General features: G+C 52.3%; 175 protein-coding genes, 1 tRNA gene and 1 other RNA gene (1 of these 177 running past the window's edge). 94 read left to right on the top strand and 83 right to left on the bottom strand.

The window, feature by feature from the left end:
- Positions 1-86 precede the first annotated feature (86 nt).
- The 5 genes from R3I13_RS25315 to R3I13_RS25295 all read right to left on the bottom strand — a co-directional run bounded on the left by R3I13_RS25315 (position 87) and on the right by R3I13_RS25295 (position 2,483).
- Complete coding sequence (locus R3I13_RS25315; RefSeq protein ID WP_346320787.1) at positions 87-401, bottom strand: hypothetical protein; 315 nt, start codon at positions 399-401, stop codon at positions 87-89.
- A gap of 426 nt (positions 402-827) precedes the next feature.
- A tRNA-OTHER gene (locus R3I13_RS25310) sits at positions 828-930 on the bottom strand.
- A 745-nt stretch (positions 931-1,675) separates the two neighbouring features.
- Positions 1,676-1,957 carry a hypothetical protein gene (locus tag R3I13_RS25305; protein ID WP_346320786.1) on the bottom strand — a complete coding sequence of 94 codons (282 nt, stop codon included), beginning with the start codon at positions 1,955-1,957 and terminating at the stop codon, positions 1,676-1,678.
- Between the two features lie 9 nt (positions 1,958-1,966).
- Positions 1,967-2,248 carry a hypothetical protein gene (locus tag R3I13_RS25300; RefSeq protein WP_346320785.1) on the bottom strand — a complete coding sequence of 94 codons (282 nt, stop codon included), beginning with the start codon at positions 2,246-2,248 and terminating at the stop codon, positions 1,967-1,969.
- A 10-nt stretch (positions 2,249-2,258) separates the two neighbouring features.
- Positions 2,259-2,483: a hypothetical protein gene (locus tag R3I13_RS25295; RefSeq protein WP_346320784.1), complete on the bottom strand. Its 225-nt coding sequence runs from the start codon at positions 2,481-2,483 to the stop codon at positions 2,259-2,261.
- A 174-nt stretch (positions 2,484-2,657) separates the two neighbouring features.
- Between R3I13_RS25295 and R3I13_RS25290 the strand changes: the two genes are divergently transcribed.
- The 28 genes from R3I13_RS25290 to R3I13_RS25155 all read left to right on the top strand — a co-directional run bounded on the left by R3I13_RS25290 (position 2,658) and on the right by R3I13_RS25155 (position 29,638).
- A complete protein-coding gene (locus R3I13_RS25290; RefSeq protein ID WP_346320783.1) occupies positions 2,658-3,029 on the top strand; it encodes a hypothetical protein in 372 nt (123 codons plus the stop codon).
- A gap of 263 nt (positions 3,030-3,292) precedes the next feature.
- The gene (locus tag R3I13_RS25285) at positions 3,293-3,820 is read left to right on the top strand and encodes an SHOCT domain-containing protein (protein WP_346320782.1); all 528 of its coding nucleotides are present in this window, start codon (positions 3,293-3,295) and stop codon (positions 3,818-3,820) included.
- A 394-nt stretch (positions 3,821-4,214) separates the two neighbouring features.
- Positions 4,215-4,796, top strand: a complete 582-nt coding sequence (locus R3I13_RS25280; RefSeq protein ID WP_346320781.1) for a DUF4468 domain-containing protein — start codon at positions 4,215-4,217, stop codon at positions 4,794-4,796.
- Positions 4,797-5,089: 293 nt separating this feature from the next.
- Positions 5,090-6,127, top strand: a complete 1,038-nt coding sequence (locus tag R3I13_RS25275; protein WP_346320780.1) for a hypothetical protein — start codon at positions 5,090-5,092, stop codon at positions 6,125-6,127.
- Between the two features lie 286 nt (positions 6,128-6,413).
- Positions 6,414-7,019: a terminase small subunit gene (locus R3I13_RS25270; RefSeq protein WP_346320779.1), complete on the top strand. Its 606-nt coding sequence runs from the start codon at positions 6,414-6,416 to the stop codon at positions 7,017-7,019.
- Positions 7,003-8,391, top strand: a complete 1,389-nt coding sequence (gene terL, locus R3I13_RS25265; RefSeq protein ID WP_346320778.1) for a phage terminase large subunit — start codon at positions 7,003-7,005, stop codon at positions 8,389-8,391. Before R3I13_RS25270 ends, terL begins: the two co-directional genes overlap by 17 nt.
- Positions 8,388-9,992 carry a hypothetical protein gene (locus tag R3I13_RS25260; protein ID WP_346320777.1) on the top strand — a complete coding sequence of 535 codons (1,605 nt, stop codon included), beginning with the start codon at positions 8,388-8,390 and terminating at the stop codon, positions 9,990-9,992. Before terL ends, R3I13_RS25260 begins: the two co-directional genes overlap by 4 nt.
- Positions 9,993-10,002: 10 nt before the next feature.
- Positions 10,003-10,362, top strand: coding sequence for a hypothetical protein (locus R3I13_RS25255; protein ID WP_346320776.1), 360 nt, complete (start codon positions 10,003-10,005; stop codon positions 10,360-10,362).
- A complete protein-coding gene (locus R3I13_RS25250; RefSeq protein WP_346320775.1) occupies positions 10,355-11,188 on the top strand; it encodes a hypothetical protein in 834 nt (277 codons plus the stop codon). Before R3I13_RS25255 ends, R3I13_RS25250 begins: the two co-directional genes overlap by 8 nt.
- A gap of 281 nt (positions 11,189-11,469) precedes the next feature.
- Entirely contained in the window at positions 11,470-12,492 is a 1,023-nt protein-coding gene (locus R3I13_RS25245; RefSeq protein ID WP_346320774.1) for a hypothetical protein, read from the top strand.
- On the top strand, positions 12,492-13,574 hold the full coding sequence (locus R3I13_RS25240; RefSeq protein ID WP_346320773.1) for a hypothetical protein: 1,083 nt from the start codon (positions 12,492-12,494) through the stop codon (positions 13,572-13,574). The genes R3I13_RS25245 and R3I13_RS25240 overlap by 1 nt, the downstream gene beginning before the upstream one ends.
- Complete coding sequence (locus R3I13_RS25235; RefSeq protein ID WP_346320772.1) at positions 13,547-14,089, top strand: hypothetical protein; 543 nt, start codon at positions 13,547-13,549, stop codon at positions 14,087-14,089. The genes R3I13_RS25240 and R3I13_RS25235 overlap by 28 nt, the downstream gene beginning before the upstream one ends.
- Positions 14,090-14,100: 11 nt before the next feature.
- Positions 14,101-15,054, top strand: a complete 954-nt coding sequence (locus tag R3I13_RS25230) for a hypothetical protein (RefSeq protein ID WP_346320771.1) — start codon at positions 14,101-14,103, stop codon at positions 15,052-15,054.
- Positions 15,054-15,269: a hypothetical protein gene (locus R3I13_RS25225; protein ID WP_346320770.1), complete on the top strand. Its 216-nt coding sequence runs from the start codon at positions 15,054-15,056 to the stop codon at positions 15,267-15,269. Before R3I13_RS25230 ends, R3I13_RS25225 begins: the two co-directional genes overlap by 1 nt.
- Positions 15,270-15,293: 24 nt before the next feature.
- Positions 15,294-15,782, top strand: a complete 489-nt coding sequence (locus R3I13_RS25220; protein ID WP_346320769.1) for a hypothetical protein — start codon at positions 15,294-15,296, stop codon at positions 15,780-15,782.
- A 149-nt stretch (positions 15,783-15,931) separates the two neighbouring features.
- Complete coding sequence (locus tag R3I13_RS25215; RefSeq protein WP_346320768.1) at positions 15,932-16,405, top strand: hypothetical protein; 474 nt, start codon at positions 15,932-15,934, stop codon at positions 16,403-16,405.
- On the top strand, positions 16,371-19,424 hold the full coding sequence (locus R3I13_RS25210) for a hypothetical protein (RefSeq protein ID WP_346320767.1): 3,054 nt from the start codon (positions 16,371-16,373) through the stop codon (positions 19,422-19,424). Before R3I13_RS25215 ends, R3I13_RS25210 begins: the two co-directional genes overlap by 35 nt.
- Positions 19,421-21,598, top strand: a complete 2,178-nt coding sequence (locus tag R3I13_RS25205; RefSeq protein ID WP_346320766.1) for a hypothetical protein — start codon at positions 19,421-19,423, stop codon at positions 21,596-21,598. The genes R3I13_RS25210 and R3I13_RS25205 overlap by 4 nt, the downstream gene beginning before the upstream one ends.
- Complete coding sequence (locus R3I13_RS25200; protein ID WP_346320765.1) at positions 21,598-22,524, top strand: hypothetical protein; 927 nt, start codon at positions 21,598-21,600, stop codon at positions 22,522-22,524. Before R3I13_RS25205 ends, R3I13_RS25200 begins: the two co-directional genes overlap by 1 nt.
- Positions 22,525-22,526: 2 nt before the next feature.
- Positions 22,527-24,032, top strand: coding sequence for a hypothetical protein (locus tag R3I13_RS25195; protein WP_346320764.1), 1,506 nt, complete (start codon positions 22,527-22,529; stop codon positions 24,030-24,032).
- A gap of 13 nt (positions 24,033-24,045) precedes the next feature.
- Positions 24,046-25,620, top strand: coding sequence for a hypothetical protein (locus R3I13_RS25190; protein WP_346320763.1), 1,575 nt, complete (start codon positions 24,046-24,048; stop codon positions 25,618-25,620).
- A complete protein-coding gene (locus R3I13_RS25185; RefSeq protein ID WP_346320762.1) occupies positions 25,617-26,822 on the top strand; it encodes a sialate O-acetylesterase in 1,206 nt (401 codons plus the stop codon). Before R3I13_RS25190 ends, R3I13_RS25185 begins: the two co-directional genes overlap by 4 nt.
- A gap of 1 nt (position 26,823) precedes the next feature.
- The gene (locus R3I13_RS25180) at positions 26,824-27,090 is read left to right on the top strand and encodes a hypothetical protein (protein WP_346320761.1); all 267 of its coding nucleotides are present in this window, start codon (positions 26,824-26,826) and stop codon (positions 27,088-27,090) included.
- A complete protein-coding gene (locus R3I13_RS25175; protein ID WP_346320760.1) occupies positions 27,090-27,362 on the top strand; it encodes a hypothetical protein in 273 nt (90 codons plus the stop codon). Before R3I13_RS25180 ends, R3I13_RS25175 begins: the two co-directional genes overlap by 1 nt.
- Positions 27,359-28,033, top strand: coding sequence for a DUF6549 family protein (locus R3I13_RS25170; protein WP_346320759.1), 675 nt, complete (start codon positions 27,359-27,361; stop codon positions 28,031-28,033). Before R3I13_RS25175 ends, R3I13_RS25170 begins: the two co-directional genes overlap by 4 nt.
- Before the next feature lie 20 nt (positions 28,034-28,053).
- Positions 28,054-28,614, top strand: coding sequence for a hypothetical protein (locus R3I13_RS25165; protein WP_346320758.1), 561 nt, complete (start codon positions 28,054-28,056; stop codon positions 28,612-28,614).
- Between the two features lie 126 nt (positions 28,615-28,740).
- Positions 28,741-29,283: a hypothetical protein gene (locus R3I13_RS25160; RefSeq protein WP_346320757.1), complete on the top strand. Its 543-nt coding sequence runs from the start codon at positions 28,741-28,743 to the stop codon at positions 29,281-29,283.
- A gap of 1 nt (position 29,284) precedes the next feature.
- Positions 29,285-29,638, top strand: coding sequence for a hypothetical protein (locus R3I13_RS25155; RefSeq protein WP_346320756.1), 354 nt, complete (start codon positions 29,285-29,287; stop codon positions 29,636-29,638).
- A 21-nt stretch (positions 29,639-29,659) separates the two neighbouring features.
- On the opposite strand, the gene R3I13_RS25150 is transcribed toward R3I13_RS25155, so the two are convergent.
- Positions 29,660-29,902, bottom strand: a complete 243-nt coding sequence (locus R3I13_RS25150; protein WP_346320755.1) for a hypothetical protein — start codon at positions 29,900-29,902, stop codon at positions 29,660-29,662.
- Positions 29,903-30,194: 292 nt separating this feature from the next.
- Here R3I13_RS25150 and R3I13_RS25145 point away from each other — a divergent pair, with 292 nt between their 5' ends.
- Both R3I13_RS25145 and R3I13_RS25140 read left to right on the top strand, forming a co-directional pair.
- Entirely contained in the window at positions 30,195-30,422 is a 228-nt protein-coding gene (locus R3I13_RS25145; protein WP_346320754.1) for a helix-turn-helix transcriptional regulator, read from the top strand.
- Between the two features lie 190 nt (positions 30,423-30,612).
- On the top strand, positions 30,613-31,137 hold the full coding sequence (locus tag R3I13_RS25140) for a hypothetical protein (RefSeq protein WP_346320753.1): 525 nt from the start codon (positions 30,613-30,615) through the stop codon (positions 31,135-31,137).
- A 74-nt stretch (positions 31,138-31,211) separates the two neighbouring features.
- Here the strand turns inward: R3I13_RS25140 and R3I13_RS25135 are convergent, their stop codons facing one another.
- The 6 genes from R3I13_RS25135 to R3I13_RS25110 form a co-directional block, all read right to left on the bottom strand.
- The gene (locus tag R3I13_RS25135) at positions 31,212-31,934 is read right to left on the bottom strand and encodes a DUF4197 domain-containing protein (protein ID WP_346320752.1); all 723 of its coding nucleotides are present in this window, start codon (positions 31,932-31,934) and stop codon (positions 31,212-31,214) included.
- 100 nt (positions 31,935-32,034) lie between these two features.
- Entirely contained in the window at positions 32,035-32,814 is a 780-nt protein-coding gene (locus R3I13_RS25130) for a LytTR family DNA-binding domain-containing protein (protein ID WP_346320751.1), read from the bottom strand.
- A complete protein-coding gene (locus tag R3I13_RS25125) occupies positions 32,804-35,842 on the bottom strand; it encodes a histidine kinase (RefSeq protein ID WP_346320750.1) in 3,039 nt (1,012 codons plus the stop codon). The genes R3I13_RS25130 and R3I13_RS25125 overlap by 11 nt, the downstream gene beginning before the upstream one ends.
- A 59-nt stretch (positions 35,843-35,901) precedes the next feature.
- Complete coding sequence (locus R3I13_RS25120) at positions 35,902-37,128, bottom strand: serine hydrolase domain-containing protein (protein WP_346320749.1); 1,227 nt, start codon at positions 37,126-37,128, stop codon at positions 35,902-35,904.
- 12 nt (positions 37,129-37,140) lie between these two features.
- Positions 37,141-38,124, bottom strand: a complete 984-nt coding sequence (locus tag R3I13_RS25115) for a hypothetical protein (RefSeq protein ID WP_346320748.1) — start codon at positions 38,122-38,124, stop codon at positions 37,141-37,143.
- 11 nt (positions 38,125-38,135) lie between these two features.
- A complete protein-coding gene (locus R3I13_RS25110; RefSeq protein WP_346320747.1) occupies positions 38,136-38,819 on the bottom strand; it encodes a hypothetical protein in 684 nt (227 codons plus the stop codon).
- 192 nt (positions 38,820-39,011) lie between these two features.
- On the opposite strand from R3I13_RS25110, the gene R3I13_RS25105 reads away from it, so the two are divergent.
- Together R3I13_RS25105 and R3I13_RS25100 are read left to right on the top strand one after the other, a co-directional pair.
- The gene (locus tag R3I13_RS25105) at positions 39,012-40,133 is read left to right on the top strand and encodes a serine hydrolase domain-containing protein (protein ID WP_346320746.1); all 1,122 of its coding nucleotides are present in this window, start codon (positions 39,012-39,014) and stop codon (positions 40,131-40,133) included.
- On the top strand, positions 40,108-40,797 hold the full coding sequence (locus R3I13_RS25100) for a hypothetical protein (protein WP_346320745.1): 690 nt from the start codon (positions 40,108-40,110) through the stop codon (positions 40,795-40,797). Before R3I13_RS25105 ends, R3I13_RS25100 begins: the two co-directional genes overlap by 26 nt.
- 43 nt (positions 40,798-40,840) lie before the next feature.
- Here R3I13_RS25100 and R3I13_RS25095 read toward each other — a convergent pair whose 3' ends face one another.
- Entirely contained in the window at positions 40,841-41,746 is a 906-nt protein-coding gene (locus R3I13_RS25095; RefSeq protein ID WP_346320744.1) for an arginase family protein, read from the bottom strand.
- A 155-nt stretch (positions 41,747-41,901) separates the two neighbouring features.
- Here R3I13_RS25095 and R3I13_RS25090 point away from each other — a divergent pair, with 155 nt between their 5' ends.
- The 4 genes from R3I13_RS25090 (at position 41,902) to R3I13_RS25075 (ending at position 53,282) form a co-directional block, all read left to right on the top strand.
- Positions 41,902-45,468 (top strand): TraB/GumN family protein, encoded by a 3,567-nt coding sequence (locus R3I13_RS25090; protein WP_346320743.1) that lies wholly within the window; start codon positions 41,902-41,904, stop codon positions 45,466-45,468.
- 171 nt (positions 45,469-45,639) lie between these two features.
- The gene (locus R3I13_RS25085) at positions 45,640-45,957 is read left to right on the top strand and encodes a hypothetical protein (RefSeq protein WP_346320742.1); all 318 of its coding nucleotides are present in this window, start codon (positions 45,640-45,642) and stop codon (positions 45,955-45,957) included.
- A gap of 200 nt (positions 45,958-46,157) precedes the next feature.
- Positions 46,158-52,358, top strand: coding sequence for an Ig-like domain-containing protein (locus R3I13_RS25080; protein ID WP_346320741.1), 6,201 nt, complete (start codon positions 46,158-46,160; stop codon positions 52,356-52,358).
- 9 nt (positions 52,359-52,367) lie between these two features.
- A complete protein-coding gene (locus R3I13_RS25075) occupies positions 52,368-53,282 on the top strand; it encodes a PorP/SprF family type IX secretion system membrane protein (RefSeq protein ID WP_346320740.1) in 915 nt (304 codons plus the stop codon).
- 84 nt (positions 53,283-53,366) lie between these two features.
- On the opposite strand, the gene R3I13_RS25070 is transcribed toward R3I13_RS25075, so the two are convergent.
- The 5 genes from R3I13_RS25070 to R3I13_RS25050 all read right to left on the bottom strand — a co-directional run bounded on the left by R3I13_RS25070 (position 53,367) and on the right by R3I13_RS25050 (position 57,790).
- Positions 53,367-53,783, bottom strand: coding sequence for a RidA family protein (locus tag R3I13_RS25070; RefSeq protein ID WP_346320739.1), 417 nt, complete (start codon positions 53,781-53,783; stop codon positions 53,367-53,369).
- A 59-nt stretch (positions 53,784-53,842) separates the two neighbouring features.
- Positions 53,843-54,742 carry an arginase family protein gene (locus R3I13_RS25065; RefSeq protein ID WP_346320738.1) on the bottom strand — a complete coding sequence of 300 codons (900 nt, stop codon included), beginning with the start codon at positions 54,740-54,742 and terminating at the stop codon, positions 53,843-53,845.
- Between the two features lie 66 nt (positions 54,743-54,808).
- Complete coding sequence (locus tag R3I13_RS25060; RefSeq protein ID WP_346320737.1) at positions 54,809-55,165, bottom strand: DoxX family protein; 357 nt, start codon at positions 55,163-55,165, stop codon at positions 54,809-54,811.
- Between the two features lie 24 nt (positions 55,166-55,189).
- Positions 55,190-55,363: a hypothetical protein gene (locus tag R3I13_RS25055; protein WP_346320736.1), complete on the bottom strand. Its 174-nt coding sequence runs from the start codon at positions 55,361-55,363 to the stop codon at positions 55,190-55,192.
- An 81-nt stretch (positions 55,364-55,444) separates the two neighbouring features.
- Positions 55,445-57,790: a GAF domain-containing protein gene (locus tag R3I13_RS25050; RefSeq protein WP_346320735.1), complete on the bottom strand. Its 2,346-nt coding sequence runs from the start codon at positions 57,788-57,790 to the stop codon at positions 55,445-55,447.
- Positions 57,791-58,129: 339 nt separating this feature from the next.
- Here R3I13_RS25050 and R3I13_RS25045 point away from each other — a divergent pair, with 339 nt between their 5' ends.
- Positions 58,130-59,227, top strand: a complete 1,098-nt coding sequence (locus tag R3I13_RS25045) for a prolyl oligopeptidase family serine peptidase (RefSeq protein ID WP_346320734.1) — start codon at positions 58,130-58,132, stop codon at positions 59,225-59,227.
- A 4-nt stretch (positions 59,228-59,231) separates the two neighbouring features.
- The gene (locus tag R3I13_RS25040) at positions 59,232-60,515 is read left to right on the top strand and encodes an acetylxylan esterase (protein ID WP_346320733.1); all 1,284 of its coding nucleotides are present in this window, start codon (positions 59,232-59,234) and stop codon (positions 60,513-60,515) included.
- 79 nt (positions 60,516-60,594) lie between these two features.
- On the opposite strand, the gene R3I13_RS25035 is transcribed toward R3I13_RS25040, so the two are convergent.
- From R3I13_RS25035 to R3I13_RS25020, 4 genes are read right to left on the bottom strand one after another with little or no spacing between them, the layout of a single operon-like run.
- Positions 60,595-61,776 carry a M20 family metallopeptidase gene (locus R3I13_RS25035; protein WP_346320732.1) on the bottom strand — a complete coding sequence of 394 codons (1,182 nt, stop codon included), beginning with the start codon at positions 61,774-61,776 and terminating at the stop codon, positions 60,595-60,597.
- A gap of 7 nt (positions 61,777-61,783) precedes the next feature.
- Positions 61,784-62,818 (bottom strand): dihydrodipicolinate synthase family protein, encoded by a 1,035-nt coding sequence (locus R3I13_RS25030; protein ID WP_346320731.1) that lies wholly within the window; start codon positions 62,816-62,818, stop codon positions 61,784-61,786.
- Between the two features lie 31 nt (positions 62,819-62,849).
- Positions 62,850-63,866, bottom strand: a complete 1,017-nt coding sequence (locus R3I13_RS25025) for an NAD(P)-dependent oxidoreductase (RefSeq protein ID WP_346320730.1) — start codon at positions 63,864-63,866, stop codon at positions 62,850-62,852.
- 13 nt (positions 63,867-63,879) lie between these two features.
- Positions 63,880-65,130 (bottom strand): Nramp family divalent metal transporter, encoded by a 1,251-nt coding sequence (locus tag R3I13_RS25020; RefSeq protein ID WP_346320729.1) that lies wholly within the window; start codon positions 65,128-65,130, stop codon positions 63,880-63,882.
- A 487-nt stretch (positions 65,131-65,617) separates the two neighbouring features.
- On the opposite strand from R3I13_RS25020, the gene R3I13_RS25015 reads away from it, so the two are divergent.
- From R3I13_RS25015 to R3I13_RS24975, 9 genes are all read left to right on the top strand, one after another.
- Positions 65,618-66,646 (top strand): Gfo/Idh/MocA family oxidoreductase, encoded by a 1,029-nt coding sequence (locus R3I13_RS25015; protein ID WP_346320728.1) that lies wholly within the window; start codon positions 65,618-65,620, stop codon positions 66,644-66,646.
- Positions 66,647-66,689: 43 nt separating this feature from the next.
- A complete protein-coding gene (locus R3I13_RS25010; protein ID WP_346320727.1) occupies positions 66,690-69,842 on the top strand; it encodes a TonB-dependent receptor in 3,153 nt (1,050 codons plus the stop codon).
- 18 nt (positions 69,843-69,860) lie between these two features.
- A complete protein-coding gene (locus R3I13_RS25005) occupies positions 69,861-71,390 on the top strand; it encodes a RagB/SusD family nutrient uptake outer membrane protein (protein ID WP_346320726.1) in 1,530 nt (509 codons plus the stop codon).
- A 24-nt stretch (positions 71,391-71,414) separates the two neighbouring features.
- The gene (locus tag R3I13_RS25000) at positions 71,415-72,332 is read left to right on the top strand and encodes a DUF5017 domain-containing protein (protein WP_346320725.1); all 918 of its coding nucleotides are present in this window, start codon (positions 71,415-71,417) and stop codon (positions 72,330-72,332) included.
- A 57-nt stretch (positions 72,333-72,389) separates the two neighbouring features.
- A complete protein-coding gene (locus tag R3I13_RS24995) occupies positions 72,390-74,633 on the top strand; it encodes a hypothetical protein (RefSeq protein WP_346320724.1) in 2,244 nt (747 codons plus the stop codon).
- Between the two features lie 177 nt (positions 74,634-74,810).
- A complete protein-coding gene (locus R3I13_RS24990) occupies positions 74,811-76,127 on the top strand; it encodes a Gfo/Idh/MocA family oxidoreductase (RefSeq protein WP_346320723.1) in 1,317 nt (438 codons plus the stop codon).
- An 18-nt stretch (positions 76,128-76,145) separates the two neighbouring features.
- The gene (locus tag R3I13_RS24985) at positions 76,146-77,543 is read left to right on the top strand and encodes a sugar MFS transporter (protein WP_346320722.1); all 1,398 of its coding nucleotides are present in this window, start codon (positions 76,146-76,148) and stop codon (positions 77,541-77,543) included.
- Positions 77,515-78,735, top strand: coding sequence for an N-acetylglucosamine-6-phosphate deacetylase (gene nagA / locus R3I13_RS24980; protein WP_346320721.1), 1,221 nt, complete (start codon positions 77,515-77,517; stop codon positions 78,733-78,735). Before R3I13_RS24985 ends, nagA begins: the two co-directional genes overlap by 29 nt.
- Before the next feature lie 90 nt (positions 78,736-78,825).
- The gene (locus tag R3I13_RS24975; protein ID WP_346320720.1) at positions 78,826-79,593 is read left to right on the top strand and encodes a glucosamine-6-phosphate deaminase; all 768 of its coding nucleotides are present in this window, start codon (positions 78,826-78,828) and stop codon (positions 79,591-79,593) included.
- A gap of 107 nt (positions 79,594-79,700) precedes the next feature.
- Here the strand turns inward: R3I13_RS24975 and R3I13_RS24970 are convergent, their stop codons facing one another.
- The gene (locus R3I13_RS24970; protein ID WP_346320719.1) at positions 79,701-80,762 is read right to left on the bottom strand and encodes a substrate-binding domain-containing protein; all 1,062 of its coding nucleotides are present in this window, start codon (positions 80,760-80,762) and stop codon (positions 79,701-79,703) included.
- Between the two features lie 71 nt (positions 80,763-80,833).
- On the opposite strand from R3I13_RS24970, the gene R3I13_RS24965 reads away from it, so the two are divergent.
- Positions 80,834-81,850: a glycoside hydrolase family 43 protein gene (locus R3I13_RS24965; protein ID WP_346320718.1), complete on the top strand. Its 1,017-nt coding sequence runs from the start codon at positions 80,834-80,836 to the stop codon at positions 81,848-81,850.
- A 67-nt stretch (positions 81,851-81,917) separates the two neighbouring features.
- On the opposite strand, the gene R3I13_RS24960 is transcribed toward R3I13_RS24965, so the two are convergent.
- The 5 genes from R3I13_RS24960 to R3I13_RS24940 all read right to left on the bottom strand — a co-directional run bounded on the left by R3I13_RS24960 (position 81,918) and on the right by R3I13_RS24940 (position 86,614).
- On the bottom strand, positions 81,918-82,589 hold the full coding sequence (locus R3I13_RS24960; protein WP_346320717.1) for an SGNH/GDSL hydrolase family protein: 672 nt from the start codon (positions 82,587-82,589) through the stop codon (positions 81,918-81,920).
- A gap of 209 nt (positions 82,590-82,798) precedes the next feature.
- Positions 82,799-83,593, bottom strand: a complete 795-nt coding sequence (locus tag R3I13_RS24955) for an SDR family NAD(P)-dependent oxidoreductase (RefSeq protein ID WP_346320716.1) — start codon at positions 83,591-83,593, stop codon at positions 82,799-82,801.
- Positions 83,594-83,617: 24 nt separating this feature from the next.
- Positions 83,618-84,781, bottom strand: a complete 1,164-nt coding sequence (locus R3I13_RS24950) for a hypothetical protein (RefSeq protein WP_346320715.1) — start codon at positions 84,779-84,781, stop codon at positions 83,618-83,620.
- The gene (locus tag R3I13_RS24945; RefSeq protein WP_346320714.1) at positions 84,768-85,745 is read right to left on the bottom strand and encodes a DUF2157 domain-containing protein; all 978 of its coding nucleotides are present in this window, start codon (positions 85,743-85,745) and stop codon (positions 84,768-84,770) included. Before R3I13_RS24945 ends, R3I13_RS24950 begins: the two co-directional genes overlap by 14 nt.
- 14 nt (positions 85,746-85,759) lie before the next feature.
- Complete coding sequence (locus R3I13_RS24940; RefSeq protein WP_346320713.1) at positions 85,760-86,614, bottom strand: pirin-like C-terminal cupin domain-containing protein; 855 nt, start codon at positions 86,612-86,614, stop codon at positions 85,760-85,762.
- 91 nt (positions 86,615-86,705) lie between these two features.
- On the opposite strand from R3I13_RS24940, the gene R3I13_RS24935 reads away from it, so the two are divergent.
- From R3I13_RS24935 to R3I13_RS24925, 3 genes are all read left to right on the top strand, one after another.
- Positions 86,706-87,827 (top strand): helix-turn-helix domain-containing protein, encoded by a 1,122-nt coding sequence (locus R3I13_RS24935; protein ID WP_346320712.1) that lies wholly within the window; start codon positions 86,706-86,708, stop codon positions 87,825-87,827.
- Positions 87,828-87,903: 76 nt separating this feature from the next.
- Positions 87,904-89,817 carry a M1 family metallopeptidase gene (locus tag R3I13_RS24930; protein ID WP_346320711.1) on the top strand — a complete coding sequence of 638 codons (1,914 nt, stop codon included), beginning with the start codon at positions 87,904-87,906 and terminating at the stop codon, positions 89,815-89,817.
- 425 nt (positions 89,818-90,242) lie between these two features.
- Positions 90,243-91,211 (top strand): helix-turn-helix domain-containing GNAT family N-acetyltransferase, encoded by a 969-nt coding sequence (locus R3I13_RS24925; RefSeq protein WP_346320710.1) that lies wholly within the window; start codon positions 90,243-90,245, stop codon positions 91,209-91,211.
- Positions 91,212-91,218: 7 nt separating this feature from the next.
- Here the strand turns inward: R3I13_RS24925 and R3I13_RS24920 are convergent, their stop codons facing one another.
- Both R3I13_RS24920 and R3I13_RS24915 read right to left on the bottom strand, forming a co-directional pair.
- Positions 91,219-92,409: a heparan-alpha-glucosaminide N-acetyltransferase domain-containing protein gene (locus R3I13_RS24920; RefSeq protein WP_346320709.1), complete on the bottom strand. Its 1,191-nt coding sequence runs from the start codon at positions 92,407-92,409 to the stop codon at positions 91,219-91,221.
- A gap of 75 nt (positions 92,410-92,484) precedes the next feature.
- The gene (locus R3I13_RS24915; protein ID WP_346320708.1) at positions 92,485-92,952 is read right to left on the bottom strand and encodes a DinB family protein; all 468 of its coding nucleotides are present in this window, start codon (positions 92,950-92,952) and stop codon (positions 92,485-92,487) included.
- A gap of 83 nt (positions 92,953-93,035) precedes the next feature.
- Between R3I13_RS24915 and R3I13_RS24910 the strand changes: the two genes are divergently transcribed.
- Together R3I13_RS24910 and rnhA are read left to right on the top strand one after the other, a co-directional pair.
- Positions 93,036-94,673 carry a carboxyl transferase domain-containing protein gene (locus tag R3I13_RS24910; RefSeq protein WP_346320707.1) on the top strand — a complete coding sequence of 546 codons (1,638 nt, stop codon included), beginning with the start codon at positions 93,036-93,038 and terminating at the stop codon, positions 94,671-94,673.
- Between the two features lie 34 nt (positions 94,674-94,707).
- On the top strand, positions 94,708-95,175 hold the full coding sequence (gene rnhA / locus R3I13_RS24905; RefSeq protein ID WP_346320788.1) for a ribonuclease HI: 468 nt from the start codon (positions 94,708-94,710) through the stop codon (positions 95,173-95,175).
- 80 nt (positions 95,176-95,255) lie between these two features.
- Here the strand turns inward: rnhA and R3I13_RS24900 are convergent, their stop codons facing one another.
- Genes R3I13_RS24900 through R3I13_RS24890 form a run of 3 tightly spaced genes read right to left on the bottom strand, consistent with a single transcriptional unit; the run spans position 95,256 to position 102,422 of the window.
- Entirely contained in the window at positions 95,256-97,124 is a 1,869-nt protein-coding gene (locus tag R3I13_RS24900; RefSeq protein ID WP_346320706.1) for a WG repeat-containing protein, read from the bottom strand.
- A 34-nt stretch (positions 97,125-97,158) separates the two neighbouring features.
- Positions 97,159-97,854 (bottom strand): hypothetical protein, encoded by a 696-nt coding sequence (locus R3I13_RS24895; RefSeq protein ID WP_346320705.1) that lies wholly within the window; start codon positions 97,852-97,854, stop codon positions 97,159-97,161.
- Entirely contained in the window at positions 97,851-102,422 is a 4,572-nt protein-coding gene (locus R3I13_RS24890; RefSeq protein ID WP_346320704.1) for a T9SS type A sorting domain-containing protein, read from the bottom strand. The genes R3I13_RS24895 and R3I13_RS24890 overlap by 4 nt, the downstream gene beginning before the upstream one ends.
- A 250-nt stretch (positions 102,423-102,672) precedes the next feature.
- Here R3I13_RS24890 and R3I13_RS24885 point away from each other — a divergent pair, with 250 nt between their 5' ends.
- The 4 genes from R3I13_RS24885 to R3I13_RS24870 all read left to right on the top strand — a co-directional run bounded on the left by R3I13_RS24885 (position 102,673) and on the right by R3I13_RS24870 (position 107,314).
- A complete protein-coding gene (locus R3I13_RS24885) occupies positions 102,673-103,821 on the top strand; it encodes an HlyD family efflux transporter periplasmic adaptor subunit (protein ID WP_346320703.1) in 1,149 nt (382 codons plus the stop codon).
- 3 nt (positions 103,822-103,824) lie between these two features.
- Positions 103,825-106,002 (top strand): peptidase domain-containing ABC transporter, encoded by a 2,178-nt coding sequence (locus R3I13_RS24880; protein ID WP_346320702.1) that lies wholly within the window; start codon positions 103,825-103,827, stop codon positions 106,000-106,002.
- 63 nt (positions 106,003-106,065) lie between these two features.
- Positions 106,066-106,566, top strand: coding sequence for a hypothetical protein (locus tag R3I13_RS24875; RefSeq protein ID WP_346320701.1), 501 nt, complete (start codon positions 106,066-106,068; stop codon positions 106,564-106,566).
- A complete protein-coding gene (locus R3I13_RS24870; RefSeq protein WP_346320700.1) occupies positions 106,553-107,314 on the top strand; it encodes a DUF1828 domain-containing protein in 762 nt (253 codons plus the stop codon). Before R3I13_RS24875 ends, R3I13_RS24870 begins: the two co-directional genes overlap by 14 nt.
- A gap of 76 nt (positions 107,315-107,390) precedes the next feature.
- Here the strand turns inward: R3I13_RS24870 and R3I13_RS24865 are convergent, their stop codons facing one another.
- From R3I13_RS24865 to R3I13_RS24825, 9 genes are all read right to left on the bottom strand, one after another.
- Complete coding sequence (locus R3I13_RS24865; protein WP_346320699.1) at positions 107,391-107,822, bottom strand: META domain-containing protein; 432 nt, start codon at positions 107,820-107,822, stop codon at positions 107,391-107,393.
- 63 nt (positions 107,823-107,885) lie between these two features.
- On the bottom strand, positions 107,886-109,031 hold the full coding sequence (locus tag R3I13_RS24860; protein WP_346320698.1) for a hypothetical protein: 1,146 nt from the start codon (positions 109,029-109,031) through the stop codon (positions 107,886-107,888).
- 106 nt (positions 109,032-109,137) lie between these two features.
- A complete protein-coding gene (smpB, locus tag R3I13_RS24855) occupies positions 109,138-109,578 on the bottom strand; it encodes an SsrA-binding protein SmpB (RefSeq protein WP_346320697.1) in 441 nt (146 codons plus the stop codon).
- 50 nt (positions 109,579-109,628) lie between these two features.
- Positions 109,629-110,474, bottom strand: a complete 846-nt coding sequence (accD, locus tag R3I13_RS24850) for an acetyl-CoA carboxylase, carboxyltransferase subunit beta (RefSeq protein ID WP_346320696.1) — start codon at positions 110,472-110,474, stop codon at positions 109,629-109,631.
- 147 nt (positions 110,475-110,621) lie between these two features.
- The gene (locus R3I13_RS24845) at positions 110,622-112,292 is read right to left on the bottom strand and encodes a glycoside hydrolase family 32 protein (protein WP_346320695.1); all 1,671 of its coding nucleotides are present in this window, start codon (positions 112,290-112,292) and stop codon (positions 110,622-110,624) included.
- A gap of 31 nt (positions 112,293-112,323) precedes the next feature.
- On the bottom strand, positions 112,324-114,033 hold the full coding sequence (locus tag R3I13_RS24840; protein ID WP_346320694.1) for a RagB/SusD family nutrient uptake outer membrane protein: 1,710 nt from the start codon (positions 114,031-114,033) through the stop codon (positions 112,324-112,326).
- A 13-nt stretch (positions 114,034-114,046) separates the two neighbouring features.
- On the bottom strand, positions 114,047-117,124 hold the full coding sequence (locus R3I13_RS24835; RefSeq protein WP_346320693.1) for a TonB-dependent receptor: 3,078 nt from the start codon (positions 117,122-117,124) through the stop codon (positions 114,047-114,049).
- 12 nt (positions 117,125-117,136) lie between these two features.
- Positions 117,137-118,048, bottom strand: coding sequence for a carbohydrate kinase (locus tag R3I13_RS24830; RefSeq protein WP_346320692.1), 912 nt, complete (start codon positions 118,046-118,048; stop codon positions 117,137-117,139).
- A 13-nt stretch (positions 118,049-118,061) separates the two neighbouring features.
- A complete protein-coding gene (locus tag R3I13_RS24825; RefSeq protein WP_346320691.1) occupies positions 118,062-119,390 on the bottom strand; it encodes a sugar porter family MFS transporter in 1,329 nt (442 codons plus the stop codon).
- 255 nt (positions 119,391-119,645) lie between these two features.
- Between R3I13_RS24825 and R3I13_RS24820 the strand changes: the two genes are divergently transcribed.
- Positions 119,646-122,363, top strand: coding sequence for a substrate-binding domain-containing protein (locus R3I13_RS24820; RefSeq protein ID WP_346320690.1), 2,718 nt, complete (start codon positions 119,646-119,648; stop codon positions 122,361-122,363).
- Positions 122,364-122,404: 41 nt separating this feature from the next.
- Here the strand turns inward: R3I13_RS24820 and fbaA are convergent, their stop codons facing one another.
- From fbaA to R3I13_RS24800, 4 genes are all read right to left on the bottom strand, one after another.
- The gene (gene fbaA / locus R3I13_RS24815) at positions 122,405-123,472 is read right to left on the bottom strand and encodes a class II fructose-bisphosphate aldolase (RefSeq protein WP_346320689.1); all 1,068 of its coding nucleotides are present in this window, start codon (positions 123,470-123,472) and stop codon (positions 122,405-122,407) included.
- A 153-nt stretch (positions 123,473-123,625) separates the two neighbouring features.
- Positions 123,626-124,072, bottom strand: a complete 447-nt coding sequence (locus tag R3I13_RS24810) for a Rieske 2Fe-2S domain-containing protein (RefSeq protein ID WP_346320688.1) — start codon at positions 124,070-124,072, stop codon at positions 123,626-123,628.
- Between the two features lie 283 nt (positions 124,073-124,355).
- Complete coding sequence (locus R3I13_RS24805; protein WP_346320687.1) at positions 124,356-125,132, bottom strand: helical backbone metal receptor; 777 nt, start codon at positions 125,130-125,132, stop codon at positions 124,356-124,358.
- 9 nt (positions 125,133-125,141) lie between these two features.
- On the bottom strand, positions 125,142-126,500 hold the full coding sequence (locus R3I13_RS24800) for a pyridoxal-phosphate dependent enzyme (protein ID WP_346320686.1): 1,359 nt from the start codon (positions 126,498-126,500) through the stop codon (positions 125,142-125,144).
- Between the two features lie 64 nt (positions 126,501-126,564).
- Here R3I13_RS24800 and bioD point away from each other — a divergent pair, with 64 nt between their 5' ends.
- The 11 genes from bioD (at position 126,565) to R3I13_RS24745 (ending at position 136,828) form a co-directional block, all read left to right on the top strand.
- Positions 126,565-127,209, top strand: coding sequence for a dethiobiotin synthase (gene bioD, locus R3I13_RS24795; RefSeq protein WP_346320685.1), 645 nt, complete (start codon positions 126,565-126,567; stop codon positions 127,207-127,209).
- A gap of 31 nt (positions 127,210-127,240) precedes the next feature.
- On the top strand, positions 127,241-127,825 hold the full coding sequence (locus R3I13_RS24790; protein WP_346320684.1) for a 5-formyltetrahydrofolate cyclo-ligase: 585 nt from the start codon (positions 127,241-127,243) through the stop codon (positions 127,823-127,825).
- Positions 127,826-127,837: 12 nt separating this feature from the next.
- Positions 127,838-128,917 carry a tetraacyldisaccharide 4'-kinase gene (gene lpxK / locus R3I13_RS24785; RefSeq protein WP_346320683.1) on the top strand — a complete coding sequence of 360 codons (1,080 nt, stop codon included), beginning with the start codon at positions 127,838-127,840 and terminating at the stop codon, positions 128,915-128,917.
- Between the two features lie 27 nt (positions 128,918-128,944).
- A complete protein-coding gene (gene rnr / locus R3I13_RS24780) occupies positions 128,945-131,071 on the top strand; it encodes a ribonuclease R (RefSeq protein ID WP_346320682.1) in 2,127 nt (708 codons plus the stop codon).
- A gap of 32 nt (positions 131,072-131,103) precedes the next feature.
- Positions 131,104-132,075, top strand: a complete 972-nt coding sequence (locus tag R3I13_RS24775; protein ID WP_346320681.1) for a polyprenyl synthetase family protein — start codon at positions 131,104-131,106, stop codon at positions 132,073-132,075.
- Between the two features lie 104 nt (positions 132,076-132,179).
- On the top strand, positions 132,180-133,832 hold the full coding sequence (locus R3I13_RS24770; protein WP_346320680.1) for an amino acid permease: 1,653 nt from the start codon (positions 132,180-132,182) through the stop codon (positions 133,830-133,832).
- Positions 133,833-133,949: 117 nt separating this feature from the next.
- The gene (locus tag R3I13_RS24765) at positions 133,950-134,414 is read left to right on the top strand and encodes a DoxX family protein (RefSeq protein ID WP_346320679.1); all 465 of its coding nucleotides are present in this window, start codon (positions 133,950-133,952) and stop codon (positions 134,412-134,414) included.
- Positions 134,415-134,445: 31 nt separating this feature from the next.
- The gene (locus tag R3I13_RS24760; RefSeq protein ID WP_346320678.1) at positions 134,446-135,468 is read left to right on the top strand and encodes a Smr/MutS family protein; all 1,023 of its coding nucleotides are present in this window, start codon (positions 134,446-134,448) and stop codon (positions 135,466-135,468) included.
- 26 nt (positions 135,469-135,494) lie between these two features.
- Positions 135,495-135,867: RNase P RNA component class A (gene rnpB / locus R3I13_RS24755), an RNA gene on the top strand.
- A 36-nt stretch (positions 135,868-135,903) separates the two neighbouring features.
- Positions 135,904-136,350, top strand: coding sequence for a DUF4870 domain-containing protein (locus tag R3I13_RS24750; RefSeq protein WP_346320677.1), 447 nt, complete (start codon positions 135,904-135,906; stop codon positions 136,348-136,350).
- Between the two features lie 88 nt (positions 136,351-136,438).
- Positions 136,439-136,828: a DUF1801 domain-containing protein gene (locus tag R3I13_RS24745; protein WP_346320676.1), complete on the top strand. Its 390-nt coding sequence runs from the start codon at positions 136,439-136,441 to the stop codon at positions 136,826-136,828.
- A gap of 225 nt (positions 136,829-137,053) precedes the next feature.
- Here R3I13_RS24745 and R3I13_RS24740 read toward each other — a convergent pair whose 3' ends face one another.
- The 6 genes from R3I13_RS24740 to R3I13_RS24715 form a co-directional block, all read right to left on the bottom strand.
- Positions 137,054-137,746 (bottom strand): DUF4998 domain-containing protein, encoded by a 693-nt coding sequence (locus R3I13_RS24740; RefSeq protein ID WP_346320675.1) that lies wholly within the window; start codon positions 137,744-137,746, stop codon positions 137,054-137,056.
- Between the two features lie 23 nt (positions 137,747-137,769).
- The gene (locus R3I13_RS24735; RefSeq protein WP_346320674.1) at positions 137,770-138,999 is read right to left on the bottom strand and encodes a DUF5000 domain-containing lipoprotein; all 1,230 of its coding nucleotides are present in this window, start codon (positions 138,997-138,999) and stop codon (positions 137,770-137,772) included.
- 28 nt (positions 139,000-139,027) lie between these two features.
- Entirely contained in the window at positions 139,028-140,965 is a 1,938-nt protein-coding gene (locus R3I13_RS24730; protein WP_346320673.1) for a RagB/SusD family nutrient uptake outer membrane protein, read from the bottom strand.
- A gap of 11 nt (positions 140,966-140,976) precedes the next feature.
- Complete coding sequence (locus R3I13_RS24725) at positions 140,977-144,180, bottom strand: TonB-dependent receptor (protein ID WP_346320672.1); 3,204 nt, start codon at positions 144,178-144,180, stop codon at positions 140,977-140,979.
- 729 nt (positions 144,181-144,909) lie between these two features.
- Positions 144,910-146,580: a S8 family serine peptidase gene (locus R3I13_RS24720; protein ID WP_346320671.1), complete on the bottom strand. Its 1,671-nt coding sequence runs from the start codon at positions 146,578-146,580 to the stop codon at positions 144,910-144,912.
- Between the two features lie 140 nt (positions 146,581-146,720).
- Positions 146,721-146,900, bottom strand: coding sequence for a hypothetical protein (locus tag R3I13_RS24715; RefSeq protein WP_346320670.1), 180 nt, complete (start codon positions 146,898-146,900; stop codon positions 146,721-146,723).
- A gap of 50 nt (positions 146,901-146,950) precedes the next feature.
- Here R3I13_RS24715 and R3I13_RS24710 point away from each other — a divergent pair, with 50 nt between their 5' ends.
- A complete protein-coding gene (locus R3I13_RS24710) occupies positions 146,951-147,544 on the top strand; it encodes a hypothetical protein (RefSeq protein WP_346320669.1) in 594 nt (197 codons plus the stop codon).
- 141 nt (positions 147,545-147,685) lie between these two features.
- Here R3I13_RS24710 and R3I13_RS24705 read toward each other — a convergent pair whose 3' ends face one another.
- Positions 147,686-149,215 carry an aldehyde dehydrogenase family protein gene (locus tag R3I13_RS24705; RefSeq protein WP_346320668.1) on the bottom strand — a complete coding sequence of 510 codons (1,530 nt, stop codon included), beginning with the start codon at positions 149,213-149,215 and terminating at the stop codon, positions 147,686-147,688.
- Positions 149,216-149,258: 43 nt separating this feature from the next.
- On the opposite strand from R3I13_RS24705, the gene R3I13_RS24700 reads away from it, so the two are divergent.
- Positions 149,259-149,828, top strand: coding sequence for a YeeE/YedE thiosulfate transporter family protein (locus R3I13_RS24700; RefSeq protein ID WP_346320667.1), 570 nt, complete (start codon positions 149,259-149,261; stop codon positions 149,826-149,828).
- The gene (locus R3I13_RS24695) at positions 149,825-150,235 is read left to right on the top strand and encodes a DUF6691 family protein (RefSeq protein ID WP_346320666.1); all 411 of its coding nucleotides are present in this window, start codon (positions 149,825-149,827) and stop codon (positions 150,233-150,235) included. The genes R3I13_RS24700 and R3I13_RS24695 overlap by 4 nt, the downstream gene beginning before the upstream one ends.
- 10 nt (positions 150,236-150,245) lie before the next feature.
- Here R3I13_RS24695 and R3I13_RS24690 read toward each other — a convergent pair whose 3' ends face one another.
- From R3I13_RS24690 to panC, 7 genes are all read right to left on the bottom strand, one after another.
- Positions 150,246-151,139, bottom strand: a complete 894-nt coding sequence (locus R3I13_RS24690) for a DUF1338 domain-containing protein (RefSeq protein WP_346320665.1) — start codon at positions 151,137-151,139, stop codon at positions 150,246-150,248.
- A 403-nt stretch (positions 151,140-151,542) separates the two neighbouring features.
- Positions 151,543-152,361 (bottom strand): 3-methyl-2-oxobutanoate hydroxymethyltransferase, encoded by an 819-nt coding sequence (panB, locus tag R3I13_RS24685; RefSeq protein WP_346320664.1) that lies wholly within the window; start codon positions 152,359-152,361, stop codon positions 151,543-151,545.
- An 81-nt stretch (positions 152,362-152,442) separates the two neighbouring features.
- Entirely contained in the window at positions 152,443-153,336 is an 894-nt protein-coding gene (locus R3I13_RS24680; RefSeq protein ID WP_346320663.1) for an exopolyphosphatase, read from the bottom strand.
- 83 nt (positions 153,337-153,419) lie between these two features.
- On the bottom strand, positions 153,420-155,573 hold the full coding sequence (gene ppk1 / locus R3I13_RS24675; protein WP_346320662.1) for a polyphosphate kinase 1: 2,154 nt from the start codon (positions 155,571-155,573) through the stop codon (positions 153,420-153,422).
- Positions 155,574-155,765: 192 nt separating this feature from the next.
- Positions 155,766-156,788: a lysylphosphatidylglycerol synthase transmembrane domain-containing protein gene (locus R3I13_RS24670; protein WP_346320661.1), complete on the bottom strand. Its 1,023-nt coding sequence runs from the start codon at positions 156,786-156,788 to the stop codon at positions 155,766-155,768.
- A 27-nt stretch (positions 156,789-156,815) separates the two neighbouring features.
- The gene (panD, locus tag R3I13_RS24665) at positions 156,816-157,160 is read right to left on the bottom strand and encodes an aspartate 1-decarboxylase (protein ID WP_346320660.1); all 345 of its coding nucleotides are present in this window, start codon (positions 157,158-157,160) and stop codon (positions 156,816-156,818) included.
- A gap of 96 nt (positions 157,161-157,256) precedes the next feature.
- Positions 157,257-158,105, bottom strand: a complete 849-nt coding sequence (gene panC / locus R3I13_RS24660; RefSeq protein ID WP_346320659.1) for a pantoate--beta-alanine ligase — start codon at positions 158,103-158,105, stop codon at positions 157,257-157,259.
- Positions 158,106-158,215: 110 nt separating this feature from the next.
- Between panC and R3I13_RS24655 the strand changes: the two genes are divergently transcribed.
- From R3I13_RS24655 to R3I13_RS24635, 5 genes are all read left to right on the top strand, one after another.
- Positions 158,216-159,037 (top strand): glycogen/starch synthase, encoded by an 822-nt coding sequence (locus R3I13_RS24655; RefSeq protein WP_346320658.1) that lies wholly within the window; start codon positions 158,216-158,218, stop codon positions 159,035-159,037.
- A gap of 111 nt (positions 159,038-159,148) precedes the next feature.
- Entirely contained in the window at positions 159,149-160,525 is a 1,377-nt protein-coding gene (locus R3I13_RS24650) for a DUF4270 domain-containing protein (RefSeq protein WP_346320657.1), read from the top strand.
- 18 nt (positions 160,526-160,543) lie between these two features.
- Positions 160,544-161,797 (top strand): methionine adenosyltransferase, encoded by a 1,254-nt coding sequence (gene metK / locus R3I13_RS24645; RefSeq protein WP_346320656.1) that lies wholly within the window; start codon positions 160,544-160,546, stop codon positions 161,795-161,797.
- Positions 161,798-161,931: 134 nt separating this feature from the next.
- The gene (locus R3I13_RS24640) at positions 161,932-162,921 is read left to right on the top strand and encodes a polysaccharide deacetylase family protein (protein WP_346320655.1); all 990 of its coding nucleotides are present in this window, start codon (positions 161,932-161,934) and stop codon (positions 162,919-162,921) included.
- 275 nt (positions 162,922-163,196) lie between these two features.
- A complete protein-coding gene (locus R3I13_RS24635) occupies positions 163,197-168,758 on the top strand; it encodes a PKD domain-containing protein (RefSeq protein WP_346320654.1) in 5,562 nt (1,853 codons plus the stop codon).
- 89 nt (positions 168,759-168,847) lie between these two features.
- Here the strand turns inward: R3I13_RS24635 and R3I13_RS24630 are convergent, their stop codons facing one another.
- From R3I13_RS24630 to R3I13_RS24580, 11 genes are all read right to left on the bottom strand, one after another.
- Positions 168,848-170,008 carry an acyltransferase gene (locus tag R3I13_RS24630; protein ID WP_346320653.1) on the bottom strand — a complete coding sequence of 387 codons (1,161 nt, stop codon included), beginning with the start codon at positions 170,006-170,008 and terminating at the stop codon, positions 168,848-168,850.
- Positions 170,009-170,032: 24 nt separating this feature from the next.
- Positions 170,033-170,827 (bottom strand): hypothetical protein, encoded by a 795-nt coding sequence (locus tag R3I13_RS24625; RefSeq protein WP_346320652.1) that lies wholly within the window; start codon positions 170,825-170,827, stop codon positions 170,033-170,035.
- A gap of 10 nt (positions 170,828-170,837) precedes the next feature.
- Positions 170,838-171,530, bottom strand: a complete 693-nt coding sequence (locus R3I13_RS24620; protein WP_346320651.1) for a TolC family protein — start codon at positions 171,528-171,530, stop codon at positions 170,838-170,840.
- Positions 171,520-173,013 carry an O-antigen ligase family protein gene (locus tag R3I13_RS24615; RefSeq protein WP_346320650.1) on the bottom strand — a complete coding sequence of 498 codons (1,494 nt, stop codon included), beginning with the start codon at positions 173,011-173,013 and terminating at the stop codon, positions 171,520-171,522. The genes R3I13_RS24620 and R3I13_RS24615 overlap by 11 nt, the downstream gene beginning before the upstream one ends.
- Positions 173,014-173,137: 124 nt before the next feature.
- Positions 173,138-174,343, bottom strand: a complete 1,206-nt coding sequence (locus tag R3I13_RS24610) for a glycosyltransferase (protein WP_346320649.1) — start codon at positions 174,341-174,343, stop codon at positions 173,138-173,140.
- Positions 174,340-175,689 (bottom strand): flippase, encoded by a 1,350-nt coding sequence (locus R3I13_RS24605; protein WP_346320648.1) that lies wholly within the window; start codon positions 175,687-175,689, stop codon positions 174,340-174,342. The genes R3I13_RS24610 and R3I13_RS24605 overlap by 4 nt, the downstream gene beginning before the upstream one ends.
- Positions 175,690-175,713: 24 nt before the next feature.
- Positions 175,714-176,805 (bottom strand): acyltransferase, encoded by a 1,092-nt coding sequence (locus tag R3I13_RS24600; protein WP_346320647.1) that lies wholly within the window; start codon positions 176,803-176,805, stop codon positions 175,714-175,716.
- Positions 176,805-178,988, bottom strand: a complete 2,184-nt coding sequence (locus tag R3I13_RS24595; protein WP_346320646.1) for a Wzz/FepE/Etk N-terminal domain-containing protein — start codon at positions 178,986-178,988, stop codon at positions 176,805-176,807. Before R3I13_RS24595 ends, R3I13_RS24600 begins: the two co-directional genes overlap by 1 nt.
- Positions 178,989-179,096: 108 nt before the next feature.
- Positions 179,097-185,840: a fibronectin type III domain-containing protein gene (locus R3I13_RS24590; RefSeq protein WP_346320645.1), complete on the bottom strand. Its 6,744-nt coding sequence runs from the start codon at positions 185,838-185,840 to the stop codon at positions 179,097-179,099.
- Between the two features lie 236 nt (positions 185,841-186,076).
- On the bottom strand, positions 186,077-187,264 hold the full coding sequence (locus R3I13_RS24585; protein ID WP_346320644.1) for an acyltransferase family protein: 1,188 nt from the start codon (positions 187,262-187,264) through the stop codon (positions 186,077-186,079).
- Positions 187,261-188,442: a glycosyltransferase family 2 protein gene (locus R3I13_RS24580; protein WP_346320643.1), complete on the bottom strand. Its 1,182-nt coding sequence runs from the start codon at positions 188,440-188,442 to the stop codon at positions 187,261-187,263. Before R3I13_RS24580 ends, R3I13_RS24585 begins: the two co-directional genes overlap by 4 nt.
- Before the next feature lie 537 nt (positions 188,443-188,979).
- On the opposite strand from R3I13_RS24580, the gene R3I13_RS24575 reads away from it, so the two are divergent.
- Genes R3I13_RS24575 through R3I13_RS24535 form a run of 9 tightly spaced genes read left to right on the top strand, consistent with a single transcriptional unit; the run spans position 188,980 to position 197,572 of the window.
- The gene (locus R3I13_RS24575; RefSeq protein ID WP_346320642.1) at positions 188,980-189,363 is read left to right on the top strand and encodes a response regulator; all 384 of its coding nucleotides are present in this window, start codon (positions 188,980-188,982) and stop codon (positions 189,361-189,363) included.
- A 45-nt stretch (positions 189,364-189,408) separates the two neighbouring features.
- On the top strand, positions 189,409-190,536 hold the full coding sequence (locus R3I13_RS24570; RefSeq protein ID WP_346320641.1) for a sugar transferase: 1,128 nt from the start codon (positions 189,409-189,411) through the stop codon (positions 190,534-190,536).
- Positions 190,537-190,590: 54 nt separating this feature from the next.
- Complete coding sequence (locus R3I13_RS24565) at positions 190,591-191,511, top strand: glycosyltransferase family 2 protein (protein WP_346320640.1); 921 nt, start codon at positions 190,591-190,593, stop codon at positions 191,509-191,511.
- 18 nt (positions 191,512-191,529) lie between these two features.
- The gene (locus R3I13_RS24560) at positions 191,530-192,561 is read left to right on the top strand and encodes an NAD-dependent epimerase/dehydratase family protein (protein ID WP_346320639.1); all 1,032 of its coding nucleotides are present in this window, start codon (positions 191,530-191,532) and stop codon (positions 192,559-192,561) included.
- Positions 192,561-193,724: a glycosyltransferase family 4 protein gene (locus R3I13_RS24555; protein WP_346320638.1), complete on the top strand. Its 1,164-nt coding sequence runs from the start codon at positions 192,561-192,563 to the stop codon at positions 193,722-193,724. The genes R3I13_RS24560 and R3I13_RS24555 overlap by 1 nt, the downstream gene beginning before the upstream one ends.
- Positions 193,705-194,469, top strand: coding sequence for a methyltransferase domain-containing protein (locus tag R3I13_RS24550; protein WP_346320637.1), 765 nt, complete (start codon positions 193,705-193,707; stop codon positions 194,467-194,469). The genes R3I13_RS24555 and R3I13_RS24550 overlap by 20 nt, the downstream gene beginning before the upstream one ends.
- Positions 194,469-195,692, top strand: coding sequence for a glycosyltransferase (locus R3I13_RS24545; RefSeq protein ID WP_346320636.1), 1,224 nt, complete (start codon positions 194,469-194,471; stop codon positions 195,690-195,692). The genes R3I13_RS24550 and R3I13_RS24545 overlap by 1 nt, the downstream gene beginning before the upstream one ends.
- A gap of 53 nt (positions 195,693-195,745) precedes the next feature.
- The gene (locus R3I13_RS24540; protein ID WP_346320635.1) at positions 195,746-197,269 is read left to right on the top strand and encodes a bifunctional GNAT family N-acetyltransferase/carbon-nitrogen hydrolase family protein; all 1,524 of its coding nucleotides are present in this window, start codon (positions 195,746-195,748) and stop codon (positions 197,267-197,269) included.
- 3 nt (positions 197,270-197,272) lie between these two features.
- Complete coding sequence (locus R3I13_RS24535; protein ID WP_346320634.1) at positions 197,273-197,572, top strand: thiamine-binding protein; 300 nt, start codon at positions 197,273-197,275, stop codon at positions 197,570-197,572.
- 132 nt (positions 197,573-197,704) lie between these two features.
- On the opposite strand, the gene R3I13_RS24530 is transcribed toward R3I13_RS24535, so the two are convergent.
- The gene (locus R3I13_RS24530) at positions 197,705-198,970 is read right to left on the bottom strand and encodes a putative sulfate exporter family transporter (protein WP_346320633.1); all 1,266 of its coding nucleotides are present in this window, start codon (positions 198,968-198,970) and stop codon (positions 197,705-197,707) included.
- Between the two features lie 13 nt (positions 198,971-198,983).
- Positions 198,984-200,222 (bottom strand): nucleoside recognition domain-containing protein, encoded by a 1,239-nt coding sequence (locus tag R3I13_RS24525; RefSeq protein WP_346320632.1) that lies wholly within the window; start codon positions 200,220-200,222, stop codon positions 198,984-198,986.
- 151 nt (positions 200,223-200,373) lie between these two features.
- On the opposite strand from R3I13_RS24525, the gene ychF reads away from it, so the two are divergent.
- On the top strand, positions 200,374-201,477 hold the full coding sequence (gene ychF, locus R3I13_RS24520) for a redox-regulated ATPase YchF (RefSeq protein ID WP_346320631.1): 1,104 nt from the start codon (positions 200,374-200,376) through the stop codon (positions 201,475-201,477).
- Positions 201,478-201,578: 101 nt separating this feature from the next.
- Here the strand turns inward: ychF and R3I13_RS24515 are convergent, their stop codons facing one another.
- Both R3I13_RS24515 and R3I13_RS24510 read right to left on the bottom strand, forming a co-directional pair.
- A complete protein-coding gene (locus tag R3I13_RS24515; RefSeq protein ID WP_346320630.1) occupies positions 201,579-204,419 on the bottom strand; it encodes a TonB-dependent receptor in 2,841 nt (946 codons plus the stop codon).
- A gap of 252 nt (positions 204,420-204,671) precedes the next feature.
- Complete coding sequence (locus R3I13_RS24510; RefSeq protein ID WP_346320629.1) at positions 204,672-205,781, bottom strand: alpha/beta fold hydrolase; 1,110 nt, start codon at positions 205,779-205,781, stop codon at positions 204,672-204,674.
- A 162-nt stretch (positions 205,782-205,943) separates the two neighbouring features.
- Here R3I13_RS24510 and R3I13_RS24505 point away from each other — a divergent pair, with 162 nt between their 5' ends.
- From R3I13_RS24505 to R3I13_RS24490, 4 genes are all read left to right on the top strand, one after another.
- Positions 205,944-206,363, top strand: coding sequence for an OsmC family protein (locus R3I13_RS24505; RefSeq protein WP_346320628.1), 420 nt, complete (start codon positions 205,944-205,946; stop codon positions 206,361-206,363).
- A 37-nt stretch (positions 206,364-206,400) separates the two neighbouring features.
- Entirely contained in the window at positions 206,401-207,591 is a 1,191-nt protein-coding gene (locus R3I13_RS24500; protein WP_346320627.1) for an O-succinylhomoserine sulfhydrylase, read from the top strand.
- Between the two features lie 113 nt (positions 207,592-207,704).
- Positions 207,705-208,058: a hypothetical protein gene (locus tag R3I13_RS24495; RefSeq protein WP_346320626.1), complete on the top strand. Its 354-nt coding sequence runs from the start codon at positions 207,705-207,707 to the stop codon at positions 208,056-208,058.
- A 74-nt stretch (positions 208,059-208,132) separates the two neighbouring features.
- On the top strand, positions 208,133-210,628 hold the full coding sequence (locus R3I13_RS24490; protein ID WP_346320625.1) for a DUF5686 and carboxypeptidase regulatory-like domain-containing protein: 2,496 nt from the start codon (positions 208,133-208,135) through the stop codon (positions 210,626-210,628).
- A 71-nt stretch (positions 210,629-210,699) separates the two neighbouring features.
- On the opposite strand, the gene R3I13_RS24485 is transcribed toward R3I13_RS24490, so the two are convergent.
- Positions 210,700-211,734 carry a rhodanese-related sulfurtransferase gene (locus R3I13_RS24485; RefSeq protein WP_346320624.1) on the bottom strand — a complete coding sequence of 345 codons (1,035 nt, stop codon included), beginning with the start codon at positions 211,732-211,734 and terminating at the stop codon, positions 210,700-210,702.
- 275 nt (positions 211,735-212,009) lie between these two features.
- Between R3I13_RS24485 and R3I13_RS24480 the strand changes: the two genes are divergently transcribed.
- A complete protein-coding gene (locus R3I13_RS24480; protein ID WP_346320623.1) occupies positions 212,010-212,159 on the top strand; it encodes a hypothetical protein in 150 nt (49 codons plus the stop codon).
- 60 nt (positions 212,160-212,219) lie between these two features.
- Here the strand turns inward: R3I13_RS24480 and R3I13_RS24475 are convergent, their stop codons facing one another.
- The 6 genes from R3I13_RS24475 to R3I13_RS24450 all read right to left on the bottom strand — a co-directional run bounded on the left by R3I13_RS24475 (position 212,220) and on the right by R3I13_RS24450 (position 219,339).
- Entirely contained in the window at positions 212,220-212,912 is a 693-nt protein-coding gene (locus tag R3I13_RS24475; RefSeq protein WP_346320622.1) for a LytTR family DNA-binding domain-containing protein, read from the bottom strand.
- 17 nt (positions 212,913-212,929) lie between these two features.
- Positions 212,930-213,955: a histidine kinase gene (locus R3I13_RS24470; protein ID WP_346320621.1), complete on the bottom strand. Its 1,026-nt coding sequence runs from the start codon at positions 213,953-213,955 to the stop codon at positions 212,930-212,932.
- A gap of 176 nt (positions 213,956-214,131) precedes the next feature.
- The gene (locus tag R3I13_RS24465; protein ID WP_346320620.1) at positions 214,132-214,554 is read right to left on the bottom strand and encodes a hypothetical protein; all 423 of its coding nucleotides are present in this window, start codon (positions 214,552-214,554) and stop codon (positions 214,132-214,134) included.
- 111 nt (positions 214,555-214,665) lie between these two features.
- A complete protein-coding gene (locus R3I13_RS24460) occupies positions 214,666-215,307 on the bottom strand; it encodes a response regulator transcription factor (RefSeq protein ID WP_346320619.1) in 642 nt (213 codons plus the stop codon).
- Entirely contained in the window at positions 215,267-217,282 is a 2,016-nt protein-coding gene (locus R3I13_RS24455; RefSeq protein WP_346320618.1) for an ATP-binding protein, read from the bottom strand. Before R3I13_RS24455 ends, R3I13_RS24460 begins: the two co-directional genes overlap by 41 nt.
- Positions 217,283-217,389: 107 nt before the next feature.
- Positions 217,390-219,339 (bottom strand): ABC-F family ATP-binding cassette domain-containing protein, encoded by a 1,950-nt coding sequence (locus R3I13_RS24450; RefSeq protein ID WP_346320617.1) that lies wholly within the window; start codon positions 219,337-219,339, stop codon positions 217,390-217,392.
- Between the two features lie 69 nt (positions 219,340-219,408).
- Between R3I13_RS24450 and R3I13_RS24445 the strand changes: the two genes are divergently transcribed.
- Both R3I13_RS24445 and R3I13_RS24440 read left to right on the top strand, forming a co-directional pair.
- Positions 219,409-219,999, top strand: a complete 591-nt coding sequence (locus R3I13_RS24445) for a DUF3347 domain-containing protein (RefSeq protein ID WP_346320616.1) — start codon at positions 219,409-219,411, stop codon at positions 219,997-219,999.
- Positions 220,000-220,107: 108 nt separating this feature from the next.
- Positions 220,108-222,477, top strand: a complete 2,370-nt coding sequence (locus R3I13_RS24440; protein ID WP_346320615.1) for a TonB-dependent receptor — start codon at positions 220,108-220,110, stop codon at positions 222,475-222,477.
- Here the strand turns inward: R3I13_RS24440 and R3I13_RS24435 are convergent.
- Positions 222,467-222,769 carry the end of a uracil-DNA glycosylase family protein gene (locus tag R3I13_RS24435; RefSeq protein ID WP_346320614.1) on the bottom strand. 387 nt of this gene lie beyond the right edge of the window, so 303 of the gene's 690 nt are visible here — the last part of the coding sequence; its start codon lies off the right edge, out of view; its stop codon occupies positions 222,467-222,469. The genes R3I13_RS24440 and R3I13_RS24435 overlap by 11 nt on opposite strands.

Here is a 222,769-nt window from a genome sequence, read left to right as displayed (position 1 = left end):
GCCGGAGCCGTCGCCGTAGCCGTCGCCGTCGCCGTCGCCGGAGCCGTCGCCGTAGCCGTCGCCGTCGCCGGAAAGAAAAAGTTTAATTATTGCTTCCATACTGGCACGCTGTTTATAGAGTTAATGGCCTCGTCTGTCATTGGATGGAATTCTATCAGGTTTGTAATGATGCTCAGATCTGTGTCAGATAATTGCTCAGAAAACTTACAAGACTGAGGTCTGGAGACACCACATTTTGCGATCTGTGTTGCATCCAGCGCACCTTTCCAATAGTAAAGGCGCCTGATGGCATTAACGCCAATGGTTGTGCCTTCTATGAAGGCAATCTTGCCCATGAACACACCAGCTTTATCAGCGCGGATGATGTAGAATTTGTCTTTGTTAAAAAGTTTTGTTGCCATTTTGTACTTTTGATATTGTGAAATAATGATTAAAGATTTTTAAAGTAGGGGCGGGCAAACACCGCCCCCGTTTACACCAAAATTTACCTTACCGAGATTTCATCCATAGCCGTAGGCATTCCGGGTGTGATGTTAATCTCTACGTTTTCATGGTGACTCCCCTTTTGAATTGGGGTCCTCCGTGGAGGCTGGGGATTCGAACCCGCAAGGCCCTGGCCGGAAGGGATTACTTTAGGCCGGTTGCCGCCCCCATGTTAGCCGGTGGATCAATCCGGCGTTAAAAACACATCTCATCTTTCCGTTTTGGATTTGCTTTTTCTATCCTGTGATCCTGGTTGCGCTACTTCATAGTTAATATTTTTAGTGAGCCCCAGTGTTCCCGCCCGAAGCGGCCGCCAGGGGAATTGCGGATTTCAAAGATCTCTGTGAACAGGGCAGGAATCGAACCTGCATGCACGTCTGCTTTTGTACCCTTCAGCTTACATATCGGCCTACATGGCGTAGCGTCTACCAATTTCGCCACCTGTTCATCTGCCGGTCTTTCCCGGCTGTCATCCGGCTTTGCTATGTCCGGCACCACGGATCGTCTTATCCCAATCATGCCAACTGTACAGATTACACCCCGATTTACCTCAACAGGCTTTCAAGGTCGTTGAGCCTATTCCCCATCGAAGGGACACCTGAAGCGATAGGCTGATTGAAATTCCAGGAGCGAGAGCACTCCCGGCGGAAATCTAATTATCCCTATACCTATGAAAATGTCGTTGGTTGGATTTGGCCCAGCGCCCGCTAGAACGCCGAGCCTATAATCCAACCCCAATATTTAAAGAACTTTTTTTTCGATTTACCCGGAGTGAGATCACCCCCGGCTATTCTGATACTGACTCTTAAAAAGAGATCATGGCTTTTGAAGAATGTGATCAAGGATCAACCAGAACACCACGGCAAGCAAGGAAAAGCTTATCAACCCCATTATTCTATCCCACATCCTCAGCCTGCGCAACCGCTTTGACACCTTCCCCATCAGTCGAAGTATTTTCGATCATCGTAATCGTCCATTTCTCCCGTTGACCCTGGCGCCTTCATGTAGATCCATATCAGGCCTGCGGTGGACAGCACCAGTAGGGCAACCACGTAACCGATCATTGCCTTGCGTCTTTACGGAGTTTGTAAGACAGCACCACGCCAGCAAAGGCGAATACCACATAAAGCACGACCTGGATGTTTGCATATAAAGTAGAAATCTGTTCCATGATTGAAATTTTTAAGAGTTATCATTTATTTTGAATAAGAATACCGCAGGAGTTTGTGATCAGCTGGCCGATGTAAGGCCCTGCAGCAACCTGGAGCTTTTCGTAGTATTGGGCCAAGTGATCCGCTGCCATCATCCTGAATGCGTTTGCTGTACCGCGGGCAGACATCCGAACTACCCAGCTTTGGCTTTCTTTTGCCCGGCTTTCAGCTTCCTCTGCCTTAACCAGGTATTGGTCATGCCATTTTTTATGGTGCTCAGCCCAGGAGGCTGCCATTTCACGAGCGATAGTGTTTAAGGTCATTATCATAGATTATAGGTGTTTATGAATCAGTTCCCCGCCGGCGGATACCACTAAGCCTCCCTTGATATTGCTCCCTTCCAACAGCGCGCATTTCTGGTTGTACAGTTCCAGCTGCTCCTGGGCCTCACGTTCGAAGATTGCAGCCAGGGAATTCATTACCCCCTTTGTGTAGTGGTTGTCGGACAGATCAGCCCGTAACCGCGCTTTCCTTGCGTCCTCGACCCGAGAATTATAGGAGGTCATGTGGTAGGCCACTTCCGCTGATAGAACTTCTTTTTCGTACTGGGTCATGGTGGAGGGGTTAAAGATTAGAGGAGTTCTGCCGTTCTTCTATAAGCGTCATTGCGGATGCCAATACCTGGTCGTTCCAATATTTATCCTCAGGGTCCAGGGCTTTACTCACTGTATTACGATGAAAGCCGGAAGCCGCTGCGATATCCTTCAACTCAATACCCCATTCACGCACCTGGCGCTTTACTTTTGCCTTTTCTTTTCTCTTCTGGCTTTTTGATATTGCTACTGTCATATTGAGACCCGTATTTTCACGTATTCTGAAAAACCCTTATTTTTACGCTTATTTCACTGTGCGATGCACTGTATTTTTGCATTGACAATACAATGTTACGTTGCGAAACGCAATTAAACAATACCTAACGCAAAGTTTCGACAAATTTAAATTGCGAAACGCAATCTTTAGAAAATGTCTAAAAAAGAATTCGAGGAATTAGTGAAACTGATTCTTTATAAAACCGGGATGACGCGAGAGCAACTCTCAGAGGATAGCGGAAGGAATAAGGGTTACATAAGTCAAATACTTAGCCGTGGTGAAATTCCGGCTAAGTATGTTGAACTTTTGAAATTGAAATACCTGGTTGGAGGTTTAGAAGGTGAGAAAAAAGTTGAAATGGATTTAGGCGCTACAATTAGCAGAATCCAAGCAGTTTCAGATGTTACTTTGCTTGCTGTTGCAGAGCTTTTGGCAAAGGCGAATGGTCAATCTGCAGCTGTTGTTGCCGGGCAATTAGAAGATCTTGTAAAGAAAAGGTTAGATCAGCGGGAATCAAACAAATAATAGAGATTGCCGATTTTTTGTTTTTCCCTCTCTTTTTCTTTTTGGCCATGGCTGTAGGTTTTGGTGATTAACAAAATGGTATAGATGTATGCTCAACAAACCTATAACCACAGTACGCAGTGTATATGTTGTTCACAGTTAATAAATTTAAAGTTTAGCGCAGATACTCTGCGTAACAATCCCAGGAAAATTTCGTAGGTGTGAGAAGTTCTCTGAATAACAAATATTAGATACCAAATAATGAACATAAACTCCAACCAACTATGAAAAAGTCAATTCTTATTTTTTTTCTATTCGTAGCCTACGGTTCTAATTTAAAAGCACAAGACAATAAGAACGAATACCCAAGGGTGAATCAATACTCTGGAACTTTATACATGAATCAATTCGATTCATATAGGAAAGGCGATACTATATTATTAGGGATAGGGACATTACCGAGCGGAGATTTCAAATTTGCGACCAAATCACTTGCAAAAATACCACTTGCAAAAGAGTACCAAAAAAAGGAAGGAAGGATATCGACAGTTCGTTACCAAGGGAATAACAGAATTGGAAAGAAGTACAATGTATTTATCATCGTTGATGGGGTTGAGGTAGAAATTGATATTGCAAATGCATTGGCCTCAGGGGAAGTTGTTTCAAAGAATCAGGATTTAAATCTGCCGGAAAACATTAAATCAAGTTATTCCGTAGCAGACGAAATCCGAAAGTTAAAAGCACTTCTGGACGAGGGAGTATTAACTAAGGAGGAGTTCGAGGCGCAAAAGAAAAAGCTGTTAGAGAAGTAGTGCAGCCTCAAGATATCATAGTGGTTGCCAGGTCCATAAGGAAATGAATATCCTCTTTGGTTTTCATTTTGCAAAGGAGCAGATCAATTTTCAGCTTTTGGTTACGGAATTAGCCGACAGTAGGCAGGATTTTTGAGCGTTTCTTATATGGCCCTGCAGCACCGGAACATAAAATTGAACGGCAAAGTGGTTAGGGTGGGATTCCGGCTAGTTCATACCCCGCACCGGGGGTTTATAGTCGAATATCTGGGGTCAACCGCATTAATGGAGATACGACATGCTGCGGTAGTACTTCGGACAGCTTATGGGGCCTGGGACATTGATTTACTAAAAGTTATCAAAGATCATATTAAACTAAAATAATAATTTCCAGAAAGAAGCTTAACTAACCACTATGAAATACTATTCAATTCCATTTGCAATAATTGCGTTATTTTTCAATGCAATTTCGAGCAATGCCCAAGTAGTTATTTTGCCTGATACCCTTCCTGCAAATAACGGTATCGTTACATACAGTGATGTAATCAAGATCGATAGCGCAAAATTGGAAGAACTATACCGGCGAGCGCGTAGATGGTTTGTCGAACATTATAAATCAGCCAACAATGTTATTCAGTTGGACGATAAGCAAAATGGTGAAATAATTGGGAAAGGCATCATTAAATCTCATTGGGATCCGACGGCATTATCGGTTGTGCCAGTTGATATCAATCATACGGTAAAGGTTCAATTTAAGGATGGTAGATACCGGTACGAGGTCACAAATATCAACCTATCAATTTACAACAAAGGATATTATTCAAGTACAATAAATGTAAGCCCAAGCACTACTCACATGGTTGTTGAAGATTTTGTTAAAAGTAAGAAGAAGAGAGATAAAAGAATGCTTTACTATGTTGATAGGGATATCAACCGCCTCATAGTTTCTCTGAAGACAGCGATGCTTGTGCCTTCGCCACAAACTGAAGAGTGGTAGGTAAGCCGTGAGCCTTAAATGCTGGCTGAACCAATATCTGGATGGTTATGCCCTGAAAAGGTGCGAGCTTTGGCTGCGGTCGTACGAATATGGCAGGATCGCAAATCTTCACTTTCACGTTTACGAGCAATAGGCATTAGCCACCAAACAAGGGCGCAAGAAAACCATTCCCCATCAGGGCAGTTATCTAATTTTGGCTAATTAATTAATAAATAAATTTAGTATTTTATAAACTTATCCCATGATTTTAACCCCTTTAGTGAAAAAAAACATCTTATACCTAAACAGACGTTATGATACAGATTACAAAGCTGGTAAGAGAGCTTTCAAAAATTAGAAATGGTATTCCCCAATTGATATTTCACTCCGCAATTCATCCGGGGAGTTTCCTCTCAGTTAGGCAGCAGGTAATGAAATTAAAAACTGAACATGCGGATGTTGAGGAAATTGATGTTGTTGTTCATTCACCAGGTGGACTCCCAGACGACGCTTATAGAATAATCAGAACATTGAGATCCAATTTCAAAACTGTAAATATAGTTGTCCCTTTTTGGGCAAAAAGCGCTGCAACATTGATGGCCCTGGGAGGATCAACAATTATTCTTGACGAAGCCGGGGAATTGGGGCCACTCGATGTGCAATTAGGAAAAGCAAGGGAAGATGGTCCAGAATTTGACAGGGAGAGCGCGTTAAATGATGAATATTCATTAAAACGAATCGAACAGCGTTACAGAGAAGTATATGAGGCAATGTATATAAGGCTTTATGAGCACAAGAAAATTAATCTTTCCAAAACGGAAATGTCCCGTCAGTTGTTGGATAACTTGACAAAGTTCTATGAACCATTAATGAAGCAAATCGACCCGTACAAACTTGGGGATAAGAGAAGAAAGTTAGACATCGGGCACCAATATGGTACTAGGATTTTATCACAATATCATCCAAGAATTGATCAATCTACTATCAGGACAGTGGTGGATTATCTCGTTCATGGGTGCCCTGACCATGGATATATCATTGATTATGAACTGATATCGTCAAAACTTAATATAGTGAAACTTTCAAAAACATGGGGTGATGAATATCAGGCAGTTTTAACAGAATTATCCTTATATTTGGTTTCAAGTGACGCAGAAGATGAAGTCTTATTTGTTCAAGAACGAGATTCAAAAAAATCCACCGCTGAAAGTAATAAAAAGCCGCCCAAAAAGAATACCGGTACAAAACTTGCAAAATTACCTCAAAGCCCTAAATTTGCACAAAATGGAAAAGAAATTGAAAAAAACTCCAACTCAGGAGACCACCGCCAAGCAGAAGCTGGGGTTGTTTGATATTGTTTCCAGCAACTCCGAATCTGAAATTAGGATTGGAATTGCTCTTGCAGACGAAGAGGTAAGTAATGAATCCAGGAAGAGACGCCTTGAGGCCCCTCCTACGTTTGAAGAGAAGATTTTCCTATGTAATAGTAATCGTTAAGATATAAAATAAAGGAGCCAGTTCGGCTCCTTTATAGTTTAGGAGATTCATATAATTCTGATAATCAATTAAATATAATGATAGTCGATTTCTACCTACATTTGTAATGTAACTCCCTGATAACTACAGGGCTTACACAATATGAAGGGGAAGTCTGAAAAGAAAAAGCCACTCAATCCGCGCCAGAAAAAGCTTGCGGACACTTATTTGCAGACGGGGAGCGTAAAGTATTCCGCTGAAGCAGCTGGGTATTCGAAAAAGAATTCGGAATCACTCGGCTCTCGCACCCTAAAGAAACCCCATGTCCAGGCCTACGTCCAATCCCAGGCCGAGAAACTCGCAGAAAAAGTCGGTATTACCCAGGAACGTGTACTCAAAGAGTACGTTAAGCTCGCATTTTTCGACCCCCGTAAACTTTATGACGAATCCGGCGCCCTTTTAAAGGCCCATGATCTCGACGACGACACCGCCGCCGCTATTACCGGCATGGAGAAAGAAGAGCTTCACGAAGGGTACGGGGAGGAGCGCCGGCAGATCGGGTATACCACGAAAGTGAAGTTTTCAGATAAGCGTCAGGCGCTTGACAGCATAGCCAAAATGATGGGCTGGAACGCACCGGAGAAGAAGGAGGTTACCGGAAAGGATGGCGCGCCGCTTTATCCAGAGCTCGACCTTTCCGACTTAACGGACGAGGAATTGCGCGTCATGGCCAAACTGAAACGCAAGCTCAATGCTGAACATCTATGAAGTTGAGCTTGCGCGGCGGAATTTTCTGGATTACGGATCCTTGATGACTCCCAAATGGGAGGATACCTGGTTTCACGAATCATATTATAAAGTTCTTTCATTATTCGCAGAAGGGAAGATCAAGAAGCTGATGGTCTTTGTGCCACCTCAGCACGGCAAAAGCCAGGGGTCTACACGTCTTTTACCAGGCTATGTACTTGGTAAAGACCCGAACAGGAGGATCGCGGTAGTAAGCTACAGCGCACCCAAGGCGAGAAAGTTCAACCGGGAGATTCAGCGTCTCATCGATTCTCCAGAATACCGGCAAATATTCCCAGAGACCACCCTTGCCGGTAAAATGTCGGTAGAAGCAGAGGGCACCTGGATTAGGACGCTGGATGAATTCGAGGTTGTAGGAAAAGAAGGAGGTGTAAAAACGGTAGGTGTTGGAGGTCCGCTCACCGGAGACCCGGTGGACATGCTCATCCTGGATGACATCTACAAGGATCAAAAGTTAGCATGGTCGCCAACGATCAGAGAAAACATTGCGGATTGGTACGATACTGTGGGGGACTCCCGGTTACACAACGACAGCCAGGTTCTGATAGTATTCACCCGCTGGCATGAACAGGACCTTGCAGGGCGCCTTTTAAGCCTGGAGAATGATTGGCACGTCGTAAAGTACCCAGCTTTAAAGGTTGGGCCCCCTACGAAAGAGGATCCCCGAAAAGAAGGGGAGCCGTTGTGGCCATCGAGGCATTCAAAGGAAAAACTTGAAAAGAGCCGGCGCCGCAACGCCCATGTTTTCGACAGCCTCTACCAGCAGGACCCGAAACCGAGGGAGGGACTACTATACAAAGACCTGAAACAATACAGGGAACTGCCGCCGGAGGCAAGGGAAATAAAGATGGTGATCGACACCGCAGACACTGGCAGTGATTATCTCTGTGGTATAGTATACAGTCCAACGCCTTCAGGTTATTACGTCCGGGATGTGATATACACCACCGAAGGAATGGAAGTAACAGAGGGACAAACGGCCACGATTGTAACGAAGCACCAGGTGGCGAAGACCAAGATCGAATCCAACAACGGCGGCCGGGGATTCGCAAGGAACGTCGAGAGGATCTGTAGGGCGATGGGCAACCGCCGCAGTGCGTTCGAGTGGTACCACCAGACGAACAACAAGGAAGTGAGGATATTCACCGCAGCGGCAGAGGTACAGAACATGATCTACTTCCCTGCAGGCTGGGATTTAATGTGGCCGGAGTTTTACTCGGCTGTCACCGGTTACCTCGCCAAAGGAAAGAACGCCAACGACGACGCGCCCGACACGCTCACCATGATAATAGAAGAAGAAGGCAATTCAGAATATTTAATTCATTCAGGATGAATCTCAAGACGGCAGATATCAAACGCATTATCAAGGAAAGGCCCAACCGGGCCCTTGTGGACGCCGCACAGGCCCAGGCAAAGAAGCTGGCGGTACATATCGCGGGTATCGGCATGGACGATTATCTGGAGAAGATCAACTCCTTTGAGAATGACGACCAGAAGCGAAACCGGCAGAAATACGCCAAATCGAACGTAGATCTGTTCGACCGCGTTACACGCCCCATCGATGAAGTGTTCACTGCCCGCGGGGGATCGGTTCACTATAACCTACCTCAAACCCAGGAGCGGCAGTTCAGGGAGGCGCTTTCTTCAGTGGAATGGGGATATTCCCTGCGTAGATGGATGGACCGCGTTGCCCGCATTTACTACTTAATGGACCCCATGGGGATGGTCTACATGGAAGTCAGCCCGGATGGTTCCGCGTATCCTACGTATAAATCCGTAATGAACGTATACGACTACCAGCCCAACGGCAGGGACCTCGAATATATCATTTTCAAAACAAACAAGAAGGATGAATTCCGCGTAGTCGATGATACCTTCGACCGCATCGTTCGTTTCGACGGCGAAAGCATCCGTACAGTTTCAGACCAGACATTCCCCAACTACTTCGGTTATGTCCCTGGCAGGATACTGTCCGACATCATTAAGCCGGGCACCATGATGTTCACCTCGATACTTTGGACTGTGGTAGAGCTGGCAGATCAATATCTCAGAGACGGATCGGTGAAATCAATCTTTAAGCTCCTGCATGGATTCCCGAAATACTGGCAGTACGGCGCCGCATGCCCAACCTGCAACGGTACGAAATACGTAGGCGCTGATCTCTGTAAGACCTGTAACGGTACAGGAAAGAAGCTGAAATACGATCCTGCTGACAGTATTACCCTCCCGATCCCAAGAGAGAAAGATCCTGTTCTCGCGCCAGACGTTGCAGGCTATGTCACCCCGGATATTGACGGATGGAAAACCATGACCGACGAACTCACCTTACTGGAAGCACTTATCGAGCGAACCGTTTGGGGAACTCACAGACGGGAAGACGCCTCCAACGACACCGCGACAGGCCGGTTTATCGACGTTCAACCGGTCAACCGCAGACTCAACGAAATAAGCGATTGGGCGGAAGACATGGAAAAATTCGTGACTGATGCCATGGGGGAATTCATGTACCCCCAAACCTACAAGCCCAGTTCCGTGAGTTACGGCCGGCGCTACCTTATTGAGTCGCCAGATACCTTGTGGGAAAAGTACGAGAAAGCCCGCGGAGCTGGCTCACCGCAATGTACACTGGACGAGCTGCTCAAAGACTACTTCCATGCGAAGTATAGCCATGACCACGGCGCCTTACACAGAGCGCTTCGTCTAATGAAGCTGGAGCCGTTCGTTCACCAATCCATCGCAGAGGCAAAAATAGCCATAGGCGAAACAGAAGACTACATAGCCAAGGTTTACTTCTCGGAATGGCTCGGTACGTTGCAGGAACCTGAAATTCTCGTTTCCCCGCTGGAAACGCTCAGGGCAAATCTCAAAGCATATGCTGCAGCAAAGGAGAAAGCGCCTCAGGCTCAACCCCAGCCTATAGGATTCAATAATTAAAAATCATCATATGAACCACAACAAAAAGAAAAAGTATATCAACCTCAAGGAAGAGGGTAAAACAGCCGAAGAGCTGCTGGCTTTGATGCTGGAAGAGGGAGTGGCGGAAGCAGAGGCCAAGGAGGTGATCGAGGAAATTTTCAAAGCTCCCTCAGCTCCCGAGAAAAAGCCAAAAGCGCCGGAAGAAGAGGCGGTCCAGCACAACCAGGTCTACGAGGAATGGAAACTCGAATCCAACGGCCGTGGCGGCTTTGAGCGGTCAAGGAAGATCAAGGAGACGAAGATTTCTCCTGATCGTGCTGAGCGCCTGAACGAACAAAAGGAGAACCGAAAGATAGAGTACGTAAAAAAAGGAGGTGCCAATGCTTAACGAAGCAACTCAGAAAGCTATTGCCAAACTGCTGCGCATGGATGAGGCGGCTTTCACTACGGCTTTGAAAGATGAAAAGGAAGTAGAAGTGAAGCTCCCAGAACTCACTGCATTCTCAGCCGATGAACTGAGGGCCCGCGATGAGAACACCAAGCGGACCGGCTACAACGAGGGGAAGACCGCCGGCGAGGAACTACTCATCAAAGGCCAGCGCGAAAAGCTGGGGCTCACGTTCGAAGGCAAGGACCCGGACGCTTTTATCACAGCATTGAAGGAGAAAATCCTTTCAGACGCTAAGGTGGAGCCGAACAAACAGCTCCAGGAAAAGGAAGTCATGATCACCAACCTGCAAAAGAACATTCAAACCTTGCAGGGGCAGGTGTCAACCCTGGAAGGAGAGAAAACCGCCATATCAAACCGTTCTAAGCTGTTGGCCTACTTCCCTGAGAACACAAAGACGAGCATTTCGCCCTCAGACATTCTTACACTTGCAGAGGCCAACGGCTTCAGCTTTAAGGAAGAAAACGGCATACTGGTTCCATCCCTCAACGGCCAAGTGGTCCGCGATGCTACTACCCAAAACCCAATCCCAGCACAACAATGGCTGCCGAATTTCCTCAAGGAAAAGAACTACATCGTCGCAGAAGAACCGAACCGCGGCGGCCGTGGCGCCGGCAGCGATAAGATGACGACCGGCACGGCAACGAAGATGAGCGAGGCAACCAAAGCATGGGAAGCCGAAGGAAAGAGTGCGAACAGTGCCGAATTCCAGGCACATGTATTGAAGCTGGCGAAAGACAATCCGAACTTCGACATGGATAATTAATTCCCACTTCCATATCCTGAAGGGCCCCGAGAAATTGGGGCCTTTTTTAATATGTGCAAAAAATTAATAAATGATGAATTGGCCATGGTATTGAGTTTACTCGGGTTGCTCAGAAATTATCATACTGTTACCTTTGTTATGGAGGCAAGAAGATCAGCCCAAGATGCGCGGCCCTTCTTGCGCCGGTAACCGCCGGGGATATTCGGCAAAGTGATTTCGCCCAAGATGCTGGGCAAAGTATCGCCCCAAGATGCTGGGGACAATTTCTTCACACATGAAAAATGCCTAATTTTTCACCGTCGAACCTTGTGAAGGCACAGGCTCGACTCATTGATCGCTTCACTGAAGCAGAACTCCGTTCAAAGCAATCTCCCGCTCTCGCACTGGCACTGAAGAACAGGTCAATTCTGATCCCGACACATGAGCAGCTTCGCACCCGCGAAGACCGCCCTGTAGAGGCTTATGTGCTTGCCCGTACAAAAAGAGCAACCACAGCTGCACGCACACACAACCACGCCGGTAACCGCGGGGGTTCATTCGCAATGCCCTTGTCCTGGACCTCATTCGTAGACAAGTTTTCGATCTCTCTTAAGCAGCTCGACAATAACGTCTTCGCATTTGAGGAAGCATTGGGCCAGCAGCTGCTGAACTCCGCCATCAACATTCACGAATCGTTGGAAACATTCCTGATTGACTACCTGATTGCTCAGCGTTCACAGATCAATGCTGCAACTTCAGGGGGTACCTGGAACGCGACAAACGATGCATTCGAAATTGCACTGGCCAACAAGAGCCGGTTCTACCAGCTGGCAAAGTCCATGATGCGGCAGAACAACTACCGCGGCACCTTCGATGTGCTGGCATCGTCTCTCACGTACGTGGATGGTGAGTTCTACGCAAACCAGGGCGGCGGCAATCAGACCAATACCAACTTCCAGTTCACGGGCCTGAACATTCAGGAATCCGTTGAGTTGGAGGACGCAAACTACGCAGGTGGTATCTCGCTGATCATGCCGGCCGGCCAGTTCGCCGGGCTCCCCTGGATTCCCAAGCAGAACCGTGAAGGTCACGGAGACTACAACTCCTACCTGGGTGGTTACGGCTCTATCCTCGACCCGACTGGCTCAGGCCTGACGCTCGCCGTACACGGCTACACCCAGCGCGCTGACACTTCCGGTTCAAATGGCAACACCCAGGACGACGTGATGGAATTCGAGATTTCCCTCGACCTCGCACCGGCCCTGGCGCCGCTGTCAGTAGCAACTGAATCCGTAGTGTTCGAAGTCGCACAACTGGCCGCATAATGTACAGGCGGGAAGTCATACAAGCCCTTTTCGGCCGTGTCGGATTCCGGCAGCCCACACAGTCGGGTAGCCCTGTAATTACACCTGAGAACAAAAAATGCGACTCAGGACGGTTCTTCCAGGACTACCACGCTATCGTATCTCCGGAAAACATTAAAGCAACCGCAGAAGATCCCGCTCTCGATGATGCGAAGTTAAACACGTATCTGAAGGACCTGCAGGAATCTGCCATCGCCGCGGTGTTGGATGGGATATTCAGCGTGCCGGAGATCATCGAGCAACGCCTGGAGCTTATCAGGGGGACAGAAGAAGTGGTTCCTGTGGCCAACCAAGGGCTGTTCGTCGGTCGCCAAATCCGGGTCGTTCCCGATCCTACTATCCTGGTCCGCGTCACCCAGGCTGCGCTGTTCTTCAACGGGGTAGCAACGTTCAATCTGTACCTGTTCCATAACCTGAAGAAAACATCTCTATACTCCAAGGAAGTGACCACCGAAGCAAACAGCCAGGTGGTCACCAAACTGGGTTGGGACCTCAGCTATATGGCAGCAGCGTATAAGACGGGCGTGTTCTTCCTGGGTTACTTCCAGGATGATCTGGGCGGAGTCCAGGCGGTAGACGAGCGCGCATGCTGGTACGCCGGCAACTGCTACGACTCAACTGGCATGGCCGCGGTGCGTAATCCTGCGCCGGAGGTGGACTTCGTTCGTACTACGCCGCAGTTGTCTTCCGTGGCGTACGGGTTAAATCTGGAATTCACCAGCGGGAAGGACTACACGGAGATCATTCTAAACAATGTAGCAGCTTTCGACAAGGCGATCGGCCTTCAAATGGCAGCTATGGTTGTAGAGAAGATCATCAACTCTGTGCGGTCCAACAAAACCGAAAGAATTACCAGGGAAATCGCGGACCGGCTCTACATTGACCTGAACCAGGCAATGCCGACGGTTGAAATGCCGTACTCATATGGCCTCAAAAAGCAACTCGACCGCGAACTGATGCGCCTGCATAACAACTTCTTCCCGAAGGATACGATCACCGCTAAGACCGTCCCGGCATGCTCTACACAAAGAATGATCCCGTAGGGCTGGACAAGCCTATACAACGGTTGCAGGAGTACCTGCATGGGAAGCTGCTGGCACTTTGGGGGATAGATACCTCCCAGTACCAGGCTTACGGCAGATGTTATAGGAATCAAACCGAAGACGGGTACATCCCGGAGGTGTATATCGGAGGGAACGAGTACAAAGAGGTGTATGTTGATGACACGGTGACCGCCCTGTCCTTTTTCGGGCTTTCCGGTCATACGAAGGTTGACGGCGCCGGGTATGCAGACGTACACTTGATCTTCTTCGTAAACGTCCAGGCGTTGAAAAACGTGCCGCACCGGGGTGATGAAGAGGTCCGCAGGGATGTACAGCGACTTATTGCACCAGGCAAGTTCGGCTTCTCGCTTAACGGGGTGGAGTTGTGGATTGATAACGTATTCCGGGAGTACTCTGGTGCCAGAAGGAGCCAGGGTATCAAGTTCCGGGACATGCACCCGTTCCATTGCTTCCGCCTCAATATGAAACTATCGTACAACATTTTCAACTGCTAAAAAAAACTGAAATGGCAGAACTGAATAGACTCAATTGCATCGGAGACCTCAAAAATGTCGGGTTCAGCGAATGCTTCCTCGACTTTTTAGACATCCGAGGCGCCATAGGGGTGCCCCCTAAAAAGGTTTTCACGAAGGCCGAGCTTGCTGACCTGCAGAATACCTTAAAAACGGCGACGACTGCTGCAAAGTCCGCAAGAATCTACCCGATTCACAAGTTCGCGGGTATTACTGACAACAGCGAAGACCCTGTATTCTTCACAGCAGGATACGGCAAACGTCGTTTCGTTAGGAAAGGGAACTACATCTGGCTCTTCCAGTATTTTGAAGGGGGCATTTGCCTGAGCAATGCGCTTCAGTCCATCTCCACTTCCACACTGCGTTGGCTGTTCTATGATGCTAACGGCATCATCATCGGAACTAAAAAAGACGATGGAACAGGGCAATACGGGCTCGGCGGCATACCGCTGGACAACTTTGTCCCCTACGATTGGAAAGCAGGTGATGGGTCGAACCCGACACAGTACCGTGTACTTTTCGAGTTCGAGGGTAAATACGTAAACCAGCAACTCGGTTGGACCAAGGCTGAAGGGTTTGACCTGGAAGATATCAAGGGCCTTCAAAACATCAACCTGGAACAGGTAGGAGCTTCTGCGGCAGGCGTAATCAAACTTCAGGCGAAAGCAGGTTGTGAAGGAGTAAACCTCTACGACACGTACGACACAGAACTGGCCGCGGCCGCCATGTGGGTCGCAACGAACGCTGCCGGATTGCCAATCACAATTACCAGTGTTGTCGCTGATGCAGTAAACAAAGCCTTTACGATCACCCTCGACTCTGCCAGCCCGAACTATCCGGCTAATGCTGCGGATAAGGTTATCATCAACACGGCTGCCGCGTCTGTGCTCGCCGCTGCTGATGTGGTAGGGTATGAAGGCCTTCCGATCACCGTAAACCGTGGATAATGAAGCAGGTAATTCCGGCCAAGTCCTTCCACGAATCGGTAAAGGGATGGAGTTATGACGAGTTCATTGCCACATTCTCGCCGATTTACCCGGAATACGACCTCGCGGCGACAGCAAAGGGCCTGGGGATCAAGCCACAGGCACCATCGACAGCCGAAGAGTCCAGGAAGGGCAGAAAGGCCAAACCTATTGAAGAATCAGAGCACGGGGAGTGATCCCCGTGCTTTAACTCCCGAGAAATGAGCACAGTAGCAGCAATGGCGAGAAGAGTCCGTGATCTGCAATCCAGACTTTCAGAAGTAGTTGAGGACAGTGTTTCTCAGACATCCGATGAGTATCTGAAATTGAATAAGGAGCAATTGATGGAGGGTTACGGAAGCGATGGTGCGTCCCTTAGACCTGGCTACTCAGAAGATCCTTATTTCAAGTCATTGGAGTCCGCAGCAAAGTACGCGAAATGGAAAATGGAGATTACCCCTAACCCAAGGAGGTCGCCGGATGCGCCCAACCTATACATTACTGGTAAGTACCACGCTTCTTTGGGGATAACAGTAGGTGTAGAGAAGATTACCCTGACTACAAATTTCGATGGGGCGGACGATATCAATAAAAAATATCAAGGGAAGCATTTGGGGCTCGGCGGCTTTAAAAAGCTGGAGTATCTCGGCGTCTTGGCGCCAGTATTTCGGGCGAAAATCACAGATGTTACAGGACTCAAATTTTCATGAAGGTACATTATTTCACATCCTGCACTGATTTAACCATGGACCGGTTCATTTCCTGTTCATGTACAGGTGAACTGTCGTCCCTGGTAATATCGGGCAGACCGTCCCAAGCTGACCTTCTCCACTCATGGATCAATATTCAATATGAGTACATGGATCTCCTCAAAGATGTGATACCACAGTATACACTGTCATTGGAAAAGGATGTTCACTTACTGAACCTAAAACTGCAGTTGGTACCAGCTGCAATTGATGTTCTCAGGATAAAGCGACATGATGGGCTGATAAAAATGTTAAAATCGTCCGGGTTCAATTTCCCTTTCAACCCCAACGACTACACTGAATATGAGAAAGACCTTCAGAGGGTTTTAAGGCAATCAAAAACATTTGCCGTGGAACTGGAAACAAAAAAACTTCAACTGGAACGGCTTCAAAAAGCTGGAACGGCACCGACCAGGGCATACTATGATGATCTATTGACCATCGTTTCGAAGTTTATGGGGCACCAGGTGCGTGAAGCTGAAACAACAGTGTCTCGGTTCGCGGCTATGTACCGGCGCTTGGTAGAACAAAGCCAAAAAGAACATGAAAATGAGCAACGAAGAAACTATAAACAGCGTCATTGACATTCCCGAGGTCCGGGCGCAGTTTGATGTGTTGCTTGGACTTCTGGATAAAACAGCTGAAAAAATCATTCAGCTGAACGGGAAGGGTGTGGAATTAAAGGCCGCGAAGGGCTTCCGGGATACAGCTGAGGCGGCAAATAAACTGACTAAAGAACAACAGGAGTTAGAAAGGGTTCAAAAGCAACTATCAGCCGCAACAGGTAAATATGCTGCACAGATTGCACAGGCAAAAGTACTATTGGAGGCTCAGCGGAAGGAGAACAAACAGACCGCACGAGAAACAACGGGCCTAGCTGGCGAATATGAGAAGTTGTCTAAACGGTTGATTGAACTTCGCAAAGAATACAAGGACCTTGCAGCGGCCGGGAAAGAAAATACAGCCGCGGCGCAGGCATTGAAGAAAGAAACCATCGACCTCGACACGAGGCTCAAAGCCATAGACGCCAGTGTTGGCCAGTTCGGCCGTAATGTGGGTAACTACACCGGTGCGTTTGGTCAGGCCTTCGATGTATTGAAGAGCGAGCTGAACAGCACTCGCAATCAAATGAAGGCACTGGAGGATCAGGGAAAGAAAACTGATGTTGCATACCAGTCCCTAGCCAAGCAAGAAAAATTACTTGCTGAGCTGACAACTGGACTAAACGCAAACTTTACAAGCACAAAACAAGAACTTAAGGCCCTCCAGGAAGCTGCAGCAAAGCTCGGCATTGAACTGGGGCAGAATAACCAAGTATTTCAGGCGTTTAAAGACCAGGTAGGCGAAGCAAAGGATTCAATCGATGATATCAGGGATTCTGTAAAACTGGCAGCATCGGATACAAGAAACCTCGATCAGCTCATCGAAACAGCCCAGGCCCTGGCCGGTGGGTTCGCAATCGCCCAAGGTACCGCCGCTTTGTTTGGAAGCGAAAATGAGGAACTCCAGAAAACTTTCGTGAAACTTCAGGCTGTCATGACTATTTTGAACGGGCTGCAGGCTATACAGACAGCACTCCGCAATAAAGACAGTATTTTCACGAAGGTGCAGATTGTGCTCGAAAATGCCCTCACCCGGGCCAAGATTGCCGGCGCCGCGGCCACACGTTTGCTGAGTTCTGCCCTCATTGCCACGGGATTAGGCGCAATATTGCTGCTTTTACCACTCGTTGTTACCGCCTTTGAGAAATTCACTGGGGCAGTAAAAGATGCCAATAAGGAGGCAAGAGATTACGGGAAGACAATCGAAGTATTGAACGAAACCTTTGACGCATTTATAGCTGATGACGAAAGGAGGGCCAAAAAAGCTATCGCATCAGCAAAAGCAAGAGGCGCATCTGAGCAAGAGGTGAATAAAATTGAACAGGACGGCCTTAAGGCGCGCCGAGAGAATCTGGTTCTGAAAAAGAAGTTGCTGGACGCTGAACTGTCCGACCAAAACCTTGGCCTTGAGGATTACCAAAAACTGGCAGCCGAACAAAGAAAGGTTAACTCTCAGATCGCTGACGTAGATACTGAGCTTTTTGTAAAGCGTCAGGAGTTATCAGAAAAAGGCCGGGAGCAGGCGGAAAAGGACCGGAAAGCATATTTTGAAATCAACAAAGCTCGGTACGAAAACATCATCGATACCAACAATCGTATACTGGAAAGCGAATCCAGCACAGTCGAGCAGCGAATTGATGCGCTGAATAAAATGTTCTCGGCTCAAAGGTCAATCATAGAGGCTGAGCGCGATTTGGAATTAAAAACGTCGGGACTTACCGCGGCCCAGCGGAAAGCGATATTTGAGAAAGCCAATAGCCAAATTCTAATACTGGGGCGTGGATTCCAGGCCCAGATGGCCGCATTATTCAGAGAAACCGCTGATAAGGATCAGCAGGCGCGAATGGATGCTTATGAAAAGAGGCTTGCCCAGCTTGAATATTTCCAGGCCGACGAGGAGGCGCTTCTATCACAGGCATACCGGCGCGGTGAGATATCGAAAGAGAAATATGAAGCCGCCAAGTATCAAATCGCACAGAAGTACCAACTGTTGGCCTTACAGGCTCAGATGGCTTTTGTTGAGCGAGAATTGGCGTCTGCTAATCTGTCACCTGAAAGAAAGGCGGAGCTAGAGCGCCAGTTACTCGCTATTAAAAAGCAGTTGCTCAATCAAGAAGTTGCTGCTAACGAGGATGCGGTAAATAAGATAGAGGAAAGAAGAAAAGAGTTAAATGATAGGCTAAAAGAACTCGAAGCTGAGCTTACTAACGTTTTCCTTTCGATTGGTCAAGCATCATTTGATAGACAGAAGAATCAAGTTCAAGAAGAGATCGATGATATAGAGAAGAAGAAGGCCGCAGATATTGAGCGTATCAATGCTTCCCAGGAATCTGAAGAGAAGAAGGCGGCTCAAATAGCTATCATAAATGCTAGAGCCCAGTCCCAAAAAGAAGAACTCGAAAGGCGGCAACGTCAAATTGATCTTGAGCGGGCAAGATTTGAAAGAGCCAGAGACATTGCCGCGATCACTGCCAACACTGCCCGAGGGGTAACGGCTGCTCTTACTTCTACACCTCCGAATGTCCCTTTATCAATAGTTATAGGCGCCATCGGCCTCGCCCAACTGGCTAACGTCGTTGCCCGTCCAATACCTAAATACGCTGAGGGTGTTGACGATCACCCGGGAGGTCTTGCGTGGGTTGGTGACGGCTTCCGGCATGAAGTGTTTATGACACCTGGCGGCGGTGTTGGCCTTACGCCTGACGTGCCCACGCTGGTTGATCTCCCTAAACACTCGAAGGTGATCCCTTCTGTTTCGGACTACATGGCCCTTACCGCTGCAGCCGGCATGCCATTTATGCCCATCAGTGACAGCGCTCCGGCATTAACGGCCGAAGCTTTCCTGGAAGGCCTGGGCCGGCATGCGAATGAATTGAAAGAGGCCATGGCCAGAAACAGGCCCATTATTACCAACAACTATACTTGGCGCGGAGTGCAACAGTCTTTCAGAACTGCAGCCGGTGAGGTTGAATTCATTAACCGATATGTGAACTGGTCATGAAGAAATTCCTCACATATCTGATTGATTCCGATAAACGGTCCTACGAGGTGAATGAAAATAACCTCCAGGTGGTCGTAAGAGGTATTCCAACTCCGCTGAAATGGACCTTCGATGGTTGGGAAGATACCGTATTCAACTGGACCAGGCATTCTACCTACTGGGGCATGACTCGTAGCTGGAGCATCCCCATCCGGTTTGTAAAGGATGGCGCCCAGATACTATGGAGCCTTGCAGCGTCAAAAGGGGTGGAAAGTCAAATTACTTTCGTTATGCAGCGCCGGGACTCCAACGATGGGGTCTTCAAAACGATATATACCGGTGAAGTGAACCTGCCAGATATCGTAAAGGAGGATCATTTCGTGGAGGTGCGTTTGCTGGAGGGTGGTTTGACAAAGGATATCAAGGCAAACGAGGGAACAACATATGAATTCCCAGTATCCGCCGGTGTTGATCTGACGATTGATGGAATCCTGCTGCGCAATGCTTCCAATTCTCTTCTAGTCGGAGGAAACATCCCCTTCACCTATGGCAACCACCTTCCGCAGATCGATTTTATCGGTTCGGAAGGCAATGTGGAGGATAATACAAGAAGTACCAGCCTCCATACATTCGGAAATGTGACCGATGGAGATATCGCCGGAACTAATGATCCATATTACGAGGCTGATGCTACAGGTCCTGTCAGTCTTAAATGGAATTGGTCTTTCCGTTCTGCCTATTACTTTCAAGAGCTTTCTTTCCCTTTTCCTCATCTGCATGGTCCTGATCCGAACCTGAGAATCAAAGTTGACATCAGGATATACAACGGAGGAACTTTAAAGAGCGCAACAACGGTTTATTCTACCTCCAATGCGAGCGAGGCCGGGCAGGTGATTGATTACAACCCGCCTACACCTCCAGTTTTCGCGCCAGTAACGCATAAAATACAAGGCGAGCAGGAATTTAATCTCGACGCGGGGGATCAGGTTTATTTCCTCGTCTGGGGCTCCCCCTGGAAGCAAGACGCCGGCGCATTGACCGGCGGCATTGAATGGGTGCGCTTCTACTATGACGTGTTGGACAGTGAGATGTCAATATCCGCCGGATATTCAACCATCGCGCCGCCGACAACCATAAAGGCTTTGCCCGCCCTTACGCTATACAAACAGCTGGTTTCACAGATGACCGGCGGAAGCTTCGAAGCAGTAAGCGATTACCTGTCAAACGAGCTGAAAGGTCTGCTGATAACAAGCGGTGATGCCATCCGGGGTATTGGAGGGGCAGTAGTGAAAACGAATTTCAAAGACTTTTTCGCCGCTATCAATGCTACACGGAACATTGGCTTCGGCGTTGAAGTGCGCAGCCAAAAGGAAGTGGCTGTGCTTGAACGAAAATCGTACTTCTTCCAAAACGAGCCTATCGTTACGCTGGGAGAGGTATCCGGCCATAAGGTTTCCTTTGCTCAGGACCTGGTGTACAATACGATATCTGTTGGATATGAGAATCAGACTTATGATGACTTGAACGGTCGGGACGAGTTCAATGTCACTCAGCAATACGAAACTGCGCTCAAAAAAGTGGTGAAACGCTTTGAATTGCTCAGTCCTTATCGCGCAGATATGTACGGCATCGAATTTACGCGTAGAAATTTGGAAGGGAAATCGACCACTGATAATACCGCAGATTCTGACGTATTCATAATAGATGCTGAAGAAACAGAGCCAGGTAAATACATCATTCATCGCATCGCGTATGATACGATTACGGGACTAATTGCAGGTAACACGGCTTTCAATGTTGAGCTATCACCGAAACGCATGCTGCTTCAACATGGAAATTTCATTCGGTCCTTTATCGATAAGGGTGATACAACATATATCAGGTATAGGACCGGCAATAAAAACAGCAAGCTGTCTACTACGCTCAACGGGGTTACTATTTCGGAGAGTGGTGATGTACAAGTCGGCGCACTCGATGACCCGTTGTTTATACCATGGTACGCTGAATTTGAAGCTCCGGTCCCATCTGATCTTCCCGATAAAATAGACGTGAATTCTTACGGCGTGATTCCTTACCTGAAAAATGGACGGGTAGTAGAAGGGTTAGTGATGGATGTAGGAATGAAGCCTGTTACAAATGACGCTATGGTGTACAAAGTTTTATTGACAGCAAATACAGATTTAACACAGCTATAATGGCCAACATTGTTGAAATACCGTTTTTAAATCCAGTTCGCTTTGTGCCTGTGAGCCCTAATGTCATGTCAATCGATTCATACTTGTTTTTCGAGCAGATCAAAAGTTACGAGCAGGAGGTGGACTATGCACAAAAGTGGGAAAAGTCTGACACGATCTTCTTGCAAATCAGCTCGAATTTCGGTCCTATTCAAATGGACATGGTAAAGTGTACTGGCGAGGTGGTTACGACTTTCCCAGCGGTTGCAAAACCAACTGGAATTGTAAACCCTCAGCTCACTACCTACGAAATTTCTGCGGCCCTTAGTACGCACGACGAGGGAAGGTATTACTTCATCCTTAAAGTAGGTAGTGGAGTTACCCTTGAGCAGTTTATAAGTGAGCCTCAAGAGATCGCGGAAGAGCTTGAAAATAGCATTTTGTTCCAATACAAACATGATGTTAACGACTATGACGTGATTTTCAAAACCGGCATTCAATTCGGGTTCCGCTGTGAGGCTGTTATTGAGCGATTTCAGCCTGGATTCAAGAGCGTAGCCTACATTGATCAGATACAAAACCTGACGCAACTTTCCGCAGATACCTTCAGGCAGTATAAGCTTGTGGTCGGCGATGGCGCCGGTGTGCCCGACTGGGTGGCCGACAAGTTAAACGAGATCATGCGCTGTTCGGACGTTCTTCTCGATGGCTACCAATACGTGCGACTTGAAAACTCCGCGCTGGAGGCAAACAGACAGGATTTGTACCCCATGGCGGGCTGGACAATGGACATACGAGAGGCGAAGAAACGCAATAGTTTGAGATCAGAAAACAATAATAGCCCGGCAACTAGTTTCACAGTGGTTTACGATATCGAGACAGACGTGTTTGGAACATTCAATGGTGATCCGGCCGGCAACAACATGCAAATAGTTTCAACAGAGTAACAATGGATATAAATTTCACCATATTCGCTACAGGAGAGGAGATAGAAGACAATTACCTGATCTATCAGGCTGCTGAAACAACCGCGCTTGGAACAGTAGTTGCGCAGCGTGTAGATCCTCCTACCCAGACATTCCCAAAACCGGTGTTTATTGCGGGCCTAAATCCAGTAGTACATCAAGTATCAATATTCTCTTCTACCGACGGGGTAACCCTTGGCGCCCTGCTTACAAGGTTTAACTATAATCCGGCGTGGAAAGTGGTACATGTGCGGCCCCGCCTGCAGCTCACAGTTGGAGGCCCCGGTCCTCATGATCCTGCTGCAGGGCAGAAGACTTTTGCGCCTATTGATGGAAGTTCATCGGTTGAAGAAATCGGCTCTTGGTCCTGGAGGCCGCATCTCCGCAGTAGGTATGGTTACCTGGCGGATAGCGAGTTTACCATTAACTCAGCAAACACCGCTTTCACGCTTACTACTTTCAACTTCAACTCGCCGGATTATGTGTTCATTGAGTTCCTCCCAAAGGTAATTGAAGCGAACCCAGTTTTCAATATCCCGGACAGGTTTACCGGGTATAAAAAAGTGACTGGAACAGCTGGTGTTGCAACCGCTGATGCTACCTGGTTTCATAAATATGTGGACTTGGTATTCCCAACAACACATGGCCTCGTTAATCTTCAGGCCTCAGCGGCCGTTCCCGATAATAAGTCCTTGACCATGTTTACAATGAATGGGAATCAGGTTAATACAACAGTTAGACTTACTGGTGGGGAATGGGTGAATTGGCAAGGACTTCAATTAACTGAGATTTACCTCGGACGAGGACAATATCTGGAACTGATAAAGGTAACTGACGAAGATACAGAGGAAGCTATCTATCATGTTGTGAGCCCGCTGATCACAATGCAGAGAGTGGGCACTTTTGTAGACGCCGAAACCGGGATCCTCGAAACCTCCATCATTCAAAACCTGATGCCCTGTGATGGGGGTCCAATGCTAAAAACGGACTACCCAGCATTGCTGTGGTATCTCAACAGGTTGCCGGCTGGGCAGGTGAAGACGAAAGACCAACGGGACGCAGCCGCGGGAGTATTGGATGCATATTGGGCGATGGACGACAACAATATCTACAGGCCTGACTATAAAGGCTTGCATGATCGTGTAATCCCGGGGAGTAAGGGGAACGATTCACAACGAAATGGAACTTCCCAGGCCGGTAGCCTTGGCGTGGATGTCGTGAAGGATCACCGGCACAACATCTTTTCTGTGAACATCATAGAAGATTCGAATTTCCCCCAACAACCTTCGCTGCTTGATAAAATTGTCCGCTATTGGCGAAAACTCATCGGGGGCGGAGAAGGATATTTTATGGGGAAAGACCAAGCAGGAGCGGAGCCAACAGTGGGAGTTACCTCCAAGCGACTCCTAAGCGACGACGCGCAACTCCCTGAAGCAATTGAAAACACTGTAAAAACCTATGGCAAGGTTCGCCTTGTCTGGGTCGGATAAAATAAACAATGAAATGAAAAGACTACTAATTTTACTTTTTTTATTAAGCTCCTTGCATGCTTTCTCGCAGGATGAAATGACCCCTGGATTCGGTTACGGGGCTCGATTCCAAAGACTGGCAGCCGATTCTTTTTTTCGACCGCCGGTGTTGCCTGATACATCATGTGCCCTCCTGGAAAGCGAGGCGAACGGCACTTGCTTCGGAGCGATTGTATTTCTGCAAGCTGACAGCACGCTTTACCAGAATGTTGGGTATTGGCGTCCGCTGGGTAAACTCCCGGATGGTATTCTCGACTCCGCCCGGCGCTCCAACGACACCCTTTATTTCCGGACAAGTTCAGGCTCGGAGATTGCCATCAAGCTGGAGGGGATAAAAATTACCGGAGTGGTTGGGCTTCAGGACAGCCTGGACGACAAGTTGAATGTCCCGATATCAACCCACAACAACCTTAACGCCCTGATTGTGGTGGACGGGCAGAATAAAACCTACATCCGAAGTACGGACAGTTTACCTTACATCAAGAACCAGTTCGCCGGAGAGCAGCCAGGGGCAGAATTGTGGGTAGAGGGTAGGATACGAGCCAAAGGGCCCTTCCAACGGATTGACAACGGAACAAACCAGGCGAGCTTGATAGAGTGGCTTAAATCGGATGCCTCTACCATGCGGGCAAGGTTAGGCTACTTTAATTCAGGCGTGTTCGGCACAACGGATACATGGGGCGCCCTTAACTTCCTTGGCCCTGCATTTCTTGCGGGGAAAAAAGATAGTACGGTTGCATTAGGGACAATTGACGGAGGCACAATTTCTGCAAAGCTGGCCATCAGGGGGCAGAGTATGTTCCTGCGACGAAGCGGTATGATTGTAGATTTAAATGGTACCCTGCTTGATTCTCTCACTGGGGTGGCGGTTACCTCACCTTATTTTTTCAATGTTTCAGCCGGCGCCGATAATACTTCAGCTTCCTTTACTGCTGGTGTGCGAATGCGTCGGCTAAATGCCGATACGCTGGCGGCGTTAAGCGGCGCCCCCATTGTTGTTAATCAAAAGTTACGACATATCGGAGCAACGGGATCGTATTGGTTTGATCTAAGGCGCGATTTTAACGCTACGGGGCTACTATTCGACGCTGGCGGCGGGGTGGCTCGATACAACTCTTACGATTCCACCAATACAGCTTATGGTCGTCACTACTTCGAAAGTACCAAAGGTAGCACGACGAAGGTAGTGGCTGTAATAGACGCGAATACAGATCGGACCGGAATCGGTCCCGCTACCTCTCTGCATACTTTCTTCCAGGTACAAGGCTCGATGTCGCTTCCTGTGACGACCGTTACCGGAAATACCACTCTAAACGAAACGCATTTTACTCTCCGGGTCAACAACACAGGATCCGCTACAATTACACTTCCCACAGCCTCCGGGGTAACCGGCAGGATCTATTGTATAAAAAAGATATCCGCCGCCGCAAACGATGTGGTAATAACAGGAGTGAAGACACTCACCTTACAGGGTTCTTCCATTTTGGTACAAAGCAACGGCAGCGGCTGGGATATTATAGGTAGTCACGCAGAATCGACAGTTTTATGAGGTTATTTTTCTTTTTTCTTTTTTTCGCCTTCTCGGCCCAAGCGCAATACACATCCAACGACATCGTGCTGATCATCGGTTACGGGCAGAGCAATGCAGTGGGGGTGGCCCCGCAAACTTACGGTGGTATTGATCTGGCGCCTTCGCCGTACAATGTGACCAAGATTGAGCGGGATAACCGTACAGGGGTGCTGTCATTCTACCGGTCGCAGCAGTATCAAACCTCTGTCAATGAACCCACTTACGAAATCAACAGGGTGTCCATTATGCCAATGCTTGGGGAACTGATGGCGCAGTATCTCATTTCGGAAGGGGTGAATGCTGAGGTGCTCACTATCTCTGCAGCAGTGAACGGCGCCGGGATAACAGCAATATACAAGAATACGACCTACTACAATTTCATGCTCAGGGCCATCGACAGCGCGAAAGCCTATGCTGACCGCAAGGGCAAGAACCTGCGCTGCGCATATGTCGCTTTCCTACATGGTGAAAGTGATGCCACCGCAAACTTTGGTTCGTACACCGCGTACTTGTCCGGCCTGGCGGACTACCTCAACACAGACATAAAGGCCCGAACCGGCCAAACGGAAGACGTGCGGCTGATCCTGTCTCAGCTCGGGTTTAGCTACTGGTCTGACCTGTCCGGTACTTACCCGGCGCGCACGATGAACATATGTAACGCAATGATTGCCGGGCTCAGCAACTCAAAGATACGCATTGCCACCCCAGGCTATATTGCGCCACTGGAAGGCCAGGAGTTTTACAGCAAAAACTTCCAGGCCTCACACTATAGTGGGCCCGGGCTTCGTCAGATGGCGCCATACTTCCAGGCATGCTGGGAGGCAACTACATGGTCATCATTCACCTGCACAGGCGCAGTGCTGGCCGGGAATGAAATAACTGTAACCGTTACTCCACTGAGCGGAGCTGTGTCATTGGATGCCACCCGCATCTGCAAGGATGGGCATTACGGATTCGAGTTCACATCCAGCGGAACACCTGGTGTTACGATCACAGGCGTTACCGTGCTTAACAGCGCTCAGGTTAAGGTAACTCTTTCCGGCACCCCGACAGGAACAAACACTTTGTATTACGCCTACAGCATGAACTTTCAGTCCGGTGGTCTGCAATACTACAGGCAGAACGGGGCGGTAAAGGATGCCGGAGGGAATTTTTTAAATGCATTTTCAAAAGTACTTTGACATGAAAGAATGGCTTAAAACTGTTAAAGTTGAGCATGCAATTGCATTCTATGCTCTTTCTTTTTGCTTTGGCTATCTGATATTCATATCGACGAGCCATGTATCCGTTGAACGCGCTCAGCTTATTTCCGATATTAAAATAGGCGTTATTGGCTGGGGTGGCCTGCTACTCGGGTATTTTTTCGGTGCCTCCAAGAGTGGCGATAAGAAAGATGAAGTAATACACCGGGCCGCAGAAAAAGGCATTGATCAGAAAAATGTAGAATAATGGTAGATATCAACAGGCTCAAATTCTCCCTGGCTGACGTGATTAAGATCGTTGTGAATGTCGTCTTTCTTTGTGGCATGTGGTTTACGCTGTCGAACAAAGTCGATACCCTGGTGCGGGTGGTGGAGGGGAAGCAGATGAAGGACGACCAGCTTCATAAGGACCAGGCGGAAGAGAGCAAGGCCACCGCGGCGCAGTTTGCAAGCCTGACGACCAGGGTTACAATATTGGAGCAAATTATTCAATCATCCCAGCAAAAAGTCACTCAATGAAGTGGGATAATATAATCATAGCCGGCCTCCTGGCGCTAGTCGCTTTCTTGGCTATCCGTTCGTGCCGTGGGAAGGAGGATATAATTGGTAGCCTCCGCGATCTTCAAGCCATCAAAGAGGACAGCATTCGCTACTGGAAGGATGCTGCGGGTACCGAGCACGCTGAGCGGCAAGTAGCTGAGGCCACCCTGGAAGCAGCGGAAATCGTATGGCGCCATGAGCTTGACAGCCAGGCGGCGCTGCTAAAAGTCAAAAAGCGGCATATCCAAGCTTTGGCCACGATAGGAACTACGGCTTCAGGGACGGTTGCGCCAGTAGTGGTCACTATTTCCCAACCAGGCCAGCCCTGTACGCATCAGTTGCAGTACGATGACCGATGGCTCACTCTCCGCGGGACCGTGGCGGATACATCCACAATTACTTACCAGGTGCGGGATTCACTTACGCTCACCACCTACCGGAAGAAAGTGGGCCTCTTTAGATATAAAACCGTGGTAGACGCCTATTCCCACAATCCGAGCGTTCGCATTACCGGCCTTTCGTCATTGCAGATCAAAACAGCAGAACTAGGACGGCTGGGAATCGGGCCGTATGTCGGCTACGGGTTCGACGGTAGGCGCTGGACACCTTCCGTGGGGATATCGGTTCACTTTTCTCTAATACGGCTCTAATAAGCCTCTAATTATCTCTAATGACGAACGCAGAATTATTCAAGATTTGCCGTATAACAAACCCTGACCGGGTGGACAAAACCGTAGAAAGGATACTGGCCAGAAAGGAGAAATACCTGCCGGTTGTCCAGGCCACGGGCGTGCCGTGGTATTTTATCGGTATAATTCACGAAATGGAAAACGGCGGCAAATTCACCGGGCACCTGCACAACGGCGATCCGCTTACCGCCCGGACGAAGCAAGTTCCGGCCGGCCGGCCGCTGAAAGGAGAGCCGCCATTCACCTGGCAGGAAAGCGCTATCGACGCGCTGCAGTATGTCGGCTTTGCCTCATCGCCGGGGAAGGAAGGCGCTCGGTTGTCGTGGGGGCTTGGCGCCACACTGGATCGGCTGGAGCGGTATAATGGTCCCGGATATCGCAAGGTGGGAATTAATTCCCCCTACCTCTGGTCGGGCTGTCAGCATTACACCAAAGGGAAGTTCATAAAGGACGGTGTGTTCGATCCGAATGCAGTGAGTAAACAAATCGGCGCTGGTGTGATCCTCGTCAAGATGTTTGCCCGGGATATCATTCAACTTTAAGTAAAACAGCCGGGCACGACTACCCGGCTTTCATTTCCTAAGCTAAAAAAATCACTCGCAAATTAGTTTGTTTTCCTAATAAATTTAGTACGTTTGCTAAAAATATTGGCAACTAAACTGCGCGTTATGGAACTCAAGTTTTCAAGCGAAATCCCGTCCGTTCTTGATTTCACGGGCCGGGTTGTGAATATTACCGGGAAATATAACCCCCTCGCTCTGCTTTCCTTACCGCTGTTGGAAAGCATCATCTCAAAAGGGCACTCCTTTTTCGTTTTCCAAACCTTCCCCCGCGGCTTTTCCGGGGGCTCCGAAGCTTATCTCCTAACCATGTACAAGCTCCGAAAGGATGCGGACCAGCACTATAACGTGTTGGACGCGGATCCGGGCCGATTACTTTTTTCCATACCAGAGGACACGGAGCGCCTGCGGGAAATCGCGGCTCAGGGCGATACGGGCCGGATTTTCGTGCCATTGCTGAAGGAGAAAGGCTGGCGGCCGCCGTTTGGCCTTCTAGAGCGAGTGAACCGCTTTTTGCGTGGCAAGGGCAAGAGGGGCGTGGCCGGGGATGACCTGGTTAACCTCGATGTTGAGTTTGGCCGTCTGATGGTGAGAATATATACCGGAAAGGACGAGGTAAGTGTCCCGCTGGAGGAACTGGAACGTCTGTGATATGTGGATCAGAATTGAAATGGAGGTGGAGGTGTGGGGAGGTAAAGTGCAGGTAGAGATAAGCCAGATACCAGGCGGCGCAGGCTATTGGCGTCTATCGGTAGATCGCAGGTATTGGGGCTGCTTTGTAGACTATAACGGAAGGTGGGAAATGCGGCTTCATATCGTAAGGGCAGAGAGAGTAAAACGGGGCGGAAAATACAAGGATATACCTTCTTCGCCGCCCTGGTGGTTCACCTGGGCGGACATGCGGATTCTGGAGGACATGATTCAGGAAAAACTGCCGGCGGAGAGCCGGCCATTAACAGGCGCCTTCGGATTGAAAAAGAATAACCAGGCAGGAATACCCGGTTAACTTGGTTTACTATTTTAGTATTCACCGTGGTGAAGATCCTTTTGCAATCAAAATAATGATGGCAGTTATATCCTCCAGCTCAGGCATATATGACTGGAATTCCATTTCATGGGTTCCGGACTGAATGGCCCGTTTCGGTGAAAAGAGGCGCTGGTCAACATGTAAATCAAGATGCACCAGGTTTACACCGAGGGGCTTGATGTCCTGAATGAAGGCCAGGAGCTTTTGTTCGAGCAGTTCAGAGGGATGAATATCGCTGTTCATATGCCGGGTTTTAAAGGTTAGAGCCCGGCAAAAAAAAGGCGCGGTACTCAACTCTGTCGGCCAGGGCCTCTTGGAAGGCATGGAGCACGAGCAAAGAAGAGCCCGCACCGTAAGGTACGAGCTGCATCCTTCGTTCAGCACTCCATGTGAATTTTCCAAGATCCCTGGTACTGGTCTGAAGTAGCAACCTTCAATATTTTTGAGGTCGCAAAGATAGCCGAATATAGGACTTTTTTCAATTGACTTAATATACTGAGTCAATATTTTTGGGCGCTTTCTTCAACTTGAAGGCATGATCGGTGTAAAGGATGAAGAATTATCGAAGGCTTTTGGGCGGCGTTTCCGAGAACTCCGGCTACAAACTGGCATGAGTACCCGGGAGTTCGCCGATACCGCCGGCATTTCGCATGCGCAGATTTACAACATAGATAACGGAAAAGGTAACCCCACCCTGGGAACAATAAAGGCGGTTGCCAGAACCTTGAATATATCAGTTTCCGAACTGCTGCACGGGCTATAGGTGGAAATTTGCTGACTTGCTATTGACTTACAGAATCTATAAAATCCTGATATTCAATATATTTCGATTCCTGTTCTGGGCACCAAAGAAAACAGTTGCAAGTATTCTTGCAACTGTTTTTGTATAAAGCAGAATCCCATCGGCCCTTATCTTTATCCTTAGCCAGGTTTCACTCCAGAAAATCAAATTTATGCGAAAATATCTCATTATCAGAGGCGTCATGAATAGCGGTAAGACAACGACTGCTGGTTTAGTATTTGAAAAACTTGCGGAAGAAGCAAGTTTTAAAAAGTTGTTCACACTCGGATTTGAAGAATTAAATGCTCTTGCTTATAATGACGATGGCAGCCTGAGGGATTTTATTGCTATTCTCCTTTTGGACGAAATCTTGGTAATTATAATTAGCGCAGGAGATATTGCTGAAGATCTAGCCCGGATTTTGGATAAGCTTGATGATCCCTTATTCCTGAAACATCTGATCGGTGAAATACAATATACTTCCATTGTTCTTGTTTGCTGCGCAAGAAAGTATGACAGGGAAGGTTCAGCTTATAGAATGCTTTCTGAAAGGATAGAATCCTCAAACAGAAAAGAATTTCCGATAACAAAAAATGATAGCGTAGATAAATGGACAAATAAGGGGGCGGTGGTCGAGGCAATCATCAATGCAATAAAAACACCTCATCCTGCTGATGAGGTGTTTGAACAGTCATGAGTGAGGTTTGAGCTTGTCAGTCTCTGTGAAATAAACAAAAAAATCCGGCAGCAAACCGCCGGATTTTTTGTTTGCTACCTATTCTGCGCAAGCGGACTCCCAAACACCGTTTTCAGCAACTCTGTAACACGCGCGGCAGGGTCTCTCCGTATCTTTTGCTCTTCCAGCCCCACTTCATGGAATATGCCGCTGATGGCGCGTTCGGTCACGTAGGCCGTGAGGTCGGTGTTGACAGGTGTTTTGGAAAACCTGTTGTATACTGTAAATACGTCCGCCCAATATTTGGTGGCGTCCACTTTTTTCAGCGCACTGCTGATCACAGGGCTGAATGCGGTGGTAAGCGCCGTTGTGGTTTTCTGTTTGAAATAGTTGGTAGCCGCAAAGTCGCCGCCCCGCAGAATGCCGATGGCATCGGTGATGCTCATCTGGCGGATAGCGTTGACGAAAATGGGAGCTGCCGACTTGGCCGCTTCTTCGGCTCCCCGGTTCATAGCCAGGATAGCCTTGTCTACCACGCCTCCCAGTCCTACGTTGCGCAGCGTCGACTCTACTTTCTGCGCTTCCGGGGGCATCAGTATCTTAAGCATGGCATTGGCGAAAAAGCCATTGGGCGCGGAAAGCCGGTTGGCGGTATTTTGTGTGCCGATGGTGAGCGCCTCCCTTAACCCCGAGGCGATCTGGAAGCTGTTTGGCTGGCCTGTGGTAGTGTTCGGCAGGTTATTAATGATCTGCTGCGTGGTTTCGCAGCCCGGGAAAAGCAGTACGGAAAGAGCGCAGGCAAGGTAGATGAGTTTCATTACAGGTGTATTTGGATGCAAATATATCAACTGAAAGCAATTGCTGTGCCATTCCAGCCCGTTTTACGCTTCAGGCCGAAGTAAAGCGCTTACCAGGGGCTCAAATTCCCTGACCGGGATCCTGGGATTCACTTTTCCGCAGCGCCCTGATAACGTCCGCATGCCTCCGGCGCGCAATGCTCAGCCTGCTGCCATCTGTCATGATGAGGGAATCGTTGCTGTCAATTCCTGCAACGCAGCTGAGATTTACAAGAAATGATTTGTGGATGCGCATAAAACCATGTTCCCTGAGCAATACCTCAAACTCCTTGAGTGTTTTGGAAACTGTGATGGCCGATCCATCGCGCAGATAAAACCTGGTATAGTTGTTTACGCCTGTGCAGTAGATGATGTCCCCGGGCTTTACCAGCCTGATGCCTTCCGGCGTGAGCAGCGTTAGTTTCGGCTGTTTTTCGGTATGCTGCAGCTGCTGCACGGCGTTTTGATATAGTTCGCTGATCCGGCTTTCTTTCTGCCTGTTTTTAAGGAACCGCTCCACTGCCTGCTTCATCTCGTCCACATCCACGGGCTTCAGCAGGTAATCCAGCGCGCTATGGCGGATCGCCCTGATAGCGTACTGGTTGTAAGCGGTGGTGAAAATAACGCTGAAAGAATGCTGGTCAACAACGTTCAGCAGATCGAATCCATCCATAAAAGGCATCTGCACATCCAGGAAAAGCAGGTCGGGCTGCCAGGAGGCAATGAGCTGTATACCTTCTTTTGCACCGGTGCATTTTTTAACCTCGGTGATAGCGGGCACATGGCGCCGGATCTGGTAAGCCAGCATATCGCAGGCCATCGCCTCGTCGTCTATGATCAATGCTTTTATTTCAGGTTTCATAAATGATAGGCAATTCAATGGTGACTTTTGTACCCCGTACTTCCTGGTCTTCTCCTTTCAGTTCTTCTATATGTACCGTGGCCTGCAGCATGGTTTTTTCCTGTAAGGCCAGCAGCCGCTCCCTGATCAGCTGAAGCCCTTTTTCTTTCCGCCCGGCCCCGTTCAACCGTTCCGCTTTTATTTTTCCGGCAGCTGTAATACCAATGCCGTTATCCTGCACAATGCAAAGCAATTGCCTTGGAGTATCCCGTCTGAACGTTATGAACAGCTTCCTTTCGCCTTCTTTATGCAGCAAGCCATGCCATACGGCATTTTCAACCAGCGGGTGTACCAGGAAAGAAGGCAGCATTACCTGGTCTGTATTCAGCATGCTGTCTACATGGATATCGTAAGAAAAAGAATCCACGAAACGCAGGGCTTCCAGCTGAAGATATAAACGAAGCAATTCCAGCTCATCCTTCAGGCTGATAAAGCTGGTCTCGTTCTCATCTACCACCATTCTCAGCAATTTCGAGAACCTGGACAGGTACTGCAGCCCTTTCTCGTTCTGCCGGCTTGCAATCAACGAGCTGATAGCGTTAAGACTGTTGAAGATAAAATGCGGGTTCATCTGCGCCCGTTGTGCTTTGATCTCCAGCTCTATCAGCTGCTGCTGGACGAGCGCTTTTTCCGCTGCCTTTTTCCGGATGGCGGCTTCTCTTTTCCTGATCCAGAAAATAAGCAGCAGCGTTACTGCGGCCAGGCAATACAGGATGAACCACCATGTCTGCCAGAAAGGAGGTTTTATCCTGAAGGAATATACCAGCGCTTCGCTTACCGCATGGCTTCCGAGATACGACCTTATCTCCAGCTGATACGTCCCCGGCGAAAGATTCTGGAAGCTCACGCTGCGTTTGTTTCCGATGTCTGTCCACCCGCTTTCCGTTCCCGAGAGGCGGTAGGCGTATTTCAGCGCTTGCGGATGGGAAAAGTAAATGCCTGAAAATTCAAAGGCAATGGATCGCCGGTCGTAAGGCAATACCAGCGGGCCGTTACCTGGCGGCTTGTTTGCAGACCCGGATAGTTTCACGTCCCGCAGTATAATGCCCGGGGTTGCATATGCATGGGGGAAATCCTCCGGGTTAAAGCACAGCAGGCCGGTGGAAGTGGCAGCCCATATGGTGTCATGGGTTGCCTGCAGCAGTTTTATGGCCTGGTATCCGCTGCTGAAATACCCTTCAGGGTGGCTGTAATTCATAATGTATGGCTCATTCTCCCTGATGTATTTGATCCGTGTGATACCTGAGTAACTTGCAGCCCAGATGTCTTTGTTATGACCGGCAGCGAGGTTGAGGTAGATATTGCTATGCAGGCCGTCCTTTTCAGTGAATATCTTTTTGAGCCGCAATGTTCCGTCTGCATGCAGGCCGAACTGCCAGATGCCATCGCCCTGTGTGGTAACCCACATATCATTTCCCTCGCCCTTCCTGAGGTCTGAAATATTCAGCGAATGTGGTGTATGAGGGGAAAGATCATATTCCTGCAGGCTGCCGTTCCGTATCACGAACAGTCCTTTTTCACCACCGAGCCATATGGCGCCGTCCGGCCCTTCCACGGCATTCAGGAAGGTGTTGTAATTGTCGCCCGGGTACAATTTGCTGAATGCGGTGAAAGACAGTCTTTCGTTCACGGCGATCTTCGTAACAGATCCGTCCCCGCCGGTCCAGATGTTGCCATGACTGTCTTCCAGCAAAAAAGAATTGGAGTTGGTGCTGAGGCCTTCTTTTTCTGTAATGTTTTCCATGCGCCCGTTTCCACGTACCAGCTTTACGCCTTCAAACCCGGTGGCATACCACATCCATCCCCGGCTGTCTTCCAGGATAGCTCTTACTTCGGCGCGTTCCGCCAGCGACTTTTGCGGCAGGGCATTTACCAGGTCGTTGTTCCTTTTTTCGAAGATCCTTCCCCTGTTGGCGCCCATCAGCAAACGTCCGTCTTTTCGCCGGAACAGGCTGAACAGCTCGATGCCGGTTGTTGGGTCTGCATTACTGAATTCATAGAACTTCCGTTCTTTCTGGAAGATCAGGCAATCATGCATGCCGATCCATAAATTACGTTCCCGGTCTACCAGCAGGCACGACAGCCAGATATTCAATTCCTCCGGGATGGCGCTGATAAAACGCAGTTGATGGTTAGACGCCGTGAGGCCGTAAACCCCGTGCATGGTAAGGTAATAGAGGCTGTCTCCCAGCTGCTGCAGGTTCGCGGATATAGTGCTTCTGAAAGGTATTTTTTTAAGATGGCCGCTTTCATGCGCAAACAGCCCGCTTCGTACGGCGGTAAAGAATACAGTATCTCTTTTATGGCATACAATGGATGTGATGTCGTCACTTTCCAGCCCCGTTTCCCATATTTTAACCAGGTCTTTTTGATCGTAGCGGTATAAGGTGTGACGGGTGCTGAACCAGATGGAACCATCCGCATCCAGCGCGATCTTCCTTACCATTTTTGTGGATGCCAGCCTGCGCCACGCCGGTAGTATCTTTGAGGCCAGCGTAATTTTTTTCTGCCGGAGCAGGTCTTCCAGTGCAGACTTGTCAAGATGGACCGGCCCTATACCGGTAGCGAGCCATGCGCCGCCATTTCCGTCGAAGCAGATATCGTTGGCGGAGAAATCTTCTTCCAGCAGCGCAGGGAACAATTGCCCTTCTTTGTAGAAACAAAGCCCTGATTCGCTCATCACCCATATCACCCCGGTCTGCGTATCTTCTTTAACCGCGTTTACCTTACCCAGTTGCCTGTTGCCGGTGGCGAGGAAGTTCCCGAAATCAAAACCATCGTACCGGCTTACACCGATGGATGTGCCGATCCAGACGGGGCCTGCCTGCTGCTGGTACAGGCAAAGGACCTGGGAGGACGGCAAACCGTTCTTCGTGCCGATAACGGTGCTGATATAGCGGCTGCTGTCGTAATGCAGCTGGTTGGTATCTTTTCTCCAGAATACATGTATTCCCTGTGCCTTTGCTTGTGCACAACAGGCCGTCAGCAATATTGCCCGGATGATATTTTTACCAGGTAACAGGTGGATGCATTATGTCGCTGTAAAAGTTAAGGAGAATATCTCAGATCGTCCCAGTCCCTGTGAATATTATGCAGCTCCTGCATCATTTCTCCCAAAGCTGCCCTGTAAGGGGCGTCAGCGGGGCCTCCGCCGCAGTTCATCATGGCGCTGAAACCCCGGCCGCTGTGATGATATATTTGAAGGCTGGCCAGGCTGCCGCCGGTAGCGCCGTTGTGATTGAGCGGTTCACTTTTGAGCCCTCCCCCGAGGAACAGCCCGCCTCTTGCCGCTGCCGTCACCGGTTTTTGATATTGTTCTATATCAAAGATGGAGGCAGAGTTTACCGCTCTCAGGTTATACCGGATAAACTGCGCCATTCCACCCACTGTGCAATGGATGCCTCCCACCACGAACTTGCTGTTGTAAGGCGTCAGATCGTTGTTGTACACCGGAAGCGGGATAAACAATCCGCTCGCAGGATCAAAGCCGTGAAACTGCATGCCGTTTGGCAGGTTCCCGTAGATCATATGAAGAGCGCCGTTGAAGGGTGAGGCCATCAGCTCTTTCATGATCTCTTCCCAGGATTTGCCTGTTCTTCTTTCGGCCATGGCCGCGCAAATGGTGGCTGTGGCGCCGTAGCCGTAATTTGCTTTGTTCTGGTAGTCCAGGTTGGTGGAGCTGTTGAACTGGAACTTTTTCTTTTTCAGGCTCAGTACGGTGAACAGGTAGCGGAGATATTTCATAGCTGCGGGGCTTTTCCATTCCTCGTCCCGGCTATTCCCGCCGTTTTGTATGCCCTGGTCCTGGATGAAGCGGAAAGGGTCTGTATCCCCGTCTGCCATCTCGTCGTTGTTCGCTACGTGGTAGTAATACCCGTTCATGGCGGAAGTATGCCCCAGCAGTTCGTAAACCTTTGTGTTGAGGAAAGTATCATTCATGCCGCAGCGGTCGCGGAAAGGTTTTGAGGCGAACTCGGGGAAAACTTCCCGGATAGTGGTTTCCCAGGTCAACACCCCTTTTTTGATGAGGCATGCGATCAGGAAACCCGTGATGGGTTTTGAGATGGAGCCCACGTTGAAATAGTCGCCTTTGGTTGCCTGGTTGCTTGCGGCGGTGGCGCTCTTGCTGGTATCTCTTATTCCCTGCACGGTGTGCATCACGGTGTTGCCATTATCCCGCACGATAACGCCGGCGATATTCGGGAGGCCGTATTTGGCGCGTATACTTTTCGCTTTGTTGTCCAGCGCAAGCTGGATCAATGGTATGTTTGCCATATGGATGAATGGTTATGGATGGATGTCGAGGAATTTTTTTGAATGCACTTTGGCCCAGGCAATGTCCCAGTGGGCGCCGAAGTCGTGCGATCTTGCCTGCCAGATCCGGTTGTCCTGCCCTTTGCCGAATACATGAATGATCCGGCCATCCCAGGAGCAATTGGCGGAAGGCATGGATGTAAATACGCCTTCCCCGATAGGCGCCCAGGCCATGTCCCAGCCCCGGATGCCGTTGGTGGCATATGCCCACCATATTTTGTTATCCTGCCCTCTTCCGAATACATAGATCCGTTTCCCGTCGGCGGAACAGGCGGCTGCTGGAGCGGAGGTAAATACGCCTTCCCCGATGGGCGACCATGCCATGTCCCAGGCCGCGCCGCCGCTGGTGGAATAGGCCCACCATATTTTGTTGTCCTGCCCCTGCCCGAATACAGTCACCAGCCTGCCGTCTGCGGAACAGGCGGCGGCGGGGGAGGAGACGAATGTTCCCGCACCGATGGCGTCCCATGCCATATCCCAGGTGGTACCGCCATTGGTGGAATATGCCCACCATATCCTGTTATCATTGCCTTTGCCGAATACCATTACGCCTACACCGGCATAACTGGTGTCTCTCGTATGGAGGCTTCCCTGCCGCCAGCCTGAAACGGAATTGCCGAAGGAACAGATCGCGGGTTTGCCGCTGAATACACCCTGGCCTATAGGCGCAAACCCGGTATTCCGGAATTCATAATATTCCTGCAGGCGGGTGAACCAGAACTTGTTGTCGAGCCCTCTGCCTACAAGGAATGTGTCAAGGCTATCCCCGGTGCTGCAGGCCGCAGGCGATGAAAGAAAAACGCCGATGTCATTGGGGATCCAGTTGCCTGCCCAGGAATTCCCGTTGTCGTAGGATACCAGCCTTTCGAACTTGTACCTGCCGGCGGACGCTGGGTCTTTGTCGGCCGCCGTAAACAGGTCCAGGCGCGTTTCCAGCGCAAAAGTAGATGCAGTCATAATAAAGGATTTTATTTCCGAAAGCTTACGCCTTCAACAAAACAGTAACGGATGGAGTCGACGTCGGGCCGCAGTTTCCACATGCAGCTGGGCTGGGTATCGTCCAGGTACATGCCGTAATGCTCGTAGTATGCGACGGCCCCTTTTTTCATCAGGGTTGCATGCATGTATATGGGAGGCTTGCCATCACCGGTAGTGAGCCTGAGCTGGCCCGTACCGTCTTTGACGATCTTGAATTGCTGGTTGGGACCGGGTTTCCGGTCCGGCATGTCTTCCTGGTAGATCAGGTCGAGCTGGATAGCGGTGGGCAGTATGAGGTTGTTCCGTTCACCCTGCGTCCAGTAAACGCGGGATTTCGAATCTACGTTGTGGCCGATCTTGTGGATGGCATACATCCCGTTGCTGAGTTTCTCCACTGTCCAGATGTACACGGTGTCCGTTGCGTCTGCCAGGCTTGAATGGTAAGACATGGCCAGTTCAGGACTGTCTGCGGTACTGAGGGTCCTTTCAACCAACAGGTAGCGCCTGTCCCTGTCTGATGGTATAGTGGAGGTGGCAATGTAGTAGCGGCCGGACAGGTCTTCGGTATTGCCGTTGCCATCGTCCGGCCCGTTGCCGTCCTTTTTGCAGGATGTGAATAGGAATATGCTGCTGAATGCAAACATGAAAAAACAGCAGGAAGCATGTTTTCGCATAACTGATTTTTGAAGTTAATAAACAATCATTTGTTTGTCCTGGGGTGTCGGTCGACGATGTATAATTATGAATATTTTGAACGAAGGGCGCGGGATTTTAGAGAACGGTACAAATTGTCGAGGGAACGTAATGGTCCGGGCCCGGAATGTCCGCCCAAATTCGTATATTTACTTACCCCCATCTATACCAACATGATAACATCATCGCTCCCTTGCCGCTTTTGCTTTCCATTCCTGTTCGCCGTTTTTTTCATAACGCTGCCCGGTACATGCCTGTATGCACAGAAGGGGCTCAGCGAAAAGGTGGATAAGATCGTCGCCAAAGCCATGACCAAAGAGAAGTTCCCGGGAATGGCGGTGGCCATTGTCCAGGACAACAAGGTTATATTCCAGAAAGTATACGGTGTTAAATCACTCAAAACGAAGGAACCGGTGAATGATAATACCATCTTCAGCATCGGTTCCGTTTCCAAGGCATTTACCGGTGTTGCCGTCATGCAGCTGGTACAAAAAGGTAAAATTGACCTGGACAGTCCCATCAAAAAATACATGAAAAATATACCGCCGGCCTGGGGGAATATCACCGTCCGGCAATATATGACGCATACCAGCGGCATACCCGATGTGAAAGGGGAGAAGGACAAAGCGTCGTTTGAAGGAACATTGAAACAGGCTGGCAAACAGCCGATGTCTTTTACGCCGCCCGGTAAAAAGCAGCAATACAATAATTTCAATTTCGCCATTTTGGGCAAACTCATAGAAACCGTTTCAGGCATGACTTACCTGGATTACATGACTGCTCATATTTTTAAGCCGCTTCAAATGAACAGGACAGGTGTAATGCCCGGTGCAAAGAATGTGGCTTTGGGGCATCTAAATAAGAACGGGGAATGGAAGGAAATGGAAACACACTTCGCACCCGGCGATTACGGCATTCCGTCCGGCGGCCTGCAAACGACGCTGGCAGATTTTACCAGGTTCTCCCGGGCATTAGGCAGCTATTCTATATTGAACAGTAAAACAACCCAATCAATGTGGACGCCCTATTCAAAAAAACTATCCAATACGCCCGGCTGGCATTCCCGCATGGCCGGCAATGAACTGGTGATACACAAAGGCGGCGGGGGAACCGGCATAGGCAGCGTTTGTGATTTTGCAGTGGTTCCTTCAACGAAACTGTTTGTGATCGTGATGGCCAATAAATCCAACAATGATATTTCCCCCGCCGATATTGTTGATGATATATTGTCCGAAGGATTTAAGATCCCTGCAGACAGTAATGGCGCCAATGAAGGCGAAGGAAACGAACGTTGAAATGATTATTAAAACCTGTTTAATGAAAAAAGCTTTGAGATCCATTTTGCTGTTCCTGCTTTTGGCTGGCAGTATTATTCACCCTTCATCTGCACAAACCGCCAAAAACATTTTTGATGCGGCAACACCGGTTACTTACCTGGGTGTAGACTTCACCCTGGCAAAAGTAATAGGAGAGTCCGGCAGCGCAACGGATATCCGCGACCGGCAGTTCCCTGCAATCAATAATGTTGTTGTTGCAGAGCCTGCAAAATATGATATCGCTGAAGCACTCCGGCGGTCCGCCATTACCAGTGACCTGGACCAGGTAAATGCCCGTAACCGGACCATTTCCGTTCAACAGATCAAGTCAGAGATCCCCGGCGATTTTATGCACCTTACGGCAAGCGAAATAGACAAGCTGGTGGGTACATACGACTTCTCGGGAAAGACCGGTATCGGTGTGCTGTTTGTAGTAGAAGGAATGAGTAAATCAGAGAAGGCCGCGAATATATTTGTCACCTTTATAAATATGTCCAATAAGCGGGTATTGCTGACCGAGCGTGTGACCGGTAAAGCAGGCGGTTTTGGATTTCGCAACTATTGGGCTAAGCCGGTAGAGGAGGTGTTGAAGAAAATTAAAAATTCGAAGTACAACGAATGGAAGAAAAAGTATGCGGCTTAGAATTAAAGTGAATTCTGCGCCTCAAAAATTTTGTTTCCGGCGGCTAAAAAGCGTCACCCAATACCGCTGCAAGCCTTTCTGAAAACACCCGGAGCGTAGAGGCGTCGCTCTCGCCATGATCGGGATTGATCTCTGTTACCGTAAGCGTACGCCAGTTGGGCGCTTTAAGAAATTCTCCCAGCGCCAGCATCAGTTGGTCAAATTTAAGGCCCTGTTGCCGCCGGTAATTTTCAGCAAGCGGCATGTCTACATAATCCAGCACGTCCACATCGAGGTGGATCAGCAGGTGATCGAAGTTTCGGGCCCAGCCGGCGCATATCTTCCCCGCGGCGCCCGCCGGATCGGCGGCTGCTTCCTGTACCGGGGTTTGCGCCATGTTATATTGATGAATGACCGTTCTTTCAAAACCGGTCATGTTGCCATTGGCGAAGAAATGTACCTGCGAAGGATGCAGCATCGGCACTCTTTTACCCAGGCCCGCCAGCTTTTCCTCCGTTCCCTCGAGATGCAGCAGGTGCGCAACGCCCATCCAGTCGAAAGCCCCGTCTTCCACGCTGTGCGGCGTATTCAGGTCGGTATCAAGATCGATGTACACCAGGCCGATGTTTTCCGACCGGTGCAGGCAGCCCGCTACAACGCCCAGCTCAATGGTACAGTCGCCGCCAATAATGAGCAGCTTTTCATCTTCATGGAATGCGGCCTGCACTTCCCGGGCAACCGCACCGGCAACGCTGGCCACCATGCCGGCATTCATGCTCCTGGGATGCTCCCTGTCCACGCGCCACCTGAAGCCCGGCACATCGCCCTGGTCGCTGACGCGTATTCCACGATCTTCAAGGAACTTTACGAGCCCGGCATCACGCAGGGCCTGCGGCGCTTTTTCCTGTCCCGGCCCGTAGGCGCCGGCGCTGCTGGGCGCACCGATGAGGGTGATATGCTTGTTTTTCATGACGGCAGGTTGTTATTAAAGTTAGGCATTCTTCCCTTTCCCGCTTTCTTCGTGCCAAATACAACTTTTATCCCATTCTTAACCTCCTGCCGCCGCCGTACATTTGCCGGATGTTTGATTCCTATACTGACCGCCCGCGTGATACCCGGGGCGTTATGCGAATGACGATATTACTGCTGCTGGCCCTGCTGGCGCAAACCATGCATGTGCGCGCCCAGCACAACGACAGGCCCAATTACCAGCTGCTCTGGCGTATAGACGGCCCCGGGATGCAGGCCCCCTCGTACCTTTTCGGTACCATGCACCTTACAGACAACCGCGTGTTCGAATTCAGCGATTCCGTGCTCACCGCCCTGCGCGGCACCCGTTCTTTCGCCATGGAAGTGGATATGGACTCGGTGATGGCGTATATGCTGTCTCCCGGCGGGCCTTTGCTGGATACCGTGAATCACATGCGCCGCCTGCTGAATGCGGATGAATACCGGTATGTGGACAGCCTGGTGAAAGAAAAGACCGGTGCACCACTGGATAAGTTGAGCCTGAAACGTTTGTGGTTCATCGAAAAGCTGCTGATCAACGAGGCAGAAGAGCTCAGTAAAAATGCAGGTCCCGAGAAAAAGCCTGAGAACATATTCCTGGACGCATGGCTGCATCAGAAGGCCACAGGTCTCAGCAAGCCCGTGCACAGCCTTGAAAGACTGCAGAACCAGATGGGCATGCTCAGTGCGGACGCAACAGAAGTACAGAAAGAAGTATTCCTCTGGGGAATTGGTTATAAAGGCCACGACGACGCCGGTGACGATGGGCAGGATAGCAGGGTTGACAGGCTTGGCCAGCGGGTGGCTTACCTGGATGCCCTCGTCAATCTTTATTACAAAGGCGACCTCGCGGAGATCACAAAAGTGCTCTCCGACATGGAAAGCAGCGGGGAAGACCTCCGCCTGGAATCCCGTAACCGGGAAATGACGGGCAACCTGGCAGCGCTGATCGGCAAAGGCAGCGTTTTCGCAGCGGTGGGCGTGGCCCATTTACCCGGTAAAACAGGCATGCTGGCCATGCTGCGTGAAAAAGGATTTTCCGTTTCACCGGTAAACGCCTCTTTCACCGGCGTTACAAAACGCGAACGCAGGCAGCTGGACAGCCTGAAAGGTTATTCGCTCAACAGGATCGCCGACGGCTACAGCGTGGCTTTGCCCGGGAACCCGGTATCATACCCGCTTCCCAATATGAACCGCCATATGTACATCGGCGGCAACAACGACGAAGTAGGGTTTGCCTTTTGCATAGACATTCCGCAGCTGGCTTCAGACAAACGGGAGCTGGTGAATACGATGATCAACAACATGGCCGCCCAGGGCAACGCCGAGCTGCAGAAAGTATACCCGATCACTTACCGCAATATGCCCGGTACTGAGGCCATGCTGCTGCAAAAGAACCTGCCGTTCTACATCCGCGTGTTCATCCGCAACAACAGGGCGTTCTTATTCATGTACAATGGCGGCGGGAAAGACAGCAGCGGCAGGAAAGACTTTTTCCAGTCCGTCCGCTTCTACGACATTGTGCGCCCCATGGCCGTGTACGACACCGTGTTCCGCCCACAGCTGGGCTTCTCGGCGATACTGCCTTCAGACGCCAGCCTGATGGCCATCGGCCGGGACACGGAACGTCCCGAAGAAGTATACTCCGCGCTGGACAATGCCAACAGCATTTCCTACATCCTGCGCGCGGTGAAAATAAAACAGGGCTATTACAATACCAGCGACAAAGATCTGCTCACCAATCTCCGCGCCCTGGCGATGATGCAGGACAGTACGATGCAGCTGACAGATTCAACCTTTACCACTATTAACGGCCTGCCGCGCTACCAGCTCACCTTCAGGCACGGTAACGGATATACGTCGCGCCTGCATTTTGTGCCCCGTGGAAACCTTGCCTATTCTATGTTCTGCACCTACGACGGCGCGCGCACAGACAGCAGCTACTGGAAGCGTTTCCTTGGTTCGCTCCGCGTACTTCCTTTGCAGGCAAAGGCGCCGGCTGTTCCATTTACCCCTGCAGACGGCAGCTTCACCGTCACCGGGCCGGGAGCCTTTACCGGCGGCGACGAAGAGGATGAAGACGGGTACAGGCCTAAGCTGGTTGACAGCCGCTTTTACAGCGCCATGGACAGTGCTTCGTATTCCATGTATATCATCAATCATAGCAGGTATTCACCGTATTATCATATCGAGCCGGACTCGCTCGTGAAATCATTCATACATCCCAATGACAGCACTTTTGAAGAAGTGAGCACCCGGCAGTATGCCGATGGCAGCATGCAGGTGTATGAAGCAGAACTGAAGGGAAAGGGCAACGGGCTGCATTGGTACCGTAAAGCCGTGGTGGCCGGCCGCACCGTTTACAGCATATCTGCTATTCTTCCTGAAGAGTTGGCCTCAACCGGGCATGGAAAGCAGTTTCTCGCTTCATTCCGCCCGGGCAGCAAGGAACTTGCAGATACTTCCAGGCTGCAGCAAAATAAGATCCACATGCTGCTGGGCGATCTGCAGAGTACAGATACCGCGGTATTCAAAAGAGCCAGCGCCTACCTGTACCACCTGAATCCCGACAGCGCTGATATTGCACCGGTATTAAGCGCGCTGGACAAACCTTTCCCGGCAGACACCGGCGAGGTTAACGCGAAGGTGCAATTGCTGCGCCGGCTGGACGGCAAAGCAGGCAACGACGCTGTAAAAGCGGCCGAAAAACTGTTTGCCGCCACACCCGGTACCGGCAAACGGAAACAGATACTGGCATTCCTGAGCGGGCTGGCCACTGATTCCGCCATCCGCGTTTTCCTGCGCCTGGCGCCTGAACTGCCGGAAGAGCCCGGCATGGATTGGGGCATTTTTGATTATAATTTCAAAAGAGACAGCCTGTACACCCAATACATGCCGCAAATGGTAGCCACCGCCGCACGTTCTGCCAGCTTCCTGCAATCGTTCGTAGCGCTTACCTACAGCGACTCCCTGTGGCTTTCCCCGCAGTTTGGCAGGTATGAGCTTGAAAGCCTTGTACCTGGTGTAGAGCGGATGTTCAAACGGAAGCTGCAGGAATGGAAAAGCCGGCGGAACGATGAGGACAGCAGCTGGATGTGGGAAAACAGCCTGCAGATCACCGGGCATGTGCTTGCATTGCCTGGCATGCCGCCCGCTCTTGAAGGAAGCTTCCGGGAACTGCTGGCAGACACCGTCATGACCCTCCGCGCGCTCGGTGCACAAGGGTTGATCAGCCGCGGTATTAAAGTGAACGACAAGACGCTCAAAAGCATCCTGCAGGATTTCCACTGCTCGTATTCATTCATTACGGCCATTAACGGCCAAAAGCAGGTTTCACATATCCGCCACCTGCTGAGCCAGGAATTGCTTGGCCGCAGCTATGTGGCTTACTACCTTGTAGATGAATATGAAGTGGACGATATCCAGCAGGTGAGCCGCGTAAAGGTTCAGCATGGAAAAGAGGCGGCGTGGCTGGTATTGTACCGCTACAAAATTGACGGAGAGGAAGAATGGGGATATGTGCTCAACGGGCCTCACCCGGCGGATGCTGCCAAACTGAACTTTGAACCGGACCTGTTTCGCTGGATCGGTAAAGATATCGCAATAGATAAAACGAAGCTCAATGCGGAAGCGCAAAAAGCTTATAAGAACTATCTGGAAGAACCGGAAGAAAGTACAGAGTAGATAGAAGGGCCCGCAATTGCGGGCCTTTTTTTGCAGGTTGAATTTTAAAAAACAAATTGTTCGGCGCCGGCTGCTCCCCCAAACGGGGGATGGCTGTGATAATGACAGATGCCACATTAGCAGGCTTTTACACGTGCGCGCATGTACGAAAACTGCCGGAAAAGCATTTCCATGGCTGACATCGGCCATAAAATTTCATTGTTTCCTAAAAGAAAATATATCTTTACTCCCGGTTTAAAAATCTTAACCCTGTTTTTACCGGAAAACCTTGTTTCAATTTTATCCTTGTTCGCAGACCCCCGTCAGAATACAACCCGGTTAAGAACACTCCCCAAAAGAGCACGGAACCCGTTGTATTTCAGTTTGCGTTTAATTATTTCCAATGAACCTTATGCTTATGCAACGGGCCTTTTACGGCAGCAGCCTACTGGAAGTTTCCTGGAAAATGAATTAAAGTTCCCTTACAAAGATGCAGGTCCCGGTACATGAAACTGTGCACCTGCTTGCATTACAACCAGAATTATTTTAACACGACCGATACAATTATTCTTGAACAGGAAACAGGAGTGCTTTCAATACAGTAACCGCCCGCTATCCACGGAGCCTGCTAGTCCGGAAGTAACCCTTTTCCCCGCTTTTAACAGGCTCATATGAAACAAACCTTTACACGAAATTTTCGTTGGCTGTTTTTGACCCTTTCCTGCCTTTTTTCCAGCTTCAGCAGCATGGGGCAGTATATTACGACCACGGTGGAAAGCGGCCGGTATTACTGTGCTATGGCCAAAGACAATGCGGAGAATATCTATGCAGTGCGGTATAATGCAGGTGTTGGAAAATACGAGGTGGTAAAGTACCGCAAAGACGGCGCGCCCGTGGAAGTCCTTTACACCGGCCTCGGCTTAACGACAACCGAATATCCCTGGGGGCTGGCAGTTGCCGATAACGGGGATGTATTTGTTACGGACCCCGGTCCTGCCGGCTGGCGGATCGTCAAGCTGGATGCATCGGCCGGGTATGCGGTCTCGTTTATACAAACCGGGAAATATTACAGCGCGCTGGCGGTGGATAATACGAACAACCTGCTGGCAATGGAGTTCCATGATAATGGCGCGAACGATACTTACCGGTTGGTAAGGTATCCTGCCAATAATGAAAGCGCCCCGGGAACTGTCGTATACGACGGTTTGGCGTTTCCAACTTCTCCCGGTGGTACTTATCCCTGGGGAATTGTAGTAGATAACGCGGATAATATTTACCTCCTGGATTTCCTGGAGAATTCATCAGGCGGTAACCTGGTAAAACTATCGCCTCCACAATACAACGCGCCAGTTATTATCAACTCCGGCAAATACTTCAGTTCCCTGGCTATCGACAACCAGAATAATATATATACTACGGAATCGTTGAACGGCACCAATGTTGCCCATATCATGAAATACACCCAGCCGCTGATGGCCGGTCAAACCGGCACTGAAGTTTACTCCGGCCTTACGATCCAGGGAGGGCTTTATCCCTGGGGCCTTGCAGTTACCCACGGTGGCGCCATATATGTAAATGATGGCGGCTACGATGTGGGCGACGCCAACGGCAGGCTGCTGGAGATCACTCCAAATGTCATCCAGGCGGAAAGCGTGGCCCGTAAGGGAACATCCCCCACAGGCGCCACTGAAGTGGACTTTACCGTTACTTTCAGCGCTCCGGCTATTGGTGTTTCCTCTGCGGCTTTCAGCCCCATTCTTACAGGAACGCTTACTGGCGCGAGTATAGTCAGTGTTACCGGCGGGCGCACCACCTACACGGTACGGGTGAACACCGGGACAGGAGAGGGTACCGCCGGTCTGGCCGTAACCGGTGCCGGGATGACGACGCAAACGATCGCCAATGCGCCCTACACCTCAGGCGAAATTTATACGATAGACAGAATTCCGCCCACCATATTGCAAGTTACCCCACCCGCTAACGGTTACTACCACCTGGGCAATCCCATCGATATTTCTGTGAAATACAGCGAGGCGGTTTTCGTAACCGGCACGCCGTACATCAACATAGACATCAGCGGCGTCACAAGGCAGGCGATCTACTTCAGCGGCAGCACTTCTGATAACCTGGTCTTCAGGTATGTGGTGCAGGCAGGCGACAAAGACCTGGACGGCATTGGCATGGACCAGAATATCCTGCTGAATAACGGTACGATCAAAGATCAGCTGATGAACAACGCCCCGCTGGCATTTGGTCCGAGCGGTATCTCCGGTGTGAAGGTGAACACGGTTCCGCCCCAGGTAAACTTAACGATGAGCGAACCTTCGCCGGTCAATAACTCTTTTAACGTGATTGCCATCTTCAGCGAGCCGGTAACAGACTTTACTTTGGGTGATCTAAGTGTCGTCAATGCCGTGCTGAGCTCTTTGAGCACAACGGATAACGCCACTTATACTTTTAGTGTAATGCCTTCCGTCGATGGCCCGGTCAGCATCGAGCTGCAGGCGGGTCTCGTTCAGAACTCAGCGGGCCTTCTGAATTTAGCCTCCAATACTATCAGCGTTACCTACGATGCCACAGATCCGGTAGTTACGTCAGTGGATTTGCCGGCGGGTACCTTTAAAGCCGGAGAGGTGCTGGACTTCAAAGTTCACTTTGGCGAACCGGTATTCGTAACTGCCGGAAATCCTTACATAAATGTAACTGTCGGCAGCACAGCTCACCAGGCGGTGATCTCCGGGGGATCAGGCACAAATGTGCTCACGTTCTCGTATACGGTCCAGCCGGGCGAGCAAGACCTGGATGGTGTGTCTCTGGCTGCAAACATCGACCTGGCCGGAAGCAACATCCGCGACCAGGCGGGAAATGGCGCGGATCTGGCGTTGCAGAACCTGGATGCCGACATCCCGGTTGTGGACGCGAGACCTCCCGTAGTTACCAGTGTGGACGTGCCTCCGTCAGGGTATTACAAAGCCGGCGATGTGCTGAATTTTACAGTTCACATGAGTGAAGATATAGTGGTGACCGGCACTCCTTCGCTGAACCTGGTGATAGGCAGCGAGACGAGGCCTGCGCTGTTCACGGTCGCCGCTTCCAATACAATAACATTCATGTATACCGTTGCAGCCGGCGACCAGGACCTGGATGGTATCGCACTGCCGGTTGCCATCTCCCTGAACGGGGGCGCTATACATGATTCGCCCGGAAACAATGCATTGCCTGACTTGCAGAATCCAAGCAGCACCAGTAACCTGTTCATCGACAACCGTAAGCCTTCCGTAGTGCTCTCGGGCACGGTGCAGGTCAATGCGCCATTCGATCTCACCGTTACTTTCAGCGATGGCGTAACCGGTTTTGATGCAGGTGACGTTACTGCAACCAATGCAGATATCTCCAACCTGCGCACAACGGACAATATCGTTTATACCGTCACTGTAACGCCCAGGGCCGAAGGCGGCGTGGTGTTGCAGGTGTTGGCGGGTGTTGCTGTCAGCAGGGCTGACGTAGGCAATACTCCTTCAAACAGTCTCAGTTATTATTACGATCCCAATCCGCCGGCTATTACAGCTGTAGAACTTCCGAGTACTGGTACTTACATTGCCGGCGATGATTTGACCTTTGATGTGCATTTCAACGAAAACGTGAAAGTCAATAATGGTCCCGGGCTTTCACTGCCTGTTATCCTGGGTGGCGCTACCGTGCAGGCGGCTTACCTGGGCGGTGGCGGAACCAATGTTCTTACATTCTTCTACCAGGTGCAAGTTGGCGACCTGGATGCAGACGGCGTAAGCCTGGGTGCAAGCCTGCAAATCAGCGGCGGTGCCTGGGTTGTAGATTTGTCTGGGAATGCCGCGAACCTGGCATTGCAGAATGTTAATAGCAATGTGGCAATAGTAGACGCAATACCGCCGGTTGTCACTTCAGTGGCCGTTCCCGCCAATGGGTATTACCAAACCGGCGATGTGCTGACCTTTACGGTTAACTTCAACGAGGATATTACTGCAACGGGCACACCGTCGCTGGGCATTACCATCGGCAGCGTAACCAGGCAGGCCGCAATGACGGGCGGGGTCAATAACACGCTTACCTTCAGCTACACCGTACAATCCGCAGATGTTGACCTGGATGGTATTGCAGTAGCGGCGGCCCTTTCACTGAATGGCGGTACCATCCGCGACGGCGTTGGAAATAATGCAAGCCTTACATTGAACAATACCGGCAATACTACCAATGTGCGGGTATACAATGGAGTGCCTTCTGTGCAGCTCACGGGCACACCCGTTGCAAATGCGCCTTTCACGCTTTCTATTGTTTTCAGCGAAGCGGTGACGGATTTTGCTATTGCAGATATAACGGCGAACAATGCGACCATCAGCAACCTGCAAACTGCTGATAATATTACTTATACCGTTTTGGTAACACCCGTTTCGAACGGATCGGTAAGGCTGGAAGTGCCTGCCGGTGTAGCTTTCAATGTCGCCAACACAGGCAATACGGCATCCAACGTTATCGCTTACACTTACGACGGCACGGCACCGGTTGTTACCGCGGTGGGTGTTCCTGCCAACGGGTATTACAAAACAAGCAACGTACTGACCTTCACCGTTAGCTTCAATGAGAATATAACAGTAACAGGTACACCGTCAATGGCTATTACTATTGGCGGCACAACCAGGCAGGCAGCATTGACGGGAAGCACCGTCAATACGCTTACTTTCAGTTATACCGTACAGTCCGCAGATATAGACCTGGATGGTATTGCACTGGCAGTGGCCCTTTCATTGAACGGTGGCACTATCCGCGACGGTGCCGGCAATAATGCGAACCTTACGCTTAACAACGCAGGCAATACCAGCAACGTGAGGATATACAGCGTGGTGCCGTCTGTGCAGCTTGCGGGCACGCCCAGCCTGAACGCGCCTTTTACGCTTTCTGTTATTTTCAGCGAAGCGGTGACCGGTTTTGCCGTTACAGGTATAACAGCGAACAATGCGGCGATCAGCAACCTGCAAACCAGCGATAACATTACCTACACAGCAACAGTGACGCCCGTAGCAGATGGGCCTGTACAGCTGCAAGTGCCTGCGGACGTGGCTGTAAACATTGCCAATACCGGCAACACGGCATCCAACCTTATTGCTTACACTTATGACGGTACGGTTCCTGTTATCACCGCGGTAGATGTTCCTGCTAACGGTTATTATAAAGCCGCCACTGCGCTAAACTTCACCGTGCATTACAGCGAACCCGTGAATGTGAATACGGGCATGCCGTCGTTGCCGGTAGTGATAGGGACCAGCACGGTCCAGGCGGCTTATGTTTCCGGCAGCGGTACCAACGCGCTCCTGTTCCGTTACACTGTGCAAAGCGGGGATATGGATACTGACGGCATCAGCCTGGGTGCTGCATTGTTGCTGAGCGGCGCCACCATGCGCGATGCGGCGGGTAACAATGCCCTGTTGGCGTTGAACAATGTTGCGCCTGCTGACCGTGTATTTGTCAATACCGCGCGTCCTTCTGCTACGCTTTCAACAACAGCGGAGGCCAGACTGAATACGCCCTTCCAGGTGACACTTACTTTCAGCGAAGCTGTAACAGGCCTTGTGGCGGGAGACTTCACGCTCAATAATGCAACTGCCGGTACACCACAAACTATTGACAACATTACATACTCTATTCCCGTTACGCCAACAGCAGACGGCACTGTATCCATCAGCCTGCCGGCGGATGCGGCCGTGAATATCGGTGGCAATGGCAACACTGCTTCCAACTCCGTCAACCGCACCTACGACGCAACCGCCCCGGTGATTGCAGCAGGGCAAAACTTTACCATGACGCAGTTTACCGCCGGCACAGTAGCGGGGAAAATAACGGCCACAGAAGCCGCAGGCACACTTCAAAACTGGACCATTGCAACCGGCGGTTCTAACGGCGCCTTCACAATTGCGGCGGACGGCACTATTTCAATACTGGATGCCGCCAAAGCCCGCGCGCTGGAAAACACCACTGTAACGCTGGGCATCACGGTAAGCGACGGGCTGAACACGAGTGTCAATACACCCATCTCCATCCGCATGACCGCCGTTAACAAAGCGCCCGTACTGGATGTGATCGCTGATGTAACGATGTGTTTCGCAACAGATACGCGCACTATCCAGCTCACAGGCGCTTCCGCCACAGAGCCGGCGCAAACATATACACTCACGGTAACCGCTTCGCAGGATTATTTCGATCAGCTCAGCGTGAATACAGCAGGGCTGCTTAGCTACAGGCTGAAGAACAATGCAACGTCCGGCAGTGTAACAGTTACCGTTACAATTAAAGACAATGGCGGCACGGCCAACGGGGGAGTGGACGCATTCAGCCGCAGCTTCACCCTGAGGATCAACAGCCTGCCGGCAGTGAACATCACCAGCAGCAAAGGCGCCAGCATTTCCAAAGGAGAAACTACCGAACTGACTGCTTCCGGCGGTACATCTTACATATGGACGGACGCGCCCGGTATTATAGGAGTGCGCAACAGCGCGGTGTTGCAGGTAAGACCGCTGGCCAGCCCGGCTGTTTATGAAGTAACCGCCACCAACGCGGCCGGATGTTCTGCCACAGGCGAATTCACCATCGCGTTGGTCAGCGACTTCAAAGTGGATGCCACCAATGTGCTCACACCGAATGGCGACGGCATCAACGACCGCTGGCTGGTGCGCAACCTGGACGCATATCCCGATAATGAAGTGAAGATATACGATCGGGCGGGCCACCTGGTGTTCAGCCAGCGCAATTACAGCAACACCTGGGACGGTACGGTGAACGGCAGGCCGCTGGCGGAAGGAACGTATTACTACGTGCTCACCATCGCCAGCAGCGGAAAGATTGCCAAAGGTTTTATCACGATTGTACGTAACAAGAATTAATTCATATCCATGAGAAAGAGATTATCATATATAAGCTGCAGGGTACTGTTCATCATGCTTTTTGCCGGTAAAACCGCCGCGCAGGACCTTGGTAATTCCAAGGCGCTGCTGCAACCTTCCGGCACGCAGTATTTCCATAATCAGTACCTGGCCAACCCTGCTATGGCGGGGATCGACACAGGCCTGCACCTCAACGGCGCTTACCGCCGCCAGTGGGACAATATCGAGGGCGCGCCCGTTACCATGCATTTTTCCGGCGATATGGCGCTGGATAAAAGGATCGGCATAGGCCTGAACGTAATGGACGATGAAGCCGGCCTGCTGAAGCGCACACGCGTAGCCGCCACCTACGCTTATCACCTGCCGGTGGGCTCTGCAGGGCAGAAGCTGCACTTCGGGCTGTCGTTTGTATTCAACTCGCAGCGCCTCAACTACAAAGATGTGAACGGCGACATTGCGGACCCTTCGCTGAGCGCCTTCAACCGGCGCGATAATTATTTCGAAGCGGAATACGGCATGGCTTATACGGCAGGTAAATGGCGGGTGCAGGCGGCGTTACCCAACATCAGGAGCCTCGTAACGGGAGATGATGATATGGCGGACGGTGGCGGCATCTTCTTTTCAGCCGTATCTTACCGCTTTACGCCCGCAGGCGTGGTGAGCGCAGTAGAGCCGAAGGTCTGCTACCGCGGTGTGAGCGGCTTTAAGGACATTCTTGACGTGGGAGTGCACGTGTCCTTTCTGGACAATGTGGCCAATATCACTGCGCTGTATCACAGCTCAAAGAGCTTCACCGGTGGCGTTGGCGTGAATATCATGAAAACGGTGGCCATCCAGGCGCTGTATACCACACAAACAGGCGGTATCAAAACTTACATGGACGGCGGATACGAGATCGGCGCCACGATCCATCTTTTTAAATAGATCATTGTAAGAATAAAAGGGCCGTCTCTGTAAACCAGGGACGGCCTTTGTATTGACAGATGATGTTCGCCCGCCACTTGAATCTTATGCCTGTTTGTCGCCTGCAAATGCGATCGCGTCTATCTCCACCAGGTAATCGGGATGTGCAAGCCCGGCCACCAGCAGTCCTGTGATAGCTGGCGGGGCTTTCACTTCGCTCATGAACGGCGCTGCTGCCTGGTAGCCGAGTACCGGGTTTTGCCCTTGCAGGATATAGATCGTGAGTTTCACTACATCGTTCAGCGTGGCGCCGCAGGATGCCAGCGCAGTAATGAGGTTGCGCATCACCTGTTCTGTTTGCGCCGTCAGATCGCCTTTGCCAACGAGCTCGCCGGCGGCATTCACCGCATCCTGGCCGCCGATGTAAATGGTTTTACCGGCGCCTTCTGTTGTGACGATCTGGGAGAATGCGGGGCTCTTGAATAATCCTTCGGGATTGATGTGTTGAATATTGTTTGCCATGTTACAGTTGTTTATAGTTCAGTTGTTGAGATTCATGTGCAAATGCTGCGACGGGGAATTCAGCGCCTGAAACTACGGGCAAGGCTATACGTGATATTACGGCCTATGCGCCCGTCTTTATCCATGGAAGGGTTGAAGATGGTGACACTCATGCCCGCGATCTTCCCGGATGCGAGCAGGTTGCCTACCAGGTGTTCCGCCTGCTCAAAGTTGAGGCCGCCGGGCAGCCGGTATTCCACTGCCGGGTTCACCTCGTCTGCCAGCACATCCAGGTCATAATGCAGCCAGTATCCTTCAGCATCCGTTTTATCCATCTGCTGCAGAACCGCTGTGGTAACATCTTCTATTCCCCGCTGCATTATCTCATCAAACCCGATGCAGGTAATAGCCGTTTCGCTGATCTCCTGCGAGCCGAAGCGGCGCGTTTCCTCCTGGTCGCGCTGCCCGACCTGTATCACCAGTTCATCCTCTACGTAAGGCCGCAGGTGATCCATATCAGTCAATGCTTCCGGGCCGCGGCCAGTTACAATGGCCAGGTCCATATCCGCCACTTCGCCGGTGGTGGACTTCTCCGGTTCGTAAAAATCCGCATGCGCATCCACGAACACGAGACCGTAACGGCCTTTCATTTTCAGGGAAGACATAATGCCGAGCAGGATGCTGCAATCACCGCCTAATACCAGCGGAAAATGCAGCTGTTCCAGCGAATGGGTCACCGCTTTGCGCAGCACGGCTGAAAAATCCTGCAAAGCCTGCGTATTAAGGCAATGGGTGTCTTCGTCCCTTTCCGGCGAATACAAATGATTGAATGTTGGTACTTCTGTTACAGGCTGCGTAACGCCCAGGTGACGGGCAAGACCATTGTCCAGCAGCGTTTTGCCCAGCAGTTCCACGCCGGTAGGCGAGAGGCCGAGAATGGAGGGGGCCAGCAATATCTCGATGGTTTGCGGGTTCAGCATCGCAGGTGTATTTGCGGTAATTCCTCAAAAAATGAACCATTATAGAGCAGGGAATACCGCTGTTTATCAGGAACGCTGCGGGTGCAGGGGATGTTGCAGGTAGATGATCGCGAGGTTCAAAGCAAGGAAGGGCAATTCAATGAGCACGCCTTTCAGGTCCCTGTCCTGCATGTGAAAACAAATGATCAGTAAAATGCCGGCGGCCATCAGGAAATTGCCCCAGAGGAACGTTCTGGGGAATAAAATAAGCAGGGCGGCGAGTAGGGTAACCAGCCCGTTGATCATCACGGCTGTTTTGCCAAAGCCCCATTTGCCGAACATGTTCATCATTTCGGCCTTGCCGGAAAACATGGCGTAGCCCTGTTTGAATCCCATGAATACGGCTACCAGTATGAGTATGGCGGATAAAATGCGGATCAGCATACAATAAAGATATGCTTTTCTCCTTTACAGTTCGTCTTCCCGTTCCCGGGTAATGGTCTTGTTCACCTCCACCGGATCGTCCGGCCCGGGCGGAAGCAGTTCTTCCCGGTCGCGGCGGTTCCTTTTAATGAGGTATAATACCAGGGAAATGGCGGCCAGTATTGCCAGCAGTATCAACATGATATCGGGGATGCTCATAGGGATCGATTTAAGGTGGACTTATGCCCTAAATGCCCCAAATCTGGTGCCAGCTGTATGGTTGTTTTCCTGTTTTTCCGCTTATTCATACCGCACGCCCAGCCTCAGCGCCCGCAGCCCGCTGAGGCCCTGGAGGTCTTCCAGTTCCAGCTCTTCGGTTTCCGCCTCCAGCGCGCCGGTTTCCTGGAGATATTCAACATACGGCAGGTAGTCTTCCACATCCCTCTTGTTGAAATAGATCAGCGCGATCTTCCCGGGCTGGGTAAGCCTTTCGCCGGTATGGCGGATATGCACTTTATCGATACGCTTCTTGATCATCTGGTAACGAATGTTGTACGCGCCTTCCACATCAAATTTCCGTTCGTCTGTCCTGAAGCTGATGTCGATAGGATGGTTGTGAACAAAAATGAGCTGCGTGGTTTGCAGTTCCACCGGTATTTCCGGCAGCAGTGAGCGTGTAAGTTTTGCAATGGCGGCCATCGATGAAAGCTGCCACAGCCGCAGGTGTTTGAGGTGGAAGTGATCGAAAGGCTGCTTAGGCGCAATGGACTGCCCGATGTAGATATCGTATTCAATGCCGTCTGTCCTGAATTTTTCGAAGTAACAGGGGTAAGACAGCTGGAGTTTTACCTTTTCCTCTTCGAAATACTGGTTCACGGCGGCATTGAGCTTTTGCATGGACGTTTCGAGCGCATTGCGGTGACGTTGCACTTCGCTGTCCGGCTTTGTTGCAATATCGAGGTAAGCCTGTATCCCGTCGCGCGTGGCGGGTGTTTGCAGGGCGATGTGTTTAAGGTAGGAGGTGGTTTCCTCGTTCAGGAAGTGGTTCAGGTTGGCTTCGTCTGTTGTAGCCAGCACGCCCTGTTCCAGCACCTGTTGCCATTTGTTGCAGTGGAAAAGCATTTCATCGAGCAGCACAGATTGGTGATGTTGCCGCAACGCGGAGAGGGTGTTGGAAAGAAGGATGATATGTGCGTCCAGGTCTGCCAGTGCAGCTTTGTTCCTTTCCAGCGTGGAATTCCGGATGTCGATGGCGCCGTAGAGCGGGTATACCTGTTCGAAGCGGATGGGCTCGGTGTCTACCGCCAGGTTTTTCTTTTTATGATGCAGGATGTGCCAGGCCGCTTCGTTGAACTTCCATTGCACGGCGGGTTGTATCGAGGTGAACTTTTCCTTGATAATGTTCTCCATCTCCAGGTTAAACTCATCGATATAGATCTGCATCAGCTGCGCAATGGGCGCTATGGCGGGTTTCAGCAGGGCGAGCACTTTTTCGTCGAAGCGGTCGTTGCCCCAGGTATGCATACCCAGCACGCCCACGGCCTCTCCCTGGTAAAAGACCGGCGTGAGCGCAAGCGAGCGCACGCCCAGCTTGCGGAACATTTGTACGAACGACATATTCAGCAATGAAGGATCGTCCAGGTCCGCCGAAAAGAAAGTATTCGGCTTCGCCGAATAGGCGGCCACGTTCCTGGCGAACTCGTCGGGCGTATAATTGTCTTCACCCCAAACGGAAAAGAGGATGCCGGTGCCGCTTTTTTCATAACCGAACACGCCGCGGTTGTTCACCCGCACGAAAGGGAACAGGTCGAATTCGATACGGTCGTCCTGCACCAGTGTTTTCAGCGAACGCACCACATCATCGTACCCGCTTTTGCTTTCTCCCGGCCGGGCTTTCAGCCGGATGTTACGGATGTTTTCCACGGCTTGCAGCGGCGTTACGTCGGTGGCTGTTACCACGGAAATGCCCCTGAACCGGAAACGGTCCAGCGGTAAAAGGTTTTCGAGCTCGGCAAAACCATCGGGAGCGGAGAGCAATGGGTGCAGCTGGTTGATGTCCAGCGGCGGAAGCTCTCCTTTGACGGTCACTTCCAGGAAATCCATGTTTACGGCGGTATGATAATAGCGGAGCAGGCCGGTGTTTCCTTTAGACCAGGCATGATACTGGCCGGCCTGCGCCGGCGGCATGAAGTTGTATAATCTTTGGAGGATAAGCGAATACATGAGCTTCAGCCTTTCCTGGTGGTATTCCTGCGGCGTTTTGGCATTAATGTAATCTTCCGGCCCTTCACGGTAATTGGTCAGCATTTCATAAATGGGGGCTGTGCCATAGAACAGGATAGGTTGCAGCGGAAATGCAAGTCCCCATGCCAGCTCGCTTTCGGCCGCAAGGGTAGGGGAAAGCAGGGCGTAGAAATATTCCAGCAGGTCTTCATAGTGGTGGATGTCTTCCAGCACAATATCTTCCTCCACGCCGGGTTTTTCGCGGAAACGTTCCAGTACGGTGAGATAGAAATTCTTTTTGAGACCCTGTTCTTCCGCGGCCCGTTTTTCGATGTGGGCTATGAATGGTCTGAAAGATATGGCAGCATCTACCGGGAATGCGAAAGCCCGGTTGCCGGATATATCGATGATGGTCTTTTCCATGGAAAGCGGATTTCCCTGAACGTCAGGTTAAATGCTTCGTGAAAATACGTAATTCCGGCAAAAGGGGATGGAAAGGAGTGACCGGGCAGGAATACCCGGATCCGTTACATTATCCATTTTTTAAGTTCCGTTTAAACCCCTGCCCGCAGTCAACGACCGGGGCAGGTGCATAATGCTGGCATAGATAACGGCAGCGCGCCGGCCTTTACCACGGCTGCCGGATGTAATTTAACGGCATTCACTGCGGCGCGGACAGCAATGTGTTGCCCGCCGCATCTTTTTCCTGTAATTATCAAAGAATAATTATTATTTTTTACCCCCGGAGGAAATTAATACCGCATGAAATTATTCCACGTTTTACTGCTGCTGGTCCTGCCCGCAAAAGGCCAGGTTCACGTGGCAGACAGCTTCTTCACCGTTCCCCGTGCCTATGCATTTCAATATGGTCCTTATCGCAGCCCGCTGAAGTTTTACAATGGCGATACCGTGAGATCCGCTGCAGACTGGCCACGGCGCCGTGCGGAGATATTGGATACCTGGCATAAGAAGATGGGCCGCTGGCCGGCGGTAGACACGCTGCAAAGGCTGCAATACAAAGATTCCGTAAAGAGAGAAAATTTCACACAATACCGGGTGCGCTACCGGTGGACGCCGCTCGAATATACCGAAGGTTACCTGCTGGTGCCGGATCTGCCCGGAAAAAAGCCCGCCGTGATCACAGTTTACTACAATCCCGAAACCGCCGCGGGCCTCGACGATAAAAAGGACCGCGATTTTGCACTGCAACTGGCGCGGAAGGGATTTGTAACATTGTCTGTCGGCACCACGCAGGCTACAAAAGACCAGACCTTCTCCCTGTATTATCCCAGCCTCCGGGATGCAAAGGTACAGCCACTTTCCATGCTGGCCTACGCCGCGGCCAACAGCCTGGAGGCCCTGGCTAAAGAACCTTTCGTGGATGCGTCGCGCATCGGCATTATGGGGCATTCTTTCGGCGGCAAATGGGCGATGTTCGCCTCCTGCCTGTACGAGAAATTCGCCTGCGCCGTATGGTCAGACCCCGGCATCGTGTTCGACGAATCGCGGGACGGCGTGAATTACTGGGAACCCTGGTACCTCGGCTACACGCCGAAACCCTGGCGTAAAAGAAGCCGCATTTCGCCTGAGAATCCCGCTCGGGGCCTGTATCCACAGCTGGTGAAAGAAGGCTTCAACCTGCACGAGCTGCATGCGCTGATGGCGCCGCGGCCTTTCCTGGTTTCCGGCGGCGCGGAAGATACGCCGGCACGCTGGGTGCCGCTGAATCATACGATCGCGGTGAATAAACTGCTGGGGTACAGCAACCGCGTGGCCATGACCAACCGGGCGGAACACTCACCCAATGCGCATTCCAACGAACAAGCCTTTCAATTCCTCATTTATTGTCTGAAAAAATAAAAGCATGCACAAATTCTCAAGCGTTCTTCTCGGCTTACTTTTCCTGGCCGCCGCAGCCATTGCCCAGCCTGTAGAGCAGGCCGTGAAAGTAGTGGTGGCGCCCGATCATGCCAACTGGCTGTACCATACCGGTGAAAAAGCAAAGTTCACGGTTACGGTACTGCAGAACGGCAACCCCTTGAAAGGCGTAAAGATCGATTATGAAACAGGTCCTGAAAAAATGGAACCTGCGGTGAAAAAGACCGTCACGCTGGCAAACGGCAGCCTGGTGATAGACGGCGGCACGATGAGCACGCCCGGCTTCCTCCGCTGTGTGGTAACGGCGGAAGTGAACGGCAAAAATTACAAACGCCTCGCCACCGCGGGTTACGATCCTGAAAAGATCAAACCGACGGTGGAAAACCCCGTGGATTTCGACAGCTTCTGGGAAAAAGGAAAAGCAGAATTGTCGAAAATTCCGCTCGACGCAAAAATGACGCTGCTGCCCGAACGCTGCACCGAAAAGGCGGACGTGTACCACGTGAACCTGCAGGGCTACGGCCAGTCCAGGTTGTATGGCATTTTGTGCGTGCCGAAAAAAGAAGGTAAATATCCCGCTGTGCTGCGTGTGCCCGGCGCCGGTATCAGGCCGTATGCGGGAGACGTTACAAGGGCTGACAATGGTGTGATCACTTTCGAGATCGGCATACACGGCATCCCGGTGAACATGGATCCCGGCGTTTATACGAGCCTCGCCGCCGGTGCGCTGAATGGTTACCCCGTGTTCAATATGGATGACAAGGACCGTTACTACTACAAACGCGTTTATCTCAACTGTGTACGGGCAAACGATTTCATTGCCGGCCTCGCGCAATTCGACGGTAAAAATCTCGGTGTGCAGGGCGGAAGCCAGGGCGGCGCGCTGTCTGTTGTTACCGCTGCGTTGGACCCACGTGTAACCTGCCTTGCAGCCATGTATCCCGCGCTCAGCGACGTGACCGGCTACTTGCATAACCGCGCCGGCGGCTGGCCGCACATGTTCTACAAAAGGAATGAGGATAGGGAGGATTTTATTGCCACGGCAGGTTATTACGATGTGGTGAACTTTGCCCGCCGCGTGAAAGCGCCGGGCCGTTATACCTGGGGCTTCAATGACGAAACCTGTCCGCCCACCTCCATGTATGCTTCCTACAACGTGATCACCGCGCCGAAAGAACTGTCGCTGTACCTGGAAACAGGCCACTGGGCTTATCCTGACCAGCATGATGAGCAGAACAGCTGGCTGATGGAAAAACTGAAAGGAAAATAGAACCGTGCCCGGTTTAATTCATAAAGAAGGGGCTGTCTCATGAGACAGCCCCTTGTATTTTGCAGGCGTCATGCATATGTTATAAACTTTTCAGCGCCAGCCAGGCCATCAATCCTGCGCCTGTTTCGAGGCTGCTTTCATCCAGGTCGAAAGTAGCGGTGTGCAGGCCGGAAGTAATGCCGCGCGCTTCGTTGCGCACGCCGAGGCGGTAAAAGCAGGCATCCGTCAGTTGCGAGTAGGATGCGAAATCTTCCGCGGCCATCCAGATGGGGAGGTCCACCACGTTTTCTTTTCCAAGGTATTCCTCCGTCAGTTGCCGCGTGGCGGCCGTCAGTTTTTCCTCGTTGATCAGTACGGGATAGCCTACTATGATCTTCACCTCGCAGGTTCCTCCCATGCTTTCCACGATGCTCTTTGCCATGGCCTCTATCCTGCGGTGCGCTTCGAAGCGCCAGGCTTCGTCCATGGTGCGGAAAGTGCCGTCTATCGTGACTTTATCCGGTATCACGTTGTGCGCGCCGTTGGCGGTCACTTTGCCGAATGAAAGCACGGATGGTGTGGTGGGATTGGCATTCCTGCTCACGATCTGCTGCAGGGCAACGATCATGTGGCTGGTGATCAGCACGGGGTCTATGGTTGTATGAGGCATAGCGCCATGGCCGCCTTTCCCATGCACGGTAATGTAGATCTCATCTGCGCTGGCCATGTACCTGCCCGCGCGGAACCCGATCTTGCCGGCTTCCAGTTCGGGCATCACATGCTGGCCGAGGATGCACTGCGGGGCCGGGTTTTGCAGTACGCCTTCACGAATCATGATGCTGGCGCCGCCGGGCGTGCATTCTTCCCCGGGTTGGAAAATGAACTTGATGGTGCCGGCAAATTCCTGCTCCATTGATTTCAGGATGGCGGCGGTGCCCAGCAGGGAAGCGGTATGCCCGTCGTGCCCGCAGGCGTGCATGACGCCCGGTGTTTGCGACTTGTAAGGCACTTCGTTCAACTCGTGGATAGGCAGCGCGTCCATGTCTGCGCGGAGTGCGACCACTTTATCAGACATTCCTTTTTTGCCCTGCAGCAGGGCCACCAGGCCGGTGTTGGCCATCCTTTCATAGGGCAGGCCGATGGCGTCCAGCTTTGCGGCTACGAAGGCGGCTGTGTTCTCTTCGGTAAACGAAAGCTCCGGGTGCGCATGCAGGTGCCGCCGCGTTTGCACTGCTTCTTCGTGTATGCGGCGGGCTTCTTCCCTGATCCTTTCTTTCAACATATCACTGTCAGATTTTATCCTTCTCAAGGAACGCCTTTACGAACGCATCATCCGTTAGTTCTGGATAGGCGGCCGTTACGCGGTCGATCTCTTCCAGCTGGCCGGGGGAAAGCGTTTCCTCCGGGTCCAGGCACCAGGTGCCTTCGAGGAGGCCCTGCCTGCGGAGTACTTCGTGTATCCCGGCAATAGAGCCTGCAAAGGCATGCGAAGGGTCGAACAGCGCGGCGTTCATGTCTGTAACGGCAATGCCTATACGCAATACTTCCTGCGGGTTCATGTGGCGGATGTCCGCAAACAGGGAGGCCACATTGCTGGTCCATACAGACCAGTGCCCGAGCAACCCGCCGGCAAAGCTTTTCTCCACGGTCTGGCCGTTCACATTGAAACGGTAGGTGGTGAGAAGGTCCGCCAATATGTTGTCGTCGTTCCCGGTGTAGAGCGCGATCTGGTCACGGCGGGGGGAGCTGCATACGGCACGCACCACGTCAAGGGTCTGGTAGCGGTTGAACGGGGCCGTTTTGATGGCCTTTACGTTCGGGATGGCCGCCAGCTGTTCCCAGAAATGGTAACTCAATATACGCCCTCCTACGGAAGGTTGGAGATAAAATCCGAAAACGGGTATTTCGGCGGCTACGGTCCTGAGGTGTGCGATCAGCTCGTCTTCGCCCAGATGCTGCAAGCCGCCCAGGCTCACGAGACCGAGGTGGTAGCCGAGGTTTACCGCCAGCCGGGCTTCTTTTACGGCCTGTTCCGTTGGCCCGCATACGCCGGCCACTTTGATGAAGGGGCGGTTCAGCTTTGCTTTTTCAATTTCTTCCGCGGCCAGCCGCAGCACTGTTTCGTAAAGATTTATGGAAGGATGGCGGATGGCGAATTGCGTGGTATGTACGCCCACGGCCACGCCGCCTGCGCCGGCGGCGATGTAGTAACGTGTAAGCCTGCGCTGGCGGGCTTCGTCGAGCTTACGCTCCGCGGTGAGCGCAAGCGGGTGCGCCGGTATCACGGTGCCGGCATATAGCAGTTGTTCTATGGATGGTTGCATGGTCTGAATTAGTTTTATCACTTTAGGCTCTCTAAAATTTCCCCGCTCTTTCCTGGAAATGGGTGGGTTTCTGGATGGTGGCGCCGCCCTGTTGCAGCCATTCCGCCGTCAGGCCGATCATTTGCAGCAGGCCGGTTTTCGGGTAGCCGAAGAGGCGGAAGCTTTCAGCCGCGTTGCTCAGCAGGGCGGTAGGCTGTTCTTCATTTATGAATTGCGGCGTTTTTTGCATGATCTTCCCGAATTGCTCCGCGATCCAGCGCACCGGCGCTGTTTCAGGGCCGGTGATATTGAGGAATTTGGCCGGCGCGCTGCAATGATGGAAACTGCGCAGCGCCATTTCATTGGCGTCGCCCTGCCAGATCACGTTCACATGGCCCATGCGCAGGTCGATGGGCTTTTCTGCCAGCACGCTTTTCGCGATCTCCAGCAATACGCCGTAACGGAGATCGTTCGCGTAGTTGAGGCGGTATACGAGGATGGGCGTGTTGTATTTGTTGGAAAAATGTTCGAACACGCGTTCGCGGCCCAGGCAGGATTGACCGTATTCGCCTATCGGGGCGGGCGTTGTGCTTTCGTCTGCCCCGCCTGAAAATACCGGCGTAAAAGGATACACGTTGCCCGTGCTGTATACCACGATCTTCGAGTTCCTGTATTTCTCCGCCACACGGCCCGGCAGGTAAGCGTTCATCGCCCAGGTAAAGGCTTCTTTGCCGGTAGTGCCAAACTTGGTGCCCGCCAGGTACAGCACGTTGCGCGCATCCGGCAGTTTGGCGAGATCGTCTTCGTTCATCAGGTCTGCCGCAATGGCTTCCACGCCGTACGATTCCAGTTCTTCTTTAAGCCCCGGCTCGGTCAGGCGAGACACGCCGGTCACTTTACGCGGCACGCCGGAAAGATCCACCGCCTGTTTTGCCAGTTTAGCCAGGCTGGGCCCGATCTTTCCGCCTACGCCAAGAATAAGGATATCGCCTTCCAGCTTTGCAACATCGGCCACGAGGGCAGGAGAGGGCTGCAATAGCTTGTCTACCGTTGTTTGTATATTTTTCATGAAGATTAAATTATCAGGAGAAGAATAAAGTTTTCACATTACTGGCCGCCAGCAACAGCATAATAATAAGCCCGATTGCGCCCGTGACCTTGATAAAAGGCGTGTTCTTATAAGGGCCCATGATCTTTTCATCGTTTGCAGTGAGATACAGCGCGATGCCAATGAAAGGCACAATAAAGATCGTTACCGCCTGCGCCACTACGATCAGTTCCAGCGGCAATTTCCCGAATACGATGGCGACCACCGCGCCTATTACCATCACTACACCAATCAGAAAGCGTACCATGGAAGATTGCAGCTGGCCGGTGTACCCGAGCGCATCGCCGAGCAGCGTGCCGCCGAGGGCCGCGTTGCCGATCACGGAAGAGAAGGACGCGCCGAAAAGGCCGGAAAGGAAGAGGGCGGAGGCAAGGTTACCGAATATGGGTTCCAGCGCGCGCGCCATGTCTGTAGCCGTGTTCACCGGGATGCCTTTAGCGTGCAGCACTGCCGCGGAGCATACCATCACGATGGCGCTCAGCAGGCCGAGGATGATCATGCCGGGATATGTTTCACGCCCGGTCTGTTTGGCCTGCGGCTGCAGGCGCTTACGTTCCTGCACGAGGTAGGATTGATAGAGGGCGCCTACAATGGAAAAGCAGGAGGCCGTAAAGGCGATCACCAGCTGCAGCGAACCCGCCGGCACGGAAGGTGCCAGTCCTGCCGCCATGCCCGCCACGGAAGGTTTGGAAAGGAAAAGAGTAGCGATAAAAGCGACCAGCATCAGCGCGATCAGTACGATCATGATCTTTTCCAGTGCTTTGTAGAACGCGCGGTAAAACAGCATGCTGATGGCCAGTATGTTGAATACCACGATCCAGGTTACCGGGCTGGTATGCGTAGCTTCCGCCACCGCGATGCCGGTACCGATGGAATTGCCCGCCTGGAAGGATGCGCAAACGAAGAATACGCCGATGCCGATGGCGATGCGCGCGCCGTTGCCCCATTTGCGGCCGATAGTGGTGAGAATGGATTCGCTGGTGGCAATGCCCACCCTTGCCGCCATGGTGGCAAACACGATCATAAAAAAAATAGCGGCCACTACCAGCCAGAGCAGGCCGTACCCATACCGGGCGCCCATCATGGAAGTAATGGTGATCTTGCTGGGACCGAATACCAGGGCCGCGGTGATCATTCCCGGCCCGATAGCCTGCAGCCAGTTCCTGTACCTGGAAGCAGGGGCAGCCGTTGCCTTGGGTTCCTGCATAGCAGTGGTGTTGTTCATTGAGCGTTTAATTTTGGTTTCCTGAAGAACGAAAAAACGGGTAGAATGCCGAAGATATATCGCCGGCAAAGCAGTATAAAAACGACCGGAATTAACGGGGTTTCCGGGTACGTACACGAAAGTACATGCCCGGGATCATAAATGCAAATATTTTCCGCAGAAAAAAGGAGAGGGTTTTGCAAGGGTGTTTGCCGGTATATTCCTTGATTGTAAATCTGCCCCTTCGGCCTGTTTTACCAGTATTTAATGAGAAATATCCACCAGTTCAGGTAAAATGCTTTGCAGTTTCAGGAAATATTTTCTAATTTCCGGGTGCGTACCCGACAACCGGGTAAATACATCAACCAGGCTGCCCGTCAGCCTGATTTTGGAAGAAGGAACGGGTACGTACACGAAAATTGCCTTTCTTCCCCGGGATTTCAACCATTTAACCTATTATATAGATAGTCAACCGAATCATTCAGCTTAATTAATCAGACTGTTCCTCATGACGCATTTGTATGACCGCCGTAAATTCCTGCAAACGATTACCATCGCCGGCGCTGGCGCCGGATTGGCCGCAGCCCTTCCTTTCAGGGCCCTCGCTTCATTCGCCGGTCCCGTACGCATCGGTATTATCGGCTGCGATACTTCGCATGCCGTAGCTTTTGCCAAAACCTTCAACAGCGCTACGCCCGTACCCGGCGTGGAAGGATTTAAAGTAACTGCCGCTTTCGCGGAAGCCAGCCCGGATATTGAAAACAATATCAAACGTTTGCCGGGTTTTGTAGAAGAACTGAAAAAACTCGGCGTCGAAATGACTGATTCCATCGACGCGCTGGTGGCAAAGGTGGATGTGGTAATGGTGGAATCTAACGACGGGCGCCCGCACCTGCGGCAGGCATTGCCTGCACTGAAAGCGGGTAAGAAAGTGTTCATAGACAAACCGCTGGCCGCTTCCCTGGCCGAAGGCATGGCTATCTTCGACGCCGCGCGCCAGTACAACGCGCCGGTATTCTCCGCATCCTCCCTCCGTTACATGGAAAGCGCGCAGGCCGTAGCCGGCGGATCGGTCGGGAAAGTATTCGGGGCGGACGCATTCAGTCCCTGTCACCTCGAAAAAACGCACCCGGATATTTTCTGGTACGGCATCCACGGCGTGGAAACGCTCTTTACTGTGATGGGTCCCGGTTGTAAATCAGTGACCCGGACGCACACAGAAACCACGGAAGTGATCGTGGGCACCTGGACAGACGGGCGCATCGGCACTTTCCGCGGCAACCGTGCCGGCAAATCGGAATACGGCGGAACCGTATATGGCGAAAAAGGCGTGGCAAAGCTTGGTCCCTTTAATGGCTACGTGCCGCTGGTAGTGCAGATCGCGGAGTTTTTCAGGACAGGCAAGCCGCCCGTGCAGGAATCGGAAACGCTGGAAATACTCGCGTTCATGGAAGCGGCAGATGAGAGCAAACGTAAGAACGGCGCGCCGGTAACGCTGGAAGCCATGTATAAACGGGCGAAGAAACGCCGCAAGTAACTCCTTTTAATAGCATACTCTTTATCACCAAAATTTTCTGATCATGAAATCGGAACGATATACCTATGCATGGCGGGGTACGGGATACCTCCTGCTTTTGCTGTTCCTGCTTCCGGTGTTTTCTTTCGCGCAAAGTCCTTCGCCTGTAAATGGCAGGGTCACCGCAGCCGGCTCCGGTCTTGGATTGCCGGGCGTTAGCGTGAAAGTGAACGGCACCAGCCGGGGCGTTACCACCGACACCAGCGGCCGTTTCCGCATTACGGCGCAGCCGGGCGAAACCCTGGTGTTCAGCTACGTCGGCTTCGAAAGGCTGAGCTTTACGCTGAAAGACCAGACCTCCATCAACATTACACTAAAAGAAGCGGCGAAAGGAATAGATGAAGTGGTGGTGATCGGCTACGGCGCTGTTGCGAAAAAAGACCTTACCGGCTCCGTCAGCAAAGTGAATATGGACGATCTTTCCAAAGCCCCGGTGCTCAATTTCGATGAAGCGCTGGCCGGCAGGATGGCCGGTGTGCAGGTTTCTTCAGGAGAAGGCCAGCCCGGCTCGCAGATGAACATCGTGATACGCGGCGCCAACTCCCTCACGCAGAGCAACGCGCCGCTTTACGTGATAGACGGCTTCCCCATGGAAGACCCCGAAAATGCTTCCATCAACCCCGACGATATCGCCTCGATCGATGTATTAAAAGACGCTTCCGCCACCGCCATCTACGGCGCCCGTGGCGCCAACGGCGTGATCGTGATCACCACCAAAAAAGGAAAGCCGGGCAAACCTGTTGTAACCTACAGCGGCAGCTATGGCGTGCAGAAGGTGCTGAAGACCATCCCCATGATGGACCCTTACGAATTCGTGAAATACCAGTACGACCGTAATGCGGACCTCGCGACTGAATCGTATTTGCAGAACGGCAAAACGCTGGAATCCTATAAGAATGAACCCGGCTACGACTGGCAGAGCTACATCTTCCGCACCGCGCCCATGACGACGCACAACCTTTCCCTGAGAGGCGGCAATTCGCAGACGCAGTACGCGCTCTCCGGCTCGGTTTCCAACCAGGAAGGGATCATCATCAAATCAGGTTTCAAACGTTACCAGGGCAGGGCCAGCATAGACCAGGTGGTGAGCCCCAAGGTAAAGACCGGCGTAACGATCAACTACAGCAACACCACGCAAACGGGTGCGTCTCCTTCCGCCGATGCTTCGCAGAGCACGAACTACCTGCTGTTCAGCGTATGGGGCTACCGCCCTGTGAGCGGCGCGGGTATTGACCTCACCGAAGACCTTTTCGATCCGACCATTTCCGACGCGGCGGATCACCGCATCAACCCCGTGATCAGCACGCAGAACGAGCTGCGCCTGCGCGGTATCAAAAACTTCACTGCCAACGCCTATATCGATTATAACATCACAAAAGAGCTGCTGCTGAAAGTGACCGGCGGCATCAACAACCAGGTGGGCCGCAGCGACGCGTTCTTCAACAGCATGACCCACAAGGGCACCCCGCTGTTCCCCACCAATGTACAGGGCATCAATGGCTCCGTGAGCTACGATGAGCTGAACACCTGGGTGAATGAGAATACGCTCAGCTACCGCAAGACCTTCAAAAAAGTACATAAGCTGGATGTGGTGGCCGGCATGACCATGCAGGGCGGCAAACGTTCGCGCTACGGTTTCGCGGCGCAGCAAGTGCCCAACGAAGAACTGGAGCTGAGCGGGCTGGATGAAGGAATTCCTTACCAGGCCTATGCTTCAGAGGGCAATTACACCCTGGCTTCTTTCCTGGGCCGTGTAAATTACGGTTACCGGTCGAAGTACCTGTTTACAGCAAGCCTGCGCGCGGACGGATCTTCCAAGTTCGCACCGGAGAACCAGTGGAGCTATTTTCCTTCCGCCGCTTTCGCCTGGCGAATGAGCGGGGAAAAATTTATGAAAAGCCTGTCTTTCATATCCGATGCCAAACTGCGCATCAGCTACGGCGTAACGGGCAACAACAGGGTGGGGGATTTTGATTACATGCCTTCCCTTCAGCTGCCCATCAGCGCATCCTATTCTTTCAACAATGCCACACCTTCCAAAGGCGTGATACCCGGCACTATCGGCAACCGAAACCTGAAGTGGGAAAGCACGGAACAGGTCAACCTCGGTTACGATCTCGCGCTTTTCAACAACCGCATAGAGCTGACGGTAGACGCATACCGCAAAACCACGCGTGACCTGTTGCTGCAGGCCAATGTGCCCTATACCACCGGGTTTGAGACGGTCTTCAAGAACATCGGCAGCGTACGCAACCAGGGGCTGGAGTTTTCGCTCAATACCGTGAATGTGAACGCGAAACATTTCACCTGGAGCAGCAGCTTCAATATCAGCTTCAACCAAACCAAAGTGCTGGCATTGGCGGAAGGCGAAGAAGCCCTGCTGACGCCAATGAGCTGGGATTCCGGTTATAAAGGCGCGTTGTACATTGCCAGGCGTGGACAGTCTACTTCCCTGTTCTATGGCTACATCTGGGACGGGCTGTACAAATACGAAGACTTCATCGAAACCGCCCCGGGTTCATATGTACTGCGCAAGGACGTGCCCGCCAATACGGATACCCGCGATATGATCAAGCCCGGCCATAACAAGTTCCGCGACATCAATGGCGATGGCGTGGCCAACAGCAGCGACATGACCGTGATCGGTCGCGGCCTGCCGATTCACACCGGCGGTTTCTCCAACAACTTCACCTACAAAGGTTTTAGCCTGAACGTGTTTTTCCAGTGGTCTTACGGCAACGACATCATGAACGCCAACCGACTGATGTTTGAAGAGAACGTCGGCAACCGCAACAACCTGAACCAGTACAAATCGTATGTAAACAGGTGGAGCCCTGAAAACCCGGACAGCGACATTCCCGTGAGCCGCGGGCAGACCATGTATGGGATCTATTCTTCCCGCGTGATAGAAGACGGCAGCTACCTGCGCCTTAAAACGCTGAGCCTGGCATACGCGCTTCCCGGCCGCTGGCTGCAACCTGCGAAGATCAGCAACGTGAGCCTCGCCGTTTCCGCACAGAACCTCTGGACCTGGACCAGTTATTCCGGCATGGACCCTGAAGTGTCCGTCCGCCACAGCGCGCTCTCTTCCGGTTTCGATTACTCCGCTTACCCGCGTGCCCGCACGGTCACTTTCGGTATAAAAGCAACCTTCTAACCTGTAAATACAATGGTTATGCAACGCATTTGTTTATTCATAGCGGCATTGGTAATAATAGGGGCAACAGGCTGCAAAAAGTTCCTGGATACCAAGCCTAAGGATTTCCTGACGCCCACGGCCTATTACAATACCGAGGAGCAGCTGAACAACGGTCTTACCGCCGTGTACGACATCCTCGCCGCTTCTGAACTGTATTCCAACAATTTCACCAGCAGGATGGGCACCGAAGCCGATCTTGGCTTTTATGCCCGCAGCACCTTCAACGGGCCGCAGGTGTATACGCATACTTCTTCAGACAACCTGGTGACCGGCACCTGGCAGAAGCTGTACACCGGCATCAGCAGGGCCAACGTGGTGCTGGCGAATATCAACCGGCCTAAAATGAGCGATTCCGCCCGTGCGCGCATCCGCGGTGAAGCGCTGTTCCTGCGCGCGTACTATTATTTCCTGCTGGTGAGCAACTGGGGCGATGTGCCGGTGATACTGGAACCTGTGACCTCCGCCACCGGCAACGATGTGGCCAGAACGCCCGCTAAAGAAGTGTATGAGATGATCGTGAAGGATATGAAAGAAGCCGAAGGGCTGGTGAATACCATCACCGCCGCGGGTTTCTCCGGCCGTGTAACGCAATCTGCCATCAGGGGCATACTGGCGAGGGTATACCTCTATTGGGCAGGTCATCCCATCAAAGACGAAACCAAATACGCCGATGCGCGCGAATGGGCGCTGAAGGTGATGGAATCGGGCCTGCATGAGCTGGATACTTCCTATTCGCAGATATTCATCAACTATGCGCAGGACAAATACAACATCAGGGAAAGCATCTGGGAAGTGGAGTTCTGGGGCAACCGCCTGGGCAACGCTTACGTGGAAACCGGCTGGATCGGCTATACGGTGGGCATTGCCACTACCGACACTGAAATAGGTTTCAGCTACGGATTCATCAACGCCACCGCCAGACTGTACCGCCTGTATCAGGAGGGTGATGTGCGCCGCGACTGGTGCATTGCACCGTTCAAGTATTCCGGCAAGAACAAAGTGGCCCATGCCGCCAACCAGCTGTATCACCGCAATGCAGGCAAATGGCGCAGGGAATATGAAACGCTGAACCCTAAGGCGCCCAGCACCACGCCGCAGAATTTCCCCATTCTCCGTTATTCCGATGTGCTGCTGATGTTCGCGGAAGCGGAGAATCACATCAACGGACCTACCCCTGACGCGTACAATGCCATCAACGCGGTGCGCAAAAGGGCCAAGGCGCCTGAGTTTGAAAATCTTGGCGGCAAAGAGGAATTTTTTACGGAGTTACAGGAAGAGCGTTCGCGCGAGCTGTGTTTCGAGGCGCTGCGCAAACCGGACCTGATCCGATGGGGCAAATTCCTGGAAACAATGGAAAGCGCCGGCAACGAGATCGCGTCTGAAGCAGGCACTTACGCTTATGCTACGATCGCATTCTTCAACGTGTCCGCCAAACACCTGCTGTTCCCGGTTCCGGCGCGCGAGCTGATGCTCAACCGGAAGCTGACGCAGAACACCGGCTGGTAATTCATTCCCATCAAACAATACCGCATGAAAAATATTCTCCGCATATTGCTGCCTGCGCTTATGTTGCAGGCATGCAGCAAAGAAATAGACACGGAAACGCCCACGCTGGAAGTGGTGGCAGAAAAGAGTACCATCAAAGCCGGGGAAACCGCCAGTTTCCGCATCAGCAGCAATGCCAATGTGCTTAGCTTCTATTCCGGTGAAGTACTGAAAGATTATAATTACCGCGCAGGCCGCAGCGTAGACCTGGACAGCCTGCGTCTTTCATTTTCCACTTCGCTGAACTACGGCACGCAGAAAGACCAGTTTGCCGTATTCCTTTCTACAGACTTCAACGGTGATTACACCGCGGAAGGCGTGAAAGCGGCAACCTGGGAAAATATCACTTCCCTCTTCAAACTCGCCCCGGGCAACAGCAATACCGCTATCCCCGCGGGTGTAAAGAACCTGACCTCGTATACAGTGAAAGGCAAGCCGCTGTACATCGGGTTCCGCTTCATCGTGAAACCGCAAACGGCTAACGGCGCGTCCAAACTATGGACCATGAGCGGTTTTTCGGTCACGGGCCACAGCATACTCGGCGCGCAGGTGCTGGCCGATCATAAGTCTGCCGGCTGGCGCGTGATCCAGCAGGGGCTGCACGACCCGGGCAGGGGAGCGGTGATACAGGCCGCCCAGCTGGCGTTCTATGGCAACAACCTGGACTATAAAGAAGAACTGGTGGAAGACTGGGTGATCACCAAAGCCATTGAAACCGGCGCCACAGATATGGGGCCGGATTGGGGCACCGGTATTAAAACCCTGGCGGAACCGCCACTGGCCAACTACCCGTACACCTACGAAAAGCCCGGGAAATACCTGGCAACTTTTGTTGGCAGTAACGTGAACAGTCACCAGGAGAAAAAAACGATCCGTCAGGTAGAGATCACCGTTACGCCTTAAAGACATTCTACATCGCTATCGACTATCTAACCGGAACACCGCATTTAAACAACCACTATGCAAAGACGAGAAATGCTTGGCGCCCTGGGGCTGACGCTGGCTGCGGGATTTCCCGCATCGGCCGCCCCTGCGGCCAAAAGCAGCGCCGGCCACGTGCTCTACCCGGATGTTGCCAGCATGCAGCAGGATAAAAAGCCGGATGAAGGCACGCTGGTTCAAACGGCAGGATATTTTACCCCCGGCGACGGCGGCGCAGCCACTTACCGGTATACTAACGCTAACGGATACTCGCTTATTCCGGGTACTTTCGTGAACTATAAAATGTTCGGCGCCGTAAGCGATGGTAAAAACGACGACGGTGTGCAGATCAAAGCCGCGCATGAATTCGCGAACCTGCACAATATCCCCGTCATCAACCATGCCGGTGAGTTCTGGATCAAACAGACGACCGGGATACCCGTGCTCACGAACGTGCATTGGGGGCAGACGGTGTTTCATATAGATGAACAATACAACGCCCGCAGCAGTGCCCGTTTTGAAGTGAAAAGCAAATTGCAGCAACAGAAAATCGTGCTGGACGCCGCTGCCAAAGCAGAGCTGTTGAAACAGCTGAAACCCGGTGTGAAACTGCTGCCTGTGATGGCGCCTTATGCGAACTGCCTTGTGTTCATCGCCGATGAAAAAGACCGCATCGGCCTGCGGGCAGGCGAGAAGTATACCGGCCAAAGCTGGGCGCGGGAAGATTTCTTTTACGTGGAGGAACATGGCCGCCTGATCGGCGACCTCGCCTGGTCTTTCAGGGATTATACGAGCCTGTACGCCGTGCCCTGCGAAGACAAGTACCTCGTGATAGAAGGCGGTACCTTTTACGTAACCGGCAACAGTCCGGGTAAAGTGAACGGTGCCAAATACGATGGCTACTGGCGCAGCGGCATACACATCACCCGCAGCCGCACCATCGTCCGGCAGCAATGGGTGGGCCTTGAACCCGGCGCGAAGGATGTGGCCATGAACCCGAGAGGCGGGTTTTATTCCATGTCGAAAGTATATGATGTTACGCTTGAAGACATACGGCTGATCCCATGGGAGCAGGACAGGGAGGGCACGGACAGGGACGTACCTGCCGGCACTTACGGCCTTTCCTGCAATCGTACGCTCAAAGCACGTTTCATCCGCGTGACCGCCGAAGGCGGGCCTGTGCACTGGGGCGTGTTCGGCACCAATCTCAACAAACATTTTTACATAGACCAATGCGCGCTGAACCGCGTGGACGTTCACTTTCACTGCTGGCACCTGCACATCAAAGATTCTTCCATCGGTTACCGCGGCATCACCGTTACCGGCGGCGGCGACCTGTTCGTGGAGAACACAACGGTGTGGAGCCGCAATTTCCTCTCCTTCCGCCGCGATTTCGGGGCGAAATGGGATGGCGCCATCTACATCCGCAACTGCCGGTACATCCCGTCCGTTGTGGGCGAAACCGCCGTGCTGGAATTCAACCCTGCGGATTTCACCTACAATTATCCTATCGGTTTCGGCAGAACCATCAGGGTGGAAGGGCTGGTGATCGATTACAGCAGCGCACCCGGCTCCAACCGGCCATGCTGGCTGATGCGGCTGCCTTCTTTCTCCAAAATGCAGAGCGGCGACCATATGTTCTTCCCACACGCCGTTTCTTTCAGGGATGTGGTGGTAGAAGGCCGTGCGCAGGGTGTGCGGCTGCTGCATATCCCCACCCCGCAGGACTACAGGCAGCCCGCTGCCGGCGGTTTTGAAGGCGGCCTGCTCACACCCAATGCCAGCCTGGTGTTCAACCAGGTGCAGCTGGACCAGGCAGAGGGGCTTACGATCGGGTCTGGTGCTTACACTGATGCACATGCGCTGTATCCAGAGGTGCGGATCGTGAACTGTCATCATTTTGCCGCTACTATCAGGGCTGTGGCAGACCTGCGTGTGGAGCGCAGCGAGGTGAACGGCCTGCAGCTGGATATGCAGGGAAGCGTGGCTTTGGCGGACTGCAGGCTGAGGGCAGGGGAGCAGGGGATGAGCGTAAAGGCGGAAGGCGGAACGGCATTTACCAATTGCGTCGTACACGCGCCGCTGGTGAACGGCCGGCCGGCCCCGGAACTGACGGACCGTTATGGCTTTATTCAATTGAATAAGGCTGTGAGGTTCAACCACCTGAATACCAGGCTGGGAGCGGATGTGATGGAATATTGCCGGAAGAAGGGGATGGTTTTGCTGCCGAAGTTTATCAGCATGCTGCGGGGGCATCACGAGCTGGAGAAAGAAACCGTATAACAGCCTGGTTTCCCGGGCACGTTACCGTCATGGCCTGTATTGACGCCCGGGGAGAAAAAATAATCCCTCCGCCTTTTGTTTTCTGATTTTAAATAGTATTTTCGGGTACGTACCCGAAACCTTGAAACAAAATAACAACCAAATAAGGAGAATATGGAAAAGTCCCGCAGAACATTCTTGAAAAACACCCTTAAAGGATCGGCCGCAGTCGCCATCGGGGGCATACTCCCGGGCTTCAGCGCCAAAAGTTACGCCAGCATCATCGGCGCCAACGAGCGCATCAAAGTAGGCATGATGGGCGTAAACGCCCGCGGGCTGGCGCTTGCCGGCAACTATGCCAAGCAGCCCAACTGCGAAGTGATCTCCGTTTCCGACGTAGATACCCGCGCTACTGCAAAGTGCATCGCCAAAGTGACGGAAATACAAAAGACCCAGCCAAAGGATGTTCCGGACTTCCGGAAAGCCCTCGAAAATAAAGAGATGGACGCGCTTGTGATAGCCGCGCCGGACCACTGGCATGCACCTGCCGCCATCCTGGCTGCCAAAGCCGGTAAACATGTATACCTTGAAAAGCCCGCCAGTCATAACCCCGCCGAAGGCGAGCTGCTGGTGGCCGCGCAGAAGAAATACAAAGTGACCATCCAGATGGGCAACCAGCGCCGTTCCTGGCCGAACGTAATAGCCGCCATCAACGAAATAAAAAGCGGCGCCATCGGCCGTGCTTACTTTGGCAAAGGCTGGTATACCAACAACCGTGAATCCATCGGCACCGGCAGGGAAATGCCCGTACCGGGCTGGCTCAACTACGACCTGTGGCAGGGGCCCGCGCCGAGAACGCCGTACAAAGACAATATCCTTCACTACAACTGGCACTGGTTCTGGAACTGGGGCACCGGCGAGGCGCTGAACAACGGCACCCACATGGTGGACCTGCTGCGCTGGGGCATGGGCGTAGAATACCCCGTAAGGGTTTCCTCCTCCGGCGGCCGCTACCGCTACCAGGACGACTGGCAGACGCCGGACACGCAGGTGATCACCCTCGAGTTCCCCAACAATACCAGCATGATCTGGGAAGGCCGCAGCTGCAATGGTAAGCCGGTGGAAGGAAGCTCCGTTGGTGTAGTGTTTTACGGCGAAAAAGGCTCCCTCACTATCGACGGCAATGCGTATACCATTTACGACCTTAAGAATAAAGTGGTGAAAGAAGTGAAGAACGATGTGAAGATAGATCCGCGCAATCTCACCAATCCCGCTGAAACGCTGGATGCGCTGCATTTCCAGAACTTCTTCGCCGGCATCCGCCAGGGTTCGCCGCTGAATGCTGACATCCTCAGCGGCCACCAGAGCACGCTGCTGTGCCAGCTGGGCAACATCGCGCTGCGCTCCGGCAACACCCTCCACATCGATCCCACCAACGGGCATATCAGGAACGACGCGGCAGCGGAGAAATTCTGGGCACGCGAATACCAGCCGGGTTGGGCGCCTACCATCTAATCATCAAAAAAAGAAATGATGCAGAACAGACCAAAAACGGTGGAAGTAGGCGCCATGTCCAAACGGGACGTGCGCATATCCATTCTCATTATCGGGATGATGTTTTTCATCTTCGGGTTCGTTACCTGGGTGAACGCCATCCTCATACCTTATTTCAAAATTGCCTGCGAACTCACCAGCAGCCAGTCGTACCTGGTGGCGTTTGCCTTCTATATTTCGTACCTGCTCATATCCGTGCCTTCGTCGTACCTGCTGAAGCGCACCGGCTTCAAAAAAGGGATGATGGTGGGTTTCTGGGTGATGGCCGCGGGCGCGTTCATTTTTGTACCTGCGGCACTAACCCGCACCTATGGCCTCTTTCTCATGGGGCTTTTCAGCATCGGGGCGGGGCTGGCAGTGCTGCAAACCGCCGCCAACCCGTACATCACCATCCTGGGGCCGAAAGAAAGCGCCGCGCAGCGGATCAGCATCATGGGCATCTGCAATAAAGGCGCCGGTATCATTGCCCCGCTGATATTTGCAGCAGTAGTGCTCCGTGCCACCGACAGCGACCTGATCAAACAACTGCCGGCCATGGACGCCATTACGAAAGGCGCCGCGCTGGATGAATTCATCCGCCGCGTGATCGTTCCGTATTCCGTAGTGGGCGTGGTATTATTCCTGCTGGGCCTGCTGGTGCGTTTTTCGCCCTTGCCGGAAATAAATACCGAAAGCGAGAGCACCACCGTGGCGGCTGCAAATGCGGGTAAGAAGAGCATCTTCGAATTCCCCCACCTCATCCTCGGCGCGCTGGCTATCTTCCTGCATGTTGGGACTCAGGTAGTGGCGATAGACACGATCATCCCCTATGCGCAAACGATGAACATCTCGCTGCTGGAGGCAAAAACATTTCCATCCTACACCCTCGCGGCCACCATTATCGGCTATTGCACGGGCATTACGCTGATCCCGAAAATTATCAGCCAGGTGAACGCATTGCGCATCTGCACGGTGCTGGGATCGCTGTTTACCCTGGGCATTATTTTCATGAAAGGGCAGGTGACCCTGCTGGGCCACACGGCTGATATCAGCATCTGGTTTGTTGTATTGCTGGGGCTTGCCAATTCACTGGTGTGGGCGGGCATCTGGCCGCTGGCGCTGGAAGGGCTGGGCCGCTTCACCAAGCTGGGCGCATCCGTCATGATCATGGGCCTTTGCGGCAACGCGATATTACCGCTCGTTTACGGCCATTTCGCGGATGTTTCCGGCGAACGCCTGGCATACTGGGTGCTGTTCCCGTGCTATCTCTACCTCATATTTTACGCTTTTTACGGCCATCTCATCAGGAGCTGGTCCGTCAACTTTTCATCTTCACCCGGTATCCAATTAAAAAAGGAAGTGCAGCATTATGGAATTTCGCAAGATCAAGATATTTAACGGCAGGATCATTACCCCTTACCGGATCATTCCCGGCGGTACCGTGCTGATTGAAGGGAACAGGATACTCGCCGTGTCGGAAGACGACATTCCGGTGCAGGACGCGCTTGAGATAGACGCCCGCGGGCAGTACATTTCACCGGGCTTTATCGATATTCATGTGCACGGCGGTGGCGACAGCGATTTTATGGACGGAGACGTCGCTTCTTTTCTTACCGTTGCCGAAACGCATATGCGGTACGGCGCCACATCTATGGTGCCTACCACGCTCAGCAGCGATACCGCCAGCCTGCTGAACGCCGTGGAATTATACGAGCAGGCGCATCAACGCAATACCAAAGGCGCCGCTTTCCTGGGCATTCACCTGGAAGGCCCGTATTTCGCCATGAACCAGCGCGGCGCGCAGGACCCGCGCTACATCCGCAACCCCGATCCAGAGGAATATAAAGCTGTGCTGGCTGCCACCAATTCGGTGGTGCGCTGGAGCGCCGCGCCGGAACTGCCCGGCTCGCTTGAGTTTGGCCAGTACCTGCAAAGCAAAAAGATACTTCCCGCCGTTGCCCATACAGACGCCATTTACGAAGAAATGCTGGAAGCATTCGAATGCGGGTATACGCATGCCACGCACCTGTACTCCGCCATGTCCGGCGTAACGCGGCGCAATGCTTTCCGTTATGCAGGCGCGGTGGAAAGTGCTTTCCTGATGGATGAAATGACCGTGGAGATCATTGCAGACGGCATTCACCTGCCGCCGCCGCTGCTGAAGCTGGTGTACAAGATCAAAGGAGCGGATAAGACCGCGCTGATCACAGACGCCATGCGCGCGGCAGGCATGCCCGAAGGCGAAAGCATCCTTGGCGCGAAGAACAACGGTTTGAAAGTGATCGTGGAAGATAATGTCGCCAAACTGCCGGACCGCAGCTCATTTGCGGGCAGCGTGGCCACTACAGACCAGCTGGTGCGCAACATGGTGAAGCTGGCGGATGTGCCGCTGGCGGATGCTGTGCGTATGATGACCAGCACGCCCGCCGCCATCATGAAGGTCTCGGACCGGAAAGGCTCGCTCATGGCCGGCCGCGATGCGGACGTGCTGATATTTGACGAGGACATCCGCATCCACACCGTGATCTGCGGCGGCAGGATCATGCACCAGGCCAAACATGCGCTGGACCTGGCAGGTGCAGCGGTATAATCTTCCGGGCAAGCGGAAAAAAAAAATTTGTGTTCATAACGCAGGCGGCTGTACGCAAAAGCGCCCGCAACCACTATAAGACATAACGATATGGAAATAAAAGACCAGTTAAAGATACACCGCTTCGATACAAGGAAACAAATGGGCGCCGCTGCTGCCGCCATGGTGGCGGATAAGATCAGGGAGCTGCTGGGCGTGCAGGAACACCTTAACATTATATTTGCCGCCGCGCCTTCGCAGCAGGAATTCCTGGAAGCGCTTGCCGGGGACAGCAGCATTCCCTGGAACCGCATCAATGCCTTTCATATGGACGAATATGCAGGCCTTTACCCGGATGCACCGCAGGGCTTCGGCAATTTCCTGAAAGCGCGCCTCTTTGGTAAAGTGCCTTTCAGGGCCGTGCATTACATCAACGGCAACGCCGCCGATCTCAACGAAGAATGCGCGCGTTATGCTGCTTTGCTGGAAAAAGAAGGGGTAGACATCGTGAACATGGGCATCGGCGAAAACACGCATATTGCGTTCAACGACCCGCATGTGGCGGATTTTGAAGATCCCGCCGCGGTGAAGGTAGTAGACCTCGACCAGGCCTGCCGCCAGCAACAGGTGAACGATGGCTGCTTCGCCACTTTGAATGAAGTGCCCACGCACGCGCTGACGCTGACGGTACCCACGCTTTTCAGGGCAAAGTTCATTTATTGCATGGTGCCAGGCCCCACCAAGGCGGAGGCCATCTATCACACCATCAATGCGCCCGTTGCGGAAGAGCATCCTTCCACCATTCTGCGCCGCCATTCCCGCGCGCATCTGTTCGTTGATGCAGACAGCGCGGCTAAGCTCCATACAGGAAACTCATAGCCTCAATACTTCTGCTACTAATACGTACTTCAATAGCGATTAAAGTACAAGATCAAGGCCGCCTCATTTTCATGAAGCGGCCCGTTATTTATACATAGCAGAGTAGGTCAGTTCTTATAATACGCGTAATTCTCGCGCGTGATAATGTCGATCGGCATGAAAGAAACTTTTTCCACCGGCGCCGCCATCACCAGGTGCTGGTACAGCGCCATGATGCCACGGTAGCCCTGTTCCTGCGGTTTCTGGCAGATCAGGAAATCGATCACGCTCCGTTGCAGGTACGCGATGTTTTCCGGCAGGAAGTCGTAACCCACCAGCAGGATGCCCTTCCTGCCTTTGCTTTCCAGGTAATGCGCCACGTTGGCCACGCGGGAGTTGGTCACGAAAATAGCTTTGATGTTCGGCGTGTTATCCAGCGCTTCGGCTACTTTCTTTTCCACGGAGCGGTCGTTGGTCTGACGGATATCGATCTTCACGATCCGTTTTTCATTATCCTTAAAATAAGACCGGAAGCCTTCTTCCTTGCGCAGCAGGTGGTGATGGTTCTCGATCTCGTGCGACACGTTTACCACCAGGATCTTATCCCGCGGCTGTATGCAGTAATTGATCACATGCGCGCTGAGGTAACCGCTGTGAAACAGGTCCGGCCCTATGTAGCAGAGGCTTTCGCGGTTGGGTATGTCTGAGTTGATAAAGACGTAGGGAATGTTCTTTTCCTTGAGGGCATCCGTAAACGCAATGGATTCCTCAATGAACGAGGGCGCCAGCAAAATACCGTCCACCTTCGATTTCAGGATCTGTTTGGTTTGTTTGGTAAAGGACGTTTTGCTGTTGAGGTCGAAGAAATACCGGTCTACCTTGATGCCCATCTGCTTTATTTCATCTTCAGCCTGCTGGATACCGGCGAGGGGAGCGGCCCAGAAAGCCGTTTCCGCGGAAACGGAGGGGATGAGTATGGCGAAGTTGAGCACTTTCCTGGAGGCCAGCCTGCTGGCGATGATATTGGGCTGGTAATTAAGCTCCTGGATAATTTTCTCGATCCTGGTCCTGGTTTTGGCGCTTACGCCCGATCTGTTATGGATGACCCTGTCCACCGTTGCAATAGAGACTTTCGCCCTGCGTGCGATCTCTTTTACGCCGTTGGGCTGCTCATTTTGATTCGCTTTCATAGCTGATTTTACACGTGTACGTACCCGAAAGTAATGAAAAACAAATAAACGGAAATTATTATTTTGTAACCATGAAAAAGACACTCACGCTGCTGCTGATCCTGGCGGCAGGTATCCTCCACGCACAGGAAAAAACTTTCACCAATCCGCTGCTGCCCTCCGGCGCGGACCCGTTTTCCTTCTATAAAGACGGGTTTTATTATTACACCCATACTACGGCTACGAGCATCGATATCTGGAAAACGCGCAGCCTGGCCGATCTTAAAACGGCGGAACATAAGACCATTTTCCGTCCGCCCGGAGGCACGCATTTTTCAAAGCATCTCTGGGCGCCGGAGATACACTTCCTGCAAGGCAAATGGTACGCCTATTTCGCGGCAGACAGCGGCAAAAACGAAGGCCACCGTATGTATGTGCTCGAAAACGCCTCGCCCGACCCTATGCTGGGCGAATGGGCCTTTAAAGGCAGGGTGGCCGATCCCTCGGACAAATGGGCCATCGACGGCAACCTCTTTGAATATAAAGGCCAGCTCTATATGATCTGGAGCGGCTGGGAAGGTGATAAAGACGCAAGACAGGATATTTACATCGCGAAAATGAAGAACCCCTGGACCATAGACGGCCACCGTGTAATGCTTTCCAAGCCCGAATATGAATGGGAAAAGAGCGGCCAGAAGGTAATCGTAAACGAAGGCCCGCAGGCGCTGATGCACAAGGGAAAACTGATGATCGTATACTCCGCCAGCGGCTGCTGGACGGACCATTACGCCCTGGGCCTGCTGCGCTTCTCCGGGAAAGGCAGCCCTATGGACAGTACTTCGTGGACCAAACATCCGGAGCCCATCTTCAAGACCAATACCGCCAACAAGGTATTTGCGCCCGGTCATAACTCCTTCTTCCAATCCCCCGATGGCATGGAAGACTGGATACTTTACCACGCCAATTCTGCGCCAGGACTGGGTTGTGGCGGCAAACGCTCGCCCCGGATGCAGCGCTTTACCTGGAGTAAAGACGGCATGCCGGTGTTCGGCGAACCCGTAGCAGAAGGCGTTGTGCTGGAAAGGCCGGGAGAAAAGAGGAAAAAATAATGAACCCGTATAAAACAGGAGCGCCTTCACAGTCTGTGAAGGCGCTTCGTTATTTAGGGACGTTGCATTACAATTTCACCAGTATCTCCCCGATAGACTTCGCTACCAGCGCATTCCCTTCTTTATTCAGGTGCACGCCGTCTGTGGTAAGTATGCCTTTGTCCGCATTATTCGGGTTATTGGCTTTATCGAAATCGGTGAACAGTTTGCGGAGATCGCAAAGGGGAAGGTTCGTTTCCTGGGCGATGGTGCGTATACTGCTGGAAAAACGGTTCAGCTCGGCGTCCTGTTCGTTGTCGCCGTCTTTCTTTTCGCCGATCACGGCGGGCGTGCAAAGGATCACTTTGGCGCCGTTCGCCTGTATCTTGCTGATCAGCGCGTGGTAGAACTTTCCGAATTTGTCCAGGTCCGTACCCGTGTGGGAAGTGGCTTTGTGCCATACATCGTTTACGCCGATGTAGATCACCACCACATCCGGTTTCTTTTTCAGCACATCGTCTTCCATACGCAGGTAGAGGTCATATACCTTGTTGCCGCCAATGCCGGCGCCGATCAGCTCATATTGGTCCGCATGGCTTTTTTGCAGGATGCCGCCCAGCTGCGTGATGTAGCCATCGGGGCTCACGCCGGCCTGTGTAATGGAATCGCCGAAAAAGATCACTTTTTTCTTTTTTGGCAGGCCTGCGGAGAGAAGCGTTATCGCGCTGAGAACGAGGAACATCGTTGAAAGTCTTTTCATGACGTGTAGCATTTTAAAAATAGACTGACAATATAAGGAAAAGATCAGGAGGATGCAAAATACCTAATTGTGGGTATTTACGTTATAGAAGGCAGTGGTTAACTTCATAGATCGCCGAATGGCGCTACCCAGCTTTTTCTCCAGGTTGTAATAAAAGGAATGCCTTTCCATCGCAGGAGAGGCATTCCTTTTATTATGGCAGCAGTTTCTTATGCGATGCTCTTCAGCAAACCGCCTTCCGCCCTCAGCGCCGCGCCGTTGGTAGCGGAGGAAAGAGGGCTGGCAATGTAGGTTACCATATTGGCGATCTCCGACACATCCGCGAAACGCTGGAGGAGAGAGGAGGGGCGCATGGTGCTGAAGAAATCTTTTTCCGCTTCCTGCGGTGTGATGTTCTTAGATTCAGCCACCTGCCTGATAAATTCCTCGACACCTTCGCTTTTGGTAGGGCCGGGCATCACCGTGTTCACCGTTACGCCGGTGTTTTTAGTAAGCTCCGCCAGCCCGCGGCTGATGGCCAGTTGCGCGGTTTTGGTCATGCCGTAGTGGATCATTTCTTCCGGGATCATGATGGAAGATTCGCTGGAAATGAAAATGATCCTGCCCCAGTTCTTTTCCAGCATGCCGGGAAAGTAAGCGCGGGAGAGCCTTACGCCGCTCATCACGTTCACTTCAAAGAAACGCAGCCATTCTTCGTCAGTGATGGCTGTAAATTCCCTCGGCTCAAAGATGCCCGCGTTGTTCACCAGTATATCCACGCCGGGCAATTGTTTGATGAGTTTTTGCGCATCTTCCGCCTTGGAGAAGTCCGCCGCTATGCCGCTCACAGGTGCGCCGGGTATCTGTCCCTTCAGTTTTTCCACGGCTTCAGCCACGCGGGCTTCCGTTCTGCCGTTGATGGTAACGGTTGCGCCTTCCTGGAGCAGCTGTTTGGCAATGGCAAACCCGATACCCTGCGTGGAGCCGCTCACGAACGCTGTTTTTCCTTTCAATTGTAAATCCATGGTATGATTGCTTTTAAGATGCTGTTAATATTCCCCGCTGGCGCCGCCTCCGCCGCCGGTGCCGCCGCCGAACTTAAATGAATCGTCGGGCTGCGGGGTTTTATGGAATGTTTGTGCAATAATGACTGCTTCGGCGGCTTTAAGGCCGGCCATTTCTTCGCCTGTTTCATCCGCTTCGTAAGTGAAACCGTGACGCGGCCGCTTCAGGTAAGCGATCACGATCCAGGCTGTGGCGATCAGTAAGACGCCGCCCAGTACCATGGCGGTTTCTATGGGCATCAGGCTGTGATAATACCGGACGGTGAATACGACCATCGCCACCAATATCAGCCCGGTGCGCAGCAGGATGCGGTCTTTGCGGCGGATGCCGGAATAGATATACAACGCCGGAACAGCGAATGTAAATATCCAGAACAGCCAGCCAAACGGCACGGGACCGGTTTTATGGAGCATGGATGCGCCCACTTCGCGCACTACGAAGTAATTGCCCGCGAGGTACAAAGTGATCAGCGACGCGCTGCGCAATGCATCCAGGCAGTTTTCGTAATGCCGGTAAGCATATTTGCCCGAAAGGCGCGAGAATCCAAGATACGCGCCCAGTGACGCCGCCATGATGATGAACGGCATCAGGTCCGCCGCAAGGGCGCTGTGTTCAAAGCCGAAGAAAAAAACAAACGCGATGCCGCTGATATACGCCGTCAGCGCCATCAGCATATCCGCAAAACGGATGGTCATCCATGCGGCGATAACGCAAATGATCAAACAGCATATGGATGTCGCGGTATCCAGGTTCAACAGAACGATGAAGCCGGTAAGCACCGATGCACCCGAGATCCAGATCAATGCATCATCTATCCCGGAACGGAAATGATCTTTATCCTTTATCCACCACATTTCCAGGAATGCGTAAGCACATACGCCGAAAAATAAAAGCATGCCGCCGGCGGTGGTTTCATTGATGCCTGCCATCATGACCAGCATCATCAGTCCCAGCACGCAAATGGCAATCACCACCGTGAGCAGGAACAACCCGATACGGATGAAGAAATTAGGCGTATACAATATTTCAGGGAATGCTGTTCTGATCGCGGCCATTTCGGTTGCGGTGATATTCCCTCTCTTCAGCTCCGTTTCCGACTGATCGTTGATCATGGCATTGTCCAGCCCGGTAGTGTTATACGCGATCATGGGCCTTCAGTTTTTTGTTTTCAACGATCAGCAGCCGTACTACCGCTACTGCAGAGCCAATGAAATAGAACAGGCCCAGGTAGATCCCGCCAAGGTCCAGGTCGGAATAGAACAGCGCGCGCATCACGAGGTAACTGATGCCGATGTACAGGTACAGCACGGTGATCATCATAAAGTAAAACGACTTCCGCTGCCGGCTCTGCCAGTAACAGTACGCCGCGATGCCGCAGAGCAGCGCAAAAAAAAGCAGGTAACTATCCAGCAGGAACATGCCCGCCAGCGTGGCGATGAAAATGATATGCACGCCGAAGTTGTCGTATGTGAAAGCGAAATGTTTTTTAAGATCAAAGCGCTCGCTGAGATAACCCGCCGTGATAAGGATGGCGCCGAGCAATATGCCGGTGTAGATCAGCCGGGAATCCGTGTTGAAGTGGTTGCTGGCCAGTATTTCATATGGTGTGATAGCAATGCCCATCCATGCTGCAAAGTTGGTGATGGCAAGGCTGAGCACGCCCAGGTGATCGAAGTAATACGCGCTGAAAAGCAGCACCAGCATGGGAATGAAGGTAGCCGACCCATATCTTGTGCCGAACACATTGTATTGCGCCTGCAGGTAAGTAATGAATGTAATGAACAGCAGGCAGCCGAGCAGCACGATGTAATCCCATCCCACGTTTGGCGCCAGCACTTTATGGCGGCTGAAAGGCCGTTTCTTTTTATGCGCATACAAAAAGCACAACCCGCAGGTAAGCCCGATCAAAAGCAGGATCACCTGGTGGCCGATGGTGTCGATGTTTTTGTAGACTAGTATGCCCAGGCCGCCGCTTAGTAACAGCACGCCGAGGTACAGCAGGGTATTCACATCCCAGTGAACGGAAAAGAGGCGGGGTTGCAGCAGCTTCTCCCGGCTCTCGGGGCCGATGAGGCCCTGTCCGGAAAGTTTGTTGATGAGGTTTGGATCCATAGGCTGGGGGTGTTTTAATATTCCAGTGTGCCGAATACGCCGTTCTTGTAATCTTCTATGGCCTGGTCTACTTCTTCAGGCGTGTTCATCACGAAATTATCTTTCGCGGATACCGGTTCATCGATCGGTTCGCCGGAGAGGAACAGGATACCTGCGTCCTCATCCGCCGTGATGCTGATGCCGCTTTCTTCTTTTTCGAATACATACAGCTGGTGCATGGAAGCGGCTGTACCGTTTACCGTTACCTGGCCGCGGAAGATATACAGCAGCGCCTGGTAGCCGGGCGCGGCATCCACCTGCACCTGTTTGCCTTTGGCGATGGTGCCGATGATGGCGGTGATGGGCGTGAAGCTCTTCATGGGACTGCTTTTCCCTTCATAGCTGCCGCTGGCCAGTTTCAGTTTCACGCCTTCCTGCTCCAGCACAAACGGCAATTGCTCCGCGGGCGCGTTCTGGTAATACGGTTCATCCCATTTATGGGCTTTGGGCACATTCACCCAGATCTGGATCATTTCCTGCACGCCGCCCCTGGCAAGGAATTCTTTGGTAGGGCCTTCGCTGTGCAGCAGGCCTTTGCCCGCAAACATCCACTGGATGCCGCCGCTGGAAATAACGCCGCGGTGGCCGGCATTGTCCATATGATACCCTTCCCCTTCGATCATAAACGAAACGGGTGAAAAGCCGCGGTGGGGGTGGGGATGAATGCGCATTTCGGAACCGGCGGGAATGGTTTCCGGGCCCATGTGATGTATAACGATAAATGGATTGGCAAATCTGAAATCCTTATGGGGCAAGGGTTGTATCACGGTTTCCTCGGGGGTGATCTGTTTGGCACGGCCGGTGAGCACATGCGCGATCGACTTGTTCATACCTGTTTATTTTCAGTGAGTTAACAAATTTAATCTATTGGCCCTCCATAAAAAAAATAAAATATCTTTAAGGCCGTGACATAATAGCGGTATGAAACTGGATGTTTTTTCATTATTGGTATTGCTGGGAGCGCTACAAGCCTTGTGCTTCGGCATTTACCTGTTGTTTGCAAAGTCCGAGAACAGGTTCCAGAACAGGATGCTTGCCTTTTTCATCCTCATCCTCAGTTACAATGGATTTGAAACACTTAACTGGAGCTCTGAGCTGGGGAAGTACCTTTTTATCTTCGATTTGTTCCCTTTTGTGCTGGTGTTCGGCATTGGCCCCTGCATTTATTTGTATGTACGTTCTTTCAGGAGAGAGCCGCCGGTGAAGAAGCCGTGGCGGCACTTCCTGCTAATGCTGGTCCCTTTCACTAACCGTTTTTTGCTGGTGATCGGCTATTTTGTGTGGAAGTTCACGCCCAACCACTTTTTTCTTTTCCCGCCCGGCTTGCTGGATAACTATTATGCCACAATTGCCGAGCCCGCCAGTGTGCTGCATTCCTGCATATATTACGTATTCGCGCTGCTGGAGTTTCGCCGGCAGCGCAAAGAGAACCTGCTGATACCGGAGGAGTTGCGCTGGCTGAGGATGCTGCTGGGCGTGATGGGCTTTTTTAATACGCTGTGGCTGGGCACCATTCTCTATTCCCATATATTCAATGTATGGGGCGGCGGACAGTATTATGTGATAGAGGTTTTCCTCGTGGCCTTTATTTACTGGATCGGGTTCATGGGCTACCACCGCACAAAGATCATTTACGTGGCGCAGCAGAAAAAAACGCAATCCTATTTCGATAACCTGACGGAGGAGGAAGTGGAGCGTTGCGTGTCCGCCCTTCAGCGGGCCATGGCAGAGGAACGGCTTTACCTGCAGCCGGATATTTCCATTCAAAGTATGTCAGAGCATATTGGTGTGAGCCCCAAGACCTTATCCGCCGTGCTCAACCAGCGGGTGGGCAAGGGCTTTAATGAATATGTGAACGGCTGGCGGGTGGAAGCGGTGAAAGAAATGATGATGGACCCCGGTAACGCTCATCTTACCCTTACCGGTATGGCCTTCGAATGCGGCTTCAATTCCCAGCCCACTTTCCAGCGCGCTTTTAAGGCGGCCACGGGGCAGACCCCAAGGGAGTTCATGCAGGCGAGTTCTATGCAAAAACAGCCCTGAGACTGCTCAAATCCGGATTTGAATAGGCTGGCGGGGCACTTTTTTGTTGGTTGCAGGCGAAAGCAAACCAACGAATATGTTATCCAGAATCACCGCCATTTTATTTTTCCTGGGCACTTTTTTGCAGGCCCGTTCTCAAACCGCTGCCAATTTCGAAGGCATCTACCAGTTCAACCTGGATATTACGCGGCTGTTTATGGTCAAATCAGACAGCGGGAAACTGTGGCTGCACCAGGGTGTTTCCAACCGCACACCCATCATCCCGGTCTCCGGCAACAAATTCGAGGTGGCCAACCTGAAGCCGGTGGTCACGCTGGATTTCCAGGTGGATGATAAAGGCCGTACCACCGGGATGCTGGTGGAACAGGGGGGAGGACGGGTGCAATGTTATAAGCTCCGCGAAACGCTGGATATGCCGGAGGCCGGCCGGCTGTCTAACCGGAAAAACGGGTTTACCCGCGCAGATACGCTCAGGGGAATGCTCAGCCCGGCCAGGAGTTGTTATGATGTGAGTTTTTACCATCTCACCGTGGACATAAATCCGGAAAAGCGCCAGCTCAGCGGCAGCACGCTCATCCGCTTCAACACGGTTGCCCCCTTCAGCCGGCTGCAAATCGACCTGTACGCGCAGATGGCCATAGACAGCATCATTTACAAAGGCCGCCCGCTGCCTTATACACGCGAGTTCAACGCTGTGTTCGTGGATTTCCCGGGAACTTTCAGGAAGGGAGAAAAAGGAGCTTTTGAAGTGTTCTACCACGGCCGTCCCCAGGAACCCGACCTGAACGCCTCCATGCATGGCGGCTTTCTCTGGCGGCTGGATGATAACCGGAAGCCATTCATCCAGGTAGTTTGCCAGGGATCCGGCGCCAGCCTGTGGTGGCCGAATAAGGACCATCTTTCTGATGAGCCGGACAGCATGCGCATGACCGTTACCGTGCCGGAAGGATTGCAGAACATTTCCAACGGGCGGCTTCAGCGTAGTATAACCCTGCCGGATAAACGAAACCTGACCGAATGGCTGGTGACCTATCCCATCAATAACTACAACGTGACCGTCAACATCGGCGATTACCGGCATATGGCCGATACCCTCGGCAGCCTCGCGCTCGATTATTATTACCTGGCCCATCACCGCGATTCGGCCATGAAGCTGTTCAGAGAAGTGAAGCCCATGCTGCGTTTCATTCAGGAGCATTTCGGGCCTTACCCTTTCAGTCGCGATGGTTTCAGGCTGATAGAAACACCTTACCCCATGGAGCACCAGAGCATCGTGGCCCTGGGCGGCCTGGGCGGCGGGCACGACGGCCTGCGGCGGCTGATGTGGCATGAAACCGCGCACGAATGGTGGGGGAACAATGTCAGCATCAAAGACGTGGCGGATTTCTGGCTGCACGAAGGTTTCGCCACTTACACCGAAATGCTGGGCATACGCCTTTACAAAGGTGAAGCCGAAGCCCTCCGCCACCTGGCGAATGACAAACCGGGGAATAAAGAGCCCGTGATCGGCGTGCGCGATGTGAATCATATCCATTACGGCCTCTGGGACGTTTACGGCAAAGGCTGCCGCATTGTGCAGATGATACGCGCCATGATGAACGACGATGCCCGGTTTTTTGAACTGCTGCGCGGCATCCAGGAAGATTACCGCCTGCAAACCGTTACTACGGGCGATATTACCGGCTATATCATCCGCCGCACCGGACTTGATCTTCAGCCTTTTTTCGACCAGTACCTGCTGGATACGCGGATACCGGAACTGCAATTAAATTACAGGCAGGAGGGAACGGACCTGGTGCTTCGTTACAAATGGGCCAACACGATCGACAACTTCAGGATGCCGGTGAGGACGGATATTCCCGGCCAACGCCCGCTTTTCCTCGAAGCAACGGGTAACTGGAAAACCATCCGGCTGAAGAACACTGTTGAAAAGGATCTTTCAGTGGATACTGATCACTTTTATATCACCGTGAAAAAAGTGGAAGGATGAAAAACAGCAGCTGGATTGTGCGCCCGCTTTTTGTATGTAGTTGAATGTAGGTTAGATGTAGTTTAAAGGGCTGAGCGTCCAATTAAAAGGCCCGGGGCAAAACCGGGCCTTCGTGCTCAGGAACTGAAATGCTACTAATAAAACGGGTATTTTATTTATCAACCAACTAGCTTGCGTCGTCAAAAGGCAGCTTCTGCGGCTCCGATTTCCGGACCATCCCCAGCGCCACCGCTACCAGGGCAATTGCGATATAACACAGCAAATGCGCCATTTGTATGCAAGTAACACCATTATCCCGCGCCTGAACAGGTAGCTTTTACGTGAAATACCGCGTAGATATACGCATCCTGCTGTTAGTTGATTTCGTCAAATAATTTAGTTGACAAAATCAACTAAATAAATATCTTTGTGGAAAGCACCTGACCATGATACAGGAACCTGTTGGGACGCAATCATCCTCTAAGTCGCAGGAAGCCGCTCTCATTGCCGGTATACGGCAGTTCAACCGCTATTATACCATCCAGCTGGGCCTTTTGCAGCAGCATGTTTTCGACAGTGAATATTCCCTTACGGACGTGCGGGTATTGTACGAGATCCATTTCAACGGGAAAACGACCGCCACCGGCATACGCGAGGCGCTGCTGATAGACCCTGGCTACCTTAGCCGTATTCTCCGGAAATTTGAAAAGCAGGGCCTGGTGATCAAGCATCCCTTGCCGGAAGACGGCCGCTCCGCCTACCTGACGCTCACCGCCAGGGGACAGAAGCTGATGCAGACCATGAACGAACTGTCTGACAACCAGATCAGGCAAATGCTGGAGAACCTTGCGCCGGAAGAGCGCGCAAAAATAGGGGACGCCATGAGGCTGGTAAGATACCTGCTGAAAGCGCCCGGCGGCGCGCCAGGGCTGGAGGATGTTGTGATCCGCCACGGGCTGCGGCCCGGCGACCTGGGCAACATCGTGCGGCTGCACGGCGAGATCTATGAAAAAGAATACGGTTACAACATCGAATTCGAGCAATATGTGATGGAAACCATTACGGATTTCATGAAAACTTACGATCCTGCGAAAGACCGTGTATGGCTGGCCAGCTGTTTCGGGGAAATGGTGGGAATGATCGCGATCATCCACCGGCCCAACCGCAAGGCGCAACTGCGCTGGTTCCTGCTGCGGCCCGATTTCAGGGGTATCGGTCTCGGCAGGGCCCTCATGGATAAAGCCATGGAATTCTGCCGCCAGCAGCAGTTCAAAGAAGTATACCTGCTCACCACCAACCAGCAGGGCAAGGCTGCTTCCATTTATACGAAACACGGCTTCGTCAAAACCGCATCAGTGCCTGAAACGGTCTGGGGGCAAGACCTTTACGAGGAAAGATACGAGAGGAAGATGTAAATGCAGCTCAGAGATAACTCAGCCACCACTGCCGGTGCGTGCGCTTGTATTCGCCGTACCATTTACAGGGCTTGTAAAGCAACGCCACGATGGCGATCCAGATCAGGTACACTACCGCCAACGGATACCCGAAATTATTCGGCCTGAACAGGAACGGCGCCTGCGGGTTCACGATATCCTCTGCGCCATAGCCGTGGATAAAGAACAGGATCATGCAAAGCAGGTGGATGGTGTAGAAATGGATGATGTAATAAAAGAAAGGCACGCTGCCATACACCCTGCACACCTGCGCGAACCGGCCGCGCGCATGCTCGAAAGCCGCCAGCATCAATAACCCCGGACCGATGGTGAAGCAGGTGTACATCAGCGACGGCGGGTATTTTGCCACGTTCATGAAGGAGAATATTGTTTGTTGCAGCGTGGGAAACGCCTGCCAGGGGCGCGGGTCGCCATACTGGTTCACCGCCCGCAGCACAAAGAAAATGCCCACCATGGCCAGGCCGGCTGTTATCAATACCTGTTTCCTTTTCGCGGCTGATACATCCGGCAGGAATATCCGCCCGATACCGTAACCCATCAGCATTATCCCGATCCATGGCAGGAAGGGATAGAACACGATCACGCCGTGGCCCGGGAAAACAGGGTAGAAGGTGTATTGCGTGAAGTGCGCGAACTCCCAGAAAGCGCCTGGTTTGAAGCCCGGTTGCGATTCCCAGGAATTCAGGATATTATGACTGAAGGTAATGAGCAAACCAAGTCCGAGCACCGCTTGCCAGGGCAGGAACACCAGCAGCGACAGCACCAGGAAACTTACGCCGATGGCCCAGATCACCTGGAGGATGGCCAGGTTCATGAACGGGTTGAAGGTAATGCCGAAAGAAACGATCGTCACTTCCACGAGTATCAGCCATAAGCCGCGGGTGAAGAGGAAACGGCTGATCTCCGCTTTGGTTTTCCGCCCATTCATTAGCTGTACAGACATGCCGGAAAGGAATACAAAAATGGGCGCGCAGAAATGCGTGATCCAGCGGGTAAAGTACAGGGCGGGCCAGCTCGTTTGCGGGTCCAGCGGATCCTGGGTAAGGGCAGGGGCGTGAAAGAAATCCCGCACATGGTCCAGCGCCATAATGATCATCACCAAACCTCTCAGCACATCAATGGAGTAAACCCTTTCGCGGGAGACGGCATGTGGTTGCATGACATGGAGTTTCCTACTAATATAAGATTAATCCCCCAGCCTTCATCAGCCATTTATCTTTTCGCGAAGCAGCCGTTATGCATTTTCCGCATACTTATGCAGCATTACGATCTGCCCCAGGTGATAGGCCGCATGCTGCAATATGCCCTGTATATAATAATAGGTGTTGTGCTGGGTATTGGGCACATTGGTCCAGAGTTTTTCCTCTGGAAAATTACGGATAGTTTCAGCCATGGTGGTAATGGAGTGTTCCAGGCGGTGCAGGGTGGCCTGCCAGTTGTTCTCGCCGTGGTTTTCGGGGAAATAGAAATCAGGCAGGTCGCCGTCCTGCTCGGGTTTTTCGCCCTGCAGCTTGCGGGTTACGTTCTGGTGCCAGAATATCAGGTGGTTCACCAGCTCCCAGGTGTTGTGGGAGGTATTGAACCGGCGGCCCGCCTCTTCGGCGGTCATATCCTGCAAATGCTCCATGAATGTGACGTCCAGCCAGGGTTCGCCATGATAAAGATGCTGTAAGGATTCTGCAAGGACAACAAGTGTGGACATGCGGGTGCGTTTTTGAATGTTTGTACAATTAGCAGGCCATTCCCCCATTTTCCCTTACATTTAGTTCAAATTATCATCACTTTATGGAGCAACAGCAACTGGAATTTAATAAAAATGAGGATAATATGCGCAGGCTGGTGAGCACTGTAAAAACAAGGCTTGCCGCCATTGAGCAGGGAGGAGGAAAAAAAAGCCTCGAAAAAGTGCGCCAGCGCGGCAAACTTACTGCCAGGGAGAGAATTAAGGCGCTGATAGATAAAGACAGCCGTTTCCTGGAGCTGGGGGCCTTCACCGCCTTCGACATGTACCAGGAACATGGCGGCTGCCCCGCCGGCGGCACCGTGGCCGGCCTGGGTTATGTAAGCGGCCGTCAATGCATGATCGTAGCCAACGATATGACCGTAAAAGCCGGAGCCTGGTTCCCGCTTACCGGCAAAAAGAACCTGCGAATGCAGGAAATAGCCATGGAAAACAAACTGCCCGTCATCTACCTGGTAGACAGTGCGGGCGTATACCTGCCTATGCAGGACGAGATATTTCCCGATAAAGAACATTTCGGCCGCATCTTCCGCAACAACGCCAAAATGAGCGCCATGGGCATCACCCAGATAGCCGCCGTGATGGGCAGCTGCGTGGCCGGCGGGGCCTATCTTCCTATCATGAGCGACGAAGTGCTGATGGTGGAGGGCAACGGCTCCATTTTCCTGGCAGGCCCATATCTCGTGAAAGCTGCCATTGGTGAAGAAGTGGATGCGGAAACACTTGGCGGGGCCGTTACACATACCGAAATTTCCGGCATCGCTGATTATAAATTCAAGACCGATGAAGAATGCCTGGAGCGCATCCGGCACATCGTTTCCCGCATCGGGCACAATACCAAGGCCGGTTTCGACCGCATCACACCGGTTGCCCCGGAAAAGCCCGCGGAAGGCATCTACGGCCTCATCCCGCAAGACAGCACCAAATCTTACGACGTACGCGAAGTGATACAGCATATCGTGGATGGTTCCGTGTTTGAAGAATATAAAGAAGACTACGGTAAGACCATCCTCTGCGGTTACGCGCGCATCGAAGGCTGGGCGGTGGGCATCGTGGCCAACCAGCGCAAAATGGTGAAAAGCAAAAAAGGTGAAATGCAGATGGGCGGCGTGATCTATAACGACAGTGCAGACAAGGCCGCGCGTTTCATCATGAACTGCAACCAGAAAAAGATCCCGCTCGTTTTCCTGCAGGACGTGACCGGTTTCATGGTAGGCAGCAGGAGCGAGCATGCCGGCATTATCAAAGACGGCGCGAAGCTCGTGAATGCGGTTGCCAATTCCGTAGTGCCCAAAATAACCGTGATCATTGGAAACTCTTACGGCGCGGGCAACTACGCCATGTGCGGCAAAGCCTATGACCCGCGTTTCATATTCGCATGGCCCAATGCCAAAATAGCCGTGATGGGCGGCGAACAGGCCGCTAAAACGCTTTTGCAGATACAGGTGGCGTCTCTCAAGGCAAAGGGAGAGACCATCACGCCGGAGTCTGAAGCAGCGCTGCTGAAGGAGATCACAGACAAGTATAACAGTCAAACCACGCCCTACTACGCCGCCGCCCGCCTGTGGGTAGATGAGATCATAGACCCCGCGCATACCCGCTCCGTGATCGCCGAATGTTTACAGGCTGCCAACCACGCGCCTGTAGAAGAAATATTCAGAACGGGGGTGATACAGGTGTAAATTCTCTTAAATTTGCGACCTTAAAAAGCAGGGCATTTTGACGAACCAGCATTTGATCATTTATACAGACGGCTCCGCCCGCGGCAACCCGGGCAGGGGAGGATACGGCATCGTGCTCATCTGGGGCAAGGTGCGCAAGGAACTGAGCCAGGGCTACCGCATGACGACCAACAACCGCATGGAACTGCTGGCCGTGATCGTAGCGCTGGAAGCGCTTACCAAAGAAGGATTGCATATCCTGATCTATACAGACAGCCAGTATGTAGTGAATGCCGTGGAAAAAGGCTGGCTCTGGAACTGGGTAAGGATTGGTTTCAAAGACAAAAAGAACGCAGACCTCTGGCAGCGTTTCATCCCGCTTTACCGGAAGCATAAAGTGCAGTTCCACTGGGTGAAAGGCCATGCCACCAACCCGGAGAACAACCGCTGCGACGAACTGGCCACTGCAGCCGCTGATGGCGGCGGTTTGCTGGTGGATGCGGGGTATGAGAGCGGGAATTGATGCTATTTATATGAAACATGCCCTTTTGCCAGGAACGGTAAAAGGGCATGTTCAATTATATCTGATCAATTATCTGCAACTTACCATTCACTTTTCTCCTGCTTATTGACCAGCACAACATTTCCATCTCCATTTATATAACCCCATATGATGCCTTGCTGGTCCGTTCCCCGGAAAAGCGCAAGCCCTGAGCGGGGATCGAACTCACCGATGTGGGAAAGATGGGTCGTTACTACTTTATTCTGCTTAAGATCCAGGATGGAACGCTCGTGTTTGTCGTTGACGTACCGGATATAACGTCCGCTGAAGCCATATTCACTGTCGTATAAATAGGTGCCGGCATTGTAGACATTATAATAATCCGTGTTTGGTGCTGTCTTGAAATTTACGCCTGCCAGTGAAGCCACCTGCTTACCGGTAGTATCAAGAATGCGCATTTTTGAGCCTTCCAGGATCCTCAGGAAACCTTTTTCAAAATGAGGCGCGTCTCCGTCTGAAACAATGGGAGCAGCTGTATTCAGCTTGATGACCACTTCGCCTTTTTTATTGATGAACCCGTATTGGAAGGCAGAACGGTCGGCAGGCACCACGTAGGCAAGCCCGTTGTAAAAGGAGCCAGGCAGATTGGTAAATTTGAAGGGAATGACCGTGTTGCCTTTCGTATCAATGAACCCGTACTTTATTTCTCCAAACTCATCTTCCCTGGAAGCCCAGGCGAGACCTTCATTGAATGGGCCTGCGTGGTTGAATGTTGCAGCAATGACCTGCTTGCCCGCCCGGTCGAAATAGCTCATTTTGCCATCTTTCGTATAGCCGGGAGAGATATTACCATTAAAAGCGGCCACTATCTTGGCGCCGAAGGCCGCTTCATTCGCTTGAGCCCCACCCCTGAACATGTCCTGTAAAAGAGCGGAATTAGGATTTGTAGGCGAATAAGCTGCCATAAAACAACTTGCGATCGGGATCTTTACTCCTTTCCTGTTGATGAAATAATAGTCCCGCTTATAGCCGGTAGCCCTTGCCCAGCCTTCATCGTCGTAAGGGTGGATCACCATGTATTCCGCCGGGATCAGTAATTTACCCGTGGTGTCGATGAGGCCCAGCTTTCCTGTTTGAATGCTGCGGACCACGCAGGAACCGTTCCTGAATCCCATGGGAGGCGCATCGTTTGTTATGTTGAAATCGTCAAAAATATAGCGGTTGAATTCTATGACCATTTTGCCGCTGGCATTGATCACGCCGGTGGATTTTCCTTTTTTGACGATAGCAAAACCGTCTGTAAATGGAAACAACTGGTCTACAGCAGGGATCGCTTTGGCATTTGATAAAGATATAGTAGCTGCGCGGGTTTGCGATGCACCCTGTGTTTTTGGAATATCAGCGGCCGCAACGGTATTATCCGGCGAAGCCTCGCTCTGCCTGTAAACAGTGAGGTCTTTGTTAAGGAATACAAATGTTTTCACAGCAGAAAGCGCCAACTGGTCAAACTCATCGAATGACGCGGTTTTGTTGGTATAATAGAACGAATAGCGCACCCTGTTGTGAATGGTCTGATAATATTTGTAGCGGTTGTTCGCAGATGTATAATCCACCATCCACCATTCTTTCCCGTTAATGGAGATAAATTCCCGGGCCGTAAGCTGGTCGCCTCCTTTTGCCTCTTGTTCTTTAAAATGTTCCAGCTGGGTATTGGCCAGTTCGTTCAGCGACATACTTGCATTCAAAGAAGAGAATTTATTGGTCTCCAGCAGGATGCGCGCATCTTTTGAATTGGGTGATTCAAGCGCAAACACCGCCCTGCCCCTGGCTTTTTGTTCTTTCCAGTCCCCGGGAACGGATACCTGGAAAACGCCTGCCGGATCTTTATATTCTTTCAGATTTTGCGGAAATGCGGTCGCTCCGCTGAAAAGCAACAGCAGCGTAAGCAGTAGTTTGTATGATCTGTTCATATTTCAAAGGTTTAGGTATTGTAATAGCCAGGTTTCAATTCACGGTGAACCGGTATGTAGCGGATTCAGACGTATTTCCTTTCGCATCCAGCGTAACGATACGCCAACTGTAGGCGGTATTCGCCGTTACTTCCACTTCGTATGCAGTGCCGGTATGATTGCTTTTAACAGCCGCCAGCGGCTCCGTTTTCCCGAAGTAAATATTGTACCCGGTTATATCGTTGTCCGCATCGCTGCCCTGCCATTTCAGCTGTACTTTACCGGCCGTTGCAGAAACGGTCTGTCCCATAGCAGGCGCCGTTATTTCCGCGGGATACGGCGCATAGGATTGCAGGCCTTCCCCGGCTACATATAACTTCCAGGTGTCGCTCACGGCGGTTTTGGAAGACTTTCCCGTTTTGGAAGTTACCGTCCAGGAATAGGGCTGCCCACGCTGCAAGGTGATCTTGATGTCTGAAGTGGCAGATTGGTGAAGAGTTACGATGTTGCTTGCCAGGTTCTTCAGCGACAGCTCATAACTTTCAGCCTGCAGCGCGTCTTTCCAATCGAAGCTGATCACGCTGGTGGTGGCGGATTGCACCTGGCCGGATGCGCATACTTCATCTTTGAAGGGGAACAGCAGCTCGGCTTTGGCCGGGGTGATCTCCTGCGGCGCAGGTTTGTCCCCGCTTTTTTTGCAGCTCACCGAGATGCATATCCCCGTGATAGTGATAACCGTCAACGCTCTCATTTCTTAAATATTTTCAGGGTTCTTTCTGTTTGATTGATCTGCATTTTCAGGATGTACATGCCCTGTGGAAGCGCGTGCACGTCTAGCCGCACGGCGCCCGCGGATATGGGCAGCACGTCTTTCAGCGAAAGCCTGCCGTGGATGTCCAGCAACTGTACGCTTACTTTGCCGGTGCTTATTTTGCCGGTGGCGATGTACAGGTATTGGCCGGCGGGATTGGGATATACCACCACATCGTCCTGCAGTATGATCCTTTCTTCGTAAACGCCCTGGCAGGGCAGTCCGGTGCTTACCTGCAGGTAGTTCACGCCCTGCTCCAGCGGAAGGGATGCCCGGCTGCTGTCTGTCGTGTACGAGCGGTTGTTGATCATGATATGGTAAGTTGCGCCGCCGCTCAATTGCAATTCCACCTGGTTGGTGTTGCCGCTTACCCTTGCGTAAACGGAGAGGTCTTTCGGCTCGCCGATGCTGAGGTCGTAACACTGCCTGTAGCCCGGATGTGCAGGCAGGCTGATGCAAACTTTATATTCCCCGGCAGACAGGTCTTTGATGGAAAGCTGAGAGCCGAACGGATACTGCGTGGTATCGTTCCCTTTGATGAGCGCCGCCTGGTAGCTCAGCGCCGTGTTCGCAGCGGTGATGCTGATCTGCCCGTTGTTGCTGTTGCGGCAGGTTTCGCTGGTGACGGATACTTTGAAGTTGGCGGCGGGTAAGGTGAAATGTATCTCCGCAGTTTGCGTGGCCGGTTGTGCCGCTTCATAATTGGCGTTCCCGGCCTGTGTAGCGGTGATGACGCTCTTGCCCGTGCCCGTGATATGCGCTTTGCCGTTCACGATCGTAATAACGGTGGGGTTACTGCTCACGTAAGTAACCGGCAGGCCCGCGCTGCTGGAAGCATTCAGCTCAAAATCAGGAGCAGTATGGAAGCGTGGCGCGATCGCCGGGAAACTGATCTGCTGCTGTCCCTTGTCCACCACCAGCACTACGGTAACCGGCGCCGCCGGTCCAAACCGGGCATTACCCGGCTGCGAAGCCGTGATATTGGTGACGCCCGCGCCTGTGATGTGGATCTTTCCATTTACGATGCTGGCCACACTGGTATTGCTGCTGGTGAATGTTATGGGCAGGCTGGAGCTGGAAGTGGCTACCGGTGCGAAATCTGCGTCACCGTAGCGTTTGTTGGATATGTCTGCAAACGTGATGGTCTGTGCATCTTTCACGGTCACGGTGGTGAAAGTTTCCGCAGTGGTCTTAGCTGTTTCGCGGTTACCGGCAAGGTCTGTCGCGATGCTGTAGAAGCGGTAGGTAGAATCTTTCTCTCCCGTAAATTCCGCTTCTGTGCCCGTTGTATCCCGCTTCCACAATTGGAAAGGACCATTGTTCACGGAATAGAAAACATTGTACTGTTCAACACCGCCGCCGTTGTCCGTTCCGCCCCACTTTACCTTGAAGCTATTGCTGGGCGTAACTGCCGGAAGCGCTGCCACTTTGCTTGACGGTGCGATCATGTCGAGCGTATTGCTGAACACATTGGTAGCGATGGGCGCATTCACGTCGAAGAAAATGTCGGCTTTGTTGTTGATGACGGTGGATTGGGGTAGCCCTTCTTTTAACGAGATGGTGTAATTCACGGCGCCTTCGCCTTCAGGACTGCTGACGTTGGGCGGCAGGAAGCCCAGCAGCGGCTCATCCGTCAGCTCCAGCGACCATGGGTCGAGAGAGGTGAATTTCCATTTCACAATGCCGGTCTTTTTGTCCAGTTTTGCGTATATCCGTGCCTGTAAGTCGATACCCGGCCGGAGGTCTACCGTGGCCGCGAATTCCTGTACACCCGGTGGCGGTACGATCTTCGTGTTTTTACCGAAAGAGATCTCACCCAGCGTGAAGGTAGACAGGTCGAATACTTTTGTGTCAAGCGTGTCGATAATTAGCACTTCCTGTGCGGCCGCCGTGGCGGTGTTTTTGTTTTCGAAGTGGATCACGTAAGGCATGGGTGTTCTTCCTTCAAAATAAGGATTGTCTTTGCCGCGTGATGGCCCTGCTTTATCATTAGGGTCCAGCGAAGTGACCACCGTTATATTTTTGACGCTTTTATATATCCGGAGCCCTATCACTTCCACGCAGGCTATATTTTGAACATAGCCCCAGAGTTCATTCAACCGCTTTATTACGTGTATAGCGGCAGCCATTTTTTTGCCCGGGTTCACAATTGCGGTCCCGCACTTGAACATAACGTCGAGGGTTCCCAGCGTCACATCCAATAGGTTGGCCTCTTTGCCCATGAATATTTCTCCATATCGATCCAATACAAATTTGGTTCCATCGGTTACACACTCTTTTCCCACCACCGACAGCATAAGGTCTTTCAGCTCGTCTTTTAGTTTTTCCCTTATGACAGTGGTTATAACATGCACCATGCAGTCTGCTACTGTAGGAACAAGGTCGGTTGCTTTCCCGTTGGGGTCGGAGGGCGGCGGTGCGTCCTTTACTAAGGGTATTCCGGCATATACGGAAAGCTTTACGGATGTTTCTGTGGCGGGAATATTCACGACCAGCTCCGCGGACCGGCTGCTGTTGGCAGGTAACCTGCTCAGCAAGATGGGCACGATCAGTGTGCCGTCATCCGCTTCCACTTCAACGGGGATCTCCGGGTCCGTGGAAGTGACGTTTAAGCCTGAACCCAGGCGCCAGGTGGCCCCTTTAGGTATACCTTCAATGAACAGTGGCACCATCGCGGCATCCACATCGCCTTTGTTGCCGAAGGTGATCGTAAATACTTCATCCCTGCCCGCTCTTATTACGTCCCTGCCGCTGAGCACGGCGAACGGCTCCGGCTTCCCACCCTGTACGATCTTGTAGGCTGCGGGCAGCTTTTGAAGACTGCCGCCGGAACCTACAGTAACATCATAGGAGCCTGCCGCTTCATCGTACAACGGAAATATAACATCAAGCCGGGTGCCATCCGCGTTGGCCAATACCCTTGATGCGGCTATGGTACCACCTTGTCCAACCAGGTTCACGATGGAGTTATTAGTAAAGCCGGCGCCGCTTAGTTGCACTGTAACGGTACCGCCATTTCCTCCCTGCGCCGGATACACGCTTTGCAGATCCACCACCTCTACCTCTTTAGTGATATTCGTGGAAGCATCGCAGTAGCCATATCCCCTTAAATTGATCGTATACTTGCCTGGCCTGCTGAAAGTATGGGTAGGATTGGAAACGGATGAATATCCATCCCCGCCGAAGTTCCAGTAATAGGAATCAGAGCCGGTGGAAGTATTGCTGAACGTGATCTCCCGGCCATTGAGGATATATTCGAAATCAGGTTCCGGCCGCAAAACCGGGCCAGGATCGGCATACAGGCGCATGATCAGGTTCAGCGAAGGATCGCCCAGGAAACGGCTGAAACTGCCGGCTGCTATGATGTTGCCGTCAGGCAGGAGAAGGATGCCCTGTATGTTCTTCCCGTTAGACTGGTAATCGTTTTCACATGCCCTGAAAGTCTGCTCCAGCCCGCCGTCCGGGTACAGGCGCACGATGCCGTTGGTAACGGTGTCGTTGTAAGTGTTGAAGATGCCGGAGACCAGTATCTTTCCATCCGCCTGCAGTTCCAGGTCGGACACGGTATAAAGCGGGTACGTGATAATGCCGCCCACGCCGGATTCAAAGCCCGCGCCTGCGGCGAAACTGTTGTCTACCGCACCATTTTTGTTAAGGCGGACGAGCGAGGTATAGTATTGTTTATCGTATTGTTCAAAATCGCCGCCCACCAGTATCTTTTCATCCGGCAGCACGACTATTTTATTAACGCTCGATACATTGCTTTCGGGCTGGTGAAAGGTTGCATCCACGGCGCCATTGGCATCCAGGCGCAGCATAGTGCCCGGGGCGTTGATGAAGTTAACAGGCGTGATGCTGCCACCGATCAGTATTTTACCGTCTTTCTGCAGCGCAATGGTTTCCACGGAGCCTTCGTAGCCGGCGGGGCGGGTAAAAGTAAGGTCCGGCGTGCCATCCGCATTCAGGCGGGTAATCATGCTGGAGGGCTGCCCGTTATAGCTGGTGAATTTGCCGCCGGCCAGGATCTTCCCGTCGGGCAGCAGGCAAATGTCTTTGAGGTATTCGTATGCCAGGTTCAGACCAGTACCCGGCGTAAAAGTGTTGTCGATGCTGCCGTCTGCATTGAGCCGGAGGATGCTGTTGCAGGGTTGGTCATTATATTTCGAGAAATAGCCGCCTATGAGTATTTTCCCGCTGGCCAGCGCCCTTACGGCATAGATGTAATTCCCGTCCTGCAATTTTGCCGGCGTAAAAGACGGATCGATGGAACCGTTGGCATCCAGCCTTACGAGATCTGTTACGTTGCCATTGTTCACCGAAGGGGAATAGAACTTGCCGGCCACGAGTATCTTACCATCCTGCTGCCTTTCCACTTCATAGACATAACCGGAAGGAGAGAAAGGGGAAACGAAGGACGGATCGGCCACTTTCGACGATTGCGCATATGCACAGGGACGGCCCAATACCGCAAGTATCAGTACGGCGATAAATAAGACTTTATTCGTCATATAAGGGGTTTGCTGAAATAAGGGAGGCTATGGTATAGAATTATTACTGCTAAGGGGGTACGTAGGAATAATGCTAAGCTATAAAAAACTTCCCGGATTTTAGAAGTACCGGGAAGATTTAATATTGAAGATAAATCGTTCTTATAATATAACCAATTTCGGAAATAAATACTAAATTGCTAATGTCTCTAAGCAAAGTATAACCCGTTTGAACCGTTAAGCATCATTTTTCATGTATTGAAATTTGCCCATGCCTCAGCTATTTCCAGTAGAGGTCATTGAGCATTCCGCCATGACGTGGCTTCCCCGCGTACAGGTGCGGACGCAGGTGATCTATACAACGGTTCTTCTCGCAGTGCTCCTCAGCCTGCTCGCGCTCCCATTCATCAAGGTGGATGTTTCGGTGAAATCCGCCGGCATCGTACGCCCCGTTACCGAAAAAAATGAACTCCGCAGCCTCGTCGCCGGCACCATCGAAGAAGTGCTGGTGCGCGACGGGCAGCATGTCGAAAAAGGCCAGCTCATCCTGCGCCTCCAGGAAGACATCAGCAATTCCAAGCTCAGCCAGACCTCCTTCGAGCTGCAACAGCGCGCCGCCTACATCAGCGATCTCACCAAACTGGCGGCAGGCGCGGGCAGCGGCTTGCAAACATCTTTGTACCAGCAGCAATACAGCCGCTTCGTATCGTCGCTCAGCGAGCAGCAGGCCACTACCCGCAAGCTGGAAAGCGACCTGGAAATGTATAAGAAGCTGTTTGCAGACAAAGTGATCGCCGAAAAAGAGCTGCGCGACAAACAATATGAATACGATAAAAGCCTTGCCATGTACCGCTCCGCCGTACAGCAACAGCGCAGCGCCTGGCAGGAGGAACTCAGCCGCTACAAAATGGAAAGCAACCGCCTGCAGGCGGACGCCGTGCAGCTGGAAAAACAAAAGGAATGGAACCTCGTCAAAGCCCCGGTGAGCGGCACTTTGCAGCAGTTTACCGGCAAATACAGCGGCGGCTATCTCCAGGTGGGAGAAATGATCGGCATCATTTCACCAGACAGCAACCTGGTGGCCGAATGCCTCGTTTCACCCAAAGATATTGGTTACCTGCGTACAGGCATGCCCGTTAAGTTCCAGGTGGATGCATTCAATTACAACGAATGGGGCACAGTAGACGGCGTGGTAGAAAACGTGGAGAATGATTTCACACTGGTAGACAACCAGCCGGTGTTTAAAGTGCGCTGCCGTTTTGCCCACACGGAAGTACATACGGCCAGCGGGGTGAAAGGCCAGCTGAAAAAGGGGATGACGCTCCAGGCAAGGTTCATACTCACCCAACGCAGCCTCTTCCAGCTGCTGTACGATAAAACAGACGATTGGATGAACCCTAATACGACCGCAAAAAACTAAGCAATGGCGAATGTTACCCGTTTAAAGAAAAGCGCCCGCATCCGTCAGCGGGACATCAGCGATTGCGGGGCGGCCTGCCTTGCCTCCATTGCCGCTTATCACAACCTGCAGCTTCCCGTGGCCCGCATCCGGCAGATGGCGGCTACAGACAGCAAAGGCACCAATGTATTGGGAGTGGTGGAAGCCGCTACCAGGCTTGGTTTCCAGGCAAAAGGCGTGAAAGGCCCTTTCGAAGCGCTGTTCAATATCCCGAAACCAGCCATCGCCCACGTGATCGTAAAGGAGCAGCTGCATCACTTCGTGGTGATCTACCGCGTCACCAAAACGCATGTGGTGGTCATGGACCCGTCGGACGGGCAGTATCATTCCCTCACGCACGAAGCCTTCAAAAAGATCTGGACCAATGTATTGGTGCTCTTGTTGCCGGGAGAAGATTTCCGGCCGGGCAACGAAAAAACTTCACACCTCGCGCGCTTCTGGTTCCTGCTCAGGCCGCACCGGTCCGTGGTGCTGCAGGCCTTATTCGGCGCAGTTATCTATACCATCCTGGGTTTGTCCACGTCCATTTATGTGCAGAAAATAGTGGACAATGTACTGGTGGAAGGAAATAAAAACCTGCTCAATCTGCTGGGTATCATCATGCTGCTTATTCTTGTGTTGCAGCTGTTCATCGGCCAGCTCAAAAGCGTGTTTGCCCTCAAAACCGGCCAGCAGATAGATGCGCGGCTGATACTCGGCTATTACAAGCACCTGCTGCGCCTGCCGCAACAGTTCTTCGATACCATGCGCGTGGGCGAGATCACCTCCCGCATCAACGATGCAGTGAAAATCCGTGTATTCATCAACGATGTTGCCATTGGGCTGGTGGTGAACGTGTTCATCGTGCTGTTCTCCTTCGGACTGATGTTCACCTATTACTGGAAGCTGGCGCTCATCGTGCTGGCCATCCTGCCGGTGTACGCGCTCATTTACTGGATCAGCAATGAGGTCAATAAAAAGATGCAGCGCAAGCTGATGGAAGATAACGCAGAACTGGGCAGCCAGCTGGTGGAATCGCTTAATTCAGTATCCACCATCAAACGTTTCGGGCTGGAGGAATTTTCGAACCTGAAGACGGAAACGCGCTTTGTACGCCTGCTTAAAACGATCTATTCCGCATCGGTCACAAACCTCTATATCGGCAATGCCGGCGGTTTTGTGACCAGCGCTTTCGTGGTGATCCTGCTCTGGGCGGGGTCTTATTTTGTCATGGACCGCCAGCTGAGCCCCGGCGAGCTGCTGAGCTTTTACGCCATTATCGGGTATTTCACAGGGCCGGCCATGAGCCTTATCGGGGCCAACAAAAGCATGCAGGATGCGCTGATTGCGGCAGACCGCCTGTTCGAGATCATGGACCTTGAGCAGGAGGAAAGCGCGAACAAAGTGGCGCTGCAAAAGAATATGGTGGGCGACGTGGTATTTCAGAACGTAAGTTTCCGCTATGGCACGCGGGTGGAGGTGTTCAGGAATTTTAACATGAAGCTGCAGAAGGGAAAGATCACCGCGATCGTTGGCGAAAGCGGATCGGGGAAGTCCACGCTCATGGCCCTTCTCCAAAATCTATACCCGCTCCGCGAAGGCAGCATCCACATCGGCAGCCTGGATATCCGGTACATCGAGCATGAGAGCCTGCGCAGGCAGGTGAGCGTGGTGCCGCAGCAGATCGATCTTTTTGCAGGCACGGTAATGGAAAATATCGCCGTCGGCGAATTTGAGCCCGATATGCAGCGCGTATTGCAGATCTCCGCGCAGCTGGGCATCATCCAGTTCATAGAAAAACTGCCGGAAGGATTTAACACGCTGCTGGGCGAGCATGGTGTAAACCTCTCCGGCGGCCAGCGGCAGCGCATCGCCATCGCAAGAGCGCTTTACCGCAACCCGGAAATACTGATACTGGACGAAGCCACCTCTTCGCTGGACTCCGTATCCGACCAATACGTGCAGGACGTCATGCAGCAGCTGCGCGACGCGGGAAAGACCATCATTGTGATCGCGCACCGGCTGAGCACGGTGGTAAATGCAGACAAAATCGTGGTATTGCAGGAAGGCGCGATGGCAGAAGAAGGCACGCACCGCGAACTGCTGGGGAACAACGCGCTGTACAGCAGGCTGTGGCAAAGCCACCAGGCGGTGTTGGAGTAAAATTGAAAATTTAACCCCTCGCAAAATCATTAAGAACCTCAAAAACCAACCGGTTAATTAGTTATGAATTGGACTGAGAGTATCCTCCAGGGCCTGATAGATTGCCCTAAAATAGTGCTTGACCCGCCGAAGGACAATCCTAAAGGCGCCAGAAGCGGTTTTACAAAGAAGACCTTTACCTTGAAGTCATGCGATGGCGATCATGAATTCAGCTGCTTTATTACTCAAAGCCTGTTCTTTCCTGAAAATTTTTCAATCGGGTTAATGTATAACTCAAAGGAGAAAGGCGGGAGTGTTGTATTGCTTCGCTGTAATGGAAAACACGGCGGAACCAGGGAATTTCCTCATCACGCTCATTTTCATATCCACTATTCTACGGCAGAGCGGATAAATAGCGGGATGAAAGCTGAAGGAGAGATCAGGATAACGGAAGAGTATTCCAGCCTTGATTCAGCATTGGAATATTTTGTAAATTTGATCAACTTGGAAAAGTCGGAACAACCGAAGATTCTGCCATCCAGGAAGATACAAATAGATTTATTTAGCGAAGATGTTGATCGATAAAGTCATAGAAGCCATAAAAGTTTCCTTTAACCATAAACTTTCTGTCCAGGAGAAACGGAAGGGTATTTACCAGCTATTCTTGCCTATTTACCATGAAGACGGTGATGCAATTGACCTGTTCCTTACGGAAAAAGATGGGAAGATCTTTCTATGTGATTTTGGGCTTACGCTTCAACGACTTTCCTACTCATACGATATCGATACTGAAAACAAAGAAGGGATTTTAAGTAGAATTATAACAGAAAACGGGCTTACTGAGGAAGATGGGAACATCTGCCTGGAAACTTCCGAATACTCTGTATTCAACGATATAATGCAGGTAACTCATGCTTATTCGAAGATCGGAAGTATGAAGTATTTCAAGCGTGAAGTGATTGAAAGCCTGTTCTATGAAATGCTGGATGAATTTGTAATGAATGAGTTGCTGGACTATAAACCTCAGAAGAAGGTAACGCCAATTCCCGGAAGGGAGGATATTCAGGCGGATTATCAGTTCAGCCCCAACGGCCACCCCGTGTACCTCTTCGCGGTCAAAGATTCAACTAAAGCGATGCTGGCTACTATCAGTTGCCTGGAATTCCAAAAAGCCAAAATTTCTTACCGGGGATGGGTGGTAAATGAAGATTTTGAAAAATTGAGCAAAAGGGACAGAGCTCTGATAACGAATAGCTGTGACAAACAATTTACCTCGCTCGATGAGTTTAAAAACACAGCACAGACGTTCCTGCAACGGGAAAGATCATTGTAATGACCAGGCCGTTGCCATGATAAAAAAAGCGGTTGCCTCATCAGGCAGCCGCTTTCCATTTATAAATTTTCTTTTATTACTTCGCTTTAAACCGCAACAGCGCCGTTTCTCCCTGGCTCAGCACCAGCATGCCCTGCTGGATGGACCATTTGTTTACTTTGTTGCTGGCGTCGAGGAATTTGCTTTCTATGCTCATGTCCGGGCAGGCCATCTTGGTGGCGCCCAGGCCAGGAAAGCTGATGTTGTCAGGGGCGGTGAGGGTGAACTTCCCGAAGATCCTGTTGCAGCCCGCGGAGCCGCTGAACCGGCTGTCCGTTTTTTCGAAAGTGAACTCGAGCGGTTTGGGAATGCCCGTGGTGTCGATGGTTTCGCCGTTCACTTCCACCAGTCTCCAGGTCTTATACAGCTCGGCTTCGTTGTTAGTGCCGCTGGCTTTATTGGCGTTGGAACAGGCGGCCAGGTATGCCATGCCGGCCAGCACCAGGCACAATGTCAGGATTCTTTTCATGTCATGGGTTTTGATGTATAACAATTTTCCTGCGCAAAGGTTAGCTTTTCATTCAAAACAGTCTTAATACCTGCTGTAAAAGGATTGTAGGTCGCTGGCCAGCCGGTCGTAAATGGGCCGCGTCAACTCCATGAACAGGTCCTGCGGCGGCGGGGGAGGAATATCGCGGCCACCCATCAGCCGCCTGTCCTCATCGCTGAGCGCTCTTTCGTCGCCACGGTAAGTGCCGAACTGGTTGCGCCAGGTGAAGGAGCCGGGCACCCTGTCTTGCCGCAGGATGCGGTTATTATCCACATCGGTGATCCGGTAGTCCAGCACGCCGTTGGAAGCAACGGTTTTGGTGGTGATGAAAAGCGTGGCTTTCACCGTGATATCTACCATGATGGCTTTGCCGGTAGTGTCTTTCCGGTTGCTGGGCACCTGTATCACGCGGGAAACATCGCGGGTGTAACGGTCCACATAGGTCTGCCCCACAACAAAATCAAAAAATCGCATTTCCATATACTGGTCGGGGCGGAACTGGCTATCGTTGCGCACCATGCGTTCGTCGTAGAACTTCACGAAGGTGTTGATGTTGCGGGATTGGAGATTGCGCACCAGCGCGTCTCGGAACTGGTCTGCCGTGAACTGGTAATAAGGGGAGCGCACTTCTATTTCGCTGATCACCACGTTCACCAGGCCCAAGGCATAAGCCTGGTCGCGCAGCTCTTTGGCGTTCTTATAATTGGGTGTAAGGCGGAGGGCGGCGTCAAATTCATCGAAGGCCTGGCGGGCGCTGATCTTGTCTCCGCGTTCCATCAGCTGCACGCCGCGTTCGTAGCGGGCTTCGGCAGCATTTTCCAGAGCGCCGGTAATGGCGGCGGAATAATCCTTTGGCTTCACGACAGCATTGGCGGCAGGGGCGGAGCGGATGATGTTGTAGAGGTTCTGCATGGCGCGGTACTCGTTCTTCACACTTTCCCATTTCAGGTCGTTGTTGGAAGCGAGGGCCTGCTTGGCGCGGCCTTCATGGAATTCCATGGCGGCGTTGTAAGCCTGGGGCAGCAGGTTTAGGGATGTCGCGTCTGAAGGCCGGCGCTGGAGCTTTTTTACGAAGGCTTTCACGGCATCGTCGTACCGGCCCTGGTTATATAATTTTTCACCTGATTTGCACGAGAAGAGGATAACAGCCAGCACTGCAAGGGATAGGTAGCGGAGATATGTATTCATATAGCTGTGTTTACAGGTTTCAATAGGCAAATGGCACGCCAGAAAAATTTATATGGATAACAAGCGGGAAATTAAGAAGGTTTTAACAAAGCGCGAAACTACCGGCCTATATCTTAAAATTCCGGCGCAGCTCCCGGTCCACTTCGCGGGCTTTGATGGAATCGCGCTTGTCGTGCAGTTTTTTGCCCTTACCAAGACCGATCTCCATTTTGGCCAGCCCCTTTTCTGTCATGAATATACGAAGGGGAACGATGGTGTAGCCCCGTTCCTGCATCCGTTTTTCCATCTTTTTCAGCTCTTTTTTCTGCAGCAGCAACTTGCGTTCGCGCATGGGGTCGTGGTTGGCGTAGGTGCCATGGGAGTATTCAGCGATGTGGAGGCTTTTTACATACAGCTCTCCTTTGGAAAAGTAGCAGAAGCTGTCGTTGAAACTCACCCTTCCTTCCCGGATGGATTTGATCTCAGTGCCTGTCAATACCAACCCGGCGATATATTTATCTTCTATCGCAAATTCGAAATAAGCCGATCTGTTCTTTAATTCTGCCATGATGTGGGTGGACCGGCGGTGTGGTCATTCACAGCGCCGGCCCGGGGTTCTTATTGCTTGAAAAGCACCAGCAGGGTGCTCAGTTTGTTCTTGAGTTCTTTACGGTCGGTGATGAAATCCAGGAAGCCTTTTTCCAGCAGGAATTCGGCGCTCTGGAAGCCTTCGGGAAGGTCTTTTTTGATGGTTTCCTTGATCACGCGTGGGCCGGCGAAGCCGATGAGGGCACCGGGCTCGGCGGTATTGATGTCTCCCAGCATGGCGTAAGACGCGGTAACGCCGCCGGTGGTGGGGTCTGTCATCAATGAAATATAAGGAAGGCGCGCGGCAGCCAGCTGTGTGAGCTTGGCAGACGTTTTGGCCATCTGCATCAGGGAAAATGCGCTTTCCATCATACGGGCGCCGCCTGATTTGGAAATGATCATCAGGGGAAGCTTATTGGCAATGCAATAATCTATGCTGCGGGCGATCTTTTCACCTACCACGGAGCCCATAGAGCCGCCGATGAAGTTGAAATCCATACAGGCCACTACCAGGCCGTTCCCGTTCACCTGGCCGGCGCCGACGCGCATGGCGTCAGAAAGGCCTGATTTCGCCTGGGCTTCCTTCAGCCTGGCGCCATAAGGCTTCAGGTCGCTGAAACCCAGCTGGTCCTTTGGATAGATATTGCTGAAGAGTTCTTCAAAGGCGTTGTCGTCAAAGATGATCTCGAAATACTCAGGTGAATTGATACGGTTGTGAAAGTTACATTTGTCGCATACGTACAAATTCGCTTTCAGGTCTTTCATAGTGGTCGTTTTCTTGCAATTCGGGCATTTGTGCCATAATCCGTCCGGCGCTTCTTTCTTCTCACTGGTGGTGGTTGAAATACCCTGTTTGATTCGCTTAAACCAGCTCATACTACTGTTTGTGCTAAAATTAGATTAAAGAATAATAGTGCAAGATACGATAAAATTAATATTAACCGTCAACCGGGGAAGGCGCACAAAAAAGCCGGGATGAACGGCAGTTCGTTCATCCCGGCCCTGATGCGGCATTCCGGATGCTTACCAGATGCTTTTCAGCCCGTAGACTGTGGTTTTCCCCAGTTTCGCCGTTCCGCCCTTCACGGACAGGCCCAGGGAGCGCCTGGCCGTATCGATATTCACGTTCACCGGCATAAAAAGCAGCCCGTCCGCCGTAAACACTTCCACCCCGATGCGGTCCGCATAAATGATGAGCGACAGTTTGCCGTTCACCAGGGGCGCCGGGGCGCTTACCCCGTCGATCTGCAATTGTTGTTTCGCTGCGTCATACACTACCGGCAGGCCGTTGATGTCCAGGGTCACCTGGCTGGCTTTGCCCGGTTCTATGCTGGTCCTGATCTCCAGCAGTTCCTCATGGATGTCTGCGAAAGGATTGCCGCCGCCTTCTTTCAGGCTGCGGGCGTTGACTGTGTAGGTCTTATCGCGCAATATTTCCAGCTCTTTCACAGGCGTACGCGTGAGGCGGAGACCGTTGGCGGTGGGAACGAGCTTCAGTTCCATCGGGATGCTCTGGGATTGGTTGAAGCTGGAGCCGTCTTTGTCTGTATTCGTACGCCACCAGCCAATCTCTATGCGCCGGCCCTGCGGCTGGTCTGAAAAGGTCTGGGAGGCATAGAAGTCACGGCCAAGCTGGCCGTTCAGCTTTTCCGCTTCAGGCTTGAATGTGATGCCGTCGAATGTACCGATGGCATATTCGCTGTTGGCGCCGGTGAGCACCCATTTTTTTTCACCGGGGCGGCCTTCTACGGGCAGCTCATAAAATTCCGGGCATTCGAACAGGAAACGGTCGTCGCCTTTGCCGCCCATCACGGTGCTGGTCTTTGTCCAGTGTTTGAGGTCCGGCGAACTGAGGAATTGTATGCTGTTCTGGTTGTTATCCCTTTCCACCCACAATACCATGATCCATTTTTGAGTGGGAGCGTGCCAGATCACTTTGGGATCGCGGTTGTCTTTATTGATGCGGTGTACAACGGTGCGGTCCAGCTTGGAGAATGTTCTGCCGTCTGTGCTCCATGCAAGCCCCTGCCCCCAGGACCTTGCGCCTGTGAAAAACATGACCATGGCGGGTTTGCCGGCCTGCCCGAGGCCGCTGGTGTTATTGCTGTCTACCACCGCGCCGCCGCTGAACATGGGGCCGAACTTATCCGGGTACAGCGCTTCTCCCAGCTCCTGCCAATGCACGAGGTCGTTGCTGACAGCGTGGCCCCAGTGCATGTTCCCCCATTTTACGCCATAGGGGTTATGTTGAAAAAAGAGATGGTATTCGCCGTTGTAATACACCATGCCATTCGGATCGTTGGTCCATCCGCGTTTAGGCGAGAAATGGAACTGGCCGCGCAGTTTTTCTTTGTAAAGCGTGCCGGCATTTTTATCCTCATCGCTTTGCCGGATGGGGGAGAAAGCTTTGGAATCCGCTCCCAGCTTGTCTACCCGCAGCTCAATGTCCATGCCTTTCCAGGCGCTGATATCAAGGTACGCCAGCCAGTCCGGCTCGCCATCTGCCAGTTCTATATCAAACCAGCGTTCATTTTCCCCATCCACCCATAGTTCGACATTTTTCTTTGGCGCGCCGTTCTTCACGGGCAATACAAGCCACTTTTGCGAGGCTTTGAACGTTTTGCTGAATTGTTGCGCGCTGGCGGCCTGTACGAGTAGGCAAAGGCACAATATCCCGGTCCATATGGTCTTCATGACATGCAATTTAATAGTTACAAATTTTTTATTACCAGCCATTATTTTGTTTGTACAATCCCCGGCTGTAATTGATCTGGTTAAGGGGAATGGGTAAATATTCATCCCGGTTCTTCCTGAATGAAGCATCGTTGAGGTGGGCGGATCTTGTTTTTTCCACGGTGAAGTAATGATTGATATATTCGGCAGCTATACCCCAACGCACGAGGTCAAAGAAATGATAACCTTCCGTAGCGAATTCCAGCCTGCGCTCCCACCGCAAAGCCTGGCGGGCAAAGGGCTGCGTCCAGGTGCAGTTAACGCCGGGCTGGTAGGCAGCCACTTTGTACCGGGAGGAAGGCGTGCCGTCCGATTTTTTCAGCAGGGCCGTGCTGCCGGCCGAGCGGGTGCGCAGGCCGTTGATGAGCGGCAGCGCTTCGTTATGCCTGCCCAGTTCTATCAGCGCTTCCGCCTTGAACAGCATTACATCGTCGAACCGGATGATGTCCCAGTTCTTGGAGCTGGACATAAAAGGCGGTACCTTCTGGAATGAGGGATCATCCGGCGCTACGGCTTCTTTCAGGCTGGCAAATGCATCGTACACCTCCGGTGCGCGGGCCCAGGAGCGTTGGAAAAGGAATAAAGGCTTGTATTTAAAAGGCTTCCCGGGGATCGCCACGGTATGATCGAGGCGGGGATCAAAGTTGCCGGTCTGGTAATCGCCTGATTCGGCAACGTCCACGTCGTTGTAATGATCGAACATCGGCAGGCCGTTCGCATCGGTCTTAAATGCATTGATCAGGTCGTGGCTCGGCACGTGAAACCCGCAGCAGCCGAATTCCCGGTTCATCGGGTAATTCAGCGCATGCCCGTAATCCAGCCTGCCTTTAGGCGTGCCGTCATCTTTGGAGTATTGTATCGCGAATACAGACTCCCGGCTGTTCTCGAACTGCGTGAGGAAATTGTTGCCGTAGTCATTGTTGAGCGTGTATTTGCCGGATGCGATCACTTCGTCGCAAAGCTGGTTCACTTCATTGAGCTTCGCGATGTTGATGGTCACCACCTCGTTCTTTTCATTCTGCTCATAAGCCTGGTACAGCAGGGTTTTGGCAAGGTAGGCCTTCGCCGAGAATTGATTGGCCCTGCCAATTGCAGGCTGGTTGGGCGGGAGCTGTGCCGCGGCAGCGCGGAAATCATCGGCGATCTTTGTCCACAGCGCGTCGTTGGATAAGGTCCTGTTGGATATCGTGTCATACACCGCTCTATCCACATTTTCGTCGATGTAGGGCATGTATTTGAAAAGTACCTTCAACAGGAAATAGAAGTGCCCGCGCAGGAACCGTAATTCGCCCTGCCTTACAGCCTTCTCGGGATAGTTGGCTGCATCAATGGCGTTCAGGCGCCGCAATGCATCGTTCACCCGGCCAATGCCAACGTACAGGCGGAACCACACTTCGTCGGTCAGGCCATTGTCCGCACGGTTCAGCGAAAATGTTTCCAGCAGGTGGAATTCGCTGATGTCGCCCGGCCCGTCGCCGCCTTTGTAGGCGTCTCCGCCGCGGATGCTGCCATATGGCCAGAGGCTGGTGTAAGGAGAAGTATAATGGTCGTTACCCAATGCGGAATAAGCGGCGATCACCATTTTATCAACATTCTCGGGTGTATTGAGATCATCATCGGATACAACCCCCTGCGGTGTTTGATCCAGCGCGTCCTTGCAGGAGAATACGAACAGGATGATGAATAAGAAGACGTATTTCATAACATTATTTATTTCAGAGTGAAACATTAAACCCGGCGGTAACGATCACCGGGATGGGGAAAGACTGGCCCGGTGCCTCGGGATCCGCCGCTGTAAAGCCTTTGCTCTTGAGCGTAAGCAGGTTGCTGCCTTGCAGGAATACGCGCGCATTCTGAACGGGAGTATGCCGCAGTGCACGCTTCAGGTTATAACCGAGCTGGATGTTGCGCAACTTCAGGTACGATCCGTTCTCGTAGAAATAAGTGGAAGCCCTGCCTTCGTTGTTCCTGTTCACCAGCGTCAGCGCAGGAATAGTGGAGGTTGGATTGGAAGGCGTCCAGGCACTGAGCGTTCTTTCTCCCCAGTTGCTGCCTACCCAGAGTGATGAAAAATCGGTGAACGTCTTGAAATCGTTAAACACTTGTATGCCCTGCACGCCTTGCAGGAAGAAGCTCAGGTCGAAGTCGCGGTAAGACAGCTCAACGTTCAGCCCGTAAATAAAATCAGGATTGCCGTCTGCAATATAATCCCGGTCTTTATCGTCGATCACTTTGTCGCCGTTCAGGTCGCGGTAGCGGATCCTTCCAAGCCCCTTGCCGGTTTGCGCGGCGGATTCGTCCAGGTCTTTCTGCGAGGTGAACAGGCCGTCGGCAATGTAGCCGAAAGATGAATTGATGGAACGGCCCAGGATGGTCTTGTCTGTTCCGTTGCCGGGATAAGAGGTCAATACCTGCACGGGCAGGTGGGTGACCTTATTGCGGTAAGTGGAGAAGTTCCCCGTAACAGAAAAACTCAGGCTTTTGGAGAGATTACTGCTGTAGGAAAGCAGCACTTCCAGCCCTTTATTCTGCATGGATGCGCCGTTGAACCAGTAGTTGCCGCCCTCGCCCTGTACTGCGAGGTAACCCGGGCTGATCAATATATCAGAGGTCTTTTTGATGAAATAATCAACGGAACCGGTCAGTTTGTTATCGAGCAAACCGAAGTCCACACCGAAATTGGATTCTTTGGTGCTTTCCCATTTCAGGGAATCATTGCCCCGCTGTATCCGCGTAAACCCGGAAGGCAGCTGCCCGGAACCGCTGCCGTTGATATCGTACGCGCTGCCGCTGTCGAAGCCCCAGGTAGGGTCTACGCCGTAGATGGATGCGTATAAACCGTAAGTAGCATTGTTATTGATCTCCTGGTTCCCTGATTTGCCCCATCCATAGCGGAATTTTAGGTCGGAGATAATGCTTTGCCCTTTCATGAAGGCTTCTTCGCTAACGCGCCAGCCTACGGAAAACGCAGGGAATACGCCATAGCGGTATTCTTTCCCGAACCGCGAAGAACCGTCCCTGCGCAGGGTTACAGAAGCAAGATAACGGTCTGCATAGGCATAGTTTGCTTTGCCGAAGTAGGAGAGCAGGGCATAACCGGAGCCTCCGCCACCATTGTCTTTGTTGGACGATCCGGCGTCAAGATAGGCGTAGTCGATGTTTTCGAGCGCATAACCCTGCCTGCTCGCGAAAAACGACTGGCTCATGTATTTGATGTACTCATGCCCCGCGAGGAATTCGAGGCGGTGCAGGCCCAGGTCCAGCTTGTAGTTCAGCGTATTTTGCCAGAGCCAGTTGCCGTCATAGCCCTGGTTCGTGGAGGTTTGGTTGGAAGGATCGGAAAGGAAACCGGACACATACGATTTGCGCAGCGTGCGCTGGTAGTTGCCATTGTAATCAATGCCCAGGCTGGTCCTGAAATGCAGGCCGGGAATGATGTCCAGGTCCGCATACACATTGCCGAACACGCGGTAGAAATGATTCCGGTTCTGTTTGTTGTCTTCGATCAGGCGAACAGGATTGTGACGGTCCGTCATTCCCGGCGCAGGCCCGCCCCAGCCGCCGTCTACCGCATGCACGGGCACCACAGGCTGTTGTACCAGCGAAGTGAAAAGCACGTCGCCGATAGGGATGAGGGTATTGCGGATATAGGAGAAGTTGAGGTTTTCGCCGACTTTCAGCCTGCCTTTGAAAAAGTTGTAGTCGGAGTTGAAACGGGCGGTGATCTTTTTACTGTTGGATGCTTTTACCACACCCTTGTTGTCGTAATACCCCAGGGAGAATAATGCGCTGCCTCTTTCTCCTCCGGTGCTCACGGAGATGTTGTATTGCTGGATGATGGCCGTTTGCGCGATCTCGTCGTACCAGTAGGTATTGGCGGGGCGCATCGTTTTATTGGCGTCAATGAAATCCGGGTAAATGATCCTGTTGAGCACGGGGTTGTCATAATTGCCATTCCAGTCGTATTGATAGATCTGGTTGTTGTTCGGATTGGTCCTGTCATTCACAGCGGCTTGCCAATATGCCTTTCCGCGGCCATCTGCATCGAGCGTTTTTTGTTTGGTGGCATAATACTGGGTGGAGGCGGACGCGTCGAAATCTACTCTTGTAAAACCTTTTCGCGCTTTTTTCGTGGTCACGATGATGACGCCGTTGGCTGCGCGGGAGCCGTAGATCGTGGCGGATGAGGCATCTTTCAGCACCTGTATGGATTCGATATCGTCCTGGTTCAGTTCCTGTAATCCTCTTTTGGTAGGAACGCCGTCGATCACATAGAGCGGATCGTTGTTGCCAAGCGTGCCCACGCCGCGGATGCGCACGGTTGCGCCGCCGGAAGGTGAGCCGTCGCTGGTGATGAAAACGCCGGGAACGCGGCCCTGCAGGGCTTTAACGGGATTGCCCAAAGGGATGTCTTTGATGGCTTCTACATCCACGACAGACACGGCGCCGGTCAGGTCCGCTTTTTTCTGCGCCTGGTAGCCGGTCACCACCACTTCGTTCAGGTTGCTGGCATCTTTGTCCAGCGCCACCTGCAGGTCGCCGCTGGCGGGAACTTTCGCCATGGCGGGTTTCATGCCAATATAGGTGAATGTAAGGATCTCATCGGCGGCAGCCTGTATGGAGAATCTGCCCGCGCTGTCGCTGATAACGGAATGTTTGGTTGCCTGCACGCTGACGCCGGGGAGCGGGGTGCCGGTGCTTTTTTCGGTGACGGTGCCCGTCACTTTTCGCTGCTGCGCAAAGCCGGTCAGTCCTGTAAGCAGGATGACGATGATTGTCAGACAGTATTTCATAACTACGTGGTTTTAAGTATGAATGATCCTTTTCAGAGATGCTGCTTCTTTAATGTCATAGTCGGGGCATGCGCCTTTGTAGGTGGTGATAGTGGCCGCGAGGCGGTTGGCAAAGTCCAGCGTATCGGCAGGACTGGCATTGTCGAGCATCATGGAGAGCGTAGCCGCCAGGAAAGCGTCGCCGCTGCCTACAGTGTCTACAACAGGCATTTTATAACCCGGATGACTATACGTTTTTTGGTTGATGTACAGCGCCGCGCCGTCTGCGCCTTTGGTGAGGATCACAACAGGGATGTTGAACCGTTCGCGCAGGAAGGCAACGCGGGCATCGGTAGTGGCGGCGCCGGGATACCAGCCGGATACCAGCTCCAGCTCGTCGATGTTCAGCTTGAGCACGTCTGCCTGCTGCAACAGCGATTCGATCAGCGGGCGGTCGAAGTGCGGCGCGCGGAGGTTGATGTCCAGCACTTTCCTGCGCGCCTTTTCCAGCAGGCGGAACAACGTTTCCCGCGATTCCGGATGGCGGCAGGCAAGGCTGCCGAATACAAAGTATTCCGCCTGCTCCACCACGGCGATATTTTGCTGGTCTGCCGGAATGTGATCCCATGCAGCCGGGGCAACGATCTCGTACGACATATCGCCGTTCGCATGCTGCTGCGCGTTCACGATACCGGTAGGCACGGTATCATCAATTTGAATGTAACTGGTGCAAACGCCTTTGTTTTGCAGTATCTCCAGCAGCGCGCGGCCTCTTTCATCGTTCCCGGTGCGGCTGATCATAGCGGGATGGCGGCCCAGCTTGTGGAGGTGATAGGCTGCGTTCATAGGAGCCCCGCCCGGCTGCGGGCCGGATGGGAGCAGGTCCCAGAGCACTTCGCCAAAACAGACGACGGGATGACGTGGAATAATTGGTGGAATTTGCATGATTGTCTGACGTTTATGAATGCATAATGAGGGTACCCTCTAATTGTTCCAGTGATTTGCCTTTTGTTTCCGGCATGATCTTCCAGACGAATATCAATTGCAGCACCATCATGATGCAGAAGAACAAAAAGGTATTTCCGCCGCCGAGGTTTTCCGTAAGCATGGGAAATATAAAAGCGATAACGGCCGCCATCACCCAATGCGTCATGCTGCCGAGCGTTTGCCCTTTTGCCCTGACGGTATTGGGGAATATCTCGGAGATGAACACCCATATCACCGCTCCCTGTGAAAAGGCGAAAAAAGCGATGTAAACCAGCAGGAATACGGTCACGGCGAGCCCGGAGAAGTCGTTCAGGTAAAAAGCGCGGGACACCAGGCCCAGCGTGGCGATCAGCCCGAGCGAACCGATCAGCATCAGTGTGCGCCGGCCAAACCGGTCAATAAAATTGAGCGCGAGCAGGGTGAAGATGAAATTCACCAAACCAATGCCTACGCTGGATAGGAGGGCGGATTGCCTGCCAAGGCCCGTCATCTCGAATATCCGCGGCGCGTAATAAATGATGGCATTGATGCCAGACACCTGGTTGAACACCGCAAAAGCGACCGCCAGGAAAACCGGGAAGCGGTTCTTCCGGGAGAAAAGCGCAGCATTGCCCGCCGCATGGAGGGACTGCATGTCCTGCCGGATCATTTCCATTTCTTTTTGATAACCCGTAGGATTGATGATCCGGAATGTTTTTTCCGCCTGGCTGAGATCGCCTTTCCGTATGATCAGCCAGCGCGGGCTTTCGGGCACGAACCGCAGCATGACCAGGAACAGGAGGGAAGGCACGGTCTGCACGCCGAGCATCCAGCGCCAGGAAGATTCGCCGTCCTGCCCGATCAGGTAATTGGAAAGGTAGGACACGAGGATGCCGAATACGATATTGAACTGGAAGAGCGCTACCAGCTTGCCCCTTGAAGCTGCGGGCGAGATCTCCGATATGTATACCGGTGCTGTTACAGACGAGGCGCCTACGCCGATGCCACCCAGGAAGCGGAACACCAGGAAAACATACCAGTTGGTGGCCAGCGCAGTGCCAAGAGAGGAAAAGAGATACAGGACGGCTATAATGATCAAAGTGTTCTTCCTGCCCAGTTTCTCCGAAGGAATGCTGCCAAGCATCGAACCGATGATCGTACCGATCAGCGCAATGGAAACGGTCAGGCCGTGCGCAAAACCATCAAGGTTCCAATACTGCTGGATAGACTGCTCTGCACCGGAAATAACCGCCGTATCAAAGCCAAAAAGAAAACCGCCAAGGGCTACCGTAATACTCCAGAGGAAAACTTTGTTTTTCATATATCGGGTGGAATTTTACCCAACTTACGGGTGTTCCTGCCGGAAGACGTGAATACCCGTTTCAAAGACTTACAAAATCGTATCATTTCGAAATTTTCTTATCATGTTGCTCCTGAATGAAATAAATAGTTTGAATTGTCAATATTTGAAACTGATTTTAGGTTTAGTACAATGGATTTTAGATCCCGGATCATTTTGGCAGATAAATGACGATGCTGCGGGCACGCAGTTGAAAGAAAAATTCTACATTGGATCATGTTTCGGTTCCTCGTTATACTGATCTTACTCGCCGGCTGCCGCCCGTCGCCGGAACGCCGGCATTTCAGGATAGGCTTTTCACAATGCGGTGAGGCGGACCACTGGCGCAGATCCATGCTGGCCGAAATGCAGCGGGAGCTTTCTTTTCACCCTGGCATATCATTGATCTACAAACAGGCGGACGATAACAGCGGGCTGCAGGTGAAGCAGGTGCGGGAATTGCTGGCAGAAGGGATAGACCTGCTGATCATCTCCCCGAACGAGGCCAGGCCGCTGACGCCGGTAGTAGAGGAGGTTTTTAACAGGGGCATCCCGGTGATAGTGGTAGATCGGAAGATCGCTTCCACCAGTTATACTAATTATATTGGCGCGGATAATTACGAGATCGGGAGGATCGCCGGCGAATACGTGGCGGCTTTGCTGAAAGGAAAAGGAAATGTGATCGAGGTGGTAGGGCTGCCTGCCTCTTCTCCGGCGATAGAGCGGAAACGCGGGTTCCAGGACGGCATCCGCAGGCATCCTGGCATTCGCATGCTGCAACAGGTGCATGGGGACTGGGTGCAACAGAAGTCAGAAGCCGCGCTGGACAGCATCAGCAGCTTCCTGCCGCGGGCAGACCTGGTGTTTGCGCACAACGATGTAATGGCCATGGGCGCGCGGCAGGCCTGCAACCGGGCGGGCGCAAGAAGCACAAAGATCATCGGCGTGGATGCATTGCCTGGGAAAGGAGCAGGGCTGGAAATGGTGTCCGGCAAAGTGCTGGATGCCTCGCTGCTGTACCCCACCGGCGGAACGGAAGCCATCCGCAATGCCATCAGCATCCTGAATAAAACCGCCCTTCCCAAAGAAACTTTCCTGCAAACGCTGGTGGTGGACTCCACGAATGTGCGGATGATGCAGCTGCAGACCGACAAGATACTCAACCAGCAAAAAGATATAGAGCTGCAGCAGGGCATGATCGCGGAACAGCTCCGCGTATATAAAAGCCAGCGCACCATGCTGTATGTGCTGGGCATCACGCTCGGCGCGGCCGTGATCTTCGCCGGACTGCTCTGGTATTCCCGCAATCTCAATAAACAGATCAACCGCAAGCTGGCCCTGCAGAACGAGGAGATCAGCCGCCAGAGCAAACAACTGATAGCAATGAGCGAGGCTGCCGCACAGGCCAATGAAGCGCGCATCACATTCTTCACCAATATCTCCCACGAAATACGGACGCCGCTAACGCTCATCATCGGGCCGCTGGATGAAATACTCCAACACTCCAGGATGCACGGCAGCGAGCGGCAGCAGCTGTCGCTCGTGAGAAAGAACGCCAGCCGCCTGCTGCACCTGGTGAACCAGCTGATGGATTTCAGGAAGCTGGAGTTCAACAAAATGCAGGTCCGCGCATCGGAGAACGACCTGGTGCTTTTCTGCCACGAGATCGTGGAGATCTTCCAGCAGATCGCCCGCCAGAGAGGGATCGACTGCCGGCTCGTAACGTCCGAGCGCAGCCTGCCTGTGTGGATGGATACAGGCATGATGGACAAAGTGCTGTTCAATCTCATGTCCAATGCCTTCAAATTCACGCCCGACCAGGGCGCGGTGCTCATCAAGCTGGAGAAGCGGGACGAAGAGGCCGTGATCCAGGTGCAGGATACCGGGATCGGCATGTCTGCCGAAGTGATGCAGCATGCCTTTGATATTTTTTACCAGGGAGACGTGGACAATCATAAAGGCTCCGGCCTGGGGCTGGCGCTCTGCAAGGAACTGGTACAGCTGCACCACGGCACGATCTCGGCCAGCAGTGGGAAGAACAGGGGTACCATCTTCACCATTTCGTTACCATTGGGCAACCGGCATTTCGAACCCGGGGAACTGCATGGATCCACCGGCAGGGAAGAGCCGCAACTTTATACCGCAGAACTATTGCCGGTGGCAGACGAGCCCGGGGAACAGGCAAAACTGGACAAACGGTTCGTGATCCTCCTGGTGGAAGATAACCCCGAGCTGCGGAGCTTTATCAGGCACCGCCTGTCTGAAGAATATGAAGTGCTGGAAGCTGAAAACGGCCAGCAGGGCCTGCAAATGGCCTTTGAATATTTGCCCGACGGGATCATCTGCGATGTGATGATGCCGGTGAAAGACGGGCACGCGCTGCTGAAAGAGATCAAAGCGGATGTGAGGACCGCGCACATCCCAGTGGTATTGCTGACGGCCAGGGTAACGCCGGACCAGCAGGTGGAAGGATTGCAGAACAAAGCGGACGCCTACATCCTTAAACCTTTCGATTTTAAAATATTGCAGCATACGCTCACCAGCCTGCTCGCCAACCGCAGCCACCTGAAAGAGCACTTCACGGCGGACATCCCGGCCGGCCTGAGAAACACGGCTTCCCGCCGCTCAGACCTTCGTTTTGTTTCGGAGTTCACTTCCATCGTGGAGAACAATATCGGGAATGAAGAATTTTCCATCGAGGATATTTACCGGCAGATGAATATTTCAAAAGTGCAGCTGTACAGGAAAGTAAAGGCACTGATGGGTACTAACGTCAACGAATATATTTTGAATGCGCGTTTGCAGAAGGCGCGGTACTTCCTGCAGCACCAGGAGTACTCGGTGGCGGAAGTGGCGTACAAAACAGGCTTTTCGTCGCCGGCTTATTTCTCCACGGTATTCAGGAACAAGCTCGGTATTTCACCCACCATGTTCAAAGGAAAAAATAAAGGCTGACCTTGTAAAAGATCAGCCTTTGTTATAAAAGTTGCGATGCCTTATGCGTTGCGGTTGATGCAGTTCAGATCGGTGAACGCTTCTTCCAGGCGGCTCACGAAGGTTTCTTCGCCTTTGCGCAGCCACACGCGGGGATCGTAGTATTTTTTGTTGGGTTTGTCTGCCCCCTCAGGGTTGCCCAGCTGGGCCTGCAGGTATGCTTCTTTGGATTTGTAATAACCCAGCACGCCTTCCCAGAAAGCCCATTGCATGTCGGTATCGATGTTCATCTTGATCACACCGTAACCCAGGGTCTCGTTGATCTGCTGTTTGGGAGAGCCGGAACCGCCGTGGAATACGTAAAACACGGGTTTTTTAGCAGTATTGTGTTTTTTCTCGATGTATTCCTGGCTGTTTCTCAGGATTTCAGGACGCAGTTCCACGTTGCCCGGGCTGTAAACGCCGTGCACGTTGCCGAAAGCCGCGGCCACGGTGAAGCGGGTACCCACCTGGTTGAGGGTTTCATAGGCAAAAGCCACATCTTCAGGCTGGGTGTACAGCAGGGAGTTTTCTACGCCGGAATTGTCCACACCATCTTCTTCACCGCCGGTAACGCCCAGCTCGATCTCGATGGACATGCCCAGTTTGTTCATTCTTTCGAAGTATTTCTTTGATATCTCGATATTCTCATGAATAGGCTCTTCGGAGAGGTCCAGCATGTGGGAGCTGTAAAGCGGCTGGCCGGTTTCTTTTTTGAAGGCTTCGCCGGCTGTGAGCAGGCCGTCTATCCAGGGCAGCCATTTTTTGGCGGCATGGTCTGTATGCAGCACAACGGGTACGCCGTAATATTTGGCTACTTCATGCACGTGCCTGGCGCCGGAGATACCACCGGAAATATTGGCCTGCAGCTTGTCGTTCGGCATGCCTTTACCGGCAAAGAACTGCGCACCGCCGTTAGAAAACTGGATGATCACGGGGGAATTCACCTTGGCGGCTGTTTCCAATACTGCATTCACGGAGTTGGTACCCACTACGTTCACTGCGGGCATGGCAAATTCATTCTGTTTGGCATCATTGTAGAGCGCTTCCAGCTCTTCGCCGAATAATACGCCGGCTTTGTACTTTCCCATAGACGATGATATGTTTTTTATTTTTAAAGGAAAGCAAATATAGGCAATTCAATTTTTAGTTTTCCCCTAAAGTTGAAAGGGCCAATCCCGGCCCAGCCGGGACCAGCCCTTTGTAAGGTGGCCTGTTTCAGTGAGGAATCCTCCCTAATATGATTATTTCACAGTAAGGGTATTGCCGCTGATCTCCACGGTATATTTGGCAAGCGCTGTAGTGGCAGGGCCTGTATTCACCGTTCCGTCTGAATTGAATTTGCTGCCATGGCCGCATGAGCTGCCGCATTCGATGATGCCGCCGTTTACGCCGGAGAGCGTGCAGCCCTGGTGTGTGCAGGTGCTGGTTACCGCTGAAAATGATGCGGGAACATTGGAAGCTGCAAGCCTGATGAGCACTACGCCGCCGCTGATAATGGAACTGCCCACCGTGGTGAGCTGGTTGCTCAGGTTCACGGTCAGCCTGGCATTGCTGCCGCCGCCTGGCGGATTACCCGGGGGAGGATCAGGCTGGGGATCGTCTCCTTTTCCACCGCAGGCCGCCAAACCGCCGGTACAGACAATAGCAAGGGTAATGCCCATGTTGGACAAAAAGTCTCTTCTTTCCATAATTGAGATGGTTTAATTTGTTGGTTGTTTATCAGATTCGTTTTAACGGCTTGTAAAAACGGTTTTTCAGGAAGAGTACGGCAGATGATTTAAACGGGTTGCCTGGGGAAATAAAAAAGATGACCACGTCATTGCGAGGAGCAGCAGAGCCACAGCGGGAGGGGCGACGAAGCAATCTAAAGCGTTGAATTGCGTACTCCAAGCCATGGAAGAGATTGCTTCGTCGCGGCTCCTGCACAAAGCCCACGCGGCTCCTCGCAATGACGGGCTTTTACCTGTGTTATCAGCGCAGGGAATGCAGCAGCTCATTAAAATAACCCGGTGCATGCAGCAGCCTGCTGCCATACCAGGAGAACATTTCCCCATCCACGAGCCGCACCTCCGCATCGGGGAGATAAGCTTTTATTTCTTCAATATGTTTTTCCTTAAAAGGATAGGGCTCGCTGGACAGCAATACCAGCCTGCATCCGCTGGCGGCCAGCTGCGGCAGGCTCAGGGATGGGTAACGGGGAATGTCTTCAAATACATTCCGCAGCCCGCATGTATGCAGCATCTGGTGGATGAAGGTATCGCCACCCGCGACCATCCACGGGTCGCGCCAGATGAAATAGGCAGTGGGAATGGCAACCGGGAGGGGTTGAAGGAGATCGAAACGTTCGCGGATATGTTGGGCAAGCTGCTGCGCGGCATGGCGTTTGGCAAGGATGTCGCCGAGGGAAGTGATCATATCCAGCGCATCGCTGAGGGTATGGATGTCGCTGACCCAAACAGGGTAATCTTTGGCCAGGGATTCCACCTGTTCCTTTTCGTTTTCTTCTTTATTGGCAATGACCAGGTCGGGCCGGAGGGACGCGATCACTTCTGGTTTCACCTGCTTGGTGCCGCCCACGCGGGTTTTGGACCGGAACCATTCTTCAGGATGGATACAAAATTTGGTGATGCCTGCAACGTCAGCCCCGAGGTCGTACAATAATTCCGTTTGCGAAGGCACCAGCGATACAATGCGCTGCGGAGGCGAAGGAATATCCACCCTGCGGCCCGTCTGATCTGTATAAAACATGTGCGGGTATTAATTGCCGAGCGCCTGGATGATGTCGTATTTGGTCACGATATGATGCGCCCCGGTATCGTCCTGCGTGAGCACGGCGCCGTTCTCTTTGTTGATATAAACAGCCAGTTTTTCAATCGGCGTGTCCATCGCCACCACGGGAAACGCTCTGTGCATCACGCTTTGCACGGATGCTTCCTTCAGCTCGGGCTGGTCGATCAGTTTGCTGAACAGCCCGCCTTCCGAAATGGCGCCGATGATCTGGCCGTTTTGCAGCACGGGCAAATGTTCTATATCGAATTTCTTCATCTTGGCAATGGCGTCGTGCACTTTTTCTTCCGGTGCGATGGTCACCAGCGGCAGGTTGCGCCTGCTATTTACGACGTCTTTTACGGTCTTCACGTCCAGGAAACCGCGTTCCATCATCCACTGGTCGTTGTATACTTTGCCTACGTAACGGCTGCCATGATCGTGGAAAACCACCACCACCAGGTCTGTCGGTTTGAGTTTGCTCTTCAGCTGCAGAAGCCCTGCCATGGCCGATCCTGCGGAATATCCCACGAAAATGCCTTCTTCTTTGGAAATGCGGCGGGCCATTACGGCGCCGTCTTTATCAGTCACTTTTTCGAAGTGATCGATCACGCTCATGTCATAGTTCTGCGGCACAAAATCTTCCCCGATGCCCTCGGTGATATAAGGATGCACTTCGTTCATATCCAGCTCGCCGGTGTCGAAGAATTTCTTGAGCAGCGACCCGTAGCTGTCTATGGCCCACACCTGTATGGCGGGATTTTTCTCCTTCAGGAATTTGCCCGTGCCGGTAATGGTGCCGCCGGTGCCGGTGGCCACTACCAGGTGCGTGATCTTCCCGTCCGTCTGCTCCCATATTTCAGGCCCGGTCTGCTCGTAATGCGCGTCGCGGTTGGCGAGGTTGTCGTATTGATTTACATAAAAGGAATTCGGTATCTCGGTGGCCAGGCGCCTGCTCACGGAGTAGTAGGACTTCGGATCTTCCGGCAGCACGTTGGTGGGGCATACGATCACTTCAGCGCCTACGGCCTTGAGGATGTCCACCTTTTCTTTGGATTGTTTATCGGTCGTGGTAAAAATGCATTTATAACCCTTCACGATGGCCGCCAGCGCAAGGCCCATCCCGGTATTGCCGGAAGTGCCTTCGATGATGGTGCCGCCTGGCTTCAGCAGGCCGCGTTTTTCGGCCTCTTCCACCATCCGCACGGCCATGCGGTCCTTGATGGAGTTGCCGGGATTGAAAAATTCCACTTTTGCATACACGGGGCAGGGCAGGCCTGCGCTCACGCGGTGCAATTTCACTAACGGGGTATTGCCGATCGTTTCAAGTATGTTTTCGCAGTAGTTCATAAGTTTTGGTGCTTGGTAAACGAAATTAAGGTAATTGGTTGAATGATGATTTATATTTGCTGCTATGAATAATATCTTCATCACCGGTATTGGCACCGGCGTAGGCAAAACGGTGGCGTCTGCCTGTGTGGCGGAAGCCCTGGGCGCGCTGTACTGGAAACCGGTGCAGGCCGGCCTGCAGGATGCCACGGACACGCAGACCGTGCGCTCCCTGCTCAGCGAACCCGGCAACGTGAAAGATGAACTGTACCGCCTCAGGATGCCCGCATCGCCGCACCTGGCGGCCCGCAGGGAAGGCGTTACCATTTATGAGGACCGCATCATCGAACATGCGAAGCAGTTGCAGCAGCCCGGCAAACCTTTGGTGATCGAAGGCGCGGGCGGGCTCATGGTGCCGCTCAGCGGGCAGTATTTCACGCTGGACCTCATAAAGGCCCTCGGCGCGAAAGTGATCGTTGTGTCGCAGAACTACCTTGGCAGCATCAACCACAGCCTGCTTACGGCCATGGCGCTGCGCAATGCCGATATACCCGTGCTGGGCTGGATCTTCAACGGCGACCATCATACCAACGAAGACGATATCATCAGTTGGAGCCGCTACCACCGCATCACCCGCATCCCGCGGGCGCGCAGGCTCAACCGCGATTTCGTGGCCGTGCAGGCGGAGCTGATGCGGCCTGCCTTGCAGCAGCTGCTCTCCGAAGGATAACTGTGATCTTTAAACGAAGCCTGAACTTCCAATGCCATTATTTAAAAAGGATATACGGAAAGACTATCTTGCAAAAAGGCTCGCGCTGGGCGAAGAAGAATGGCTTAGCCTGAATACCGCGCTGATGGAGCATTGCAGGGAACTGAAGCTGGGCATGCCTTCCTACGTTCACCTCTTCCTGCCCATCGCCGCCAAAAAAGAGGTAGATACTTACCCGCTGGCGGAATGGCTGAAGCAGCAATACCCGGGCATACAGCTGGTGCTGAGCCGCTCTTACCTGGCCACCGGCAGTATGCAGCATTTCCGCTGGGACGATGCCACCCGCCTCGTGCACAATTCCTATGGTATCCCCGAGCCCGAAAGCGGCGAGCTGGTAGCCCCGCTGGACATCGACGTGGTGTTTGTGCCCATGCTGGCCTTCGACAAAACAGGCCAGCGCGTAGGTTACGGCAAAGGTATGTACGATGCTTTCCTGCAGCAATGCCGGCCCGGCGTGAAAGCCATCGGCCTCAGCCTGTTCAGCCCGCTGCCCGAGCCCATAGCCGACGCTTACCGCGGCGATGTGCCCATGGACGCAGTAGTGACGCCCGATGGCGTTTTTTATTTTTCAGCTTAAAAAGAAAGTCCCGTGTGGCAATACCTGAACTACCTTTTATACCCGTTTTCCCTCTTATACGGCCTGGTGCTGTGGATACGTAACCGCCTATACGATAATGGCGTGCTCACTTCTGTAGAGTTCGACCTGCCGGTGATTGCCGTTGGCAACCTGTCTGTAGGCGGCACCGGCAAAACCCCGCATGTGGAATACCTGATCCGCCTGCTGAAAGGGCATTACAACATCGCTACCCTCAGCCGCGGCTACAACCGCCGCACCAAAGGCTTCCTGCTGGCAAAGGCGGATACGACCGCGGCAGACATTGGCGACGAACCCATGCAGTTCCACCAGAAATTCCCCACCATTACCGTATGCGTGGGCGAAGAGCGCATGCTGGCCGTGCCCGAGCTGCTGGGCGAAAGGCCGGAAACACAGCTGATACTGCTGGACGATGCTTTCCAGCACCGCTCCATCAAACCCGGGCTGAACCTCATGGTAACAGACCACAGCAGGCTGTTTACACGCGATCATGTGGTGCCTTTCGGGCGGCTGCGCGAGGGCAGGAAAGGCTATCACCGGGCAAACGGCATCATCGTCAGCAAATGCCCGCCGGACCTCAGCAAAGCAGAGCAGGACAAGCTGCGCGCCGAGATACAGCCATTGCCGCACCAGCGGCTGTTTTTCACCACCCTGCGTTACGGGCAGCCGGTAGATATGCTCACGAACGAACGGGCGGAAATACCTGCGGAAGCCGGCATTCTCGTAGTGTGCGGCATTGCGCGGCCGGAGCCTTTGGTACAACATTTGCTGCAACGGTACAAAAACGTACACCTGCTCTCTTTCCCGGACCATTACTACTATACGCAGAAAGACCTGGACAAGATCAAGCTGGAGCTTGACCAGCTGGACGGGGATCAAAAGTGCATCATCACCACCGAAAAGGACGCCGTGAGATTGCATTTGCTGCATGAGCGCATTAGTCATATGCAATTGCCCTTTAAAGTGATGCCCGTAGAAGTGGCCTTCCTGTCGGGGGAGGAGGAATCGTTTAATAGTTTTATTTTTGAGTATGTTGCAAACAGTATGTTAGCGGCTGAAAACGAAGCCGGATAATACACACCGCACCCTAAAATCATGTCAATGAAGAAGAAGAAACCCAGGAAGGACTGCAGCCAGAAGAAGACCTATAAAGGTATTGTGGATGTGACCCGCTCAGGGATGGCCTTTGTAGCGGTAGAAGGCCTGCCGAGCGATATCATGGTAAAACAGAAAAACCTGAACACCGCGCTGGACGGCGACGAAGTGCTGGTGGATGTGATCCGCCAGGGTAAGGGTCCCGGCCGCATGGAAGGGTTCATTACCGATGTGCTGAAACGCAAGAAGACCGAATTTACCGGCACTATCCAGCTAAGCAAGACCTTTGCTTTCCTGGTGCCTGAAAAGGGAGCCGGGGTACCCGATATCTATATTCCCGAAAATTCACTCAAAGAAGCCAAAGACGGCGATAAAGCCGTGGTGCGCATCGTGGCCTGGGGGGAAAAGACCCGCAAGCCCGTGGGCGAGATCGTGGAAATACTCGACGCGTCAGACGCGAACGACCTGGCCATGAAAGAGATACTCGTGGAAAGCGGCTTTCCGCTGCATTATCCCGATGAAGTGCTCGAAGAGCTGGCCACCATCAAAGAAAATATTACCGCTGAAGAGGTCGGCAAACGCAAAGACTTCCGTAAGATACTCACCTTCACCATCGACCCGGTGGATGCGAAGGATTTTGACGACGCCCTTTCCATCCGCCGCCTGAAGAACGGCCTGCTGGAAATAGGCGTGCACATTGCCGATGTAAGCCATTACGTGGAGCCGCTTACCGCACTGGACAAAGAAGCCGAGAAACGCGCCACCTCCGTGTACCTGCCGGACCGTGTGCTGCCCATGCTGCCGGAGAAGATATCCAACGAGCTGTGCTCACTGCGGCCGCATGAAGACAAACTCACGTTCTCCGCCGTGTTCCAGATCAACGACAAGGCGGAAGTGAAGCAATACTGGCTGGGCCGCACCGTGATCCATTCCGCGCACCGCTTCACCTACGAAGAAGTGCAGGAGGTCATCGAAAAAGGAGAGGGGCCTTACGACCAGGAAGTGCTGCTGCTGAACAACCTGGCGCAAACTATGCGCAGGAAACGCTTCAAGGACGGTGCTATCAATTTCTCTTCACAGGAAGTGCGCTTCCAGCTGGATGAAAGCGGCAAGCCCATTGGCGTTACCATCAAGGAAAGCAAGGAAGCCCACCAGCTGATCGAGGAGTTTATGCTGCTGGCGAACCGCACTGTGGCCGAATACGTATCCAAACAAAAAGTGAACAAGAACCCCGTGCCTTTTCCTTACCGCGTGCACGATACGCCGGATGAAGAAAAAATGCACGTTTTCGCAGTGTTCGCCAGTAAATTCGGGTATAAATTCGATGTGAACAGTCCCGAAACGATCGCCGCATCTTTCAACAAGATGCTGCAGCTGGTGCAGGGCAAGCCCGAGCAGCATGTGCTGGAAACGCTGGGCATCCGTACCATGGCCAAAGCGGCTTACACCACGGAAAACATCGGCCACTACGGGCTGGGGTTCATGCATTACTGCCATTTCACCTCGCCCATCAGGCGGTACCCTGATGTGCTGGTGCACCGCATCCTGGCGCAATGCCTGGCCGAGGATATCAAGGTGGACAAGCAACTGGAAAAGCGCTGCAAACATTCTTCCGAAATGGAAAGAAAGGCCATGGACGCAGAACGCGCCGGCAACAAATACAAACAGGTGGAATACATGCAGCAGTTCATCGGTGAAACCTTCGAAGCCGTTGTAAGCGGCGTGGCGCATTTCGGCTTCTGGGCCGAAACCGTGGAGGCCAAATGTGAAGGGCTGATCAGCATCCACAACCTCAGCGAGGATTTCAGGCATTCCGAAGCGGAATACGCGCTGGTAGGTATGCAAACCGGCCGCAGGATCAGGATAGGAGACAGGGTGACCATCCAGGTGGTGGCCGCCAGCCTCGCCAAACGCCAGCTGGATTATGATCTCGTGGAAACCGAAGCGGAAGACGCCGGCGGCAAACGCCCTTCCAAACGGAGAAGCGCCGAAATGCCCAGGGAAGGCGTGAGCACAAAAAACGTGACCATGCCGGACAGGGAAGCCAAACAAAAGAATACCGGCAAGCAGGGCAGTAGGGGCCGCAAACCCGCCGCAGACGCTAAACCGGCTACCAGGAAGAAAAAGAAGTAACAGCAGAACCAGAAGAATATAACACTCGCATCATGCATTCATTTAAAGCTTTGTCAGCACAGTTTGAAGAACAGTTTAGCAAAAGACAATTCCCGGACCACCCTGCCAACCTGTACGATCCCGCCCAGTACATTCTCGGGATCGGCGGAAAGAGGATCAGGCCGGTATTGTGCCTGTTGGGGAATGAATTGTTTGACGAGATACAGCCCGACGCATTCCATGCCGCCAACGCGATAGAGCTCTTCCATAATTTCACCCTCATCCACGACGATATCATGGACAAGGCGCCGCTTCGCCGCGGCATGCCCACCGTGCATACGAAGTACAACGATTCCGCCGCCATACTCGCCGGCGACGTGATGCTCATTCACAGCTACGAATACCTCAACAAGATCGCCGGCAAATACCGCACGAAGATCATCAGCGTGTTCAACAAAGCCGCCCGCGAAGTGTGCGAAGGCCAGCAGTTGGATATGGACATGGAACAAATGCAGCCGGAACAGGTGAAATACGAAGACTATATGAACATGATCGCTCTCAAAACCTCCGTGCTGCTGGCTGCCAGCCTGCAAATGGGCGCCATCACCGGCGGCGGCAGCGACGGCAACCAGGGGCACCTGTACGAATTCGGGAAAAACGTAGGCATCGCTTTCCAGATACAGGACGATTACCTGGATGCTTTCGGCGACCCGGAGAAATTCGGGAAGAAGCAGGGCGGCGATATTCTTATCAACAAAAAGACCTTCCTGCTGCTCAAAGCGCTGGAGCTCTGCAATCCCGCCCAGAAACAGCACCTGCACCAGCTCATGGAAACCAACCCGGACAACAAGGTGGCGGAAGTGCTGCAGGTGTTCCACGATTGCCGGGTGGACGAATGGGCCGAAAAAGAAAAGGAACGTTTCAGCCAGATCGCCTTTGAGCACCTGGAAGCGATTGCGGTATTATCGCACCGCAAAGCGCCGCTGAAAGAGCTGGCGGATTTTCTTTTGACGAGGCAACATTGATAACTGAATAGTATTATATTTGACCGTTAATGGTAAATGGTAATCGGGAATAGGGTTGCTGTTTACCATTAACGGTTTTTAATATCAACCTTCAACTACAACAGATGTCTAAATCGCTTTTCAGGAAAAAGTCCCTTGCCAGTATTTTGCAGGATGCCAAAAGCGGCGAAGCCGATGCGCATGCTTCAGGGCTTAGAAAGGTGCTGAATGTGCGTGATCTTACCCTCATGGGAGTGGCGGCGGTGATCGGCGCCGGTATTTTCTCCACCATCGGCCAGGCCGCGTACGACGGCGGTCCCGGCGTGATCTTCCTCTTCCTGCTCACGGCCGTTACCTGCGGCTTTACGGCCCTCTGTTATGCCGAATTCGCATCCAGGGTGCCGGTAGCAGGCAGCGCGTATACTTACTCTTATGTGGCCTTCGGTGAAGTAGCCGCCTGGATCATAGGCTGGGCGCTGATCCTGGAGTATTCCATTGGTAACATCGTGGTGGCTATTTCCTGGAGCAGCTATTTCAACAACGTGCTGGAAGGCATGAACATCCACTTGCCTGCCTGGCTGGTAACAGACTACCAGAGCGCCAAAGAAGCATTTGCCGAAGATCCTTCAAAGGCTGTGGCCTGGGCCACCGCGCCCATCATCAACGGCTGGCGCGTGATCATGAACATCCCCGCTTTCCTGATCGTGGTGCTGATCACCATCGTAGCCTATGTGGGTATCCGTGAAAGTAAAAAAAGCGCCAACGCCATGGTGGGCCTCAAGCTCATCGTGCTCGCCGCAGTGGTGCTCATCGGCGTGTTCTATATAGACACCAGCAACTGGACGCCCTTTTTGCCCAACCAGTTCGAAGGCGTGCTGAAAGGCGTGTCTGCCGTGTTCTTCGCGTACATCGGTTTCGACGCCATTTCCACCACCGCCGAAGAAAGCGCCAACCCGCAGAAAGACATGCCGCGGGCGATGATCTATTCACTCATCATCTGCACTGTGATATACGTGATCGTTACACTGGTGATCACCGGTATGGTGAATTATTCGGAATTCAACAACGTATCCGACCCGCTGGCTTACGTGTTCGACAAGCTGAATATGGAAAAAGTGGGCTACGTGATCTCCATCAGCGCCGTGGTGGCCGCCACCAGCGTGATACTCGTGTTCCAGATCGGGCAGCCGAGGATATGGATGAGCATGAGCCGCGACGGCCTGCTGCCGAAAAAATTCGCCAAAGTGCATCCTAAATTCCATACCCCGGGCTTCTCCACGATCGTAACCGGCATCATCGTGGCAGTGCCTTCCCTGTTCCTGGAAAGCGGGCTGGTAACGGACCTCACCAGCATCGGCACGCTGTTCGCCTTCGTGCTCGTTTGCGGCGGCGTATTGTTACTGCCAGCGGTGGATAAAACCACGAAACGTTTCAACCTCCCTTATATCAACGGCATGATCATCGTGCCGGTACTGTTCGTGCTGTTCACATTCTTCTTCCGCGACCGCATCAGGCAGTCCTTTGCAGACATTGCCTATTTCGATCACGAGCTCGTGCTGTTCCTGATATTTTACATCCTGGCCGCCGCCATCACGGTGGCTACCATGCTCAAGCGCCTCTCCCTCATTCCCGTGCTGGGCATGCTCTGCTGCCTGTACCTGATGATCGAGATACCGGTGCGCAGCTGGATGTTCTTCTTCGGCTGGATGGCCTTCGGCCTGGTGGTGTACTTCCTGTATGGTTACTGGAAGAGCAAACTGGCTCCCAAAACTGCTTAAATTCCATACGGACTGATATAAAAGCGGCCGTTCCCCTTAAAAAGGGAGCGGCTGTATTGTTTCCAGGGATTTCGTAACTTTAGTACGGTAGCTCTTTCCTTACTTAAAACTTTCGTTATGAACCTCCTGCAACGCATTGAACGGTGGGGCGATAACCATCACCCCAAATGGATTGACGGTTTAAGGATTTTGCTGGGATTGCTCCTCATGTGGAAAGGCATTCAGTTTGTCAACAACATTGACGTGCTGAAGGCGCGCATAGCCGAACAACCTTTCCTGACGGCGCTTTCTTTCTGGCTGGCTCATTACATAGTTTTCGCGCATACCGTGGGCGGGTTGTTCATCGCCCTGGGACTGCTTACCCGTGTTGGCGTGATCGCCAACCTGCCGGTGCTGATCGGCGCGGTGTTCTTCGTGAGCGCCGGAACGGGCCTCTTCTCCGTTTATCCTGAGCTCAGCCTCTCCATCGCTGTTTTACTGATGCTCCTGTTCTTCCTCGTGGAAGGCAGCGGCCGCATTTCGGTGGACGAATACATGCGGCGGCACCCCGAGCCGGATAATTACCCTACCGGGATGAAGTAAAACTAACGGCAGATGCTTAATTTTGCCTGCTATGAAATATACAGTAGGCGATAAGATCCTCATGCTCCATTCCAAAGAGGAAGGAACAGTAGTGGATATCATTAACGACAAGATGGTGATGGTGGAAGTGGGCGGCACGAAGTTCCCGGTGTACCTGGACCAGATAGACTTCCCGTATTTCCATCGTTTTTCGAAGAAAACAGCCCCATTGCCGCCCAAACGGACCCCCGGTGAGGAAATCCGTAAAGAAAAGCCAGTTCCGCACGTTAATAAGCCTGAAAAAGGCATGTTCCTCACCATGCTGCCCGTGTGGCAGACGGACGCTTTTGGCGACGACGTGGTGGAGGATATGAAATTCCACCTTTCCAACGAAACCAACCGCGCCTACACCTTCCGCTTCGAAATATGGCTGAATAACAGCCTGTTCCTGGAACTGAAGCAGGAGATCTTCCCCTTCCAGCATCATTACCTGGCAGACCTGGAGTTTGACCAGCTGAACGATAACCCGCGCTTCGAATTCAGCTTTTCACCGAAAGAAACGGACCTTACCCTGGCCGCCGCCCTGGATAAAACCTGGAAAGTGAAGGCCAAACAGCTGTTCCAGCAGCTGGAAACCCTCAAAAAGCAGGAAAAGGCGACCATCGAATACATGCTGTTCGATAAATACCCGCTGCGCCCTGAAAAGGACGACTATGGCTTTACGCCGGTGGAAAAGAAAAAGCTCTCCACCCTCACGTCTTTCCAGTCGCTGAAAGAGAATGCCCGCGTGGACGCCAAATACGAGATAGACCTGCACATAGACCGCCTGGCAGACAACTGGCGCGACCTGAGCCCGCTGGAGATCGTGGCCATCCAGCTGAACGAGTTCCAGCACTACCTGGACCTCGCCATCGCGCAGCGCCAGCACAGCATGATCGTGATCCACGGGGTGGGTACCGGCCGCCTGCGCGACGAGCTGCACGAGATACTGAAAACGGTGCCGGAAGTGAAGTTTTTCGTGAACCAATACCATCCTTTCTACGGTTACGGGGCTACAGAGATATTTTTTAAGTAATTTTGCAGATTCCGGTGTACAACACCCGGCATAACGGCGCTATCGTCTCTGCCGCAAGGCAGGGAAGGAAAGTCCGGACAGCATAGGGCAACGCACCACCTAACGGGTGGGGCGCCTGTGAAAGCAGGCGTACAGAAAGTGCCACAGAAAATTACTTCCTCAGGGCAACCTGCGGTAAAGGTGAAAATGTGGGGTAAGAGCCCACATCCCGGGATGGTAACATAACGGGAGGGTAAACCTTGCGTGCTGAAATGCCATGTAAACGGTCGTTTGAGGGCTGCCCGCCTGATGACCGAGGGTAGGCAGATACAGGCGTTCAGTGATGAACGTCGCAGATAAATGATAGCGGCCCCGTTGCAGAACGGGGCACAGAATCCGGCTTACAAGTTATGCCGGGTGTTGTACACCGGAACCTTTAACCAAAATCAGCATACTATGGAAACGCAAAATGACATCCGCGCCAATAAAGATGACAGGACCTGGGGCATGCTTGTCCACCTCGGCGGGGTAATAGGCCAGGCCATATTTTCGCCGGTAGGCAATATCCTCGGCGCCCTGGTGCTCTGGCTCTTCAAAAGAAATGAATCTCCTTTCGTGGATGTGGAAGGCAAAGAGGCCCTTAACTTCCAGATCACCATTAGCCTGGCCGCAGTAGCCCTCAATATCATCAACGGCATTGCATGGGGCGTATGGTCGTTCACCAATTTCCTGATCAATGAACCTTTTATCAGGCATGGCGACTGGAGTTTCCAGTTCATCTCCACCTTCGGCTTCAGCAAACTATTATGGGCGGTGAACCTTATATTTTCCATTATCGCCGCTATCGAGGCTAATAAAGGCATCCATTACCGCTACCCGGTAAGCCTGCGGCTGGTGAAATAATTCTTTGCGTTAACCGCAATAAGGAGGGGCTGGCATCCGGGTCGGCTCTTTTTGTTTTCGAAACCTGTCCCAATAATTTGAACCTTCAATGAAAATCAGAAACCTCGTCGAATTGTTTACTATCCTTCCTGAAGACGAAAGGATAATTGTCGATGTGTTGCGGCAGATAATAATGGAAACTCTTCCAGGATATTGCAAAGAGAAAATATCATACAATGTTCCGTTTTTCTTTGGCAACAAAGGCATCTGTATTATCTGGCCTTCAACTGTTCCGCGGGGAGGTATCAAAAAAGGTGTTCTTTTAGGCTTCTGGTACGGAAACAAATTAAATGACCATGATGGGTTTCTGTCTCATGGAACTAACAAGCAAATCTTTTATAAGATCTACCAGACTCCGGAGGAGATCGATGACAGGCCTATAAAAAAGCTTTTAAAGGAAGCGGTCAAGTTAGACAGTACTTTCAAAAAAGTATCCTGAGTTGTATTTCTTGACTATTGATCGTCGGAAATAAAAGCATGCCATTCATCCCGAAGCTTTTCATCAATTTGATAATTAGTATTTGTGGTACCGTCGCTGAATGTTCCTACAAATCGATTTAATAAAATTTAAAATAAAATGGGCCGGCTCAAAAGAAAAGAGCCGGCCCCTTATTTTGTTTTTCCGTTTGAACCGATAGCAAGCAAACAGCCACATTGGCCGCCGTTATTTCAGCACAAGCGTATCGCTGTAAGCCACGGTAAACGTATCGATTGCACGGGGAACGGGGATATACGACGAACGCAGCGCCACTTTCGTATCAACCGCCACCTGCTCCAGCGTCACTGAATCTGTTTTTGCATCGATCCGGGCGGTGCGCGGCTGCTGCATGGCATCGGTGTACGACAGGCTGGTGGCCACGTTCAGCAAGGTATCCGCGGGCGAGAAATATACCCTGTAAGTGCCGGGAGCTACCAGTACGGGCGGCCTGGCCGCATCCACGATGCGGTTGGTGAGCGACGACACATACAGCGGCCCATAGATCCTTACGCCGGAAAGCGATTGGCCGATAGACCGGTTCCCTTCACCGTCGTACGTGTACAGCACAAAATTCTGCACATATTCCGCGATGCCGGAAATGATCGCGGTCACGGTATCCTGCGTGTTACTGCCGGTGGTTTTGAGCATCATGGAATCTGCATTGTTGTTCCAGTAGATCATGTACCTGGTAATGCTGGGGTCCGGACTGGGATTCCATTGCAACTTGATGCGCAGGTTGCCCTGGAAAGCTTTCAGGTTGCTGACGGGCCCGGGGTATATGATCTCCCGGTTGCCAAGCAGGTCTTTGTATTGATCCTCATCTTTCATGCAACCCGTAAAAAAACAGGCCATGAAAAATATTAAGATGGAATGTTTCATATGATTTACTTTTTACCGGTTGTTTAATTGGTGTTGCCGTAAAAGGTGATCTCCATTGCATGCGCGAACGTGGCGCCGGACCATGATTCCGAAACCGCCAACCGGATGAACCGTGTCCTGGGCGCGGTAAACGGCACGTTGAATTCCATGCCTTTGTTGAAGAATGCCCGGTCTGTAGCCGTAGGCGCGGTAGGCGGAGCCCCTGAGGGAGGGCCGGGCCACTGGTAATTACCCATGTTCACCCAATCGCCCAATACGGTGCCCTCTTCCGCAAATACCGGCAGCACGGCGTCTGCCGGCGCGGGATTATCTGAGCCCCAGATCGAAAACACTTTAGGATTGCCATGCGCGTATTCGTAGCCTGACCTGCCAAAGAGCACAAACCGGCTCAGCTTGGCGGATACGCCGAGGCCGAAGGTGCAGACGATGGGCAGGGGAACGTTCTGCTGCACCGTATGCCAGCCGGTGCCGCCCGTATTGCCATTCCAGAGGTTAGACAGGCTCCAGCCGAAGCCGATCTTGCCGTCGCTGGGCAGCTCATTGCCGAAGAACTTACTCTTGTCCAGCTCTTTTTCGAATAAAGGACGGATGGTTTGATAAACAGTGTCTGAATTATTCCCCCATTGGTCTGTGATATACACGGCAAACTGCTTGGGCAGTGTATCGAAGCCCCTGGTGGAAAAGCCCATGCTTTCAAAATCGCTGAACCGCTGCTCGTAGATCGCGTATTTATCGGCCCCCTCAGGCTTGTACAGCACAATAGCGCCCACCGGTTTTTTGTTGACGTTGGTGGTTTGTACGTTCAGGCCGCCGAAATCCGGCTGTATGCGGATGGTTTTGGCCACTAGCCTGTACACGGGCGTATCGGGAAATACTTTCACGGTCACCGCGTCGGACTCTACATTTGAACGGGTCACGGTGGTGAGCTTCACTTCGTATTCTTTTTTCTCCGCAAAACCTTCCACCGTAATGCTGTCGCTGTAGTAGCTGGATTTTGTCTGCCTTTTTTTCCCGGTCTGCCCGTTGATCACGTACTCCGCTTTCACGTACAAAACATTGCCGGATTTGGGAAGATCGTAGGTGATGTACGACCCGCCGTTGAAATTCGCCACCCGGATATTCGTTACCACGCCGGGTTTCGTTTTGTCGCCGGAAATGGGCTCGTTGTAATCTTTTGCTTTCGAGCAGGCATGCAGGCATACAATGACGGCCGCGAAAAAGGCCATTTGCTGGATGATATGTTGAAGATGCATAGTTGCTGGTTTGAAATGAATGAAACGTTTACCAATACAGTGTCTGGACAAGGTTCGGGTTGTTGGACAGCGCTGCGTCTGACAATGGCCAGAAGTAATCCCTCACCGTCATCGCGGGGATGAACAGTGTTTGTAGGGTGTAGAAATTGGTGTTTGTCTTCTGGAAAATGCTCCAGCCCTGCACCGGCGTAGCCAGCACGGTCAGCATTTCTTTCCAGCGGCGGAGGTCCCAGCCGGCTTTTCCTTCGAAACACAATTCAACCCTGCGCTCGCGGTGGATGATCTCTCGCAGGCCGGCTTTGGTGGCAGGTTTGGATGGCGAAGCGCTATATTGCTGCCAGGATTCCACGACGCCTTTGAGACCGGCCCTTTGCCGTACAAGATCAATGTATTGATAGGCTTCCTGGCTGGGGCCGCCCGCTTCATTGAGGCATTCGGCATAGAGCAGGTAAAGATCGGCAAGCCGGATGCGCGGCAGGCGGTAGGCTGCCTGCTGCACGCCTTCGTTGAAAACAGTGAGATAGTTGACCAGCTTTTTGGGCCACATGGCCAGCATATTGATCCTTACCCTGTCTTTCGGGCCGGCCTTCGAATCGGGGCCTTTCGCTTCGATGTACAGCGGGTTGTTCTGGTCGGTCACGCCGTTGCCGAACCATACGCCGCCGTCGAAGCCGATATTGGCGTAGTAGCGCGCTTCTCTTTTGAAGTTGTTCTTCACGGTCATATAGCCGGATTTAATGAAATACCTGTTGGCATTGTCGCCCGCCTGCAATTCAAAACGCCGGGCATAATCCCAGGTCTTGTCTTCGTTGATCGGCACGCCATTGTCTGAATAGAAGAGGTCGGTGGTAAACAGCGGCACGGTGAAGCTGCCAGCCGCCGCGGTGGAGTTTTCCACGGCCTTGTTGGTAAGCCTGGGAATGCAATAGCTCTGGTAGCCGAAAGTGGGATTGAGGGCCCAGATCACTTCTGCGTTGAAGTCCCATTTTTCGGTAACTGCATTCTGGAGGGTGAGCACTCTCCGCAGCGAATCGTTCAGGTTGGGAATGTTCGCCGGCTGGATGAAGGTGTATAATTTCATGTTCAGGCTGGCCGCTTCATCTATCGCGGCTTTGCAGGCTTCGGCGGCTTTTTGCCATTTTGAAGGGTCTGCAGTGGCGGAGAAAAGCGTCTGCCCGTCTTTATTCTTAAAGCCAGCATAATCGGGGTTGCCGTTAAACAGCGGGCTGGCTTGCGTAGCGAGTATTTCCGCCTTGACAGACAAGGCTATCAGCCGCGTGATCCTGCCCAGTTCCTGCTGTGTGTTGCCGATCTGCACCGGCAGGTCTGCCGCGGCTTCGTCCATCATCTGCACAGCATAATTGAAGGCGGAATCGACCGGTTCCCTTTTCACCCTGATCTCTTCTATGGGTGCGGTAATGCTTTGATTCACGCGGTAAACGGGAATAGGGCCGTACATTCTCGCGAGGAAATAATGGTAATACCCTTTCAGGAATTTAACTTCCGCGATCCACCGCGCCTTTTCCTCGGCGCTGAGGTCTATCGGCTTGTCGATATTCTCCAGCATGATATTACACCGCCGGATGGCCTGGAAAATGCTGCTGCCGCTGTTGCTCCCGTCCCAGTAATTGAGCGCCGGGTTGGAGATGTTCTGCGTGGTGCCGCGTATCAGTTGGAAACCGATGTCGTTGATGGGCCTTTCGGAAAGGTCGTTCGGGTAAACGATCTCCGCGGACGTGGTAAAACCGGGATCATAGATGACGTTGCTGAAGCCCTGCAACGTATTGTAACAGGTGAAAAGGTAATTCTCTGCTTCGTTGCGGTTGCGGAAAGCGTAGTCGATCGTGCCCACGTTTTCCGGCGTTACGTCAAGGTATTTCTTACAGCTTTCGCCGCTCACGCAAAGCAGGCCGAGCAACAGGATGAGCGTGATCCTGGTTTGTATGTATGTTGAATGGATGTTCATGTTTTGTCAGTTTACAGGTTCACGTTGATGCCAAAGTTGTATGCCTTCTGGATGGGATAGTTGAAGCCGTTGCCGCCCAGTTCGGGGTCCCAGAGGTCGAATTTGGTGATGTTGAAAAGGTTGATGCCGTTCACATACAGGCGGCAGTATTTTAACCCGATCTTTTTCACCAGGCCTGCGGGCAATGAATAGCCGATCTCGGCGGTCTTCAGCCGCAGGAAGCTGCCGTCGCGCATCCACCAGGTGCTGCGTTGCAGGTTGTTTTCGATCGCCTGAGCGCTCACACCCAGCCTGGGATATAGCGCGTAAAGATCCTGGTTGTCCTCAGACCAGTGATCGTCCGCAAAAGCCTGCAATACCTGCGACTGGCTTTGTATCTGAGGCGAAGGCGGTATCACGAAGGGGCTCACGGAACGGGGATCGATAAAGAACGAAACTCTCGATTGCCCCTGGAACCGCGCGTTCAGTTCAATTCCCTTGTAGTTGATGGAAAACCCGAAGCCGTACATGATCTGCGGCGTGGTAGGAAGCCCGATCGGCGCCTGGTCTGCCACGGTAATGCGCCCGTCGCCATTGAGGTCGCGGTACTTGATATCCCCGCCTTTCACGATGTTGCCGCCAAACTGCTGCGATGGCGAGGCAGAGGCTTCCTTGTCGTCTACGAACAGCCGCTCTGCAATATAACCCCGCTGCTGGCCGAGCATGGTGCCTGACACATAGCGCCAGGGTTCTGCGTATTCAGGTTCTTCATAAGTGCCGTATTCGCCTTTGGAATAGGTGAAGTTGGACATGAACTGTATCCTGAAATTCCGGTTGATGTCGTGGTTGTAATTGGCGGTAAGGTCCAGCCCGCCCACTTTCACGGTACCCACGTTGGTGAGGATGCCGGCTTCCAGGCCCATGCTGCTGGGGATGTTCCTGGCCATCACGATGTTGCTTCGGTCCTGCTTCCAGTACTCGGCTATGAAGTCGAAGTTTTTGAAAAGTGTCATTTCAATGCCTGTGTTCAGGATCTTCGCGGTTTCCCAGGTCACGTCCCTGTTTTCATAGTTGCGTATCCTTACGCCGTTTCGGTTGTAAATGTTGTTCAGCCCGAACGAGGAGCCGTTGCCGGCGTTGAGGTTTACGTCTGACAGGTAAAAGAAACGCTGCTGGCCAATGTCGTCGTTGCCGCTGAGGCCATAGCTGGCGCGCAATTTCAGGGAACTGACCATTTTTGCGAGAAGGCCGCTCCAGAATTTTTCACGCGATACGATCCACGATGCGCCGATAGTAGGGAAGAAGCCATAGCGGTTGTTTTCCGAGAAACGCTCTGAGCCGTTGTAACCGAAGTTGAATTCGGTAAAATAACGGTTGGCGAAGTTGTAGCTCAATCTCCCGGCGAGATTGAGGTTCCGGTAAGGCAGCGAGTATTGCAGGCTGGGTGTGTTGGTAATTGGATCCACACCGTTGGCCACCAGCCGCTGCTGCCGTACGCCAATGAGCGAACCTGCGATGTTGTGATCGCCCAGCTGCCTGGAATACTCCAGCTGCGCCTGGAATTGCAGGAAAGTATTGGCGTCTTTCCGCCCGGGTGAATAGATGAGGTATTCTGTAGCCGCTTCGCCGTTGCCGGAGCCGGGGCCGCCGAGGAATATGCCGCCGGGCAGGGAGTTCAGCCAGGTGAGCGTGTAAATGTTCTTCGCGCGGTTGTAATCCTGCGGCAGTACGGTGTAATAAAATGGATTGTAGGCCATCGTATTGTCGAAATAGGAATAGCGGTTGGTGTTGAAGAAACCGTGGAATTTTAATCCCTCTGCAAGGAAATCCAGGTCCTGGTGCAATTCCAGCGTGGCAGACATACGTGATTCCGAAAATCTTTTATATCCTCTCAGCATCTGCGCATAAGGATTGGAATACCCTACGCCGCCGTTGCTGCTGCCTACCTGGCTGGAATTGCCGAACAGGATGTGCTGTGTGAGCAGGTTGGCGGAATCGGGCTCGTAGAAGGCTGGAAACAGCACGGGACTGGTATGCATGGCCGCGCTGTAAAGGTCAGACGAAAAGGATGCATCATTCGTAAGGGGGCCCGAGTAGTCGTTGAAGTTACCCCACAGGCGCAGCACCATTTCGGTGGTCTTGGTCAGGTTTACATTCACATTGGACCGCAGCTGGTAGTTCTTATAGTTCACATTGTTGTTGAAGTTGTTCGCGGCATTTCTTTTCAGCATGCCATTGTCGTTGCTGAAAGAGCCGGATACCAGGTACCGCGCCACATCGCCGCCGCCGGTGATGTTCACGTTGGCGCGCTGCGTGGTGGACGATTTGCGGAACAGCATATCCAGCCAGTCCACCGCCGGGTATACGTAAGGATTACTGCCTGGCGCATTCTTCATCGTTTGTTCGGTGTTGTATATCTTATCTGCGTCGAACACGATGGGTTGCAGCGGATCGCGGGTGGTGCTGGCTTCGTTGTAGAGCTTCATGTAGGTGATGGGGTCTGCCAGCTTAATGGTTTGTGTAGGCTTGGAAATGGCGTTTTCGAGGATGATGTTGAGGTTCGTTTTCCCGGCCTTGCCTTCCTTGGTGGTAACAAGAATAACGCCGTTTGCGCCGCGGGCGCCGTAGAGTGCGGTGGCGCTGGCGTCTTTCAGGATGGAGAAGCTCGCGATGTCGTTTACCTGCAGGCGCGCGAGATCGTTAGGCGTCAGCTCTACGTTGTCTATCAGGATGAGCGGGTTCTGCCGGTAGCCGAAAGTGGTAACGCCCCTGATAAAGAAATTGGAATTGTCCAGCCCCGGCTGCCCGCTCTGCTGGAAGCCGATCACGCCGGCAACCTGGCCCGCCAGGGCGTTGGTAAGGTTACTGCCGGCCGTTCGCAGGTTGCCGGGAGTAATGGTGGATACGGAGCCCACCACCGATTCCTTGATCTGCTTTTTACCGAAAGCCGTCACCACGAAGTCGCTGAGCACAGTTTCGGAAGACCGCAGCACAATGTGCAGCACTTTGTTTTGCGCCGTCACCCTGATGCTGTCGCCGCGGTAGCCTACGAACTTGAAGGCCAGGATGGCGCCGGAAGTGACGTCCAGCACGAATTTACCGTTCATGTCAGTAGCTGTGCCGGCTTTAGTGCCGCTGATCATAACCGTCACCCCGGGCAGCGGCGTGCCGGAAGAATCAGTGACCGTGCCGATAACGGAAAGCTTTTCCTGCGAGTAGGATTTCGTGAATACCATACAGGAAAACAGTAGCATACAGGTGTACGCCAAGCCCGTGGATAGCTTTTTCATCATAAAGGAAATGTTAGGTTAAGAATTGATTTTGATTGATAACAGTGAATGGTGGATTAGGCTTTAGCAAATAGTTGCACATTCCGGGCAATGTGATTGCCGGTTCAAGGAATGCAACAGTGAATGGTCAGGATCGTTTCAGTGCATAGTTATACGTTCCGGGCATTTTGAATGCCGGTTCATAGAATGCAATGTGAATTACCCGGTCACGTCTGCGCATAACGGCACTCCCGGGCCGTTGCGGCCGGTTAAGGGAATGCAGTGGCGGGTGACCGCGATCACTGGTTGAATGGTGACTGATTTGTGTTTTTGGTCAGATCAGGTTTTTAGGGAGCCGGGCACACACACTGACGCAGCATGCAATGCATCAGCTTACAAACAAAATTTTCTGCGGCTCGGTGGTTAAGTGGTTACATTAAAAAATAAAGGAACTAAATTTTCATAACGGATTTTGAATACTATCTCTCGTTTAGCCTGGCGGTTAATACATACATCTTACATACAACAACAATAGGTTACAACCGGTCAACCTTTAACCAAAGTAGAATAAATATCGAGAATAAAAAAGAAACGTTAATATAGTATAAGCAATCGCTTCTATACTATAAAAACAAAGGGTATACGACGGAATGCCGTATACCCTTTGTTTAGATATTGAAAACGTTTAAAGCCGTTTTAGTCTTTCGTCAGCGCCTGCATCTTCACTTTGTTCTTCTTCGCGTTCTCGCCTTTCGTTTTAGCCGCGAGCTTCAACGCTTCGTATACATTCACCACGCCGCCCGATTTGGAAAGGTCTGCAAAAGGCACTTCCACATCTTTTGCGCCGGGTTTGTTCACCATCTCTGCGCCGGGCAGGGGAGTGGCGGATTTTTCGATGATCTGTTTCAGCTGCCGCGCGCTGAGGTCAGGGTTGTAAGATAATACCAGCGCAGCCACGCCTGCCACAACGGGAGCGGCCATGCTGGTGCCGCTTGCGCTGCCGTATTTGTTGCCGCCGGGAACGGTGGAGTAGATCTGTACACCGGGCGCAAACACATCCACTTCTTTTTTACCGTAGTTGGAAAAGCCCGCGATCTTTGAACCGGTGCGCCCGTTGCCGGAAGCGCCTACGGTGATCATGTTGTCGGCTTCTTTTCCATCGTTGAAAGTATCTTTCGGATAATTTTCCACTTCATCGTTATTAGCGCCGTCATTGCCGGCCGCGTGAACGAGCAGTACGCCTTTTTCCTGTGCGTAGCGGATCGCATCGTCTACCCATTCTTTCTGCGGGGAGAAGCCTTTGCCGAAGCTCATGTTGATGATCTGCGCGCCATTGTCTACTGCGTAACGGATGCCCAGGGCAACATCCTTGTCTCTTTCATCGCCTTCAGGCACTACTTTCACGGCCATGATGCGCACATTGTCTGCAATACCGTCTATGCCGGTACTGTTGTTGCGGATAGCGCCGATGATGCCGGCCACGTGCGTGCCGTGGAAAGCGAACTGGCCCTGCACATCAGCGTTGCCATAATAGCGGTCGTTGATGTCGTTCAGGTTGTCTCCCACGATGGTGGCGCGTTTATCCTGCGGCTCCGCGCCGGTGTATTCTGCTTTGCGTTTAAGTTCTTTTACGTATTCAGCCAGGTCGTTCTTGAGGGCCTGGTAGGTAAGGCCTTCTTCATTGGTGCTGTGCAGCAGGCGGAGCGCGAAGCTGCGGGCCAGCATTACATCCTGGTCTGCGCTGCGCAGTGTATCCAGCTGCTCAACGGTGAAGTCGTTCGTTTTGAGATGCTCGGCGAGGATGCTTTCGCATTTCAGGAGGTTTTCCTGCACCTTAAGCATCATCTTGTAGTCTGTTTTCGCTTGCGAAGAAGGCTTCTGGATGCGGTCTTTCAGGCGCGTCCAGTACACGTATTCCTTGGTGTCCTTTTCCAGGGCGGAATCGGGGTTGCCGTACAGCCTGCGGAAGCGGTAGTATTCACGGGTAGCCTCGTCTGAGTCTTCTTTAACGGTGCTGCCATCTTTTGCGCCGAGAAAGTTCCAGCCATATACATCATCCACGTAGCCGTTGCCGTCGTCGTCGATGTGGTTGCCGGGAATTTCTTTCGGGTTGCGCCAGAGTATATCGCGCAGGTCTTCGTGCGTGGTGTCTATACCGGAGTCTATCACGGCAACGATCACCGTTTTGCTCTTTTTGCCCTTCAGCAGCTCGCTGTAGGCTTTTTCAGCGCTAACTCCGTACACGCTGTCTGTTCCATAGCTCAGTAATTGCCAGTTTTTTGCTACTGCTTTCTGTTGACTAAAACCGGTTGCAGACGTTGTAAAAACCAAACCTGCTACAATGGCCAGCTCTCTGCAAATGTTCATTTTATTCAATTTTCCTAGATATTACAATTCAGATACCGCAATTCGTTAAAGGTATGATAAATGCGTTATAACAGATGATTATGTGTGGTGAGTGGCGCAGCAGCCTGACTATTGGTTGTGAAACACTAGGAAACCATACGTCAGATATTTATCCAGCAACCGGCCTTTACATTGTTATAGCCCCATTTGTCACGAACTGCTTTAGCAACCGCGGTTTTCCCGTTAATTTTAAAGGCCGTCATTGCCCGGCGGCCGTCCGGAAAAGAGGCAAAGATCAGGATTTCAGCACTAAGCTCAGACCCAATTAACATTTCTTTCACTTTAAAACCACCTTGTTTTTACTTTTCATTTATATATTAAATTTTCCGCCATGTTTAAAACAATTGTATTAGCAACCATGACCTGGACCGTGCTTAGCGCCGGCCAGCCGCCGGGGGGCGTGTATGCCGCCGGCAACAGGACAAATGTTATCCAGGCAGATCCCGGGCCGAAAACGGCGCCTACTGCCATTGTATTCGTGAATTGCGCCGAAACGCAGCGAAAGGGCGAAAAGGAGGCGCTCAGCATCACCGGGAGGGAACAGGCAGGCCATCTGGCCAAATTCCTGGAAAACGAGCCCGTAGCGGCCGTTTATTCCCCTTACAACGCCTGCCTCGTGGAAACGGTAACGCCGCTGGCCAAAACCAAGGGCTGCAAAGTGGAATATTACCGCGACGCCTGCGAGGACAACCCGGAGGTAATGCGCCATATCCTGGAAACGATGCTGGAGCGGAACGACGGGAAAACCATCGTGGTATGCGCTCCTTCAAAAAGTATTACGGCCATGGCAAAGATGCTGGGGATCAGGGAAAAAGAGCTGAAATACAGCAGGGGCGTGTTTAACGAGGTGCTGATCGTCAACGTTTTAGGGTTCGGGGAAGCCGTAGCACAAAAGTTGAATATGAATTTTCAAAAAAAAGTGTAATATTTATACCCAGAGAGCGTACATGATGCTTCCCAGCATCAGTATTCTTTCTCATAAGCATGGTTTCCGTTTAACGAAAAAGCGGGGTTCTCCAACCCCGCTACTTCACTTAAGACATATATCCTTTTCCTTTTTTTACCCTTACAGATCGAATTTGATGCCCTGCGCCAGCGGCAGTTTATCCGTGTAATTGATGGTATTGGTCTGCCTGCGCATGTAAGCCTTCCAGGCGTCAGACCCGCTCTCGCGGCCGCCTCCCGTCTCTTTTTCACCGCCAAATGCCCCGCCGATCTCAGCGCCTGAAGTGCCAATGTTCACATTCGCAATGCCGCAGTCTGAGCCCGCCTGGGAAAGGAATTGCTCCGCTTCGCGCAGGTTGAGGGTCATGATGGCGGAAGAAAGGCCCTGGGGTACGTTATTCTGTATGGCAATGGCTTCTTCCAGCGTATTGTAGCGGATGAGGTAAAGAATAGGAGCGAAGGTCTCATGCTGCACAATGCTGTAATCGTTCTTCACCTCTGCTATGGCGGGTTTCACGTAGCAGCCTGATTCGTAGCCTTTGCCTTCCAGCACTCCGCCTTCCACGATAAATGTGCCGCCTTCGGCCTTGCATTTCTCAATGCTTTGCAGGTACAGCTCTACCGCCTGTTTGTCGATCAGCGGGCCTACGTGATTATGCTGGTCCAGCGGGTCGCCGATGCGGAGTTGCTTGTAAGCGTTTACCAGCTTGGTTTTGAAGGATTCGTACACGCTGTCGTGTATAATAAGGCGGCGGGTGGAGGTGCAGCGTTGCCCGGCGGTGCCCACGGCGCCGAATACGCAGCCGATGAGGCTCATATCCAGGTCCGCATCTTTGGAAATGATGATGGCATTGTTGCCGCCCAGCTCCAGCAGCGATCTTCCCAAACGCGCACCCACCGCGGCGCCCACGCTCTTGCCCATGCGGGTGGAGCCCGTGGCGGATACGAGGGGAACGCGGGTGTCGGCAGCCAGCCATTCACCCACTTCGCGGCCGCCAACTACCAGGCAGCTCACGCCTTCGGGTACGTTGTTGTCTGCAAATACTTTGGCAGTGATATGCTGGCAGGCCAGCGCCGTCAGCGGTGTTTTCTCTGAAGGCTTCCATACGCACACATCGCCGCAAACCCAGGCGAGCATGGAGTTCCAGCTCCAAACGGCAACGGGGAAATTGAATGCGGAAATAATGCCGGTGACGCCCAGCGGATGCCATTGCTCATACATGCGGTGGCCGGGCCTTTCGGAGTGCATGGTAAGACCATGCAGCTGGCGGCTGAGGCCCACCGCGAAATCGCAGATGTCGATCATTTCCTGTACTTCGCCGTATCCTTCCTGGAGGCTTTTACCCATTTCGTAGCTCACGAGGCGGCCCAGGGATTCTTTATATGTTCTGAGCGCCTGGCCAACCTGGCGCACTACTTCGCCGCGGCGGGGCGCAGGCCACTGGCGCCATTCGGCGAAAGCTTCCCCGGCTTTGCGGATCACGGCGTCGTAATCGTTGCGGGACGCGGTGCTTACGGTTGCAATTTCCTTCCCGTCTACCGGGGAAAAGGAGGTAATGGGCGCGCCGCCGGCCGTCAGCCATATGGCTCCCGTGGAAACCCCGCTGTTGGCGGCTTCAATATTGAATTCCCTGAGAATGTTCTGCATCATGTTTATATCTGTTTTCAATGATGAATTTTTGTACTTTCAATTCATGAATATCCTGAAAGAACCCTGGCCCTGGTATATCGCGGGGCCATTGATCGGGCTTACCGTTCCGCTGCTGCTGCTCATCGGCAACAAGGCGCTCGGCGTTTCCTCTTCTCTCCGGCACATCTGCGCCGCCTGTATTCCCGGCAAAATTCCTTTTTTTCAGTATGATTGGAAAAAAGAAAGCTGGAATTTATTTTTTGTCGGCGGCATCATGCTGGGCGCACTTGTCACGTTGCTGTTCCTGCAGAACGGCGAGCCGGTGAAGCTCAACCCTTCCACCATCGCGGCTTTACAGGCTGCGGGCGTGCAGGAGTTTGACGAGCTGATGCCCGGTGATATCTTCAACTGGGGCAATGCTTTTAATGCCACAGGATTGGTGTTTTTCATGGCCGGCGGCTTTATGGTGGGCTTCGGCACCCGTTACGCCGGCGGCTGCACTTCCGGCCATGCCATCATGGGTATCGCTACGCTGCAATGGCCTTCCGTGGTTGCGACCGTTTGTTTTATGGCGGGCGGTTTTGCTATGACCCACCTCATTTTACCTCACCTGATGAAATGGCTCCTGTTATGAAAAACCTGAAATTCCTCCTGGTGGGGATGGTTTTCGGCATCATCCTCGTTAAATCGGAAGTGATCTCCTGGTTCCGCATCCAGGAAATGTTCCGGCTGGAATCTTTCCATATGTACGGCGTGATCGGCAGCGCCATTGTTACAGCTATGGCCGGCGTGATCATCATCCGCAAACTGCGCCTGCGCACTGTTTCCGGGGAAGAGATCGTGATCCCGAAAAAAGCATTCACCAAAGGAAACATCATCGGCGGGCTGATCTTCGGGTTGGGCTGGGCCATTACGGGCGCCTGCCCCGGGCCGCTGTTCGCACAGATCGGCAGCGGGTTTACCGTCGTGATCGTTACGTTGCTGAGCGCCGTTGCCGGCACCTGGGTGTACGGGCGTTTCCGCGATAAGCTGCCGCATTGAGAGTTATCCCTTATTTCTTGCCGGTTTGCGCGGAATAAGTGCTTTCGAAGATCTTGTCTGCATTATTCGCTTCAAAGCCTTCCCGGCGGTGTTCCCGCCTGATCTCGGAAGCGGGCAGCTGCGCAAATTGCGGCAGCACTCTCCGTTCTGCAAACTCCACATAAGAACCCGCGATCTCCAGCGTTTCGTTGTTTGCGAAGGTAGCGGGTATCATCCGCGCTACGGTGGAGCTTTGCGCCAGGCCGTTGTCCGGACTGGTCTTCACTTTGCCACCGGAATCGTTGAGGCGGAAACCTTTTTTTTCGAGGAATGCGTTGAAATCCGCTACGGTATTGTACCCGGGCTTCAGGTTATGTACGCTTACGGTGAAGTGGTTGAGGTAATAACGGTTGTAGATCACCCAGGCGGCATATTCGCTTTCCGCGGCCAGCGTCTTGTAATCGGCGATGGTGGGCGTACGCCAGAGCGCGCTGTGGAGGAAGTGGTCCACGGCGGCGCCATCGTTCAGGTCAAGGCCGTCTACCGGGTCCGCCTTTACTTCGCTGGTATAGCTATGAATGATCTGCTGCGCCTGCTGGCTGAGGTCTTTCACGCGCAGCTCGCTGATGAAGATGCGGGGATATTTATCGGCCGGGGGCGCATACCAGTACGCATCCAGCTTCTTTTCCGGGAAAAAGTAGTAATCTCTTTTCGTATAGCCGTAATGGAGAAATATTTTTTCGAGGGACTGTATGCCCAGGTGGGGAACGCCCAGGGTGCGGAAAGCGATGTGGTCATTCTCTATATCGTTGCCGCCGGCAATGATGCCTTCGGATATCATGGCCTGAATAATAGCGCCCACATCGGGAACGCGCTCTTTGTAACGGCTCATCAGTCCGTTCAAAACTGTTTCCAGCGTAGTCATGTTCTGTGTTGTTGAAATAAATAAATGGAGGTTAATAAGCAGGTGAAGGCATGCGGCTCATGGCACGTGCGAGCAGGTGCTGCGCAGGAAGGAGAGGAGGGACAGTTGTATGTTCAATAATGCGTTCACAGGAACGAATATAACGATCAATCGGGAATTAGAAAAATGAGGCTGTTAATGGAGGGAAAGGGCTGTGAAGAAGGGGCTTTAAGACTTGCCTGGCTCCGGGTGGAGCAATAAAGCAGCGAAGCCCGTCATTGCGAGGAGCGGCAGAGCAAAAGCGGGAGGGGCGACGAAGCAATCTCCTTCATTGGATTGATAATCCCTGTATTTGGAGATTGCTTCGTCGCGCTTCCCGCCGTACAGAATTCCTTGCCGCTCCTCGCAATGACGGGCTTCGCTGCTAATACTGTTCCTGGTCTGTCGGAAAATTTTTTGCTTTTACATCGTGGATGTATTGCTGCGTGGCTTTGTAGATATCGTCGTAAAGGTTCAGGTAGCGGCGCAGGAAGCGGGGTTTGAATTCTTTGTTGATGCCCAGCATATCGTGCATGACCAGCACCTGCCCGTCCACATACTTGCCGGCCCCGATGCCGATCACCGGGATGGTCAACTGCTCAGCCACCTGTTTGGCCAGCATGGCGGGGATCTTTTCCAGCACGATCGCAAATGCGCCGGCTTCCTGGAGCAGCTTGGCGTCCGCCAGCAGCTTGGTGGCCTCCGCATCGTCGGTTGCGCGAACGGCGTATGTGCCGAATTTGTAAATGGACTGCGGGGTAAGGCCCAGGTGCCCCATTACGGGAACGCCTGCACTGATGATCCTTTTCACGGATTCGATCACTTCTTCGCCGCCTTCGATCTTGATACCGTGCGCGCCGGTTTCTTTCATGATGCGGATGGTGGAGCTGAGCGCCTCTTTACTGTTGCCCTGGTAAGAGCCGAAAGGCAGGTCTACCACCACGAAGCTCCGGCGGATGGCCCGCACAACGGAGGAAGCGTGGTAAATCATCTGGTCGAGGGTAATGGGCAGCGTGGTTTCGTGGCCGGCCATTACGTTGGAGGCGGAGTCGCCCACCAGCAGGATGTCTATCCCTGCATCATCCAGTATCCTGGCCATGGAAAAGTCGTAAGCGGTGAGCATGGAAATCCGCTCCCCGTCGGTCTTCATCTTTTGCAGGATATGCGTGGTGATGCGCTTGATCTCTTTGTTTACAGCAGACATTGCAGAAAAAATTTATACCCGGCCAACCCGGGAATCCACAAAGTTGCAACATAATTCGGATTTGCCTGCATTTTTTTGACTTCAGGTAACGCTGAGCTTGCCGATCTCGTTGTAGAGGGAGCGTACCAGGCCGTCGGCAAGGCCTATCTTGGGCACGAAAATTTCGCTGATGTCCATCCAGCGCATCACGTTCACGTAGATCTGCAGGGCCGGCACGATCACGTCCGCACGGTCTTCCCGGAGGTTGTAGAGGTGGATGCGCTCTTCCACGGTGAAGTTGCTGAATTCTTTATAATAATCTTTCAGCTGGTCCAGCGTAAGGGGTTTGCCCTCCTTCTTTTTGGACATGGAGAATATCTTGTTGATATTACCGCCGGAACCAATGGCCACTACGGGGCCGTATGCCCGCAGCTGCTGCTTGAGGAAGTCTTTCATCTGCTGCCAGTGCGTTTCACTCACCTGGTGCTGCAAAAGGCGCAGTGTGCCGATATTAAAGGATTCTTTGAATACAAGCCGGTTGCCGCTGAAGAAAGTAAGTTCTGTGGAACCGCCGCCCACGTCTATATAAAGGTAACCCTTGGTCTTGTCGAGGTTTTCGGCGATATGGTTCTCATAGATATAAGAGGCTTCTTCCTTGCCGCTGATCACTTTGATGTCCATCCCGGTTTCGTTCTTCACACGTTCCAGTATTTCCTTCCCGTTGCGGGCGTCGCGCATGGCGGAAGTGGCGGCGGCTTTGAGGTATTTCACTTCGTACACGTCCAGCAGCAGCTTGTAGGCTTTGATGGTGTTCACCAGGCTGTCTGCCCTTTTATCGGAAATGGCGCCGGTGGAAAATACGTCGATCCCTAAACGCAGGGGCACGCGCACCAGGTTCACCTTGGTGAAATCCATCTCGCCGGTCGATTTCGGGGAAGCCTCCGAGATCAGCAGGCGGGCCGCGTTGGAACCGATATCTATTGCTGCCAGCTTCATGCCTGTTTCAGATTAACAATAACGTGTATGATACAACAGGCCCAAAGATATTTAAAACGCTGCTGAAATACGAACAGAATTGATCAGGTGTACGATTTTTCTGCAAGGTATTTTGCGATCTCAAGCTGGGCGCGCACTTTGCGGCCACTGGCATGTTTGTATGCGTTGCGCTGGTCGTTGTCGATGATGCGTACTTTCACATTGCTGTTCAACTGGATATTGAGTATCTCTATCAGCTCCTGCCTGATCACCGGGTCTTCGATAGATGCTGCGGCTTCCACGCGGTGGTCCAGGTTGCGGATCATCCAGTCGGAGCTGGCGATGTATACCTTTTCCTGCCCGTTGTTGTGAAAAACGAACACCCGCGCATGTTCCAGGTATTCGTCTATAATACTCACCGCTTCCATGTTGCGTTTCCACTTCTTATTCTCCGTATAGGCGCAACAGATGCCGCGGATGATGAGCTTTACCTCCACACCCGCTTTGGCGGCGTCGTAGAGCTTGAAGATCATTTCGTCGTCAGACAGCGAGTTCATTTTCAGAATGATGGACGCCGGTTTTTTACGGCGGGCATTCCTGATCTCGCGGTCTATCATGCGGATGAAGAACCGGCGCATGTTGTGTGGACTTACGATCAGCGTTTTGCAGGCCTGGAGGTGCTTCACGTCGTGGCGCGGACTTTCCAGGTAGGCGAATATACGGTTGATGTCCGCCATGATATTGCGGTTGGCCGTCAGCAGGCAGTGGTCACCATATACTTTCGCGGTCCTTTCATTCATGTTGCCGGTGCTCACGAAGCCGTACTGGGTGGTCGTGTTGCCGGATCTTTTTTTGATGACGCAGAGCTTGGCATGCACTTTCATGCCGGGTACGCCGAAGATCACTTTCACACCTTCCTCCTCCAGCCTTTCTTTCCATTGCAGGTTGGCCTCTTCGTCGAAGCGGGCGCGCAGTTCCAGCACTACCACCACCTGTTTTCCGTTGCGCACGGCATTGATGAGGGCGTTGATGATCTTGCTGTTGCGGGCCAGGCGGTAGGCGGTGATCTTGATAGTCGTCACTTCAGGGTCCATGGCGGCTTCGCGCAGCAGGTCTATCACGGTATCGAAGGAATGGTAGGGCAGGTGCAGCATCACATCCTGCTCCTGCATTACTTTCATTACGCTTGGCGCGTTGTGGAACAGCGGGTGGACGAGGGTTTTGCGGCGCATGCGCTCGCGGGTGAACACGCGTTCAGGGAAGTCCATAAAATCCTTGAAATTATGGATACGGCCCCCCGGTATGAGGTTATCTTTTTTAGACAGGCCCAGCCTGCGCATGAGGTATTCCAGCAGCAGCGGGTCTATCTGCTGGTCGTATATAAAGCGCACGGGCTTGCCCTTGCGGCGCGCCTTCAGCCCTTTTTCGATCTGGTGGATGATGCTGGTGGAAATATCGTTGTCTATGTCCAGCTCGGCATCGCGGGTTACTTTGATCACCCAGGAAGAGAACTTATCGTACCCGAAATAGGAGAAGATATGCGGCAGGTTGTAGCGGATCACGTCTTCCAGCAGCATGATGCTGTGCTCGCCTTCTTTGGATGGGAGGATGATGAAGCGGGAAAGCACGGCCCTGGGCACTTCTATGAGCGCGAACTTCTGGCGGATGGAATTGTCTTCCCGCGCCAGCACTACGGCGAGGTAAATGGATTTATCGCGCAGGTAAGGCATTTGCTGGATGCCTTCGATCATGAGCGGGATGATATTGGTGCGCACTTCTTCGTTGAAGTAGTTCTGCACGAACTTCTGCTGCTCTCGGTTGAGCTGCTTTTCGGTATGGAGGGTGATCTTTTCGTGTTTCAGCTCTTCCTCGATCTCGTGCCAGATGCGGTTGAATTCGGCCTGCTGGCTGATCACGGTGCTCTGGATGTCCTGCAGTATCTCATCAGGATTTTCTTCGAGGTGCATTTTGGCGGAGCGGCCCATGATGTCCATCCGTTTGAGGGTGGCTACGCGCACGCGGAAAAATTCATCGAGGTTGTTGGAGAAGATGCCGAGGAAGCGTATCCTTTCATAAAGCGGCACAGTGGTGTCTGCGGCTTCCTGCAAAACCCTGGCGTTGAAAGATAGCCAGCTGATGTCCCTTACAATGGTCTTTCTTTTGGATGATACTGACTTACTGGTCTTCGTAATTTTTTTCACCGGTGACTTTTTTGTTTTTACCGGCTCTAAAGCGCTGGCGGCGGAGTCCAATTTCATATTCACAATGATTTGAGGCGCGGGCATAATACGCGGCGCGCGGAAGATATAAAAAACGCACTACCAGGGCTAAGAGTCCGTGTTATCTTTTCATTAAATTACAGATTTCCGGCGGGATTGTTCGGAAGCGGCCTGCAGAAGGGCAACCGGAGCCAGGAGATGAATAACGCTGGCCCTAAAAGTAATAAAATTCTATTCCGTTTTCCGGGGCGCGGGCTGGTAATGTTTGTTGTACGCAGGGAACCCCAGCAGGCTGAGCAGCCCCAGCGCGATCACGAGCAGGGTTTGCGCCACCCAGATGATCCAGCCGAAAGCGTAGCCGATGGTGGTTTGCACGCCATACAGCACCAGCGTGTTCTGCACGATGATCTGGTAAGCGCCGATGCCGCCCTGGGTAACGATCATGCCTATACTGCCGAACGCGAGGATAGACAGGCCGGCTTTTACGCCCAGCGTCATGGTTTCCGGCAGGCAGCGGAAGGCGATGTATACCTGCGCGAAATAGAGCAGCCACATGGCGGCGGTATAAAAGAGGAACCAGCCTTTTTGTTTCATTTTAAATACGGAGAAGATGCCTTCCATGACGCCGCGGATGAGCGCGCGCAGGGCGATGGCGGCCTTTGTGCGGGCAAACCGGCGCAGCAGCCAGAGGAACAGCAGTACCACGGCGGCGATCACGGCCAGTGCGATTAGCAGGCGGGATACGCTGGCGTTGGCGTACATATTGGCCAGCGGATCGGTGATATAACGGGTCACGATACCGGCCACCACTTCTACCTGCACCAGGATGGTAACGGTAATGAGCACAATGAGGCAGATCAGGTCGAAGGCCCTTTCGGCGATCATGGTGCCCACGAGCTTGTCTACCGGTATCTTTTCATACCTGGCCAGGATGCCGCAGCGGGTCACTTCCCCGAGGCGGGGCACGGCGAGGTTGACGAGGTAACCGACCATGACGGCGAAAAAAGTATTGAGCTTGCGGGGCTCGTAGCCGAGCGGGAGAAAAAGCAGGCGCCAGCGCATAGCCCTTACCCAATGGCTGAGGAAGCCGAGTACGGCTGCCGGCAGCAATACCCAGTAGTTCGCCCTGCGGAGGGCGTCCCTGATCTCTTCTACCTGGGCGGGAGTGAGGTTTTTGGTCACCAGCCAGATCAGCAAAATGCCAATTCCCAGAAAACCGATGAACTTTAAAATGGTTTTGAGCAATTTAGGCATTTGTAACGCTGATATTAGTGAACCAATCTATAATTTATTGCCTTCTTTCGGGAAGATGGCAATGGGGTTGAATTTTTTGGCTTCTTCAAAATCCATGGTGGCATAGGAGATGATGATCACCACATCGCCCACGGCTACCAGGCGGGCTGCCGGGCCGTTCATGCAGATCACCCCCGAGCCCCTTTTGCCTTTGATAACATAGGTTTCCAGGCGCTCGCCATTGTTTACGTTCACGACCTGCACTTTTTCATTCGCGATCAGGTTGGCCGCGTCCATCAGGTCTTCGTCGATGGTAATGCTGCCTACGTAGTTCAGATTGGCTTCCGTAATAACCGCCCTGTGAATCTTGGATTTTAATACTTCGATCAACATATTTCTGGTGTAGTCCGCAAAGGTAGAGGAATTTTAATGAATACCGAGAACGGAGAGAAGTATTTATGAATATGTTATGACAGCCGGCCTGACGGTTTATGCTGTCACCATGTTATCGATCAGCCGTACTTCGCCGAGCTTGGCGGCGATCAGCATTACCATTTGCCCGGAAGGGAGCGGTTCTTTTAATAACTGCAAGTTTTCCGCATCCGCAATTTCAATATAATCAGGCTGAAAACCAGCATCTTCCAGCTGTTTCCATGCATTTTGCTTAATTATATCAAAAGGCAGCTGTTTGATATTTTCCTTCATATAAAGAAGGGTGCGGCTGATCTGGATGGCAGTTTGCCGTTCGGAGGGAGACAGGCGCATGTTGCGGCTGCTCATGGCCAAACCGTCCGTTTCACGCAGGGTAGGGATTATGTGTAATTTTGCCGGAATTCCGGTTATTTCCAGTAACTTCTTGATTATCATGCATTGCTGGAAGTCTTTCTGTCCCATGAACAGGTCGTCCGGCACTACGGCCTCCAGCAGCTTGTGAACGATGATGCCAACCCCCTGGAAATGGTTGGGGCGGTAGGCGCCCTCCAGCACAGTTTCGAGGTAACCAAAGCCATAGTGGCGATGTTCGCCGTTAACACCCCCGGGGTACATCTCTTCCACGGATGGGAGAAAAAGTATATCTGTTCCCACCGCGGTGAGGGCGAGGATATCTTCCTTGATGGTGACGGGATATTTCTCGAAATCTTTTGGGTCATTGAATTGTGTAGGATTCACAAAAATACTGCTGATCACAATATCACACTGCGTTTTAGCCGCATTGACGAGGGAAATATGCCCCTGGTGCAGGGCACCCATGGTGGGAGCGAAACCAATTCTCTTTCCTGCCTTTTTTTCCTGCCTGAGCGCCTCCCGGAGATCCGCTACCCGTTTGAATAGATACATAAACCTTTGCTTAAAAGGATGTTAAAAGTGACAATTTGGCCCTTTTTACCTAAATTTTTCGTAGTTTTGCAAGCCAAATTAAAAATAACTGCATTAATAATCAGCAATAAATGTCCACAAAGAAAAGAATTCTTTTTATTGCCCAGGAAATGTCGCCTTATCTGGATCTGAGTGATTATGCGGCAATGGTCAATAAAATGGCGATCAAGTCTAATGAGGCCGGTCTTGAAGTGAGGGTTATCATGCCGAGGTTTGGGAACATCAATGAACGCAGGCACCGGCTGCACGAAGTGGTTAGGCTGTCCGGCATCAATATCGTGATCGACGGGGACGATTACCCCCTTATCATCAAGGTGGCGTCTTTACCCAATGCAAGGCTCCAGGTTTATTTCCTGGACAACGAGGATTATTTCAAGCGGAAAGCTGTGTTTAATGACGACGACGGCACGTTTTACGACGACAACGCCGCGAGGATGGTATTTTTCTGCAAGGGAGCACTCGAAACCGTTAAAAAATTCGGCTGGCCCCCGGACATTATTCATTGCAGCGGCTGGATGACCTCCCTCATCCCCGTTTACCTGAAAACCGCCTATAAAAAGGAACCGGTTTTCGCCCACTCCAAAACCGTCTTTTCCATGGAACCCAACTCCTTCAAGGAGAAACTGGGCGCCACCTTCCTGAAAAAAGCCGTGATCAGCAACCAGATCAAGGAAAAAGACCTGGAACTTTACAAAGATGGAACCAACGCAGCCCTTAATAAAGGGGCAGCCAAATATGCCGATGCGGTAGTGCTCACCAGCGATAAAGCAGACAAGAAGATCGTGGAAGAACTAAAAGCAGAAAAGGGCAAGATCATTCTTCCTTACAAAAAGGATAATGAAGACCTGGCAGATTACATCCAGCTTTATCACCAGCTGTTAGGCGCAAAATAAGACTGAGAATCAAAAAATGAAAAGTTAAAACTGTAACGTGTATATCGTTTCCTGCGTTTAACTTTTTATTTTTAGTTTTTCTATTTAAGTCAAACCGTTCAATTCAATTACGTGAAGATCAATTTCAGGAACCTGGGCTTTGCCGCTGCTTCTTTGACCGCCCTTTATGCTTTTTCCGGTTGTAATGAAGCCACTGTACTCGGTAAGGACCTCATACCCGGCGCTGACAAGGTGGTGGTATTAGATACGACCATCAACAGCCTGATCACCCATAACATTGCCAACGTCGATTCCAGCATCTTCACCGGGCAGGATAATTTTATAGGCGCGCTGGGCAGCTTCAGCGACCCGCTTTTTGGTAAAAGTCATGGCTTCCTGTACACCCAGGTAGGCCTTCCCAAAGCAGAATTCACCTTCGAAGGCACCGGCTGGGTACTCGACTCTGTAGTGCTTTACATCGGCTGTGATACCGCCTGGTATGGCGAAAACGCCCCGCAGACCATGCGCGTGTTCAGGATGAACGAGCCTAATTTCAAGATCGATTCCAACTACCGCTACAATCGCCCGCTCTCTTACGATCCCGGCAAGCAGCTGGCCAGCCAGCAGGTGTACCCGGTATACCCAAAAGACTCCATCGATATTTACGGCACCAAACAAGCGCCCCAGCTGCGTATTAAGCTGAGCAGCGCCTTCGGTAACGAACTGTTCCAGCAGCGGGCAGACGGCGCTTTTAAATCGGATTCCGCTTTCAACAAATGGCTGGGCGGCCTCGCCATTGTGCCTGATACCGTGAACGGCAAAACCATGCTGTTCCCCAACCTGAACACCGGCACCACGCGCATCGCGGTATATTATAAGAACTCTGAAAAAGATTCCATCATCGCCAACTTCCCCTTCGTGCCCAACCCGGGCGTAGGCGGCAGCGCGCATGCAAACTACTTCACCCGCAACTATACCGGCACCGAAGTGGCGCAGCACATCAATACCAACAGGCCCGGCGGCGACAACCTGCTGTATCTCCAGGAAGCGCCCGGCATTTACGCGCAGCTCCAGCTGCCTGAGATCGAGAACATTCCCAAGGCCGTGATCAATAAAGCCGAACTGGTGATCACCGAGATCAACAGCGGCAGCGCCGGCAGGGACGACCTGTTCTCCGAACCGGACCGACTCTTCCTGATGCGTTACATCACGCACGACAGCCTCGGCTTCATCATCGACTACGGTAACCCTTCACAGCCCGACCTGACCTACTTCGGCGGTAATAAAACTGTCATTAGTGACCTTGGGCCCTTTAAAGTTGTTCAATATAAGTTTAATATTGCACGGCATTTACAGTTCATCCTGGATAAAAAACTGGAGAACTCCGTGCTGAAACTCGAAGCTTTATCGAGCCGTTACCCGATAGACATGCGGAGGCTGAAGGCAGGCGGTGGCAATGCGACCCCTCCGGCTAATGTGAAGCTCAGGATCATATACACTCAACTATAATCATAGAATCCAACTTTTATGCCTTATTTATTTACCTCAGAATCCGTGTCAGAGGGGCATCCGGACAAAGTGGCCGACCAGATATCAGACGCCCTTATCGATAACTTCCTTGCTTATGATCTTACTTCAAAGGTAGCCTGCGAAACGCTGGTAACCACCGGCCAGGTAGTGCTGGCAGGCGAAGTGAAATCCGATGCATACCTCGACGTACAGGACATTGCCCGTGAAGTGATCCGCCGCATTGGTTATACCAAGAGTGAATACATGTTCGAAGCAAATTCCTGCGGCATCTTCTCCGCTATTCATGAGCAGTCGCCCGATATCAACCAGGGTGTTGAGCGTAAAAGCCCCGAAGAGCAGGGCGCCGGCGACCAGGGTATGATGTTCGGTTATGCCACCAAAGAAACAGACAACTACATGCCCCTCGCGCTGGACCTGGCTCACAAGCTGCTGATCGAGCTGGCTAACCTCCGCCGCGAGAATAAGGAAATAAAATACCTGCGCCCTGATGCAAAGTCGCAGGTAACCATTGAGTATTCAGATGATAACCAGCCTATCCGCATCGACACTATCGTGATCTCTACCCAGCACGACGATTTCGACGGCGAAGAAGCTATGCTGGCCAAGATCAAGAAAGACATGATTGAGATCCTCATCCCCCGTGTGAAAGCTGGTCTGAAACCCGAATTGCAGAAGCTGTTCACCGACAAGATCACTTACCATATCAACCCTACCGGCAAGTTCGTGATCGGCGGCCCGCACGGCGATACCGGCCTCACCGGCCGCAAGATCATCGTAGACACCTACGGTGGTAAAGGCGCGCATGGCGGCGGTGCATTCTCTGGTAAAGATCCTTCCAAAGTGGACCGTTCCGCAGCATACGCTACCCGTCACATCGCCAAGAACCTCGTGGCTGCAGGTGTTGCAGACGAAGTGCTGGTGCAGGTTTCCTACGCTATCGGCGTGGCCAGGCCCTGCGGCGTGTTCGTAGACACTTACGGCACCGGCAAGGTAGGTCTGAAAGATGGCGAGATCGCCCGTAAAGTGGAAGAGATCTTCGATCTCCGCCCTTACGCTATCGAGCAGCGCCTGAAACTGCGCAACCCGATGTACGGTGAAACCGCCGCTTACGGTCATATGGGCCGCGAAAGCAAAACCGTGACCAAAGTATTCAACGCAGGTAAAAAGAATGAGAAAAAAGTGGACGTTGAGCTGTTTACCTGGGAGAAGCTGGATTATGTAGATAAAGTAAAGCAGGCTTTCGGTTTGTAAGCCGAAGTGATGAATATAAAAAGAGAGACCTTCACCGGTCTCTCTTTTTTTGTGCGCGTAATTACGAATGATGATTAATTTTACAGGCCTCAATTCCTGCAGACATGCAATTCAGAAAACGAATCTTTTATGCCTTGGCGAACGCTTGCCCCATCCGTCTACTCCAGAAAACCCCGGCATCCAGGTTATTGCTGCCATATCATCACCTCGTAAGCGACAGCGTGGTGCCGCATATCCGCCATTTATACCCTTATAAGGGAACGAAAGCCTTTGAAGCGGACCTGGATTACCTGCTAAAACATTTCAGGCCGGCGAGCCTGCCCGAGGTAATGACGGCAGCGAAGGAAAACCGCCCTTTGAGCGGCAACTCGTTCCTGCTGACGTTTGACGATGGGTTGCGGGAAGTGGCCGATATCATTGCACCGATGTTGCAGCGGAAGGGTATACCAGCTGTTTTTTTCCTGAACAGTGCATTCCTCGACAACCGTTCTTTATTTTACAAATTTAAGATCAGCCTGCTGATAGATGCATTACAGCAGCGACCGTACTCCAAAAGCGAATTGCAGGCCGCGGGACAAGCGCTGAACGCGGCGCCGGGAGAAGATCCGGCCATGGCGTTGCGGCGTATAACCTGGCGCAGTAAAGACCTGGCTGACAAGGCAGGGGAAGTGCTGGGGCTGGATTTTAGTGCTTACCTCGAAAAAGAGCGGCCTTTCCTGTCGCTGGAGCAGGTGGGAGCGCTGGTGCGGCAGGGATTTTCGATCGGTGGGCATAGTGTGGACCATCCTTATTACAATGAATTGAGCCTGGAAGAGCAGGTGTCGCAAACAAGGGAGTCCGTGGAGTTCCTGGTAAAACACTTCGGCGTGGATTACCGTGTGTTTGCTTTTCCGCATACGGATGCAGGTGTGAGCGGCGCGTTCTTTGAAACGGTCATGCAGGGGGAACAGGCGGTGGACCTTGTTTTTGGAACGGGAAACCAGCAAAAGGATATGCTGCCGGGCATCCTGCACCGTTTTAACTGCGAGCGGCCGGATATTGGTATCAGCAGCAGCACAAAAGGCATTTTGCTGCTCAATGGACTGAAGAGCCTGGCCGGCCGGGGGGCGGTGAAAAGAACGTAGTTTGTTAATAAATTATAAAGGCTACTTAATATTTAGGATAAACTGACTGTAAAAAGTTTGGAATTTATATTATTATACATTAAATTTAATTATGAATTATAGGATTAATTATATTTGTTTTTCCTATGCCCTGAGCTTTAAATTGTTATTTTTGCAAACAGATGAATTTTAGACAGTAAAAGTAGGCGTGATGATTTTTTATTGAGTTTCAAATTTTAACCGACTTGAAGAACCTTAACTTAAGCAGTGTATTGAGAAATACAGTAATTGCTGCTATGTCTATCCTTTTTCCCTATACCAGTGTAACCGCACAAGGTAGCCAGGAGAAGATCACTGTAAGCATCGCCTCGGGTAATACGACTGGAGCATGGTTGCATCTACCGGGTGATTACGGGCAGACAACTGTCAGTTATCCTTTATTGGTATTTCTTCACGGCGTAGGTGAGGGCGGTACGAACCTCGACCTGGTGCTGACACATGGAACCCCGAAAGAAATCGCACAAGGCTCCAACATGGAATTCACCGTTGGCGGCAAGCTTTTCAAATTTATCGTAGTGTCTCCCCAGATACCCAATGGCTGGGCCAGCGCGGGCATGGTTCAAAGTGTGATCGACGACATCAAAAAAAGATACCGGGTGGACGCTTCGCGCGTATATCTTACCGGCCTGAGCGCAGGCGGGTATGGCGTGTTGAATTATGTGGCGTCAGGGAAAAGTTATTCTGATAACCTCGCTGCGATCGTACCGGTGTCTACCGCTGCAATCGATGCCGGTAAAGTGGCCGGTTTATGTAACCTCGCCGCCAGCAATGTGCCGGTATGGATGTTATGCGGGGCTTCCGATGGATTTCTCAGCAACCAGGAAAAATATATCGCGCAGATCAATAGCTGCAACCCCACAGTGCAGGCCAAAGGCACCACGATGGCGGGCGGGCACGACGGCACGTTCTGGTCCAAAGCCTACAACAGCGCACACACTTACCAGCCGCAGAATATTTATGAATGGATGCTGCAATACCAGCGCGGAACCGTAAATCCTGACCCTGATCCCGAACCGGTGCCGCCTGTTGTTACTTTCAGTTCATCAAACGTATCGATCAAATTACCGGTGAACACTGCAGTGGGAGACGGATCGGGGTCCACTGCCCCGGGAAGTACCATCAGCAGCTATGCATGGGCGCAGGTATCAGGGCCCACAACAGCAGTCATCGAAAGTCCTTCTTCTTCCAAGACCAATTTCAAAAACCTTTCAGAGGGCACCTATAAATTTTCACTGACAGTTAAAAGCGCCGAAGGCCTCAGTACCAAAGGAGAGATCACCGTAACCGTCCAGGCGGCCACACCGGCCCCGGGCACCGGCGGTTCCGTAGCCTGTGCCAGCTGCAAGCTGGTAATAGAGCCGGGGTCCGACGGCGGCGCGTACATCAATGGCGAAGGCCGAAATATCGGGCCTGGCGATACCGTGTGTATCAAAGCCGGCGAGTTCTCCTATATCCAATTCTTCAACTTCACCGGCTCCGCTGATAAACCGATCGTGTTCATCAACTGCGGCGGACAGGTGAAAGCGGGCAATGGCGGCAATTACGGGATCATTTTTAACAACGTAAAATATTTCAAGCTGACCGGTTCCGGCAGCGGCGATAAATATGGGTTCCGGGTAGACGGCGTGAGTAAAAAGATCAATACCGGCGTTGCAGTGGGTAAAGGCTGTACGGATTACGAAGTGGAAAGGGTCGAGATCACCGGCTCGGAGGCGGGCCTGATGGCGAAAGTAAACCCGGACTGCGACCCGGCTAACCAGTATCCGAATTTCGCCATCCGCAACGTAAAGCTGCATGACCTTTACATCCATGATGTAATAGGCGAGGGCATGTACATCGGCAACACGGCTCCCAACGGAACGCCTACCGATTGTAACGGCACCACGGTAGACCTGCTTCCCCCGCGCATCTACAACCTGAAAATTTATAACGTGATCACCGAGAACACGGGTTGGGACGGCATACAGGTAGCTTCTGCACCCGAGAACGTGGAGATCTACAACAACAGCGTTTATAACTACGGTACTGTCAATAAAGGCAGCCAGCAGGCCGGCATCATCCTGGGTGGTGAATCCAACGGCCGGGTGTATAACAATAAGGTGATCAAAGGTACCGGGAACGCGATAGAGATATTCGGTGTGGGGCTTTGTTATGTGTACAACAACATCATCTCAGACGGCGGCTTTGACGGCACCACCGAAGGGCAGGACGCGTTCTTTGTGGATGACAGGCCTACCAAATACAACAACAAACCGTTGCAGGTTTACATCTTCAATAATACGGTGGTGAACTCCAAGAGAGATGCCATACGCATTCTCAATTCCTTCGGCACCATCGGCACCGGCAACCTGCTGTATAATAACCTTGTGATCAACGCAGGCTCTGTAGCCCAATATGGAGACAGGGGATACATCAACATACAATCAGGCATCAATTATACTTCGGCCAATAATATCACAGGCGCCAATATCAATGGATATGGGTTTGTGAACCCCACAGCGAAAGATTTCCACCTGGGCACAGGCTCTTCCGCCATCGATAAGGGCCGCGACCTCAGCGCCTATTTTAACGGGGATTATGACGGACAACCAAGGCCCCAGGGCACAGCATATGATGTGGGCGCGGACGAGTTTACGGCAGGCGCCCAGGTGAATAAGATACCGGTAGCCAGCGCGGGAAATGACCTTACGGTCACGCTGCCGGCATCTACCACCACGCTCGACGGCAGCTCCTCCTATGATCCGGATGGGACGATCAGCTCCTTCACGTGGAAGCAGGTTTCAGGGCCTAAGAACGCAACTATCACCAACGGCTCTACGAATAAACCGGCTATCTCGAACCTGGATATGACGGGGAGCTATGTGTTTAAACTCACCGTAAAAGATAATAGCAACGCTACTGCTTCGGATGAAGTGACGGTTACCGTAAAGGCTGCCCTCGTGCCTCCAACGGCCAATGCAGGGCAGAATGCGACGATTACACTGCCAACCAGCACTATTACGCTGACGGGCACGGCTACCGCCGCATCCGGCAGTACGATATCCACTTACGCCTGGACGCAGACGGGCGGGCCCGTTACGGCCACTATCGCCGCTCCCGGCAGCGCCGGTACCTCCGTGAGCGGCCTTACGCAGGCCGGCACTTACACCTTCAGGCTGACGGTGAAAGACGATAAAGGGCTGACCGGTACGGACGATATGACCGTGACCGTGAATGCAGCGTCCAGCCTGCCGCCCGTGGCAAATGCGGGAAATAATATTACCATCACCCTGCCCGCAACGCAGGCTACGCTTTCCGGAGGCGGCACTCCCGCATCCGGCAGCACGATCAGTACCTACACCTGGACGCAAACAAGCGGGCCGGTTACCGCCGCTATCGCCGCTCCCGGCAGCGCAAGCTCTTCCGTGAGCGGCCTTACACAAGCAGGCACTTACATTTTCCGGCTAACAGTGAAAGACGATAAAGGGCTGACCGACACCGATGATATGGCCGTGATCGTGAATGCAGCGCCCAGCGAGCCGCCTGTGGCAGATGCAGGAAATAATATCACCATCACGTTGCCTGCTACGCAGGCTACACTTTCCGGCAGCGGCACACCCGCATCCGGCAGCACGATCGAATCTTACGCCTGGACGCAAACAGGCGGGCCGGTTACCGCTACCATCGCTGCTCCGGGCAGTGCCGGAACTTCCGTGAACGGTCTTACACAAACAGGCACTTATACTTTCCGGCTGACAGTAAAAGATGATAAAGGGCTGACCGCTGCCGACGATATGACGGTGACCGTGAATGCAGCGCCCAGCCTGCCTCCGGTAGCAGATGCAGGAAATAATATTTCCATTGCTTTGCCCGCTACACAGACCACGCTTTCCGGCAGCGGCACGCCCGCATCCGGCAGCACGATCGAATCTTACGCCTGGACGCAAACAGGCGGCCCTGTTACTGCGACTATCGCCGCTCCCGGCAGCGCGGGCTCTTCCGTAAGCGGTCTTACACAAACAGGCACCTACACTTTCCGGCTGACAGTAAAAGACGATAAAGGGCTGACCGCTACGGACGAGATGACGGTGACCGTGACCGCGGCGCCCAGCCAGCCTCCTATAGCAAACGCGGGAAACAATATCACCATCACGCTGCCTGCCACACAGGCCACGCTTTCCGGCAGCGGCACGCCCGCATCCGGCAGCACGATCGAATCTTACGCCTGGACGCAAACAGGCGGGCCGGTTACCGCTGCTATCGCTGCTCCCGGCAGCGCGGGCACTTCCGTAAGCGGCCTTACACAGGCGGGCACTTATACTTTCAGGCTGACAGTGAAAGATGATAAAGGACTGACCGATACAGATGATATGGCCGTGATCGTGAATGCAGCGCCCAGCCAGCCACCTGTAGCAAACGCGGGAAATAATATCACTATCACGCTTCCCGCCACGCAGGCCACGCTTTCCGGCAGCGGCACACCCGCATCCGGCAGCACGATCGATTCTTATGCCTGGACGCAAACAGGCGGGCCGGTTACCGCCGCTATCGCTGCTCCGGGCAGCGCCGGTACTTCTGTGAGCGGCCTTACACAGGCAGGCACCTATACTTTCCGGCTGACGGTGAAAGATGATAAAGGACTGACCGATACAGATGATATGGCCGTGATCGTGAACGCAGCGTCCAGCCAGCCGCCGGTGGCGAACGCGGGGAATAATGTTACGATCACCCAGCCAGCCACGCAGGCCTCGCTTTCCGGCAGCGGCACACCCGCAGCCGGCAGCACGATCACGCGTTACGCATGGTCGCAGGTGAATGGCCCTGTTACAGCCAACATCCTCGACCCGGCAGAAGCCTCTACCGGTATCAGCCAGCTGACCACAGCAGGCACGTACACCTTCCGGCTTACCGTTACAGACGATAAGGGATTGACCGCTTCCGATAATGTGGAAATTACCGTGCAGCCTGCGCCAAACCAGGCGCCGGAAGCCAATGCGGGCAGCGACCGGGAAATCATATTACCGGCAACAGTTGTCTCGCTGGATGGTTCGGCTTCGCGCGATGCAGATGGTTCCATTGCATCGTACCGCTGGGCGCAGGTTTCCGGGCCGCTCACTGCTACGATAGTGAACAGTCTGGGTGTTACAACGAGTATACAGGGACTTACGGCCACGGGTACCTACATTTTTGAACTGACGGTAACCGACAACAAAGGCACCGCGTCGTCAGACAGGGTATCGGTAGTGGTAAAACCTGCCCTGCCGGTGTATGTTACCGCAAACGCGGGTACGGACAAGGTACTGGTGCTGCCTGACTCCAGGATCACGCTCGACGGTTCCGGCTCCACAGGCACGAATACAACCATTACCAGCTATGAATGGACAATAGTGGACGGGAATGTAAATGGATACATGATCACCGGCGCAGGCACAGCCAAACCTTTGGTGGCGTTTACCCGGCGCGGCAGGTATATTTTCAGGCTTACCGTGAAAGACGATGCAGGCAGGGAATCGAGTGATGATGTGATCGTAGATGTGACAGACAACGGCAGCGACAATCATTCAGATGTGATGCTGAACGTTTACCCGAACCCGGTAGTGACCAAATTGCGCGTGGAAATCAACCTGCCGTCGTCTACTTTCGTGACGATCCAGGTATTCAGCCTCAGCGGCCGGAAAGAAATGGAATTTTCATTGGGCAATATCCAAAACCACCAGCAGTTTATTGACGTAAGCAGCCTGGCAGACGGCATGTATGTTATTTATGTAACAGACAATAAACACCTGAAGGAATCGAGAAAATTTGTAAAAGCAGATTAAACCTTCCTATTTCCGGATACACCACACGGCCATGCAAATACAGCATGGCCGTGTGTTTTAATACACATAACAGATGCCTGCGCTTACATTTACATGCGGGTTTGCACTACTGTAAACCTGGATTTGATCTTCAGGAAATGTTTTTCAAACAGCTCGTACGATACATACGCTATTGCGCAGGTAAGAACCAGGCAGGTAAGCGGGTACAGTACCTCGTATAGCAGGATGTTCGGGCTACGCCCGAAGAATTTCATGAAAGCGATCAGCGCCAGCTGGCATACAGGCGTATGGAACAGGTAGATGCCGTATGATACCTTCCCCAGTGTTTTAAACAAAGGTTGCTCCAGCCGGAGTATGCTGTTCGGGGCTACGGCCATCAGCATCAGGTAGCCGAATAACACGGCATGAATGAAATGGTCATAATAGTTGTCGCTGAGCACCGGGATCCTGATCACCGAAAAAACGAACAGGAAAGTAAGCAGCAGCATTGCCACCTGTATTCTTTTATTCATCAATACTTCCAGCAATTTCCCATAAGTTTCCTTATGAAAAAGGATATAGGCGGCAAACATGCCGGTGCCGAACAGCTCGAACTTGTCAAACAACAGCAGGTAGTTGATGCCAAACAGCGAGGGCGTAGAGAGCGAGGGGAAGAAGTAAGGCAATACGATGCAAAGTGTTTTGCTCAGGAACCCAATTCCCAGCATCAGTATGAACAGCGTTTTGAGCCTGTTCCTGAACGCAATGATCAGCAGCGGCCAGATGAGGTAGAACTGTTCTTCAATGCAGACTGACCACGATATTTCCACGATGCCTTTGTTGTAGGGAAAGAACGCAAGCTGGATATTCACTGCAAACAGCAGCAGGAATATGAGATTGGTGGCTATCGTAGCCATGCTGTAATCCGGCGCTACATTGAGAATATGCAATACGGTAGGAGCAAGGAGCACCATGCCGATGCCAAAGGCCAGGTAGAGCGGCCATATCCTGAGTATCCTGCGGATGTAAAAATTCCTGAGATTAAGCTGGCCGGTATCCTGGCGTTCTTTCAGCAAAAGATAGCTGATCAGGAAACCGCTGAGTACAAAAAAAAGGTTCACGCCCATGCGCCCGGCTTCGGCCAGGGCTGGGTCGAGGAATTTCCAGGTGTTCACCCCGTTCTCCTCTTTGAAAAACTGCGCATGATGCAATACAACCAGGAAGGCGGCTATAAATCGTATAGCGTCCAGGTTCTTAAAATAGATTCTCATTTGGTCTTTAGCTTTTGCTTATTATCATTTCCTTTGATATTGCAACATCCATTCGTATATGTTGTGAACACCGTCTGGCTTGGTCCTGGGGTCATACAGCGTTCTCCATGAATGATGACCGAAATCATCTATGATGGTCATTTTCGCCAGGTCGGCCTTATAGCGGTTCGTACTGTCCGCATAACGTCTTGAATCTTCCATAAACCGGGCTTCCTTTGAGCCTGCAATATACCAGCAGTGCGTATTGCCGCGGGCGACATTATTGAACTGACCCAGGTTTTTTTTGTCTATGGCGGCTACGGACATGGGCACGACGGCAGCTATCCGGCTGGCAATAGCGGTTGATTCGGTGATCGCCATTACGACGGCCCACCCGCCTGCGCTGTAGCCGGTCAGGTAGATCCTGCTGCGGTCTATCCGGTAACGTTTTTCCAGGTCGTTGAGTATCGTTTCTGTCTCGGCTGGCTTCAAACCCCAGCTGGGCGCTTGGGGAGCCACAACGATAAACTGGTACATCTTCCCGTCAGCAGGGTTGCGGGCCTGTATTTTCTGCCCGTTGTGTATCCAGTAGGGAACACCGTCTATCAGCAGTCTTTGCAGATCGTTGCCCGATTTGCTTTTCCCATGGAAACAAAGGATCAGCGGGTATTTTTTCCCGGAGTTGTGGTAATCATCCGGCAAATGGACCAGGGCTCCCAGTTTTGTACGTTGCGTGAGCGGGATCCGGATACTGTCCATATGGCGCTGGCCTGCTGCACAAAGCGGGGCCAGCGTGCTGCTCATAAAAAATATAAGCAGGATATACTTGGATATATTCATAATGGAATTACTACTTAGCGTTAATGACATCTTCCAGCTTCACCCCGATGATCTCTTCCACTTCCAGTTTAGACACGGCGATATCTCTTTCCAGTGTAATGATCCTGGCCTGGCCATCTTTATACCTTTTTGACGCGACATTATATTCGTCGTAGGTAATGCTGCTGGCGGAATATTTGGCTTCAGCCTGCTCAAACGCAGCCTGGTCCTCTTCGGTAGCTTCCTGCTGTAATTCCAGCAGCGCTTTGTTTTTCTGGTAATCCCTGAACTTGGCGAGCACCATCGCAGTGATCTGGCGGCGCGCTATTTCCTGTTGCGCTGTGGCTATATCCAGGTTCCTGCGGGCTATTTTCACATCTGATCCTTTCCCGATCAGGGAACCCAGTGGAACATTGATACCGACATTCCACAACGGGTAATACAGTTGGGTGCCCAACTCGTTCTGATCCACGATCTTCAGGGTAACTGCGTTCAGGTTCGCGCTGGCAGTTACGTAGTTCAGCCAGGAAGCGCTTGCTTTATTCAGTTCCGACACGGTCTTTGCCCTTTCATAATCTCTTACTTTCATGGCGGGGTTAGCCAGTGCGAGCTCTATCAGCTTCGCTTCGATAGCCGCTGTGTTTCCAGGTTTGAGAGCCTGGGTCTGTGCAAAAACTGACAGGGAACATAACAAGAACGCAAGTACGATAATGCTATTTTTCATGAGTTGCTGTTTTTTCAGGTTGTTTTAAGTATTGTTTGGTTTCAAAATTTCCCATATTGATAATGATGGCCATTGCGCTGTAGAAGAACAGGCTCCCGGGCATCTGCCCGATGGCTACCTGGGCGTAGTTCGCCACTATATACGAGTACAGGCTGGCCACGATGCCGAGGTAAAGCAGCCTGTAATCATTGTTCTTGCTCCGGTAGTAATTCCTGACGCCCATATACAGCACAATAAAATAGATCAGGCAGGTTAGCAGCAGCCCGGTATAGCCGGTTTCTATCGCTGTGCGCAGGTAGCCACTGTCTGGCGGAAAACCGGCGAGCGGATGACCGGGGTTGTATTCAAGCCCCAGCACGCCGCTGGTACATACGCCGCCCCCGATTGGATGGTTCATGATGTAAGGCTGTATCCTCGCGCGGTTTTCATCCCTCACATTCAGTGACTCATCGTTGGAGAACTGGAAGGTAGACCGGATCCTGTTGATAGTGCCGTTGCCGTAAAAGGGCCCGAACACAAGTGTGCAGAACATCATGAGGAAGCTTACGGCAAACAGCATCGTTTTTTTGTTGGTGATCGTCATCAGAACGTACACCGATAATCCGGACGGGATCATAAAAAACGCTGTCCGCGTTCCGGAATACGCCATGCCAAGGCTCATCAGAATGATCCCGGCGCCCAGTAGCAAGCGGTACCTTTTATTGGTTGTATTGAGCAGCAGGATCACGCAGAATACCACAGCGTTCGCCATCAGGATGCCGTATGCTGTGGGATCGGAGAGGAAAGAGAATTTCCTGAAATCGCCACCCTGGAAATACAGTTTATACCGGATGGGGTCAGCCATTACCCAGTTGTGCTCAAAGCCAAGCAGGCCATGCCATTGCTGGAAGCAACCGTATGCCCCCGCCAGCACCGATAGTATCACCCACAGTTTGATATAATCTATGACGTCCTGCCTGGTCTTGAAAATATGCAGCCCGATGAAATAGATCATCAGGAAGTTGAAGAACTTGCGCATCGTAAAGATCCATCCCTGCACCGAATCCATGGAAGGGTTGAATAGCTGGACGAAAAGAAACCCGATATACACAAGATAGATGTACGTAATGGGATTACCGGAGTATAACCACAGGCGTTCTTTCTGAACGGTCTTTTTCAGGTAAATACCGAGAAAGGTCACCGCGATCAGCACATCCACCGCGATGCCCATTGGTAATGCATCGTTGGTGATCCGCTTGATGTAGAACACGAAGAAGCCGATAACGGTGGTAAGGAAAAAACCGAGCTTGGTATTGAACAGGCAGATACCGGCGGCCGTTATGCCGAGCAGGCCGCCGATGATCCCGAAACCGATCAGTTCGTTCTTGTTGACAAGGAACCCGATGGCAACCGCGCTGAGGGTCATCAGCAGGTACGCCAGGGGCCTGTTCAGGAACTTCGCGCCGGCGAAGGCATTTTCGTTATGGATTGTCAGTCTGGCCATCTCTGCGGGTTCAGAAAAATATTGTTTTAAGGAACAGGAAGATCATCGTGAACGCCAGGAAAGCGGTTACCATCGCTGCCATGATCTTGTCATTGGAAAATTTATCATTCTCTTTCATACGCTGTCAGTTTAATTTATTCAAAGCGGAGAATTTTTCCCCGAGTGCTGCGATACAGTTTTCCCAGGTATGGGACAATGCAAATTGTTTCCTTTGCCCGCCCAGGCTGCTTCCGTTATTTTGTTCTTCCAGCGCGGCATCGATCGCTTCCACATACGGCCCGGCCCCGTTGCACAGGTAAACATAATCTTCAAACATGCGCATGGCCTCTGTATCTGTTGCCACTACCGGTTTGCCAAAGAAAAGGTATTCGTCGATCTTCCGCGGATAATTGCCGATGGTCATTTCATTGACAGCCTGGGGATTCAGGCATACGTCAAACTGGCTGATGTAATCTCCGAGCATGCCGGCTGGTTTGCTGCCGAGGAAATGGACATTAGGCAGTTGATGAAGCTTGCTTGCGCTGAACGTTCCATCTTCCGGGCCAACGAGCACGATGCTGTACGCAGGCTTCGCCAATGCGATATGTTCGATCAGGCCGATATCCAGCCTGCTGGAGATCAGGGCGCCCACGTAACCGATCAACGGGCGGGGCAGTTGCCTGAGGTCTTCCGGCATTGCGGGCGGCACAGCGGGAACTGTTCCGAACTCGCAGCCCTGGCCTATATCATACGAATGATCGTTGTATTGCCTGGCATACCGTGCAAGGAAAGCGGAGTTTGCAGCCACCATGGTCGCTTTGGCCATCAGCTGCCTTTCAAGCCGCACGCCATGCCGTTTAAAATAGGGCTGGCTGGTGAGATTATCCCTGATGTAATAGATCGTTTCGGTAACGCCGTTCAATAATTCCGGCAGGTAGAATGCCCTGAAGAAATCATTATCGATGAAAAGAAGCGGGTTGCTGAAGCCCAGCCTGGCCGCCGCGCTGTTGATCTCCCGCGCCAGCCGTTTGTTGTTCATGCGGTTCAGCAGGTCGAACAGGAAAGGGAAGGGCACCTTGTTGATGGACTCAAGCACGGTGCGGGGGTCCAGCGTATACAACGAGCTGGTTACTGCCTGGAGGTCCATTGTTTCACCTTTCAGGCTGCTTTTCCTTCTTTGCGTTTTAGCGTCGTTGCCGGCCCGCAGCGCGGTGATCCGGTCCAGCGCCCTGTTTACATACAAGACCTTATTATGGCGGGAAAGCTCCAGGGCCATGTTCTTGCAATTGCTGCCGATCCCGATATCCCAGGGTTGCAGGCCCACCACGATGATATGACGGTTCCTGATCATTTGGCGACGGGTTTAAGCATAAAACGTTGTTTCAGGATGCGGATCATTTCGGGGTAAAACCGGAACATATATTTCCAGACGTTCACCGGGTTTATTTTCAGTTTGCGGATCAGTATCACCTGGGTGATAATGAGGCAAACGCCGTAAGAAAGCATGCTGCCATACGCCGCGCCCATTACACCGGTAAGACGGCTGAGCGTGACGCAGCTTACGATATTAAAAGCCGCCGTAAAGGTGATGACGATAAAATTCACTTTTGGCTGGCCGATAGAATCCATGATAGTGCCGAATTGTTTGATGAAGGGGAGGAACAGGCCGTAAAAGATGGTGACCTGCAGGATGGCTGCCGCTTCTGCATATTCTTTTCCCGCAATAATGGAGAGTACCAGTTTGGGAAGCAGCATGATCACGAGGCTGGCTGGTACAGCTAATGCCAGGATGACGCCTACCGCTTTTTCATAATAGTATTTAACGCCTTCAAGATTCCCCGATTCCATCATCCTGGCGCTTTTCGGGAAAAGGATGTCTCCCAGCACCTGCGAAGGCACGTCCACCAGGTTGGAAATGCGGATGCAAACCCCATACAGCGCCACCGCGGAAGTGGAAACCATGGAAGCCACGACAACCTGGTCGGTATTCCTGAAAATGCTGGAACTGATATTTGTTCCGAACACGTATTTGCCGAAATGCCAGAGTTTCTTTACCCATGCCCGTGAAAAACTCAAACCGGCATGAAGGAATTTCCGCGCAAAAACAAAGGATACGATGGCGCCTGCGGCAATGCCTGCGTTATAGTACCATACGAGGTTGACGAGACTGATCTCTCGGGCGGTCAGCAGGTGCAGCACGATCAATAAAAAAGATAATCCCTGGCGAAGGCTGTAAGCCCAGAAGATGCCCCTGAAGTCTGCATGTGCGTTTTGCAGCCATTCAAAATGAGAGAAGGGGATAAGGAGCAGCAGGCCGGGTAAAAAGATGTAAATGATCTGTGAAAGCTCCGGGGCGTTCAGCATAGCGCCCGCAGGATAAATAAAAGCAGCCAGCAGCACGCCAATCAGCAGGGTGACGGCGGCATTGATGGCGAGAGCGGCAGACTGGATGCCGGGGTGTTCCTCATGGCTGTGGCTGTTGATATATTTGATCACGGAGTTTTTGATCAGCGACTGCCTGATAATTTCTATGATCCCTGCAAACAGCAGGAAAAGATTCCAGACGCCCATTTCGGATTTGGTAAGAGAACGGGTGAGCACCAAAACGCTGCCGATGCCGAAAAGCAACACGGCGGCTTTTTGCAATCCGCTGTAAATGCCGGATTTCAGCCAGTAGGTGTATTTTGGTGTGCTCATTTTATTCGTTTCCATCTAATTAAATCAGTTCATTGCCGCTTTTGCATCCGGCCTTTCGAGGCTGTAAAGCCACCACAGCCCGGCCCGCATGGCCAGCTGGTACATCAGCACCGGCACGGTTACGGCAAACAGCAGGCATACGATCAGCAACGCCGGGAGATACGTGACGCCCAGCACTTTCACCATCACCATGCGTACGGCGGAAGCCACCAGCACATGCGACACGTAGATGTAAAGGGAATGATATCCCGCCACCCGCAATAGTTTCAACCGGTCGTATTTCTGCAGGATGAAAGAGATGCTGATCATAAACGCGCAGCCGCACAGCGCAATGAGGCCAAAAAGGAGCGGCTGGTGCTCTTCCACATATAATGCGCTGTTGTGGTCAAGGTTGGTCAGCAGGAAGTAGAGCTGCCCCGCGGCAAAGAAAGGCAGCAGGCCCAGCATGAGCTTCCAGGAACTGAACAGCTTGAAATTCGCGTTGTCCAGTATCTTGCCGGCCACCAGTTCGCCGATCGCAAAGAACATGTAATAATGCAGGATGTCATAGATAAACCCAAGGTCGATATGACGGATGGCCACGTAGCTGGAAGCCATGTACATAGCGCCTCCCAGCAGCAGCTGATGCCAGGCGTTGAAGCGGAGTTTCTCCCGCATAATGATATACAGCACGGTGACGTTGAAAAGCGCGTAGAGGTACCAGAACTGGTCTATCCGCCTCGGGAAGGCCAGGATATAGGCGTAGTCCACCCATCCGCGGTCCGCATTCACATAGCCGCTCAGCAGTATCTGAATGGTGATCTGCAACGCCGACCACAACAGGTAAGGATACAGCAGGATATTCACTTTGTTCAGGATCAGCCCCTTCATTTTTCTCTTCGCCAGGCTTTTCGCGATAAAAATGCCGGAAAGGATAAAGAACAGCGGCATCCTGAAGCTGTAGAAAATGATATTGGCATTTTCCAGCCACTGGAATTTTGAGTCATCCACACCGGAGCGCGTGATACCTTCAAAAATATGACGGTAGAGCACCAGGATGATGGCGATCCCCCGCGCATAGTCTATCCAGGCGAGCCGGTTGCTCTGTACTGTTAGTCCTGGCAGCTGCCTGCTCATCAGATATCGATATTTTCGTGTTCAACCATATTCAGCACAGCGCCGCTGAATTTCCCGTTAAGGCTTGCGAGGAACTCGATACTCTCCTTGTCCGTCTGCTTTACGCTGGACTTGGCGGATACCACCGCTATGATCGTTTCTGCGTATTTCATCAGCTCCTTGGTGTCTGACCGTTTGTTGAGCGGCGCGCCTTCCATGAGAATAAAGTCGTACCTGGTTTTGAGGATGTCCATGTGATCCAGCAGGTTGCCTGGCTTCAGTATCTCATCCGGGGTGTATTCTCCTCCCTGACAGCCAATGATATCCACGTTGGGAATGCCGGTGGCGCTTATCAGCGTCTGGAGCTGATTTTCCAATGCGGCGGTCTTAGCAGTATGAAACTGCTCCAGTGTAGGCGATGCTTCAAACTCCGCAGTGAGCGTGTTGTGCGGGAAATGCGTATCAATGATCAGCACTTTTTTATGGCTGAGGCTCAGGCTGTGGGCCAGGGCAACGATGATGGCAGACTTGCCTTCGCCGGACCTTGCGCTGGTAAACAGGAACACCTGCTTGCCGCTGTTGTCTATTTCATAGCGCAGCTTGCGGAGCAGCTGGCGGAACACGGCATTGCCTTCTTTAGGGCTTTCTTCCTGGAAGATGTTCTCAAAAGTGATCTTTTTCAGGTTGATGTTGTTCACCACGCCCAGCAGCCGCAGGTCTGTGATCCGCTGGAATTGCGACGGCGTTTTGATGGACAGGTCGATATATTCCATGAAGATGATCACGATACAGCAGAACACGAACATAGACATGCCGGAAAGTGCCAGTATGATCAGCCTTTTGGAAGGCTCGGGCTCTACGGCGGGCTGGCCGTACAGCAGCTGGCGGAAGTTGTCCATCGGCGCGATCTTGTTGTTCAGTGCCGCGTCGTAACGGGTCTTCACTGCTTCATATTCCTGCTGCGCCAGCTCTACCTCTTTCTGCAGGGCAAGGTTATTGGCATTCCTGGATGCGGCTGCGCCAATGCTGGAGTTCAGCTGGCGGATCTTCTGCTCGTAATCCTGGATATTCCTTTCCGCACTCTTGATCTGCAGTTCCAGTTCGCTCTTTTTCTGGGTAAGGTCGGCCTGCGAAGTACCGGAAGAAGCAGGGGAGGCCGAAGCGAGAGACAGCAGCTTGTTCTTGTATTCTGTTTTTTTCTGCTGGTATTTATTGAACAGTTCGGTGTTGTTGGAGCCTTTGGACAGATACTCGTTGTATGCATCGTTCATCTGTGCTTTCGCTACGCTCAGCTCATTACTCAGGGCCTTGGCGGCAGATGCGTTCTGGGTGGTCGTTTTTTCGATCTCCGACAGCTTGCCGCTAAGCTGCTGCAGGGCAAGAACAGCACTGTTATAGATGCTCTTTTCGTCCGCCAGGCGGTTTTCGAAATTACTTACCTGTTCCAGCTTGCTGGAACTTTCAACGGACACGTCCATGGTGCCCATTGTTTTAATATTGCCGATCTTGAGGTCCAGCTCCTCTCTCTTCTGATCCACCAGCTTTTTCAGTGTTTCTATGTTCTGTACGGTCTGCTGGTTGCGGGAAGATTCATGGTTCCTGAAAAATTCCGTCACGATCTGGTTCACGATGTAGGCAGACAGCTCGGGGTTTACAGAACGGTAGGTGACGTCAATAAAGTCCGTACGCTGTACCCTGCCGGCGTAGAGCACGTAACGGAGGGTCTCAAGATCATATTTGAAGAGTTTCAGCAGCTCAAGTATCTTCCTGTCTTCAGGATCGTAGGAGCTAAGCAGCTTTTCCTCGTTGTAGTGTTTGGTAAGCACTTCAATGACCTTCGCCCGGTTCATGGTGCTGTATGCGGCCTCTTTTTTGTTTTCGGCGGTAAGGTTCCTGAATTCCTTCCCGGGGTTCTGCAGGTCGTGCAGCAGGAGGCTATAAGAGGTCATGCTCAGCACGCGGGGGGATTTGAGTGATTCGATCACGTTGCTGAACTTGGAATCAATTTCGTAGATGTTAAAGCTCTCGTCTTTCAGCTTCACCTGCTCGGTGCTGGTAAATCCCGTTGCGATCTGCGCGGTGGATTTATAAAGCATCTCCTGTTTCATGGTTAGCAGGAAAGCGGCTGCTACGGCCATCAGTGTGCTGAGCAGGATCAGCCACTTTCTCTTCATCAATGCCTTAAACAAATAAATCAGATCCATATTCTCTCTTTCATTAAAGTGTAAAATAATCTAATCTGAGTAGCCCGAAAAAATCCGGTGTTGAGCCGGATTTTTTCGGTAACAAACCTTAAATCTCGTCTGAAGGTGCTACTTGCTCTTCACTATTTTTATGGTTTTAACCACTTTATTTCCGTCTACAAGGCTCAGCACGTACAATCCGCCCGGGATGGCCTGTGCTCCAAGATCAAGCGTAACCCTGTGATTACCTGCCGGGAGTTTGCCAAGCATCTTCGTATACAGCACCCTTCCGCTAACATCTGATACATTGATCAGGAGGTTGTTGGAGTTGCCGCTGGCGGTCACATCCAGGTTCACGGTGTTCACGAACGGATTCGGGTAAGCCCTGGTCAGCTCAAGATTGGCCGGTGTTGCGGCTCCCGTGTTGAAGTTTCCGCGCGCCATCACCAGCGACGGGTCAAGCTCGCTTCCTTCCGGAGTGTAAGACTGGATCACCAGTGCGCCGATGTAGCCGTAGATGGAGGTACCGCCGTTGGTTACGGAGATCAGCACTTCGCCGTTCTGGTCGGGCGATACGTCGTTGATCTGTACGGTGTTGCTGATATTGTACCCTGCGTTCAGCGATACTGTCGTTGTACCGATAGTGTAGTTGGACGTTCTGTCTCCGCTACCGTCGCGGCTTGCAAAGAATACGAAGTTGTATTTCTTGGCGAGGTTCAGACCCTTGATCTTCAGTTCTGCGGTCTGGCCAGCGTCTACCCAGTAAGTGCTGCTGATCACGTTGTCAGGATAGATACCGGAGTTGTTGCCGGTATTCATGCCGAACGGATTGTCGCCGGTGAACGCTTTCTGGATCACCATGGTCATACCGGTGTTGTCGTTGTTGTCATCTTTCAGGTTCGGGAATTCAAGGCCCTGTGCAGGAGGATTGTTCGTGTTGTTCCACGGTGCGCCTGCGGGGTTGAATACGTTCATGTTGATGTACACTGCATTCCTGAAAGTGGCGGCAGATGCAACATTGCTGAAGTCAGACTGAACAGCGCCTTTCAGTGCCCTTACTTTATAGTAGTAGCGTGAATCTACTGCCAGGCCATTGTCCGTATAGGTGTTTACGTTATTGCCTACGCTACCCAGCAGGCTGAAGTTGCTGTTGTCTGTTGAGCGCCATACTTCAAAACCGGTCTCGTTGTTGGAGTTGTCCATCCAGGTAAGCTGAATGCTGGTCTTGGATTTGGCCTGTGCTTTGGCATTGGCCGGCGCCAGCGGGGTACCGTCGTCCAGGTAGTATTGCAGCACGATAGCGTTGATGTAGCCGTATTGCGCGCCGGTGGCTTTATGCACGGTGAACTCGATGTTACCGGAAGCATCTGCGGCAATGCCGTTGATCTTAACGGTGTTGGTGCTGTTGTTGGCAGCGTTCAGGGTCACTGAAGATGCGCCTACGGTGAATACTGTGTTCTTGTTGTCGTTGCCCTGGCGGCTGTTGAAGAACGTAATGTTGTAGCGGTAATTGGCCGGCAGGTTAGACAGCCTGATCCTTCTCGCCGTAGCCTCGCTGGTGTAGTAGTTGGTGGCTATCACGTTGTCCGGGTATACGCCGGAGTTGTTGCCGGTGGTAGCGCCTACTGCGTTGGTGCCGGTAAAGGCGTCCAGCAGCTGTATCCTGATGCCGCTCAGCGTGCCGGTTTCGTCTGCCAGGTTGGCGATAGCCGCGTTGGCGCCGGGGTAGCTGTTGAAGTTATTCCAGGGTGCATCTGCAGAGGGCGACTGGTTAAAGTTCACGTATACAGATGTCACGTTCTTGTCGCGGATCTGGATGGTGAACGTCCTGGTGGTGCTGCCGCCCTGGTTGTCGGTAGCCACTACGTTGATGTTGGCATATTTGCCCACATCGCCTGCGGCCGGTGTGATGCTGATGCTGCCGGTACCGTCGCCGTTGTCTGTCAGGTGGGCGAAAGAGGGCAGGTTGGTGGATTTCAGGGTGAGCACATCGCCGGCATCGTCTTTAGCCACCAGGTTGATGGTAAACGTTTCGTTGTTCTTGATCAATACATTGGCAATGCTGTCCAGCTTCGGATTGTTGTTGCCGGTCTGGATGCCCAGGGTATCGGTATATGCGGAAGCGCCATGGTCGTTGATAGCCCTTACAGCATAGAAGTACTGTTTATTAGCCTTGGCAGACGTATCCAGGTAGCTTGCAGCATTAGCGTTACCCAATGCCGGGTTCAGCAGTGTATACGGGCCCGCAACGGTCGTGGCGGAGCGGTATACTTCGTATGCGGTTTCGTTGAACGCCACGTCTTTCCAGGTTACGTTCACACCATTGCTGGTGGAAGCGAGCGCCAGGTTGGCCGGTTTGGCGGGAGCGTTGCCGTCGTCATAATTCACCTGTATCACCAGCGCATTGAGGTAAGAATATACGGAACCGGTGCCATTCTTCAGGTTCACCACGATCTCATTGTTGGCATCGGGTGAAATGTTGTTGATGGAAACGGTATTCGTTTTATTGTTCGCAGTCTGGAGAGACACGGTGGTAGCGCCAACGGTATAGTTGGTCATCCTGTTGTCGCTCACATCGCCGCGTGCGCCGAAGAAAGTAAGATTGTATTTGCTGGTGCTGTTAAGGCCAACCAGCTTGAAGGTCTGCTGCGTGGTGTTGGACCAGTAGGCAGTTTTCATCACGTTGTCCGGGTACACGCCGGAGTTATTGCCGGTGGTGGTGCCAAAGTAGTTGGAACCATTGCCCAGCGCCTGCCATGCGCTTACAATACTGATGCCTACCGTGGTGGCCACGTTGTTCTGGTCTTTCAGGTTTGCAAACAGGTCGTTCTGAACAGGCTGTTTATTGGTATTGTTCCACGGAGCGGCAGCCGGGTAAGAGCCATCTGTGAAGTTCACATAGATGGAGCGGCTCGGGTTCACGTCGGTCACGGTGATCGTGAATGTTTTGCTGTCGATACCGCCGCGGCCGTCGTTGGCTTCTATGGTTACATTGTAAGTGCCGGCGTCAATGAAGGTCGGAGCCACATTGATCTGGGCGCTGTTGCCGTTCGGCGTCAGCGTAGCGAAGCCGGGCAGGCCCTGGGCGCTCCACTGTACTGTTTCACCTGCATTGGCGTCGGTAGCGGAAAGGTTTACAACCTGTGACGCGTTTTCGTTAACGGATACGTTAGACACTGCGCCGATCACCGGGCTGTAATTGTCGTTCACCGTCAGGTTGAATGAGGTGGACACGCTGCCGCCGTGCTGGTCTGCCGCCGTAACAGTGATATTGTTATATACGCCTTCATGCGCCATTGTAGGATTGAAGGTGAGCGTAGCAGTGCCGGGCGCGGTGCTGAAAGTGCCGAAAGCTGCGGGAACATTGGCCGAAGTGATGGTCAGGTTCTCACCGTCTGCATCAGTTGCAGTCAGGTTCAGCACCAGCTGTGTGCCATACCTTACGGAACGGTTGCTAAGCTGTGTGAGCACCGGTACATTGTTCAGGGTAGGAGTACCGGCTGTGTTGCTGAATACAGAGCTGCCGCCCTCATTCTTCGCCAGCACTTTGTAGAAATACTGAACATTGGCAAACAACGCGGTATCGGTGTAAGTGCCCTGTGCAGTTGCATTGGCGCCTACTGTTGCAAACAACCTGAAGTTATTGGCATCGTTCACGGAACGGTGTATCTCGAACTGGGTTTCGTTATTAGAATTGTCTGCCCAGGTGAGCTTGATCTGGCTGGAGCTGAGCGCCGTGGCCGCAAGGGTTGTAGGCGCTACAGGAGCCGGGGGCATTGCCTGCGTAGTGGCGAACATCTTCTTGTTGATAAACACGCTGTCGGGAATAACACGCTTGGTGATGCCGGGGCCTGCATACCGGGTGGTAAGCGACTGGCTGCCGTTCTTCGCGAAGAATGTTACATGGAACTGGTACCTGCCCACAGCGAGTGTCTTGGTGCCGGATCTTTCGGTCGCATTCTGCACGAAGTTATTATTCACCACCACATTGGATTCATTGAAATCGCCGATATACAGCTTGCTTCCATCATCTGATGTGGTATAGAAAGTATACGTGCCTGCAACAGGAATATTAATATAGCCGGAGAACTTCAGGGCGAAATAATCATCCCTGTCCCTTACGCCCAGGTTTACATTCGGTGTAAGACCGGTAATAACTGGTGTAAGCGAATTGAAGTCAGGCAATGAATTCTGCGAGGTGGGTATCGCGTAAACACCGTAATGCAGGGCGCCGCTTTCAGAAGGGCTGAAGCCGGAACCGCCGTATTTGTTGATGGCCTGTACGCGGTAGTAGTAGGTGGTCTGCGCAGTCAGGTTGCTGTCCAGGTAAGACACCTTGTTGGCAGCGGTGGTCGCTATGATGGTGTACTCGCCGGACTGGCTGGTGGAACGGTATATCTCGAAACCGCTTTCATTATTGCTGCTGTCTGCCCAGGTGAGCTGTATTTTATTATAAGACAGCGCAGTGGCCAGGATATTACCCGGAGCTTTAGGCAACGGGCCGCCGGGGGTGACAACATCCCTGAAATATTCAGCGGGTATTACCTGGGCGCTGGTCACACCGTGCGCGGTGTTTTTCCAGGACACGGTGCAGCTTTCGCCACCACCCTGTTCAAAGAACGCAATGGCGATCTTGTGCATGCCCGCGGTCAGGGTAACAGTACCCTCGCGGCTCTGAGAGCCGTGCAGGCCATCGTTATTCACCAACGGGGTGGCGCTGGCATTGTAATCCGTATCGATCCACAATTTGCTGCCGTCATCTGAAGTAGTGATGAAGGTATAGCTGCCTGTTACCGGGATGCGGATCATCCCTTCCCAAACGATACCGAAGTTATCGTTCTGGTTTCTTACGCTGATGTCTACAGTGGGGGAGTTGCCGGTCTTAACAGGCGTGAGCGTGTTGAAGTTCGGCAATGTAGACCATGTACCGTTGTATACCCTGTAGTTAAGGCCATTAGCTACAGCCTTGCTGCTTACCTGGTTGCTCCTGGGAGAAATATTACCGGCAAGGTCGCGGGCTTTCACCACGAAAGTGTAAAGAGAATCTTTATTCAGGTTAAATACTGTGAAATCTGATTCATCTGGTTCTACGGTGTACGACTTGATGCCGTTCACAAAAATGTCATATTTGAAAATGCCCACATCATCGAAGGAAGGGCCCCATGACAGTGAAACCGAAGAAGCGCTGGTACCGGTGATCTTCAGGTTGGTAGGAGCAGTGGGCGCGTTTGCATCCACCTGGGTGGTGGCAGTGGCTTCATTGCTCAGTGTAGCCGCGGCCGTATTATTTACAGCCCTCAGTACATAGAAGTATTTAGTATTGGGAGCCAGCCCTTCGTTGGTGAAGGAAGTGGCGTTGGGAGCGGTTATTTTCACCAGCTCGTACGGGCCGCCGGCAGCGCCGGAGCGGTAGATCTCGTAGCCGGTTTCGTTATAAACGGCATTCGGGTTATCCGTCCAGTCGAGGGTGATAGCTACTTTTGAAATGGCCGTTGCAGTGAGCCCTGAAGCAGGCGCCGGCGGGTTGGGGCCATTGGCGGGTATTACCGTGAAAGGAGCAGAGAAGGCGCTGGAGCAGCCGAATTGCTCGGTCACGTTTGCCTGGTACTGGCCGGTAGTAGAAGCAGTGAGCGTTCTGCTGGTGCCCAGGGTTTCAGTGGAACCCACTTTTTGCCAGAGGTAAGAAGTATAACCTTCGGGCAGGCTCAATGTAACATAGTTTTTACCGTCGGTAGCGGGCAATACTTTACTCATCAATCCTTCGATGGTGATGGGAGGCGTTTGCGTTGCCGCTTTTATTTTCACGACCACGGGGGTAGGAGACCAGGGGGACCATTCGGTGCCTCTTTTGATCCTTGCATCGTAGGTACCGAGTGAGGTAACTGTCAGCTCGTGACCGTTTGCACCGGGTATTACTACACCGTCTTTCCGCCATTCATACCCGTCGAATCCGGATGTGAGGCCCAGAATAACGTTTACGGTCTCGCCGGGGCAAAATTCGTTATGCCCGCTGCGGGGCCAGGGGTTAGCTTTATGTTGCCTGTTCAGGAACGGCCAGAAGTCGGTATTATCCCAGGCCCTGTTCCAGATACCGTGCCCGCCATCGGGGTAAAGCGTCTGTTTTACATTCGAACCGATCGCCAGCGCAGCGTCAACTACAGCCTGCGTGGTGTTGGGGTGCGGGTTGTTGTCCAGCCCGCCCTGGAAGATCCACATGGGAATGTACTGAAATACATTTACCTGGTCCCTGTAAGCGATAGAGCAGCCGCTGATAGGCAGGAAACCTGCTATCACCTTGGGATACCTGAACATGAATTCCCATGTTTCAGTACCGCCTGCGGAAAGGCCGTTTACAAATATCCTGTTCTCGTCCAGCTTATTGTTCTCGATCAGCTCATCCAGTATCTGTTTGATAAAATCGTACTGGGGATTGCCGAAGAAGCCTGTTGTGCTTTGCGGAACAAGGATAAAGCCGTCGAACTTGCCGTTATCCACGGCTGCGCAGAACTTGCCGCCGCCATGGTAAAGGGAATATTCGTTGTCATAAATGCCACCGGATTCACCGCGGCCATGCAGGAAGATCATGAGTGGATATTTCTTTCCATCATTTACACCTTGCTGATAGGTTTTAGGGAATTTCAAACGAAAGGGCATCCCGCTCAGGTAGTAAGCCTTGTAGGAGTCTTTGTTGGTGAAATTTACTGCGCTGCGCGGGGTTCTTACCCACTTTGCGATAGTGCCCCAGGCTGGAGTTTCCGGGGGATTATTGGGGTCATAATTGATTACATTATCCCCTGAATTGAACACCTGCGCAAGGCCATCGTGGAAGCAGCCCAGGCAGAAAAGAAGGATAAATAAGTAAAATTTACGCATATGGTAAGTGTTTCAGTTATAAACCGATTTTGCTTACCCAGCAAAGAGTTGAAAATAGTTTTAATTCCACTCAATACTGAGTGGCTTTTCATGAGAGGATGGTCAAAAATAAATTGTGCAGGCTTTAAATGAGGATAAGGTTGGGGTATACTTTTCAGAATGTAAAAGTATATCTTTTTTTTAATCGCGCAATAATTTTTAGGCAATTAACAAATAATTTAAATATATACTGTAAGCTATGCTTCTTTTACAGCTGTTTCCGGGCTGCGTTTGCGCGGTCCGTGCAGGTAATAGCCAATGAACGTGTATCTCACCAGCCAATGATAGCTGAAAAGCCCTACCAGTAAGGTGATAGCAATACTGATAAAAAATTTTCCCGGTCCCCAGACCGTTGTTTTTCCCAGCCATGGTTCCACCGCGTTCAGGATGCCTACATGCACCAGGTAGATCCAGTAGGAAGAATCTGATAAATAACGCAGGGATGGTTTTTCGGCATTCACCCAGCGCAGGAATATACCCATCACCCCGGTTACCAGCAGTATGGTAGCCGCGGTGGCCAAAACCTTTATTGATATTACCGGCATCTGTATGTGCTTAGCTCCTTCAGCCAGACCCAGGTAAACCGCAATGGCGGCGCCTGTAAGCGCAAGCGCCAATGAATATTTTTTCAACGGCGGGAAAAATTCTTTCATGCCTGCATGCAGCACCCAGCCTGCATAGAAGAAGCATCCGTAGTACAGCAGGTACGACAGTCGCGGTACTAACCCTGGCGCATATTGTATGAACGGCGTATCAAAAAGCAGCAATGTCAGGAAAGATAATACTGCAAGTACTGCAAGCGCTGCGGCAGCATGCATCCGGAACATCACCAGCCGCGCCGGGCCACTGTACCTGCGTATCAGGGGCCAGCACCATTTTACCATAGCGAGGCCGGCCAGGTACATGATCATCAGGTAATAAAGGAACCACAGGTGCAACGGGCCCCGCCAGATAATAATATCCCTGAAAATGGCGGCTGCATCGGCGCCGGTGAAGTGTGCCCCGCCTTCGGTTACACGCTCGTAAACGCCCGGCAGGTAAGTAAGCGGCAATATAAAGATCAGGCCGGCTATGAAGGGGAGGAGAATGCGCTGTGCGCGGTGTTTCATGAAGGCAATAGCGCCGATCTTCTGGTATAGCAGCCTGAAAAAGAAACCCGCGATGAGGTAAAACAGCTGCATCCTGAAAATATGGATCAGGAAGTAAGTCAGGTCGAAAGCAATATTACTATAGGAAGGGTCATGGTAAAAGCCCGGGAAATCCTTTACTGTAAAGGGCATAGCGGCATGCAGCGCAACGCCGAGGAACATGGCGAGCGCCCTTAGCGCGTCCATGCTGTAAATGCGGGCCTGGTTGCCGCCGTTGCGGGTAGGTGAATGTGTCATATACGCTGGGTGGCAGGCGCTCTTTCAGCTTTTACCCATACGGCGGACTGCCGTTTTCTGATAAAGCGGAAAAAGCCATGGAACACTGCCAGGTTCATAAATGAAAAATAAAAAGGAATATACAGCAGCTTTACTTTCCTTTTCCTGAGCGCCAGCAGGTAACCCAGCGCAGATGCGGCATAGAAGCATATTTGCAGGATCAGCAGGAGTGTGTAGACGCCGCCTGCCTGCTGCGCAACCAATATTATGTTCGCAACAAGCACCAGTACGAGGCTCAGCGGGGCCAGCGTCCAGCGGAGCACGCGGTGGCCCGTATACTGGAAAGAAAGCAGCCCGTACCGGAAGATGTTCAGCAGCGGGGCCAGCATTACGATAGACTGGAAGCCGCCTGCCGCAATGCGGACCTTTCTTTTGTATTCTTCCGGGATAGACGCGGAAGGCGCTTCCATCGCATATGCCCCGGGCTCGTAGGCAATACGGTACCCGCTCATATTGGCACGGAGGGATATAATAAAATCATCCAGGATCACTTCGGGTTCTACCGGCCTGTAAAGCTCCCTGCGGATGGAGAAAAGCTCGCCGGCGGCGCCTACTACGGAATAAAGCGCCGCGTCTATCCGTTTCAGCGCGGATTCATATTTCCAGTACACGCCTTCCGTGCTTTCGGCGCCGTTGCCGGCCATTACTTTCTTTTCCCCGGCTACGCCGCCGGTAAGCGGATCGCTGTAATGGCGGGTAATATTAATAATAGCATCCCTGTTCAGGAGGGTATTGGCATCGCAGAAAATAACAACGGGAGCGGTTACCTGCTCCATCGCGCGGTTGAGCGCAGCTGTTTTACCACGGCGGGCCGGCTCATGCAATAGTTGTATAGAAGGGTACTCCCGGATAATGTCCGGCGTACCGTCAGTAGAGCCGTCGGTAATAAATATAATATCCAGCAGGTCCGGGGGATAATTCAGCGCCAGGGTATTCTCTATCTTCCCGCGTATCACGGCCGCCTCGTTATAGGCGGCGATCACCAGCGCAACAGGTGGTGTGAAAGAAGGGAGAGGCTTTGCCGGACCGGAAAGCAGCCGTTTGATCTTTACCAGTATCCATGAAAGGATACCGTATCCTATGTAGCTGAAAAAGAGGATAAATAGTCCTGAAAACAATATCGTCTTGGTAATGCTCATGTATAAGGCGGGGTAAATCAGGAGGCAAGTTATAAAACAATTTTGAAACCATTTTAAAACTACCGGTATCCCGGGAACGTTTCTCCTCCGTTTACGAATGATATTACGCCATTCACAGGAAAAATATGCTCGCTTGCCAAAATCCAGGTATTAAAAATAAATAATTATTATACTTTTACGCTCGGTTGCAAACAGATAAGGGGTTTATACCTGGATTTAGCAACGGGATAAGTACGGAAAATTATTTTTCTTGTTGCATTCCGAAAAATTCGAGTAAATTTACCCTGTTTTTAACCAGCACTACAACTTAGCCATCTCCTCTGAAATTCTTCATTAACTATTAGTATGGTTTACTGACTGCCTGACTCCCTGCGATCGTTTCGCGCGTCGGAAGGCAACGGCCCATATGACTGTTTTCAACCTATCCCCTGGAAAATCAAAGATGACCGTTAACCGCTTATGCATCTGTAGAAAATCAAACCGGATGTTTACGGCAATGGTTTAAAAGTTAGTCTTTAATTTTCTAAACATAGAACGATGAAGAAATTAGTACTTGTAGTAGATGATAGTCCCGCGCTGAGGTTGTTACTGGAGGCGATGCTGCAGAAAAAATACAGGGTGGTTGCCGCGGGCGATGGTTTGAGTGCGCTGATGTGGTTGAATAATGGTAATACGCCAGACCTGATCATCACAGATATACAAATGCCCCAGATGGACGGCTGGGAACTTACCGGCGTGCTGAATGAGAATCTTCTTTACAATGACATCCCGGTAATGGTAGTAACCGGTACCCAGGTAGAAGACATGGCGCTGGTGCCTTCCAACGTGGTAAAGATCATCCAGAAACCGTTTGACCCGACAAATCTTGTGAGTTTGGTAGATATGAAGTTGAATACATTACCTATTGAAGCTGTTTCATGATCCATTGTGACGGCATATTTATAGCACCTATTAAATCGAATCGGCATGATGTCAATTTTAACAGTACCTGTACCAGATTCGTTAAAAACCGGACCCCGAATCCTAAACATCTCCAGAAGCGCGACACAATCCTACATTCTTTGCATCGGCAACAATGCTTTCCTGCATGAAGTAGCCGGCAGATGCGAAGAGAGGATACTCGTTGCACAACATCACCAGGCTGCCCGCTCCATTTTGAGGGAGCAGCTAATGCTGGACCGGAAACCCGTTTTCGTGATCTGCAATCTAAGCGCAGGCATGGATCCGCGTACTTATTTAACGCTGGTCCGCTCATTTAACGAAACGCGGGACACACCTTTTTTTGTGTACACAGAAACCCTTGATGCAAAGAAGAAACAGGAATTGAGAAGTGTGGGAGGAATAGACCAGGTGTTTACCGCAGGGTTCAGCGCTGATGTTTTCTTCAGCAAGGTGAAAGCCACGAAAAAGATCAAAGAGCTTGCAAAAAGCTCCAGGCAGAAGGAAGTACGTTCCTTCAACCTGGGCGGCATGCTCAATTATTGTTTAAAAAGGACTTTGGATATTTCCATAGCAGCCACGGGATTACTGGTTGCCAGCCCATTATTGCTGGCTATCGCCGCGTTCATCAAACTGGAGAGCCGCGGCCCCGTTTTTTATATATCCAAACGGGCAGGCCAGGGCTACAAGATCTTTAAATTCTATAAGTTCCGGACGATGGTAGCCGGGGCAGACAAGCAGGTGAGCCAGATGAGCCACCTGAACCAGTATGAGGCCAACAGCACAGGCCCTGTGTTTTTTAAAGTGAGCAACGATCCGAGGGTAACCCGTTTCGGCGCTTTCCTCCGTAATACCAGCCTCGACGAAATACCCCAGCTGCTGAATGTGATCCTGGGCGATATGTCGCTGGTTGGCAACCGGCCGCTTCCGTTATACGAAGCTGCGTCGCTCACAACGGATTCTTATGCAGGCCGCTTCCTGGCGCCGGCTGGCCTTACAGGTCTCTGGCAGATCAAAAAAAGAGGCAGCAAGGAAATGAGCGTGGATGAGCGCATCAGGCTGGATATAGAATATGCGGAAAAACATTCCGTGATGTTTGATATGTGGATACTGGCGAATACGCCCACAGCCCTGCTGCAAAAGGATAATGTATAGCCGTACAGACGAACGTTAGCCGCCAAGAACAGATTTAATATACAACCGAGTACAATGAATAACAAGTTAGAAAAGCAGGCCGCCCCGCTGGTTTCGATCATTGCATTGAACTATAACCAGACGGCAGTGACCTGCGAATTCCTGGAAACTACTAAAAACCTCACTTACAGGAACTTTGAAACCATTGTTGTGGATAATGGCTCTGCAACAGACCCCAGTGCGCAGATCGAAGCGGGGAATTACCCTAACCTTAAACTGATAATAAGCCCGGTGAACCTCGGTTTTACGGGCGGCAACAACCTGGGCATGCAACATGCCTCAGGCGATTATGTTTTTATTGTCAACAACGATACGGAGATGACGCCCGACCTCCTGGAACAGCTGCTGGCGCCCTTTGAAGAAGACGCTTCCATCGGCGTGGTATGCCCCAAGATCAGGTTCTATCATCATCCCAACGTGATACAGTATGCAGGTTTTCTCCCGATGAACCTGCTTACCGGCCGTACATGGGCGGTTGGCAGCAAAGAGGAAGACAATGGTCAGCACAATGTATCAGGTCCCACATCCTGCGCGCACGGCGCAGCTATGATGGTAAAACGTGAAGTGATCGAAAAAGTAGGGCGCTTCGCGGATAAGTTCTTTATCTATTATGAAGAGTCCGATTGGTCTGCCAGGATATTAAAGGCAGGATATAAAATATATTATGCCGCACAGGGATTGATATACCATAAGGAATCCATTACGATGGGAAAGGAAAGTCCGCTGAAAGTGTACTTCCACACCCGTAACCGGATCCTGTACATGCGCAGGAATACCAATAAAAGACAGCTTACGGTATTCCTGCTCTTTTTCAGTTTCCTGACGCTGCCTAAAGCTGTAGCTTCCTATACGCTCAAAGGGCAGTTCAGGCATCTGAAGTCTTTCCTCAAAGGCACCTTCTGGAACCTGACCAATTCGAGCTATTCACCTGTTTAAAAAATAAAAATCATCAGTATGACGAAAATAGTTTCCCTTGTTACCGGTGGCGCCGGGTTTATCGGCTCCCATGTAGTAAAACACTGCCTCGCGCTGGGCCATGAAGTAGTAGTGCTCGACGATCTCAGCGGCGGCTTTGAAGACCATATTCCCGAAGGCGCCATCTTCGTGCAGGGCTCTGTTTCCGACGAAGTAATGGTAACCAGCCTGTTCGAACAGTATAAGTTCACCTACGTTTACCACCTCGCAGCATACGCCGCGGAAGGGCTGTCCCACTTCATCCGCCGCTTCAACTATAACAACAATTTGATCGGCAGCATCAATCTTATTAACGAATCGGTGAAACATAAAGTGAAATGTTTCGTATTCACTTCTTCCATCGCAGTATACGGCGCCGGCCAGCTGCCTATGCGCGAGGATATGGTGCCCATGCCGGAAGATCCTTACGGTGTTTCCAAATATGCCGTGGAGCTTGATCTGAAAGCGGCCCACGAAATGTTCGGCCTGAATTATATCGTGTTCCGCCCGCACAATGTGTACGGCGAAAACCAGAATATTGGCGACAAATACCGCAACGTGATCGGCATTTTTATGAACCAGATCATGCAGGGCCTGCCCCTGACCATTTTCGGCGATGGCGAGCAAACCCGCGCTTTCAGCTATATAGACGATGTGGCCATTCCCATTGCGCACAGTGTGAACACGCCTGCGGCTTACAACGAAGTGTTTAATATCGGTGCAGACAAGCCTTATACGGTTAACGAGCTGGCGAAAGTAGTCGGCGGCATCTTCGGCGTAACGCCGGATATCAAATACCTGGCGGCGCGTAACGAAGTGATGCATGCTTATTCCGACCACTCCAAAGCGCACCGCGTTTTCGGCGAAGGCGCCGGTATCAGCCTCCAGGAAGGCATTGAGCGGATGGGCACCTGGGCCAAAAAGGTCGGCGCACGCAAGAGCAAAGAGTTCGGGGAGATCGAGATATATGAAAAGCTGCCGCAGGGTTGGGAAAGAAAAGTTGAGGAACCCGTAGCAGCAACAGCAGGCTGATGGCAACGTTCAGGAAAATAAGAGTATTGCAGGCTATCCGGCAGGGCCAGATAGGCGGCGGCGAGTCTCACGTGCTGAGCCTTGTTTCCGCGTTGGATAAAGAACGTTTTGAACCGGTGGTGCTTTCGTTCACGGACGGCCCGATGATAGACCGGCTGAATGAAATGGAAATACCCAATCACGTGATCAGTTCCGCTAAACCGTTTGATCCTGCCTGTATCAGCAAGGTAAGCGCTTTGCTGAAACAAGAGCGTATCAATATGGTGCATGCGCACGGAACCCGGGCGGCCAGCAACCTTTTCCTGCCCGCCCGGCTGAATGGCTGCCCGATGATCTATACTATTCACGGATGGTCTTTTCACCAGGACCAGCCTTTTTTCAAAAAACATCTCCGGATATTGTCTGAGCGGATGCTCACGGGCCTCGCAAAGAAGAATATCTCTGTATCCGCCAGCAACCGCGAAACCGGTGTAAAGCATTTCCCCGGCTTCCGTTCAGCGGTGATCAACAACGGCATCAACCTGGACCATTTTAACCCTCACAGGAAAATGAAGGACCTCCGGGAGGAACTGGGCATACCTGCTTCCCATACCGTTGCCGGTTACATTGCGCGGATCACCCTGCAAAAAGATCCGCTCACGCTCATACGGGCCTTCAGTAAAGTATTGCAGCACACCAGCAATATCACCCTGCTGGTGGTGGGAGACGGGGATATGAAACAGGAAACCGTTGATCTCGCGGGCTCGCTTGGTATTGCACAGCACGTACGTTTCCTGCCTTTCAGGACAGATGTGCCGGAAATGCTGAAAGCGGTTGATATCTTTTGCCTGCCTTCTCTTTGGGAAGGGATGCCGATCGGCCTGCTGGAAGCGATGGCCATGGCAAAGGCTGTGATCGTGACCGCGGTGGACGGGTCGCGCGAGATTGTGCAACACATGCAGAACGGCCTGGTCGTACCGGTAAAAGACCCCGAAGCGCTCGCCGCAGCCATTACGCAGCTGCACCGCGACGTCCCGCTGCGGGGCCGTTTACAGGCAGCCGCTGCAGCTACCGTCAGCCGCGAATACAGTGTCGAAAAAATGGCGCGGCAGGTGGAAGGGATCTATGAAGGGATTATACAAACTCAACAACGCTTTAACATTCATGAACCGAATCACATATGAATATAACCGTCTGGCAGACCGCAAACGGCTCGACTTCATTGCAGAAGCCGTGCGAAGCAGGTTTTCGGACAAGGCCCGTATACTGGACGTGGGCTGTGGCAACGGCGTGATCAGCCGCCACCTTGGCCGGATGGGCTACAACGTGCTGGGAATAGACGTCAGCGCCGGCGCCATAGAAAAGGCCAGGCAGCTGAATAACATGGAAAATGTGAAGTTTGAAGTGCTCAGCGCGGAACAATTAGTAGCGGATGGCCAAACCTTCGACGCCGTGATCTGCAGCGAAGTGCTCGAACATTTATCCTTTCCTTCAGCCCTCCTGAAGGTACTGCATCAATCCATCAAGCCAGACGGCATACTGATCGTAACCGTTCCCAACGGCGCCGGCCCCCGCGAATTGCTTGTTACGAGGCCGGTGCTCAAAATGCGCGAGAAAAACGGTTTTGTCTGGAAAATGGTGCAGAAAGTGAAAAGCAGCCTGGGATACAACGGCACTACCGTTCAGTCTGCCGCCAGCAACCTGGATCACATCCAGTTCTTTAAAAGAAGCGATCTCCGGCAGCTGTCTGAAGAAAACAATTTCAGGATAACCGGGTTTGGCAAAGCCAATTTCATTGAAGACGTATTCCCTTTTTCCTTTGTGACCAAAAGGGTGCCCGCTTTACAATGGCTGGATTGCAAAATAGCCGACCTGCTGCCATACCAGTTCACCGGCGGTTTCTTTACTGTGTGGGAAAAAATTAAATGATGTATACAGCGCTCCTCACTATATTGATTATCATCCAGGTAATCGTTGCTTTTTACCTGCTGCAGCCTACGTTGTTGCTGCTTGTTTATACAGTTAAAAAAATCCTGGGTCTCAGCAGGCCCGAAGTGAAGGTAGAAAATGCGCAAACGGTTTCCCCGCGCAGCTTTGCAGCTATCATTACCGCGCATAAAAGCCTCGCCCTGGTACCTCCGCTGGTAGATTCGCTGCTGAAGCAGCGCTATGATAACTACGTGATCTATGTGGTGGCCGATGCCTGTGAAGACGATCCGCTGACTTACGATCACCCGAAAGTGCAGCTGCTGCGCCCCGCCACCCGCCTGAACGCCAAGATCAGGTCCATAGACTATGCCATCAACCATTTCGTGCAGCCGCACGATGTGCTGGTGATATTTGATTCAGACAACCTGGCGCATCCCGACTACCTGCAGGTGCTTGATCAATACTTCAGCCAGGGACACAGGGCGGTGCAAACGAACCTTCAACCCAAAAATACGGATACGCTCTACGCCCGCCTGGATGCGGCCGGCAACCTGTACAACAACTTTTCCGACCGCCTTATGCGCAGGGAGCTGGGGCTTTCCTCGAACATCTGGGGCCTGGGCATTGCCATGGAAACCAGCCTGTACAAGGAGATCATTTACCAGCATTTCCTCGGCGGGTTCGACAAAAAGATACAGGCAGATATTGTGAAGAAAATACCGCTGCTGGCCTATGCGCCGGAAGCGATGGTGTACGACGAAAAGATCGACAACGGCGCAGCGCTAGAAAAGCAGCGGACCCGCTGGATCAACGCCTATTTCAAATACTTCAAATACGGTTGGGATGTACTGGCAACAGGCCTCCGCAGGGGCAGCTTCAACCTGGCCTATTTCGGGATCAACCTGCTGCGCCCGCCTTTATTTATTTTGCTGGCCGCCGCATTTTTCCTCGCAGCGGTCAATCTTTTCATTTCCTTTGCCATGGCTGCTTTCTGGCTGGGAGTAGTAGTGGTGTTTGTAGCCTCCTTTTTTGTTATCGTATTATTGATGCAGCAGGAGAAAGGAATTTTTACTTCACTGTTCTACCTGCCTTTCTTCGTATTGCGGCAGGTAAAGGCGCTGCTGAAGATCAAGGCCGCCAACAAATCCTTCCTTCAAACAGACAATAACAAAGTGCTGTACATCGAGGACGTGCTCAAAAAACAACCTTTCCCCAAGATTTAATAGGCCATTTTTGCATTTTTAGCTAACTTTTGCTGCATGTAAAACCTTACAGTATGGCAGAAGAAACAGTAGAAGTGCGCCTGCTCACGGCAGAAGATTACCTCGACCTCAAAGAATCCATGGTATCCGCCTACCAGGACATGGCCGGGAGTTACTGGCGCGAAGGCACCATCCAGCGGCTGATCAGCCTGTTCCCCGACGGGCAGATAGCCGTAACCGTGAACGGGAAAGTGGTAGGTTGCGCCCTCGCGATCATCGTGGATTACGAGAAGTTTGGCGACGATCACACGTACGAGCAGATCACCGGGTTCTATACCTTCAACACCCACAATCCCAAAGGCGATACGCTTTACGGCATAGAAGTGTTCGTAAACCCTGAATACCGCGGCAGGCGCCTTGCCCGCAGGCTTTACGACGCCCGCAAAGCCCTCTGCGAAAACCTTAACCTGGAGGGCATCGTAGCCGGCGGCCGTATCCCGAATTATGAAAAGTATGCGGACCAGATAAGCCCGCGCGATTATATCGAAAAAGTACGGGACAAGGAGATCTACGATCCCACGCTCACTTTCCAGTTCAGCAACGATTTCATCGTCAAGAAAATACTGCGCAATTATCTCCCCCACGACCAGGCATCCAAAGGTTTTGCCACTTTGCTGCAGTGGTTCAACATCTATTACGAAAAGGACCGCGATACCATCCGTTACAACAAATCCACGGTACGTATCGGGCTGGTGCAGTGGCAGATGCGTGCCTACAGCGGCCTGGATGGCCTACTGCAGCAGGTGGAATTTTTCGTGGATGCGGTGAGCGATTACGAGGCGGACTTCGTGGTGTTCCCTGAATTCTTCAACGCGCCCATCATGATGGAGTTCAACGAACTGCTGCCCGGTGCTGCCATCAGGGGTTTGGCGAAATATACCGAACAGCTGCGGGAAGCATTCACGCGTTATGCCGTGAGCTATAATGTGAACATCATCACCGGCACAATGCCCATCGTGATAGACGATCACCTGTACAATATTTCCTATCTCTGCCGCCGGGACGGCACCTGGGAATCTTATACCAAGATACATCCGACACCCGCCGAAGTATACGCCTGGGGCATGAAAGGAGGCAACGAAGTGAAAGTGTTCGATACCGATTGCGGGAAAATAGGCATACAGATCTGCTATGACATTGAATTTCCCGAACTGGGCCGGCTCATGGCACAACAAGGCGTGCAGATCATTTTCGTGCCCTTCCTCACGGATACGCAGAACGGCTACAACCGCGTACGCTTCTGCGCGCAGGCGCGGGCGGTGGAAAACGAGTGTTACGTGGCCATTGCAGGCTGCGTAGGTAATCTTCCCCGCGTCACGAACATGGACCTGCAATACGCGCAGAGCGCCGTGCTCACACCGTCAGACTTTGCGTTTCCCGTAACAGGCATAAAGGCGGATGCCACGCCCAACACGGAAATGATCGTAGTGGCGGATGTGGACCTTGTGCTGCTGAAAGAGCTGCATGCATTTGGAAGTGTGCAGAACCTGAAGGACCTTCGCACTGATTTATATGAGGTAACGTCAAAGAAAAAATAGACCATGCATCAACACAACATTAACCTGGCATTGCAGATATTGCCGCAGGTACCGTCTGACCAGGTGTACGCCATCGTAGACGAAGCGATCGCCGTAATACAACAATCAGGCGTAAAATACCGGGTATGCCCTTTCGAAACGGTCATGGAAGGCCCTTACGATCAGTTGATGGACATCGTGAAACGTACGCAGGAAGTATGTTTCAAGGCAGGAGCGGGGCAATTGCTGGTGTATATCAAAATCCAGAACAACTCCGCCGGCCCGGTGACGATCGAGGATAAGACAGGGAAATATGACGGGTGAAAGAACGTCTTCAGAAGCTGTCCTTCCTTTCACGTCATTGCGAGGAGCAGCAGAGCCAAAGCGGGGGAGCGACCAGATTGCTTCGTCGCGCCACGCATACTAGTCCCGCTGCTCCTCGCAATGACGGACTTATCAATTCCCCCCGAAGACCCCGCCAAACACCAAATACGCCATACCCAGCGTGACCAGTATATTGAACGCCTGCGCAACGATAAAAGCCATTGCCGGGCGGCCGTTCTCCATTTTAAAAATGTCGGTGAACTTTGTTTCCAGGCCGATGCAGGCAAAAGCCACTGCGAAGAAACAGGTTTGCAGGTCCTTGATATTGCCTTTTATTTCCTTTACTAACGTTGGCGATAATACGAAAGAGAACAGCAGCGATACTACGATGAAACCCAGTACGAACTTCGGGAAACGGTCCCAGATAGTGCGGAGACCGGGTTTGGGCTGGTTCGTTTCTTTCTTGGAATACGTCCACCAAACGGAGATCAGGAATGCGGCGATGCCCAGCAATACGTTCTGCGAAAACTTCACGAGCGTAGCATATTTAAGCGCTTCTTCGCCGAGCATGGTGCCCGCGGCCACTACGGCCCCGGAAGTATCGATCGTGCCGCCCAGCCATGCGCCGGCTACTTCAGGCGGCATGTCCATCCATATGGCGATGTAAGGCATAAAGATCATCATGGGAATGGCCACGATCAGCACCAGCGAGATCACGTGCGATAATTTTTTATTGTCGCCTTCAATAGCGCCGGAAGTGGCTATGGCAGCGGATACGCCACAGATAGACACCGCGCTGGAGATCATCATCCTGAATTCATCATCCAGCCTGAACTGTTTGCAAAGCCAGAAAGTGAAATACCATACGGTGAACACGACTACCACAGATTGCAGAACGCCCAGCCCGCCACCTTTCACCAGCTCCTGGAATATAATGCCCGAACCCAGCAGCACCAGGCCCGTTTTGATGAACAATTCCGTTTGCAGCACGGGCTTCATCCACCCAGGCACGCCCAGCACATTGCTGATGAAAAGCCCCAGCAGCAGGCTGAACAGCACGATCTCGATACCCAGGTCTTTCACCTTTACATTGCCCGTGATCACCTGCGCGAACATGGAAATGGCCATGACAGCCAGCAGGCCGGTGGCAAGGTGAATGGTGATCTTTTTGCCGCCCAGCAGGAACGCGATGACGAGGCTGCCCAATACCCAGAGGTAGAGCACGCCCATTTTTGCAAGGTTGGCGCCGTCTGTAAGTCTTGCCACGAGCGAATCGCCGCTGTTCCAGTCGAATTTGGGCATGGAGGGGCGCAGGCCGATGCAGATCAGTAAAATGGCGGCAAACGCAAGGATCACGGCGATCCAGTCTTCATGCAGTGGTTTTCTTTGAGTAGTCATCTGATTTTAATGGTTAATGGAAGAAAATATACCCGATGATGATCGCGGCCACAATGCCTACAAAGTCGGCGATCAGCCCGCAGGTAAGGGCATAACGTGTTTTTTTGATATTCACGGAGCCGAAATATACGGCAAGAATGTAGAATGTTGTTTCGGTAGAGCCCTGCAGGATGCAGGCCAGGCGGCCCACGAAGGAATCGGGACCGTAGTTCTGCGGCAGCATCAGTTCAGCCATGATAGCCCTTGCTCCGCCGCCGCTGAAGATCTTCATGATACCGACAGGCAACGCAGGTACAAAATCCGTATTAAAGCCCAGCCAGCCGAAAAAAGCGCCGATACCGTTATTAATGAAATCCATGCAGCCGGTGGCGCGGAATACCGCGATACCCACGATGATGGCCACCAGGTAAGGAATGATCATCACCACGGTGGTGAAACCCTCCTTGGCGCCGTCAATGAACGCTTCATACACATTGATCTTCTTTTTCATGCCCAGCAGCAGGAAGGAAACGATCACGGTGAAGATGAGCAAACCGCCTACCATCGCGGTGTTGGTGGCAATCTGCTGGGGCGGCATGTCTTTCATCCAGCTGTAAAAACCGAATAAAATAAGGAGGAAACCGCCCACGAACACGAACACCGGCAGCCTGAACAGGTTGATGCGCTGGTAAAGGGCCACGGCGATCATACCGGATATAAAGGAGATAAAGGTGCCGATCATGGTAGGGATGAAGATATCTGCCGGGTTGGCTGAGCCGGCGGCCAGGCGCAGGGCCATCACGGAAGTGGGGATGATGGTGATGCCGGCGGTATTCAGCACCAGGAACATGATCTGGGCATTGGTGGCGGTGTCTTTCTGCGGGTTCAGGTCCTGGAGTTCTTTCATGGCCTTGAGTCCCATAGGCGTGGCCGCATTGTCCAGCCCGAGGGCGTTGGCGGAGAAGTTCAGCACAATGCTGCCCATGGCCGGGTCTTTTTTAGGGATGCCGGGAAACAGTTTGGAAAACAGCGGGTTTACGAAACGGGCAAATATCTCGATCATACCGGCCCTTTCACCCACTTTCATGATGCCCAGCCAGAAGGTCATGGTGCCGGTGAGGCCAATGGCAAGCTCGGCGCTGCTTTTACCGCTTTCGAACAGGCTGGTGACCATCTTCCCGAAGATCTCCGTATTCCCGAAAAAGATCAGCTGCCCCAGGGCCACAATGAACGATATCACAAAGAAGCCTATCCAGACGTAGTTTAAAGCCATAAATGTGTTGTGGTTGAAATAATAAGGCAAAATACACAATTCGCCATATCAATATAGAAAAATTATTACCTGTAAATCCTTCTAAACATTCATGATCTGTCATTCCTATTTTCGCTATACTTTCACTATCTTTGCGCAAATTTTTGAGAAAATGGCTTTGCAAGCAGGAATTGTAGGATTACCGAACGTAGGAAAGTCCACTTTGTTTAACGCGGTTTCCAACAGCGCGAAAGCGGAAGCCAGCAACTACCGCTTTTGTACGATCGAGCCGAATGTAGGGCTGGTAGATGTGCCTGACGAGCGGATCGCCAAGCTGGAAGAGCTGGTGAAACCCAACCGTACCGTACCTACTACGATCGAGTTCGTTGATATTGCCGGCCTTGTAAAAGGCGCCAGCAAAGGAGACGGGCTGGGCAACAAGTTCCTCGGCAATATCCGCGAGGTGGACGCCATTGTGCATGTGATCCGCTGTTTTGAAGACGAAAACATCCTCCGCGACGAAGGGGCCATCAATCCCGTAGCCGATAAGGAGATCATTGATACCGAATTACAGCTGAAAGACCTGGAAAGCGTTGAAAAGAAAATAGCCCGCACCGAAAAAATGGCCAAAACCGGCGGCGACGCCAAGGCTAAAGCCGAATTTGAAGTGCTGAAACGCTGCAAGGAATTCCTGGAACAGGGGAAGAACATCCGCGAGATGGGCCTCAGCAAAGAAGAAGCGGTGGCCGTGGCAGACCTTTTCCTGCTGACTGCCAAACCCGTGCTGTATGTAGCGAATGTAGACGAAGCTTCCCTGCATACCGGCAACAAGTATTCCAAAGCGCTGGAAGAAGCCGTGAAGGCCGAAAGAGCCGAAGTGATCGTGATGAACAACTCCATCGAAGCGCAGATCTCCGAGCTGGAAGATCCGGCAGACAAAGAACTGTTCTTTTCCGAATACGGCCTCAAAGAGCCTGGCCTGAACCGCCTGATTCGCTCTGCCTACAAGCTGCTGGACCTGATCACCTACTTTACGGCAGGTGTGCAGGAAGTGCGCGCCTGGACCATCCACAAAGGCTGGAAAGCCCCGCAGGCTGCCAGCGTGATCCACACTGATTTTGAAAAAGGTTTCATCAAAGCGGAAGTGATCGCTTATGATGACTATGTAAAATATGGCTCCGAAGCTGCAGCCCGCGACAATGGCCGCCTGCGCATCGAAGGCAAGGAGTACGTTGTGAACGACGGCGATGTGATGCATTTCCGCTTCAACGTGTAAGCCAAAGATACCCATGAGCAATCATGAGGGTTACAACAAATCAGAAGGCCCCGGTGTAAAACCGGGGCCTTCGCTATTATATATTATGGCAAAGAAAATGACTACCGTAACAGCTCGTCGAAGGTCAGGCTGATGTAATAAATGCCGCCGATCATCGGGTTGCCGTAAGAGGTGTTGTAATAGTGATTCAGCAGGTTGGAGCCGCCCAGCTTGATGGTGGCCTTGGCGGTCGGGATCCTGTAGCTGATCTGCGCGTCCAGCGTGCTGAATGCGGGGATGTCGCCCACGGCGAAAGTGGAATTCCAGAGGTAAGTATCCTGCCAGCGGTAGCTGATGTTGAACCCGATGTTCTTGTACACGTTCCGGTTACCAAAGCCAAGGTTGGCGCGGTATTTCGGGGTATTGAAGTCGTTGTACAGGCTCACGGGTTTCTTCGTCATATCGTTGTAGGAAATGTTGCCGCTGATGTTCCAGGTGCCCACCACGTAATCCAGGCCGAGCGCCCATCCCTGGGTCACTACCTGCTCGGGGTTATTGTCCACGGTGGAGAATATCCTCGGCGTGGCCAGCCCGGCGGGCGTTCCGTCGGAGCTTTGAATGAGCACGATGGTATTGATGAAGTCTTTGTAGCTGTTGTAATAATAATAAGCGTCTATCAGCAACCTGTTCTTTATCAGGCCACGGTAGCCCACTTCATAGGCCTGTACCCGTTCCGGCTTGAATTCGGTGGGTGTGTACTGCTGCAGGTCCGCCGGGTTGCCGGTTTGCTGGAAACGCTGGAAGCTGGCCTGTGTATAACCTTTGTTATTATACAGGTTGTATTTGCTGAGTAGTTCCGGCAGGCCGCCTATCTGCCGGGTGTTGGCCCTCACTTCCAGGTCGATGTACTGGTTTTGTGTGGTGGGGTTGCGGAAACCGGTCTGGTAGGAGAGACGGATATTGTTGTCTTTCGCTACGGTGAACACACCTGCAAACCTTGGCGTGAAGCGGCCTTCGAAGTTCTCGTTCTTATCATAGCGCATAGAGGCCGTCAGTTTGATGCGGTCGTTCACCAGTTTTTTGCCTACCTGGAGGAACGCGCCGTATTCATCTATCTTGATATCGCGGTTGGCGTCGTCGAAGATGGTGCCGCCGGAGTTCAGGTCGTAGCGGCGGTAGGTAGCGCCGGCCTGCAGCTCGAATATCTTAATAAGATGGCTGAAATTATACATGCCCTCGTAATGGTAGAGGTTGGTCTTATCGTCGAACCGCGCGCCGTTCTTACCTGCGCCCACGCCAATGTACTTATTGGAAATGGTATCCTTCGCTGTCTGGAACTGCGGGGAGCCTGGCATAAAACGTCCCTGGTCCGCCGCGGCCCTTGCTGCGGCATGCGCCGCCGCATCGCTGGCGCCTGCGCCTCTCGCGCCTACATAGTTGCCCACATACTGCGGGAACCATGTGGTGCTGGGCTTCCAGCCTTCGTTGATGAGCGAAGCCAGCGCAGTGGCATTGTAGGCTTCGCCGGAACGTTCCTGCGTGGTATAGCCGCGCAGGAAGAAATTTTTGCCTTTCAGTTCCAGTTTATATTGGCCGAGGTTGAAGTTGCGCAGGGAATACCTGTCTGTACCGGTGTACACGCTGGTACCCTGACCCCAGTTGCCCTGCACGATGGCTTCCAGCTCGGAATTGAAACGGTAGTGGAATGCTGCGCCGGTGCGGAGGCTTTTGGTATCGTAGTCTACAAGGTCCTGCTCGCGGTAACCTGTGCGGGATACGCTCTGGTTGGGAATAACGCCGCCCTGCAGGCCCAGGAAAAAGGGTCTTACATTGGGGTTGGTGGTCTGGAAATTAAGGATCTCTGCCTGGGTAGGCGGCCGGCCCGCCATCTGGGTGAATTGCTGGATGAAGGCGTTGGTGCCTACATTCACGGCGGATTGCGCCACGCTGCGCATGTTGGCATTGATCTCATCGCCATATACGTTTACACCATCGTAGTTCGGGTCAGAATTATGATTGAAACCTGCTTTTTTGCTGAGGTTCAGGCGGTCGAAGTTGGTGGAATCCGCTGCCCACCAGTCATTGGCCTGCAGGTAACCCACAGTTACCTTGAAGGCGAACTTGCCGAAGGACTTGGCATACCGGGCGTTGATCTCCGGGATGAAGCCTGCGGAGCCCCTGGCGGAGGGGCCTACGTTATTCATGGCGGCTTTCAGCTGGAGGCTGAGGCCCTGGTAGTCATACGGATTTTTGCTGGTCATCAGCAGCGTACCGTTGATGCCGCCCGCGCCATAAAGGGCGGAAGCCGCACCGGGCAAGAGTTCTACGCTTTCCACGTCAAGATCGGAGATGCCTACGATGTTGCCCACGGAGAAGTTGAGGCCGGGGGCCTGGTTGTCCATCCCGTCTATGAACTGGTTGAAGCGGGTATTGCCGTTGGCGTTGAAGCCGCGGGTGGTGATGGAGCGGAAGGTCAGGCTCTGTACGCTGCTTTCCACGCCTTTGAAATTCGTGATGGCGTCGTAGAAGCTGAGGGTGGGGGTTTCTTTGATCGCCCGGGTGCTCAGCTTTTCGATGGACACGGGCGATTCCATGATGCTCTCTGTTACGCGGCTGGCGGATACCACCACTTCCTGGCCGAGGATCTCGGTGGAGGCCAGCTGTACGTTCACATTGGCGGATGCGTCCTGCACGGTAATCTCCTGCGTTTTGAAGCCTACGTAGGTGAACACGAGCGTCAATGGCAGGGAGCGGGTAGTTTTAACGGTAAATTCCCCGTTGTTGTTGGTGACTGCCCCGGTGGCCGCGCCTTTCACGGACACGGTTACGCCCGGCATAGCCTGGCTGGTGGATGAATTAACAACCGTTCCGGAAATGGTGTGCTGGGTTTGGCCATAAGTTAATTGCGCAAGCAGCAGGAACAACGCAATGAGCCACCCATGCTTTTGTCGAGTTAATTTCATAAAGTGAGAATTTGATGATAGGATCGGCAGTCTTTTGGATTAAGTAATTGTTGAGTTTTTAAGGATTAAACGTGTACAGGTTTTGGTTGTTGATCAGTTGTATTTTATGAAGAGAAGTTAAGGAATTTTTAGAATACCAACAATTTTTCTATTAAAGAATAGGCTAATACTTGATGCGTTGGCGCCGGTTGCAAAAAGCGTATGCCGTACGCTCACAGAATGGCGGTGGTGGAGAACTTCACGATAAAAGGCTTAAGTCTGCTCCAGGAATGCAGCCAGTATCCGCCCGATCTTTTCGAATTCGATCAGGAAGCCATCGTGGCCGTAGGGGGAATCGATCTCGTGGTACACGGTATTGTGCATATGCTCCGCCAGCAGGAGCTGTTCTTCGGGCGGGCAGAGGATGTCGCTGGTAATGCCGATCAGCAGGGTTTTCTGCTCTATCTGGCGCAGGGTAGTGGCTATATCGGCATGGCGGCCGCGGGCAATGTTGTGGCTGTCCATCGCTTTGGTGAGCAGCCAGTAGCTCTGGGCGTTAAAACGTTTCACCAGTTTTTCGCCCTGGTATTCAATATAGGAGGATGCCCTGAAATGATCTGTTTTTTCTTTATCGGGATCGGTTTGGGTGGCCATGAAGGTTTGATAGTTCCGGTAAGTGAGCATGCCAATGGCCCTTGCAGCCTTCAGGCCCGCCGCCCCGGCGTCTTTGCGGGGCAGCTCCCAGGTGCTGTCTGCTTCAATGGCCAGTCTCTGGGAAGTATGTACGGCAATGCCCCAGGCGCTTTCTGCCGCACCGGTGCATAGCAGGAACAGCCTGCCGATGCGCTCAGGCTCCATCAGCGCCCATTCCAGCACTTGGTAGCCGCCCATGGAGCCGCCTACCAGCAGGTGGATGTGATCAATATTAAGATGTTTGCGGAGCAGGATGTGCGCATGCACAATATCGCGGATGGTGACCTGCGGGAAATCGCGGTACCAGCGCTGGCCATCGTAAGTATCGCCTTCGTCGTTCAGCTCTGCGGTATTGTACCCGGGGAGCAGTTCCTGCAGCACGGCGTCCTTCTTCTTTTTAGGGTATCCGGCGGAGCGGTTCACGGAAAGCGGCCCGGAGCTTCCGTAGCAGGAACCCAGGATATTGGCGCAGACAATAAAATACCTGGAAGGGTCTATTACGCGGCCTTCGCCGACAAGACCCTGCCACCAGTCCGCCACGTCCGAATTGGCGGTCAGTGCATGGCAGATCCATACGACATTATCGGCATGTTTGTTCAGGGTGCCGTAAGTATGAAAAGCTATATCGATACCGGGTAAAACCTCCCCGGACTCCAATGTAAACGGCTGGTTGCTATGATAGGTCTGCACTGACAACGCTATTCAAAAAATTTCCCAAACTTACAAAACCCTTCCCGGTTTTCCTATCCGCTTTTACGAACGCTATTTGTCACCTCACTGTTATTACAGGTAAAGAATTATCTTTGTTTGTCAGGTTTACTCCTAATTTTGTATAAAATATCAGCATCAAATATGAAGATCGCTTTAAAACGTATAGACGACGGGTTTAACATGGAAGCGGTGGACGAGCAGGGCCACAAGGTATTAATGGATTCCTCCGTGGAGAACGGCGGCAAGAATAACGGCGTGCGCCCCATGCAGATGTTGATCATGGGCCTCGGTGGCTGTTCCGCCATCGACGTGGTGATGATCCTGAAGAAACAGCGCCAGGAGATCACGGATTTCCGTATTGAAATAGAAGCCGAACGCGAAAAGGGGAAAGAACCGTCCCTTTGGGAAAAAGCGCATGTCATATTCCATCTCAGCGGCAATATTGATGCAGATAAAGCGGCCCGCGCCGTGGAACTCTCCATGAACAAATATTGCTCCGTTGCCGAAACGCTTCGCCAGGGTAAAACCAGCCTTACCTGGGAAGTAAAACTTAATTCATGATTTAAGGCCTGATCCAGGCCTGATCTTAAGCCATACAATGAAGAGAGAGAACAAAACGACCTGGCATGCGGAAACGCAGGCCGTCAGGATACAATCTGAAAGGACATCGCATATGGAGCACAGCGGCCCGCTGTACCTTACCTCCAGCTTTTGTTACGACGATGCGGAAGCCATGCGCGCCGCTTTCGCGGACGAAACGGACGCGTTTATCTACTCCCGTTTCAGCAATCCTACCGTGGATGAGTTCATAGACCGTATGCGCGCGCTGGAAGGCGCTGAAGCCGGCTTTGCCACCGCTTCGGGCATGAGCGCCGTGTTCGCCAGCTTCATGGCTTTTCTCAAAACGGGAGACCACCTGGTGAGCTCATCTTCCATTTTCGGCTCCACCCATACGGTGATCACGAAATTCCTTCCCAAATGGGGAATTGAACATTCTTACTTCGATCTCACCAAACCTGAGACCGTTGAGGCCCTCATAAAGCCTAATACAAAAATGATCTTCGTGGAAACGCCTTCCAATCCCGGGCTCGACCTGGTGGACCTGGAAGCGCTGGCGCAGATCGCGAAAAAACACAAGGTGATCCTGAACGTGGACAACTGTTTTGCCACGCCCGCCCTGCAAAAGCCTATTGCGCTGGGGGTAGACCTGGTAACGCATTCCGCCACCAAGTGGATCGACGGGCAGGGCCGCGTGCTGGGAGGAATCGTATTGGGCCGCCAGGAACTGGTAGACGAGGTGTATGCCTTTTGCCGCAGCACGGGTCCCAGCATGAGCCCTTTCAACGCCTGGGTACTGAGCCGCAGCCTCGAAACCCTGCACGTGCGCATGGAACGCCATTCAGCCAGCGCGCTGAAACTGGCGCAGGCGCTGGAAATCAATGGCAACCTGGAATGGGTGAAATATCCCTTCCTGCCCAGCCATCCGCAATATGCCATCGCCCAAAAACAAATGACCGCGGGCGGCGGTATCGTTTGTTTTGAATTGAAAGGCGGGCTGGAAAGGGGCCGCCGTTTCCTGGACAAGCTGGAACTGCTGAGCCTTACGGCCAACCTGGGCGACAGCCGCAGCATCGCTTCCCACCCGGCCAGCACCACCCACGCGAAACTGAGCGAAGCGGAAAGGCAGAACGTGGGCATCACGCCCGGCCTGATCCGGATCTCCGTAGGGCTGGAGCATATCAGCGATATCATCCACGACATAGAACAGGCGCTGGAAAACAGCAAATAACCACGGTTGTTCCATATATTTCACCGTTTCACAACGAAGTGATGCGGGTTAATTGCGAAGAATACCTTAATTTTCTTCCTGATTACCCTGCATCACTTTTTTAATTTGCGCATATGCGTTTTGTACTTGCTCTGATCCTCACTGTTATACTCGGTTACATCCTCGGGCTCTTCCTGGACTGGTGGAGCATCGCCCTGGCGGCATTCATCGTGGCCCTTTTCTGGCAGCAATCCCCCGGCCGCGCCTTCGGCAGCGGTTTCCTCGCGGTATTCCTGCTCTGGGGCGTGCTGGCCCTGGTGATAGATGTGCGGAACGGGCATATCCTCTCCACCCGCATGAGCGAGCTGATCCTGAAAACGGGCCTGCCCCTGGCCATGATCCTCATCACCAGCGTGATCGGCGGGCTCGTAGGCGGCGTAAGCGCCCTGTCTGCCAGCGTTTTAAGGCCGGTGAAAAGATCCAAATAATGATACTCTGTTAAAATTGCCCTAAAACATACGTTAACCCTATGACGTTTGTTTGTATCTGTTATTTTTGATACATGACGAAATATCTACCCTTATCCATTTTATTCCTGTTTACCTTACCCGCTCAAGCCACTTTGATCCGTGGCAAAATTGCCAACAACAAAGGCGAAATGCTTCCCTTTGCCACCGTGATGATCAAAGGCACCACGCAGGGCACCACGGCTAATGCTGAAGGCCTTTACCAGCTGGACGTTCCGCAGGGCAGCCACGTGATCGTTTGCCAATATATGGGCTACCGCAAAGAAGAAAAGTCCATACAGGCCGGCAATACCACGCTGGAGCTGAATTTCGTGCTGCAGCCCCTGAGCTTGCAGATAAAAGAAGTGGTGGTCAGGTCAGGCGGGGAAGACCCTGCTTACGCCATCATCCGCCAGGCTATTAAAAAACGTTCTTTTTACCAGTCCCAGGTAAAGAACTACACCGTGGAATCATACATTAAAATGCTGGCCAAGCTCCGCAAGATGCCCAAACGCATTTTCGGGCAAAAGATCGATACGGACGACGTGGGGGTCGATTCCACCGGCAAAGGCATCGTATCCCTTTCCGAATCCGTTACCCGGATCGCTTACCGCGCGCCGGATACCAAGCTGGAAGTGGTTTCCAGCAGGCAGAGCGGGGGAGGGCTGGGTTTCAGCATCCCTACCATCATCAGTTTTTATGACAACAACGTGGAAGCCGTGGCCTCCGAACTGGGGCCGCGCGGCTTTATTTCGCCTATTTCAGAGAACGCGTTGTTCTATTATAAATACAGGCTGGAAGGCACTTTCATGGATGATAACAAACTGGTGAATAAGATAAAAGTAATTCCCCGCCGCAAATATGAGCCGGTGTTTTCCGGTTACATTTTTATTACGGAAGATGACTGGCGCATTCACAGCACAGACCTGATGCTTACCAAGGAATACCAATTGGAACTGATGGACACGCTGGCGATCAGGCAAACGCATGTACCGGTGAATGCAGAGGTTTGGCGTACCAAAGACCAGGTGGTGTACGTGGCCACCAAGCTCTTCGGCTTCGATGTGGTGGCCAACTCCGTGAATGTTTATTCCAATTATAACCTGAAACCCGTTTTCCCGAAAGGATATTTCAACAAAGTGATCATGAAATATGAAAAGGATGCGGAGTTCAGGGGGATCCATTACTGGGACAGTATCCGCCCGGTGCCATTGGAAGAAGAGGAACAAAAGGATTACCGCGTGAAGGACAGCACTGCCAAAGCCCGCCGTGATTCCGCCAGGTCTAACTATCACCTGGACTCCCTCAGGCGCAAACCGCAGCCGGTTAAACTGGAGAATGTGCTGCTCCAGGGCTGGGGGCATACCTGGTATTTCAGAAGAGACACGACGATCGCGGCGCACCGCTTCAATATGGGCTCGCTCATTAAAGGCCTGAGCTACAACACAGTGGAGGGCGCTTCTTTGTATATCACGCCAGGCGTCACTTTCAGCCTGCCGAAGAATAAAGCGCTGATATGGCAGAACAATATCCGCTACGGTTTCACCAATACTCACCTGAACGCCTATACGTCGTTTACCTATGCCGGCAGCGGGCAGGGCGAATATGGTACCGGCAACTCGTGGACCATCGCGGGCGGCAAACGCATCAGCCAGTTCAACCGCGGCGAGCCGATCGGCCCCATTATGAACTCGTTATACACGCTGCTGCTGAAAGAGAATTACATGAAGCTGTATGAAAACTGGTTCGGCAGTCTCAGTTTTTACCGCAACTTCCAGCGCACCGTTTCCTTCAATATCAGCGCCAATTACGAGAGCCGCATACCGTTGGAGAATGCGGAGGATTTTGTGCTGTTCAAGAACAGTAAAAAGACCTTCACGCCCAACCATCCGCAGGAGCTGGCAAATATTCCCTTCAACCGCGAGGAAGTGATCACCGTGGGCGGCAGCGTCAGCTTCCAGCCGGGGCAGCGCTTCATCGAATACCCTAACCGCAGGGTAGGCATGGGCAGCAAGTATCCCACCTTCACAGCCAGCTACCGCAAAGGTTTCCTGGATGCCGACTTCGATAAATGGAACATCGGCGTGAGCGATAACATGAATTTCAAATTGTTCGGCGAGCTGCGTTATCATTTCACAGGAGGCGGTTTCCTGAATGATAATAAAGTGAGCATTCCCGATATGCAACACTTCAATGGCAACCAGACCTTCCTGAATATCCGCTACCTGAACAGTTTCCAGCTGGCGCCGTATTACCAGTACAGCACCACGGCCAAATTGTACGGCACTGCCAACGTGGAGCATCACTTTAATGGATTGCTCACCAACCGCATCCCGCTGTTTAACCGGCTGAAATGGCACCTGGTAGCGGGCTCCAACGCTTTCTATGTGAACAGGGATAACAACTACGTGGAAGTATTTGCCGGGCTGGAGAATATCTTCAAAGCCATCAGGGTGGATGTGGTGGCCGGTTACCAAAGCCAGGCGGATACGCGCATCGGCATCAGGGTAGGTTTTGGGGGAATACTCGGCGGGGCGTTCAAATTTGAATAGGTATTTAAAAAAGGAATGCCGGAGGGATTGTATATCAGCCTCCGGCATTTTTATTTTCATTCAACTTGAATTTATTCTTTCTTTAAAGAAGCATCTCTTCTGCGCCTGCGTTTGTTGAACAGCATCAGGCCTTTATCGATCCCTTTCCGCAGCTCGGCCTGCGTTTCTTCCGGCAGCGCCAGCACTTCTTTACATTCAGCGCTGCAACAGCCATTGTATGCCGCGGCGCATTTTTCGCATTGGATAAATAACAGGTGACAGCCTTCGTTGGCACAGTTGGTATGCGTATCACAGGGCGCGCCGCATTGGTGGCACTGGCTGATGATATCGTCGGAGATGCGCTCGCCCAGGCGGTCGTCGAACACGAAGTTCTTGCCCCTGAACTTATTGGGCAAGCCCAGCTCGCGCGCTTTGTTCGTATATTCAATGATCCCGCCTTCGAGGTGGAATACATTTTTGAAACCGGCATGCAGCATATAAGCCGAGGCTTTTTCGCAACGGATACCGCCGGTGCAGTACATGATGATGTTCTTTTCTTTCTGGTCCTTCATCATATCCACCGCCATGGGCAGCTGTTCGCGGAAGGTATCGGAGGGCACTTCCAGCGCTTTGTCGAAATGGCCTACCTCGTATTCGTAGTGGTTGCGCATGTCTATCACCACGGTGTCCGGGTCGTCAGTGAGGCGGTTAAACTCCTTGGCATTTACGTAGCGGCCGCGGTTGCCCATGTCGAAAGTGGGATCGGTGATACCGTCTGCCACGATCTTGTCCCGCACTTTGATCTTTAAAACCCAGAAAGACTTGCCGTTGTCGTCTACGGCGATGTTCAGGCGGATGCCTTTTAAGAAAGAGATGGAATCCAGGTGTTGCCGGAACGCCTCAAAATGTTGTTCGGGGATGCTTACCTGTGCATTAATACCCTCATGCGCTACGTATATCCGTCCGAAGACCCGGAGCTGGTCGAGGGCCTGGTAGAGCCCGTCGCGGAATGCCTTGGGGTCTGCAATTTTGGCGTACTGGTAAAAGGAAACAGTAACGCGTTTGAATGTTTCTTCCGCCAGCTTTTGCTTCAGCTCTGTGGCGGACAACCTGTTATGTAAAACCATGTTTGAATTTTAAGGACCAACGCCGGTGGAACAAAATTCCTGTCATAGCACATCTGTGTTATGACGCCCGCAAATTTACGATATTTTTTTTGAGCAGGATTGCCCTGGGCAGAAAAGTCCTGGAAATCAAAACACATAAATCAATTAATTCATTTATAGTTGTTCACCATACGGCCCCTCATTAACAAAAATGGCACGCTTTTGGAAATTAGGGTATCAGAGCAGAGAAAGGCCCCCGTGAGGACAGTAAAACAGTAACCCTAAAAAGCACCTATATGAATATGTATACGTATTACGTGATCGCCGCCATTGTTGCCCTTTGGTTGTACCGGCTGGCAGCTTATCATTTCGGAGCAAACGCGAATGAGAACGAAAAAGCCAAAAGTTCAGAAGCAAGAAGCAGGAGAAGAGGCAGCCGGTATTGACGGACATTATTATGCCATTGGCAAGCAAAGAAGCTGTCCGGCAAAGCGCCGGGCGGCTTTTTATCTTTTCAGAAACCGGTTGTGCAGTATTTTTTCCATCACCTCGTCTTTGAGGTTGCGGCTGATGGGGATGTGATGCCCGGCCATGATCACCTCGTTCCCTTCAATGCTTTCAATTTTGTCCAGCGCCACGATGAACGATTTGTGCACCTTCAGGAAGCGGTCTGCCGGGAGGTATTCTTCCACCCCTTTGAATGTCAGGTAAGTAATGTATTTCCGCGCCGGGGTATGAATAGCCACATAGTTCTGCAAAGCCTCGGCAAACAGTACCTCTGCCAGGGCGATCTTTTCCAGCTTGTTATCGCATTTTATAAAGAAATACTCCGCTGTTTCCTTTTTCAGCGCGGCTTTGGCCTTGTTCACGGCTTTCAGGAAACGTTCGAAGGAAACGGGTTTCAGGAGATAATCGAACACATCCAGCTCAAAACTTTCCACGGCATAGTCCGCATAGGCGGTGGTAAGTATCACCAGCGGGCGCTGTGGCAGGGTGCGCAGCAGTTCCAGCCCGGTCATGCGCGGCATCTGGATGTCCAGGAAAAGGATATCTACCTGCTCATTATGCAGCAGGTCCGCCGCTTTTACGGCGGAATCGCATTCCCCGGCCAATTCCAGGAAACTGACATCGGAAATGTATTCCTTCAGCCCTTTGCGGGCCAGCGGCTCATCGTCCACTACCAGGCAACGGAGGTTCATATGCGGAATTTAAAGGTTCATAATACCTGGAGCGTTAAGGTCACTGAATAGGCGTCCGGCTCCGTGCGGATCACCAGTGAATGTTTGCCGTTGTACAGCAGTTCCAGCCTGCGCTTCACATTGCTCAGCCCGATGCCGCCATTGCCCGTGGCGGGTTTGGGCTCGCGGGTATTGTGCACGCGGAAGCGGAACTCCCCGTTTTCCCGCTCCATATTAATATGGATGGAATTGGCGGACCGGTGCGAAACGTGCTTGAAGGCGTTTTCCACGAAAGGGATTAGCAGCAGCGGCGCTATGGTAAAGTCTTTCACAGCAGGGCTGTGCTCAAATACAATGTCGTACTGCTCTCCATGCCGCAGCCGCTGGATGGCCACGTAGCTGCGGAGGTACTGGATCTCCCGCCCGATGTCTACCCGTTCGGTATTGCATTCGTACAGCTGGTAGCGCAGCAGTTCGGAGAACTGCATAAGCGTGTCCCGCGCAGTGCGGTTGTCTTTATCTATGAGGAAATAAATGGTATTAAGCGAATTGAACAGCGAATGCGGGTTGATCTGCGAGCGGAGGAACTGCAGTTCCTGCTCGGCGCCCGCGCGCAGTGCGCTTTGCAGGCGGTGCAGCGTCCTGATCTGGTCTATATAGAATTTAATACCCGCCGCAGCGCCCACCATAAAAAATAAGGGGATGTATACGTCATACAGTTGTGCATTGAGCGTGGCATTGGGCCAGTGGGTGATGGTGGAGGCGTAGGGCAGGAGTATCAGGTTCAGCACCTTGATGACAATGAAGCCGGTAACCGCCACCAGCGCGGTAAAGCTGAAGAAAAAGGCGACATATTTTTTAGTGTAAAGGTATTTCGGGATCAGCACGTAATTGGTGAAATAAACCGCTCCCGCCAGCGACAGCACCTTCAGCAGCCCTGCCAGTACGGTAGGCGTGAGGTCCGGGTAATCGTCTATCCGCAATGTGATCCACACCACAAAGAAAGCGACCCAGAACAAAATATGATGGAGCCGCCAGCTGTAGATCTTTTTCAGGAGGTTCATACCGTAATTTAAATGTACGGCATTTGCTGGATACCTGGATTACATGAAAAGCCGGTTTGGCTTGACGAACGGGCGCTTCCTCCCAATAAAACGACGGTCTGCAAAGTAACCGTTTACTTTGCAGACCGTCATTCATGGTTTGCCGTTGCTATACTATTCGCTCCAAAATTGGCCGCTTATGGGAAAATATATTTCGCCTCGCCTCCGAAGCTCCCGTTTGTGGTGCCGGTATTCGTTTTTGAATCCACCACCACGTTGTCTACCAGCACTTCTATCTTAATGCTGCCGGGGCCGCCGGTAACGGCGGTGATCCCTACATATTCGTATTGGTTCACGGTCCTTTTAAATGTCCTGGTGACCGGAAATGCTGCGTTCTGTTCTACTGTCAGGCCGCCGGATTCGTTGAACCAGTCGATGCGGCATTGGGTCATGCTGCCGGATACTTTGGTTACTTTGTAGGTGACGGTTACTTCTTTGGGATACCCGGATGGTGTGGGGTCGGGGTCATTATCCTTGCTGCAGGAAACAAACAAACCGGCAGCCAATAAAAACAATACTGCAAGGCTCCACCGCTGCTTTCTTAATACTGAAAAGTTCATATGCTTTGTTTTGTTTAAACGCTTGGTTTCGTTCAACAAAACTATGCCCGCCGGCGGGAGGCGGCAATACCATGGCAACGGTATGCCGGCCTACCAGATTGATGGTATATTTCAGATCAATGCGTAGTCTATGGCCGCTTTGATAAGAGCGGCGGCATTGTTCACTTTCAGCTTTTGCATGATGTTTTTCCGGTGGGTTTCGGCGGTAAGGGTGCTGATGCCAAGCTGGGCGGCTATTTCGGGATTGGTGAGACCTTTGGCGATCAGCTGCAGCACGTCTTTTTCACGGCGGGTGAGGCGGGGCAGCTCCGGCAGGCCGCGCCCGTCTGTGCTGGCAATGGCTTGCTGCACATCCGGACCCAGTACGATCTGGTGATCCAGCACGCGGTGGATGGCATCCATCAGTTCGCGGGAAGATGTATTTTTTAAGATGTAGCCGTTGGTGCCGTTCTGCAGCATCTGCAGAATGAAAGTACGGTCGCTGAAAGCGCTCAGGGCAAGGATCTTCACGGATTTATCCAGCTTGCGGATGCGCTGGCAGAGCTCTATGCCGCTGATGTCAGGCAGGTTGATGTCCAGCAGTATCACATCCACGCTGTTCTGCTCAAGGTAAGCCATCGCTTCCTGCCCGAGGGAATAGCTGCCTGCCAGCTCTATCTCCGGCTGGTCCTGCATCAACGACCGGATGCCTTCCAGCATCAGCACATGGTCTTCAACTATAAGCAGCGATATCGGGTGCGGTTTCCTGTACATGGATGTCTATATTTACGGTAGTGCCTACGCCGGGTGTGGATTGTATGTCCAGCCGGCCTTTCAGGTAATCAACGCGCGCCCTGACGCTTTGCAGGCCGATGCCGTCAGCAGGGGAAAGCGAGCCCTGGTCAAATCCTTTGCCGTCGTCTTCTACAATAACGGAAAGTTCTTCGCCCCTTTGCAGGCATTGTACGAGAATGTTGCGCGCGCCGCTGTGCTTCAGGGCATTGCCCAGCAATTCCTGCACGAGGCGGTAGATCATGATCTGCTGCGATTGCGGAATATCCCCGCGCAGGTCGAATGCCTGGAATACGATTGCGGCGCCATTGTGCTGCAGGCTTTCGCAAAGGTCTTTCAAAGCCGCTTCCAGCCCGAATTTCAACAGGGCCTCCGGCATCATGTTGTGCGCAATGCGGCGCAGCTCGCGCGTGGCGCCATCCAGCTGGGTGATGATCTGTTTCATTTGTGCATCATTCGGAGTGGCGCTGTCCGCCAGGTCCGCCGCTTTCACGCGGATGCTGGCCATGGTGCCGCCCAGGCCGTCGTGCAGGTCGCGGGCAAGCCGCCGGCGCTCCTGTTCCTGGCCTTCGAGCATCGCGGAAAAATGCTGGATGCGCTGGGCCTGCTTCATATTTTCCAGCTCCTGCCGCTGCAATTGCTCCCTTTGCGCAGCCAGGCGATGCTTGTTGCGGTAAATGATAAAAATGATCAGTGCGACCAACAGGGCCACGATCAATCCTGCCAGCAGCAAGGCGTTGTAGGCGCGGCTGCGTTGCAGCACAAGCTGCTGCTGCCTGCTGTTGCCTTCCAGCTCCAGTATCTTCTTTTCTTTCTCCGAAGCCTGGTATTTCATTTCCAGGTTGTGCAGCTGTACTTTGCTTTCTTCTCTCTTCACGCTGTCGCCCAGGTGATTATACTCCCGCAGGTAACGCAGCGCTGCGGCGTAGTTATGCGTTTTTTCTTCCAGCTTCGACAAGATATTCAGCCCGTGAAGGATGTTGGCTTGCCAGTTAATACCGCGTGAGATGGACATATATTCCTGCATCACCTTTCTCGCCTCCGCATAACGCCCCCGGGCCTGGTACACTTCATTGAGCGATTCCAGCGCGTTTGTCCTGCTGAGAGGCAGGGCATTGCTAGGGCTTTTAACCTGGAGTGCCCGGAGATAGGCCTTTTCAGCCTCGGGGTAATTTTTTGTTTTGAAATGGTATTGACCAAGGGCTACTTCGTATTCTTCCTCAAGCCGCGGGTCTGAATGATCAATGATCTTATCGGCCTTATCCAGGTACCTGCGCATGGCTTCGAGGCTGTCCAGGTTCATTGCGCAATACGTGATGATGAGGTATGCCTCCGTCAGCTGGGCGGAAGGTCTTTTTTCGTGCAGGGCAATGCTTTTCTGCAGGTAGCTGTATGCCTTTTTATATTGCTCGCCGTTGTAGAATTTTACCCCCACGTTGAAGCTGGCCACAGCCAGCGCCAGCGTGTCTTTTACCCGCTCCAGCATAGGAATGATGCTGAGTGTCATTTCCAGTTCTTTTTCCACCTGCCCCTTTACGCCATAAACAGCGGCGAGATTCCCTGTCAGCTTAGCCCTTAAATGCAATACTGGCAGGCCGGAATCTTTCCCGATGGCATCAAGGCCTTCCTGGTATTGAATTCCCGCTGCTTCGTAATTATCGTAATAATGATAGACCCTGCCCGTTACAAACCTCGCCTGCGCTACGCCTGCATTTGGGCCATGTTTTGTGTATATGGCCAGCGCCTGTGCCGCCGCCTGCATGGCCCCGGCTGAATCAGCCGCCCGCAGGGCTTCGGTAAGCCGTATCAGCTGCCTTGCCTTTACTGTATCTACCCGCTCCGCAGCGATCAGCCGGCGCAGGCTGTCTGCATTGAGGGGCGGGGTTTGCGCCATGCAAATGTTGCACAGCAGCAGCAACAGCACAGCCAGGGATGCTTTATTAAATAATGTCGTCATGGATATGTGCGAAAAAATAAAGATAGTGAAAAAGCCCGGGCGGGGGTGTCATAAAAAAAGGCGGCCCTGTGGCCACCCTTTTATAAAAAGTTGAAAAATGGTATCGTTTATCCCTGCATTTTCTCTTCCAGCTCCATTACCTTTTCGAACACGGTTTCATAATCTGAGTTGAGCTTTGCAAGGTCTGCATTCATCTTTTTATAAGCGTCTTCCGTAGTACGGAATTTATCTTTATGCGCATAAATTTCCGGGTCCGCCATATCGGTTTCCAGCTGCTTCAGCTTTTCCTTCACCCCCGCGATCTGCTGCTCCAGTTGCTGGAACTGCCGCTGCTGCTTTTGTAGCTCTTTCTGCAGATCCTTGTCTATGGCGGTTTTGGGAGCAGCTTGTTGTTTAGCGGGCTGCGGCTGGGCTACCGGAGTGCTTTTTTTTTCCGGTTTGGGCGGAGCCGCCGCCAGTGCCTGGCGTTTCTTCCATTCTTCCCATTCGGTATAAGTGCCTTTGAATTCTTTGATCTCCCCGTCCACGATCTCCCAGATCTTGTTGGCGGTCCTGGACACGAAATAACGGTCGTGGCTTACCAGCACCAGGCTGCCTTCATATTTGCCAAGCGCGTCTATGAGCATTTCCACGGAATTGATGTCCAGGTGGTTGGTCGGTTCGTCCAGCAGCAGGAAGTTCGCCTGGCTGATGATCACCTTGCCCAGTGCCACACGCGCTTTTTCGCCACCGGAAAGGATGCGCACTTTTTTAAATACATCGTCGCCCTGGAACAGGAAACAGCCGAGCAGTGAGCGCAATTCCATTTCGGTTTTGCCGCTGCCGCAGCTTTTCAGCTCTTCGAGTATCTCGTTGTCAAGGTGCAGGGCCTCCAGCTGGTGCTGTGCGTAAAAGCTGGTCACCACGTTGTGCCCCGGCACGCGTTCGCCTTCCATAGGCTCGGTGCCCGCGATCACGCGCAGCAGGGTGGATTTTCCTTTACCGTTCGCACCGATGAGGGCTATCTTGTCGCCGCGGTTGATCTCCGCGGAAGCGTTCTTCAATATTTCGAGTTTGCCGAAAGCTTTGCTCACGCCATTAAGGGTGCAGAGTATCTTCCCGGGCATTTTGTCTACGGAAAAGTTCATCCTGATCTTGGCCGGCCCGCCGTCTACCTGCTCCACGCGCTCCAGCTTGTCCAGCCTTTTGGCGATACTCTGCGCCTGCGCGGCTTTGGAGGCTTTGGCTTTGAAACGTTCGATAAAACGTTCCTGCTGACGGATATAGTCCTGCTGGTTTTCATACGCGCGCTGCTGCAATTCACGGCGCAGCACTTTTTCTTCTTCGTAGTCGGAATAATTGCCGGCATAATGGTGCAGCTGTTGCTGGTAGAGCTCTACCACCTTGTTCACCATTTTATCGAGGAAAAAGCGGTCGTGGCTCACGATGATCACGGCGCCGTTGTAGTTGCTGAGGTATTTTTCCAGCCATTCGATAGAGGGGAGGTCCAGGTGGTTGGTCGGTTCGTCGAGCATGAGCACATCCGGCTGCTGGAGGATGAGCTTGGCCAGCAGCACGCGCATGCGCCAGCCGCCGGAAAACTGGTTGTAAGGACGCTCCAGGTCAGCGGTGCTGAAACCCAGCCCTTCCAGTACGGTGGCGGTTTTGTGGCGGATATTGTACCCGTCGAGTGTGTCAAATTCATGCAGCTTGTCCGCATACTCATGCAGCAGCGCATCGTCCTGCGAATGCTCCAGCTTGGCGGTCAGCTCTTCCAGCTCTTTTTCCACTTTCAGGGCCTGCTCAAAGGCGGTCATGCCTACGGACAGGATGGAATTTTCCGTTTCAAAGCTCAGCAGGTCCTGGTTGAAGAACCCGATGCTAAGGTTCTTGATCTTGTTGATGCTGCCTTTGGAAATGGTATATTCCCCGTTGATGATGCGGAGAAGGGTGGATTTGCCGGTACCGTTCAGGCCGATAAGGCCCACGCGGTCTCCGGGAATGATGTGCCAGGAAGAATCCTCTATAATGGTTCTTGCGCCGAATTCAAATGTGATGTCCTGCAGGGCGATGAGCATACCTAATTGCTATTAAACCCGCAAAGATAGTATATTTTTTGGTCCTATATTTGAGGCAAAAAGCACCGCATGAAAATCAGGCAATATTTATGGATCATCGCAGCCGGCGCGGCCCTTGCGGCCTGCCAGCAGGGCGCCCGGCAGGAGGGAACGGGGGAAGACAGCGTTTTTCAGGCCAATACGCTGCAGGCGCCTTTCACGGATGAGTATTACGACTCGCTGAAAACGACCATGACGGCCTATTACCAGCTGAGCAACGCCCTGGTAAAAGGCGACACCCTGGCGGCGGACATTGCGGCGGCGGCGCTGAAATATCATGTAGACAGCCTGCCGGTGGGCCGTTTGGGCATCGACAGCAGCCGCGCGGCAGCGCTGGCGGTGAGCACCGGCAATATTTCCGCTGAACTTTCAGGCCTGATCATCGACAAAGGCGGGCTGGACAGCCGGCGGTCTTCTTTCCAGATGGTGAGCGACCAGCTGTACGACCTGCTGCAGACCACCGGTTTTAAAGGCAATACCGTGTACCGCCAGCATTGCCCCATGGCGTTCGGCAACCGTGGCGCGCACTGGCTGAGCGATACCACTGAAGTGGTGAATCCATATTTCGGCGATGAAATGCTCCATTGCGGTTCCGTGACCGATACCCTGCATTTCCAGTAAACGTATCAGCAGTAACGCTAATTTACTTTTCCGATAAATCCAGCGGCGCCGGCAACAAAACGCCGGCGCTGCGCGTATATACCATATCGATACTGAAAAACCTGTAACATGACCCGCGCTGCCGCAAAGATCATTCTTTTCGTATATGCATGGCTGTTGGCCAATCAAACATATGCCCAGCAAGGGTATACGGTAAGCGGTTACGTGCGGGACAGTACCAGCGGCGAATCCCTCATCGGCGCGAGCATCGGCATCAAAGGCACTTCAAAGGGCGTGCAGACCAATACCTACGGCTTTTTCGCCATCACGCTTCCCGCGGGGGAGCATACGCTTGTTTTTACCTATATCGGTTACGAGGCGCAGGAGCGGGCCGTGAAAGCCGGGACAGACCGGAATGTGACCGCTTTGCTGGTGCCAAAGTCTTTCCAGGCGCGTGAAGTGGTGATCACAGACCGGCGCAGGGACGAGAATGTGAAGAACACCGATATGGGAAAGGTGGAGCTGACCACCGAACAGATGAAAAAACTGCCCGCGCTCATGGGCGAAACCGACCCGCTGAAAGTGCTGCAGCTGTTGCCTGGCGTGCAGGCAGCGGGGGAGGGCAATGCAGGCTTTTACGTAAGAGGGGGCGGGCCGGACCAGAACCTCATCCTGCTGGACGAAGCACCTGTTTACAACACAGGCCACCTTTTCGGATTTTTTTCCATCTTCAATGCGGACGCCATCAAGAACGTTACGCTCATCAAAGGCGGCATGCCCGCGAATTACGGCGGAAGGCTTTCTTCCGTGGTGGACGTAACGATGAAGGACGGCAATAACCAGCGCTGGCAGGCTGAAGGCGGTATTGGCGCCATCGCGTCGCGGCTAAGCATACAGGGGCCTTTGCAGAAAGACAGATCCAGTTTTATGATCTCCGCCCGCCGCACGTATGCCGATGTGCTGGCAAAGCCCTTCGTGCGCAAAAGCAGTTCGTTTTACGGGTCGGGCTATTATTTCTATGATCTCAATGCAAAGGCCAATTACCAGTTCTCTCCCAAAGACCGCGTTTTCCTGAGCGGCTACCTCGGCCGCGACGTGTTCCGTTTCCGGAATGCGGACAGGAGCTTTGAAGCGCACATCCCCTGGGGCAACAACACGGGTACGCTGCGCTGGAACCACGTGTTCAGCAAAAAGCTGTTTTCCAACACCTCGCTCATCTACAACGATTATAAATTCTCCTTCGGTGCTTTCAACGAGGGTTTCATGATCCAGCTCAATTCCGGCATCCGCGATCTGAATGCCAAGCTGGATTTCGATTATTTCCTGAACCTGAAGCATCACATCAAATTCGGCGGCAACTACATTTACCACACGTTTACGCCCAGTTCCGTTTCCGGCAGGCAGGACACCACCGTGTTCCGGCCGGATAACGCCGCCCGCAAATATGCCCACGAAGCAGCGTTGTACATCCAGGACGACTGGGAGATCAGCCCCCGCCTGAAAGTCAACATAGGACTGCGTTACAGCGGCTTCCGGCAGATCGGTCCATATACGCGCTACACCCGCGACCGCGATGGCAACAAGCTGGACAGCACCGTGTACCGCCGCGGGCAGGAAGTGCGCAGCTACGGTGGGCCGGAACCCAGGCTGCTGCTGCGTTACGCCTGGAACGACAGGGAATCCGTAAAGGCGTCCGTTGCGCGCAACAACCAATACATCCACCTGGTGACCAATGCCGGCAGCACCTTGCCAACAGACATCTGGGTGCCCAGCACATATTTGGTGAAGCCGCAGTTCAGCTGGCAATACTCAGCAGGTTATTTCCGGAATTTCGCGGACAATAGCTGGGAAGCCTCGCTGGAAGCCTATTACAAGGATATGCGCAACCAGGTGGAATACCGCGAAGGATATACGCCTTCCTTAAAAGATCCTGAAGATGAGTTTGTATTCGGCAAAGGATATGCCTATGGAGCGGAGCTGTTCATTCACAAAATAAAAGGGAAGCTCACCGGCTGGATCGGTTACACCCTGGCGTGGACCTGGCGGCAGTTCCCGGACCTGAACGGCGGCAAACGTTTTCCCGCGAAGTACGACCGCCGCCACGACCTGGCCGTGGTAGCCAGTTACGAGCGCAACGCCCGCTGGACGTTCTCCGGCGTGTTCATTTTCGGCACCGGCAATACGACCACCTTACCGGAAAAGTTCTATTTCCTGGATGGCGTGCTGATGCAGGAATACGGCGCGCTGAACAGCTATCGTATGAAACCCTATCACCGGCTGGACCTTTCCGCCGTTTACACGCCCAAAAAGAAAAAGCCGGAACGCAAATTCACCAGCAGCTGGGCGTTTTCCATTTATAACACCTACAGCCGCATGAACCCGTATTTCATCTACTTCGACCAAACGGGGAACGTGCTGGACGGCAACCTGGAGATCAAAGCGAAGCAGGTGTCGCTTTTTCCCATTATCCCTTCCATCACCTGGAACTTCAGGCTGTAAAGGCTTGCAGGTATTTATCAATGTATTCCTGTTTCTTTTTGAGCTTGTATTGCATAATAAACCGCGGGTGCTCCAGGGGAATAATGCGGTCGAAGAACTTTTCCTTTTCGTTGAGGCGGAGGATGAAGTCTGCATTCTTGCCCGTGCCGAGGCAGTAACCGACCGTTCTGTCTATCCCGAAAGCCAGCTGTTTGCGCAGGTTCTCCAGCATAAAATCATACACAGCATCGGTGAGGGCTTTGCTGTCGTAATAATTATAGTTCACCACTTTTCCGCCGGGCTTGTCTACCGT

Source organism: Chitinophaga sp. YIM B06452 (genome assembly GCF_039655965.1).
Lineage (GTDB): Bacteria > Bacteroidota > Bacteroidia > Chitinophagales > Chitinophagaceae > Chitinophaga.
The sequence above is the reverse complement of the archived record's forward strand: the minus strand, read 5'-3'. Positions and strand labels throughout refer to the sequence as shown.

Excerpts from the sequence above, each read along its gene's own strand:
- R3I13_RS24750 (WP_346320677.1), top strand. The coding sequence starts at position 135,904 with ATGGAAACGCAAAATGACATCCGCGCCAATAAAGATGACAGGACCTGG.
- R3I13_RS24735 (WP_346320674.1), bottom strand. The coding sequence starts at position 138,999 with ATGCATCTTCAACATATCATCCAGCAAATGGCCTTTTTCGCGGCCGTC.
- R3I13_RS24475 (WP_346320622.1), bottom strand. The coding sequence starts at position 212,912 with ATGAACCTCCGTTGCCTGGTAGTGGACGATGAGCCGCTGGCCCGCAAA.
- R3I13_RS24630 (WP_346320653.1), bottom strand. The coding sequence starts at position 170,008 with ATGAGAATCTATTTTAAGAACCTGGACGCTATACGATTTATAGCCGCC.
- R3I13_RS24925 (WP_346320710.1), top strand. The coding sequence starts at position 90,243 with ATGATACAGGAACCTGTTGGGACGCAATCATCCTCTAAGTCGCAGGAA.
- R3I13_RS24940 (WP_346320713.1), bottom strand. The coding sequence starts at position 86,614 with ATGAACAAGTCGATCGCGCATGTGCTCACCGGCCGTGCCAAACAGATC.
- R3I13_RS25180 (WP_346320761.1), top strand. The coding sequence starts at position 26,824 with ATGAAAGAATGGCTTAAAACTGTTAAAGTTGAGCATGCAATTGCATTC.
- R3I13_RS25025 (WP_346320730.1), bottom strand. The coding sequence starts at position 63,866 with ATGAAAAATATACAAACAACGGTAGACAAGCTATTGCAGCCCTCTCCT.
- R3I13_RS24560 (WP_346320639.1), top strand. The coding sequence starts at position 191,530 with ATGACGAAAATAGTTTCCCTTGTTACCGGTGGCGCCGGGTTTATCGGC.
- R3I13_RS25160 (WP_346320757.1), top strand. The coding sequence starts at position 28,741 with ATGGAACTCAAGTTTTCAAGCGAAATCCCGTCCGTTCTTGATTTCACG.
- R3I13_RS24705 (WP_346320668.1), bottom strand. The coding sequence starts at position 149,215 with ATGATGCAGAACATTCTCAGGGAATTCAATATTGAAGCCGCCAACAGC.
- R3I13_RS24695 (WP_346320666.1), top strand. The coding sequence starts at position 149,825 with ATGAAAAACCTGAAATTCCTCCTGGTGGGGATGGTTTTCGGCATCATC.
- R3I13_RS25225 (WP_346320770.1), top strand. The coding sequence starts at position 15,054 with ATGAAGCAGGTAATTCCGGCCAAGTCCTTCCACGAATCGGTAAAGGGA.
- R3I13_RS24545 (WP_346320636.1), top strand. The coding sequence starts at position 194,469 with ATGTATACAGCGCTCCTCACTATATTGATTATCATCCAGGTAATCGTT.
- R3I13_RS24670 (WP_346320661.1), bottom strand. The coding sequence starts at position 156,788 with ATGCCTAAATTGCTCAAAACCATTTTAAAGTTCATCGGTTTTCTGGGA.
- R3I13_RS25085 (WP_346320742.1), top strand. The coding sequence starts at position 45,640 with ATGGCTGACATCGGCCATAAAATTTCATTGTTTCCTAAAAGAAAATAT.
- R3I13_RS24440 (WP_346320615.1), top strand. The coding sequence starts at position 220,108 with ATGACCCGCGCTGCCGCAAAGATCATTCTTTTCGTATATGCATGGCTG.
- R3I13_RS24530 (WP_346320633.1), bottom strand. The coding sequence starts at position 198,970 with ATGACTACTCAAAGAAAACCACTGCATGAAGACTGGATCGCCGTGATC.
- R3I13_RS24495 (WP_346320626.1), top strand. The coding sequence starts at position 207,705 with ATGCGTTTTGTACTTGCTCTGATCCTCACTGTTATACTCGGTTACATC.
- R3I13_RS24555 (WP_346320638.1), top strand. The coding sequence starts at position 192,561 with ATGGCAACGTTCAGGAAAATAAGAGTATTGCAGGCTATCCGGCAGGGC.
- R3I13_RS25105 (WP_346320746.1), top strand. The coding sequence starts at position 39,012 with ATGATAACATCATCGCTCCCTTGCCGCTTTTGCTTTCCATTCCTGTTC.
- R3I13_RS25290 (WP_346320783.1), top strand. The coding sequence starts at position 2,658 with ATGTCTAAAAAAGAATTCGAGGAATTAGTGAAACTGATTCTTTATAAA.
- R3I13_RS24845 (WP_346320695.1), bottom strand. The coding sequence starts at position 112,292 with ATGAAGACCATATGGACCGGGATATTGTGCCTTTGCCTACTCGTACAG.
- R3I13_RS24760 (WP_346320678.1), top strand. The coding sequence starts at position 134,446 with ATGAAATATACAGTAGGCGATAAGATCCTCATGCTCCATTCCAAAGAG.
- R3I13_RS25145 (WP_346320754.1), top strand. The coding sequence starts at position 30,195 with ATGATCGGTGTAAAGGATGAAGAATTATCGAAGGCTTTTGGGCGGCGT.
- R3I13_RS24485 (WP_346320624.1), bottom strand. The coding sequence starts at position 211,734 with ATGGTTTTACATAACAGGTTGTCCGCCACAGAGCTGAAGCAAAAGCTG.
- R3I13_RS25150 (WP_346320755.1), bottom strand. The coding sequence starts at position 29,902 with ATGAACAGCGATATTCATCCCTCTGAACTGCTCGAACAAAAGCTCCTG.
- R3I13_RS24655 (WP_346320658.1), top strand. The coding sequence starts at position 158,216 with ATGTCCACAAAGAAAAGAATTCTTTTTATTGCCCAGGAAATGTCGCCT.
- R3I13_RS24965 (WP_346320718.1), top strand. The coding sequence starts at position 80,834 with ATGAAAAAGACACTCACGCTGCTGCTGATCCTGGCGGCAGGTATCCTC.
- R3I13_RS24500 (WP_346320627.1), top strand. The coding sequence starts at position 206,401 with ATGAAGAGAGAGAACAAAACGACCTGGCATGCGGAAACGCAGGCCGTC.
- R3I13_RS24790 (WP_346320684.1), top strand. The coding sequence starts at position 127,241 with ATGCCATTATTTAAAAAGGATATACGGAAAGACTATCTTGCAAAAAGG.
- R3I13_RS24710 (WP_346320669.1), top strand. The coding sequence starts at position 146,951 with ATGTTTAAAACAATTGTATTAGCAACCATGACCTGGACCGTGCTTAGC.
- R3I13_RS25240 (WP_346320773.1), top strand. The coding sequence starts at position 12,492 with ATGTACAGGCGGGAAGTCATACAAGCCCTTTTCGGCCGTGTCGGATTC.
- R3I13_RS25195 (WP_346320764.1), top strand. The coding sequence starts at position 22,527 with ATGGATATAAATTTCACCATATTCGCTACAGGAGAGGAGATAGAAGAC.
- R3I13_RS25090 (WP_346320743.1), top strand. The coding sequence starts at position 41,902 with ATGCGAATGACGATATTACTGCTGCTGGCCCTGCTGGCGCAAACCATG.
- R3I13_RS25275 (WP_346320780.1), top strand. The coding sequence starts at position 5,090 with ATGATACAGATTACAAAGCTGGTAAGAGAGCTTTCAAAAATTAGAAAT.
- R3I13_RS24885 (WP_346320703.1), top strand. The coding sequence starts at position 102,673 with ATGCCTCAGCTATTTCCAGTAGAGGTCATTGAGCATTCCGCCATGACG.
- R3I13_RS24625 (WP_346320652.1), bottom strand. The coding sequence starts at position 170,827 with ATGAATATATCCAAGTATATCCTGCTTATATTTTTTATGAGCAGCACG.
- nagA (WP_346320721.1), top strand. The coding sequence starts at position 77,515 with ATGGAATTTCGCAAGATCAAGATATTTAACGGCAGGATCATTACCCCT.
- R3I13_RS25075 (WP_346320740.1), top strand. The coding sequence starts at position 52,368 with ATGAGAAAGAGATTATCATATATAAGCTGCAGGGTACTGTTCATCATG.
- R3I13_RS24825 (WP_346320691.1), bottom strand. The coding sequence starts at position 119,390 with ATGAAAAACAAAGTTTTCCTCTGGAGTATTACGGTAGCCCTTGGCGGT.
- metK (WP_346320656.1), top strand. The coding sequence starts at position 160,544 with ATGCCTTATTTATTTACCTCAGAATCCGTGTCAGAGGGGCATCCGGAC.
- panB (WP_346320664.1), bottom strand. The coding sequence starts at position 152,361 with ATGTCTGCTGTAAACAAAGAGATCAAGCGCATCACCACGCATATCCTG.
- R3I13_RS24775 (WP_346320681.1), top strand. The coding sequence starts at position 131,104 with ATGCATTCATTTAAAGCTTTGTCAGCACAGTTTGAAGAACAGTTTAGC.
- R3I13_RS24720 (WP_346320671.1), bottom strand. The coding sequence starts at position 146,580 with ATGAACATTTGCAGAGAGCTGGCCATTGTAGCAGGTTTGGTTTTTACA.
- R3I13_RS25060 (WP_346320737.1), bottom strand. The coding sequence starts at position 55,165 with ATGCTGATCCGCATTTTATCCGCCATACTCATACTGGTAGCCGTATTC.
- R3I13_RS24580 (WP_346320643.1), bottom strand. The coding sequence starts at position 188,442 with ATGAGCATTACCAAGACGATATTGTTTTCAGGACTATTTATCCTCTTT.
- R3I13_RS24725 (WP_346320672.1), bottom strand. The coding sequence starts at position 144,180 with ATGGTATTCACGAAATCCTACTCGCAGGAAAAGCTTTCCGTTATCGGC.
- R3I13_RS25285 (WP_346320782.1), top strand. The coding sequence starts at position 3,293 with ATGAAAAAGTCAATTCTTATTTTTTTTCTATTCGTAGCCTACGGTTCT.
- R3I13_RS25315 (WP_346320787.1), bottom strand. The coding sequence starts at position 401 with ATGGCAACAAAACTTTTTAACAAAGACAAATTCTACATCATCCGCGCT.
- R3I13_RS24525 (WP_346320632.1), bottom strand. The coding sequence starts at position 200,222 with ATGGCTTTAAACTACGTCTGGATAGGCTTCTTTGTGATATCGTTCATT.
- R3I13_RS25030 (WP_346320731.1), bottom strand. The coding sequence starts at position 62,818 with ATGCAACCATCCATAGAACAACTGCTATATGCCGGCACCGTGATACCG.
- R3I13_RS24900 (WP_346320706.1), bottom strand. The coding sequence starts at position 97,124 with ATGAACAGATCATACAAACTACTGCTTACGCTGCTGTTGCTTTTCAGC.
- R3I13_RS24915 (WP_346320708.1), bottom strand. The coding sequence starts at position 92,952 with ATGTCCACACTTGTTGTCCTTGCAGAATCCTTACAGCATCTTTATCAT.
- R3I13_RS24890 (WP_346320704.1), bottom strand. The coding sequence starts at position 102,422 with ATGACGAATAAAGTCTTATTTATCGCCGTACTGATACTTGCGGTATTG.
- R3I13_RS24740 (WP_346320675.1), bottom strand. The coding sequence starts at position 137,746 with ATGAAACATTCCATCTTAATATTTTTCATGGCCTGTTTTTTTACGGGT.
- R3I13_RS24860 (WP_346320698.1), bottom strand. The coding sequence starts at position 109,031 with ATGAATACATATCTCCGCTACCTATCCCTTGCAGTGCTGGCTGTTATC.
- R3I13_RS24960 (WP_346320717.1), bottom strand. The coding sequence starts at position 82,589 with ATGAAAAGACTTTCAACGATGTTCCTCGTTCTCAGCGCGATAACGCTT.
- R3I13_RS25300 (WP_346320785.1), bottom strand. The coding sequence starts at position 2,248 with ATGACCCAGTACGAAAAAGAAGTTCTATCAGCGGAAGTGGCCTACCAC.
- R3I13_RS24570 (WP_346320641.1), top strand. The coding sequence starts at position 189,409 with ATGATGTCAATTTTAACAGTACCTGTACCAGATTCGTTAAAAACCGGA.
- R3I13_RS25250 (WP_346320775.1), top strand. The coding sequence starts at position 10,355 with ATGCTTAACGAAGCAACTCAGAAAGCTATTGCCAAACTGCTGCGCATG.
- R3I13_RS24635 (WP_346320654.1), top strand. The coding sequence starts at position 163,197 with ATGTCTATCCTTTTTCCCTATACCAGTGTAACCGCACAAGGTAGCCAG.
- R3I13_RS25185 (WP_346320762.1), top strand. The coding sequence starts at position 25,617 with ATGAGGTTATTTTTCTTTTTTCTTTTTTTCGCCTTCTCGGCCCAAGCG.
- R3I13_RS24505 (WP_346320628.1), top strand. The coding sequence starts at position 205,944 with ATGAAGATCGCTTTAAAACGTATAGACGACGGGTTTAACATGGAAGCG.
- R3I13_RS25175 (WP_346320760.1), top strand. The coding sequence starts at position 27,090 with ATGGTAGATATCAACAGGCTCAAATTCTCCCTGGCTGACGTGATTAAG.
- R3I13_RS25280 (WP_346320781.1), top strand. The coding sequence starts at position 4,215 with ATGAAATACTATTCAATTCCATTTGCAATAATTGCGTTATTTTTCAAT.
- R3I13_RS24680 (WP_346320663.1), bottom strand. The coding sequence starts at position 153,336 with ATGAAGCTGGCAGCAATAGATATCGGTTCCAACGCGGCCCGCCTGCTG.
- R3I13_RS24880 (WP_346320702.1), top strand. The coding sequence starts at position 103,825 with ATGGCGAATGTTACCCGTTTAAAGAAAAGCGCCCGCATCCGTCAGCGG.
- R3I13_RS25005 (WP_346320726.1), top strand. The coding sequence starts at position 69,861 with ATGCAACGCATTTGTTTATTCATAGCGGCATTGGTAATAATAGGGGCA.
- terL (WP_346320778.1), top strand. The coding sequence starts at position 7,003 with ATGCTGAACATCTATGAAGTTGAGCTTGCGCGGCGGAATTTTCTGGAT.
- R3I13_RS25165 (WP_346320758.1), top strand. The coding sequence starts at position 28,054 with ATGACGAACGCAGAATTATTCAAGATTTGCCGTATAACAAACCCTGAC.
- R3I13_RS25000 (WP_346320725.1), top strand. The coding sequence starts at position 71,415 with ATGAAAAATATTCTCCGCATATTGCTGCCTGCGCTTATGTTGCAGGCA.
- R3I13_RS24930 (WP_346320711.1), top strand. The coding sequence starts at position 87,904 with ATGTTATCCAGAATCACCGCCATTTTATTTTTCCTGGGCACTTTTTTG.
- R3I13_RS25040 (WP_346320733.1), top strand. The coding sequence starts at position 59,232 with ATGCACAAATTCTCAAGCGTTCTTCTCGGCTTACTTTTCCTGGCCGCC.
- R3I13_RS24565 (WP_346320640.1), top strand. The coding sequence starts at position 190,591 with ATGAATAACAAGTTAGAAAAGCAGGCCGCCCCGCTGGTTTCGATCATT.
- R3I13_RS25305 (WP_346320786.1), bottom strand. The coding sequence starts at position 1,957 with ATGACCTTAAACACTATCGCTCGTGAAATGGCAGCCTCCTGGGCTGAG.
- R3I13_RS24975 (WP_346320720.1), top strand. The coding sequence starts at position 78,826 with ATGGAAATAAAAGACCAGTTAAAGATACACCGCTTCGATACAAGGAAA.
- bioD (WP_346320685.1), top strand. The coding sequence starts at position 126,565 with ATGAATAATATCTTCATCACCGGTATTGGCACCGGCGTAGGCAAAACG.
- rnr (WP_346320682.1), top strand. The coding sequence starts at position 128,945 with ATGAAGAAGAAGAAACCCAGGAAGGACTGCAGCCAGAAGAAGACCTAT.
- R3I13_RS24450 (WP_346320617.1), bottom strand. The coding sequence starts at position 219,339 with ATGCTCATCGCCCTGCAGGACATCACATTTGAATTCGGCGCAAGAACC.
- R3I13_RS25140 (WP_346320753.1), top strand. The coding sequence starts at position 30,613 with ATGCGAAAATATCTCATTATCAGAGGCGTCATGAATAGCGGTAAGACA.
- R3I13_RS24455 (WP_346320618.1), bottom strand. The coding sequence starts at position 217,282 with ATGACGACATTATTTAATAAAGCATCCCTGGCTGTGCTGTTGCTGCTG.
- ppk1 (WP_346320662.1), bottom strand. The coding sequence starts at position 155,573 with ATGAAATTGGACTCCGCCGCCAGCGCTTTAGAGCCGGTAAAAACAAAA.
- R3I13_RS25235 (WP_346320772.1), top strand. The coding sequence starts at position 13,547 with ATGCTCTACACAAAGAATGATCCCGTAGGGCTGGACAAGCCTATACAA.
- R3I13_RS25110 (WP_346320747.1), bottom strand. The coding sequence starts at position 38,819 with ATGCGAAAACATGCTTCCTGCTGTTTTTTCATGTTTGCATTCAGCAGC.
- R3I13_RS24490 (WP_346320625.1), top strand. The coding sequence starts at position 208,133 with ATGACGAAATATCTACCCTTATCCATTTTATTCCTGTTTACCTTACCC.
- R3I13_RS24615 (WP_346320650.1), bottom strand. The coding sequence starts at position 173,013 with ATGGCCAGACTGACAATCCATAACGAAAATGCCTTCGCCGGCGCGAAG.
- R3I13_RS24840 (WP_346320694.1), bottom strand. The coding sequence starts at position 114,033 with ATGAAATACGTCTTCTTATTCATCATCCTGTTCGTATTCTCCTGCAAG.
- R3I13_RS25055 (WP_346320736.1), bottom strand. The coding sequence starts at position 55,363 with ATGAGCATCCCCGATATCATGTTGATACTGCTGGCAATACTGGCCGCC.
- R3I13_RS25020 (WP_346320729.1), bottom strand. The coding sequence starts at position 65,130 with ATGAACAACACCACTGCTATGCAGGAACCCAAGGCAACGGCTGCCCCT.
- R3I13_RS25210 (WP_346320767.1), top strand. The coding sequence starts at position 16,371 with ATGAGCAACGAAGAAACTATAAACAGCGTCATTGACATTCCCGAGGTC.
- R3I13_RS24765 (WP_346320679.1), top strand. The coding sequence starts at position 133,950 with ATGAACCTCCTGCAACGCATTGAACGGTGGGGCGATAACCATCACCCC.
- R3I13_RS24470 (WP_346320621.1), bottom strand. The coding sequence starts at position 213,955 with ATGAACCTCCTGAAAAAGATCTACAGCTGGCGGCTCCATCATATTTTG.
- R3I13_RS25170 (WP_346320759.1), top strand. The coding sequence starts at position 27,359 with ATGAAGTGGGATAATATAATCATAGCCGGCCTCCTGGCGCTAGTCGCT.
- R3I13_RS25065 (WP_346320738.1), bottom strand. The coding sequence starts at position 54,742 with ATGCTGAACCCGCAAACCATCGAGATATTGCTGGCCCCCTCCATTCTC.
- R3I13_RS25295 (WP_346320784.1), bottom strand. The coding sequence starts at position 2,483 with ATGACAGTAGCAATATCAAAAAGCCAGAAGAGAAAAGAAAAGGCAAAA.
- R3I13_RS24600 (WP_346320647.1), bottom strand. The coding sequence starts at position 176,805 with ATGAGCAGGCAGCTGCCAGGACTAACAGTACAGAGCAACCGGCTCGCC.
- R3I13_RS24575 (WP_346320642.1), top strand. The coding sequence starts at position 188,980 with ATGAAGAAATTAGTACTTGTAGTAGATGATAGTCCCGCGCTGAGGTTG.
- R3I13_RS24950 (WP_346320715.1), bottom strand. The coding sequence starts at position 84,781 with ATGATCGCGTATAACACTACCGGGCTGGACAATGCCATGATCAACGAT.
- R3I13_RS24800 (WP_346320686.1), bottom strand. The coding sequence starts at position 126,500 with ATGAACTACTGCGAAAACATACTTGAAACGATCGGCAATACCCCGTTA.
- R3I13_RS25270 (WP_346320779.1), top strand. The coding sequence starts at position 6,414 with ATGAAGGGGAAGTCTGAAAAGAAAAAGCCACTCAATCCGCGCCAGAAA.
- R3I13_RS24770 (WP_346320680.1), top strand. The coding sequence starts at position 132,180 with ATGTCTAAATCGCTTTTCAGGAAAAAGTCCCTTGCCAGTATTTTGCAG.
- R3I13_RS25120 (WP_346320749.1), bottom strand. The coding sequence starts at position 37,128 with ATGGCAAACATACCATTGATCCAGCTTGCGCTGGACAACAAAGCGAAA.
- R3I13_RS24835 (WP_346320693.1), bottom strand. The coding sequence starts at position 117,124 with ATGAAATACTGTCTGACAATCATCGTCATCCTGCTTACAGGACTGACC.
- R3I13_RS24955 (WP_346320716.1), bottom strand. The coding sequence starts at position 83,593 with ATGGATTTACAATTGAAAGGAAAAACAGCGTTCGTGAGCGGCTCCACG.
- R3I13_RS25095 (WP_346320744.1), bottom strand. The coding sequence starts at position 41,746 with ATGAAAAACAAGCATATCACCCTCATCGGTGCGCCCAGCAGCGCCGGC.
- R3I13_RS25230 (WP_346320771.1), top strand. The coding sequence starts at position 14,101 with ATGGCAGAACTGAATAGACTCAATTGCATCGGAGACCTCAAAAATGTC.
- R3I13_RS25015 (WP_346320728.1), top strand. The coding sequence starts at position 65,618 with ATGACGCATTTGTATGACCGCCGTAAATTCCTGCAAACGATTACCATC.
- R3I13_RS24605 (WP_346320648.1), bottom strand. The coding sequence starts at position 175,689 with ATGAGCACACCAAAATACACCTACTGGCTGAAATCCGGCATTTACAGC.
- R3I13_RS25010 (WP_346320727.1), top strand. The coding sequence starts at position 66,690 with ATGAAATCGGAACGATATACCTATGCATGGCGGGGTACGGGATACCTC.
- R3I13_RS25200 (WP_346320765.1), top strand. The coding sequence starts at position 21,598 with ATGGCCAACATTGTTGAAATACCGTTTTTAAATCCAGTTCGCTTTGTG.
- R3I13_RS24970 (WP_346320719.1), bottom strand. The coding sequence starts at position 80,762 with ATGAAAGCGAATCAAAATGAGCAGCCCAACGGCGTAAAAGAGATCGCA.
- R3I13_RS25215 (WP_346320768.1), top strand. The coding sequence starts at position 15,932 with ATGGATCTCCTCAAAGATGTGATACCACAGTATACACTGTCATTGGAA.
- R3I13_RS25050 (WP_346320735.1), bottom strand. The coding sequence starts at position 57,790 with ATGGAAAAGACCATCATCGATATATCCGGCAACCGGGCTTTCGCATTC.
- R3I13_RS25115 (WP_346320748.1), bottom strand. The coding sequence starts at position 38,124 with ATGACTGCATCTACTTTTGCGCTGGAAACGCGCCTGGACCTGTTTACG.
- R3I13_RS24810 (WP_346320688.1), bottom strand. The coding sequence starts at position 124,072 with ATGGAAAGAAGAGACTTTTTGTCCAACATGGGCATTACCCTTGCTATT.
- R3I13_RS24690 (WP_346320665.1), bottom strand. The coding sequence starts at position 151,139 with ATGACTACGCTGGAAACAGTTTTGAACGGACTGATGAGCCGTTACAAA.
- R3I13_RS24595 (WP_346320646.1), bottom strand. The coding sequence starts at position 178,988 with ATGGATCTGATTTATTTGTTTAAGGCATTGATGAAGAGAAAGTGGCTG.
- ychF (WP_346320631.1), top strand. The coding sequence starts at position 200,374 with ATGGCTTTGCAAGCAGGAATTGTAGGATTACCGAACGTAGGAAAGTCC.
- R3I13_RS24590 (WP_346320645.1), bottom strand. The coding sequence starts at position 185,840 with ATGCGTAAATTTTACTTATTTATCCTTCTTTTCTGCCTGGGCTGCTTC.
- R3I13_RS25070 (WP_346320739.1), bottom strand. The coding sequence starts at position 53,783 with ATGGCAAACAATATTCAACACATCAATCCCGAAGGATTATTCAAGAGC.
- R3I13_RS24610 (WP_346320649.1), bottom strand. The coding sequence starts at position 174,343 with ATGATCAGGAACCGTCATATCATCGTGGTGGGCCTGCAACCCTGGGAT.
- R3I13_RS25205 (WP_346320766.1), top strand. The coding sequence starts at position 19,421 with ATGAAGAAATTCCTCACATATCTGATTGATTCCGATAAACGGTCCTAC.
- R3I13_RS24585 (WP_346320644.1), bottom strand. The coding sequence starts at position 187,264 with ATGACACATTCACCTACCCGCAACGGCGGCAACCAGGCCCGCATTTAC.
- R3I13_RS24540 (WP_346320635.1), top strand. The coding sequence starts at position 195,746 with ATGGCAGAAGAAACAGTAGAAGTGCGCCTGCTCACGGCAGAAGATTAC.
- R3I13_RS24745 (WP_346320676.1), top strand. The coding sequence starts at position 136,439 with ATGAAAATCAGAAACCTCGTCGAATTGTTTACTATCCTTCCTGAAGAC.
- R3I13_RS24805 (WP_346320687.1), bottom strand. The coding sequence starts at position 125,132 with ATGTTTTATACAGATCAGACGGGCCGCAGGGTGGATATTCCTTCGCCT.
- fbaA (WP_346320689.1), bottom strand. The coding sequence starts at position 123,472 with ATGGGAAAGTACAAAGCCGGCGTATTATTCGGCGAAGAGCTGGAAGCG.
- R3I13_RS25245 (WP_346320774.1), top strand. The coding sequence starts at position 11,470 with ATGCCTAATTTTTCACCGTCGAACCTTGTGAAGGCACAGGCTCGACTC.
- R3I13_RS24920 (WP_346320709.1), bottom strand. The coding sequence starts at position 92,409 with ATGCAACCACATGCCGTCTCCCGCGAAAGGGTTTACTCCATTGATGTG.
- R3I13_RS24620 (WP_346320651.1), bottom strand. The coding sequence starts at position 171,530 with ATGAAAAATAGCATTATCGTACTTGCGTTCTTGTTATGTTCCCTGTCA.
- R3I13_RS24945 (WP_346320714.1), bottom strand. The coding sequence starts at position 85,745 with ATGGATCCAAACCTCATCAACAAACTTTCCGGACAGGGCCTCATCGGC.
- R3I13_RS25220 (WP_346320769.1), top strand. The coding sequence starts at position 15,294 with ATGAGCACAGTAGCAGCAATGGCGAGAAGAGTCCGTGATCTGCAATCC.
- R3I13_RS25130 (WP_346320751.1), bottom strand. The coding sequence starts at position 32,814 with ATGAAACCTGAAATAAAAGCATTGATCATAGACGACGAGGCGATGGCC.
- R3I13_RS25260 (WP_346320777.1), top strand. The coding sequence starts at position 8,388 with ATGAATCTCAAGACGGCAGATATCAAACGCATTATCAAGGAAAGGCCC.
- accD (WP_346320696.1), bottom strand. The coding sequence starts at position 110,474 with ATGAGCTGGTTTAAGCGAATCAAACAGGGTATTTCAACCACCACCAGT.
- R3I13_RS24465 (WP_346320620.1), bottom strand. The coding sequence starts at position 214,554 with ATGAACTTTTCAGTATTAAGAAAGCAGCGGTGGAGCCTTGCAGTATTG.
- R3I13_RS24985 (WP_346320722.1), top strand. The coding sequence starts at position 76,146 with ATGCAGAACAGACCAAAAACGGTGGAAGTAGGCGCCATGTCCAAACGG.
- R3I13_RS24830 (WP_346320692.1), bottom strand. The coding sequence starts at position 118,048 with ATGCAAATTCCACCAATTATTCCACGTCATCCCGTCGTCTGTTTTGGC.
- smpB (WP_346320697.1), bottom strand. The coding sequence starts at position 109,578 with ATGGCAGAATTAAAGAACAGATCGGCTTATTTCGAATTTGCGATAGAA.
- panC (WP_346320659.1), bottom strand. The coding sequence starts at position 158,105 with ATGTATCTATTCAAACGGGTAGCGGATCTCCGGGAGGCGCTCAGGCAG.
- R3I13_RS24865 (WP_346320699.1), bottom strand. The coding sequence starts at position 107,822 with ATGAAAAGAATCCTGACATTGTGCCTGGTGCTGGCCGGCATGGCATAC.
- R3I13_RS25035 (WP_346320732.1), bottom strand. The coding sequence starts at position 61,776 with ATGTTGAAAGAAAGGATCAGGGAAGAAGCCCGCCGCATACACGAAGAA.
- R3I13_RS24870 (WP_346320700.1), top strand. The coding sequence starts at position 106,553 with ATGTTGATCGATAAAGTCATAGAAGCCATAAAAGTTTCCTTTAACCAT.
- R3I13_RS24460 (WP_346320619.1), bottom strand. The coding sequence starts at position 215,307 with ATGTACAGGAAACCGCACCCGATATCGCTGCTTATAGTTGAAGACCAT.
- R3I13_RS24730 (WP_346320673.1), bottom strand. The coding sequence starts at position 140,965 with ATGAACATCCATTCAACATACATACAAACCAGGATCACGCTCATCCTG.
- R3I13_RS25135 (WP_346320752.1), bottom strand. The coding sequence starts at position 31,934 with ATGAAACTCATCTACCTTGCCTGCGCTCTTTCCGTACTGCTTTTCCCG.
- R3I13_RS24445 (WP_346320616.1), top strand. The coding sequence starts at position 219,409 with ATGAAAATCAGGCAATATTTATGGATCATCGCAGCCGGCGCGGCCCTT.
- R3I13_RS24995 (WP_346320724.1), top strand. The coding sequence starts at position 72,390 with ATGCAAAGACGAGAAATGCTTGGCGCCCTGGGGCTGACGCTGGCTGCG.
- R3I13_RS24910 (WP_346320707.1), top strand. The coding sequence starts at position 93,036 with ATGGAGCAACAGCAACTGGAATTTAATAAAAATGAGGATAATATGCGC.
- R3I13_RS24820 (WP_346320690.1), top strand. The coding sequence starts at position 119,646 with ATGTTTCGGTTCCTCGTTATACTGATCTTACTCGCCGGCTGCCGCCCG.
- R3I13_RS24480 (WP_346320623.1), top strand. The coding sequence starts at position 212,010 with ATGAATATGTATACGTATTACGTGATCGCCGCCATTGTTGCCCTTTGG.
- R3I13_RS25190 (WP_346320763.1), top strand. The coding sequence starts at position 24,046 with ATGAAAAGACTACTAATTTTACTTTTTTTATTAAGCTCCTTGCATGCT.
- R3I13_RS24875 (WP_346320701.1), top strand. The coding sequence starts at position 106,066 with ATGAATTGGACTGAGAGTATCCTCCAGGGCCTGATAGATTGCCCTAAA.
- R3I13_RS24535 (WP_346320634.1), top strand. The coding sequence starts at position 197,273 with ATGCATCAACACAACATTAACCTGGCATTGCAGATATTGCCGCAGGTA.
- R3I13_RS25100 (WP_346320745.1), top strand. The coding sequence starts at position 40,108 with ATGAAGGCGAAGGAAACGAACGTTGAAATGATTATTAAAACCTGTTTA.
- R3I13_RS24550 (WP_346320637.1), top strand. The coding sequence starts at position 193,705 with ATGAACCGAATCACATATGAATATAACCGTCTGGCAGACCGCAAACGG.
- R3I13_RS24515 (WP_346320630.1), bottom strand. The coding sequence starts at position 204,419 with ATGAAATTAACTCGACAAAAGCATGGGTGGCTCATTGCGTTGTTCCTG.
- R3I13_RS24895 (WP_346320705.1), bottom strand. The coding sequence starts at position 97,854 with ATGAGAGCGTTGACGGTTATCACTATCACGGGGATATGCATCTCGGTG.
- R3I13_RS24700 (WP_346320667.1), top strand. The coding sequence starts at position 149,259 with ATGAATATCCTGAAAGAACCCTGGCCCTGGTATATCGCGGGGCCATTG.
- panD (WP_346320660.1), bottom strand. The coding sequence starts at position 157,160 with ATGTTGATCGAAGTATTAAAATCCAAGATTCACAGGGCGGTTATTACG.
- R3I13_RS25255 (WP_346320776.1), top strand. The coding sequence starts at position 10,003 with ATGAACCACAACAAAAAGAAAAAGTATATCAACCTCAAGGAAGAGGGT.
- R3I13_RS25155 (WP_346320756.1), top strand. The coding sequence starts at position 29,285 with ATGTGGATCAGAATTGAAATGGAGGTGGAGGTGTGGGGAGGTAAAGTG.
- R3I13_RS25045 (WP_346320734.1), top strand. The coding sequence starts at position 58,130 with ATGAAATTATTCCACGTTTTACTGCTGCTGGTCCTGCCCGCAAAAGGC.
- R3I13_RS24935 (WP_346320712.1), top strand. The coding sequence starts at position 86,706 with ATGAAACTGGATGTTTTTTCATTATTGGTATTGCTGGGAGCGCTACAA.